The sequence below is a fragment of the Nostoc sp. DedQUE09 genome, assembly GCF_034530915.1.
Lineage (GTDB): Bacteria > Cyanobacteriota > Cyanobacteriia > Cyanobacteriales > Nostocaceae > Nostoc.
In genome coordinates this window covers 162793-330012 of record NZ_JAVRCE010000001.1, presented here as the reverse complement: position 1 = coordinate 330012, position 167220 = coordinate 162793, and the positions used below count along the sequence as shown (strand labels likewise).

The 167220-nt window shown below is 41.7% G+C and carries 148 protein-coding genes, 2 tRNA genes, 3 pseudogenes and 1 CRISPR repeat array; of the genes and pseudogenes, 82 read left to right on the top strand and 71 right to left on the bottom strand.

The window, feature by feature from the left end:
• Positions 1 to 937: 937 nt before the first annotated feature.
• Together RMY27_RS01410 and RMY27_RS01405 are read left to right on the top strand one after the other, a co-directional pair.
• Positions 938 to 2221 (top strand): diguanylate cyclase domain-containing protein, encoded by a 1284-nt coding sequence (locus RMY27_RS01410; RefSeq protein ID WP_322659778.1) that lies wholly within the window; start codon positions 938 to 940, stop codon positions 2219 to 2221.
• A 69-nt stretch (positions 2222 to 2290) separates the two neighbouring features.
• Positions 2291 to 2851 (top strand): sugar O-acetyltransferase, encoded by a 561-nt coding sequence (locus RMY27_RS01405; protein WP_322659777.1) that lies wholly within the window; start codon positions 2291 to 2293, stop codon positions 2849 to 2851.
• 129 nt (positions 2852 to 2980) lie between these two features.
• Here the strand turns inward: RMY27_RS01405 and RMY27_RS01400 are convergent, their stop codons facing one another.
• Both RMY27_RS01400 and RMY27_RS01395 read right to left on the bottom strand, forming a co-directional pair.
• Entirely contained in the window at positions 2981 to 3361 is a 381-nt protein-coding gene (locus tag RMY27_RS01400) for a calcium-binding protein (RefSeq protein ID WP_322659775.1), read from the bottom strand.
• A gap of 326 nt (positions 3362 to 3687) precedes the next feature.
• Positions 3688 to 4683 (bottom strand): DUF1517 domain-containing protein, encoded by a 996-nt coding sequence (locus tag RMY27_RS01395; RefSeq protein WP_322659773.1) that lies wholly within the window; start codon positions 4681 to 4683, stop codon positions 3688 to 3690.
• 883 nt (positions 4684 to 5566) lie between these two features.
• Between RMY27_RS01395 and RMY27_RS01390 the strand changes: the two genes are divergently transcribed.
• Together RMY27_RS01390 and blaOXA are read left to right on the top strand one after the other, a co-directional pair.
• Positions 5567 to 6799 (top strand): glycosyltransferase family 4 protein, encoded by a 1233-nt coding sequence (locus RMY27_RS01390; protein WP_322659771.1) that lies wholly within the window; start codon positions 5567 to 5569, stop codon positions 6797 to 6799.
• Between the two features lie 218 nt (positions 6800 to 7017).
• A complete protein-coding gene (gene blaOXA, locus RMY27_RS01385) occupies positions 7018 to 7869 on the top strand; it encodes a class D beta-lactamase (RefSeq protein ID WP_322659801.1) in 852 nt (283 codons plus the stop codon).
• Here blaOXA and thiS read toward each other — a convergent pair.
• Positions 7866 to 8078 carry a sulfur carrier protein ThiS gene (gene thiS / locus RMY27_RS01380; protein WP_322659769.1) on the bottom strand — a complete coding sequence of 71 codons (213 nt, stop codon included), beginning with the start codon at positions 8076 to 8078 and terminating at the stop codon, positions 7866 to 7868. The genes blaOXA and thiS overlap by 4 nt on opposite strands.
• Before the next feature lie 75 nt (positions 8079 to 8153).
• Positions 8154 to 9269, bottom strand: a complete 1116-nt coding sequence (locus tag RMY27_RS01375) for a thiamine phosphate synthase (RefSeq protein WP_322659767.1) — start codon at positions 9267 to 9269, stop codon at positions 8154 to 8156.
• Between the two features lie 527 nt (positions 9270 to 9796).
• Here RMY27_RS01375 and RMY27_RS01370 point away from each other — a divergent pair.
• On the top strand, positions 9797 to 11707 hold the full coding sequence (locus RMY27_RS01370) for a DUF1565 domain-containing protein (RefSeq protein WP_322659765.1): 1911 nt from the start codon (positions 9797 to 9799) through the stop codon (positions 11705 to 11707).
• Positions 11708 to 12274: 567 nt separating this feature from the next.
• Here RMY27_RS01370 and RMY27_RS01365 read toward each other — a convergent pair.
• Together RMY27_RS01365 and RMY27_RS01360 are read right to left on the bottom strand one after the other, a co-directional pair.
• On the bottom strand, positions 12275 to 13048 hold the full coding sequence (locus tag RMY27_RS01365) for a hypothetical protein (RefSeq protein WP_322659763.1): 774 nt from the start codon (positions 13046 to 13048) through the stop codon (positions 12275 to 12277).
• Positions 13049 to 13553: 505 nt separating this feature from the next.
• Positions 13554 to 14783, bottom strand: a complete 1230-nt coding sequence (locus RMY27_RS01360) for a TetR family transcriptional regulator (RefSeq protein ID WP_322659762.1) — start codon at positions 14781 to 14783, stop codon at positions 13554 to 13556.
• Positions 14784 to 14956: 173 nt separating this feature from the next.
• On the opposite strand from RMY27_RS01360, the gene RMY27_RS01355 reads away from it, so the two are divergent.
• The 7 genes and pseudogenes from RMY27_RS01355 (at position 14957) to RMY27_RS01325 (ending at position 20551) form a co-directional block, all read left to right on the top strand.
• Positions 14957 to 15814, top strand: a complete 858-nt coding sequence (locus RMY27_RS01355; RefSeq protein WP_322659760.1) for an acyl-CoA desaturase — start codon at positions 14957 to 14959, stop codon at positions 15812 to 15814.
• 96 nt (positions 15815 to 15910) lie between these two features.
• Positions 15911 to 16330, top strand: coding sequence for a hypothetical protein (locus RMY27_RS01350; RefSeq protein ID WP_322659758.1), 420 nt, complete (start codon positions 15911 to 15913; stop codon positions 16328 to 16330).
• 116 nt (positions 16331 to 16446) lie between these two features.
• Positions 16447 to 16755 (top strand): annotated as a pseudogene (locus tag RMY27_RS01345) (Rpn family recombination-promoting nuclease/putative transposase); the annotation flags it as partial.
• Between the two features lie 102 nt (positions 16756 to 16857).
• Positions 16858 to 18057, top strand: a pseudogene (locus RMY27_RS01340) (IS4 family transposase).
• Between the two features lie 20 nt (positions 18058 to 18077).
• A pseudogene (locus RMY27_RS01335) lies at positions 18078 to 18587 on the top strand (Rpn family recombination-promoting nuclease/putative transposase); the annotation flags it as partial.
• A 202-nt stretch (positions 18588 to 18789) separates the two neighbouring features.
• On the top strand, positions 18790 to 19845 hold the full coding sequence (gene dusB, locus RMY27_RS01330) for a tRNA dihydrouridine synthase DusB (RefSeq protein WP_322659756.1): 1056 nt from the start codon (positions 18790 to 18792) through the stop codon (positions 19843 to 19845).
• 151 nt (positions 19846 to 19996) lie between these two features.
• Positions 19997 to 20551: a Uma2 family endonuclease gene (locus tag RMY27_RS01325; protein WP_322659755.1), complete on the top strand. Its 555-nt coding sequence runs from the start codon at positions 19997 to 19999 to the stop codon at positions 20549 to 20551.
• 99 nt (positions 20552 to 20650) lie between these two features.
• A CRISPR array of direct repeats spans positions 20651 to 21973; the repeat unit is 37 nt; unit sequence GTTTCAATCCCTAATAGGGATTTTAGTTAATTGCAAT.
• Positions 21974 to 22274: 301 nt separating this feature from the next.
• Here RMY27_RS01325 and ald read toward each other — a convergent pair.
• A complete protein-coding gene (gene ald / locus RMY27_RS01320; protein ID WP_322659753.1) occupies positions 22275 to 23366 on the bottom strand; it encodes an alanine dehydrogenase in 1092 nt (363 codons plus the stop codon).
• Between the two features lie 428 nt (positions 23367 to 23794).
• On the opposite strand from ald, the gene RMY27_RS01315 reads away from it, so the two are divergent.
• The 7 genes from RMY27_RS01315 (at position 23795) to RMY27_RS01285 (ending at position 30187) form a co-directional block, all read left to right on the top strand.
• On the top strand, positions 23795 to 23965 hold the full coding sequence (locus RMY27_RS01315) for a hypothetical protein (RefSeq protein ID WP_099099534.1): 171 nt from the start codon (positions 23795 to 23797) through the stop codon (positions 23963 to 23965).
• 365 nt (positions 23966 to 24330) lie between these two features.
• Positions 24331 to 24624, top strand: coding sequence for a hypothetical protein (locus RMY27_RS01310; protein ID WP_322659799.1), 294 nt, complete (start codon positions 24331 to 24333; stop codon positions 24622 to 24624).
• A gap of 78 nt (positions 24625 to 24702) precedes the next feature.
• Entirely contained in the window at positions 24703 to 25773 is a 1071-nt protein-coding gene (locus tag RMY27_RS01305; RefSeq protein ID WP_322659751.1) for a WD40 repeat domain-containing protein, read from the top strand.
• Positions 25774 to 26220: 447 nt separating this feature from the next.
• On the top strand, positions 26221 to 26349 hold the full coding sequence (locus RMY27_RS01300; RefSeq protein ID WP_322659749.1) for a hypothetical protein: 129 nt from the start codon (positions 26221 to 26223) through the stop codon (positions 26347 to 26349).
• Positions 26350 to 26699: 350 nt separating this feature from the next.
• Complete coding sequence (locus RMY27_RS01295; protein ID WP_322659748.1) at positions 26700 to 27752, top strand: permease; 1053 nt, start codon at positions 26700 to 26702, stop codon at positions 27750 to 27752.
• A gap of 112 nt (positions 27753 to 27864) precedes the next feature.
• A complete protein-coding gene (locus RMY27_RS01290; RefSeq protein ID WP_322659746.1) occupies positions 27865 to 28638 on the top strand; it encodes a TIGR03943 family putative permease subunit in 774 nt (257 codons plus the stop codon).
• A 52-nt stretch (positions 28639 to 28690) separates the two neighbouring features.
• On the top strand, positions 28691 to 30187 hold the full coding sequence (locus tag RMY27_RS01285; protein ID WP_322659744.1) for an Ig-like domain-containing protein: 1497 nt from the start codon (positions 28691 to 28693) through the stop codon (positions 30185 to 30187).
• A gap of 117 nt (positions 30188 to 30304) precedes the next feature.
• Here RMY27_RS01285 and RMY27_RS01280 read toward each other — a convergent pair whose 3' ends face one another.
• The 5 genes from RMY27_RS01280 to RMY27_RS01260 all read right to left on the bottom strand — a co-directional run bounded on the left by RMY27_RS01280 (position 30305) and on the right by RMY27_RS01260 (position 34167).
• The gene (locus RMY27_RS01280; protein WP_322659742.1) at positions 30305 to 31462 is read right to left on the bottom strand and encodes an efflux RND transporter periplasmic adaptor subunit; all 1158 of its coding nucleotides are present in this window, start codon (positions 31460 to 31462) and stop codon (positions 30305 to 30307) included.
• Positions 31463 to 31509: 47 nt separating this feature from the next.
• On the bottom strand, positions 31510 to 31662 hold the full coding sequence (locus tag RMY27_RS01275) for a hypothetical protein (RefSeq protein WP_322659740.1): 153 nt from the start codon (positions 31660 to 31662) through the stop codon (positions 31510 to 31512).
• A gap of 46 nt (positions 31663 to 31708) precedes the next feature.
• Entirely contained in the window at positions 31709 to 32050 is a 342-nt protein-coding gene (locus tag RMY27_RS01270) for a DNA-binding protein (protein ID WP_322659738.1), read from the bottom strand.
• A 150-nt stretch (positions 32051 to 32200) separates the two neighbouring features.
• Positions 32201 to 33493: a HAMP domain-containing sensor histidine kinase gene (locus RMY27_RS01265; RefSeq protein ID WP_322659736.1), complete on the bottom strand. Its 1293-nt coding sequence runs from the start codon at positions 33491 to 33493 to the stop codon at positions 32201 to 32203.
• Positions 33481 to 34167, bottom strand: a complete 687-nt coding sequence (locus RMY27_RS01260) for a response regulator transcription factor (RefSeq protein ID WP_322659734.1) — start codon at positions 34165 to 34167, stop codon at positions 33481 to 33483. Before RMY27_RS01260 ends, RMY27_RS01265 begins: the two co-directional genes overlap by 13 nt.
• Positions 34168 to 34234: 67 nt before the next feature.
• On the opposite strand from RMY27_RS01260, the gene RMY27_RS01255 reads away from it, so the two are divergent.
• Together RMY27_RS01255 and RMY27_RS01250 are read left to right on the top strand one after the other, a co-directional pair.
• Positions 34235 to 34630 carry a hypothetical protein gene (locus RMY27_RS01255; RefSeq protein ID WP_322659732.1) on the top strand — a complete coding sequence of 132 codons (396 nt, stop codon included), beginning with the start codon at positions 34235 to 34237 and terminating at the stop codon, positions 34628 to 34630.
• 647 nt (positions 34631 to 35277) lie between these two features.
• Positions 35278 to 36801: a hypothetical protein gene (locus tag RMY27_RS01250; RefSeq protein ID WP_322659730.1), complete on the top strand. Its 1524-nt coding sequence runs from the start codon at positions 35278 to 35280 to the stop codon at positions 36799 to 36801.
• 52 nt (positions 36802 to 36853) lie between these two features.
• On the opposite strand, the gene RMY27_RS01245 is transcribed toward RMY27_RS01250, so the two are convergent.
• Positions 36854 to 38989, bottom strand: coding sequence for a flavin-dependent dehydrogenase (locus tag RMY27_RS01245; RefSeq protein WP_322659728.1), 2136 nt, complete (start codon positions 38987 to 38989; stop codon positions 36854 to 36856).
• Between the two features lie 160 nt (positions 38990 to 39149).
• Here RMY27_RS01245 and RMY27_RS01240 point away from each other — a divergent pair, with 160 nt between their 5' ends.
• The 7 genes from RMY27_RS01240 (at position 39150) to RMY27_RS01210 (ending at position 43257) form a co-directional block, all read left to right on the top strand.
• Entirely contained in the window at positions 39150 to 39383 is a 234-nt protein-coding gene (locus RMY27_RS01240) for a hypothetical protein (RefSeq protein WP_094349603.1), read from the top strand.
• Positions 39384 to 39521: 138 nt separating this feature from the next.
• Positions 39522 to 39713 (top strand): hypothetical protein, encoded by a 192-nt coding sequence (locus RMY27_RS01235; RefSeq protein ID WP_322659726.1) that lies wholly within the window; start codon positions 39522 to 39524, stop codon positions 39711 to 39713.
• A gap of 134 nt (positions 39714 to 39847) precedes the next feature.
• Entirely contained in the window at positions 39848 to 40987 is a 1140-nt protein-coding gene (locus RMY27_RS01230) for an alpha-hydroxy acid oxidase (RefSeq protein WP_322659724.1), read from the top strand.
• Positions 40988 to 41077: 90 nt separating this feature from the next.
• A tRNA-Leu gene (locus tag RMY27_RS01225) sits at positions 41078 to 41161 on the top strand.
• A 33-nt stretch (positions 41162 to 41194) separates the two neighbouring features.
• A complete protein-coding gene (locus tag RMY27_RS01220; protein WP_322659722.1) occupies positions 41195 to 41401 on the top strand; it encodes a hypothetical protein in 207 nt (68 codons plus the stop codon).
• Between the two features lie 736 nt (positions 41402 to 42137).
• The gene (locus tag RMY27_RS01215) at positions 42138 to 42935 is read left to right on the top strand and encodes a WecB/TagA/CpsF family glycosyltransferase (RefSeq protein WP_322659721.1); all 798 of its coding nucleotides are present in this window, start codon (positions 42138 to 42140) and stop codon (positions 42933 to 42935) included.
• A 250-nt stretch (positions 42936 to 43185) separates the two neighbouring features.
• Positions 43186 to 43257 (top strand) — tRNA-Gln (locus RMY27_RS01210).
• A gap of 93 nt (positions 43258 to 43350) precedes the next feature.
• On the opposite strand, the gene RMY27_RS01205 is transcribed toward RMY27_RS01210, so the two are convergent.
• Entirely contained in the window at positions 43351 to 43830 is a 480-nt protein-coding gene (locus tag RMY27_RS01205; protein WP_322659719.1) for a hypothetical protein, read from the bottom strand.
• Between the two features lie 203 nt (positions 43831 to 44033).
• Here RMY27_RS01205 and RMY27_RS01200 point away from each other — a divergent pair, with 203 nt between their 5' ends.
• Positions 44034 to 45332: a hypothetical protein gene (locus RMY27_RS01200; RefSeq protein ID WP_322659717.1), complete on the top strand. Its 1299-nt coding sequence runs from the start codon at positions 44034 to 44036 to the stop codon at positions 45330 to 45332.
• 186 nt (positions 45333 to 45518) lie between these two features.
• Here RMY27_RS01200 and RMY27_RS01195 read toward each other — a convergent pair whose 3' ends face one another.
• The 4 genes from RMY27_RS01195 to RMY27_RS01180 all read right to left on the bottom strand — a co-directional run bounded on the left by RMY27_RS01195 (position 45519) and on the right by RMY27_RS01180 (position 50899).
• Complete coding sequence (locus RMY27_RS01195; RefSeq protein WP_322659715.1) at positions 45519 to 46664, bottom strand: SpoIID/LytB domain-containing protein; 1146 nt, start codon at positions 46662 to 46664, stop codon at positions 45519 to 45521.
• A gap of 450 nt (positions 46665 to 47114) precedes the next feature.
• Positions 47115 to 49307 carry a polysaccharide biosynthesis tyrosine autokinase gene (locus RMY27_RS01190; protein WP_322659714.1) on the bottom strand — a complete coding sequence of 731 codons (2193 nt, stop codon included), beginning with the start codon at positions 49305 to 49307 and terminating at the stop codon, positions 47115 to 47117.
• A complete protein-coding gene (locus RMY27_RS01185) occupies positions 49300 to 49464 on the bottom strand; it encodes a hypothetical protein (protein WP_322659712.1) in 165 nt (54 codons plus the stop codon). The genes RMY27_RS01190 and RMY27_RS01185 overlap by 8 nt, the downstream gene beginning before the upstream one ends.
• Positions 49465 to 49939: 475 nt before the next feature.
• A complete protein-coding gene (locus tag RMY27_RS01180) occupies positions 49940 to 50899 on the bottom strand; it encodes a ribonuclease Z (protein WP_322659710.1) in 960 nt (319 codons plus the stop codon).
• A gap of 491 nt (positions 50900 to 51390) precedes the next feature.
• Between RMY27_RS01180 and RMY27_RS01175 the strand changes: the two genes are divergently transcribed.
• The gene (locus tag RMY27_RS01175) at positions 51391 to 53139 is read left to right on the top strand and encodes an endonuclease (protein WP_322659708.1); all 1749 of its coding nucleotides are present in this window, start codon (positions 51391 to 51393) and stop codon (positions 53137 to 53139) included.
• Between the two features lie 202 nt (positions 53140 to 53341).
• On the opposite strand, the gene RMY27_RS01170 is transcribed toward RMY27_RS01175, so the two are convergent.
• Positions 53342 to 53761 carry a hypothetical protein gene (locus tag RMY27_RS01170; RefSeq protein WP_322659706.1) on the bottom strand — a complete coding sequence of 140 codons (420 nt, stop codon included), beginning with the start codon at positions 53759 to 53761 and terminating at the stop codon, positions 53342 to 53344.
• A gap of 53 nt (positions 53762 to 53814) precedes the next feature.
• Positions 53815 to 54390 (bottom strand): bifunctional adenosylcobinamide kinase/adenosylcobinamide-phosphate guanylyltransferase, encoded by a 576-nt coding sequence (gene cobU, locus RMY27_RS01165; RefSeq protein ID WP_322659704.1) that lies wholly within the window; start codon positions 54388 to 54390, stop codon positions 53815 to 53817.
• Positions 54391 to 54783: 393 nt separating this feature from the next.
• Between cobU and RMY27_RS01160 the strand changes: the two genes are divergently transcribed.
• The 6 genes from RMY27_RS01160 (at position 54784) to RMY27_RS01135 (ending at position 61817) form a co-directional block, all read left to right on the top strand.
• Positions 54784 to 55611, top strand: a complete 828-nt coding sequence (locus tag RMY27_RS01160; protein ID WP_322659702.1) for a hypothetical protein — start codon at positions 54784 to 54786, stop codon at positions 55609 to 55611.
• 203 nt (positions 55612 to 55814) lie between these two features.
• The gene (locus RMY27_RS01155) at positions 55815 to 56747 is read left to right on the top strand and encodes a glycosyltransferase family A protein (RefSeq protein WP_322659700.1); all 933 of its coding nucleotides are present in this window, start codon (positions 55815 to 55817) and stop codon (positions 56745 to 56747) included.
• A gap of 24 nt (positions 56748 to 56771) precedes the next feature.
• The gene (locus tag RMY27_RS01150; protein WP_322659698.1) at positions 56772 to 57728 is read left to right on the top strand and encodes a glycosyltransferase family 2 protein; all 957 of its coding nucleotides are present in this window, start codon (positions 56772 to 56774) and stop codon (positions 57726 to 57728) included.
• 2 nt (positions 57729 to 57730) lie between these two features.
• On the top strand, positions 57731 to 58312 hold the full coding sequence (gene hpsU, locus RMY27_RS01145; RefSeq protein ID WP_322659696.1) for a hormogonium polysaccharide biosynthesis acetyltransferase HpsU: 582 nt from the start codon (positions 57731 to 57733) through the stop codon (positions 58310 to 58312).
• Positions 58313 to 58832: 520 nt separating this feature from the next.
• Positions 58833 to 61229 carry a response regulator gene (locus RMY27_RS01140; protein WP_322659694.1) on the top strand — a complete coding sequence of 799 codons (2397 nt, stop codon included), beginning with the start codon at positions 58833 to 58835 and terminating at the stop codon, positions 61227 to 61229.
• 111 nt (positions 61230 to 61340) lie between these two features.
• Positions 61341 to 61817, top strand: coding sequence for a hypothetical protein (locus RMY27_RS01135; protein WP_322659692.1), 477 nt, complete (start codon positions 61341 to 61343; stop codon positions 61815 to 61817).
• Between the two features lie 118 nt (positions 61818 to 61935).
• Here the strand turns inward: RMY27_RS01135 and RMY27_RS01130 are convergent, their stop codons facing one another.
• The 4 genes from RMY27_RS01130 to RMY27_RS01115 form a co-directional block, all read right to left on the bottom strand.
• Entirely contained in the window at positions 61936 to 62235 is a 300-nt protein-coding gene (locus RMY27_RS01130; RefSeq protein ID WP_322659690.1) for a protealysin inhibitor emfourin, read from the bottom strand.
• A 176-nt stretch (positions 62236 to 62411) separates the two neighbouring features.
• Entirely contained in the window at positions 62412 to 63491 is a 1080-nt protein-coding gene (locus RMY27_RS01125; RefSeq protein WP_322659688.1) for a M4 family metallopeptidase, read from the bottom strand.
• A gap of 413 nt (positions 63492 to 63904) precedes the next feature.
• Complete coding sequence (locus tag RMY27_RS01120) at positions 63905 to 64621, bottom strand: class I SAM-dependent methyltransferase (protein ID WP_322659686.1); 717 nt, start codon at positions 64619 to 64621, stop codon at positions 63905 to 63907.
• A 192-nt stretch (positions 64622 to 64813) separates the two neighbouring features.
• Complete coding sequence (locus RMY27_RS01115) at positions 64814 to 64963, bottom strand: hypothetical protein (protein WP_322659684.1); 150 nt, start codon at positions 64961 to 64963, stop codon at positions 64814 to 64816.
• Positions 64964 to 65406: 443 nt separating this feature from the next.
• Here RMY27_RS01115 and RMY27_RS01110 point away from each other — a divergent pair, with 443 nt between their 5' ends.
• The gene (locus RMY27_RS01110) at positions 65407 to 66624 is read left to right on the top strand and encodes a HAMP domain-containing sensor histidine kinase (RefSeq protein ID WP_322659682.1); all 1218 of its coding nucleotides are present in this window, start codon (positions 65407 to 65409) and stop codon (positions 66622 to 66624) included.
• A gap of 558 nt (positions 66625 to 67182) precedes the next feature.
• Here RMY27_RS01110 and RMY27_RS01105 read toward each other — a convergent pair.
• Positions 67183 to 69453, bottom strand: a complete 2271-nt coding sequence (locus RMY27_RS01105; RefSeq protein WP_322659681.1) for a bifunctional (p)ppGpp synthetase/guanosine-3',5'-bis(diphosphate) 3'-pyrophosphohydrolase — start codon at positions 69451 to 69453, stop codon at positions 67183 to 67185.
• Positions 69454 to 69777: 324 nt separating this feature from the next.
• On the opposite strand from RMY27_RS01105, the gene patD reads away from it, so the two are divergent.
• Positions 69778 to 70131 carry a heterocyst frequency control protein PatD gene (patD, locus tag RMY27_RS01100; RefSeq protein WP_194042053.1) on the top strand — a complete coding sequence of 118 codons (354 nt, stop codon included), beginning with the start codon at positions 69778 to 69780 and terminating at the stop codon, positions 70129 to 70131.
• Positions 70132 to 70265: 134 nt separating this feature from the next.
• Here the strand turns inward: patD and RMY27_RS01095 are convergent, their stop codons facing one another.
• Positions 70266 to 70862, bottom strand: coding sequence for a TetR/AcrR family transcriptional regulator (locus RMY27_RS01095; protein ID WP_322659680.1), 597 nt, complete (start codon positions 70860 to 70862; stop codon positions 70266 to 70268).
• Positions 70863 to 71274: 412 nt separating this feature from the next.
• On the opposite strand from RMY27_RS01095, the gene RMY27_RS01090 reads away from it, so the two are divergent.
• Both RMY27_RS01090 and cysH read left to right on the top strand, forming a co-directional pair.
• Complete coding sequence (locus RMY27_RS01090; RefSeq protein ID WP_322659679.1) at positions 71275 to 72864, top strand: DHA2 family efflux MFS transporter permease subunit; 1590 nt, start codon at positions 71275 to 71277, stop codon at positions 72862 to 72864.
• Between the two features lie 614 nt (positions 72865 to 73478).
• Positions 73479 to 74204: a phosphoadenosine phosphosulfate reductase gene (gene cysH, locus RMY27_RS01085; RefSeq protein WP_322659677.1), complete on the top strand. Its 726-nt coding sequence runs from the start codon at positions 73479 to 73481 to the stop codon at positions 74202 to 74204.
• Between the two features lie 97 nt (positions 74205 to 74301).
• Here cysH and RMY27_RS01080 read toward each other — a convergent pair whose 3' ends face one another.
• On the bottom strand, positions 74302 to 74430 hold the full coding sequence (locus RMY27_RS01080) for a hypothetical protein (RefSeq protein ID WP_322659675.1): 129 nt from the start codon (positions 74428 to 74430) through the stop codon (positions 74302 to 74304).
• Between the two features lie 43 nt (positions 74431 to 74473).
• Here RMY27_RS01080 and RMY27_RS01075 point away from each other — a divergent pair, with 43 nt between their 5' ends.
• The 11 genes from RMY27_RS01075 to RMY27_RS01025 all read left to right on the top strand — a co-directional run bounded on the left by RMY27_RS01075 (position 74474) and on the right by RMY27_RS01025 (position 85327).
• Complete coding sequence (locus RMY27_RS01075) at positions 74474 to 75727, top strand: exonuclease SbcCD subunit D (RefSeq protein WP_322659674.1); 1254 nt, start codon at positions 74474 to 74476, stop codon at positions 75725 to 75727.
• 171 nt (positions 75728 to 75898) lie between these two features.
• The gene (locus tag RMY27_RS01070) at positions 75899 to 76528 is read left to right on the top strand and encodes a restriction endonuclease subunit R (protein ID WP_322659672.1); all 630 of its coding nucleotides are present in this window, start codon (positions 75899 to 75901) and stop codon (positions 76526 to 76528) included.
• A gap of 97 nt (positions 76529 to 76625) precedes the next feature.
• Positions 76626 to 76841, top strand: a complete 216-nt coding sequence (locus RMY27_RS01065; protein WP_322659670.1) for a type II toxin-antitoxin system HicB family antitoxin — start codon at positions 76626 to 76628, stop codon at positions 76839 to 76841.
• Positions 76838 to 77059 carry a type II toxin-antitoxin system HicA family toxin gene (locus tag RMY27_RS01060; RefSeq protein ID WP_322659668.1) on the top strand — a complete coding sequence of 74 codons (222 nt, stop codon included), beginning with the start codon at positions 76838 to 76840 and terminating at the stop codon, positions 77057 to 77059. Before RMY27_RS01065 ends, RMY27_RS01060 begins: the two co-directional genes overlap by 4 nt.
• A 401-nt stretch (positions 77060 to 77460) precedes the next feature.
• Positions 77461 to 78618 carry a sulfate ABC transporter substrate-binding protein gene (locus RMY27_RS01055; protein WP_322659666.1) on the top strand — a complete coding sequence of 386 codons (1158 nt, stop codon included), beginning with the start codon at positions 77461 to 77463 and terminating at the stop codon, positions 78616 to 78618.
• Between the two features lie 88 nt (positions 78619 to 78706).
• Positions 78707 to 79708, top strand: a complete 1002-nt coding sequence (locus RMY27_RS01050) for a PstS family phosphate ABC transporter substrate-binding protein (RefSeq protein ID WP_322659664.1) — start codon at positions 78707 to 78709, stop codon at positions 79706 to 79708.
• Positions 79709 to 79757: 49 nt separating this feature from the next.
• Positions 79758 to 80699, top strand: a complete 942-nt coding sequence (gene pstC / locus RMY27_RS01045; protein ID WP_322659662.1) for a phosphate ABC transporter permease subunit PstC — start codon at positions 79758 to 79760, stop codon at positions 80697 to 80699.
• A 9-nt stretch (positions 80700 to 80708) separates the two neighbouring features.
• Positions 80709 to 81608: a phosphate ABC transporter permease PstA gene (gene pstA / locus RMY27_RS01040; protein WP_322659660.1), complete on the top strand. Its 900-nt coding sequence runs from the start codon at positions 80709 to 80711 to the stop codon at positions 81606 to 81608.
• Positions 81609 to 81659: 51 nt separating this feature from the next.
• Positions 81660 to 82487: a phosphate ABC transporter ATP-binding protein PstB gene (pstB, locus tag RMY27_RS01035; RefSeq protein ID WP_322659657.1), complete on the top strand. Its 828-nt coding sequence runs from the start codon at positions 81660 to 81662 to the stop codon at positions 82485 to 82487.
• A 220-nt stretch (positions 82488 to 82707) separates the two neighbouring features.
• On the top strand, positions 82708 to 83133 hold the full coding sequence (locus RMY27_RS01030; RefSeq protein WP_322659655.1) for a hypothetical protein: 426 nt from the start codon (positions 82708 to 82710) through the stop codon (positions 83131 to 83133).
• An 82-nt stretch (positions 83134 to 83215) separates the two neighbouring features.
• Positions 83216 to 85327 (top strand): single-stranded-DNA-specific exonuclease RecJ, encoded by a 2112-nt coding sequence (locus tag RMY27_RS01025; protein ID WP_322659654.1) that lies wholly within the window; start codon positions 83216 to 83218, stop codon positions 85325 to 85327.
• A gap of 79 nt (positions 85328 to 85406) precedes the next feature.
• On the opposite strand, the gene psb30 is transcribed toward RMY27_RS01025, so the two are convergent.
• The gene (gene psb30, locus RMY27_RS01020) at positions 85407 to 85550 is read right to left on the bottom strand and encodes a photosystem II reaction center protein Ycf12/Psb30 (protein WP_069068686.1); all 144 of its coding nucleotides are present in this window, start codon (positions 85548 to 85550) and stop codon (positions 85407 to 85409) included.
• 228 nt (positions 85551 to 85778) lie between these two features.
• Between psb30 and RMY27_RS01015 the strand changes: the two genes are divergently transcribed.
• From RMY27_RS01015 to RMY27_RS01005, 3 genes are all read left to right on the top strand, one after another.
• On the top strand, positions 85779 to 86129 hold the full coding sequence (locus RMY27_RS01015; protein WP_322659649.1) for a YkgJ family cysteine cluster protein: 351 nt from the start codon (positions 85779 to 85781) through the stop codon (positions 86127 to 86129).
• Between the two features lie 100 nt (positions 86130 to 86229).
• Positions 86230 to 86661: a TMEM165/GDT1 family protein gene (locus tag RMY27_RS01010; protein ID WP_322659647.1), complete on the top strand. Its 432-nt coding sequence runs from the start codon at positions 86230 to 86232 to the stop codon at positions 86659 to 86661.
• A 39-nt stretch (positions 86662 to 86700) separates the two neighbouring features.
• Entirely contained in the window at positions 86701 to 87003 is a 303-nt protein-coding gene (locus RMY27_RS01005; protein WP_099100177.1) for a TMEM165/GDT1 family protein, read from the top strand.
• Between the two features lie 197 nt (positions 87004 to 87200).
• On the opposite strand, the gene RMY27_RS01000 is transcribed toward RMY27_RS01005, so the two are convergent.
• Positions 87201 to 88127, bottom strand: a complete 927-nt coding sequence (locus RMY27_RS01000) for a cobalamin-binding protein (RefSeq protein WP_322659644.1) — start codon at positions 88125 to 88127, stop codon at positions 87201 to 87203.
• 449 nt (positions 88128 to 88576) lie between these two features.
• On the opposite strand from RMY27_RS01000, the gene RMY27_RS00995 reads away from it, so the two are divergent.
• Positions 88577 to 90799, top strand: a complete 2223-nt coding sequence (locus RMY27_RS00995; protein WP_322659642.1) for an ATP-binding protein — start codon at positions 88577 to 88579, stop codon at positions 90797 to 90799.
• A 61-nt stretch (positions 90800 to 90860) separates the two neighbouring features.
• Here RMY27_RS00995 and RMY27_RS00990 read toward each other — a convergent pair whose 3' ends face one another.
• Positions 90861 to 91307 (bottom strand): GNAT family N-acetyltransferase, encoded by a 447-nt coding sequence (locus RMY27_RS00990; RefSeq protein WP_322659640.1) that lies wholly within the window; start codon positions 91305 to 91307, stop codon positions 90861 to 90863.
• A gap of 566 nt (positions 91308 to 91873) precedes the next feature.
• Positions 91874 to 94846: an L-glutamate gamma-semialdehyde dehydrogenase gene (pruA, locus tag RMY27_RS00985; protein WP_322659638.1), complete on the bottom strand. Its 2973-nt coding sequence runs from the start codon at positions 94844 to 94846 to the stop codon at positions 91874 to 91876.
• Between the two features lie 359 nt (positions 94847 to 95205).
• On the opposite strand from pruA, the gene RMY27_RS00980 reads away from it, so the two are divergent.
• Positions 95206 to 95856 carry a hypothetical protein gene (locus RMY27_RS00980; protein ID WP_322659635.1) on the top strand — a complete coding sequence of 217 codons (651 nt, stop codon included), beginning with the start codon at positions 95206 to 95208 and terminating at the stop codon, positions 95854 to 95856.
• Positions 95857 to 95972: 116 nt separating this feature from the next.
• A complete protein-coding gene (locus RMY27_RS00975; protein ID WP_322659797.1) occupies positions 95973 to 96695 on the top strand; it encodes a nuclease-related domain-containing protein in 723 nt (240 codons plus the stop codon).
• A 122-nt stretch (positions 96696 to 96817) separates the two neighbouring features.
• On the opposite strand, the gene RMY27_RS00970 is transcribed toward RMY27_RS00975, so the two are convergent.
• The 11 genes from RMY27_RS00970 to RMY27_RS00920 form a co-directional block, all read right to left on the bottom strand.
• Entirely contained in the window at positions 96818 to 97546 is a 729-nt protein-coding gene (locus tag RMY27_RS00970; protein WP_322659633.1) for a HEAT repeat domain-containing protein, read from the bottom strand.
• 170 nt (positions 97547 to 97716) lie between these two features.
• Positions 97717 to 98562: a HEAT repeat domain-containing protein gene (locus RMY27_RS00965; protein ID WP_322659631.1), complete on the bottom strand. Its 846-nt coding sequence runs from the start codon at positions 98560 to 98562 to the stop codon at positions 97717 to 97719.
• A complete protein-coding gene (locus tag RMY27_RS00960; protein ID WP_416212302.1) occupies positions 98562 to 98819 on the bottom strand; it encodes a phycobilisome linker polypeptide in 258 nt (85 codons plus the stop codon). The genes RMY27_RS00965 and RMY27_RS00960 overlap by 1 nt, the downstream gene beginning before the upstream one ends.
• An 81-nt stretch (positions 98820 to 98900) precedes the next feature.
• Complete coding sequence (locus tag RMY27_RS00955; RefSeq protein WP_322659629.1) at positions 98901 to 99770, bottom strand: phycobilisome linker polypeptide; 870 nt, start codon at positions 99768 to 99770, stop codon at positions 98901 to 98903.
• Positions 99771 to 99942: 172 nt separating this feature from the next.
• Positions 99943 to 100755, bottom strand: a complete 813-nt coding sequence (locus tag RMY27_RS00950) for a phycobilisome linker polypeptide (protein ID WP_322659627.1) — start codon at positions 100753 to 100755, stop codon at positions 99943 to 99945.
• Positions 100756 to 101448: 693 nt separating this feature from the next.
• On the bottom strand, positions 101449 to 101940 hold the full coding sequence (cpcA, locus tag RMY27_RS00945; RefSeq protein ID WP_012411562.1) for a phycocyanin subunit alpha: 492 nt from the start codon (positions 101938 to 101940) through the stop codon (positions 101449 to 101451).
• 96 nt (positions 101941 to 102036) lie between these two features.
• Positions 102037 to 102558: a phycocyanin subunit beta gene (locus RMY27_RS00940; protein WP_099099077.1), complete on the bottom strand. Its 522-nt coding sequence runs from the start codon at positions 102556 to 102558 to the stop codon at positions 102037 to 102039.
• A gap of 528 nt (positions 102559 to 103086) precedes the next feature.
• Positions 103087 to 103902 (bottom strand): alpha/beta hydrolase, encoded by an 816-nt coding sequence (locus RMY27_RS00935; protein WP_322659624.1) that lies wholly within the window; start codon positions 103900 to 103902, stop codon positions 103087 to 103089.
• Positions 103903 to 104303: 401 nt separating this feature from the next.
• Positions 104304 to 105323 (bottom strand): adenosyl-hopene transferase HpnH, encoded by a 1020-nt coding sequence (gene hpnH, locus RMY27_RS00930; protein ID WP_322659621.1) that lies wholly within the window; start codon positions 105321 to 105323, stop codon positions 104304 to 104306.
• A gap of 112 nt (positions 105324 to 105435) precedes the next feature.
• On the bottom strand, positions 105436 to 106419 hold the full coding sequence (gene hpnA, locus RMY27_RS00925) for a hopanoid-associated sugar epimerase (protein ID WP_322659619.1): 984 nt from the start codon (positions 106417 to 106419) through the stop codon (positions 105436 to 105438).
• Entirely contained in the window at positions 106419 to 109178 is a 2760-nt protein-coding gene (locus tag RMY27_RS00920) for an efflux RND transporter permease subunit (protein WP_322659617.1), read from the bottom strand. Before RMY27_RS00920 ends, hpnA begins: the two co-directional genes overlap by 1 nt.
• Positions 109179 to 109217: 39 nt before the next feature.
• Here RMY27_RS00920 and RMY27_RS00915 point away from each other — a divergent pair, with 39 nt between their 5' ends.
• The 3 genes from RMY27_RS00915 to RMY27_RS00905 all read left to right on the top strand — a co-directional run bounded on the left by RMY27_RS00915 (position 109218) and on the right by RMY27_RS00905 (position 112474).
• Positions 109218 to 109370, top strand: a complete 153-nt coding sequence (locus tag RMY27_RS00915; protein WP_322659615.1) for a hypothetical protein — start codon at positions 109218 to 109220, stop codon at positions 109368 to 109370.
• Positions 109371 to 109625: 255 nt separating this feature from the next.
• Entirely contained in the window at positions 109626 to 110315 is a 690-nt protein-coding gene (locus RMY27_RS00910; RefSeq protein ID WP_322659613.1) for a phosphorylase, read from the top strand.
• Between the two features lie 446 nt (positions 110316 to 110761).
• Positions 110762 to 112474: a bifunctional diguanylate cyclase/phosphodiesterase gene (locus RMY27_RS00905; protein WP_322659612.1), complete on the top strand. Its 1713-nt coding sequence runs from the start codon at positions 110762 to 110764 to the stop codon at positions 112472 to 112474.
• A 423-nt stretch (positions 112475 to 112897) separates the two neighbouring features.
• Here RMY27_RS00905 and RMY27_RS00900 read toward each other — a convergent pair whose 3' ends face one another.
• Complete coding sequence (locus tag RMY27_RS00900; RefSeq protein ID WP_322659795.1) at positions 112898 to 113548, bottom strand: LuxR C-terminal-related transcriptional regulator; 651 nt, start codon at positions 113546 to 113548, stop codon at positions 112898 to 112900.
• A 201-nt stretch (positions 113549 to 113749) separates the two neighbouring features.
• Here RMY27_RS00900 and RMY27_RS00895 point away from each other — a divergent pair, with 201 nt between their 5' ends.
• From RMY27_RS00895 to RMY27_RS00885, 3 genes are all read left to right on the top strand, one after another.
• Positions 113750 to 114169, top strand: coding sequence for a DUF6220 domain-containing protein (locus RMY27_RS00895; RefSeq protein ID WP_322659610.1), 420 nt, complete (start codon positions 113750 to 113752; stop codon positions 114167 to 114169).
• A gap of 62 nt (positions 114170 to 114231) precedes the next feature.
• Positions 114232 to 114894, top strand: coding sequence for a DJ-1/PfpI family protein (locus tag RMY27_RS00890; protein WP_322659608.1), 663 nt, complete (start codon positions 114232 to 114234; stop codon positions 114892 to 114894).
• A gap of 608 nt (positions 114895 to 115502) precedes the next feature.
• Positions 115503 to 116627 (top strand): site-2 protease family protein, encoded by a 1125-nt coding sequence (locus tag RMY27_RS00885; protein WP_322659793.1) that lies wholly within the window; start codon positions 115503 to 115505, stop codon positions 116625 to 116627.
• A gap of 312 nt (positions 116628 to 116939) precedes the next feature.
• Here RMY27_RS00885 and RMY27_RS00880 read toward each other — a convergent pair whose 3' ends face one another.
• From RMY27_RS00880 to RMY27_RS00855, 6 genes are all read right to left on the bottom strand, one after another.
• Entirely contained in the window at positions 116940 to 117647 is a 708-nt protein-coding gene (locus RMY27_RS00880; RefSeq protein WP_322659606.1) for a choice-of-anchor K domain-containing protein, read from the bottom strand.
• Positions 117648 to 118090: 443 nt separating this feature from the next.
• Entirely contained in the window at positions 118091 to 120304 is a 2214-nt protein-coding gene (locus RMY27_RS00875) for a tetratricopeptide repeat protein (protein WP_322659603.1), read from the bottom strand.
• A gap of 266 nt (positions 120305 to 120570) precedes the next feature.
• Entirely contained in the window at positions 120571 to 120750 is a 180-nt protein-coding gene (gene psb34 / locus RMY27_RS00870) for a photosystem II assembly protein Psb34 (RefSeq protein WP_322659602.1), read from the bottom strand.
• 322 nt (positions 120751 to 121072) lie between these two features.
• Positions 121073 to 123115 carry a glycine oxidase ThiO gene (thiO, locus tag RMY27_RS00865; protein ID WP_322659600.1) on the bottom strand — a complete coding sequence of 681 codons (2043 nt, stop codon included), beginning with the start codon at positions 123113 to 123115 and terminating at the stop codon, positions 121073 to 121075.
• A gap of 132 nt (positions 123116 to 123247) precedes the next feature.
• Entirely contained in the window at positions 123248 to 123637 is a 390-nt protein-coding gene (locus tag RMY27_RS00860) for a hypothetical protein (RefSeq protein ID WP_322659598.1), read from the bottom strand.
• A 17-nt stretch (positions 123638 to 123654) separates the two neighbouring features.
• The gene (locus RMY27_RS00855; protein WP_322659596.1) at positions 123655 to 123993 is read right to left on the bottom strand and encodes a 2Fe-2S iron-sulfur cluster-binding protein; all 339 of its coding nucleotides are present in this window, start codon (positions 123991 to 123993) and stop codon (positions 123655 to 123657) included.
• Between the two features lie 75 nt (positions 123994 to 124068).
• On the opposite strand from RMY27_RS00855, the gene cimA reads away from it, so the two are divergent.
• Entirely contained in the window at positions 124069 to 125775 is a 1707-nt protein-coding gene (cimA, locus tag RMY27_RS00850; protein ID WP_322659594.1) for a citramalate synthase, read from the top strand.
• Between the two features lie 268 nt (positions 125776 to 126043).
• Here the strand turns inward: cimA and RMY27_RS00845 are convergent, their stop codons facing one another.
• Positions 126044 to 126919: a M48 family metallopeptidase gene (locus RMY27_RS00845; protein WP_322659592.1), complete on the bottom strand. Its 876-nt coding sequence runs from the start codon at positions 126917 to 126919 to the stop codon at positions 126044 to 126046.
• 317 nt (positions 126920 to 127236) lie between these two features.
• Between RMY27_RS00845 and RMY27_RS00840 the strand changes: the two genes are divergently transcribed.
• The 3 genes from RMY27_RS00840 (at position 127237) to RMY27_RS00830 (ending at position 130518) form a co-directional block, all read left to right on the top strand.
• A complete protein-coding gene (locus RMY27_RS00840) occupies positions 127237 to 128337 on the top strand; it encodes a HAMP domain-containing sensor histidine kinase (protein WP_322659590.1) in 1101 nt (366 codons plus the stop codon).
• Positions 128338 to 128569: 232 nt separating this feature from the next.
• Positions 128570 to 128974, top strand: coding sequence for a hypothetical protein (locus tag RMY27_RS00835; protein WP_322659586.1), 405 nt, complete (start codon positions 128570 to 128572; stop codon positions 128972 to 128974).
• A gap of 329 nt (positions 128975 to 129303) precedes the next feature.
• A complete protein-coding gene (locus RMY27_RS00830; protein WP_322659584.1) occupies positions 129304 to 130518 on the top strand; it encodes an acetate kinase in 1215 nt (404 codons plus the stop codon).
• A 257-nt stretch (positions 130519 to 130775) separates the two neighbouring features.
• Here RMY27_RS00830 and RMY27_RS00825 read toward each other — a convergent pair whose 3' ends face one another.
• From RMY27_RS00825 to RMY27_RS00815, 3 genes are all read right to left on the bottom strand, one after another.
• The gene (locus RMY27_RS00825; protein WP_322659576.1) at positions 130776 to 131750 is read right to left on the bottom strand and encodes a hypothetical protein; all 975 of its coding nucleotides are present in this window, start codon (positions 131748 to 131750) and stop codon (positions 130776 to 130778) included.
• A complete protein-coding gene (locus RMY27_RS00820; protein WP_322659573.1) occupies positions 131747 to 132577 on the bottom strand; it encodes a hypothetical protein in 831 nt (276 codons plus the stop codon). Before RMY27_RS00820 ends, RMY27_RS00825 begins: the two co-directional genes overlap by 4 nt.
• Positions 132578 to 132672: 95 nt before the next feature.
• The gene (locus tag RMY27_RS00815; RefSeq protein ID WP_322659571.1) at positions 132673 to 133182 is read right to left on the bottom strand and encodes a hypothetical protein; all 510 of its coding nucleotides are present in this window, start codon (positions 133180 to 133182) and stop codon (positions 132673 to 132675) included.
• 527 nt (positions 133183 to 133709) lie between these two features.
• On the opposite strand from RMY27_RS00815, the gene RMY27_RS00810 reads away from it, so the two are divergent.
• From RMY27_RS00810 to RMY27_RS00790, 5 genes are all read left to right on the top strand, one after another.
• Positions 133710 to 134495, top strand: coding sequence for a hypothetical protein (locus RMY27_RS00810; RefSeq protein WP_322659569.1), 786 nt, complete (start codon positions 133710 to 133712; stop codon positions 134493 to 134495).
• Positions 134496 to 134575: 80 nt separating this feature from the next.
• Entirely contained in the window at positions 134576 to 134995 is a 420-nt protein-coding gene (locus tag RMY27_RS00805; protein WP_322659567.1) for a GNAT family N-acetyltransferase, read from the top strand.
• Between the two features lie 17 nt (positions 134996 to 135012).
• Positions 135013 to 135807 carry an aminotransferase class IV gene (locus RMY27_RS00800; RefSeq protein WP_322659565.1) on the top strand — a complete coding sequence of 265 codons (795 nt, stop codon included), beginning with the start codon at positions 135013 to 135015 and terminating at the stop codon, positions 135805 to 135807.
• Between the two features lie 113 nt (positions 135808 to 135920).
• Entirely contained in the window at positions 135921 to 137762 is a 1842-nt protein-coding gene (gene ftsH3 / locus RMY27_RS00795; RefSeq protein WP_322659564.1) for an ATP-dependent zinc metalloprotease FtsH3, read from the top strand.
• A gap of 330 nt (positions 137763 to 138092) precedes the next feature.
• Positions 138093 to 138749: a Uma2 family endonuclease gene (locus RMY27_RS00790; RefSeq protein ID WP_322659561.1), complete on the top strand. Its 657-nt coding sequence runs from the start codon at positions 138093 to 138095 to the stop codon at positions 138747 to 138749.
• A 169-nt stretch (positions 138750 to 138918) separates the two neighbouring features.
• On the opposite strand, the gene RMY27_RS00785 is transcribed toward RMY27_RS00790, so the two are convergent.
• Positions 138919 to 139137, bottom strand: coding sequence for a hypothetical protein (locus RMY27_RS00785; protein ID WP_094350008.1), 219 nt, complete (start codon positions 139135 to 139137; stop codon positions 138919 to 138921).
• Between the two features lie 602 nt (positions 139138 to 139739).
• On the bottom strand, positions 139740 to 140516 hold the full coding sequence (locus RMY27_RS00780; RefSeq protein WP_322659560.1) for an ABC transporter permease: 777 nt from the start codon (positions 140514 to 140516) through the stop codon (positions 139740 to 139742).
• Between the two features lie 327 nt (positions 140517 to 140843).
• On the opposite strand from RMY27_RS00780, the gene RMY27_RS00775 reads away from it, so the two are divergent.
• On the top strand, positions 140844 to 141992 hold the full coding sequence (locus tag RMY27_RS00775) for a DegT/DnrJ/EryC1/StrS family aminotransferase (protein WP_322659558.1): 1149 nt from the start codon (positions 140844 to 140846) through the stop codon (positions 141990 to 141992).
• Positions 141993 to 142085: 93 nt separating this feature from the next.
• Here the strand turns inward: RMY27_RS00775 and RMY27_RS00770 are convergent, their stop codons facing one another.
• Entirely contained in the window at positions 142086 to 142832 is a 747-nt protein-coding gene (locus tag RMY27_RS00770) for a DUF561 domain-containing protein (RefSeq protein ID WP_322659556.1), read from the bottom strand.
• Positions 142833 to 143032: 200 nt separating this feature from the next.
• Positions 143033 to 143575, bottom strand: a complete 543-nt coding sequence (locus RMY27_RS00765; RefSeq protein ID WP_322659554.1) for a Uma2 family endonuclease — start codon at positions 143573 to 143575, stop codon at positions 143033 to 143035.
• A 183-nt stretch (positions 143576 to 143758) separates the two neighbouring features.
• Here RMY27_RS00765 and RMY27_RS00760 point away from each other — a divergent pair, with 183 nt between their 5' ends.
• On the top strand, positions 143759 to 144229 hold the full coding sequence (locus RMY27_RS00760; RefSeq protein ID WP_322659552.1) for a GAF domain-containing protein: 471 nt from the start codon (positions 143759 to 143761) through the stop codon (positions 144227 to 144229).
• Between the two features lie 123 nt (positions 144230 to 144352).
• Here RMY27_RS00760 and RMY27_RS00755 read toward each other — a convergent pair whose 3' ends face one another.
• A complete protein-coding gene (locus tag RMY27_RS00755; protein WP_322659550.1) occupies positions 144353 to 145297 on the bottom strand; it encodes a putative 2-dehydropantoate 2-reductase in 945 nt (314 codons plus the stop codon).
• A gap of 169 nt (positions 145298 to 145466) precedes the next feature.
• Between RMY27_RS00755 and RMY27_RS00750 the strand changes: the two genes are divergently transcribed.
• Both RMY27_RS00750 and RMY27_RS00745 read left to right on the top strand, forming a co-directional pair.
• On the top strand, positions 145467 to 145868 hold the full coding sequence (locus RMY27_RS00750) for a fasciclin domain-containing protein (protein ID WP_322659548.1): 402 nt from the start codon (positions 145467 to 145469) through the stop codon (positions 145866 to 145868).
• Positions 145869 to 146074: 206 nt separating this feature from the next.
• Complete coding sequence (locus tag RMY27_RS00745; protein ID WP_322659546.1) at positions 146075 to 146404, top strand: hypothetical protein; 330 nt, start codon at positions 146075 to 146077, stop codon at positions 146402 to 146404.
• Positions 146405 to 146407: 3 nt separating this feature from the next.
• Here RMY27_RS00745 and RMY27_RS00740 read toward each other — a convergent pair whose 3' ends face one another.
• The 6 genes from RMY27_RS00740 to RMY27_RS00715 form a co-directional block, all read right to left on the bottom strand.
• Positions 146408 to 146962: a GNAT family N-acetyltransferase gene (locus RMY27_RS00740; RefSeq protein WP_322659544.1), complete on the bottom strand. Its 555-nt coding sequence runs from the start codon at positions 146960 to 146962 to the stop codon at positions 146408 to 146410.
• The gene (locus tag RMY27_RS00735) at positions 146959 to 148314 is read right to left on the bottom strand and encodes a UDP-N-acetylmuramoyl-tripeptide--D-alanyl-D-alanine ligase (protein WP_322659542.1); all 1356 of its coding nucleotides are present in this window, start codon (positions 148312 to 148314) and stop codon (positions 146959 to 146961) included. Before RMY27_RS00735 ends, RMY27_RS00740 begins: the two co-directional genes overlap by 4 nt.
• 259 nt (positions 148315 to 148573) lie before the next feature.
• Positions 148574 to 149020 carry a tellurite resistance TerB family protein gene (locus RMY27_RS00730; RefSeq protein ID WP_322659539.1) on the bottom strand — a complete coding sequence of 149 codons (447 nt, stop codon included), beginning with the start codon at positions 149018 to 149020 and terminating at the stop codon, positions 148574 to 148576.
• Between the two features lie 176 nt (positions 149021 to 149196).
• The gene (locus RMY27_RS00725; protein ID WP_180277588.1) at positions 149197 to 149334 is read right to left on the bottom strand and encodes a hypothetical protein; all 138 of its coding nucleotides are present in this window, start codon (positions 149332 to 149334) and stop codon (positions 149197 to 149199) included.
• Between the two features lie 573 nt (positions 149335 to 149907).
• Positions 149908 to 150828 carry a histone deacetylase gene (locus tag RMY27_RS00720; protein ID WP_322659536.1) on the bottom strand — a complete coding sequence of 307 codons (921 nt, stop codon included), beginning with the start codon at positions 150826 to 150828 and terminating at the stop codon, positions 149908 to 149910.
• Positions 150829 to 150901: 73 nt separating this feature from the next.
• Positions 150902 to 153538 (bottom strand): EAL domain-containing protein, encoded by a 2637-nt coding sequence (locus RMY27_RS00715; protein WP_322659534.1) that lies wholly within the window; start codon positions 153536 to 153538, stop codon positions 150902 to 150904.
• 906 nt (positions 153539 to 154444) lie between these two features.
• On the opposite strand from RMY27_RS00715, the gene RMY27_RS00710 reads away from it, so the two are divergent.
• Together RMY27_RS00710 and RMY27_RS00705 are read left to right on the top strand one after the other, a co-directional pair.
• A complete protein-coding gene (locus RMY27_RS00710; protein ID WP_322659532.1) occupies positions 154445 to 155842 on the top strand; it encodes a GTP-binding protein in 1398 nt (465 codons plus the stop codon).
• A 331-nt stretch (positions 155843 to 156173) separates the two neighbouring features.
• Positions 156174 to 156431, top strand: a complete 258-nt coding sequence (locus RMY27_RS00705) for a Calvin cycle protein CP12 (protein WP_322659530.1) — start codon at positions 156174 to 156176, stop codon at positions 156429 to 156431.
• Between the two features lie 141 nt (positions 156432 to 156572).
• Here the strand turns inward: RMY27_RS00705 and RMY27_RS00700 are convergent, their stop codons facing one another.
• Positions 156573 to 157391 (bottom strand): TlyA family RNA methyltransferase, encoded by an 819-nt coding sequence (locus RMY27_RS00700; protein ID WP_322659528.1) that lies wholly within the window; start codon positions 157389 to 157391, stop codon positions 156573 to 156575.
• 497 nt (positions 157392 to 157888) lie between these two features.
• Between RMY27_RS00700 and RMY27_RS00695 the strand changes: the two genes are divergently transcribed.
• Positions 157889 to 158839 carry a class I SAM-dependent methyltransferase gene (locus RMY27_RS00695; RefSeq protein ID WP_322659526.1) on the top strand — a complete coding sequence of 317 codons (951 nt, stop codon included), beginning with the start codon at positions 157889 to 157891 and terminating at the stop codon, positions 158837 to 158839.
• Between the two features lie 115 nt (positions 158840 to 158954).
• Here RMY27_RS00695 and apcB read toward each other — a convergent pair whose 3' ends face one another.
• Complete coding sequence (gene apcB / locus RMY27_RS00690; RefSeq protein ID WP_322659524.1) at positions 158955 to 159464, bottom strand: allophycocyanin subunit beta; 510 nt, start codon at positions 159462 to 159464, stop codon at positions 158955 to 158957.
• Positions 159465 to 159822: 358 nt separating this feature from the next.
• Here apcB and glnA point away from each other — a divergent pair, with 358 nt between their 5' ends.
• On the top strand, positions 159823 to 161244 hold the full coding sequence (gene glnA, locus RMY27_RS00685) for a type I glutamate--ammonia ligase (RefSeq protein ID WP_322659522.1): 1422 nt from the start codon (positions 159823 to 159825) through the stop codon (positions 161242 to 161244).
• Positions 161245 to 161354: 110 nt separating this feature from the next.
• Here the strand turns inward: glnA and RMY27_RS00680 are convergent, their stop codons facing one another.
• On the bottom strand, positions 161355 to 161555 hold the full coding sequence (locus RMY27_RS00680) for a hypothetical protein (RefSeq protein ID WP_322659520.1): 201 nt from the start codon (positions 161553 to 161555) through the stop codon (positions 161355 to 161357).
• Between the two features lie 395 nt (positions 161556 to 161950).
• On the opposite strand from RMY27_RS00680, the gene RMY27_RS00675 reads away from it, so the two are divergent.
• Positions 161951 to 162850 carry a ferritin-like domain-containing protein gene (locus RMY27_RS00675; RefSeq protein WP_322659518.1) on the top strand — a complete coding sequence of 300 codons (900 nt, stop codon included), beginning with the start codon at positions 161951 to 161953 and terminating at the stop codon, positions 162848 to 162850.
• 661 nt (positions 162851 to 163511) lie between these two features.
• Here the strand turns inward: RMY27_RS00675 and RMY27_RS00670 are convergent.
• The 3 genes from RMY27_RS00670 to RMY27_RS00660 all read right to left on the bottom strand — a co-directional run bounded on the left by RMY27_RS00670 (position 163512) and on the right by RMY27_RS00660 (position 165776).
• On the bottom strand, positions 163512 to 163634 hold the full coding sequence (locus RMY27_RS00670; RefSeq protein ID WP_322659516.1) for a hypothetical protein: 123 nt from the start codon (positions 163632 to 163634) through the stop codon (positions 163512 to 163514).
• A 13-nt stretch (positions 163635 to 163647) separates the two neighbouring features.
• The gene (gene patX, locus RMY27_RS00665) at positions 163648 to 163875 is read right to left on the bottom strand and encodes a heterocyst-inhibiting protein PatX (protein ID WP_322636400.1); all 228 of its coding nucleotides are present in this window, start codon (positions 163873 to 163875) and stop codon (positions 163648 to 163650) included.
• A 107-nt stretch (positions 163876 to 163982) separates the two neighbouring features.
• Entirely contained in the window at positions 163983 to 165776 is a 1794-nt protein-coding gene (locus RMY27_RS00660; RefSeq protein WP_322659514.1) for an FAD-dependent oxidoreductase, read from the bottom strand.
• 167 nt (positions 165777 to 165943) lie between these two features.
• Here RMY27_RS00660 and RMY27_RS00655 point away from each other — a divergent pair, with 167 nt between their 5' ends.
• On the top strand, positions 165944 to 166990 hold the full coding sequence (locus RMY27_RS00655) for a zinc-dependent dehydrogenase (protein ID WP_322659791.1): 1047 nt from the start codon (positions 165944 to 165946) through the stop codon (positions 166988 to 166990).
• A gap of 41 nt (positions 166991 to 167031) precedes the next feature.
• Here RMY27_RS00655 and RMY27_RS00650 read toward each other — a convergent pair.
• A partial coding sequence (locus RMY27_RS00650) for a hypothetical protein (RefSeq protein ID WP_322659512.1) occupies positions 167032 to 167220 on the bottom strand: 189 nt, incomplete at its 5' end.

Genomic DNA, 167220 nt, shown 5'->3' with positions numbered 1-167220 from the left:
TTGTCTCACTCACACTCGACGCTCTATTATATGCAACTTCAATGTAAATTGATATGAATACCAAAAAACTAAAAAATATCGCGATCTGTTGATGAACATTTAACTTGCATATTTTCAGAGGACAGCAATTGTGATTAAGTATTAACCAAAAACTATAGAGCTAGTATTTGATTTTTAAAATAAGCGTAGTGGCGTGGCAAGGATAAAATAGTGCATTAAAAATGTCTCCAATATTGAGATTTGAGAAATATAACTAATTTCTCTATTGCAAATATTTAGGCTTGCCCTGCTATTACAAGCATACTGAGATTTTCTTCAAAAAATTACGATTAGTTATATGACTAATATTTATTAGTAATACGAGTTCACTCATCATTCAAGATTTCAGACTGTTTTATACCGTAACCTAAATCTCATCTGATATAAAAACTATTTGGAGGTCAAGCATAATTAAACTCTTTAATTACAAGTAATAATTAATTATTAGTAATAATATTCTTGTGAATGTATATTATTATATTACATACAACACACTTTAGATTTCTTTTAACTTATCTTAAAGTAAGATACTGTGATTCTATTCCATGAAATTTTTTCTTGATTAATTTTTATATAGATATTATACTTAGTGTTTATACTTTCCCAAAAAATTATTGTATACATTTTAAAATCATTTTTTGAGTGCTTGATAATTACATTCTAATTTTAATTTGATGTTAGTAGCATCATATTAACTATATGAATTAATCAAAATTAGCTTTGATAAACATAGAAATTGTCGGAGGTTAATAACATGACGCTATTTACTCATTAGTCAGTATTAATATCAAGCAAGAATACAGGGTAGTTAAAGATTGTTTATGATAAGATAAGCACTTTTGACTTGAGTTGACACTGACAACAAAAATCTGAACCTTAGCAAACAGGTTATCGTAACATGTTCGCCCGCAAAATCTTAGTTGTTGAGGACGAAAAAAATATAGCCTCAAATATTAGAAAAAGTTTACAAAAATTAGGTTATCTAGTATCAGAAATAACTAAATCTGGTGAAGAGGCAATAAAAAAAGTAGCAGAAACTCATCCACATTTAGTATTAATTGATATCTGCCTAGCTGGAGAAATAGACGGTCTCCACGTAGCTGATATTATTCAGAATCACTTTCATGTGCCTGTAGTATATATAACGGAGTATTCGGAATATAAAACATTACATAAAAATCAGCTAAGTCAGCCTTTTACTTACATAGCCAAACCATTTATTGAAAGTAATTTACATTTTGTGATTGAAATGACCCTGTACAAACATCAGAGTAAAAAAATATTATACGAAGAAAAACAGAGGTTGATGGCAATTATTAATAGTATGGGCTGTGCAGTGATTGTGACCTATGCAAACGGTTGTATTGAAATGATGAATCCCATAGCAGAACTCATCACTGGTTGGAAGCAAACTGAAGCATTCGGGAAAGATTTAATAGAAGTTGTGAACTTAGTTAATAAAGATGTAGGAGAAAAAATCGAAAATTTGGTCACTGATGTAATCGAAGCAGGGGAAGTTTTAAATTTACCAGAAAACTGTGCATTGATTACCAAAGATGGCAAAGAAATAGCAATTGGGGATAATGTTGCGCCTATCCGCGATCGAGATGGCAATATTACTGGCGCGGTTTTAGTTTTTCAAGACATTACTAAACGTAAGCAGACAGAGGCGCAACTGATCCGCAATGCATTTTATGATGGGCTAACAGAATTACCGAATCGTGTTTTATTTTTAGATCGGCTCAGACAAACCATTGAACGTAGCAAACGCAGAAGCGATTATTATTTTGCAGTTTTATTTTTGGATTTAGATGGCTTTAAAGAGATTAACGATCGCTTTGGGCATGGAATAGGAGATGATTTTTTAGTAGCGATCGCTAGACGTTTAGAGTCATGCTTACGTAGTGGCGATACTGTAGCACGATTTGGTGGTGATGAGTTTACTGTTCTTTTGGAGGATATTAAAGACATTACCGACGCTACTAATGTTGCCAAACGTATTCAAGACTCCTTAAGATTGCCAGTTAACCTGAATGGATATCAATTATCTACTACAGCTAGCATTGGTATTACTTGGAATTTTAGTAATTATGAGGAACCTGCAACTTTGCTGCGGGATGCTGATATTGCGATGTACCAAGCTAAACGCCAGGGAAAAGCTACTTATGCCATATTTAGTTAAGAATGGAATATGCTACTCTAGGGGCTACTAAGGTTATGGTATACAACCGAAAAGCCCTATAATTCTGTCATGGAAAAAACCGAAAAACAGAAAATGCTTGCAGGCGAATTATATCTGGCCGAAGATCCAGAATTGGCTGCCGACATGAAGCGAGCTAGTCGTCTATTGCGAAGTTACAATTCTACAACCGAAGAACAGCAAGAGCAACGACAGCAAATTTTGCAAGAATTATTTGGAAACATCGGTGACAAAGCATTAATAGTCCCACCCTTTCACTGTGACTATGGCAGTAATATTTTTGCTGGCGACAAATTGTATATGAACTATGGCTGTGTAATTTTAGACTGTAATACAGTTCATATTGGTGAAAATGTTTTGTGCGCTCCTTATGTGCAAATTTATACTGCCTATCATCCGACAGAGCCAGAAATTCGTCTTTCTGGTAGAGAGTTAGCTGCCCCAGTTAACATTGGTAATAATGTCTGGATTGGTGGCAATGCAATTATTTGTCCAGGCGTAACTATTGGTGATAACACAACCATTGGTGCTGGTAGTGTAGTTGTCAAAGATATACCTGAGAATGTTGTCGCTGCTGGCAATCCCTGCCGTGTCATTCGGTATTTATCCTAAAATTTAACAAAACAGAATTCAGGAGTCAGGAGCCAGAATTGAATTCTTTATGACTTACGGACTTAGACAAGCGCTCAGGCGATCGCTGAAAATAGGTTTAAGTTTGCCACTTTGATTCTGAATTCTTCTTCAAAATTTATAACCTCTAGCAATCCAATAGAACCAGTCTGCGATCGCTTCTTGAGTTTCACTGTCAGCATCAATGGCTGCTATTTCAGATAATTTTGCAGAATATACATCTTCATCCTTACCATTAATATAAGCCACTTCTACATACATATCTTTTAAGCACTCATCATCTGGAGCCATTCCCAATACTTCCACTTGTTTCTCCTCGACAGCACCTGATTTGCGTCCCTTCTTAGTCCATGTAGCCAAAAAGGGAAAATTCAGAACCTCTTCGAGGTGGTAGTACCAACCCATAGCCCGGTCTTCTTTGTCTTCAGCATCTACAATGATCTCCGTTTTAATGCGATGCTCTCGGTTTTCGTCGGCTTCAACACTAGGCATAAGATAACACTTTGCGTATAATTCATTTTGATAATACTACCAAAATGTTTCTAAAATCATACTTAAATATATCAATTATGTCCGCTTAATTACTTATTCACCTCTGAGAACCCCGCCCCTTAATCCCCTCTTTGTAAACTCTTACAGCAAGGTGGGGTGAAATGACTGTGGAAATCATAACTAATTATTTGGAAATGATATAAACTCTACAAAAAACCGCTTGTCATTGACAAGCGGTTTTCTAGTTATTGTTCTTAAGGGGAACTTATTCGTTGCACCAAGATGCAAAGTTTTTCTTAGCGCTTAAGCGCAAAATTTCTCAGAGATTAAACAAGTCTCAAATCTGGATAATTTGCTAACACATCATCAGATGTGAGGGTATCATTTTCAGCTTGAGGAGTCCAAAGAACTTCAATTGCTAGAAGTCTCTCGCTAGGGATACTACCAATTTGCCGCAAAGCTTGACGCAAATCATCAGCACTATTAATAGCTGTGGGGATGTCAAACTTACCTAGTGTCGCCGCCAGCAAGGTGACAACAATGTATTCGCCAGGGCCTTCGGTAAATAGACGCGTGGGGTTGTCGAGTTCGCCAGCTGGAGGTAAAGCATCTTTGGCAAGGGCTGCTCTTAGCTGGTTGTTGACGTTAGAAAGAGTTTCTTCGCTAAACTTGCTGCGTTCTGCCAGTGACAGTCGATTAAACTGACTTTCAGCTGAATTTAAACTGGCTTGTTGAGTGCCACCACCTGCATATACAAAGTATTCTGGATGGCGGAGTAAAGCTAGACTGGCTTCTTGGAGAATTTCTGCTCTGCCTTCTGGGGTGTTAGTATCAGCAGTTTCAGCAATGTGGTTGAGTTCATTTTGCAATTCACGGGCTTGAGCTAACAAACCTACTTGCAAACGAGTTACAGAAACAGGAGAGTTACTGCTGTAATCTGCTTCTGGTGTTTCACCGCTAGAGACGCGGCGGAAGGTTTGCAATAAGAAATTAGCGATCGCAAAGAAAATTAAGATGCCAAACAGACCACCAAATCCTCCTCCAATACCCCAGAAGGGAAGTAGGAAGGGAAAGCCAAAGCCACCACCAAAGCCACCACCATAACCACCCCCAGGATAGTAGCCGCCTCCGCCAGGAGGTGCATAGGTGCGCGGTGTATAGGTGCGGCTGGAAGGCGCTCTAAAGGAGCCACCACCGATGCGACCCCCACTGCGGGCTGCTAACGCGCCGTCAGCGTGACCAAGAGCCAAAGCTAACACCAAGCTTAGGGCTAAGAAGGTTTTTAACAGCGGTTTGATGGTTTGTTGTAGTTTTTTACGCATAAGACAATCGCTTGAAAAACGAAATTATTATTTATGATTTCTCCCGATGGTGGGAGCAGTGTTGCAGGATGTTACTAAGGCTAGCCTGTAACAAGCAAGTTTGTAGCATTCACGTAGCATTGCTTTTTAGAGACTACATATTCAATTTACCGCGTCTTATCTTGGGTAAGTAGCGATCGCAGGGGGGATTTCTCGACTGGGGAACCGTACCTAAAGACATGTTTATCCTCACAGAAATTGCGATGTCTATGACGGGCTACGCCTACGGGCAATGGTTTGCTATGCCTTAGACTAGTTTCAGACTACAGGTTTGAATTATACAGATGATTTTAATTTTTAGTGATTATTTTGACTAATTTTTTTAATCTTTCACTGAAGAAGTAATACTATTTCTGAACTTATTACTTAATATTCAGCACGGGCAAAACGCCTTGCTACTACCAACAGCACTCATTAATACATCTGGCATCTGAGAATTTACGTTTACGGAGGAAGCTAGTCAGTGCGTGCAATCCTTATAAATTATTCACAATAGACATAATTCGTGGCATTTTGGCACAATAGTTTAAGTGTTTAAAATATTCTCTTGAACATAGCTAAATTTCGGAATTTTCGCAGCAGTTGTTCACTGAGCATTTTCGCTACAAGTGTTGATTTTTATTTTTTGTTCATTATGCACAGAAACTCTCAAATAATGATAAATTTGCAACAAAAATAAAATCAACACAATAAAAAAACAATCTTTCTGACTAATCTTCTAAAATAGGTTTCAAATTTGTCTACCAAATTCGTTTTAAAAGAAATAAAATAATAATGATGGCTTTGAAAGTAATTCTAATTGTAAATATTAAAAACTATTTGAAATATAGTCATCAACTTTATTATGGAACATATTTCTCAACTAACAGCCGAAATCAGAGATAAAGCTGCATACCCAGATATCCTAGTCATATCCCGGATCTTTCTGCCGAAAGAAGCTGTAATTGGGGAATATATCTACAATCGTTGTCTGCAAGATCCAGAACGAATAATTGTGCTGGCAGCTAGTTGCTCAGGAGATGAAGTATTTGATCAGAGTCAACAGTTTCCTGTGTATCGTTGGTATTATCCTAAATATTGGCGTAGTGGCTATATGGGAAATATCCTCAAGCCTTTGGTCAATATCGTCTGCTCATTTGTCCTAGCAATTAAACTCTATTTTCGCTATCACTATCGTTACATAGAGTGGGGCCATGGCTATGATTTTCCTTCATTGTTGCTATTGAGCTATTTGTTACCTATTCGCTTTTTTATCCATCTGCACGGCAACGATCTTCTTTGCACTTTACATAATCCCGTGCTGCGATCGCTATTTAAATTAACACTCAAACGCGCCGAAGGCATTGTTTGTAATAGTTCTTATACAAGAGACTACCTGAGAACTGCTTTCCGATTAGATACTCCTACCCACGTCATTAACCCCGTAATCAGACCAGAAAAATTTGGTAATAATGTAGCCAGTCCCAGTAGCCTTGATGATTTACGGGTTCGCGTGCGTCAGACGTACAACATTCCCGAAACAGCAATAGTGATTCTCTCCATCGGCAGGCTAGTAAAACATAAAGGTTTCGACCGAGTAATTGATAATATTCCAATACTGCTAACTTTTGGGGTTGATGTCCACTATATACTCTGCGGTCAAGGGCCAAGTGAGTCAGAACTGAAATCTCTGGCACATCGTTTGCGGGTTGATAAGCGCGTCCACTTTGCCGGATATGTGCCAGAGCGAGAATTAGCAGGTTATTATGCAGCTTGCGACATATTTGCCATGCTGACTTTATCAGATACTAAACCTAATAATATGGAAGGTTTTGGTATCGCTTATTTAGAAGCAAGTTACTTCGGTAAGCCTATAATTGCCCCTCGTTTAGGCGGTGTTATAGACACAGTTCAGCATGAAGAAAATGGGATACTAGTTAATCCCAATTCTGGTTATGAAGTTTTTCAAGCTTTCAATCGCTTGTGCAAAGACCAACAACTACGCGAGCAACTCGGTCGTAAAGGTAAAGAATTAGCCAAGCGTAGAACTCTTCATAGATCGCTTTATAAATCAGAGGAAAAAAACGCAATTTTGTGAAATTATTTTATTAACTAAACCGGATTTAATCATCAAATTAAAAAAATATCAAAAAGGGCAATTTACTATAAGCCATATTTCTGGATAACCTTTAACAAATTTCTTTACAAATGAGCAAGATTACAGTGTAAAATCTCGTTTGTGATGTGATTAAATGTGCAATGAAAAACATCTGGTTTCGCATAGAGCAATTTCTTTGGCATTACACAAAGCACCGAATGCAACCTTTTGTGTTTACAGTCATTGGATGTCTTGCTGTTGTGAGTGTGATTACCTTTGGGGCAATGTATGTTGTGGCTCAACCTGCTTCAACTTCATCTGAACGTCCCGCTAAAGCGCCAAATTTCGGGCGACACTTTCAAGAATTTGGGCGTGAAGGCTCTATCTTGATTTACGACTCAAAAAACAACCGCATCTATGAACACAATCTTCAACGTAATGCAACCGCAATTACCCCAGCTTCAACATTCAAAATTTTTAACGCGCTAGTAGCACTAGAAACAGGCGTAGTTCCTGATGATGTAGCGGTTCTCACTTGGGATGGAATTCACCGAGAGATTGATGCCTGGAATCATGATACAAATTTACGTCAAGCCTTTAAAGATTCAACTGTTTGGTTCTATCAAGTATTGGCACGTAGGGCTGGATATGAACGGATGCAGCAATTTATTAATAAAGTAGGCTACGGAAACCGTCAGATTGGCACTGTCGCAGACATCGATCGTTTTTGGTTACAACCGCAGCTATTGCAAATTACACCCAAACAGCAAATTAAGTTTTTGCAACGGTTATATCAAGGCGATTTGCCTTTCTCGCAACGGACAATAAATCTTGTCAAAGACATTATGGTACGCGAACAAACTCCAGACTACACGCTGCGAGGAAAGACAGGATGGTTAACGAGTACTAAACCAAATGTTGGTTGGTTTGTGGGTTATTTAGAGCAAAACAAAAACGTCTACTTTTTCGCGACAACCCTTGATATGCAAAAATCAGAAGATGCACCCGCCCGCATTGAGATTACACGACGCAGCCTCAAGGATTTGGGTTTGCTGGCTCAAATCAACTAACCACCCCCGACAATAGTTACCACTTCTAAGCGATCGCCTGGCTGCACTTTTGTTTGCGGCCAAAACTGGCGGTGTAAAATTTCACCGTTATACTCCACAGCCACCAACCGGAGGTTAAAACCCAACTGTTGGAGTAAGTCGGGTAAAGAAGTTTGAAATGAGCAGCTATGGCTTTCCCCATTTACCTGAATCGTAATCTCATTAGACATAATATGTGTGTGGGGCATTGGGCATTGGAAATTGGGTATTGGTTACTCACTTTGGGCTAATGACAAATGACTCTTTTAGAGTTCTGGTTTAATGCGATTGAGTTGGGAGAGCAAATATTGCGTTACTAGGGTAGGCTGTTCGGCTTGCATGAGCGATCGCACCACTGCTACACGTTTGGCTCCTGCATCGATCACATCATTGATATTATTGGCATCTATTCCCCCAATCGCAAACCAGGGAATTGAGCAATTTTTAGCTGCATAGCTGACATATTCTAGTCCTGTTGCTGCCTTCCCTACTTTTGTGGGAGTTTCATAAACAGGCCCCACGCCAATATAATCTACACCCTCAGCAATTGCTGCTTGCATTTCTTCTTTATTTGTGGTAGAAAGACCTATCAGACGTTGCGAACCTAGTAATTGCCGAGCAACAGTAATAGGCATATCTTGTTGTCCCAGATGCACCCCATCGGCATCGACAGCTAAAGCTACATCCACGCGATCGTTAACAATGAACAAAGCGCCGTAGATGTGGCATAACTGGCGTAATTTTCTCGCTTGTTCTAGACGTAAAGAATCATCGGCGGTTTTGTCGCGGTACTGTAGAAGCGTTAATCCACCTTTGAGTGCAGCCTCGACGTTATTCAATAAATTTTCACTAGGGGAAGTAACAAGATACAAATGCGATCGCCACAACAATTGATGGCGCTGATAACCCATTAAACTACTTTCTAGGGTATAAACCTGATAGCGCATCTGTTTACAAGCTTTAGCCATATTTGGTTGGTAAAGCTTACTGTATTCTTCCAACACCCTTAATGCTTCTTCTATCCGGCAAAAGTTAGCTTGCAAGACCGATTTTATACTGGCTCGTTCTTCTTCTTGAGGATGGGTTAATTCAGTCCCAGGATCGCCTGGTGTATCTCGCGCCGCCCGCAATTCTGGGGTATGCCACTTGGCTACCTCTTGTCGCAGCCGCTTGCATTCAAGAGCCAACTGGGCATTATTCAATCCAAACCGACACCATTCCTCGATAATTCGCAAGCCCTCACGAGCGCGGTCTAAATTAGCATCTAAAATGCGGTAAACAACTTGCTGTATTTGCTCTTTTTGGCTGTATGGCTCGACCATTACAACAACCCCGTTAGTGCTTTCATCGAAGTGTGAATTATCATAAGTCCTAGTAACCATAAGTTAATTAATTTGCTTTTTTTTACTATTTTTTTGCGGAATCTACGCAAAACAACGTAGTCGTGAGGGTTACGGTAAATTATCCCATGTTCCTATAGACAGTGATAAGGGTAGTTTGAGGCTACAGTTTCGCACTAAGCTTAGTCAAGTATTTTACGGTAGACAACAAGCTTACAAAGGACTGGCAAAAGGGAATACACCAGAGAATCCACAATAAATATATTAGTGAAAACAATGTAAATACTAGCAGCGTTACGTCTCTACAAGGGTTTTGGATAAAGCATATTTAATTTCACTCTTATATCTAAATAGATAGATATAAAAGTGAAAATGACGTAGGCATAATTCATGAATTGTGCCTACCAATCATTTTGGGAAACGCACAATTAATTTCTGGAGATGTCCAATATCATTTATTACTATGTATTAAATATCGCCAATTGCTCAATATATGGGTAATATTATCGACATAATACTCTCTAGAGAGTATAAGAATTTATGATTACTTATAAGGAGCCTTGTTAAATATGATTCTCCCTCGTGTGTTTCCTGAGTACCGTAGAGTAGATGTTTTGTTTGCAAAGCTGAAGTTTCTGAAATCAGCAAGGCTTTTATTTTTTAGTTTTTCAGTATTATCTTTTACTGTAAGTATGGGGGCGGCAAATATAGCGTTCCTAGTTACAAGCCTGGATAGTGCGTTAGCGGAGCTCGCCGTTGGCGCAGCCTCTCGTAGAGAAGGCATCGCTCAGATGCCATCAACACCAGATTCAGCGCCTCTGAATGTGCTATTTGTCAACCCTAGTGTTGGAGATGACAAGGCAGGCAATGGCAGCGAATCCACTCCTGTAAAGACGATTAGCCAAGCGTTGCGATTAGCTAACGCCAATACTGTAATTATGCTTTCCACCGGCACTTATAGCGCCGAGACAGGGGAGGAATTTCCCTTAATACTGAAACCGGGTATTTCAATTCAAGGCAACCCCAGCAATCAAGGTAAAGACATCATCATTCAGGGAGGCGGTGATTACTTGAGTCGGAGCTTTGCCGGTCAAAATGTCACAATTGTTGGAGCCAACCAAGTCTTGCTCACTGGGGTAACGGTGACGAACCCTAATCGCCGTGGTTACGGTTTATGGATTGAATCTAGCAATCCGGTAGTTGCGGAAAATACTTTTACTGGCAGTACTCAAGATGGCATTTCTGTCTGTGGTAATGCCGCACCCACCATTAGTAAGAATTACTTTGATCGCAATGGAGCCAATGGCATCACAATTGCTGGTAACTCCAGTCCCCAAGTGAAGGAAAATGTCTTTCACCAAACGGGTTTTGGGATTAATATTGCCCAAAATGCCGCTCCTATACTCATAGGTAATCAAATTCAGAATAATAGATCGGGAATTGTCGTACAAGCAAATGCCCGCCCGATTTTACGTAACAATCTTATTCAAGATAATAAAGAAGATGGTTTAGTTGCGATCGCTCAAGCAATGCCGGATTTGGGTAATGCATCCGAACCTGGGAGTAATACATTTCAAAATAATGCTCGTCACGATATTAACGCTAGTGCTGCTAAACAGGTGATTTCTGCTGCTGGTAACAACCTTGTGAGCGATCGCATCACTGGCAAGGTAGATATTAACGGTACAACAGCACTAGCAACCCAAAATTCTCAACCCGCTCCTGTCCCTAACAATGCGTTACGAGAAATACCATCAACAGGGGAAATTACCTTCTCATCTCCCGAAGTCTCTGAAACTACTAACGGGCAAACCAGCAACAGCATTTCAGCAAATAATCCTGTTTCTGGGCAATTAAACAGTCAAGTGCTGCCATTAATGCCTGCCAATAATGTACCGCTTTCCCCGCCTATATCCAAACAACCACCTACTTCTAAAGTCGCCGGATTTCCTACTCCTAGCAGCTTGTCAGGTAGACAAATACCAACTAACGCACAGCCACCTGATACACCACAGTTAAATTACGTGCGGATCGATCCTAATACCATTGAGTTTACTGCCACTGAGCCTCCATCCAATTCAGTTGTACAGCCACCAGTTCCAAGAAGTATGAGGGATCAAATGCAGCAGCCATTGCCAATACTAAAAAATGCTGCTCCAGGTGCTTCAGAACTTTTACCACTTCCCGATCGCAATATCCCCATTGTTAATACTCGCAATCTGCAAACAAGTTCTGCAAGTATTCCCTATAGTGGTAACTCTACAACACAATTTGGTGTGCGTTATCGCCTAGTAGTGCCACTTGTAACTGATAAAGATCAAGATTTAGTACGATTCCTTGCTCCTGGTGCGTTCCCCACAGTTTGGCAAGGTCAAAGAGTTATGCAAGCAGGAGTTTTTAGTAGTGAATATAACGCTAAAGAAATGCTCAAAACACTCTCTAGTAAAGGTTTAAGAGTTATTATGGAGCCATTGAATTGATTAAGGATAATGTTGGCTTACCCTCTACTTAATATGTGTTGATGAAAACTGCATATATTCGTTTTAATTCAAATCTGTTGTTAAGCTCGACTTTATCCAAAATTAAGAACTCGCTTTATTTATCCGATAAAAACCCTAGCTTTTTGGCAAATACTTTTTCCACGTCACAGATTATAGATGAAGTTAAAAAAGTAAAACTACTGCCCTACAAAGGTTTCAGCTTAAGAGTTCGTGCAACGACTCCACACGAGTATCGCGTTGCGAAAAAAATGGATAAAGTCGAGCTAAGAGGATGTTTGAAAAGTCGTATTGTCGGTATCAAAAGTTCTAGATCCTCCTAAATCTACCGATAAATTGGGGGACTTTGATTCCGGTTTGCCACTTTTCAAGGGGAGAGGCTAGTGCCAAGGGGTCTCCCCAACTGGAGCGACTGGCGTGGGTTAGGGGGGATCTCAAAGTACCTAAAGTTACAGCAAAACACTTTTCAAACAACCTCTAGTAGACATCTCTGAAAAAGAATCTCCAGCCCTTATCCTATCTAGGTGAAAACTTAATTTCTGGAGATATCTAATTTATTTTAGAATAATCATTACCTAAAACAATAACTATATCTGCTGTAGATTTATTGATTTGTATACGCCCATCACCATTAGGAAAATCTGGATATTTAACAGAATTTTTCAATTGATGCTCATAATCAATAACATCCTGAGATCCTGGCATCCAGCTTGCAATAGATAAAGCAGCATTAATACTTTGTTTTTTTAAGACATAGATTCTGGTTTTAGACATTTTCCATCCGATCGAAGAAGTGTTAGGAACAACACAAATTCCAGGAAATCTTTTCAATAATGCTTTTTGAAAATTGTCATCTGCTTTCGGTGAAGCAAAATTAGAAGCATTAATGATACTGAAGTTAAGTTCTTTAGGAAATTTATACTTTGTTTCTAGTTTTTCTAGCTTCGGAATTACTTGGTCTTGAGCATCTTGCTTTGAAATTACTTGAGGGGAGGGATTTGTTTCTAAAGGTTTTTGAGTTGAAATATCTGACCCTAATGTTACTTTAGGTGAGGGTTCTGGATTAATTTTTGGTGTATCAGCCTTAGCCTTACCATCTTCTATTAATTTTTGAAGTTCACTTATTTTTATTTGAATATCAGTTACAGATTTGTTTATTCCATTAAACAAGACACTTGTCAAAAGTAACAACACTATAAGCTGAATAGCTAAACTTCTCCAATCACCTTTTTTAACATTAGATAATCCCCATTGATAATAAAGTTGAAAGACAGATTTAGTAGCAGATACAACCTGAGAAGTTTTAATATTAACTCGAGGCATAATAATGCAATCCTATTTGAGTTGTGGAAATTATCGCGTAGTGGTGAGACAGTGCTTGCTTCTTTGCAAGGCTATGAGCGTCAGGGCTTGGTGTAGGCTAATGCCAAGATGCTAAAAAAATGTATCTCACTTTTATCAGTACATACTGAACTACAAACTGAAGTTATTGCTTTTCGGATTATTTGCCAAGTTTTTCTATAAAACTGAAATTCTTCCAATTAAAGCAATAGAGATTTCCACAAATCATTTAGGGCTGCTATTTAGGATTTTTATTTAATTTTTTAAATATCCGATAAATTTAATTGTATTTTTTGCAATACCTCTTTAGAAGTATTTACTAAATTAAATTTATGTAGAGTTAATTCCATTGGGTTCAGCAAAAATCCTGTGACATTTGTAAATAAGCAATTGTGCGCCAGTATTCAAGGTTAAAAATCAGGTGATAAAAATTTCTTACTCATAATATTGACAAAATCTCTAATTGACTTAGAAGGAAATAGCCTTCCTATGCTGGTTTATGATCCAAACGGGTAGCTTGCTCTAGGGCAGCTTTTTCTTTGGCTCGGCGGACATAGGGTTGTAATTGGGCGCGATCGCAAGCTGTAAAGATACTCAGGTTTTCCAAGCTAATCCCCCGCATCAACATTTCTACACGCCAGGTTTGTTGTGCTTGGGCGATCGCTGGCGCTTGTCCTTGGGGAGTCAATAGTCCTTCACTCCATACTTGCCAACGTGTCTCAAGTTCTGATTCTGAGATGGGTGTACCTGTTTCATTCAGAAACATGGCTGTTTGAGCATCTTTACGACTTTTCAGCCATTTGATTAAGGGATTATTAGTAAAAGAACCGTAGCGTTTGCCCAAAATCCACTGATTTACAGGCACTTGACGGACAAATCCGGGAATCGTGATTTGCAAGAAGTGCCCTTGAGAATCGTAGATTTGATGTGATCGCTCCAAGCTAGTTATTTCTGTAGCGGATAACCCAGCCCCGAATAATACGTAAGCTAAAGCATAATCTCGTACTCCGAATTTCCTGGCTTGTTGGAGAATTTCGTGAACCAAACTAGCTGGTAAATCAGCTACATCTGTAGTGGTGAACCCTCCTTGTAAGGAGTTTGTTGCTAGTTCTGCTGAGGATGACATGGCTCCATGTAAAAACAACTCCACCAAATTTTCCAGAAAATCATCCCTATCCTCCCAAAGTTCGTGAAATTCGCTGGTGAACTCAATTACCGCATATCCCAAGATCATCCCATTCAGCAAACTGGCTAATTTCTCTGCCGGTAAGTAGGTATTTAAATGACCTTGCTGGATTACAGTAGCTAAATACTGAGCTACATAGCGGTTTGCCTCTGTTACTCCCCTGCCTAGTGCGCGGCGATTTTCTGCCGGGAATTGATCGGCTTCACCTACCACAGACCGGACGAACTCTGGCACTCGTTCTAATGTATGTAAAGTGTCACTTGCATAATCTTTAAGAGCTTGGTAGACATTGCCGGGAGGCGTTGCTCGCCGCACCAGCGACTCACCTAAATCCTTGAAGGCTGCGGACTCTTCCAGTACAGCCAAAAGCAGTCCATGCTTATTGCCAAAATTCCGAAATAGAGTCACTTCATTAACTTCGGCTTTTTCAGCAATTTGGCGGGTTGTGGTAGCGCTGACCCCCTGAGCAGAAAACAACTCAAGTGCAGCTTGAATCAGGCGTTGACGAGTGGAAATGAGTTGAGATGACATAGAAAAATGCAAGTGGCACTTGCAGGAAGTATGAGAGTTCTGCTAGCATAACAAATGTAAGTGATACTTGCTTTACTCTACTGTAACTAACTAGTAAGAGGGTGGATAAATCCTCAGTGGAATTATGCCCAATAAAAAGTAAATCACTTCATCATCCATCAACAGGAATTTTTATGACCGCAAATTTTGGGGCGATCGCTCCTGAGAGAGGCAACTCACCTCAACTCAGGTGGATAAATGTGGTATTTTTTGGTGTATTTCATGCCTTAGCACTTCTGGCTCCTTGGTTTTTCTCCTGGCCAGCACTAGGTTTGCTAGTGTTTTTGCACTGGTTATTCGGGAGCATTGGTATTTGCTTGGGATATCACCGACTACTGAGCCATAAGAGTTTCCAAGTTCCCAAGTGGTTAGAGTATGCGATCGCCCTCATTGGAGCGCTGGCTTTACAAGGCGGCCCGATTTTTTGGGTAGGTGGACACCGCCAGCATCACGCTCACACGGAAGATATTGACCTAGACCCCTACTCTGCCCAAAAAGGATTTTGGTGGAGCCATATATTGTGGATTTTCTACCCACGTCCAGAATTTTTTGACTATGACACCTATAAAAAATATGCTCCTGACCTAGCAAGACAACCCTTTTATTGTTGGCTAGATCGTTACTTCTTACTGTTGCAAATACCCTTCGCACTGCTCCTATATGCATTAGGAGGATGGTCTTTTGTATTCTACGGAGTGTTTCTCAGATGTGTCTTGCTTTGGCACTCAACCTGGTTTGTGAACTCAGCATCACACCTGTGGGGTTATCGCACCTTTGATGCTGATGATGGCGCTCGTAATCTTTGGTGGGTATCCATCGTCACTTATGGAGAAGGATGGCACAACAACCATCATACTTATCCTCACATGGCAAAATCCGGATTTTCTTGGTGGGAGATTGATGTTACTTGGTGGAGCATCCTAGTTTTGCAGACTTTAGGTTTAGCCAAAAAAGTTGTTTCGCGTCCTCCTCAAGGTGCAACTCACGGCTAAATTGCAACTAAATTATCATGAATTTGTTTGTTAAGCCGATTGCTTCTCGCAGTCGGCTGAATAAGCTACTACGCATTTTAATTGCATATTTACATCATGATCAATACATCTAGGTTTCGCCAGACGATTCTGCTAGTTGTCATCACATTTAACCTGATTTCTACTTGGCTACACTACATAGATAATGCATTATTTTTGGGTAGATATCCTGACCCCGCGTGGTTCACTCCTGTTGGAGTAATTAGTACTGTGATTGTAATGACTCCAATCGGACTGTTGGGATATTGGTTTTACACCAAAGGCATGTTTTGGTCGGCGTACTTTTTATTAGCCTTATACTCAATTACTAGTATCTCCAGTCCAGTCCATTATCTCTTCCCGATGGTTGCTCCTATGTCTTTGAAAATGCATAGTCTAATTTGGCTGGATGGAGTTATGGGACTGTTACTGATAGGTTTTTTGCTGTGGTCTAGTTTTGTATTGAAAGAGTGGCGTAGTACACTAGCTACAAATTGACATAACATACATAACTGAAATCGCTCTCCATTTTCTTTAAGTCTAATTAAACAAAATCTGTGACTAGCTATTTAACGGTAAAATCTAACGGTTTAAATCACCGCAATATATCAAGCGTGAAAACTGACAGCATTTTTTATCGCCTTTTTCAAGAACTTCCTAGCATCTTTTTTGAATTAATTGGCAATCCACCCCAAACAGCAGAGACTTATCAATTCTCCTCAATTGAAATCAAGCAAACTGCATTCCGTATAGATGGTGTTTTTCTCCCCAAACAAGGGGAAGAAAATCCGATTTACTTTGTTGAAGTCCAGTTTCAAGCCGACACAGAAATTTATTCCCGCTTATTTTCATAAATTTCTTCATACTTACGCCAAAATAAGCCTAAAAATTCTTGGCGAGGAGTAGTTATCTATCCCAATCGGCTTAGAGGATGACAAGACAACTCTAAGCTATGCAGGACAAAACTTTGAGAAGATGGTGAAGACAAAAAATAGGGAGCATTTTTGTGGCTCCCCTGGAAAAATATGTTTCCTGAATCTTACCAAAAAACCCTGCGTACCCATCTGAATGAAAGCCAGTATATAACCATAAAGCTTCTGTTGTTATTGCTACAAGTTCATCGACAGGTCAAACTCTCTGTTTTAGCTAGTGTCTTTCCCCAACCAATTCAATATGGTAGTCGTAAGCGAAACCTGCAACGCTTTTTAAACTTGCCTCGACTCAATGTTAAACTTTTGTGGTTTCCCTTGATCAAATATTGGATTAGACAAGTACAAACGGGACGGAACTTAAATCGAGATCAACGTCGTCGTCTCCAGAGACTCAAACACCATAAATATGGATATTGGATGCTCGCAATTGACAGGACTCAGTGGAAAGGACGGAATGTATTTATGGTGAGCTTAGTTTGGGGAACTCATGCTCTTCCTTTGTATTGAGAAATCTTAAAACAGGTAGGAAACAGTAATTTTAATACTCAAAAACGGCTGCTAAAAACAGTGCTGACTCTATTTAAGAATTATCCGGTTTTAGTATTAGGAGACCGAGAATTTCACAGCCCTAAACTGGCTCAATGGCTGGATGACAGGGGTGTATTTTTTGCTCTGAGGCAGAAAAAAGACCTGCATTTCCAAACAGCATTGAATCAGGAGTATCAAGTCCTGAAAAATCTGGGATTTAAACCAGGAATGTCTCAATTTTATCAGGGAGTGAGGTGCAATAAAGGGGATGGAATCGGACTATTTAATTTAGCGGTCTATTGGAGACGAAAATATAATAATCAGGGTGCAAAACAACCTTGGTATATCTTAACTAACCTCCCGACATTACAACAAGCATTGGCAGTCTATCGTTGTCGTTGGGGCATTGAACAAATGTTCAAGGATTGTAAAATCGGTGGCTATAACTTAGAAGATACCAAGGTCAATGACACCCGTTTTTTAGCCTTAGTCTTGTTGATTGCCCTGGCCTATAGTTTGGCGACAATGCAGGGACAGCAGATGAAAAAATTAGGGATAGATATTTATGCAGGACGTATCCAATCACACAAAGACCGAACCCCACGCCAGAGTAACTTTAGCTTTGGACTCTATGGACAACGATGGCGTTACGGCATGGAATTATGGGCAGATTCGGTCTTGAGTCTGATTGCACTCAAACCCCATAAACGGATCTATTTTCAGCGTGGTTTCTATGCCCTATTCCTTATGCAACAACCTTTATAAGTAGGTTGTCACCCTCTGAGCCCAATCGGAGTTTAGATACAGCAAATATCAAGAATTACAGTGAATTTTTCACTAGCCAGCGCATTAGTCGTATTTACCTTAATGAATTAGGTGAAACTGCATCATTGCTAGTTGGAATTGCTACGATGAAATTAGTGGTCGATGAAGAGGATACAGCAATTACAGCCGCTAGGCAGTTAATAGGTAGAACCCAGCAAGAAATTAACATTGAACCACAACGGCGGCAGTTACTAGAATTGATAGAGACAATTTTGGTTTATAAGTTTCCAACGATGAGTCGAGAGGAGATTGAAGGTATGTTTGGGTTAAGTGATTTGAAACAAACACGAGTTTATCAAGAAGGCAAGCAAGAAGGCAAACAAGAAGGGGCGCGTGAAGAAAAGTTTAGAATGATCCCTTTGTTGTTGAGATTGGGACTGAGTTTTGAAGAAATAGCGAAAGAGCTAGATTTGAGTCTAGAAGAGATTCAGCAAGAAATGCAAAAACAGCCTCCAAGTCAGGATATGTAACCTACAATCACAGCAGAATTCAGAATTCAGAAGTCAGAATGGGCTACGCACCGCTACACTAACAGAAGTCAAACAGTCTTTATACTTGGTTTTGAGACTTAGCTTGTGTAACTCACTAACTTAAAATTAGCTGTATCTTTTTTCATGGATTTATCTACATATTCTTACTATTTCCCATTCCCATTAATTTTTAATTTTTTCTATGATTTCGCTCTCCCCTATTCTTCAAGCGAGACTCTCCCAACCCCTCAAAATTGGCTCCTTTGAGGTAAAAAGTCGGGTTCTCCAGTCGCCTCTATCTGGAGTGACAGATATGGTGTTTCGCCGTCTCGTGCGTCGCTATGCACCAGATTCAATGATGTATACCGAAATGGTGAATGCTACGGGGTTGCATTATGTCAAGCAGTTACCCAAAATCATGGAGGTAGATCCCAACGAACGCCCAATTAGCATTCAACTATTTGATTGCCGTCCCGATTTCTTAGCAGAAGCAGCAATCAAGGCAGTTACCGAAGGTGCTGATACTGTTGATATTAATATGGGTTGTCCGGTAAATAAAATCACTAAAAATGGTGGTGGTTCTTCGTTGTTGCGGCAACCAGAAGTAGCAGAAGCAATTGTGCGGGAAGTGGTGAAAGCTGTTGATGTACCTGTCACCGTAAAAACTCGTATTGGCTGGAATGACAACGAAATTACGATTCTCGACTTTGCCAAACGGATGGAAGATGCCGGGGCGAAAATGATTACGGTACATGGACGCACTCGCGCCCAAGGGTACAATGGCAATGCCCGTTGGGAATGGATTGCGCGTGTAAAAGAAGTGCTTTCTATCCCAGTGATTGGGAATGGAGATATTTTTTCTGTTGAAGCGGCTGTGAGATGTTTAGAGCAAACTGGCGCTGATGGTGTGATGTGTTCCCGTGGAACTTTAGGTTATCCGTTTTTGGTGGGAGAAATCGATCATTTTCTGAAAACAGGAGAGATATTACCATCACCAACCCCAATTGGGCGTTTGGAATGTGCAAGAGATCATTTACAAGCTTTATGGGAATATAAAGGCGATCGCGGTGTGCGTCAAGCGCGTAAGCACATGACTTGGTATGCAAAGGGTTTCGTTGGTGCTGCCGAACTCCGAGGACAGCTAAGTTTAGTTGAAAGAGTAGATCAGGGTTTGACAATGATTGACCAAGCAATCGAAAAATTGGCTAATGGCTATGAACTAGAAGAAGAAGCACAAGATAGTTTGGTAATGCTTTAATAAGTCGATTTTAACCTAGCTTGGGGTGATATTCCTGGTTGCAAAAAGTGATGCGATCGCTTCAATACCACTATTTCAGTTAGGGTTTGAAATCTCCTTATGTAACTCTCGTTAATTTTGAATGTTTAACTAGCCAAAATGGAGGCTCACAATGTTAGTTTCCAAACACAATGATGTTGTAATCGTCCCCGAAATCCTCTCATTAGAAGACTTCATGGCAAATCCTCCAGAGGGGATGGAGTGGGTAGACGAGCAACTGGTAGAAAAAATAGGGATGACATTAAAACATAGTGAAATTCAAGGTAACATCTACTTTTACTGGAGAAGTTACATCAATTCCAATCAACAAGGTGGGAAAGTTTACACTGAAGTACCTTGTCGTACATATAAACAGGGCCGTCGTCCTGATGTAGCTTATCTAACGCCTGAGTTGGTAACTGAATTTGGTGATGTTCCCACTTTGCCACAGAGTTTCCCGTTGATTGCTGAGATAGTTTCACCCACCGATTTAGCTGAAGAATTATTTCTCAAAGCGCAGGAGTATTTACAGTCCGGTTGTGAGGAAGTTTGGCTAGTATTTCCTGAAAGTCGGTTAGTTTTTGTCATGACTAATAATCAAGTTTGCCGATTTAAAGCTGGTGATGTAGTTAGCACTCAAAAAGTATTACTCGGTTTTAGTGTAGCCATAGACGAATTGTTGGGTTGAAAAGGCGATCCATCTAACTAATAACCTCCAACTTGGGTTAATAGGGATTTTAGTTAATTGCAATATCTATTATCAGGCGTTCCGCTATGTTGTCAGCCTGTTTCAATCCCTAATAGGGATTTTAGTTAATTGCAATAACATTTTGTTCATCCGTTGGGATTCCTTCTTCGTTTCAATCCCTAATAGGGATTTTAGTTAATTGCAATGGGTTGGGAAATCCCCTTTAACGAGAAAAATTTCAGTTTCAATCCCTAATAGGGATTTTAGTTAATTGCAATCTTTAATTCCTCTTTTAATGCTTGAAGTTCTTGGATCTTCGTTTCAATCCCTAATAGGGATTTTAGTTAATTGCAATTCTTCTGAATAACCCAGGATTTCTAAAGCTTCAGTTTCAATCCCTAATAGGGATTTTAGTTAATTGCAATCTTACTTCAAAATCAGTACAATAATTACTCCAAGTTTCAATCCCTAATAGGGATTTTAGTTAATTGCAATAATAAATGTAGTCAGAAAGCCCAATCGTGCAAGTGTTTCAATCCCTAATAGGGATTTTAGTTAATTGCAATACAAGAGCAGCACCAACAGCAGTAATCGCAATTGGTTTCAATCCCTAATAGGGATTTTAGTTAATTGCAATAGACCTACTTTAACGCCTACAAAAATAGCTTCAGTAGAGTTTCAATCCCTAATAGGGATTTTAGTTAATTGCAATTCAAGGCGAACGCATGAAGATAATCTATCGGATGACTGTTTCAATCCCTAATAGGGATTTTAGTTAATTGCAATTTTGATGAGCAAGTTGACAAACAATTTAGGTATTTGTTTCAATCCCTAATAGGGATTTTAGTTAATTGCAATTCAATTTTCTTTGTATTATGCGATATATCTTGCAGTTTCAATCCCTAATAGGGATTTTAGTTAATTGCAATTCCAGCGACGAATAAAAGGCATATTATTACCCCTGTTTCAATCCCTAATAGGGATTTTAGTTAATTGCAATTTCTCAATCGCTTGAAGCACATCTGGAGGCACAGGTTTCAATCCCTAATAGGGATTTTAGTTAATTGCAATACTGCTACTCGTCCAGAATTTTCACCTTTGCAGTTTCAATCCCTAATAGGGATTTTAGTTAATTGCAATTCCTCAAAATTTTAATTGGAATTCCTACCTTGCTGTTTCAATCCCTAATAGGGATTTTAGTTAATTGCAATATTTGAGACTGATGTTAGCACCATCACCTTTAGTTTCAATCCCTAATAGGGATTTTAGTTAATTGCAATAGATATGCTTGAATTGTGTGATGTTAACATAGATGTTTCAATCCCTAATAGGGATTTTAGTTAATTGCAATTAACTGTGGCTTGAGTATTTTCGATGGCTTGAAGGTTTCAATCCCTAATAGGGATTTTAGTTAATTGCAATCGCTGGCTTCTGAAAGCGTTACTGTATTTGCTTTTCAAGGTTCAGTTGCGCAAATGAGTGAATCATAACACAGAGAATCGTCATATCACAAGATGCAAATCGCTGAAAACCAGTCACCATAAGGTGCGCGGATGCTTTGAAAGTACCATTGCCCTCAAAGTCTTGTATAGAAGGAGCGTACAGCCTTTTTCGCTCCTTCTCATTTTGTACACCTACCCATCCGCGCATTTGGGAAGAAAATTAATCTGATTGGCGATCGCTACCATGATTAAAATAAGCGATCGCCTAATCCTTGCATACCTTAATTGACCAAATCAGGGAATACCTCTTGCACCGCAGGATGCACTAAGCGATGATTCTGCACATTCACACCCTTAGCTAATGCTGGGTTAACCTCCAGTGCCAAAATTCCCAAATTCGCCAACTGGACAACATAAGGTAATGTACTATTATTAAGTGCCTGAGTTGCTGTCCAAGGTACTGCTCCTGGCATATTAGGAACGCCATAATGCACCACACCTTCTTCAAGGTATACCGGATTTGTATGGGATGTAGGGTGCAAGGTTTCTATGCAACCGCCTTGGTCAACGGCTACATCAACTATTACTGAACCAGGACGCATTTGTTTGACCAATTCGCGGGATACTAATATTGGCGCTCTACGTCCTAACACTAAAACCGCACCGATGAGCAAATCGGCTTCAATGACTGCGGCTTCAATATGAGCAGAGTTGCTGTAAAGCAATTCGACTCTAGAGCCAAAGAGTGTTTCTAAGTAAGATAAACGCTCGACACTCACATCTAAAATTTGCACGATCGCACCCATGCCCACAGCAATTTTAGCTGCTTCTGTACCGACAACGCCGCCACCTAAAATTACTACTTTGCCCGCTTTGACTCCAGGGACACCACCCAAAAGTACACCTCTACCACCTTGCTGACGTTCTAGGAATCTGGCCCCAAATTGTACTGCTAGCCGACCGGCAATTACGCTCATGGGGGTGAGCAAGGGTAATCTGTTAGCACCAGGTTGTTCTACAGTTTCGTAAGCGATCGCAGTTGTGCCACAATCAATTAAATTCTCTGTCAATTTGCGATCGGCTGCTAAGTGTAAATAAGTAAATAATATCTGCTCTTTTTGCAAAAATTTATACTCAGATGTCAGTGGCTCTTTAACTTTAATAACCAATTCCCGATTCCAAGCCTTTTCTGATGTGGGGACAATCTCGGCTCCAGCAGTTTTGTAGTCGTCATCGGAGAATCCAGCACCATTACCTGCTTGTGTCTCGACGAAGATGCTATGACCATTTTCTCGCAGCACCCGCACACTAGAAGGACTTAACCCTACCCGAAATTCTTGATCCTTATTTTCCTTGGGAACACCGATTTCCATATATCGCCTCTGATAATTTTTTTGTTTAACTGTAGCCTTCCAATCTCAAGCTTGCTACTTCCGTCTTACTAGTTCCGTATTAGAGATAGCTGGATTAGAGATACCTAATCTCTGTTCTAACTTTCTTAATTCAATCTGAGTAGCCCAAACTCTTACCCTTGACTATTGCCCCAGTATTTATACAATATATAAAGAATAGTAACAATTTATTAAAAGAGCGATTGTATAGCTCCCTACTAGGAAGCTCTTGCTGAATTTATCAAGTCATCTTGGCCTTCCAGCACTGCAATCAAGCTCATAAGCTACGAAGTGTAAGGTAAAAGAACGAGTTTATTCCTTAAACTTTTACCGCTTATCCTCACTTTTCAGGACTTCTACCAGAAGTCTCATATCAAGTCCCGTTTGCCAAAAATAAGGTTTCTTAAAAGATGACACAAACACAACCAACAATTACACCTAAACTAGAAGAGCCTAAATTTGGCTTTAACGAATATGCCGAACGCTTGAATGGTCGAGCTGCAATGATTGGCTTTGGTTTGATGCTGGTGATTGAATATGTCACCAATCAAGGGGTACTATCATGGCTGGGTCTGAAGTAGTGCCATCAACAAGCACAATCTGGAAGTTGTAAGCTAGTAATTAAAAGAGTTTCAACCAGCTGGAACAACCAGTTGGTTTTGACTTCAATAATTAATAGCGGAGTACTTCGCCCTAGATAGATTAATTATACTTATTCATAAATAACTGCCCTAGAATGTAAGCAAGAGAGGAATCGAAATACCTATTAGCGATTGAAATATCATAGACTTGCAACTAATATGTGCAAGGCGATTAATGAGTAGATTTCCTCCCCCTACTAAATAAATCATAACTTAGTGTCTGTCTTGAATGAGAAAGACAAATTATGGGTGAGGTATTCTTGGTAAATATACACAAAAGGTGAACTGGAACCAACCAAGCTGTGATGAATGCTGTATTACCTCGTTTTTTGAAGTCAACCTACCGAAAAGAGCCACTAATCAGTGTATTGATAACGATGGGTGTTATGGATGCCCTGATTGGCGGATTGAATGATAGCTGGTCGTTGTTTGCTTTTGGTTTGGGAACGGCAGGGATAGCGCTAGGCTTTAAGTTGTGGCGTTTTCAGCAGCGTCGTCCTTTACCAGAGGAGCCTGTAGTGCAACATTATTTGCCCTCTCGTTCTTCTAGTGCGCCTTTACCAATGTTAAGCGTTTCTAAGAAAAAACCACCTCTTTAGGATGTGCAGAGTTATGACTTAAAATAACTCTGCAAAATTTATTGGGTTTAACTGTATCTATAAAAGTGAGGAAAAAGAGTGAGTAGTGAGGGAAGAGGTGGCGGTAATTTTCTACGGCCGTATATTATCCTGGCATTTATGGCAGCTGTTGCCCTTCCAGTAAGTACCTGGGAAGGGTTTTATATTCATCAAGCTCATGCTGCCATTGAAGTAACGCCAAACTCCCCCCCAGCTAACACCAACTTTGCTAATGCTCAACTAATTTACACACTCAAAGGACATAACGGAACTGTTAAATCCCTCGCTTTCAGTCCAGATAGCAGAATGCTTGTGAGTGGAGGTGCAGAAAACGAGGGTGTCATTCGCTTGTGGAATTTAGCAAAGGGCAAAAAATTAGCGACTATCAACAAAGCACACAAAGCAGCCGTAGAATCTTTAGTGATTTCACCAGATGGGCAAACTCTGGTTAGCTGTAGCGATGACGATACGATTAACCTCTGGAGTCTGAAAAATTTAAAATTTACCCGCTCTTTTGTCGGACATACCAGTAACGTATTATCTTTAGCGGTGTCTCCTGATAGTAAAGTTCTCGTCAGTGGAGCTTTGGATGGGATTCGTCTCTGGGATTTGTTACAGCAGCGTCCTCTAGGGACTATAGTGCGCTTTGATAATTTGATTTATACTCTCGCTATTAGTCCTGATGGACAGACCTTGGCTAGTGGTGATAATAAGGGCGTAATCAAGCTGTGGAATTTGAGTACTGGTAAATTCATCAGTGAATTGGCAGCTCATTCTAGTGCTGTTAGCGATGTCATCTTTACACCAGATGGACAAACATTAATTAGTGCTAGCCACGATCGCACCATAAAACAGTGGAATATTAATACTGGAGAATTAGTCCGCACCCTTACAGGACATAATAACTGGGTAAATGCGATCGCCCTTAATCCCGATGGACAAACCCTTGCTAGTGCCGGTAGAGATGGAATTAAATTGTGGGATTTAACTACAGGCGAGTTAATAAATACACTGAGTGGACATACAGACTGGGTAAGTGCGATCGCTTTTAGTCCAAATGGTAAAATTCTTGCCAGTGGTGGATTCGATCGACAAATCAAGATTTGGGGCATTCCAACAAAACGAAAGTAACAACGATCAAACAAAATAATCGTGAAAGAGTAGACTGTATCCTCGATTTCTTTTAAGAAGTCGGGGATATCATTTTGACGCTCCTTTCAAACCTGAGTGATATCATGTTCGCTTCATTACTTAATTAAACCCGAAGAACCCCACCCCGCCAAAGCTACGCTTCGTCTCCCCTCCCCGCTTGCGGGGAGGGGATTAAGGGGTGGGGTGCAATGACTGTGGAAATCATAACTAATTATGCGAACATGATATGACTCGCCATAGCTGAACTTTTCACGTCATTTAGAAAGTCAGGCTATCGCTAACGCCGAAAGATTTCCCTAATCATTTCCCGTATCTGCTAAACTTTGGTCTTGCCTTTTTAGAGTTTTTGTAGTAAAAAATCAACCAAAGCCTAGATCAAATTTTGCTATAACTAGTCAAAATCAATGATGGTAGCAACCACCAGCGATGTCTACAATGGTCACTGAGCGACTGGTGAGCATCTCGGCTTACTTCGACTACGCTCAATACAAGTCGCTCGATGGAGCCGGAGTTGAACCATGTCAAAGTGCGGACTACGCTTACCTCAAATATTGAAGAACTGTGAATACTTGATGAAAATACAGCCAAACTAATATCTTATCCAGCAAATTACTGTAAGTATAAACATAGGTAATTTAAAATCATCTGTGCAGCTACTTGCCCTCTAAATCGGAACAATTTCTGAACTTAGACAATCTTAGAAATAGTCATCTCAGTAAATGCACTCGGTTAAAAATCGTGAACTCGTGTGAAGCCAAGGTTTGTAGCGTTTAACTGTTATTTTGAAGTAGGATAACTTGCTACTTAAATGATGTTTAATTTTCCCGAACTGCTTTTGATCCCCATTTCGATAGAATGACTAGGCAGAACCCTAAAACTAAAAACCGCTTTTGACTGCGACGCACATGAATCAACTGAACAATGGTTTTACGCTATTTTTAAGTCTGCTAGTCGAGGCGATGCCTTTTTTGCTTCTTGGGGTTTTATTCTCCAGTTTGCTGCTGTTTTTTGTTGATGAGCGCAAACTAGTAGAAAAAATGCCCAAAAATCCGCTGTTGGGTGCTTTAGTTGGCAGCATGATCGGCTTTTTGTTTCCGGTGTGTGAGTGCGGGAATGTACCAGTAGCGCGGCGATTCCTGATTCAAGGAGTACCCACACCAGTCGCAATTGGTTTTTTGCTAGCAGCACCAACAATTAACCCAGTTGTAATTTGGGCTACTTGGACAGCATTTCGAGATCAGCCAGAAATAGTAGTCTTACGAGTCGTATTTTCCTTAACAATTGCCACAATTATCGGGTTTGTTTTCAGTTTTCAAAAGGACTTAAATCCCATAGTCCAACCTGCGATCGCTCGTTATATGAAGTTTAATCCACCCGCGCAGCCCCAAACCAAACGCCGTGGTAAGCCTTACCAAGGACAACAGGAAGAAACAGTACCGAATCTGTTGCAATCGGGGACTTATATCTTAGGAGGAAAAGCAGGTATACCTCTACGGATAGATCCTAATTTAGTACTGCCTACCTCAGTCTCTACTGCTGATAAACCGCTAGCAGCTAAACTGCGCCTAGTTGTGGATAATAGCATCCAAGAATTGCGGGAATTGGGCGGAGTGATGATTTTAGGAAGTGCGATCGCTGCTGCTATTCAAGTCCTAGCTCCCCGTGAATTAATTCTCAGTTTGGGTGCTGGGCCCATTACCTCAATTGTGGTCATGCTGATATTAGCTGTAATAGTATCAATTTGTTCTACAGTCGATTCTTTCTTCGCCCTATCTTTTGCCTCAACCTTTAGCAGCGGTTCATTGTTGGCATTTCTGGTGTTTGGCCCAATGGTTGACATCAAAAGCGTTGGTTTGATGTTATCTATTTTTAAACCCAAAACTATCTTTTACTTATTTGCTTTAGCAGCACAATTAACATTTGTGTTTACTCTTTTCCTGAACTTGCACGTCTTTTAAGAAAATATTTGTCATTTGTCAGTTGTCCTTTGTCCCTTGTCATTTGTCCTTTACTAATGACCAATGACTAATGACTAATGACCAATGACTAATGACCAATGACTAATGACTAATGGCTAACAAAAATCCCAAATCTAAAATCCCAAATCTGTTACTCCCTTGGCTGGATGCTCTAGCAATTACGGCTTGGGGCATTTTGATGCTGAGATATTGGCTAACTAATAAGCTGAACCTGTTAATTCATCCAAATTACTTTTGGTTAGTGATTGTGACTGGTATCAGTTTCATCATTATTGGTTTGTTCAAGATGCAGGAACTTTGGCAACGGCGTCGCCGTGATGTTACGCCAAATACCCAGCATATTAGTTTATTTCCCCCTGGTTGGGGCAGTGCTTTATTGTTGACTACAGCAATTCTAGGTTTTATCGTTACACCGCAAGTTTTTGCTAGTGACAAAGCACTCCAAAGGGGTGTGACGACTGATTTATTGGGAAGCACACGTGTCAAACCCCAAGCCTTTCGCGTTACTGTTCGTCCAGAGGAGCGATCGCTTGTAGACTGGGTACGTACTGTCAATGTCTATCCTGAGCCAGATACATATACAGGACAAAAAGTCAAAGTGCAGGGATTTGTCATTCACCCGCCCGATATAGGAAAAGAATATTTGTTTTTAGCACGATTTGTCTTAAGTTGCTGTGCAGCAGATGCTTACCCTGTGGGATTGCCCGTCAAACTACAAAATAATCAAGAGCCTTATTCTGCTGATACATGGCTGGAAGTAGAAGGACAAATGGTGACAGAAAATTTGGCAGGTAAACGCCAACTTACCATTGCCGCCACCTCTCTCAAAAAAATTCCTCAACCCCAAAATCCTTATAGTTATTAGTTATTTGTTGATGACAAATGACAAATGACAAATGACAAATGACAAATGACAAATGACTAAATCTAAAGCATTCCAACCACTGGATCGGATAGCGATCGCACTAATGCTACTGCTAAGTGTGCTGATTGGGTTAATCATATTGCAAGGTGATGTGGTAGCCGCCCGTGTGCGGGACTTTTCCTGGCAAAATCAACAGATAGGGGCGGAAGATAACTCTTTCACCCTTACCTTTAGCCGCCCAATGGAAACAAGAAGTGTAGAGGAGAATTTGAAAATCGAGCCACCTCTAGCAGGTAAATTTAGTTGGGCTGGGCGGCGGATGGTTTATACACTCCTAACACCTGCGCCCTATGGCACGAATTATAAAGTGCAGTTACAGGGAGCCAAAGATAAGTTTGCGGAGCAAGAAGGCAATAATCGGGTGATCCAGCCTTTTACAGGTAGCTTCCGCACACGCGATCGCGTCATTCTCTACATAGGAACCGATAAAGAAGAACAGGGGCGATTAGTTTTATACAACTTAACCCAAGAGCAAAAAAGGGTACTTACTCCCAAAGACTTGATAACAATGGACTTCGAGTCATTTCCAGATGGGGAGAAAATTTTATTTTCGGCCCGCGCTAGTAATAACGAAGACTTACTTTCAGCCCAGTTGTACACAGTGACAACAGGCGTTTCTAGTAAATCTGAACAAGAAGCAGAACCAGGAGGCAAAGTTGACCTAGTTTTAGATAGTAAAGATTATCAAAACCTGAAATTTGACTTATCACCTGATGGGCAAACTATTGTCATCCAGCGCGGAAATAAAAATAATCCTGGCGACTTTGGATTATGGTTTATGCCAGCAATCAGTGACGGTTCAGCAGAAAAACCCGCCCCTAAACGTCTGAAAAGTCAACCGGGGGGAGATTTCATGATTACCCCAGATAGTAAAGCCGTAGCAGTTGCCCAAGGACAGGGAGCAGCAATATTACCACTGCAAGGTGATGCTAGTAAACCCTTAGATTTTCTGCCGCAGTTCGGTTTGGTACAGGCTTTCTCTAAAGATGGCTCTCAAGCAGCGATGGTAAAGTTTAATACAGATTACACACGAGATTTGTTTTTAGTGACAAACCAAGGTGTGCAGAAACAACTATTAAAAACCACAGGCTCAATTCTCAGCTGCCAATTTGATATTGCCTCACCCACCCTCTACTGTTTGCTGACACAGCTAGTATCCAAAGAACAATATATAGAACAGCCTTATGTAGTGGCTATTGATCTGAAAACAGGGCAACAGAAACCATTGTTAGTATTGCCTCCTGCTCAACGGAATGTGCAAATGAGTTTATCGGCTGACGGTTTGGGCTTATTATTTGACCAAGTAGTACCGCAGACAAACCCCCCAGCATCATTACCACCAAACACTTTGAAAACTGATGATGGAGATGCGATCGCAACCAGTAGCCTGTGGTTAATGCCTTTATTGCCCATTGCTGATGCTGCAACTGTTGAAATTAGACCAGAACAACTCCCCTTAGACGGATTTCGTCCCCGATGGCTACCTTGAGCGAATAATTCGTAATTGTGAGTAGCAATAACTGTAGAGTGGACACTATTAGAACTTAGGCATTGACAAATTAGACAAACAAGGAAATAAGAAGAAACTCCTTCTAACTGGCCTCTTCTAAATAAGGGACTCTGGGGAATTATGATGGCTGAGTGTTTTTTTGTGAGGTAGTTCTATCCGCCCAAACATTCCCGGCATTAAATTTGTGGGATTTTTCAAGGCTATTTTGGCAGTAAAACTACGGCTGTTGAGGTTTGCAGAAGGAATAATTTGACTTACGCGTCCGCGCACAGAACGGTTGAGAGCATGTAACTGCACTTCCACTTCATCTCCTGGTTTCACCAAGGAAATCATTGACTCTGGCACTGCAACGTTAAAATTGAGGCGATCGCTACTTTCCAATGTCAATAAAGGTTGGTCAAAACCCACTATTGCACTGACTTGTGTATGTTTCTTAGTGACGACACCAGCAAAGGGTGCTTTAACGATGCGGTGGTCTAGGTTAGTAGTCGCTGACTTTAATCCTGCTTGCACTTGCTGGACTTGGAAACGTGCTTTTTCTACTCTTGCTTGTGCTTGCTGGACTTGGAAAAAAGCCTGTTTTAAGCCAGCATTGGCTTGTTCAATTTCCTGCTTGGCTTGTTCAATCTCAGCTTGTGTTTGTTGAATGCGAGATTTAAGTAATGTTACCTGGGTATTGGCTGTATCTAGCTGTGACTGGCTGACTGCACCATCTCTTCGCAGCATAGCCATGCTTTGCTGATTTAACTGGGCTTCATCTAGTTGAGCTTGTGCTTCCTGCAACTTGGTTTTGGCTTCCTGTTGACGAGCCTTTGCTTGTTTGAGTTGAGCTTGTGCCTGAGTTTTGTTGGCTAGGGTTTGAGTTTGAAAAGCAGTCGCAACCGTTACACCTATCTGGGCTTGCGAAACTCCAGTCAATAGTTGATGACGTTGTGCTGGAATATATTGAACATCAATAATGGCAATAATTTGGCCTGCTTTAAATGTTTGGCCTTCTTGCACTGGCAAACTTTTAATCTGTCCCATAATAGGACTGGAGACAGTGGCTGTTTCTTCCGCTTCCAAAGTACCATTCAGGGAGATCCTACCCAGACTTAATGCTTTCTTAGTCAAAGTGGTTTCCACTTTTATCGGCTGGGTAGTGCTGGTGATAGTAGCATTAAATTTTTTAGCATTAGGAAACACAGATAAACCGATAAATCGCAAGCCTGTGATTGCAAAAAAGGCTGTCAGAATAAGAATATCGTGTTTCATCTAATACCTCTTTTATGATACAAACCAAGACGAATTCAGACGATTAATTATTCACTGAGGGATTTGTCTATTTGTGCGATCGCTTTCTGTTTGGCACTACATGGATGTCCAGTACTAAAATAACGTGAGTTCGACAGCTGCGTGACTGCACCAACCGTCCTTGGTAGTATTAGCGACAAAAGAGTGCCAGGGTCGAACATTTATTTTCGCTCTCTTCTCTAGGAGCAATGCTAGAGCGTAAAAGAATTAATCATCATGAATTTGAATAGTTTCACCATTGGCACGAGTAATACTATGGGCATTGAACTCATGGTCGTCATAGTTGCCAACTACGCTAACTTGTTCTCCTACAGACAGGTTAATGGGTTGTCCTAACTGAGGTTCTGCCTCAACGATGATTTGTCCCTTACCATCGTTGAGAATGAACTCGTCATCTAAAAGCTGAGTAACTTGACCGGAGATAGTCGTAACACGAGCATTAGGAAAATTTCCAATTTGGTTTGATGCTTTTTGCGCTTCTACCTTAAAAGGAATGAGCAACGCAAACAAAGCAGTTAGGACAATGGTGGGTGTAGGATTGAAATTCATTTGTGAAGTCCTTCAATTTGATGTGTAATTGACGCTTATTTCCAGATTGCCGGATAAAAGTAACGAGAAAGTAACAGCTCGATCTCGAACTGAGGAATTTTTTGACTACGAATGAAAATCCTGGCTGGCTAACCCAGTATTAATTGCTTGTTATGGTGAGGATGTAGGCGTGAATGGTAGCTTAATTTGAAAAGTGGAGCCTTCTCCCAAACGACTGTTGGCTATGATTTGCCCCCCATGTACCTGAACAATCTGTTGTGAGATCGCTAATCCTAACCCGAAGCCACCTGTATGGCGTGAACGTACACTATCTACTCGATAAAATCGCTCAAAGATATGAGGTAAATCCGCCTCTGGAATTCCAATACCACTATCCTGTACTTCTATTACCACCCAACGAGACTCAAAGAAAACTCGTAAGCAAATACCTCCAGACAGCGTGTAGCGGCAGGCATTACTGAGAAGATTTGTTAGTGCTTGCCGCATTAAATCTGGATTTATTCTCAACATTACCAATTGTTCAGGAAATTGGCTGGTGAATTCTAAGTTTTTTGCCTTTGCTGAGTGAGTGTATTCCTCTACTAATGCTTTCAGCCAGCTAACCAAATTGACGAGGTTAAGTGTTTCTAGTTTTAACTGTCCTTCATTTCGAGCTAAGAATAATAAATCACTAATCAGCATCCCCATTGATTCAGCGATCTGGTCAATATTTTCTAGAGAACTTTGCTGTTGACTAGGGTCAATTGGTTCAAGCAAAGCAAACTGAGCATTATTCCGAATTGCTTGGAGGGGTGTCCGTAACTCGTGAGAGGCATCAGCTGTAAAACGCTGTAATTGCTCGTAGGCTTGGCGAATTGGCTGCATGGCCATTCCACCAAGAAACCAACCAGTCAAACCAATTAGACTTAAGGCAATGGGTACACCTACTATTAAAAACAGTCTCAACGACCATAAAGTTTCTTCAACAGGCGCTAAAGAAGCGGCTATCTCTAGATAGCCAATTAATTGTTGATCCTGAAAAACAGGAACTGTTAATTGACGCAGCTGTTTATTGCGATCGCTTAACTCAATTGTTTGAAATCCTAGTTTATTATTTAACTGCTCTGATGGAGTAACACCAAAAAACTCTAGTAGTTGCTTTTTGGGAGTGTACCAACGGGCATAAATAATTTTATTCTCAAAGGGCAAAGCTTCACCACCCAAGATGGGGACATCTTCAAGACTAATACGTTGTTCTTCTTGGTAAAGTCCATCTTCAACGCCAGCCGCCATCAACTGAGTTGTGTTGTAAAGTTCTTGGTCAAATGCCCGCAATTGCTCTTTGGCTTCTAAAAAGTAAAGTATTGTTGCAAAGATAACCAGAATACTTCCCATCGAGAGCGTAAACCAGCGAGCTAGGTTACGCCGACTGCGGCTGAACATGTGAGGAATTAGCGATCGCATGATTCAGGGGCAGCTAATCGATATCCTATACCATAAACAGTTTGTAGCCAATCTTCTGCTTCTACCATCTGTAGCCGTTGCCGCAGTCGATGCACTAACATCGTTATTGCTTTACTATCTGGTTGTATATTCCACTCCCAAAGTGCCTGTTCGATTTGATCGTGAGTGAGTACTTGTCGGGGATGCCGCAGAAAATATTCCAGCATTTGAAACTCTCGACCCGATAACTGGACTGTAACTTCCTGGCGTTGTAACGTTAGAGTGTTGAGATGAAGTTGTAAGTCGGCTAACTCTAACGTGTCACCTTGCCAGAGTGGCGCTCTGCGTCCCAATGCTCGTACTCGTGCCAACAGTTCGAGCAAACTAAAGGGTTTAACTAAATAGTCATCTGCACCAACATCTAAAGCAGATACTTTATCCAAAATTGCATCTTTAGCTGTGAGAATCAACACTGGAGAAGTTTTTCCTGCTTGACGATACTGTTGACACAGACTAAGACCACTAATCTTAGGCAGCATCCAATCTAAAATTAACAAGTCGTAGTCTCTCTGAGTCATCAACCACTGGGCTATTTCACCATCTTCAGCACCATCTACAATATGGCCGACTTTAGAAAGCGCACCATGTAGTGGTTGTAATTGAGTTACATCATCCTCTACAACTAAGATTTTCATTCACCATTTTGCTGTACTTCCTTTTTATTTTCCTATGATTAATTAATAATCAAACTTTTTCTGTATTATGGCTCGACCTCGCTGGTTACAATTTCTAATTAACTTAGGACTAGAGTTTTGGCTGCCAATACCCTTAATCGGACTGTTTTTTTGGTTGAGTACGGGTTTGCTAACACATCAAGTATTGAGCTATACCTATGGCACAACCGCCCAAATCCACGCTAACTCAAAAAATCAAATTCAGTTTTCTGTTTCACTGGCTGTCATGTCTATTGAAGCTGTAATTCACCGCAAAGAAAAGTTAACTGAAATTAAAGTTTACACTGCTGATTCGGTTTTAAAGCAAATGGAATTTGAGTTTCCTGTGACTGAATTTACTCAAGTTGATGCAGCGATCGCTCAAACTTTAAAATTACCAGTAACAGCAATAAAGCAGTTAATACGTTATCGGCTTGAGAACTAATACCAAATCGCAGATATGCCCTGACAACACATCTAGTTCAAGCAAGCCATAAACTACGAATTGTTCCTATTTTTATTGTCATCAACAAATTCATTCTTTTCAAAAGAAAAGCATTCTCAAAGAAGAATTACCGCTTTGGTAGCTTCATGGTTTGCTTGAGTCGTATGCATTTATGATCGCTTAGGATTGAAGAATTATCATTGAAAAGTAGATACTTCCATGTAAATGTATATTTAATTACCAAGCAATGCGTTACAAAATGTATTTCAGGAAAAAATCATAATTTATGTGTTAAGGCAGATGCGGTTATAAAAAATCAAGTATAATTTGAGGCAGTTTTTTCATGTAAAAAACTTTATCAGCCAGCCAATACAGTTTAATTTTTAATGTATCGGGTTTCTCCTCTCTCTCACCTATCTTCAAAGGCGGACAGAGTTCCCCTTGTACCTCTTCTTGACGCGGCAGAGCATCATAGTGTTATAACGGCATCAGTCTAGATACAAAATGGGAACATCAATTGATGATTAATTGCTGGTGCTTGAAGAGAGTTAAACTTAGCTTCTAGAGCAAACCCTGATTAGACACAGTTTATAAGCAATGCTAATGCCAGCACTGCTGAATATTTTTAAGCAGGTGAGTCAAGAGTGATGAATGAAGCTGACACCTCAAACAAGGGGGCTGTGATGGAATCCCTAAATTCTGCTAATTCGCCACAATCAGAGCAGGCGAGTTGTCCCTTTTACTCAGTTGTGCCTAATGACAATATGACAGTTAAAAAACTGCCACTCCTCATGCCAGCTGAAGATACACAATTTTTACAAGATACCACCCAGCAGGACTGGGTTGCAGAGCCTGAAAGCGGCAAACAAGCACTTATTGACTCGGAATTTCAGAACCTGCTGGCATTGAACGAAGAATTACGTGCGGCTAATAATAGTTTGTATGCACAAGTGGAGCAGCTAAAAGACAACCTAGCTGAGTCTGAAAAGGTTTTGCAGTGGCAGAAAACGCGTTCTAGTGTTAGTGAGTCGATGCTCAACCAACATACTCAGGAATTAGCTGCGGCTCAAGAACAGATAAAATCTCTATTTCAACAATTAGAAACTGCTGTACAAACTGTTCAACGTCAGGAAATTTTCACTGATACTTATAAAGCACAGCTACAAATTAGCCAACAACGCTTGGCCCAGTTAGAGCGAGAATGTACGTTGCTACACACTAATAACAACGAACAATCTCAGCAGTTATTGCAGTCCGAAAATGTTTGTCGGGAGTTACGTACTAGATTGATGCGACAACAACGCCAGACGCTGCAATTCAAAGCAGCTTTGGAAAAATGTCTAGATACATCGGTTCCTAGCTATGACTCCTTAGAGGATGCTGCAAAACATCCTAAAGACATAACTAGTAGCCAAGGAAGATTTTCTAGAAAAGCTCGGTCTTTGTTTCCTAACGCCCAGCCAATTCAACCTTGGTCATTAGAAGAAGAATCATTAAGTAACGATCTAGATAATTCTTGGGGTGAACCCTCAGCACCAATCCCATTCCAAAGAAATGAAGCCTCTGCAACACCCCCATCATCTCCTTGGAATTGGACAGTTAAGAAAGACACGCCAACACCAACACAACCAGCGCCATCTCCAAAAGCTGATGATTCTCCAGATACAACTGAAGCGGTTTCACCTGCGGATTCATCAAATTTAGATCAGCAATTAGATAGTTTAATCCAAATGTTTTTCACCTCCCAGCCTGCATCTACATCACCACCACCTGCTGCAAAAACGGATGTTAGTGATGTTCCTATTTGGGAGACTTTAGCAACAATCTTAGAAGACGAAGAGGAATTAGAAAATCCACAGGAGGAAGATTTGGAGGCAAAAATTAATCCTCCTGCAACTACCTCTACTCCTTGGACGACGGATTCTGTGCTTTCACCAGCCAATAACTTAATGCTTTCTTCTAATCCATCTCATACCGAAACGCCTGTTGGAGAAACTGAAGACTACTGGTCAGAATCACAATTGTCAGCAAGTGATTTATCCTCAGAGTCATTAGGTGATAACACCAATGATGACAATTCACCTTCACCAGTAGTTTATCCCCAACGTCCACCCAAGGGGCGTAAGTCATTGGCATCTGTAGAACTGCCGAATTTTCGCCCCAAAAGTTAGGAATTAGTTGTCATTAGTCATTTGTCTAATACTAATGACTAATGACTCATAACTAATTCAGAATCCTTGCTTCTGACTTCGGAATTATGGCTTCTGGGTTGCTTTTTGCTACCTGACTTGGCGATCGCGGTTTGCCTGTGGCGATCGCATAATTAATCGCCAATAACCACAGCCACAAGCCTGGATTCCGGGGTTCTAGCCAAAAACCTACCCGGTTTAAGAAGCGCGGCAACCACGGACTTAATAAAGCATTAACCAGGGCATGACGACCGAAGTTGAAATAACTACCAAGCCATCGCCCTAAATCTCTAGGCCCAGCAAGTTCCCAAATCCATAAAAGCAAGGCAGGATTTTTCCTAGCGGCTTTGAGTGCTAAACGGTTAAAGGTTAACCAATCACACCGATCTTTGATAAAGTTATCTGCCACCTCTGGTGGTTCGTCTGCTAACAGCCCAAAAAAAGTATTGAGCATGGAGTTAATCCGTTGCGGTGGTAAAAATTTCCCTGTGGGAACCATCATGCCTTTGGAAAATAGCCAAGTCACGGAAACGTTGCTTTGATAGGCACGAATTTGGTTCAGGTGGCGGAAACTCAACAAGTCATGTTTGAGAGCAGTATCCAACAGCGTTGTTAAGCGCTCTAAGTTGCGAACTAGGGAACCAAAACCGGTGAAAACGAGAGGAGATTGAAGTGATGCCGCATCGCCGATCGCAATCAATCGATCGAAGGCAACTGTGCGATCGCGACTACCCACACTAAAATGCCCTGGTATATACCCAAATGTCGGCTTCTTCCACACCAATTTGTCCATATCGCACCTGCGATACTCTGGCAAAATTGTGAAAAAGTCCTCGTACATCTCTAGCAAGGAACCGGGATTTTCAGCATTAACTTCGTGGTAATGAAATAAATAAATCGTCAGTTCCTCATCTGCTGCGGGAAACAATTCCCAAATCAACTGCCTTCCCCGCGAAATATCCCCATGACTGTAAAGAACGTCGCCATATTGGGAATCCCATACTCCCGGATCAAATCCGCTCTCAATTGCCGCTCCCACTGTCGGACAGACACTATCAAAGGCACGACCACCATTTAATTGCCAAGCGATGGGGGACGCAGTTCCCATTGCATCTATTAGCAGTCGTCCACTTACTTGCTTCTCAATTTGACTAGGCAAGTGCTTGACTTGCAAAACTACCTGTGATATATCAATATCTGCACGGATAAATTCTGTTTCATCCCAAATTTCACCGCCTGCCGCTTGCAGTTTTTGCCCACACATTTGGAGCCATTTGTCGGAATCCAAGCCTAAATTTAGGACTGTGGGTGTGTGGAGGACGGGCGATCGCAGTTTGGCTGGATTATTAGCATCAAAAAACTTATTGAATCCGTCTTTGTATTCCCTGGCAATGATGGTTTCTAACTCAGCGGGGGTGACTAAACCCAAGTTAACCAAGCTTTGAATCTCGTCGCGCGAAATATTCCATTCTCGGTTCATCCGCCCAAAGGGCATTCGTTCCACTAGCAAGACTTTATATCCGAGTTTTGCCATCAATGCTGCATGGATTGCACCGAGTGCGCCACCGATGTAGATAATGTCGTACTGGGCATGGGGCAAAGGAGTGCTGAGTATTGAGTGCTGAGTGCTGAGTTTATCTCCTTGTCCCCCGCTCCTTTGCGAAAACACTACTTGACGCGGCTGCTGCGGATTCCGCACCCCTTCGCGCCATCGTTTTTCCCACCAATAGGCACGAGTTAGGTCATATTCACCGTTGGGCATTTTCTGAAAATACTTGACGGTAAGGGGGTAAGTAGAACCTAGTGCGGCAAATATTGATTGCTGGGATAAATCAATTGCTGGCGGTTCTGGGTAATGATGCGGAAAACGGCTTCTGATTTCCTTGCTCAAGCGTTGCAGAATTTGTCCTTCACTGGGAAAAGGTTGTTCTGCCCAGCGAAACACTTTCAGATAGGTAGTTCGTTGCACCGACCAGACAAATACCGAAAGTTCTATAGGCAAATCCGAAAGACTCACTCCAGTAGGTGTATTAGCACTGGGTATTTGAAGGCGAAAGCCTTCCGAGGTAAGGACTTTTTCTCCATTTCCAGGTTCAAAATCTGTTTGTAACCAACTACGCACAGTTTCTGTTTCCGGAGTTGGAACTTCTAAATAAAGGATTTCTTTCATGTTTTCCTGACATCTCCCATCAATCTACTCACTAAGACAGATTTTCTTAAGGCACAAAGTAGGGTAAACTCCGCCCTATTAGTTTCATAAAGATTCAGTGAAGAAATTTTAAGAGTTTGTCAAATTTATTGTTCATTTTGTATTTCTGTAAACCCACGCCATGAATTATCCCATTCCAGACAGTCCCCAAGAAATTATTGCCCTACGACAACAGCCGATTGATGAAGAACTAGTTGCCAGTGCGATCGCTGGAGTCATTAAAATTGTCCGCGCTCAGGGTCAATCTTTGGAAGAATTGACCGCTCAGTTGCTCGCAGACGATCCACTGCTGGATCAGCAACAACGCCGCTGGTTAAGCCAATTAGTCGCCCAATCCTGGGAAAAGTTCTCCTAAAATCTTGCATAAGATGAAGTTTTGGTCGCAGCATTAGATTTCTAAGTCTGTACCTAAATGTTGGCGATGCCTGCGGCGGGCTGCGCCTACGCATTTTCGGTATAGGAGTAATAATAATGGTCAGTATGGGATTGGCAATTGGGTTGCTGTTTTTGTGTTTATGGCACAGAAGCCATCAAATTTACCATATCAGCGTTTTACGTTGCTTATGGATTTTACAACGTTCTGAAACGGAAAGACCTCTGGCGCAAAGCAGAGGTCTTTTTTGGGAGCAATCTTTATGCTGTTGGAGCAACACCTGGACACATAACTCAGTTGAGCGATCGCTAACTAACTAAGTAAAAATAAATACATTTGAAAGCCTTGACAATAAATAATCGTAGTCAGCGGCTCTAGCCATTTAAAATCTTATGCAGAGCAATAAATCGCTCACTACGAACAAAAGTTTTATTTTAGATTTAATTATGTCTACCTACTTATCCACTGATGATCGCTTTCAACCCATCAATCTTTTTGAGTACGAAAAGCTAGCAAAAGAATATCTATCTCAAACGACACTTGATTACTACAGCAGTGGTGCTTGGGACGAAATCACATTGCAAGATAATCGTGCTGCCTTTGAACGAGTCAAGCTGCGACCTCGAATATTAGTCGATGTGAGCGATCGCAATCTAAGTACCTCCATTTTAGGGCAACCCCTGCAACTACCTTTGTTAATTGCACCGATGGCTTTTCAATGTCTAGCCCATCCAGACGGAGAAGTTGCTACGGCCCTAGCTGCTGCATCAGCTGGTGTAGGTATGGTGTTAAGTACAATGGCAACAAAAAGTATTGAAGAAGTGGCGACTGCATGTAATCAGTTTCCAGATTCTCTGCGGTGGTTCCAGCTTTACATCCATAAAGACCGGGAATTAACTCGTGCTTTGGTAGAAAAAGCCTATAAATCAGGCTATAAAGCACTTTGTCTAACTGTGGATGCACCCGTTCTCGGACAGCGCGAGAGAGATAGACGTAATGAGTTTGCCTTACCCCAAGACTTACATCTGGCTAATCTTGCTAGCATCTCAGGGCTAGATATTTCCCATGAAAAAGGCGAATCTGGGTTATTTACTTACTTTGCCCAACAACTAAACCCAGCAGTTACTTGGGACGATTTGGAATGGTTGCAGTCTTTATCTCCATTACCTTTAGTCATCAAAGGAGTTTTACGCCCAGATGATGCTGTGCGGGCTGTAGAATATGGAGCCAAAGCAATTGTTGTTTCTAATCATGGTGGCAGACAACTCGATGGTGCGATCGCTTCTTTAGATGCCCTAGCTGAAATAGTAGCCGCAGTGGACGGTAAAGTAGAAGTGGTCTTGGATGGAGGCATTCGTAGAGGCACAGACATTCTCAAAGCTCTGGCATTAGGAGCAAAAGCAGTACTAATCGGACGGCCTATTTTGTGGGGACTAGCGGTAGCAGGACAAATCGGCGTATCTCATGTTATCTCACTCCTACAAGATGAGTTAAATGTGGCAATGGCCCTTACCGGCTGTGCCAAAATACAGAATATTGACCCTAGTTTATTAGCCCTGCCACGCTTTAAGTCGGAGAACTGTTAAAAATGTGATTCCAGCAAAACTTTGAGAAATAATTTTCAGACTTGTTACAAAATCTCTTAATTAGAGTATACTAGTTAAGGTTAGATACAAGGGCGGGTGGCGGAATTGGTAGACGCACCACACTCAAAATGTGGCGGCCTTACGGTCATAGGAGTTCGATTCTCCTCCTGCCCACTACCAAAGAAGTGCTAAAGAGGTTAAAAACTTATGCGCCTGAAAAGATGGGAATCTCCCCGTAAAGAAGGCAGAAATGATAAAGGTAGAGGCGGTTCTGCTAGGAAGCGTCAACTGAAAAAACAAAGGCAAATGTTACGCCAAAGACTTAAAGAAAGTAACAAAACAGACAATAACAAAAACGATAGACCAGGGAAAGATAAATTTATCTTTCCCTTATTTTTTGGGCTTTTATTTTAGAAAAAATTGAAGAAGAATTCAGGAGTCAGAATCAAGACGCTCGCGGACTCGCTAACGCTGCGCTATCAGTCGGGGATTAAGACCCGCGACTTTCTTGTTGACCGCCAAATCTACAATTTGGAGGGGGTGCAAAAACGCCCTTTATTCATCCGCCAGTTGCACAGAATTCAATTCTGAATTCTGGCTCCTGACTCCTGAATTCTGTTTTGATAAAATTTAGAGATTTTTCGATACAGAGACTAAATTAAATCTGTCTGTAATAAATTTGGAAATCATAATAAAAAATTATTAGCCATTAAAATATCTAATTTTAATTCAACCTCTTAAGCGCATACTGACGTATAAAATCAGCAGACTAACTGGCTAGTATTTTACTTTTCTACCTAATTTAGTAAGTAGTATATACTACTTACTATACAGTTTCTCTCTAGGAATTTATCGCAATTATAATGCTTGGATGAACTAACCAAAAATTAATTATGAAGGAAGTATGAATTTTGTCAAGCAGTGTCTAAAATCCTTAACATAAAACAGTAAGCTAAGACACAGCAGTAAATAATTCTAGTATTACCGATTAAGCCAAAAGTATACTAAAAAGGCAATTGCACCTCCATGTGTTAACTTCCAACAATGACACAAGCCTACAAAAAGTCAGGAGTCATCCAATCCGAATATTAAATAATTGGGATTGGTCTAGGTAATCTATGAATTGTTTTCTTGGATACAGGAGTTATTGATGGTGGCGAGAGTGCTTCTACCTACTAAAAAAGTGCTTGATTTTCCTATTACTGCTTTACGGTTTGACGACCAGATACAAACAATAGTGAAGTGGGCGAGTAGGCGTGAGAGTAAAACTGTATATGTAGCCAATGTACACATGCTCATTGAAGCCCATTGGAATCCAGAGTTTGCCACCATATTGCGAAATGCAGATATAGTTACTCCTGATGGTATGCCTCTGGTATGGATGATGCGAAAAATGGGGGCGCTTTACCAAGACCGTGTGGCAGGGATGGATATTTTTCTCGCATTGTGTCAGTTAACTCAAACACAAAATCTGAGCATTTTCTTTGTAGGTTCCCAAACAGAAATTCTGTCTAGGATGCAAAACAGGTTAGAGAAGGAATTTCCACAGATAAAGATTGCGGCAATGGAACCTCTACCCTTTCGTCCCCTAACTGAAATTGAAGACGAAGCCTTGGTTAAAAAGATTAACTCTAGTGGTGCTAGCGCTGTCTTAGTGTCACTGGGATGTCCCAAACAAGAAAATTGGATAGCTCAACATAAGGGTAAAATACAAGCTGTAATGATTGGACTGGGTGGAGTTTTCCCAGTTTATGCCGGAATTTATAAGCGCGCACCCCGCATAGTTCGAGACTTAGGACTTGAATGGCTGTATCGATGGATTCAAGAACCGCGCCGACTTTGTGGCCGCTATGCAAAGACTATTCCACTCTTTATATGGCTGGCTACGAAACAACTATTATCATCAAGTCGGATTGCAGGGGTCTTCCTTCACGAGGCTGGGGATTAAAGAAAAAGAAATAGGGTAAGACTGACTCTAAGCGTTTCATCATCAAGAGAACCAGATTTTAGATGCTAGGAAAGAATTTATGCCTGAAGCACAAAAATTCAAGGGTTCACCTGAAAGTGATGAAACAAGGAAAGTGCAGGGATTCCCACCAATCAATGTCTTGCTGTAAAAACCGATTATCTGAAATCAACTATTAAAGTACTTGACATTAACCCAGGACTAAGTGTTATATTAACCATAGTGAAATTGTTGGGGCGTCGCCAAGTGGTAAGGCAGCGGGTTTTGGTCTCGCCATCCCTGGGTTCGAATCCTAGCGCCCCAGTTAATCTAAAGACAGGCTGTTATACCTGTCTTTTTGAGTAATTAATTGCATTTTTAAGATGTGTCTCAATGCATATAATTGATTGTGTAAATGTTACTTATCAGGAGATTTGAGAGCTTGATCTAAAGTCTTCCGAGCCAGTTCTGCTTTAGCTCGTGCTTCCTGGTAACGCACATTAGCTTGGGCAAAATTTTTGAGAACTTTAAAACCTTCCTTGAGTCGAGTAATTTCCTCTTCTGTCACCGACTCATCGGTAAACAGAATATCAACAGCTTTCCGAATTTCCAACGCTTCAGCTCGTGACTCCTGAACTTTCAGCTTGAGCGTCGCCAGGTTACTCAGAATCTGGACAGCTTGTGTAATGGTATCCTCACCACTAGTAGTATCAATAGTTGACTCTTTTACCTCAATTAATTGTTGAGGGCCAAATCCTTCTTCCAGTTCCGTGGGTAGCTTACCTGCATCCATCAGTTCCATTAGCTGATCCATTGCTTTATCACGGGCTTTAGCTGAATCTTTTCCAGAAACAGTAAGGATAATTTCTGGACTTTGAGCGAGAGTGTATTGAACCATATTTGAGCAGAAAATTTGCTGATTTAACCAAGCTGAGGCAAGTAATTATATCATTTTGCGTGTCAGATCATTTGGTTTTTCTCCCCCTTTCCCTTTCCCCTTTCGCCTTTAACCGAACCGTATTGCCTCTACCCCTGCTAAGTCGCTCAAAATAAAACTTTATACTTAAGAAAAGAAATAATTTTCAATAGGAGGGGAGAGCAATGGCTCCCAGTCCCACCATCATGCAGGCTGTGGAACAACTGGGCTACCGTGTCACCGTTGGTGATGTGGCAACTCAGGCAGGATTGAACGTCGCCGAAGCTAATCAAAGCTTGTTAGCCCTGGCGTCTGATGCTGGCGGACATTTACAGGTAGCGGATTCAGGTGATATAGTTTTCCTCTTTCCACAAAATTTTCGAGCAATTTTGCGTAATAAATACTTCCGGCTACGATTGCAGGAATGGTGGAAAAAAGTCTGGAGTGTTCTGTTTTACCTGATTCGCATTTCTTTTGGAATTTTCTTAACTGTTTCCATCGCCCTGATCGCTATTACCATCTTCATCATCGTTACTGCTGCCAATTCAGATCGTGACGGCGACAATCGGGGCAGTAATTTCGGTGGTGGGGGCTTCTTCTATTTTCCAAATTTATTTTGGTATCTTAGCCCAAATTATGACACCCACTACCAGGAACCGCGACGTGGAAGCGGGGAAGAAAGCAATCTGAATTTCTTTGAAGCTGTGTTTTCGTTTTTGTTTGGCGATGGTAATCCGAACGCCAACTTAGAAGAACGTCGTTGGCAAGAAATTGCTACGGTGATTCGGAGTAACCGTGGTGCAGTGGTAGCAGAGCAAATTGCCCCATATTTGGATGACATTGGCCAGGGATATACCAGAGAGTACGAAGATTATATGCTGCCCGTTCTGGCGCGATTTAATGGGCAACCAGGGGTAAGTCCAGAAGGGCAAATTGTTTATTATTTCCCAGAGTTGCAGGTGAGTGCAGTTAAAAAGCGCCGTCATGCAATATCAGATCACTTGGAGGAATTTCCCTGGCGTTTTAGTGCCGCAAGTTCCGGGCAAATTATGTTGAGTGCTGGGTTAGGGATACTAAATTTTGTTGGTGCTTTAGTACTGGGAAGTTTATTGAGAGATGGAACTGTTGCCGTCCAGTTAGGTGGACTGGTAGCTTTTGTACAAGGAATTTATTGGCTGCTATTGGCTTACGGAGTAGGTTTTTTAGGTATACCGTTATTGCGTTATTTCTGGATTCAGTGGCGTAATCGCAAAATAGGCGATCGCAATCGCGATCGCCTTTCCAGAGCAAGGCTATTGGCAAATCCTGATTCACTTTTGCAACAAAAAATCAACTATGCTCAACAATTTGCGACAGAAAAAGTCATTGGCAACGAAGATTTAGTGTATTCTAGCGAAACTGACTTACTCGACCAAGAAGTTGAACGTTCTGCAAAAATTGATGCTGAATGGCAACGGCGCTTAGAACGTGGGAGTGGGGAATAGGGAGCAGAGGGGCAGAGGGGCAGAGGGGCAGAGGGGCAGAGGAGCAGGGGAGCAGGGGAGCAGAGGGGCAGGGGAGCAGAGGGGCAGAGGGGCAGAGGAGCAGGGGAGCAGAGGAGCAGGGGAGCAGGGGAGCAGAGGGGCAGGGGGAGAAGAATTAATAATCAGTCCCCAATGCCCAATTCCTGATTACTTCGCCTGAATTGGTGTTAGAGCTACACCTTTATAATAGTGTCCCAAAATTTGCAGGTGGTTCACTCCTTGCCGAGCCAGATTGTACGCCCCCCACTGACTCATGCCTAAACCATGACCATAGCCAAGGCCTTGCAGTACAAAACTACCATCAGCCCCCTTGGTGACGCTAAATTTTGTACTTTTTAACTTGAGGGCTGTTCGCACTTTCTCGCCTTCTAGCAACTTCGTGCCCTTGTTGCCGACAATTTTTAAAACTTTAACACTGCGGAAAGGTGAGTATGTCTCTGGAATCATCGCCGTCACACTGCCCACCTCAGGAAATTTAGCGCTAATTTCACTGGGCGAGAAGGTTTTCACCCAATTACACTCGCGGATATTTTGATCGTAGTCTTGAACAGCACGTAGGTAGGGGAGAGTATTTCCCCAAACATCTTCTACGTTTTCAGTGTGTCCTCCAGAACAAGCATGAAAGACTGAGAGAATAATCCGGTTTTTATAAGTTAGTACCTGCCCTAGAGTAGAATCCACTGCGGCGTAAGTCGCAGGAGATTCACTGATGACACCTTTGTAAATTTGCCAGCGATCGGGGGTATTGCCTAAATCGTAAACAGGATTATTTCGTTGTTTTTCTCGTTCGTAGAGGGCGTAAGTGCGGGCTGCGATCGCTTGGGCTTTTAGTGCTTCTTGGGGCCAGCTAGCATTCATTTCGCCACCAAGAACGCTGTAGAGATATTCTTGATCGTCAACCCAGTTAACAGCCGTTAAGCCTTTTTCTGTGGGGACAACCAGAGTTCTGCCTCGATACCAGCGATCGCCAATATAAACAAATCCTTTACCAGTTGGCTCAATCCAAAATAAACCAGACTGCCACTTATCTAAAGCAACTCCACCAGGAACGGCTTGGGCATAATATGCACTCATCGCTGGCAACTGTCCGAGAGTCCGGCCAGTACTATCCTTAACAATTCCAGTGGTAGAACTGCCCACTTTTACCTGATTAACGCCCCTCTCAATTGCCACGCGCAGGATTACAGACGCTTGGGCTGGGGCAACCAAAGCTATCCACAAAAATATACTTACCCACCAATGACGTACTTTAATCTGGGAAAATAAAGAGCCTAAGTAAAGTTGGAATTTCATACCGATCATCTAATCACACTAGTATCTAATTGACGCTCTTAACTATGGCGTCTACTACTTTAAGATGAGACAGTTCTCCAACGCGGGAGGTTGCCACCTCCTACTAATTATGCATTTTACTTTAGCTATCAGGTAGAAATCAGGTGAAGGAGACAGGAGGCAGGGGGAGAATTTCTCTCCTCTACCTGTTTCCAATGCCCAATGCCACTAGTTTTTTCTCTTGTTAGGCATTGCATTAACACCTGCTAAATTAATTGGGTGAAAGCAGATCAATGCATAGTAAAAAGATGCAATCACTTAGCGATGGCGCAAGCACCCACCGAAAGCGATCGCATTGCTCAAATATATTCCAATTCGGTTGAGAATACAGTCAAAAATTTGTTGCAGTAATTGGGGAAAGTAAATTGTCCAAATCTTACTGCTGTGGAAAAGAAACTTTTGTTCTTCGATTTACGATGCCAATACCTTTTGAGAATTGCTCACTTCATTAGCGATAATTCCAATTAAATTCAACTTACTCAAAATTTCTGTTGCTTGAATCAGTTCGGTTCGAGTCACTTTCCCCATACGCTCTACCATTACAATACCACTGCAAAAAGATGCCACAATTCTGGCATCAACCTTGCCTAAAATAGATGGAGCATCTATTAGTACTAGGTCATAATTTTGCTCAAACGCCTCTATTAGTTCTTTCATTCGTTGAGAACTGAGCAACTTCACTGTGTCTTCTGGTTCTGGTCCAGCAGTCAAAATATCAATGGAGGGATGAATGGGCTGGATATAATCTTGAAAATGAGTAGTTGTCTCATCAACTAATAACAGAGATAGTCCCCAATCATTAGATAGTTCCAGGATTTTGTGCAAGCTAGGATTATGTAGATTAGCGTCAATTACCAATACTCGTCTATGCATTCGGGCAGCGCTAGCTACAAGCCCTAATACTAAGGTTGTCTTTCCTTCCCCTGGTAGTGCTGAAGTAAACATCAGCGACTTGAACGGTAAGGGATATTTTAATATTTGAATATTTTGGTAGATCATATCCAAAGTTTCATGGACGGGCAATTTATTACTGACTTCTATTACAGAAGAATCTGAGCTTCTTCGGTTGTTCCAAGGCAGCCCAATCTGCCGCTTTTTGACACCACGTGACGGTAGTTTTGGTACCGATCCCAGTACACGTAGGTTCGTCAGTTTCTTTAAATCTCCGGCATAATAAATAGCGTCATTAAACTTTTCCAAAATCAGGGCTGCTAATATACCTAAAATCGGCCCAATTACTGCTCCTCCAGTCAGAAGTAATAATCTGTTGTTACCCATATAAGTACCGACAGAAGGTTCTGCCAAAACTTGCCAGTTGTATCCTTCCTGAGCAATTTTCAGTCCTAATGACTGTTGCACTTGGAGTAGTTGTTCAAGGTTTTTGCGACTAGTTTCTACCTTTGGCAGCAGACGATTATACTCTGCTATTAAACTTGGGTATTTGTTTAGCTCAGAGCGTATTTGCTGTTCTGACTCGACTAGATTTTTTTCATTGGCAGTTAGCCCTAAAACACTTGTCTTTACCAAAACAAACTCATCTACTAACGTTGGGTCAACCCCTAGCATTTGTCCTTTGAATAAGGGTTTTTCTTTACTAGTATTAGTAATATTTTTTACCTCTTCTCGTAAGAGCGAAAGTTGACTTTGACGTTGCTGCTTTAATTTTTGTACCGATGGGTAATCATCTGTATAGCGTAGCCGCTCTTTAGCCAATGCCAGTTCAGTTTTTTGAATTTCACTTAATAATGCTTGATAGCGGCTTGACTGATTTAAACGAGAAGAAAGTAGTGTGTTCTGCTGAGACGAAGAGGCTATTAGTTGCTCTAGATTATCGTAACGAGCGTTTACATCCTGAAGGTTGGCACGAGTGGTTTGTAGCTGTTGTTGAATATCCGCTAGAGATTCTAGCAGAATTTTGCTTTGGACTTCGGGATCGAGTAATTTATGTTTTTTACGAAACTGTTCTAAGTTTTTCTCAGCTTTACTTACCTCTTTTTTGATCTCAGGTAGACGAGTATTTACAAAAGCTAATCCCTGATTCAAACGTTCTTTTTGTTGCTGTTTATTGTAGTTTTGATAGACTTTCTGTAGAGCTTGAAGCACTCTTTGTGCTTTTACTGGATCTTTATCATTAAAAGAAACTTTAAATACTTGATTAAAAACTTTATTTGCTCCTATGCCTCCTGCTTCTGGAGTTACTTCTAAAGGCGCTTTGTTGTTATGTTGTTTTTGACCATTGATATCTTGTAAAGTAAGCTCAGGATAATCAGAATGGAGTAAATTTACAGCTTTCTGAAGCAACTTAGAACTCAGCATGAGTTTCATCTGAGTAGTGGAATCAACAACTTGAGAATTTGAATTAGTAACCTGAGTATTTGACTGTGACCCTTCAGATAAATTGGAATTCACCAATATCTGCATATTACTCTGGTAAGTAGGTTTGGCATTGATAGCCAAGAGGCTAGCAACTGACATAACTACACAGGAAACCCCAAAGATCAGAAAGCGTCGGCGAAGCAAAATAGTAGATAGTTGTCTGATGTCAACTGCGCCTTGTGTTGAAGTAGTAACCTGTTGCTTTTGATTCAGACTAGTCTTAGCCACTATTAAACTCCTCTAATATCGAAACACTATATTTATTTGGAAGATTTATGAGAAATATGAAATGATTTTTTACACCTAATAGCTGCGATCGCATACTTAATTCTTCCAACAATGACAAGCTAATTTGGCACAACATTATGCCAATTGGCGCTTTCATGTTCATCAATTCATGCATATAAATTCTGAATCAGTGTTAGAAGGATAAATTTTTAATAAATATTTTATTTAAGGAATAAAAATCTTGACGAAAAATTAATTATTTTTCCTAAGTATTTGAGTATAAAATTATCCAACTCATAATATTACTAGATATATTATAGTTAATTTAATAACTTGTAATAGAAAAAACACATTGATAAAAATATTTAAACCATAGTATTTGTATATTCTTGATACATCTAGTTAACCGTAAATTGTTGGTTAAATAGTTTACTTACTCGAAAAATAAAGCTACTGTTTATTTGCTTGATCTTATGATTGCGACTATTAAAATATAAGATAGAACTTGGTTAATTTTAGATTTTAGATTAGAAGCGTTCAATAGGAAATCTAAAATCTAAAATCGTTAGACTGAGCGTAGCCGTACCCTTCCAGGGAAGCTACGCGTAGCGTTACACAGGAAAGTCCAAAATTTAAACGCCTACCTTGGTTAACTCTATTTCCCGCCGTCTGGGTACTTCATGAATCATAAAATCGTAAGCCATATCAGTACGGGGGAAAATAGCACGAGCTTCCTTAAGAAGATCCTTTAACTCCAAGGTATTTCCGGGAGCATAGCGAGGACTAAAATGACTCATAATCAGTCGATGCGCGCCAGCAGCTAAAGCTGTTTGCGCTGCCATTGTGGTTGTGGAATGCAACCGCTGGAAAGCCATATCTGCATCTTGATGGGCAAAGGTTGCTTCGTGAATTAATACATCGACATCATCAGCTAATTCCACTGCACCATCACAATAAATTGTATCTGTACAATAGGCAATCTTTCGACCAATTTCTGTAGGGCCGCACAATTGGGTGCCATCAATCACCCGTCCGTCTGTAAGGGTAACTGTTTCACCCCGCTTGAGTTGACCGTAAACCCGACCAGGAGGAATTTGCAATGCCTTGGCTTTTTCCACATCAAAGCGTCCGGCTCGGTCTTTTTCGGCTACGCGGTAGCCGAAAGCTGTAATTCGATGATGCAAATTACCGCAGCTAACGGTGAAGTCATTGTCTTCATAAATTATCCCTGGACGGATGGCGTGAACTTTGATCGGGTAAGAAAAATGCGTGTAAGAATAACGTGAGGCGGATTGAATGTAATCATTTAATCCAGGTGGCCCATAGATATCAATTCGTTCCACATTGCCAGCCAAGCCGCAAGTAGCAAGAAGTCCCATCAAGCCAAAGATGTGGTCGCCGTGCATGTGGGTGATAAAAATTCGGGAGAGTTGACTGATTTTCAGTTCACTCCGCATAATTTGATGCTGAGTACCTTCGCCACAGTCAAATAACCACAGTTCTGCCCTTTGGGGTAATCTCAGAGCGACACTGGAAACATTGCGCGATCGCGTGGGTACACCGGAACTCGTCCCTAAGAATGTTATCTGCACAGTGTTCTTTAGTCTTCCTATTGCTCAATTTGCAGCTCTATTTTCTATAGTGGCACGGTTATTGAGCAAAATATTTAGGAATTTGAGCATTGGGCATGGGGCAAAACAGTTCCGAGTTTCGTTAGCAGGGCATTTAGCCTGTTTCCAGTTTTGAGTAAAGAAGTAAGATTCCCCAGCAGTCTTGAGGAGCATGGAGCATTTGTTACTAGTTACGATCACAATTTAGTATCTGCAAGTGACTAGATAATAAGTTGATAAATACCAAATGACTGCTGTATTATTGGTTGTGTTATGACTTCTTCTTGGGAATCGAAGTACATCTCTTAATACAAACATAAGCTTGCACTCAATAGTTGATTTTGGACTGAAACAGATAGATTGTTTTTCTTAGTCAAATGGCTTTAGAAAAACTTCAATTTCTTTGCTTCTCATATCTTCGGAATGGCGCTCCAACTGAGTTAAGTCTCTATTTGCAATTAAGGAGAATGTTCATGAGTTCTTTCCGAAAAGTCTTGCATACACTGTGCTTTATCGTTTTTCTTGCATTCTGGCTTCCTTCAGGAATCGCTCATGCTGTACAAGTTACATCTTTGGTAGGGAGTCCTACGCAATTAACGATTACCACCTTTAACGTCGAAAACCTCGATCCTAAAAAGGAAAACGTCTCTAAGGTTGATGATAGGTCGCCCAGAAACGTCGATGATGATGTGAGAAACGGTAAGTTTACAGCTTTGGCAAACCAGATTGTTACTAATCTTGAAAAACCAGATATTCTTGCTTTGCAAGAAGTACAAGACAATGATGGAGCTGAGTTAAGTTCTGTAGTTGATGCTACTCTGACTGCTGACACTCTAATCAGTTCTATCCAATCTGTAGGAGGCCCAGCCTATGAATATCGGGAAATTCCTCCTCAGAACGGACTTGATGGAGGCCAACCAGGTGGCAATATTCGGGTAGGCTTTTTGTTCAATCCTCAACGAGTTAAGCTACAAAAGCTTGAACGCTTTGCGGACGATCCAGCTTTTTTAAAAAGTCGCAAACCTTTAGTGGGTGAATTTACTTTCAACGATATTCCCATCACCCTAATAAACAATCACTTTGCTTCTAAAAGTGGAGGAGCAGCTTCCAACCCAAAACGGATACAGCAGGCAACAATTGTTAACAAATTTGTCGAAAATCGCTTAACTACTGACCCAAATGCAAATATTATCGTCCTTGGCGATCTAAACGATACTCCAGACTCCCAGCCGATTAAAATCCTTGAAGGAAATCAGCTGAAAAATTTGGTAAACAAAATTCCTCAAGATGACCGCTTCTCTTATGTCTTTCAAGGGAATAAGGAACAAATTGACCAAATCCTGATTACCCCAAATTTGTTTAACAATGGAAATCCTGAGATCAATGCTGTTCACGTTAACGCAGGGATTTCTGGAGTAGTCAGCGATCATGACCCTGTGATTGCTCGATTTACTCTACCAGCGATTGGTGAAACTACTCCCATTCCATCAGTCCCAGTTAGCAGTCCTGAACCACCAGTTACACCAGGCACAATTCTTTCTGGTGTTACAGGAGACGATTTACTGGAAAAACTAGACAGCCTTTACTCCCCTCGTGCTAGCCTCGGATATGGTAGTGCCCGTGATTTGCTCTACACCAAAATAGATAACCAAGGCGGTACAGTAACGGACATCTACGCTGGTTACAGTGTTCCGCTCGACCCAAATTCAGATAAACCCAGAGAGGAAGCAGCACGACACAGAATCAATGCTGAACACGTCTGGCCGCAGAGTATGGGAGCTGAAGGCCCAGCAAAAAGCGATTTGCATAACCTCTTTGCTTCACGTATAGAAATTAACAGCGATCGCGCCAACTTTCCATTTGGAGATATTCCTGATAATCAAACTATGTCTTGGTATCTCGATGATGATGAGCTAAGTTTCCAACCAAGTCCGCAGGATATTGACAAATACAGTGAATTCAGACGGGGATTCTTTGAACCACGAGAGGCGAAGAAAGGAGATATTGCTCGGGTAATTTTCTATTTCCGCACAGTCTATCCAGAACTGGCGAATGCAAGCTTCTTTGAAGCACAAAAGGACACTCTCTGTAAGTGGCAAGCAGACGATCCAATTGATGCTGGTGAGGTAGCACGCAGTCATGCGATCGCTAAAACACCCCAAGGTAATGATAATCCCTTTGTATTAGATTCTACCCTGCCCCAACGAACCTACTGCAACTAAAAAATACATAGGTCTTAACTCTATCCTGGTGGGAAGAGTTTTAGACCTGCATTTTTGAGAAATTGAGCAGATGGGTTTTTCGACAGCCGTTGAAGTTGCAATTGGTTTTATAGGGAACTCCAAAAAATAAATTATCCCGTTTGAAGTTGCTGACTGTTAATTGTGGGATATTTTTTTATTTGGAAGTCCCATAGCAATTTTTTTATGTAATATTCTTTACAAGCCGATCGCGAATTGTTTGGAGTTGGTTTTGAGTTTTAATTGGCTCTCGTGGTGCTGGCAATTCAGTATTCGGCCAGTTAGGTAAATCATTGCAGGGACATAACAACGCCGGCATCCCGACGTTTCGCGCAACTACTGGCATACTGCATCGGCTGCAAGGTAGCATATTCCATGTTGGCGTCAACAATTCAGCAATAGTTTCATGTGTACCCTCAAGGTAACAATCACCCGATTGCGATGAAATAATTTTTTGCCAGCATTCTTCAAATTCTTCACTATAGCGATCGCCATTTAGCACCGATTGGGGCAAAAAGCTTGCCTCACCGTTGCCCGTAATCACTCTCTTACCTAACTGAAACCAGTAGGCAAGGTATTTTCTTACTTCTTGTTTGGTTGCCATATTACAATTCTAGATTGTTAAATTTCAGATTTGGGATTGATTTGAATCAAGAGTTAAGAATCTTGACTTCTGAATGTTCCAGCATCTCCTTTATTTGGCAATGGCGAACCAAGGATGCTGAGATTGAGAACATGACCACTAGTCACTAAATAAACAGTTTCACTGAGTGAAGCTAGCTGGCGTACTAAAGAACCGAGGCGATCGCGGAACATCCTTCCAAGGGGATAAGCTGGTATCACACCCCAACCCACTTCTTCTGCTACAAACAGCATATCAGCAGCAACCAATTCCACCGTCTCCAAAAACTCTGCAAGGGTATTTTCCCAGCTAGATTCATCCTCTTCTAGGAGATTAGCAACCCAAGTCCCTAAAGAATCAACTAAGAGGCAAGTATGGGGTTTGGCATCAGCGAGGGTAGCAGACAGTTCTACAGGTACAGATAAAGTTACCCAATCTTGGGGACGACGTTGTTGGTGTTCTAAAATGCGTTGGTGCCACTCTTGGTCATCTGGGTTATCGGTGGCTGTTGCTATATAAACAACTGCTTTTCCTGACTGCATAGCTAAAGTTTCTGCCCATTCACTTTTACCAGATCGTGCTGGCCCTGTTACTAAGATAATTTTACCCAAAGTTTTTTACCCACTCAGTGCTGAGTGCTGAGTGCTGAGTGCTGAGTAAATTTCAGAAGTACTCAGTACTTCCGCACTACGGTAAAAGCCCCGCCCCTTGTGGGCGGTCTTTCAACTCAGCACGGGCTAAACGCCCCGCTTCCGCTAACAGCACTTAGAACTCAGAACTCTTCATTGAGTATTTTAACAAGAGAGACAGGAGGCAGCCCCGATGAATAAATTTCACCACATTTTTTTACTTCATGGGTGAGATTTTTGGTTTCAAATAACTTTTAAGGGATAAAATTAGCACCATCATCATTAGATGTTACAACTGGCAAAAGCCAAAAATCCCAACTACCCCATTCTTAATTATTCAATACTACTGGGGACAGCAAACTTTAGGATGTTTTTATGAACGCAGGCTTAAAACGCATTGAAGCAACTCTACACGATTTAGGCAATCGCGGCACTGCCTCTACTGCCGAAACAACTGATTCGACAACAAAACGGCCTTTCTCCTTTAGAATCAGCGTCGGAGCTAACGAACCTACAGAAAGTACACAAATTCCATCCTCTCAGGATGAGGAAGTAAAGTCACAAGGACAAACAGTTGACTTAAGCGTAAATACTGAAAATTATTCTCCTTCTGACCAAAATTTCTTTCCTCACCATGAATCTGTGCAGACCTTTCAAGCAGAAGAGAATGGTAACAAAACACCCAGCCTACCCAAGTTGAAAACTCCGACCTTTAGTAGCCATCGCCACGGAGCGAATCCAGCATTGGCGATGAATCTATTGCAAGAAATTCAGGAAACTGTTGCTGGTTGGCAAACAGAATTGCAAAATATTTTGAAACAGATTCAGGATATTTACTTAGAAGGGCCAATTGTCAATGGCTGGTTAGAATCCAATCCCCCCGAACCAGAACCAGGAGGAACTGCGACACTGCGCCATGCAGAAGTTGACCGCCTGATGAACTACGTAGAAGAAATTTGTGCCACTGGTGGAAAAGTATCTTATCAATCATCTATTACTGGCTATCGCCTCTGTGGTGTAGACGATACTGGTAAAGTTTGGTCGCGTCCATGCCCACCGGATCAGGTTCCCAATGTTAGTATGGCGATCGCTCGTTACCAAAAGTTACGTCAACTGCTAGGGCGCAAGCAATCTTTGGAAACCCGCCTTAGTCAACTGGCGCAAACTCTTGTAGTTTTACACAGTCATATTCAACAAACGTAAAGTTTTAAAGATTATTTCCGAATAAACTCGGTTGGTAGGTCGGTAACTTTTGGTTTAGATTAACTCTCAGCAGTTATAGCGTTGGATTTAGATTTTAATCTAAAATCGTTCGACTGAGCGACTTGCCTTGAGCGTTCGCATAGCGTCTCGTAGAGAAGTCGAAAGGAGCCGAAGTCCCAAATCTCAAATCCAAAATTCAATCTATGCCAGACATCCAAATCTCTGCCATTATCTGTACCCACAATCGAGATACCTATTTAGGGGCTGCAATTGATAGTCTTTTAGATCAGGATTTTGCTGCTGACTTTGAAATTGTGATAGTTGATAATGGATCTAGCGATCGCACTCGTGAGGTTGTAGAACAAAGAAGCCACAATCCGCGCCTGAAGTATGTTTTTGAACCCACCATTGGTTTATCTGTCGCCCGCAACACGGGTGCAAAGGTAGCCAGTGGTGATATTCTTGCTTATCTAGATGATGATGCCGTTGCCAGTAAGGGCTGGTTACAAGTTTTATATTCTGCCTATTACAATAATTCTAAGCTAGCGATCGCAGGCGGCAAAGTCACTCTCCTCTGGCCCACAGGAATTCAACAACCACGGTGGCTATCTCCGGGACTAGCTGCAAATCTGGGTGCATACGATTTAGGTGACGGTAACATCTACATTGAGCAACCTGGCTTAACACCCAGAGGCTTAAATTACTCTATCCGCCGCAGTTTCCTCGAAGAAATTGGCGGTTTCGATCCCCATCTCGGTCGAGTGGGTAAAAATTTATTATCTAACGAAGAACTGCAAATGACCGAATTTGCTCTACAGCGTGGTTGGCAAGTTGCTTATCTTCCCGAAGCACTCGTCGCTCACAATGTAGCCCCAGAACGCCTCCAACGCTCCTGGTTTTTAAACCGGGGCTGGTGGCAGGGTATCAGTGAATGTTATCGAGAACAACTCGCTGGTAAAGCTGGGATCGCTCAATTACAGCGAGGTAGCGAACGGTTTGTGCGAGGCTTGTATAAGGCTTTACAGTATTTCTCCGATCCAGCAGAACGGTTTGACAAACTGGTGTATGCTTACGGTCAGATTGGTTACTTAAATGCTGCTATTCAAGGTCTTTTATCTACATCAAATAAGAAATAACCAGTAACATAATTTTTACTCAATATGTCATCTAAAATACCAGTTTCAGTACTAATTCCGGCAAAAAACGAACAAGCTAACTTGCCTGCTTGCCTTACTAGCCTCAGCAGAGCAGATGAAATATTTGTAGTAGATTCTCAAAGTACCGACAACAGCATTGAGATTGCTAAAAGTTACGGTGTAAATGTCGTACAATTCAACTTCAATGGACGCTGGCCTAAAAAGAAAAATTGGTCTTTAGATAATTTGCCTTTTCGCAACGAATGGGTACTAATTGTAGATTGTGATGAGCGCATTACCCCCGAACTTTGGGAAGAAATTGAGCAAGCAATTAAAAACGAGGAATATACAGGTTATTATCTCAACCGTCGCGTATTTTTCTTAGGAAAATGGATTCGTTATGGCGGGAAATATCCTGATTGGAATCTACGTTTATTTCAACATAAAAAAGGTCGCTACGAAAATCTCAATACAGAAGATATTCCTAATACTGGTGATAACGAAGTTCACGAACACGTGATTTTGCAAGGGAAAGTTGGGTATCTCAAAAATGATATGCTCCACGAAGACTTCCGCGACCTTTACCACTGGTTAGAACGGCACAATAGATATTCCAACTGGGAAGCCAGGGTTTATTTTAATATTCTTACAGGTAAAGATGATAGCGGTACTATCGGCGCTAATCTATTTGGTGATGCCGTACAACGCAAAAGATTTTTGAAAAAAGCGTGGGTACACCTACCATTTAAACCGATTTTGCGTTTTGTTTTGTTTTATATAATTCAACGCGGTTTTTTAGATGGCAAAGCGGGATATATCTATGCTCGTTTACTGAGTCAATATGAATATCAGATTGGCGTTAAGCTTTACGAATTACGCAACTGTGGTGGTCACTTAAATACTGCAACTACGCCGAAGGAGGGAGCAGGGGAGCAGGGAAGCAGAGAAGCAGAAGCAAAGCTATTGACCATTGATTCCTGATAATGACTAATGACCAACCTTTCGTAGATTTACGCAAATATGACCAATCTTGGTTTGACCGGGGGCGTCCAAGTTGGTATGTTTTATTATGGTGGTTTGTGCAAGCGATCGCTTTTCCTCTAACTCCTCAACCGTTAAATATTCTGCGTTGTGCTTTGCTGCGATTATTTGGCGCTCGTATCGGCAAAGGTGTATTAATTCGACCTACAGCCCGCTTTACCTACCCCTGGAAAGTCACCATTGGCAACTACAGTTGGATTGGAGATAACGTGGTTTTATATAGCCTCGACCAGATCCATATCGGCGAACATTGCGTAGTTTCCCAAAAAAGTTACTTGTGTACTGGTACTCACGATCTCCAAGATCCTGCCTTTGGGTTGAAAACAGCAAGTATCACCATTGAAAATGGTACATGGGTAGCGGCAGATTGTTTTATTGGCCCAGGAGTGCAAATCGGGGCTAATGCTGTAATTGGCGCTCGTAGTAGTGTTTTTACTAATATGCCTTCTGGGCAGGTTTGTTGGGGAAGTCCCTGTCGCCCCAAAACGGCTCGGATAAAACTCGATCCCTCCACAACCCCATAGATTTTTTATAAATAAACATAGTAAGGGCGTGCAGCTAGCTGTGCGCCCTTAACTTTTCCATATATATATTTATTTGTTTTTGGGAAAAGAATAAAAGTGCGATCGCTATATAGCTTTTTCTAATAAAAATGAGGTATGTATAGCAATCCTATTTGATTCCTTCTAGGAGAAGCAAGCGGCGTTTGAGGAACAAAACCCAATATTTCCGGGGCTTTGTTGGTTTGCGCTTTTCTTAACCCAACCGTATTGATATATACCCATTCTGTGGAAATAGTTAACTTTTAATTAAATCTTTTTAATTTCAAGTCCAAAATTTGTGCATATCTAAAAAAACTAGCAGAAAATATGATATACCAAATCAGCCAAGAGATAGTCTAGTCTAAATAGCAAAATTTTTTTTCTCATTCCAACAAGTAGATGATAAGGTGCTATCTGTCACACATGTTCATCAACTTGTCAAAGGTTTTATTTTAAAGGCAAATAAATTCGATAATTTTTTAAAATTTAATAAGAGGCAAGCATGAATTTTAATAAAAATGAAAAGCCTGTTATTTTAATAGTCGATGATACTCCTGTTAATCTACAAGTATTATTTGATTTTTTAGAGTATTACAGCTTTCAAGTTTTAGTAGCTGAAGATGGACAAAGTGCCATTAATATGGCACCTTATGCTTCACCTGACCTGATTTTGCTGGATATATTAATGCCAGGAATCGACGGTTTTGAGACTTGTAGACTTTTGAAAACAAATCCAGCCACTCAAGATATTCCCGTAATATTTATAACTGCCATGAGTGACAAGGTAGATAAAGTCAAAGGTTTGAATCTTGGCGCAGTAGATTACATTACCAAACCTTTAGATTATCAAGAGGTTTTAGCTAGGGTAAACACCCATTTACGTTTACGAAATCTCACAAAACAACTCACAGAGCAAAATAAACGTTTAGAGACTGAAATCTTGGAGCGCCTGCGGGTAGAGGAAAAACTACGATGTCATTCACATGCATTAGATGAGTGGAACAATCGCTATCAAGCACTAATTCAAGCAAGTGGTCAGATTCTCTATGACTGGCACTTACATACCAATGAGATTAAATATGGTGGCAATGTAGAGCGAATATTAGGTTACTCTATGCCTGAGATGTTGGGAGGTTTGAACCGCTGGCTAGAATTGGTTCATCCTGACGATCGCAACTTCTTTCACAAAGAGATTAACCGCGTTTTATCCACAAAAGAGCGATTCCATCTTGAATTTCGCGTATGTCGTAAAGATGGCATATATATCACAGTTGAGAACAACGGCTATATCTTTTTAGATTCTACAGGTAAAGTTGCTCGGATGGCGGGCTTTGTAATTGATATTACTGAACAGCAAGCTGCGCTACGCCAGCACAAAGATGCAGAACATAAAATCCGTGAGCAAGCTGCTTTGCTTAACATCACCACAGACGCGATTATCGTTCAAAATTTAATTAACCAAATTCAATTTTGGAATAAAGGAGCTGAACATCTTTATGGTTGGATGGCAGAAGAAGTAATGGGCAAGAATGCCAATCAGCTTTTTTATCAAAAGCAAAGTTTTTGCCAATTGAAAAACATCCAGGAAACTTTAGCTGAGAGTGGTTCGTGGCAAGGTGAATTACATCAAGTCACAAAACAACGCAAAGAAATCATCGTTGCTAGTCGCTGGACACTGGTAAATGATGATGAGGGGCAAGCCAAATCCGTCCTGATTGTCAACTCCGACATTACAGAGAAAAAGCAACTCGAAGCGCAGTTTCTCCGGGCCCAGCGGATGGAGAGTCTTGGCACTTTAGCAAGTGGAATCGCCCATGACCTCAACAATGCACTGACACCGATGATGATGACAGTACAACTTTTAGAGGCAAAGCTGCCAGATGAAACAAGTCAGAAATGGCTAACAATTATGGAAACAAATATTAAACGTGCAGCAGATTTAGTTAAACAAGTGCTGTGGTTTTCACGCGGCTCTGTAGGTAACTTTAAAACCTTACAGGTACAGAATTCAATTTTAGAAATTGAAAATATTGTTAAGCAAACATTTTCCAGAGCTATTGAAGTCCACATTGATGTTCCTGGGCAAAATCTGTGGAATGTCTTTGGTGATGCTACTCAGCTACACCAAGTGCTAATGAACCTCTGCATTAATGCTCGTGATGCTATGCCTCATGGCGGTATCCTAAAGATTTCTGCGAAGAATTTCTGGGTTGATAGCCACTATGCCCGGATGAATATTGATGCTAAGGCAGGTTCTTATGTGATGATTACTGTGAGTGATACAGGTACGGGAATTAAAAGAGAAATAGTAGATAGAATTTTTGAGCCATTTTTCACAACAAAAGAAGTGGGTAAAGGCACAGGGCTTGGTCTTTCAACAGTTCTTGGCATTATCAAAAGCCACAACGGTTTTGTAAATGTAGTTAGTGAAGTGGGCAAAGGTACAGAGTTTCAAGTTTGCTTACCCGTAATGCAGATAATCGAAGCAGATAATAAATTAGCTAGATATCAGGAATTACCAGCAGGGCATGGAGAATTAATTCTCGTTGTTGATGATGAAGATTCAATTCGAGAGGTTACTCAAACCTGGTTAGAACAAAATGCCTATAAAGTTTTAGTAGCTAGTGATGGTATTGATGCGATCGCACTATATACAAAATATCAACAAGAAATTAGTGTGGTATTGGTTGATATGATGATGCCATCTATGGATGGGCCAACAACTATCAATGTATTGAAAAAAATTAATCCAGATATCAAAATTATTGGTGTTAGTGGATTAGCCTCCAATCATGCAATGGTTAAAAACCTTGGTAATAGTGTTAAAACCCTTTTGTCTAAGCCCTACACCTCAAGCGACTTGTTAAGAAATTTACAGATGGTGATTAGCACAAAGTAGAGTTTGTCATTTGTCATTTGTCATTAGTGAATAACCAATTCCCAATGCCCAAGCAAAATGGTAAGTAGCAGTGGTAATATGTTTTTATGGCTGCTCTAATCCTTGCTATTAATGAACAAACTATTGGATGAAACGCTGTCAATCAAAATTGCTGAGCAGATAAACAGCAGAGCTAGCACTCCGTTTGATAATGCTTATAAAGCAGCATTATCCACTGAGGGAGCAAAGTATATTCAGGGATTTTTAGCTTTTGCTGGGAAGCCGTATAGACCGATTGAACACAGTTGGATTGAGCTAGACGACACCTCTGATGTTCGCATTATCGATCCCACATTACCTCACCTGAACAAAAATCCCCAAGAAATCTGGTATTTTGCAGCACATAGTCTGACTGTTAAAAAGCTGAAAGCCATCATTGAAGAATCAAAAGAAGATTATCCAGAAGACGATCCATTACCAATTTATGGCGATCCACCTTATGAATATTACGGTGATGTAATGTTGGGTGGTCAAGATTATCTGGCAGCATATCAAGCCGCAGAGGCTAAGTGCAGAGAAATCAACGAACTCAACTCTGAGAGTAACTAATAAAAATGAATTATTTAATTCATAATTACGATTTAAGTTACTATCACTTTGCCACAATTTCGACTATTGAGGAGATATTCTATAGCGTCAGAGACTTATAAGTAATTCTTTTTACTTTTCACCTTTTCTGTGCTATATTCTGTAGCCATTCAATTAAGGGTCTTAAGGTTCCTGGCAATGCTGACTCACTGACAGTCACTGTATGCTGCTTGCCGTTATCTTCTACTGTTAACTTATACTGGAAGCGATCGCTCTGAGGATTTGGCGAAGTAATTCGTTCCGGTAGCCTAAATAAATCAGCAACTTCCACTAGCTGGGGAAGTGTGGCAGCTTCATGTGGCGGGAGAGTATCTGTATCAACGGTTGTTTTCTTGGTAATCCCAGCAAAGCCGCCCGTGCGTTCAAATGATACCCGCATTTTTTTGCTCTCCGTTGTGTTATTTAGTTGGAATACATACTAAGACTGGGAGATAATAGTTCTCACCTCCCAGTTTAACAACAACAACAGATTAATCAGCCCTGAGTACTGAATGAGGCAGTGGAAGATGTTAAACATTTATTTATTCCTAACTCCTCACTTATCACTCCTAACTCCTAGATAACTCCTACCTTTTGCCAAGCATTTCGCACAGCTTTTTGCTCATTACTATCATTACCGTAGAGTTCGCCAGCAACTTGAATGGTGACGTTAGCAGCTTTTTTAAAATCTGCTTTGGCACGCAAGCGATCGCGTAAACCTACATACCATATTTTGCCAGCTTTTTCCCAGGCATAGCCACCAATCTCAACAGCTGCTAAATAAAAGGCATGGTTAGGGATTCCTGAGTTGATATGTACCCCAGCATTATCTTCAACACCTGTATATTTATCTTTTACATGACCCGGTTGGGGATCTTTACCCAGTACAGGATCGTCATAAGCTGTTCCTGGTGCTTTCATTGAGCGGAGGGCAACACCTTTGACAGTCGGGACTAAAAGACCTTCACCAATCAGCCAGTCTGCCTCTTGTGCAGTCTGATTTTTGGTCTTTTGTTTCACCAACGAACCAAAGACATCAGAAAACGATTCATTTAGTGCCCCTGGTTCGCCATAATACTGTAAACCGGCTTCATACTGAGTTATCCCATGAGCTAACTCATGCCCAATCACATCAATTGATTTCGTGAAGCGCTGAAACATTTCTCCGTCGCCATCACCATAAACCATTTGGTCGCCGTTCCAAAAGGCGTTGTCATATTTAACGCCATAATGCACGGTGGAGTCTAAACGTAGTCCTTTGTCGTCAATGGAATTGCGATCAAATATTTCATGAAATAAGTCATAAGTAGCACCAGCAGCATCGTAAGCTTCATTTATTGCGGGATCACTGCTTGGTGGGTCTCCTTCAGCACGCACCAATGTGCCAGGTAGTTGCTGCCCATTTTTGGCATCGTAGATGGTGCGGCGCTTCTCACCTGGTGAAGGAGCAAAGGAGATAGTACCTATAACATCTCTGCGTCCGCGAAGCTGTGCTGAAACATTTAATGTATGAAAAGCCCAACTCCGCTGCTCAGGATTGCCGTTCACTACGACATTTTCCAGCATGTGGGGCGGGATAATACAACAAATAGGGCATCTAGAGACAAGTGGATGCTCATACTTAAACCCGGCTGATTTCTTTTTATTTCGAGCCATCCAAGATATTCTCCTTTTGAAACTAAGTGATGGCAAACAGTGGCTTTAACTCCACTGGAGAAAGGAGCAGAAAAACGAATCCAAATCGCCTGTCCCTGGTTTTTTCTGAAATAAATTTTCTACTCTGTATTTTCGGATAGGTCTGTACAGGATTGATGGTACCCTCATAGGTACTTCTGATAGGGAAATATTGTATAAAAACACGAAGCCAGCTTAATTACGGCAAGTTTCAGGCAAAACCCTTGTGTGAGTTAACAGGACCTCCTTTACAGACCTAATGAGTTTATATATTAGTTCTTATCAACAGAAATGATATTATTTATTGCTGTTTTGTTACTATCAAGCTGTTAATGCGATAAATACCCATTGGAGATAGGGGAATCTCAAATATAGGCATCCAAAACCGCAAATTTTCACAAACAGCCACCAAACACCGCCAGACCATAATATTTCCAAGGTACTGCAACTGTCTTAAATCCAGCTTTGCTCAACATTTGTAAATGACTATCTAAGCTAGCTAGCTGGTCTTGACTAGAGTAACCTTCAGTAGTGCTGGTGGCACGTTTAGCGCGAATCTCTGTCAAATTAATTCCTTGTTCAACTGCCCATTCGTCTCGTGCCGCCTTGTAAACTTCTGCTAAGGCTGGTGATTCTGGTAAAGTAGGATCTGCATTCCAAAAACAGCCGTCTTGAGTGAGGTTAGCAGCAATTCGCTCAAATAACTTCAACTTCATCTCATCATGGAGATGGTGAATTGCCAAAGATGAGACACAAGCATCAAATTCGCTACCAATATCCAACTTCTCTGGATTATTTGTCCAGTTGCCAAAATCTGCTTGTATACCAGTCCAGCGTTGTTGATATCCAGCTGCTGTGATTTTCTCTTGGGCAAATTGCAGCATTCGAGGTGAGTAATCTAAGGCAATTATTTGGGCATCTGGAAAGCGATTGAGTATCTTGAGACTAAGTTCGCCTGTACCACAACCTAATTCTAAAATGCGCCGACTTGTGGAAGGTAGAAAACGGACAATTACCTCCAACATCTCATCATATCGCGGTAACAGTTGGCGAATACCAGTATCAAAATCCGCAGTGTTGGCGAATACCTCTCCGGGAAATACCTGTTGCATGGTGATCGGAACAAATAAACATACTAATCAATATTAATCATCCATCATTACCGAGTTATATGGTACATGGGTGGGAGGAACTTTTAGTATTAAAATATATCGACTAAAATATACTTTGTCAAAAACAACCTACAACATTGCTGAGAGGTTGCTAAAGTCGTCAAAGTGAGGGTAATTATTTGAACGAATCGATTACAACTCAATCTGTTGAATAATCTGCATTGTTTCCACACTGATGGTACAGACTCTTTGTAGTAAATCAATCATTTGTTCTTTGTAATCTGCAAAGCGATATGTTTTGAAATGCAACCCGAATCGATGTTTCTTTACGTGAACCGCCATACTGGATAATTTTTTCTACTTCTGTGTGATATTGGCTAACCACAAGTGTTGACATACTTTATCAAACTTTTATAATTTTATAATGTGCCCAATTTAGCCGCTAGATCGCTTATAGAGCCTCAGAATATCTAACCAATAAAAGTGAAAGTTGTTTTGGGATGTCCATAAAAACTAAGAGAAGCGATTAATCACGTCTCTGCAAAAGATTTTATATAAATACACTCACAATTTTAATGATGTTGAGATGTCATTCTATGTCTGTAACCACAATCTACTTGGTTAAACATCGCTATTGAATTTATGGTGATATAAGCTAAAGTAATTAGTTCCGTAAGAAGCTGTCTTTTCACTAAACTCTATCTTCTGTCAGGTGCGAACTTGACATTAAACGTACTAATCTACCTCTACTGGAACAGGCTTCGCTGTGTTTGGTTAGGCAAAAGATGGATTTTAGTCAGACTCTAATTGCAAAAAGTGATGCCATTCTCGCTCAATGGGTAGAAGCGGTTTATCAGGATCAACAAATTGAAGCTACTAATGAACTTACTTTCAAAGCTGTACGGGATAGCTTACCCCGTGTTTTGAAAGCATTAGCAACAGTACTTTCTGAATCTGAAACGAGCGATTTGCAGACAGTAGTAGATGCAAGTTTAGAACACGGCACACTTCGGGCCGAACAGGGATTTGAACCAGCGGAAATTGCGCGAGAGTATCGTTTACTCCGGTTTGTGATTTTTTCCTTTTTAGAAGAAGATTTATTACAAGGATCTGCACAAGAAGTACTAAGGGCTGTTCGCCTGATTGATACAGTAATCGATGAAGCGATCGCTCGTTGTTTTAACAGTTATACTCAAGGACGATTACAAGAGCTTAAACAACTCCAAAGTCAGTTGCGCTTGACTAACCAAGAGCTAACTCGCTTGGTTCGCGCTAATAAAGATAGTATCTCTCATTTGGCTCATGAACTGAAAACGCCCCTGACTTCAATCATCGGTTACGCAGACTTATTTCTGCGCCAGCAGCGTCAACAACCAGAACTCAAAGACACCTATGCAAATCTTGAAAGTATCGAGCGAGTTCTCAAGAGTGGTAGACTTCTTGTCCGGTTAATTAACGATACTCTGGAAATTTCACGCTATGATGCCGGACAGATGAAATTGCAGCCTACTTTAACCGATGTGCGTAGTTTAATCAACTTTGTTTTAGAGATGATTGAACCATTAGCGCGTGCTAAAGAATTATCCTTGGTTGTTGAATGCGAACGCGCCCCAAGTCAAGTTAACACAGATCCTCTTCGGCTTCAGCAAATTCTGACAAATCTACTGAGTAACGCAATTCGCTACACAGAATCTGGTTCAATTCATTTGGAGTGCTGGACGGTATCTCAACAGCAGTGGGCTATTTCTGTTACTGATAGTGGTATTGGTATTTCTCCAGATGCTCAAGCACAAATCTTCAATCCTTATTTTCGGGAAGTAACTGCTCCCCAAGTGCAAAGTTCTGATGGTACAGGATTAGGTTTAGCAATAGTCTCTCGATTGGTTCAGTTAATGGATGGTGAAATTAAAGTAGATTCACAGCTAGGAAAAGGGTCTACATTTACAGTAATTTTGCCATTAGAAGCGATTGCTACGACGGGTTACGCCTACACTTCGTTATAGGCTACCAGCCAGAAGTTTGTAAGTGTTGTGGAGACAAGTTAGAGGAGTCGCAAGACTTTTAGATGTGATGTAGTGGCTCATGTTACGTTGCCCAAAAGACGACACTGAAAGCATTGGACCTCTTGCAAAAATATATTTTTGCACTCTTAGGGAAAAGGAAAAAGGTTAAAGGGAAAGGATTTTGAGTTTCTTTACCCTTTTCCCCAGAGGGGACCCCACCTTCCCCTTTACCCCAACAAATGCCAAGAAGTCTATTGGACACGAGCAAATCATTTGAGCAATTTTGCATTTCTCATCATCGAAGGCGATCAGCTGCATCTTGCAATCGTTCAGCACAATTCTTGGTAATTGGGCTACCATGTGCCACACAAATTACGCACAGGTTAGGAATGTTGTCTGCTAAGGATCTTAACCACTGTTGGTAGGCATGGCGATCAGATAGGAAAAACCAGACCTATGGTTGATTACCGCTTTGCTACAACTCAAAATTTAAAACTTGAGAGTAAAATCGCAACTTAAACTGGTGCGTTACACTGCGTTAACGCACCTACCAATTACCTACTCGTCAATTTGACCAACGCGGCGGATATTCAAAATGTCAGTCATTTTCTTAATTTGGACAAACACTTGCTCTAGTTGAGAGCGATCGCGTATATCTATTCCTAAGTCGATCAATGCAGGTTGACCAACAGAGGTTTTCACCTGAGCATGGCGGACATTGATTCCTTGGTCACTCAACCGTGACAAAATATCTTTTAGTACTCCTACGCGGTCAAGAGCTTCAATTTGAACATCCACAGGGTAAGTGTGCGGACGACCACTATTTTCGGCGGCTGGGTTCCACCTAACTGGTACTAAGCGCTCATACTCCACAGTTTCCAGATTATGGCAGCCTTGGCGATGAATTGAAATCCCCCTACCTCGCGTTACCACACCAATAATTGGTTCGCCAGGAATCGGGGTACAACACCCAGCTAAATAATATACCAAACCTTCCACCCCAAAAATTGGCGAATCAGTGGAACGTGAGGTAGTTGGAGGTGCATCTCGTAAAGCTTTTGATGTCGCTGGTTCTTTGGGGATAAATAGCGACACAGTGGCAACTGGTTGTTGTCCCTTCGCTACTTCTCGCCAGCGATTTAGCACTAGGTTCAACGTAATTTCTCCATAACCCAAACCAGCGAGTAAATCTTCCACACTGTGGTAGTTACACTTTTCGGCGACAATATGCATCGCATCCGACTTTAGCAAACTATCAAAACCAGTTTTACCAAGTTCCTTTTCTAACAATTCTCGTCCACGGGCGACATTTTCTTCCCGGCGCGATCGCTTGTACCATTGTTTTATCCGATATTTCGCCGCCGAACTTCTCACAAAGTTCAACCAATCCAGACTCGGATGGCAGTTCTTTTGGGTGAGAACTTCTACAATATCGCCATTATGTAGCCGTGTTGAAAGAGATACCATTCGCCCATTCACCCGCGCCCCTGAACAATGGTTTCCCACTTCCGTATGAATCCGATAAGCAAAATCCACCGTGGTAGAACCGGGGCTTAAAGGAACAACATCCCCCTTAGGGGTGAAGACATAGACATCATCTTCAAATAGATTATCTTTGACGCTATCAAGATATTCTTGTGCATCCTTGAGATCAGTTTGCCATTCCAGCAGCTGCCGCAGCCAAGTAAACTTGTCATCTGTCGCTGTCAAATGGCTAATACTAGAACCTCCTGTTTCTTTGTACTTCCAATGGGCGGCAATCCCATACTCGGCGATATGATGCATTTCGATTGTCCGAATTTGCACTTCTAAAGGACGGCCAGTTAATCCAATCACCCCAGTATGCAACGACTGGTAACGGTTAGGCTTTGGTAGTCCAATATAGTCCTTAAATCTGCCAGGAATTGGGCGAAAAGCATCATGAACCACCGCCAACGCCCGATAACATTCTTCATTGGTTTGAACAATTATTCGCAGCGCCGCCAAATCGTAAATTTCATGAAATTCCTTTTGCTGGCGGTGCATTTTTTGGTAAATGCTATAAAGGTGCTTGGGGCGACCGCTAATATCCTGAAAGCGGATTCCGGCTTGCTGCAAACGTTCTCGCAAAATATCTGTAGCTTTGGCCAACTTCTCTTCTCGCGCCGTCCGTTTTTCGGAAACATGCTCTTGCATTTGGCGAAAAGCTTCTGGTTCCAAATACTTAAAAGCCAAATCTTCCAGTTCCCATTTAATTCGCCAAATTCCCAAGCGATTGGCTAAAGGTGCGAATATATCTCGCGTTTCCTGGGCACTGCGGCGGCGGCTGGCTTCTGACATGTATTGTAAAGTTCGCATATTATGCAAACGATCTGCCAATTTCACCACAATTACCCGAATATCTTGCGCCATTGCCAAAAACATCCGCCGGAAGTTTTCGGCTTGGCTTTCGGTTTTGCTGGTGAAATTGATCTTAGAAAGCTTGGTGACGCCTTCAACCAATTGCCGCACTTCTGGGCCAAAGCGTTCTTCTATTTCTTGACTTGTAACTTCTGTATCTTCAACGACATCATGGAGAAATCCAGCTGCTATCATAGCAGCACTGCCTCCCAAATCACGCAGCAATTCAGCCACAGCAATGGGATGGGCGATGTATGGTTCTCCCGATTTGCGGTATTGGCCTTCATGCAGTTTGTAAGCAAATTCAAATGCCCGACCAATTAAGACGGCATCATTATGCCTTCGGTCATCTTCCGCTGCACCGCTAATTGTTGATGACTCCTTCAAACATTTTTTTAACCATTCGGGAATGGCAAGGTCAACTGATGAATTTATCGCTATACTGCTCATACAATTTGGGTTTAGAGAGGATCGGTAGATAAGTGAATGATAAATAAAACTAGCAGCATCGCCCTGAAAAGATGCCGTTGCCCAAAGACGGGTGAAAAAAGCAGTGTAAGGATTTCTCCAATTGCAATAGCATAGCCTTAGCTACGCAGAAGCGTTTGGTAGTCATCCAGTTTGAGTTTCAAGGATCGTTAAAGAAAGAAAATCCATTGATGGCAAACAAAGCCCCAAATCGAGATTTGAGGCTTTTAGTGCTGATAAGTGTTTAAGAAAGTTTATTGTAGAAGAAAAATTACTTGACATTAATACTATCTTAACTAGCACTGGATGTCTTTAAACCGTGAGAAATATCTGGCATTCGTAACTTTATTAGAGCAATTACGCTCCGATGCCACAACTACCCAAATCGTTGCGCCAGAACTGCGGCAGCGTGTAGCCACGTTGCAGCAATTTTTCGGGCAACAGATTGTGCCTTTGGCTGATGAAAACTGGCGAGTGCAGTCTTATCAAACGGAGATGAGCAAGCAATTGCGCCTGTTGGAAATAGATGTGATGTTTTTCCAAGGAGCGCGGCAAGCATCTACTGTACAAACGAGACTTCAAACGATTAGCGATCGCTTGACAACCCTCATTCAATACTGTGATGCCATTCTGCAACCAGAAGCGGAAGGAGAAAAATAACAATTGTTCACCTTTTTCTCTAATTCCTCCATCATCTCATTTATGACCTATGATGGAAAGTTATTTTGCTAACAAGTTGGGAATGGGGAATTGGGAATTGGGAATGAGAACTTATAAGAATTGTTCCCTATGTCCTATCCCCCATTCCCTATACCTTTGAGCAGAAGGTTCATGGTGCGGCGCATGTATGCTTCTACTGGCTCGGTTGTGGGTTTGAAGATCAGTGCATAATATAGTGAACCGCTTACAAGGTCGATAATTAAGTCTACGTCTGCATCCTTGTGAATTTCGCCTCTGGACTTGGCACGCTCAAGTATTTTAGAAAAGGCTTCACGTCTGAGTTTGGTATATTTTGTCCAATACACTTCGGCAAATTGAGGATTGCTAGACGCTGTACTAACAATCAGCGCAAGTGTCTGACGACCAAGGGGACTATCTATTTTTTTGGCGGCATTCTTAATCAGGATATCCATATCTCCCCAAAAGCTGTCGGTATTGGGGATCGCTAAATCATCTCTGAGACTTTCTATCGCGTCTGCAACTAGTTCTTCTTTGGAAGTATAACGCCGATAGATGGTTGTTTTACCAACTCCAGCACGAGAAGCGATCGCTTCTATACTCATGCTTTCATATCCTACCTCTGCAAGCAGATCCAAAGTTGCTTGCAGAATCGCTTGGTCGGCGTGGATGCTGCGTGGGCGGCCAGAGGTGCTGTTGATTTGCTTACTCATAAAAATATCATCCCCAAGCAATATCTTCTTGGCCATTTGCTCCTACTTTTGGGCATAGAAGATAGCTTCTGGGAAACGAAATAAGCCTCATAACCCACCTCATAACCCAATTTTTATGCCCTAAAACAGCAGCAATGACCATCAATACTTGTCGGTTAAGGGGAAAAGGGGAAAGAAAAAACCTTTACCCTTTACCCTTTAACCTTTTCCCCAAACTTAATGCCGAGTTAAAAATGCTTAACCGAGCAGTATTGCAATGACCATCCATCTTTAGCATAGGTATTTCTGCCGCTTTTCAGGAAAAACTTTCTTGACCGTTTTAATATGATACGCTACCGTAGCGTATATATACAATACTTAATTTTAGCTTTGGCATTCCTTGACATCTCCCAAATATTATTTGTGCTAAATAATGGCTATCAACATTAAAGGTTCTAGTTTTGACCAATTTGGTTATGTCCACGGGCCATTGAAGTGGGCGATCGCTTTTACGGCTTCCCTCGGTGCAATACTAGAAGTAATTGATACTAGTATTGTTAACGTTGCCCTGACAGATATACAGGCAAGTTTGGGTGCAACTGTTAGTGAAGTTGGCTGGGTGGTAACTGGATATGCGATCGCAAATGTCGTCTTAATTCCCTTATCTGCATGGCTGGGAGATTACTTTGGACGCAAAACCTACTTTATCTTCTCGTTGATTGGCTTTACCCTGGCCTCGGTTTTATGCGGTTTGGCATTTAATCTGCCGATGCTAGTTTTTTCTCGAATTCTTCAAGGTTTGTGTGGTGGAGGGTTGCTAGCTAAAGCCCAAGCGATTTTATTCGAGACATTTCCACCTGCTGAACAAGGTTTAGCACAGGCAGTTTTTGGAGTAGGTGTAATTGCTGGCCCAGCCATCGGCCCAACTTTAGGGGGATTTTTGGTAGATGGTTTAGGCTGGCGGTGGATTTTCTTTGTTAATATTCCCTTCGGGATCGTTGCAGTGGCGATGTCAGTGGTATTTTTGCCCAAAGACAAAGACAAAAGTGAGACACAAAGCCAAGCCGTCGATTGGTTCGGGATTGGGTTTTTAGTTATCGCTATTGGGTGTATGCAAACTTTGTTAGAGGAAGGAGAGAAAGAGGACTGGTTTTCCTCCAGTTTCATCACCACATTAGCGATCGCCAGTATTATCGGCTTGGGGTTGTTTATTTGGCAAGAAGTGAAAACAGATCACCCTGCCGTTGATTTGAGAGTTTTGCGCCACCGTTCTTTAGCTGCGGGAAGCGTTCTCTCAGCAGTGGTGGGTATGGGGCTTTATGGCACACTCTTTGCTGTGCCGATATTTGCTCAGAGTGTGCTGCACTTTACGGCGACGCAGACAGGACTATTGTTAGCGCCTGGTGCTTTAGCGTCTGCGATCGTTATGGTTTTATTAGGCAAACTGTCTAGTAAGATTGATGCCCGATTTTTAATCGCAATGGGTGCTGTCGGCTCGTCTGGAGTCATGTTTCAACTAGCAGCAATTACCCCACAAACTGGCATAGATGATTTATTTTGGCCATTGGTATGGCGTGGGGCTTTTACTGTGTTGATGTTTCTGCCTTTGAGTTTGGCAGTTTTAGGCCCGCTACCCAAACAGGATATTTCTGCCGGCTCTGGTTTCTACAACCTCACCCGACAATTGGGTGGTAGCATTGGCATTGCTCTACTCACCACTTTGCTTGATCGGCGAGAAGCTTTTCATCGAGCCATCTTGTTAGCAAAACTTAGTCCTTATGACTCAGAAACCAGTCAGCGCCTTGATGCGCTCAACGGGGTACTCCAAAGCCAAGGTATGGATGCGACAACAGCGCAACAACAAGCACTAGCTTTATTAAGTCAAACAGTAGATATTCAAGCTGCGGTTTTATCTTACGCAGATTGCTTTCGAGTAGTAGGGATAGGGTTTCTTTGCTCATTACCTCTGTTGCTATTTCTAGGTAAAGGCGGTGCAGGAGTGAAAGCGCCAGTTGGGCACTAGGGTAAAGGAAATAGCGATCGCATCCCTATTCTAAATTCTCTGACTGCAAAACTGCGTAATAACACGGCTTCGGAATTATTCTTTGCCGAAAGTCACAGCCGAAAATTAATACACACGGATTGATTTAAATGAAAAAAGTAAAAGTCCCACTCAGCTTTGAGCGGGACTATATGAAGTCTTATTGCTAAAATGAGAAATCTTGATCTTAGAAAAAGTTCATTATTGTAATAACCCCAACGCTGGTTAACATCATTAAAGCGCCCATAATTATAGACTGGCCTAATGGATTGCTGAATTTTGCGTTGTTCATTTAAGTAAAATCCTTTTTATTAATAGTTCCTTAACCATATCAAAATCAGTATAAATATCTATAAAAATCCTGTAAAACTTAAATTATCGTAAATTTTCTTAATAAACTTCTCACTTTAATTTATGTATTAATTGTTGCCAAGTATAAAATATGGTTATTTTTCTTGTGCTTGCTCTTCATTCTCCATTCTCAAAATGTAGTAATTTCCACACAAAATAATTACCTTATCTCCGAGCGGAATACGCGTCTTAATGCAGTAAGATCGATCTTAATCAAGGTAGAAATATTTGAATAGAAGATTATCATGACAGTCTCCACGGCATCTAGAAACCAAGCGATCGCTTTTGACTTAGACAAATTAAATGAACAATTTGAAACTGCCACTCCCAAAGACATACTGGCATGGTCTATAGAGAATATCCCAACGGGACTGGTGCAAACAAGCGCCTTTAACGTGGATGACATGATAATTACCCATATTCTTTACAGCGAACTGAAGCATCCCGTTCCTGTGATCTTTCTCGACACTTTGCACCACTTCCCTGAAAGCCTAGAATTAGTTGCCAAAGCCAAACAAATCTACAACCTGGATTTGCAAACTTTCAAAACTCCAGATGTAGACACCCGCGAAGCCTTTGAAGCTAAGTACGGCGACAAACTCTGGGACACGGATATTGCCAAATTCCACCACATTACAAAAATTGAACCACTACTACGGGGTTTAGACGAACTCAACAGCGTCGCTTGGATTACCGGACGCCGCCGTGACCAAGCAGTAACCCGTGCGAATATGCCCATATTTGAATTTGATGGTAAAGGTCGGCTGAAAGTAAATCCTATCGCTACTTGGACACGTCAAGATAGTTGGGTTTATGTGGCTGAACATGGAGTCATCTACAACCCCCTCCACGACCAAGGTTATCCCAGCATCGGCGACCAACCCATCACCACCAAAGTAGGCGAAGGCGAAGACGAACGCGCCGGACGCTGGCGGGGAAGTGATAAAACAGAATGTGGAATTCATATTTAGTCATTGGTCATTTGTCATTTGTCACTTGTACTGAGTTTCAACTGGGCGGTAATTGAGCGACTTGTACTGAGCGTAGTCGAAGTAAGTCGAGATTCAACTACCGCGAACGCTCTCGTAGAGAAGCCGTTGGCGTGGTAACAGAGCGTAGCCGTACCCCTCCGGGGAAGCAAGCTACGCGCAGCGTCTCGTAGAGAAGTGCAGCCTCTCCAAGAGTTGTATTTGTCATTAGTATTAGACAAAGGGCAAATGACTAAAAACAAAGGACAAATATGATTAAAATCCTCCATCTCTCCGATATCCATATGGGAAGCGGCTTCTCCCACGGACGAATTAATCCGGCAACGGGATTGAATACACGGTTGGAGGATTTTGTCAACACATTGTCTATATGTATTGACCGAGCGTTGACAGATGCTGTTGATATGGTGATATTTGGTGGCGATGCTTTCCCGGATGCTACACCACCGCCTTATGTACAACAAGCTTTTGCCAGCCAATTTCGCCGTCTGATGGATGCCAATATTCCAACAGTGCTGTTGGTAGGCAACCACGACCAACATTCCCAAGGACAGGGAGGGGCGAGTTTAAATATTTACCGCACTTTGGGAGTGCCAGGGTTTGTTGTTGGTGATACATTAACTACGCACTGCATCGAAACCCGTAATGGCAAAGTGCAAGTAATTACCCTGCCTTGGCTGACTCGTTCTACTTTGATGACTCGCCAAGAGACTGAAGGTTTGTCTTTGGCGGAAGTCAACCAACTATTAACGGAACGTCTGCGAGTTGTTTTAGAAGGGGAAGTTCGGCGTCTTGACCCCAATGTGCCTACTATCCTTTTAGCTCACTTGATGTCTGACAATGCTAGCTTGGGTGCAGAACGCTTTTTGGCGGTGGGTAAAGGCTTTACTCTGCCCCTATCTTTGCTGACGCGACCTTGTTTTGATTATGTAGCATTGGGACACGTCCACCGCCACCAAAATCTGAATAAATCCAACAACCCGCCGGTAATTTATCCAGGCAGTATTGAGCGGGTAGATTTTAGTGAAGAAAAAGAAGACAAAGGTTATGTGATGCTGGAACTGGAGCGGGGAAGCGCTCAATGGGAATTTTGTCCCTTAACAGTTCGGACTTTCCGCACCATTGAGGTGGATGTCTCGAAAGCAGATGAGCCACAAGCGGTGTTAATGAAAGCGATCGCCAAGTATGATATTCAAGATGCTGTAGTGCGGCTAATTTACAAACTCCGCTCTGAACAAATGGATTTAATTGACAGTCCCTCTCTACATACTGCTTTAAGTCCTGCTCACACCTACACCATTCAAGCAGAATTAGTGAGTCAATTAGCTCGCCCTCGCATTCCTGAATTGAGTGCAAGTAGCAGTATCGACCCAATGGAAGCGTTGAAAACTTACTTGAACAATCGCGAAGACCTCAAAGATATTGCAACATCAATGATGGATGCAGCGCAGAAGTTGCTAGCAGATGATGTGGAAGTTTGGCTGGAAGCAGCAACTAATGAGTAGGTGAAAATAATTTGTAATTAACAATTAATTATTATGGAATAACGTAGACGCTTCTCTACGAGACGCACGCGAACGGCTTGCCACAGGCTACCGCAGAAGCGCCGAGGGCACGGAGAAATCAGAGTTTTAAAGGTATTTTGTGTAAGCCCTATTTTCCACTCTCCAAAATATATGACGCAAACAATCCAAGCAAAGGTCATCGACTTACGCTATTTAATTGACAACTTTGGTATTGAGTTAGTTTTGGATGGCTCATTCTTCCGTGAATGGCAAGAAGATTTACCAGAAATCAATGATTTAGATAAACAACTTTTAGATAAGGTAAAAACGGGTTATTTTAATCTTCTTAATTACCCACCTTTACTGGAAGATGTAGTCAGAATGGCAGTTGTAGACCCATTGCTTTTTATTGGGGATTTTTATCTAGCTCCGTATTATGTAAAATCAGAAGAATCTATAGATATTGCTGTGCCAGATGAAGATGTAATTATCAAAGGTAGAATAGATACCTTAGTTTTAAAAGAGCAATTTTGGCTAATGATTATTGAGTCTAAAAGAGCTTCGTTTTCAGTCGAACAAGGACTCGCACAAATTCTTGCTTATCTGTTAGGAAATCGAGATAATGATAAACCTAGTTTTGGTATGATTGCTACGGGAAGCGAGTTCATTTTCGTCAAATTAGTGCAAGCAAATCCACCACGTTACGCTTTATCAAAGGGTTTTTTAATGCGTAACCCTGGAAATGAGTTGTACGACGTGCTACGTATACTGAAACGCCTGACTCAGTTGGTGAGTGTTTAAACCTTATTACCTAATTATATATTCTCACAACAGGGGCGATCGCTCTTTTAATAATGAGAGAATAATTAATATAGTATAAATTCAGAAAATAAGAGCGATGAAGCGAGAATTTAATGTAATTCTCGAACGAGATGCAGATAGCTACTTTGTTGCTTCTGTCCCAAATCTTCCTTGTTGTCATACGCAAGCCCAAACTTTAGATAAGTTAATGGAGCGTATTAAAGAAGCGATTGAACTTTGTTTAGAATTTGAGGAAGAACAGCAGGATTCACTGTACTTTGTTGGTATTCAACGAATCGCAGTTGAGATATGAGTCAATTCCCAAGCGTCACAGGACGTGAAGTTATTGCAGCCCTTAGCAAAGTCGGTTTTGAAGTGGCTATTCGTGGCAATCATTATATTATGATACATAGCGATGGGCGTAGTACAGTAGTTCCCCTACATTCAGATGAAACAATTGGTTGCGGTTTGCTAGCACAAATAATACGCGATTGCCAAATAACTCGTGAAGAATTTAGGGAATTATTGTAAGTATTGATGGCTTTGAGAGTTAGACATTTATATACAGATAATTGATAGTCTTAATGAAGGCGATCGCTAAATATGATACTCAAGATGCTATGGTGCGGCTACTTTATTTTAAAAACAGCTTTACTGGTTAAAGAAAATCGAGTTTCCACTACTGTTTTGTATTATTCATCACATATTTTTTAGCAAATATTATGTATGCAACCGGATTGTTTCGCTTTCCAGCAGAAAAACCCGTTTTTTGAAATGCCTTGGTAAATCAGATTTATTTGTTACTTTTGATCGTTACTTGTTCACTAAGTAAAAAAAAATTAATCCAGATGATAAATATTATTCTATATACCCTATAATTCTCATAATCACGGTATGTATGTAGAAATACCGTAGATTTAGGGGTGATTCTAATGAGCAAGTCGCAACAACCGACACAGTTAAGTAAATTTCTAAGTGAAGGGATACAGGCTTCTGTCATGAAAGCTTTGCAGAGTATACAACTCCGGTATCAACACGCAATTAAAAGTTGGTTGAATGGACGCAGTGTACAAAGCTTTGTGAGTCTGTTTTTAACAAGTATTTTTTTGAGTATAGCAGTTGCTTCCTGTTCTGGAAGCAGTTCAGCTAGCAAAAATGATGTTAAGCTAAAACTTGTATCTTTCTCTGTCACCAAAGCCGCTCATGACCAGATAATTCCCAAATTTGTCGAAAAGTGGAAGCAAGAACACAATCAAAACGTTACATTTGAGCAAAGTTATGGTGGTTCTGGCGCTCAAACTGCTGCTGTCATTAACGGTTCGCAAGAAGCAGACATAGTACATTTGGCACTTCCCCTAGATGTCAACAAAATTCAACAAGCAGGTTTGATTAAATCAGGTTGGGAAACCAAAGCACCGAGAAGTGGTATTGTTAGTAGATCGGTTGCTGCGATCGTAACTCGCGAAGGCAATCCGAAAGGCATTCAGAATTGGGCAGACTTGGCAAAAGATGGCGTAAAAGTGATTGCGGCTAACCCAAAAACTTCTGGTATTGCTATCTGGGAATTCTTGGCTTTCTGGGGTTCGGTGACTCTAACAGGTGGTGATGAAGCAACAGCGCTAGATTACGTCACCAAAGTTTATAAAAATACCCCAATTCTAACGAAAGATGCTCGTGAAGCTAGCAATTTATTCTTCCAAAAAGGTCAGGGAGATGTCTTAATCAACTATGAAAATGAGGTAATTTTGGCGGGTAAAAATGGGACAAAGTTGCCTTATATTGTACCCCAAGTCAATATTTCCATTGATAATCCTGTAGCGGTAGTTGATAAAAACGTCGATAAACACAGTACAAGAGAAGTTGCACAAGCATTTGTTGATTTTCTTTACTCCACAGAAGCTCAACAGGAATTCGCAAAATTACAATATCGTCCTGTTAACCCTACCGTTAGCCAAGAAGTAGCATCACAATATCCACCAATTAAAACTTTATTCACATCTCAAGATTTAGGTGGTTGGGATATTATCCAAAACAAGTTTTTTGGAAATGGAGCAATTTTTGACAAAGTTCAAGCTGCGAGCAAAGCATGATATCTGTTTTTTTCATGTTGCATTCTCTACAGTTTACAAATAGTCAAGTAGAAAGAATTATCAGTCACTTTATATCAATGGATAATTTATGAGCTTTCGTAGCCGATTTCAAAATAGCTTTTTCCTAATATCTTTAATGCTTAGTGCTAGCAGTATCACTGCATGTAACAGTGGACAAGAATTGAAAAGTCAGGTGAGTCTTGATGGTGCTGCTGTAGGGTTTCCTGTTTCATTAGCAGTTGCAGAAGAATACGGCAGAGGTAAGCCTGAGGCTAAGGTTAGTGTTGCCTCAAGTGGTACAGGTGGTGGTTTCAGTAAATTTTGTAATGGCGATATTGATATTGCTGGTGCTTCTCGTACTATTAGAGATGAAGAAATCAAAAAATGTAAAAGTAAGAATATTGAATTTGTCGAGTTGCCTATAGCTTTAGACGGCATCGCCGTGATTGCTAACCGTCAAAATAACTTCGCCAAATGTCTAACTATTAAGGAACTTGGCAAGATTTGGGGTGCTAAATCAGATGGTAAAATCTTGACTTGGAATCAAGTTAATCCCAAATTTCCCAACGAAAAGCTGAAGTTGTATGCTCCAGCTTCTGATACTGGAACATTTGATTATATGACTCAAGCTGTTACTGGTAAAGCCAAGAATGGTCGTACAGATTACACTCCGAGTCACAATCAAAACCTCCTAGTACAAGGTGTGTCAGGTGATGTATCAGCCTTGGGTTATGTCGGGATATCTTACTACATTCAAAACCAAGAAAAACTCAATTTAGTTGCTGTAGAAAGTCCTACAGGAAAATGTGAAAAACCAGTTCCTGTAGATAATGTCATCAAAAATATCTACACACCTTTGTCTCGTCCTCTGTTTATATATGTCAGTAAAAAATCCTTAGATACTAAGCCAGCAGTCAAAGAATTTGTAGATTTTTATCTAGAAAATTCTTGGAAGTGGGTAGATAGTGTTGGTTATGTGGCATTACCAGATGAAGCTTACGTCAAAGTCAAACAAAAATTTGCTACTGGTGAAACTGGGACAAAATTTAAAAAAGCAAAACCAGGTGAACCAATCACAAACTTTATTTAAATAAAATTTCAGTTATTGTAGTCTGAGTAGAGTCAAAAGTTAACTGTTTATGCAAAATATCAATTCTCAAAAAGATCCTTATCTATTATCTAGACAGTCACTGGATAAAAATCCCTCTGAAGATATATCTGAAAAGATTGTTGCAGTAATTTTATTTGCTTGTGCTTTAGTCTCAGTTCTGACTACCTTTGGTATTGTCGTAATTATCTTTCAGGAGACATTCGGTTTTTTCCAAGAAGTTTCCTTTGCTGAATTCTTTCTTGATACTAAATGGACACCTCTATTTGCAGATAGACATTTTGGCGTTTGGCCGTTAATTAATGGCACTTTTTTAACAACAGCTATTGCAATGGCAGTTGCTATTCCTTTGGGGTTATCTTCTGCTATTTATTTAAGTGAGTATGCTCAACCAAAAGTGGCAGCAGTTTTACGTCCAGCAGTGGAGCTTTTAGCGGGAATACCTACAGTAGTATATGGTTACTTTGCGCTGTTATTCGTCACACCATTACTACGGTATATTATTCCTCTGGAAATATTCAATGCCTTGAGTGCAGGATTAATGATGGGGGTAATGATTACTCCTACTGTTGGCTCCATCAGTTTAGATGCTATTCGAGCAGTTCCAGGCTCTTTGCGAGAAGGATCTTATGCTATAGGTATTACTAAACTAGAAACCATTTTTAAAGTAGTTTTACCAGCCGCACTTTCTGGAATCATCGCCTCAATTATATTGGGTATTTCTCGCGCTGTGGGTGAAACAATGACTGTCCTCATCGCCGCCGGATTACAGCCAAAGCTGACTGTTAATTTTGCGGAATCAATAGAAACAATGACAGCTTATATGGCACAAATTTCTGGTGGAGATAGTCCGCGTGGTAGTCTCAATTTCAAGACATTATATGCTGTAGGTGCTGTTTTGTTTTTAATTACCCTAGCTTTGAATATTGTTAGTTACTGGATTGCAAATCGCTTTAAAGAAAAATACGATTAATTAATAAGTATGGCTACAAGTTATAAACCAAATAATCCTCTAGATTCTACACCAGAATTTACCGATAATGTTGAAAGTAGGGAGACATTAGGAAAAGTATTTGAAGTAATTTTTTTATTAGGATTACTAATTGGTTTATTTATCCTAGCATTGCTACTTTTTGATATTTTTAAAGACGGATTAGGCAGATTTTTAACACCTGGTTTTCTTACAGAAACTCCTTCTCGTTTTCCTGACCAAGGTGGTATCCGTCCTGCAATTATCAGCAGTGTTCTTTTGGGAACTATTGTGATTTTGGTTACTGTTCCTATTGGTGTGGGAGCAGCTTTATATCTAGAAGAGTATGCACCGAAAGCTTGGTGGACAGCGATTATTGAGATTAATATCAGTAATCTGGCGGGTGTACCTTCTATTGTCTACGGATTACTGGGTTTAGGAGTTTTCAATTATTTGCTTGGGTTTGGCCCCGCTTTGATTTCTGGTGCATTGACTTTATCTTTGTTGTCTTTGCCAGTAATTATTGTGACAGCTAGAGAAGCAATTCGCGCCGTTCCAGATTCCTTGAGAAATGCTTCCTATGGCTTAGGTGTCACCAAATGGCGAACTATCAGCAGTCACGTTTTACCTTATGCTATTCCCGGTATTTTGACAGGGGTGATTATTTCTGTATCCCGTGCAATCGGTGATGCAGCATCTCTAATTGTTGTCGGTGCTGTGGGTTTTCTTACCTTTAACCCTGGTTTGTTCCAGAGATTTATGGCATTACCCATTCAAATTTACAGTTACATTACTCGTCCTGAACCGGGTTTTGCTGATGCAGCCGCAGCGACAATTATTGCGTTGTTACTCTTGATTTTAGTTTTAAATGGTGTAGCAATTTATATCCGACAACGCTTTTCAATACATTAGATAATTAAATATCTAATTGGATACTTTCACAGATATTAGGAAATACGCAAAATGAATTATAGCAATAGTAGAAGTAAATCAGATACTGCCACAATCGACCAAGATAATGGTGTGTTCAATGTTGAAGGTGTGAAGGTCTATTATGGAGGATTTCTGGCACTTTTAGATGTCTATCTAAAGATTCCTGAAAAACAAATTATTGCTTTTATTGGCCCTTCAGGATGTGGTAAAAGTACCTTATTGCGTTGCTTCAATCGCATGAATGATTTAATCCCTGGAGCTAAGGTTGAGGGTAGACTGAATTATCGCGATCGCAACATTTACGATCCTAAGATCAATTCTGTAAAATTGCGCCGCCAAGTGGGAATGGTTTTTCAAAGACCAAATCCTTTCCCCAAGTCAATATACGAAAATATTTCCTTTGGGCCGCGGGCTAACGGTTACAAAGGTAATATTGATGAATTGGTGGAAGATTCCCTCAGACGCGCTGCTATCTGGGATGAAGTTAAAGACAAACTCAAAGAGAAGGGTACTGCATTATCTGGCGGACAACAACAACGACTTTGTATTGCTCGTGCGATCGCAATGAAGCCAGATGTATTATTGATGGATGAACCATGTTCTGCTCTCGACCCAATTTCTAGCCGCCAAGTAGAAGAACTGTGCTTGGAACTCAAGCAGCAATACACCATCATCATGGTGACTCACAATATGCAGCAAGCTTCTAGAGTCGCAGATTTCACGGCTTTCTTCAATACAGAAATTGACGAGCAAGGCAAACGTCGCGGCAAATTAGTTGAGTTTAATCCTACCGCGCAAATGTTCAGTTCTCCTCAAACCAAAGAAGCTGAGGATTATATCAGTGGACGCTTCGGTTAGGGAATTCCAGTTAAAAAACATCTTATCGTAGGGGTGCAAGGTCTTGCACCCCTACAACTATACAAATAATTTTATTGCGATCGCCAAAACGGAGTCGCGTAGATGCTATCAAATTTTTGCTGACCTAAAACACATCAAAGTTTTAATTCTGGAAAATATGCTGAGGCTTAATAGTACTAAATTAAAGTAATATTTGTATTTAGTATTTATACTGTGTATTATGTTTAAGCCTCTGTCATTTGCTTTAGTTGTAGCTACGATTATAGTAGCATCAATCAATAATCCTACTGCTACTTTAGCTCGAACTTGTGCCTCTAAGTGTGGGTCGCACCCAATTCAGTTTACACCTGGGCAACACATCCGAGTTGAAGTTGTAAATAACACACCTAACCTGATTAAAATCCAAAAACCCTCTGGGACTGATGCAATATCCCTAAGTCCAGGGCAGAAATTAAGTTTAGAAGAAATAGAGGGTACAGAACCAAATACATCTTTGATATTTTGGAGCGAAAAGGGTTTATCACTACAAGCAATTGTCTCTAAACTTAACTTTGGCACATTGCGGCTAGAACTCCGTCCGACTTGGCGCTCTCCGGGCGATCGCTCGTTATATATTATGGATGATGGTAGAATCAACGTGTTTTAGATAGCAAATAATGTTATGAGTTATGAGTTAAGAAACAACTCTCAATTCAACACTCATAACTAAAAACTCCTAACTTTATACTGTGCTAGACCGACCTGTATCTGAACTTTCAAAGCCTCGCAAGCGCTTACCCGATCAGCGCTGGCAAATTTACCCGCAAAAACCAGAATTAGCCCAAAATTTGGCAGCTTTGACAAATATTTCACCGATTATCAGCCAGTTGTTGATTAATCGGGGCATGGAAACACCAGAACAGGTACAAGCATTTTTAAATCCAGAGTCTTTAGTTTTGCCTTCGCCGTTAGAAGATTTCCCCAATTTGGCAATTAGTTTGGAGTTGTTGCAAAATGCGATCGCTTCTCAAACAAAAATTGCTATTTGTGGTGATTATGATGCTGATGGTATGACCAGCACTGCTCTACTTTTGCGTAGTCTCCGCACTTTAGGCGCACAAGTAGATTATGCTATTCCCAGTCGGATGCACGAAGGTTACGGTATCAATAAACGTATAGTTGAAGAATTCCACAGCGAAGGTGTGGGATTAATTCTCACTGTAGATAATGGGATCTCTGCGTTTGAACCAGTCGCTAGAGCTAGAGAACTTGGTCTTGCAGTTATTATCACCGATCACCACGACATTCCCCAAAAATTACCACCAGCTAATGCTATCCTCAACCCCAAACTAATAGCTGAATCTTCACCTTATCGGGGTGTTGCTGGTGTTGGTGTTGCTTACATTTTGGCAGTTTCTCTTGCACAACAGCTAGGGGAAACTAAGGGTTTGATTAAGCCGATGCTAGCACTGTTTACGCTGGGAACGATCGCAGATTTAGCCCCCTTAACTGGTGTAAATCGCCGTTGGGTGAAACGTGGTTTACAGCATTTACCCAAATCCAACTTAGCTGGGGTACAGGCGTTGATTCAGGTAGGCGGCGTGCAAGCCAGGGGAGATGAGGGAGCAAGGGGAGCAGGGGAGCAGGGGAGCAGAGGAGCAGAGAAGAAAATTGCCAATCCAAAATCTTTAAAGCCGGAAGATATTGGGTTTCGCTTGGGGCCGCGAATTAATGCTATTGGCCGGATTGGTAATCCCCAGACTGTGATTGAATTGCTGACTACAGATGATATGGGGGTGGCGCTGGAAAGAGCAATGCAATGCGAACAAGTCAACGCCTCTCGCCAAGAGATGTGTCAACAAATTGAACAAGAAGCGATCGCTTATGTAGAAACAGAATTCGTTGCATCTCTACAGCAAGATCGTGTATTAATTGTTGTTCAACCCAATTGGCATCATGGCGTTATTGGCATTGTCGCCTCCCGCTTGGTAGAACGCTACGGCGTTCCCGTGTTCATCGGTACTTATGAGGATGAGGGACATATACGCGGTTCTGCACGCTCAATTCCAGAGTTCCATGTATTTGAAGCTTTGGAATATTGTCACGATTTACTAGGCAAATTTGGCGGACACAGAGCAGCCGGGGGATTCTCTTTACCAGCAGAGAATTTAAAGATGTTGCGATCGCGTTTAATTGATTTTGCTAACCAGTGCCTTGAACCACAACATCTCAAGCCTCTGCTCAAAATTGATGCTGAAGTCAACCTCAATCACATTAATCAGCAGCTTTATCAACAGCTTAATGCTCTCCACCCTTGCGGTATGGACAACCCCGATCCAGTTTTTTGGACACCTAATGTTCAAGTAGTTGAGCAAAAAATTGTCGGGAAAGGTCACATTAAACTGACAATTGCCCAAACTATTGATAATCAGGAGTATAGAATTAAAGCGATCGCTTGGCGTTGGGGCGACTACTTCCGCTTACCATCGCGTGTGGATGTCGCTTACAAACTGCGAGAAAATTACTTTAACGGTAACACCAGCATCGAATTAGAGTTAATAGGTGTCAGATTGCCAATTCAGATTCAACAATTTTTTACTTCGCCACCTATACAGTCAAGCACCACCTTTGAGTGTAATCAGCGACAATATACTTGTGGTTTCTATAAAAATGGTATTAAAGCAGAATTAAGAATTAGAAATTCTGAAGGCAAAGTCTTAGCCATACAGCCAGGACATATAATCGGTTTACTGGGCACTAATCGTCAAAATGCCAAAGAAGTTGATATCTCTCAGCCACAGTATGACAGTATTATCCAAGCTGCCCTTCAGGCGTTATCAGTACTGAGTGCTGAGTTATGAGTTATGAGTTATGAATTCTTAAATTAACTTCTCACTCCTAACTCTTAACTGTTAACTCCTTAGTCAGCACTCAGCACTCTTATAGGTTGCCGTTGCGAAATGCCAGCACAAAGATTACCGCTGGGCCAGCAATCACGATGAGCGCCACGGACAACAATTGGAAAATAACTTCCCAATTGATACTGGTAAAAGCATTAAACAAGTCAGACACAGCGTCAAACATTTTTCCTTTTCTCCTCCCAATAGTCTTAAAAAATTCAATAACTTAAATTAGAAAACCCGAAATCGATCATATATGGCTATGGACTGTTAAATTTAATTTACTTAACAAAATTATAAGAAAAGATATAAAAACGTAAAATAGGGGGATTGGGCATTGGGCATGGCTCAAGAATCAATAGTTCTTTCCCCTGCCTCCTCTGCTCCCCCGTTCCGCACTCCCTAATCCAAAATGTCAACTTGGCAATGTGTAAAGCAATGTGGAGCCTGCTGTAATCTCGATCCAGCAGAGCGTCCAGACTTGGAAGAGTATCTCTCACCACCAGAACTAGAACTCTACCTCAGCATGGTAGGCGAAGGGGGATGGTGCGTTAATTTCGACCATAGCACGCGAGAATGTCGCATCTACCCCAATCGTCCGCGCTTCTGCCGTGTAGAATCAGAAGTGTTTCAAGATATGTATGGGGTTGAACCAGAAGAAGTCAACGATTTTGCTATTGACTGCTGTCGCCAGCAAATAGAAGGAGTTTATGGCGATCGCAGTTTAGAAATACTACGCTTCGACCAAGCTGTTGGCCTTTGACATCCAACCCTCCTTTTTTTGTGTGAGATTGCAATTTATGACAAAAATATGAGAAAATGATAGAAATATGAAAACACCCTAGCAACCAAAACTACTGCTTGTGAAACTTGATTCTGCACCTTTGGAGATTTCTGCCATATCTCACACTGAGATCGAGCTAGAACTGGAAGACAGCAATAATTTTAACTTAACTCCTGCGATCGCTTTGTCAGTTCAGCCTGTAATTGCCGATAGTCCTCAAAAGCAGCAATCAGCGCTAGTAGTTTTTGGTACGACTTTTGTAACCATTTTTCTAGCAGAAATTGGAGATAAGACTCAGCTATCCACTCTGTTAATGAGCGCACAATCTCATTCGCCGTGGGTAGTATTTATCGGATCTGCGGCGGCGCTAATAACCACCAGCTTATTAGGTGTGCTTTTAGGTAGTTGGATAGCCAGCCGACTCAGCCCAAAAACCGTAGAAAAATCAGCCGGCGTGATGCTGTTGGTAATTTCCCTAATGCTATTTTGGGATGTATTTACTAGTCATTAGTCATTAATCATTAATTTCTCTCACTCACCCATAAATAATATGGATTGGCATCTTTTAGGACTGAGCTTTATTACGGTTTTTTTATCAGAATTGGGTGACAAAAGTCAGCTAGCGGCGATCGCACTTTCAGGACGTTCTAATTCTCCACGTGCAGTATTTTTCGGTGCAGCAGGCGCATTGCTGTTGACAAGTCTGTTGGGATCGTTAGCAGGGGGTGCAGTAGCCGAATTACTACCTACACGTGTGTTAAAAGCGATCGCGGCTGTAGGATTTGCCATTCTTGCTGCACGCCTGCTGTTATTTAACAATGAACCATCAGCAGATTCTGAACAAACACCTTAGAGAAGAATTCAGAATCCAGAATCCAGGAATCAGAATTATCCTTCGGTCAGGTATTGGAACCCGGCAAAGTTTTTAACCAGTATCACTTAGTAATTCGACCCTTTAACCAGGTCAGTAACCATCGGACTCGAATTAATACTGAATCCTCACCGGAGGCGGAGCGTCTCCGACTCCGCTCCTGAGTTTTGAATTCTTATTTACAAAAGTTCCCAAGCAGTTCCTTTGTAGCCGTATTGAAAAATTTCTGGATGCAAAATTTCTGCCAAAATTTCTAAAGAATCTACCAGTCGCGGTCCTGGACGATTGAAGTAAGAATTACCATCAGTAATGTAAACTCTACCAACTGCGGTAGCGTGTAGTTTTTCCCACTCTGGACGTTGAGTTAATAAATTGGCTTCTTTGCGAGTACGATTTAAATCAAAGCCACAAGGCATAAAAACAATTACATCGGGATTAGTTGTTAATAGTGTTTCCCACGGCAAGATCGGAGAAGGCTGACCTGTAGCGCAAAATAGAGACTGTCCTCCTGCTAAGTTAACTAATTCAGGAATCCAATTAGCGGCGACCATCAAAGGATCAGTCCACTCGATACAGGCGACAGTAAGCAGTTCATCTAAAGAAAGTCCTTGGATTTTTTGCTGACAAATTTTGACGCGAGCTTCTAAATTTTCTAAGACTTTTACCGAGTCTACACCAAAAATATTGCCGACTCGCTCAATGTCAGCCCAAACATCCGAAAGAATATTGGGTTGTAAAGAAATAATCTGAGGTTTACTGTCAATCAGTGTAGCAACTGCATTTTCAACATCGTGTAAGCTCACAGCACAAACATCGCACTGGTCTTGAGTGAGAATATGGGTAGGCTGCAATTGCTCTAAAACATCTGTTTTGATTTCATAAATACTAAGAGCAGATTGCAATAAATTGTTCACTTCGTCGTGAATTTGGCTGCTGGAGGCATCACTGTTTAAACGTGCTTGGGTACAAATGGGGCGATTGAGGATTTCTGGAGGGTAATCACATTCGTGCGATCGCCCCACAATAGCATCAACCAATCCTAGTGTCGCTAAAATCTCTGTTCCACCGGGAATCAGGGAAACAATTCTTACATCGCTATTTGTCATCGCTCCACCTCCGCAAAAGCTTGCCGTTACCTTAAGTTTGGCAGAATTTGAGCCATTAGGTATCTTTCTCTAGGAGAATCAAGGGTATTTTGCTAGTCAGTACTTAGCAAGAAATTGTACTGGGGATTGGGTATTGGGAAAAATCTTTAGCAATCCCCAGTTTCAAATTAAAAATACTATACTACTTATACTACTTGATAGTAGAATTACTTAATAGTGAAATTCCTTCAAATGTTAATTATCCCCTGGCAAAAATTAATAGTATAAAGTAACAGAAGTAATAAGCAAAATCTAGCTTATAACTAATTAGCCATAATTATAAAATTTGATTAGAAAAATTATACTTTCCGGTTATGAAAAACCCTATCAAGTAATTGTAGTTATACAAAGACAGTTTTACTTTTTCCGTAGAACTGCAAGTCCAAATTATTTCTTCTTGAGGGCAACTAATGCAGGTGGTGTCAACTAGAGATATTACAGACCACAACCAGGCCCAAGAGGCTTTACGAATCAGAGAAAATAGTCGGCGAAAACAAAGCCAGGCGTTGGTGCAACTGGCAAGAAGCAAGACATTTCAGCAAGGTAATCTCAATGCCGTGTTGAAGGAAATCACAGAAACTGCTGCTCAGACGCTATTAGTAGAGCGAGTGGGGGTATGGTTATATAATGAAGAACGTTCAAAAATTGAATGCATTAATTTATATGATGTCAAGACTAAGGAGCATACCTTTGGTAACTCGCTTTTAAAAACAGATTTTCCTGCTTATTTCCAGGCTTTAGAAGAGGAACGTACTATTGCCGCAGATAATGTCAGAAACGATCCCAAAACCCAAGAATTATCTGAGTCTTATTTTTCAGTTTTGGGCATCACATCTATACTAGATGCACCAATTTGGCTAGAGGGTCATTTGATAGGCGTAGTATGTCACGAACACATAGGCGAAGGTCGTCAATGGACTTTAGAAGAAGAGAGTTTTGCTGGGTCAATTGCAGATTTTGTGACGCTGGCTATAGAAGCGAGCGAGCGAAATGTCGTACAGGAAGCACTGCGACAGAGTGAGGCACAATTTCGGGCGATTTTTGAGCGTTCCTCTATCGGCATTGGACTTATAGATATGAAAGCGCAGATAGTCGATACTAATCTGGCACTGTGTGAGATTTTAGGATACAGCCGAGAAGATTTATACGGCAAGCGCTTTACAGATTACATTTCCATAGAAAGGGAGGATTTAAAACTTTACAAACGACTGATGTCAGGAATTCGCACAGAATTAAAGAGAACTTCGAGGGACGGATTACAACCCTCCAAACATCAGGAACAGCTTGTAGAAAGACATCGTATTGAGATAGAAAGACCCTGCCAGCACCAAAATGGTAGCTTAGTTTGGACTCATATCTCTGTTTCTGTTATACCAGGCAGCAATGGTGAACCTGAGTTTTTTCTAGCGATGATTGAGGATATTACTGAACGTAAGCAAACAGAGTTGAAACTACGCGCCTCTCAAGAAGCAGCAGAAGCTGCCAGTCGAGCAAAAACTGAATTTTTAGCAACCATGAGCCATGAGTTGCGGACACCTCTCAATGCGATTATGGGTTTGTCACAGTTACTGCAACAAGAAATAGTTGGCTCTCTGAATGAAAAGCAGAATGAATATGTAAGTTGTATATATAGTAGTGGCGAGCATCTGCTGGCAGTGATTAACGATATCCTTGACTTATCTAAGGTAGAAGCAGGTAAAGAGGAGCTGTTACTATCATCTTTATCAGTGGCAGATATATGTAATTATGCCATTTGGACAGTGCGCGATCGCGCCTCAGAAAAGGGATTACAACTCTCCTGTGAAATTGATCTAGAAGCGGATATTTGTATTGCTGATGAGCGGCGCATCAAGCAAATGCTACTCAACTTGCTCACTAATGCGATTAAATTCACCCCAGCAGGTGAAGTATCGCTGGTAGTCAAAAAAGTGCTACAAGGGATAACGTTTACAGTTTCAGATACTGGCATTGGTATAGACTCAAGTCAGTTTCAATTTCTATTTGAACCGTTTAAACAGCTTGACAGTCGCTTAAATCGGCAGTACGAAGGCACTGGTTTGGGTTTAGCCTTGACACGTAAATTAGCGCGTTTACATGGTGGAGATGTTACCGTGACATCAACTGTAGGAAAAGGCAGTCAGTTCACTCTGTTTCTACCAAATCCAGAGCATCCAGGAAATGAGATAGATGAGACAGATGAGATAGATGAGACAGATCAGGAAGCAAATTTTACCTCGTCCTCCTCTTCTCCAGTCATCCCCACAAATAAAACTATTTTGCTTGTAGAAGAAGAGGAAAACACAGCAACAGTGTTGCAAGATTATCTCCACACAATTGGCTATCAAGTCAAGTGGATAGATAATGGTAACGACTTTTTAAAACAAGTACAAAACTTCCAACCAGATTTAGTTTTTTTCGATTTCCAGTTAGTCAAAAAGGATGTTCATATCTGGAATTTGCTGAAAATCCTTAGAAAAGAGCCTTATCGGCAACATTTACCGATTGTAATGACGACTTTTAGCGAACCTTTAGAGGAGGAAATTGCCATGCTGCCAGGTAGCGCTAATGACTACCTTGTTAAGCCAATTCACATAGTCCAGTTAGAGTCGATTTTGATGAGATATTTTAGTTAATTGCTCATAAAAATACATTTTTGTACAAATAATTAGTGAAAAAATATATTAGATAATATTTTTACTTTGACTGTGAAAATCTTTTTATCATTTTTACGTGGAGAATATTAGCTTCTTCAAATATTTCCCCTTCTTCTACAAAATCGAGTTTTTTATATAAATTTTTCACATATTCTTGAGCATGAATCACTACTTCTGGAATATCTTGGTTAGCTATCAGCTGTAGGGCATTTTCCATAATTTTCTTACCAATACCTTGGCCTCTTACTGTCGATAAAACAGCTAACCTTTCTATTTTGGCAGTTTTATCATCCAAATATCTGATTCTGGCAGTACCCACAACCTCCATATTTAAATAAGCAATTAGATGATCGGATATTTCATCTTTGCCATCAAATTCTAAAGCGGGATCTACCCCTTGTTCTTCTTGAAAAACTGATTTTCTAATTGCTTTAATTGCCGGAAAATCTTTAGGTAATTCAGCAACTTTTATAACTAAATTACTCATGAAACTCTCTTTGAAGTTACTACCTATTGTAGTTTAATGTAAGTTTGATGCACCTCTCCATGCTTTGAACGAAAGTGCAAGCCTGTCCCTCTCGTAGTCGGAACTACGGTCTACACACAAGTCCTTCTGACCCCCTCTAACTCCAGGGCTGATTCATTCCATTTCAAACAGGATTTGTCAAGATGGTTAGCAAGAAAATTGTAAGTAAGCGTGACGAAGAGATGAATATTTAAGCACTGAAATATCAGTAAAATAGTTGGTTTCATCGGCACGCTAGTAACAAAATAACTAATTTTTAATTGCTATAACCCTTGATTTTTAAAGCTCTTTGGGGAATGAAACAGCCCTGCCTCTAACTCCCCCTTGGTAAGGGGGAGAACCGGATATTTCCCCCCAATGCATCGGGGGGATTAAGGGGGGTAAATCCAGGATTGGGGTTTCATTACCAAGATGTGTGTACACCGTAGGACTCGGAGAGGGAGGGTTTTACGTAATAAAATCAGGGAGAGGTGTTTTGATTATGCTAATTAGACGGCTACTATATTAGCCGTGGAATTCACGTTAGTTTAATCTGCTCCTTCAATTGGTGCAAAACCTTGACGTTGAATATTTTCTGTCACCGCACGTGGTTCTAAAAATTGCAGGAGGTAATCAGGGCCGCCTGCTTTAGAACCTACTCCAGAAAGTTTGAATCCACCAAAGGGTTGTCGTCCAACGATCGCTCCGGTAATATTGCGATTGATGTACAAATTGCCTACTTCAAATTCTGTCTGCGCCTGCTGAATGTGCGAAGGTGTTCTAGAATAAAGTCCGCCAGTTAAGGCGTAGTTTGTACCGTTGGCGACTGCTAACGCTTCCTGGAAATCTTTCACCCGAATTACCGCCAGCACAGGGCCAAAAATTTCTTGCTGGGAAATTACCGCATTTGGCGATACTTCACTAAAAATGACAGGCCCGATAAAATATCCTTGTTCGGGTGCTGGTAATTCCAAGGCTACTTCTGCTTCTGCCTTACCCTTCTCAATATACTCGCGGATGCGATCGCGGGCATTAGCATCAATCACTGGCCCAACTTGTGTACTTGGTAACTCTGCTTCCCCAATGTTCAAGGATTTTGTCGCTTCTACCAACCGTTGCACAAAGGCATCATAAATCGGTTGCAGCACAATCACCCTGGAAGCAGCAGAACATTTTTGGCCGCTGTAACCAAACGCCGATTGCACTACCCCCACAACAGCTTGGTCTAAATCAGCACTTTCATCAACAATAATGGCATTTTTGCCACCCATTTCAGCAATCACGCGTTTCATGTGCTTTTGTCCGGGTTTCAACGTTGCCGCTTCTGCGTAAATTCGACAGCCGACTTCTTGAGAACCCGTAAAAGCAATTACATGAGTATCGGGATGATTTACCAAATAAGCGCCAACTTGCGAACCCTTGCCAGGTACGTATTGAAATACACCTTTAGGAAAACCAGCATCTATCAAGATTTCTGTGAGTTTCGCTGCAATTACAGAAGACGTTTCCGCAGGCTTCAGGAGAGTACAATTGCCTGAAACTAAAGCTGCAACAGTCATTCCACAAGCGATCGCTAGTGGGAAATTCCAGGGAGAAATTACTACAGCAATCCCCCGTGGCTGGTAGATATAATGGTTAGTTTCACCAGGTATGTCATAATTCACACCTTTATCTAACCGTTCTATCTCGTCAGCGTAGTACCGACAAAAATCTATCGCTTCCGAAACTTCTCCATCAGCTTCCTTAACTGGTTTTCCAACTTCCAAAACTATCCAAGCTGAAAGTTCAGCGCGGCGGAGTTCCATTAAATCACCGGCTTTCCGCAAAATATTAGCGCGTTGTTTAGCTGGTGTTTTCCGCCACCCAGGAAATGCCGCTTTTGCAGCTTGCATTGCTTGTTCTGCTTGTTCAACGCTAATCAACCCAACTTTACCAATTACCTCACCGAAATTAGAAGGATTGAGAGAATCAACAAATTCCGGCGGATTGACATACTCGCCATTAATCAGTGGTAAATAAGTTTTACCCAACTGTTGACGAACGTTTTGGAAAGCCTGCTTCGCCTTGGTTCTCACCTCTTCCTCAGCGTAATCGGTATCAGCAGCACCGAGGAAATGAGAGTAAGGAGTTAAAGAGTTTTTTTCTTCTTTGACAATCGGCGCTGCTAATAATTCCTCAATCGGTCGATTTTCGAGATTTTGGCGTAAAAAAGAACTATTAGCGGTATTTTCCAACAATCGGCGAATTAAATACGCCATTCCAGGTAATAATTCACCGTAAGGACAGTAAACTCTGACTCGATAACCTTTATCAACCAACGCCTTGGCAACTTTATCTCCCATACCGTAGAGGACTTGCAATTCAAAGCGACGGCGGGGGACATTTAAACTTTCAGCAATGGCAATGGCGCGAGAGTGCGATCGCACATTATGGCTACCAATGGCAGAATACACATATTGATGATTTTCTAGCAATAACTGAGTGATGTTTTCAAAGTTAGCATCAGTTGCGGCTTTGTCGTTGTAAACTGGCTGTGGCCAATGCTTCTGCGCTGCTTTGATAGTTTCCTGATCCCAATATGCGCCTTTCACCAAGCGGATTGTCAGGGGATAACCACGTTCCTTCAACCAAGAAATTACGTCTTTGGTATCTTGCTCACTATCACGCAGATATGCCTGAACTGTCATGCCAATATCTGTGCGTTGCCGAAACTCCTCTTCTAGTAACAGTTTTTTCAAAATGCTGAGAGTTATGTCTTTATAGGCATATTGTTCCATATCAAAATGGACAGCTGCCCCTAATTCTTTAGCACGACGTAAGAGAATCCGAATGCGATCGCTAACTCGCTCCTCACTACCTTTAGCATCTAATGGGTCAAATTGGGAATAAAATGCTGTTAATTTAACAGAAACCTGAACTTTTGGGAGGGGTTCGCCATCAGCCTCATCAATAGCCGGAATAGTTGTCCAATTCTTTGATGCTTCCACCAATTGTTGCATTAATTCTAGATAGCGTTCTAGATAAGACTGCGCTTCTGCTTCAGTAATTACGGCTTCACCAAGTAAGTCGATGGTGAAAGCCATTTTTTCTTTTCGCAGTCGTTCAACTGTTTTGATAACTTGTTTAATATTTTCCCCAGAAATATATTTATGGGCAAGCGTCTCAACTGCTGTCCCAACGGTTGTAGCAGCAACTTGTCCAGGCATCGAATCGGGATTAGCAAAGTTTAGCATTCCCTTCAAAGCTGCCGGTAATTCTACAGATTCATCGCCTAAATATTCTTGTAAATGTGAGGCAATTTCTGATTTACTGTGCAAAGCAGGTAACGTATCTATAAAGCGAAATAGTTGCACCCGCAACCCAGGATTACTCATTGCCCAAGCTAGTAATTTATCATCCCAACGCATTTGATCCCGCAGGGAAGAAAAAAACGAACGATTTTCCTGCGTTGCTGCGAGAAGTTGTTTAGCAATTTCTTGGGTTTTAGCTTCGTAGGTGCTTGTTTGTACTTGTAATACCACTGATAATAACTCCGTTAATACAAGGCAAGGCTTTTTGTCAAAAGCTTGTGTCTCTATTTTGACGCTTTCATTTAGCTGTCACCATATCTATAACGTAGGATAGTTCAGTTTTGCTTGGAGGATATTTGAACACGCTGTAAAACAGCTAACGCCAGTTCGCAAACTGCTGTAAGAAGTATTTGTTAACGTTGTTGAATCCAGATTTGTGGAAAATTTGTTGTTTGCAAATCTATAAAATTGACTATAAGCCTTAAATGTTACATCTTAAAAGTCTCGACGCGCGAGAAGAGACTACCCACCTTTGCCCATACTCGTATGTACTTATTTTTTCCAATACTAAGAATGGGTATACTGCCTCTATGCCTACAGAAAACTTTATGGATATTTTATTTTATAACTGGCAACACACTCTCCAATCCTTTGGCATTGACCAGGTAGCAGCTGAGAAAGCCTTTAATCTCTTGGTTGAAGCTTATTCTACCCCTGGTCGCTATTACCATACACTGAAACACATCGATCGCGTCCTCAGCACAATTCAGATTTTGCAAGGCTATGCCAACAACCTAGCTGCTGTTCAACTAGCTGCGTGGTTTCACGATGTAGTGTATGACACTGAAGCCAAAGATAACGAAGAACGAAGTGCAGACTATGCTTTTGAGTTGCTGAGTAATTTGGGTATTCCAGAAAGTACTATAACTACTGTCACCCGTCTGATTCTGAACACTAAAGACCACCAAGCTGCGGTGAATGACTATGATAGCCAAGTCTTAGTTGATGCAGATTTAGCAATTTTAGCTACTAACCCAGTTGATTATAAAGAATACGCTCATGCCATTCGTCAAGAATATGGCTGGGTAGCAGAGGCAGACTATATCACAGGTCGTCAGCAGGTTTTAGAACGATTTTTACAGCGATCGCGCATTTATTTTACGCCTTTAATGTCAGAGTTTGCCGAACCATCTGCTCGTGGTAATATCCAGGCAGAAATTCAGTCTTTGTTTTCTCGTTAGCTTTATCACTGTTAGTAGCATAAAATTTTTTCTATATGAATTAGGGGAGAGTGATTTCCCTCCAATTCAGGGAACTATAAAAATGGTGGTTACTGACAAATATTACTACAATTTTGATGAGAACTCTTCAACAATCACCCTCACTTAGGGCAGTATTCCAACAAAAAATCGACACCAAAAAATCTACCAAACACCAAGAAATTCATGAAAGATTAGGTGATGGCTTTTTAGGTGGGTTGGGTTCATTCATGTTTGAATTTAACCAAGCAACAAATAAATTCAAAGGCAATATGGGGGAATGGAGAGTATCACTACTTTTGCAATCTTTCCCCGATACATGGGTGATATTTAATAATGCTTTAATCCCTACTAACTCAGGCTCTCTAACGGAAATAGACCATTTAATTATCGGTGAAAGTGGTGTTTTTTTAGTAGAGGTCAAAACCTGGAAAGGCTCATTTAGCGCTTATAAAGATAAATGGAAACGGCGTGAAGGTAACAATTGGGTAGCAGTTGACAATAGTCCGACTTCTCAAAGTATTTACCATCAAAAAATGTTTAGTCAGTGGATTACTTCATTAATGCCTAACCTTCCTAATGGGTTTGTTGCAGCTCCAGTAGTCTTCCCAATTGCTAAATGGATAGGAGCAAATGATTGCTCAGTTCCAGTTTTACAAGGTATCCCTGCACTACTACAGATGATAAATAGTTCCCCTGATTGTTTAGCACCAATACAAGTACAGGCAATTGCCCAAGTCGTTGAAAACTTGATACTTCCTACAAACACTATACCGATTCCTAAGCCCAAACCTGTTAAGCGTCAGAATCCTATAATTTGAGTTTATTAAGTGCGCCAGAGTTAGGCAGAAGGCTTGACCATTGATGTGTACGGGGGCAATATGCCAATAGTCGCTGCCTTCTCCCTCTGGTATCACTTATAAATTTGTTGGAAATCCCTTAGTTAACGTCTACCACCACCACGATGAGGTATTTCAGACACTTCAATATCTTCTAGCTTTCTTTTCGGTGCAAACATTTCTTGATGTTGTTGCTGTTGAATTTTTTGCTGTGCAAATTTTACGCGGGTGCGAACTCCCAGATCGGCATCGGTATCGAGTATTTGCTGAAGCTGATTTGTAATCCGCGATGCTTGATCGGGTAAAGTGACTGCTATGGCGATCGCTAGTGTTTCTAAACTCGTCACTGCCGCATAGCGCACTATCCACTCTGGATCTTGAGAAATTAGTAATAGTGCCTCTAATACCTGAATCTGAACAGATTCCACTTTCTCAGCAGGTAGTTGCTGCCAGCGCAAAGTGCCTAATCCCCTAGCAGCTGCTCGCCGCACACTTAAGGAAAAATCAGTTTTTGCTGCCTCTAACAAGGTATCCAGCGCCCGAATATCACCAATTCCGGCTAAGGCACGAATAGCCCAAGCTCTAGCACTGTAGTTGTAGTCATCAATTAGTTCCAATAGTGACGGTACTGCGACTTGCCCGATCGCAATTAGTCCATCTACTGCCGCCACTGCTGCCCCTGGATTGTTGTAGCCCAAAGCTGCAATCAGAGTGGGAACAGATTCCTCTATACCAGCTGCCGCTAACTCCTGAACTGCGTCTAATAAGCGATCCGAGGAGTCTGCTTCTTCCACAGCACGGATTAATATTTGAGCAAGGTCACTGTTATTCATAATAATTTGTCATGAGTCATCAAGGATCTGCCAATTGTAGCTTAACTCCTCCGTAGTTGACATCAGACATAAACCCCCTAGCCCTTATTTCGCAGTTATGTTAGGGGTTTATGTCTGATAAACAATTGATTTAAGCGTATTAATAACGACTAATGCCTGGGAAATTATAACTACAATAGCGAGTCCATCAAATTTATTACTTTAATTGCACCATCTGACAAAGTGCTTGTTGCTGTGTGGCTAACTTGATATTCTAGTAATCCTTTAAGAGAAATTAGCTTCAGGCTATTTTCGGCAAGAGTTTCGGCGATCGCATCTGCTGCGGGTAGATAGCCAATCGCTCCCAAGTCTGCTAACACTGCTCGACGCAATTGTAATTTTTCTCCTGCCAGAGCTTTTACTAACCGTTCTCCATAAACTGGTTCTTGGGTTAATTGATACATCGCTCGTGCGGCAGCATATTGCACCAATTCGATTGGATGCTCTAAAAATGGTTTTACTAAGGGGATAGACTCAGTCGCCCTCAAGGCTCCCAAGGCTTCTAAAATGGCCTCGTAGGGTTGAGATAAATCAGGCTGCTTTGAGATCAGCTGCTCTCCCTGCAAACCTACTTGTAATAACTCGATCAGGGCGGGAATGCAAACCGGATCGCCCAGCATTTCTAAGGATTGTGCCGCTGCTTCCCGAACATAAAAATCTGAGCAGTCTAAACACGCAATTAAAGGTGAGACTGCCTGGCGATCGCCTAGTTTCCCTAAAGCCCTAGCTGCGTTCCGTCGCAGAGGATATCCGCCTTCTGGTGTTCTGTCGGCTTCATCCTCTAACGCTTTAATCAATCCTGTAACCGCAGCTGCTTCACATATCCGAAACCTACCCAACCACCAGGCAGCATAAAAGCGCAGACCTAAATCTGCACTTTCAAGATTAGCGATCGCTTGTTCTACTGTTAAAGATTCACCATCACCAGAGTTACCTGTCGGTGATAAATCTTCAAATTTCTGCGGACTAGAATTCATTATGAAGAAGGAGGATCGCTTTGTTCGCTATTTGTTTGAGGTTCAGCGTTCAATGGCTGAATGCTGACTATTTTGCCACCCAAACGAGTAATTCGCTGCATTTCTTGATTCATCCGGTTCTCAGGTACTGTGAAAAACACAGTGGCACTAGAACGAATGGGATAGTTTGTTTTGTCAGTTTCTTCGCTTTGGCGCAGACCTACTACTTCATACCGAAAGTAGCGACTACTCGTTCTACTACTAATTGGCCCAACCATAAAATTAATTCCCTATTCTAAATTGTCATTAGTCTTTTGCCTTTAATAATGACATCGACTAATGACTATTGACTATTGACACTAAAGGGGTTTTACACTAGCTATTTTACCACCTTGTTTTACCACTCTCTGGAAGTAACTAGATAGTTCTTCATAAGGTATGATCACTGCTTGATTGACGCGGCGTGTGCTGGGATACCCAGCTCCAAAAACACCTGCTACTTCAATACGGTAAAGTCTGCCTTCTTTACCAAAGGTTCCCGCACCACCAAAAGTACTGTTGGGGGTAACGCCTTTTTCAGAAGCAACGTATGAAAAACCTGAAGAAGCACCAGAGGGAGGAACAACGACGGATGCGCTATTGCGGCCTAGTTCGCTAGCAAGGCGGGTGTCTTTGCCTTTGAGTTGGGAGGTATCGCTACTGGCATAGCCGCGATAAAGTTGAAATATCCGGGTAAATCCGACAGTTTTTTGTCCTGTTTGGGTTTCAAAGCCGCGATAGTAAGGCACTATATTTTCACCAAAGTTAGATTGATACTCTGGCGAATCAATATAAGAATCGATGTCGGCTTCATATCCCTTGGTTTGATACAAGTCTAAGTGATAGACGACATCAGACTCATCATAAGGGGCACGACCCAACAAATGTTTGTAGTTCAGTTCGATGACGCGAGTTTGGAAGTTGTCGTAGAAAAACTTGGTTTTGTACAGTTCCGATTTAGCTAGCTGACGTACAAACTCTTGCACTGTAATTTTGCCATCACGGAGGATCGATTCAGCACTTGTTAAGCGGTCAGATGCCAATATATAGTTGTTGCCCAAAACTTGACGATAGACGGCAGCAATTACTCTTTCGATGTCTTCTTTGGTTGCATTCGGACGCAATTCCACAGGAGACTGATCGCTAAAAGGTTCTGTTCCCAGACGGGAAGCTGCTGTTGTAATAGCCATTGGTAATTTTCCTTTTGTAATTAGTAGTTGGAAAAATTAGGAGTTAGGAGTTAAGAGTTAGGAGTTAAGGCTAGGAATATAGTTAGGAATTTAAAACTCATAACTTCTAACTCCTCACTCCTCACTTCTAACTCCTCACTCCTAACTCCTCACTTAATTCCCGATTCCCTATTTATACGGCTGTAATGCTAATAACCTTACTACCCTTGCGATTCAACTGCTGCAATTTACTAGAAAGTTGCTCGTAGGGTACGATCAATTCCGCAGTACCGCGCCGTACTACAGCTGAGTTTGGGGAAGCTGCTTGTAGTACTCTGATCCGGTATGTTTCGCCGCGACCACCTGTAGAGAGTCCTGTTAAGGCTCCAGCAGAGACTGGGTAAATGGGTGAAGCTAGATTCTTAGCCACTTCCCAGGTGAGGCGTCCTTGTTTTTGTCCTTGAGCGCGATCGCTATTGGCATAACCCCGATACAGTTGGAACAGTCGGCTATAGCCAACGTTTTTCTGTCCTACTTGACTTTTAAAGCCTTTATAGTAAGGGACAATATTTTCGCCAAAATTCTCTTGATATTCTAATGAGTCAATGTAGGAATTAATCTCAGCTTCATAACCTTGTGAGTTGTAAAGCTCAACATGGTACGAAATCTCTGACTCATCTTCTGGGGCACGCCCCAATAAATGCTTATAATTCAACTCGATAAACCGAGTTTGGGAGTTGGAGTAGAAAAACTTATCCCGATAGAGTTCTGATTGAGCAATGGCTAGCACAAATCCCCTAACGGTGATTGCACCTTGCTGCAACAGTGATTCTGCACTCTCTAGACGGTCTCCTTCTAGTAGATATGCATTACCCAAAATCTGACGGTAAGCCGCCCGGATAACCACTGCCACATCCGCTTCTGTTCTATCAGGGCGTAGTTCTACTAGTGCTGAATTTTCAAACGCTCCAATCCCTAATCTTGCTGCTTGTCCCAAAGCTGCCATCTTTAACCTCCCAGTTTTAACTGCAAAACTGAAAATTTTTTAGAAAAATTTTTTCTAGTCTTTTAACAGTCTTCTTGAAATTGACACTCACCTTACTTTAAGTAAGGCGATTTTTAAGACATAGCTGCCTTAATATCCTGTTTCCACAGCTTCCCGGCTCACCTTATCGGTTTGGCAGTCCCTTATGAGGGAGAAACCTCCAGATATTCTCTGTCAGACACTGCGCGTAGCTTGCTTTTCCGTAGGGGATTTGACTCGCTAATGTTGCGCCAGCGTCTTTCCTTCAGAACGCTACGTGTTCGCGGAGCGTCTTGTCAGAAAAGGGAGAAGATTGCGCTCGCTGCCTCACCACATTTGCCACAAGGGCGTAGTGATATCTCCTTACGTTATTTCGGGCGTATACTTTCCCTCAGTCCGAGGGTAGGTTTTTAAATCTTGTACTGACAAAAATATTGTGCCAATTGACGGTAGCTTAAAAGAGGCACTGGGTTGTGAACTTTCCCAAAGTTGTAGCAAATACCGTGCTACCTCGGCAGCTTTCATCCCTGTTCTAAAGCAAAAAATACAGAACTACGTTCCTCTTTCTCCAGGGTTTTCAGCTAGCTTTTCTTAAAAAACTGCCCGGAGAGGTAAACAACTCATAGAACTCCTTTGTCATAAGAGCTGATTTCCTCTCCGGGCTAAAGAAACACTCTAGCTTAGAGTATTGATTACGTAGTCGATGTAGGAATTTGCTTCAACAGCTGGGTCGCCGCTGAGACCGTGGTTAGCTTTGATGTACTTGAGAGCTTCAATGTACCAGCTAGGAGAAAGATCAAAAGTCCGGTTGATTTCAGCCAAGCCAGAAATCAAGAAATCATCCAAGGGGCCTGTGCCACCAACAACTAAAGCGTATGTGATAATCCGCAAGTAGTAGCCAACATCACGTACACACTTGCCTTTACCGCGCGCATCAGACGCGAAGTTAGGGCCTTGCTGTTGAGTGGTGTAAGGGAACTTGTTATACACCGCTTGAGCAGCACCTTCGGTCAAGCGTTGAGCATTGGCGCTCAATGCTTTTGCTGCTTGTAAGCTAGCAGGAGCTTGGCGGAAGCGACCAAAAGCAACTTGAATTTCGGTGCTGCTGAGGTAGCGTCCTTGAGAATCAGCCGATGCAATTGCTTCAGTTAGAGGTGTTTTTGTCATTTTGGTATTTCCCTTTTACAAACGTTATGGTTGAAATTTTGTTTTGTCCTATAGACAGGACAATTATTTAGTCAACATCAGCAATGCTTGCTTTGCTTAAGCTACAGCAGCAGCAGCACGATCGAAATAGCTAGCTATTTCAGATGACAAAGCACTGCAATCGCCTCTGGTGATATTGTTTGTATCGTTGACAATTGCCAAAGAAGCTTGTTTCAGCTTTTGAATACCAACAGCAACTGAAGCTCCTGGAGTTCCCAATGCCAAGTAGGTTTCCCGCAATCCATTGAGGGCACGATCGTCTAGTACGCTAGAATCGCCAGCAAAGATAGCGTAGGTGATATAGCGAAGAATGATGTCCAAGTCTCTGATACAAGCAGCTGCACGACGGCTGGTGTAAGCATTACCACCGGGAGTGATCAATTGGGGTTGTTCTGCCCACAAATCACGAGCCGCAGCAGCAACAAGAGCTGACGCATTGCTGGTAATACGGTTAACAGCATCTGCACGCTTGTTACCATCTTTGACTAGTTCGCTCAATGCATCCAATTGTGCATCAGAGAGATATTCGCCGCGTGTATCAGCTTGGGAAACTACTTTTGCAAATGCATCTAAAACCATTGCGTTAAATCTCCTAATTTGCTTGGTTAAGAATAATTGGACTCAAAACTGAATGGTTCAGTTGATTTTTGATGTCAGCACTGCCTGACGAGTTACGAAAGGTTTAAAACAGACATCCAAGAAATAAGTTTACGATCTCCAGGCTTTCAGATTAAAACTTTTGTTAAAAAACTTCAAACTTCTATGAACGACTGGAAAACCTGATTAAGATGTTGTTTTTTACTTCCAAGTTCTCTTTATACAATGCTGCTGTATCATATTTTATTACAAATTATTATTATGTTTGTGAAAAATAGTTACATAACTTCATATTTCTGGCTCTGTTTAGTTTATGAGCCGAGCGCTGCTCCTGTGGGAGAGCAATAGGTGTTGTATAGCAAAGTGCTGAGTGCTGTTAGCGGAAGCGGGGCGTTTAGCCCGTGCTGAGTGCTGAACAAAAACCCAGTCGTTTCAGGCCTTTGAGCAATCAACACTGTCCTAACCTATGTGACTACAGTTGTAGTTATGTCTTATGTGTCTTATGTAAAATTACTCGAATTTATTTTGGAGAAAGGCAATAACGCGCTTAAATGCTTGGGGGTCTTGGTAAAGAAAGCTATGACCGCCCTTAAAGAACTCTAAATACGAACCTGGTATCTGTTTGTGTATCGCCTCAAGATTGGCAGGAGGAGATATGCCATCATGATGACCGCCGCAGATATAGACGGGAATATGCAGTTGAGAAAGTCGATTGTATGTATCGTGAGCAGCACGAGCCTCAAGCTGGCGACGACGCCCGGCTTCACGACTTGGTTCGTCTCTACCCGCTTGAGAAACTGCTAGTGTCAGCTTCACTAATTCCTGAAATTGTGTAGTTCGGCTAGAGAGCCAAGCTTCCTGTTGCCAACGGGTATCAGCAATTGTGATTTGCCGATGAGTTAGTTCTTCGCTAGGCAGGTTCGCGAGTTCGTGTAGTGGATATGACGAGCCACCAGCACCGCCACTACTAGTACAGGCCAAAACAAGACGTTTAACGCGGTGCGGATAGCGCAGTGCCAACTCTTGGGCTACCATACCCCCAAAGGAAATTCCGATGACATGAGCGTTTTCCCACCCGACTGCATTTAACAAAGAGTCTGCATCGGCGGCGTAATCTGCTATGGTGTAGGGAATATCAGGTTTTGAGGTTTGACCCAGACCGCGCTGATCGTAGGCCAGGATTTCAAAGTGTGGGGCTAGCGGTGAGTCAAAAATAGTCGGCGATCGCTGCAAATGTGCTCCAGTACCACTGATACTGAGCAGGCGTTGACCAGTGCCACGAATCTCATAATACATTTGCAGGTCACGAACAGATACAAATGGCATGAGTATTTTTCCTGATGCATTTCAGCTAATTTGGCTAAGGGAGCGATCGCAATATTTCTAAATAAGCATTCTCCTTGAACTATTGTATGTTGTTATACACATTCCAGTACAATTAGAATCCTTAAAGGGTGCGCAAGTATAGCACCCTTTAATATCATGATCTAGTATTGACCCTACTCAACCCTGAATTCTGATTGCTGATTACTGCGTAAATTAAGAATTACTCATTACACAAGTACTGAGTAAAAGCCTCACCCCTCGCGATGCCCTGAGCTTGCCGAAGGGTAAGCGGTCTTTCAACCCAGCACTCAGCACGGGCTAAACGCCCCGCTTCCGCTAACAGCACTCAGCACTCAGCACTCAGGACTCAGCACTCAGGACTCAGCACTCTTCATTACTTCCTAATTCCTACCAAACACACTGCCAAGGGCACGCGCCATATTTTGCGGCTGCATTGCATCCATTGCGGCGGTGGGTTCGTAGCCACAATGAACCATACAATCGGCACACTTAGGATTACCACTCTTCTGGCCGTATTGACTCCAGTCAGTTTGTGCGAGTAATTCCTTAAAGGTAGAGTAATAACCTTCGTTTAGCAGATAGCAAGGTTTTTGCCAACCGAGAACGCTATAGCTAGGGCTACCCCAAGGCGTACATTCGTAGTCTTTATCACCAGTGAGAAAATCTAGGAACAAGGGATTGTGATTGAAATTCCAGTTTTTTTCACCACTTTTGTAAGGAGCCAGAATTTCTCGGAAAAGGGCGCGGGTTTGTTCGCGATGGAGAAAATGATCTTGATCTGGTGCCCACTCGTAACTGTAGCCAGGAGAAATCATCATCCCGTCAGTATTTAATGTTTCCAGAAAGTTAAAGAACTCTTGCATATCTTTAGGTTCAGTACCTTCAAAGATAGTGGTGTTAGTAGTAACACGAAAGCCTTTAGCTTTAGCGGCGCGAATGGCTTTGACAGCAATATCAAAAACACCTTTGCGATCAACACAGTGATCGTGCAACTCCCGCATTCCATCTAAATGCACGCTGAAAGTTAGATAAGGAGAAGGTTGAAACTTATCCAGACTCTTCTCTAACAACAAACCATTGGTACACAAGTAAATATATTTCTTGCGCTCAATTAATCCCTGGACAATCTCATCAATTTGGGGGTGCAGCAGAGGTTCTCCGCCAGGAATGGAGACAACCGGTGCGCCGCACTCTTCCACTGCGGCAAAACACTGTTCTGGGGTGAGATTTTGCTTTAATATCTCCTTTGGGTGTTGTATTTTACCACAACCAGTACAAGCGAGATTACACCGAAAAAGAGGTTCCAACATCAATACTAAGGGGAAGCGTTTACGTCCTTTCAACCGCTGTGTAACAAGATACTTCCCAATATCCATAGCTTGTTGTAGATTAACTGCCATTGTTGCGATCGCTCCCTTTTAAAGATAAATACACCACTGGAAAACATACGTAGGGGCGCAAGGCCTTGCGCCCCTACTGTCTATTGCATCCACACGTAAATCGCTATATTTTTCATTTGACATATCCCTGAGCAACAAACCAATCCACAGCATCTTTGAGTGCGGCGTTCAGCGAAGATTGGGGTAGATCCAATTCTCGTACAGCCTTTGAAGCATTGTAATACATAGGTTGTTTCGCCATCCGAACGCCATCCAATGGTACTGAGGGCGATTTCCCTAATGGTGCGAGAATCTTTTCATCAACCCAGGCAACACTCAGGGGCAACCAAGCGGGTACAGTTTGTTGAGGTGCGCTAAGACCTGTGATATCGGCGAGTTGTTCGAGTAGTTGCTTGAGACTGAGGTTTTGATGACCTAAGATATAGCGATCGCCAGATTTACCTCGCTGCAAAGCCAGTAAATGCCCCCATGCCACATCCCGCACGTCGATAAAATTTAGACCAGTATCCAAGTAAAAAGGCATTTGCCGTCGTAAAAACCGCAGTATTATATCACCCGTCGGTGTAGGTTTGATATCCAACGAGCCAATAGGACTGCTGGGATTCACAATAACTACTTCCTGACCTGTAGCAACGGCTTGGATGGCTTCTTGTTCAGCCAGAAACTTAGACTTTTTGTAGTCACCCACCAACTTTTCTAAAGGACTCTGATGTGTTTCATCAACAACTTCCCCTGACGATCCTACCCCAATAGCTGCCACCGAACTTGTGTAGACGGTGCGCTCAATGTTAGCTTTGCGAGCTGCTGCCAACACATTACGCGTACCCAAGACATTGTGACGGTGGAGTAATTCACGGTCTGTTTGCCAGAGGGAATAATGGGCTGCCACATGAAATAGGTATTGACAACCAAGCATCTGTTGCCAAAGATTTGGATCGTTCAAATCGCCTTTGACAATTTTCACATCCAGAGCGCGTAGATTATCCAAATTGCTGGTTGAGCGTGCCAGAGCTTTGACTGTGTAACCCTCTTGCAGCAACAACCGTACCAAGTGGGCACCAATAAAGCCCGTACCCCCCGTGACAAAAACCTGCATTAAGCTGCCCCCCTCTTCTTAAATCGAGGAAACCAATCATCCAAGATGGTGTAGACGACTGGCACAACAATCAAACTGAGAATAGTTGAAGTTACTAGTCCACCTGCGATCGCTACAGCCATCGGCGATCGCAATTCGGAACCAGCACCAAAACCTAATGCGATCGGTAACATCCCTAAAATAGTGGAGGCCGTGGTCATCATAATTGGTCTGAGGCGCACTAGCCCAGTATTGAGGATCGCCTCGGTACGGTCTAAACCAGCATTGCGTAACTGATTGATATAATCTACAAGCAAAATCGCATTTTTATTTGCCAGCCCTAGCAAAAAGACGAAACCGATCAATGAGATCATACCAAAGTCACTCTTAGTAATCAGTAGCGCCAACATTGCCCCTACTAGTGCTAAAGGTAAAGATACACCAATCACCAGAGGGTCTACCCAGCTTTTGAATAGTAAAATTAGGACTATGACAATGCACAGGGCAGATAAAGCCAGAGTAGTACCGAAACTGCTAAAGACTTCACCTTGACGGGCAGAGTCTCCCCCTAAATTTAAAGAAACATTAGAGGGTAACACCGCGTTTGCTTCAGCTACCACTTTGTCAGTGGCATCACCCAAAGACAGATTTTTGCCAAGATTAGCACTGATGTAGGCCACCCGCTGATTATTCAGCCGCTCGATCTGAAAAACCGTGCCCTGTGGATTCGTTTCACCTGTAACTGTAACATCAGCGAATCCTGGTAGCCTTTGAATCCTTTCTTTAATGGCTTTGACTGCTTTGCTCAAAGCTTGGAGATTATCACCTTGTAATGCTATCTGGAGGGGTTTTTGACCGCCAGAATCGACAAATTGAATATCTTCAATACTAGTAGTTACCCCAGAAAGAACAGGTAAGGAGGAGCGCAACTGATCCTGTAGTTCGGCAGTTGTAATTGTGCGATCGCCCTTTAACTTTACATATAGTATCCCTTTATTCGGCTCACCCTCGCGAGAACCAACGGTGGTAAATACCGTTTCAACTGCCGGTGATTTTCTGACTACATTTTCTAATTTCTTTGCAACCTCAAGAGAATCGTTCAAGGGGTTAGGAATTGGGGACTGGAGACTAGGATTTCTCCCCTGCTCCCCTGCCCCCCGGTCACTGAGCGTAGCCGAAGTGCTGCCCCCCTGCCCCTCGGTCACTGAGCGTAGCCGAAGTGCTGCCCCTCCGCCCCCCTGCCCCTCTGCTCCACTAGGAATACTCGGCAAAGGAGCCGTATAAGCAATATTAAATTCGCCGCGATCAAGTTTAGGAATAAACCCTTTGGGAATTAATGGAATCAGTGCTATACCTGCGATGAAACTGAAGACAGCTAACCCGATAACTATTTTCCGGTGATTTAAAGACCAACTCAGTAAATTTCCGTAAAATTGAGTAAAAGCTACCCAGATTTTTGCTTCTCGACGCGGGGAGAGTGAGGATTTAGGTTTCAGCCAGTAGATAGCCAGAACTGGAGATAAAGTCCGAGCAACTAGCATAGAAGCAAGCATTGCCGCGGATACAGTGATGCCAAAAGGTTTGAAGAACTGACCAATTACCCCACCCATTAAACCTATGGGTAGAAAAACTGCTACTGCTGTTAAAGTGGCGGCGGTGACTGTCAACCCAATCTCATTTGTAGCTAAAAGCGCTGCTTGGCGAGGAGTTTCCCCATCGTCAACGTGTCGCATAATGTTTTCCACATCGACGATCGCATCATCAACAATGCTACCAATCACCAAAGCTAAAGCCAGCAGGGTGATTGTTTCCAGGTTGAAGCCGAAAATCGCCATGACGATAAACGTCGCCAGCAAAGACGTGGGAATCGCTAAGGCAGAGATCAGAGTTGCCCGCCAATTCCACAAAAAAGGAAAAATTACTACGATAGACAATAAGACCGCTTCCAGCAAAGCATCAATTGTTGACTGGGTGGCTTGGCGGATATATTCTGCTTGGGTGGCAGCTAAGGTGAGTTTGACATCTTTAAGGGTAGAGCGTAGCCTTTGAACTTCTTTCTCAACCTGACTCACTACTTCCAAGGTATTAGCACTACCGCGTTTGATTACCTGAAATGCGAGTGCATCTTGACCGTTAAACCGGACTAATGTCGCCCCACCTTGGGGGACCGTTGCACTTGCATTTGCTGGATTTACCGGAGGAATTGCAGTCGCAGCGCCTAGTAGTGAGACTTTTAATACTCCTGGTAATTTAGCGATCGCACTGACAATCTCATCTTGCGCTAACTTCGTCAAATCTTTGAGATTCCGTGTAGGACTCTCTATGGCATAACTAATGGCGGCTGACTCGTTTAGATTCAGAGGAATAATTTTAGAAGTCGCTCCTTGAGGCAAAGTTAGTTGCTTTAGGGCAGTTTCAACCTTTTTGGTCGATGTTTCTAAATTCGTCCCAACGGCAAAAGAAAGGGCAACAGCTGTTTGACTAGGATAGGTTGATGAGCGAATATTTTCCAGTCCTTCTAGAGAGCGGAGGCGTTCTTCTAGGGGTTTAGTGAGCTTTGCTTCTGTATCCAGGGCAGCTGTTAGGGGGGCTGTAGCATTTACAACCACCACTGGAAAGGTAATATCTGGAAACAAGGCATACTTAAGGGAACTGAAAGCCAGAACACCAGCTACCGTTACGGCAATCCAAAAACTCACCGTCAGCCACGAAAATTGAATCGCCAATTTGGAAATATTGAAGAGTTCTCGTGCGGATTTGGAGTTATGAAGCTTTACCATCTTGGAAAATTATCGTGTGGATGACACAATTATTTAGTCATGCTACAGCAATCATCTTCGGTTTGCGAATTTTGGTTACTACTAAACGGCAATATTACTTATTGTCACTCAGATATGACCCAATCTTTACTGCAAGCAGTAGTTAATGGTTATGCAGCGACGGTGAGCAATCGTATTTTACAAACTGCGTAGGCTTAGTCGGTCGTAGATCAATACTTCTCGCTTTGTGCATTTTTAACTTGGAATCGGGTTTGGGGTAAAGGGTAAAAGGTAAGGGTTAAAGGTTTTTTCTTTCCCTTTCCCCTTTCCCCTTTTCCCTTTCCCCTTTTCCCCTTAACCGAGAAGTATTGGGTCGTAGATATCGCTCTTTAAGGTAAAGAAGAATCGCGCCACGCCCATTTACTCCAAACATTAATTGACCGTTAAAACTTGAAACTATCGAGACTAGTGCCTAATTTTTTGCCCGTTAACACAATTTTGGTGCCTCAAGGAGCAGAATATAAAGCTGTGTGTCGCGGATTAAGCGGCATTACTGCCTCCATCCCAAAAGTTGTAGCCATACCTGTTGGAATGAAGCCTTTACTCAAATACCTGCAACAAGGACAATTTCTGACTCCAAAATCCAGAGTGCTGATTATGGGTATATGTGGCAGCTTGAGCGATCGCTACACAGTTGGCGATCTTGTGCTGTATCAAGATTGTGTTTATCAAGGGAAGCAGCAAGAATGCGATCGCACTTTTACAGCACAATTGCACTCTTCTATATCAGAAAAAGTATCTTTGGTCAAGTCACTGACAAGCGATCGCGTAATTTGGTCTGCATCCGAAAAACGTCGTTTAGGTGAGACTTTGGCGGCTGATGTTGTTGATATGGAAGGATTTACCGCTTTAGAATTTTTCAATGCCGCTGGGGTGTCTGTGGCAATGCTGCGAGTAGTCAGCGACGATTGCCAGCATAATATCCCTGATCTCACACCAGCAATTAACTCTGATGGCTCTCTAAACCCTTTTCCGTTAGCGATCGCAATGCTTCGACAACCCTTTGCCGCTACTCGGTTGATTCGAGGTTCATTAACAGCATTAAAGGTGTTAGAGCAAGTTACAAATCTACTTTTTTCAGGCTCTAGCAATAAATAATCTGTTGCGTCTTTACAGTCATTTTTAGATGAATAACTATACAGTAGGGGCACAGCTTTGCTATGTCCTTACAAAATATAGCAATCCTAAATCATTTGTGAAAATATCTTTTTAGTCTGTTGGCATTTGCTGTGTCTCTGCCATTAGTTAGGAAAAATGATTTTTCACTAATAAAATTGAATTTACATATTTTTTGATTTTACATCACATGAAGAAAAACTAATAAAAATAAAAATAATGTAGGTATTTATTATGAAATTATTTATAAATAAGTTTTACATAAACTTTATAGTTAAACATATAAATAGAAACCTAGATTGGGAAGCATAATATATAACCTTATCAGGGTTGGGTTCCATAAGAGCTAATTGCACTGAATTGTAAATCAAAAATACCCTTTTGCCAGAATAGCGCGGAACTAATTTACCAACTATCAAACGGAATTTATGAAGCTCAATCACAAGCTCAATCTGTACTCGTTCCTAGCTAGTTTTCCATTACTCAAAAAAAGTTACACCGCTAAAATTATGTTGGTGGCATTTTTGGGTACTCACATACCACTTTTAACCTTACTCTTGAGTTTCGTTATCTCAAACTCCTATTCCTTGGAGATGGCGATTCGAGTTATGCTTATTGCTCTGTTGGCTACCTTAGCGGGTACAGCCGCCACCCTCTATGCACTACACCATCTCCTCAAACCGGTTATTTTGACATCTGCAACATTGCAAAATTATCTAAACACCAAAACTTTACCTGAATTGCCCACAAATTTTGCTGATGAAGCCGGCACATTAATGGCGGATACTTCACAAACTCTTTACAAATTAGATGAATTAATTCATTACATCAGTAATTATGACGATCTAACTGGATTGCCCAATCGTGATTTATTTCGCGATCGCCTCCATAAAACTCTATCTCAACCTGAAAATAACCAGCGCTTTGTAGCAGTCTTTTTGCTGGGTATTGATGATTTCACTGCTATGAGTCATGGTTTGGAGCATGAAACAACAAATTTGTTGTTAAGAGCAGTTGCTCAGAGGTTATCACTCTGTATGACACAAACAGATATTCTTGCCTATTTGAGTGGAGATGAATTTGCCATTGCCCGCATAGACATTATTTCTTTTGAAAGTGTGATTAAGCTATCTCAGATGCTGTTAAGTACTCTGAGCAAACCCTTTTCTATAGAGGGTAAGTTGATTCATATCACTGCCAGCATCGGTATCACAATTAATGGAATAAATGAGTGTAATAGCATAGATCAACTTTTGCAACAGGCTCATATAGCGCTGTACCAGGCGAAGCAGCAAGGGCGTAGCAAATACCAATTTTATTCACCAGAAATTAATGCTGAGTTGCAGGAGCGAATAACTTTAGAAAATGAATTATATGGGGCGCTTGTACGCAATGAAATGCTGGTTTATTATCAACCTCTGATTGATTTGCACAGTGGACAAATTACAGCTATGGAAGCGTTGGTTCGCTGGCAGCATCCTACATTAGGTTTGGTTTCTCCAGCAAAGTTTATTCCCATTGCAGAAGCCAATGGTTTGATCCTACCAATTGGTGAATGGGTCTTGCGAACTGCTTGTGCCCAAAACCGTGCTTGGCAGCTTGCTGGATTTAACCCAATTCGGATATCTGTAAATCTGTCAGCTCGACAGTTTGAACTACCGAATCTGGTTGAGATCGTCAGTCAAATTCTTGAGGAGACTGGACTCCAAGTATCTTATTTGGAATTAGAAGTGACAGAAAGCTTCTTGATGGCTGATATGGAGCGATCGGTTAAAACCTTAAAACAATTACGAGAACTGGGTATATGGTTAGCTCTAGATGACTTCGGTACTGGTTATTCCTCCCTTAACTACTTGAAGCGCTTTCCTGTGAATATGCTCAAGATTGATCGCTCGTTTGTACAGGATGTTACATCTAATCCTGACAGTGCTGCCGTCACGAATGCGATTATTGCCCTGGCAAAAAGCCTGCGGTTAAACATCACGGCAGAGGGTGTGGAAACCCAAGAACAGCTTGACTACCTGAAAATGCAGGGATGTGATGAAGGTCAGGGTTACTACTTCAGTTGTCCTGTGCCCGCTGATATAATTACCCCGATGTTGCAGAAAACTTCTCAGCAGATGGAGAAAATTCCAGCATAAGTGAATGCCTAAGCCAGAAAATACACCCCTGATAACGTTTCACTTGAATTTTGCTAGAAATGGTTATCAGGGGGCAAGTTAAGGAGGCAGCTATGCTGAAGGAATCCCCATAAAAAAATTTAGGCTTCCACCGTGAGCCTCAGCCGAACGGACATTAACAAGGACACTGTATTTCTTGCGCCTACTTAATAAAATACATATTTTTTTGTTTTTCATAAATAAATTTAGTTGCTCTCAGACCATTTTGCCTCCAGAGAAAATTCTTTTCTAAAACCTCCTGCCTGGTTGTTGAGCGACTTGCCCTGACTTGTGCCGAGCGGAGCCGAGGTAGCGTAGTCGAAGGGAGTCGAAACACTGCCCCCTGCCTTTCTTCGATGACATAAGCAGAGAAATCCAGGATTAATAAAGCCAATAAAAAGTTATTTATTTTGAAACTGTGGAAAGCTTTGCAACCATGTGAGCACGAGATGAAACCTCAAGTTTGCGAAACATCCTTTTTAAAGCTTGCTTGACAGAGTTTTCAGTAATCCAAAGTTCAGCACTAATTTCTGCATTGGTTTGTCCTTGAGCCACCAAGGAAGCAATTTGCATTTCACGAGGTGTTAAACGGTCTGTCTGTAATAATGGTTGTTGCAATTGCGCCATTGCCACCCAAGTAGAAATATGCAGACAAAGCGCACTCAAATCTGTAAGATTTTGTGAATTAAATGCAGGCATTCCTTGCTGACGTGTCAAACCTATTACACCCACTAACTCACCATTGCTGACAATTGGCCCTGCCATCACGTGCCAGTGATCGGCACGAGGACAAATCAATTTCCATGTTTTAGGTTCTACTACCAAAGCTTCATGAACAGGGGCATGGCGTTCTAGTAAGTAGCGTGCAACTGGATTATGTTGAGGTGATAATGCAATTTGCAGTGCTTTGTCAACTAGAGAAATTTGGGCAAAGAAAAACAGCCCACATCGTGTAGCTGAAAAATACTCACTCATTTCTGCGGATATGTGCGATCGCAACGTCTCTTCATCTTTAGCTTGAGCAATTGCATGAAACAGAGTTTGTAAGGCAATCATGATTGGCAAATTGTACCCTTTCGAGGTCTAGGCGCAGTATAGCAACCAGACTTATCTTAGCTTTAGTCATTTGTCATCTGTCATTTGTCACTTGTCATTAGTTTTTTTGGGCACTCTCTTGCGAGGTATGTACCAAAAAACTCTTTATCAATGACTAATGACCAATGACTAATTTATTTGCTTTTTTTGGATTACTTAACCATGACTCTAAATCCTGGCATTGATGATACACAGATATCCGGGCGCTGGATTCAAATTAGTTTTTTTATCGCAGTAGTGTTTTTTAATCTCTGTTTAGCAATCCAAGTATTCAGTGTTGGACTGGCTTACTTTTACAACTCTAATTGGTGGAAGCTACATATCTGGCTCGTGCGAGGATATAGCGGACTCTCACTAATTTTGTTGATATGGGTGTTTATAATGCCGTTTCCTTCAAGAGTCCAGCGCCTTACAGCAGGTATTCCAGTACTGCTAGGACTGCAATTTCTCACAATTCACTTGAAGACTTCTTTTCCTTTAGCAGTCTTCCATCCACTTATCGGCTTTTCCTTATTCTCTATTTCTACAACCCTAGTTCATCGGACATCTCGCATTGTATTTCCCAACCACAACCAAGACTAAATCCTTAACTTTCAATTCTTTAAGGATAGATTTCATAGCAACTTTCATCAGGAGATTGATTCATGACTTACTCACAAAAACATATTATTGGTTTGGTACTTTATCCTGGCATGACAGCACTTGATATTGTGGGGCCTCAGACAGTTTTTAATTCGCTTCCTAGTGTCCAGATCCACCGCATCTGGAAAGCTTTAGACCCGATCAAAACCGATGACGGAATGATGATTTTGCCCGATACCACCTTTGAAAATTGCCCACCTTTAGACGCAATCTGCGTCGGCGGCGGTTTAGGACAGAGTGCAGTAGTAAACGAGCCAGAAGTGCTTGAGTTTTTCCACAAACAGGGGAGCACGGCAAAGTTCATCACCTCTGTGTGCGGCGGGTCTGAGTTTTTAGCGAAGGCAGGACTACTACAAGGCTATCGAGCGGCGACTCACTGGATGATGCGTGAACAACTCGCAACGTTGGGCGTTGAGGTCGGAACGGAGCGAGTTGTGATTGACCGAAATCGCATAACTGGTGGGGGGGTTACGGCAGGCATTGATTTTGGTCTAACGATCGCTGAAGTCCTTTGTGGTGAAGAAGCCGCTAAGATCGCTCAACTATTAATGGAGTACGATCCAGCTCCTCCATTCGATGTCGGTTCACCCGAAAAAGCGGGGGCTGAGTTAGTCAACAAAGCGATGTTATATGCTACGGGGACATTGGGTTTAAACGTAAAATAGGCAGTCTGACATGACCACAAATTTGGAAATTGAACGTGTTCTCACACGTTGGATATAAATCCGTTTTTATACGACTTAAACTGTCTTTAACCTCTGCTTGATTGCTCAGTTATTAACGATTGGGGTTGCCTAGTTCAACGATCCTGCCTGGTGGACTATTCATTAGACCTCTTGCAAAAGTCCCTAACACCCCACCCCCAACCCCTCCCCGCAAGCGGGGAGGGGAGACAAAGCGTAGCTTTGGCGGGGTGGGGTTCTTTCTTATTTTTGATTTATGCAAGAGGTCTATTCATGTTTGGCTCGTGCGAGAGTACAGTGGACTGTCCTTTTTATTACTAGGAGGGTTGTTGAGCGCCCCATTTCAGACAGAAGTTCTAGGTATAAAGCAGCATTCGTACAAAAAAATGTATCGAAATGTGCTATCGACGCGATCCAACGTTTCTCCTGCTTCCTGAATTTGGATGCTCTCAATATTCCCAATAACCGCACCTTTGCCGACGGACACCACTACCGCCATCAAGATTAAAATCTCTTAACCTTTCGTTACAATAAAGACATCGAGAAGGACGAAAGCAAACCTCTCGAAGCTGAAATCAAAGGTGAACGACATGAATGGCACAATTCGCGTTGGTAATCTCTTCGGAATTCCCTTCTATATCCATCCGTCATGGTTTTTAGTTCTGGGTTTAGTAACTTGGAGCTATAGCAGTGGACTGGCGGCGCAATTTCCCCAATTGTCTGCGGGATTAGCTTTGCTATTAGGATTGATGACAGCGCTGATGTTATTTGCCTCTGTTGTCGCCCATGAATTAGGCCACAGTTTTGTTGCGATTCGTCAGGGAATTGATGTCAAATCCATCACGCTGTTTATATTTGGCGGTTTGGCTAGCTTAGAAAAAGAATCGAAAACCCCAGGTGAAGCTTTCTGGGTAGCGATCGCCGGGCCAATGGTAAGCTTACTATTGTGCGGTATCGTTACAGCGATTGGTGTTACTTCTGCTGCATCAGGGCCGTTAGCTGCAATTCTTGGTGTTCTAGCTTCTGTTAACTTGGCATTAGCGCTATTTAACCTGATTCCTGGCTTGCCCTTGGATGGTGGTAATATACTGAAAGCAATTGTTTGGAAAATTACAGGTAATCCTTATAAAGGTGTAACCTTTGCTAGTCGAGTTGGACAAATATTTGGTTGGGTAGCAATTCTTTCCGGTGTAGTTCCTCTACTATTATTTGGCAGCGCCGGTAACTTCTGGAACTTGTTAATTGGCTTCTTCTTGTTGCAAAATGCTGGTAATTCAGCTCAATTTGCCAGAGTCCAAGAAAAACTCACAGGTTTGACAGCCGAGGATGCTGTAACTCATGACAGCCCGATTGTATCTGCTAATCTTACTCTGAGAGAGTTTGCCGATGAGCGAGTCATAAGTGGGCAAAACTGGCATCGGTTCTTAGTGACTGATGATGATGGACAATTAGTAGGTGCGATCGCAGTTGATAATTTAAGAGCCATCCCCACAGCACTATGGGCAGAAACTCAAGTTAAACAAGTCATGCGACCAATTACTGAATCTACCACAGTCAAATCAGATCAACCTCTGCTGGAAGTGATGCAGTTACTCGAACAACAAAAACTATCTGTGCTTCCCGTGATTCGCGAGAATGGCGTCCTAGTTGGAATCTTAGAAAAAGCTGCAATTATTCAGCTACTTCAAAGCCGAACCCAACCTAACCCTGCATAAAGACGCGATGAATCGCGTCTTTCAAAAAACGGTAAACCTTTGTAGAGACGCGACAAATCGCGTCTCTACATTTTTATCGCCCAAATTTTTGATTTTTTTGAATTGGTATAAGTTCAAAAATCAAATCGGATTCCTCTATTAGGACTCCTATTTAATTTTTGAACAAGACTTAGTACCTATCTATCCCTTTTTTCTGTTCTCTATTCCTCATTGCCTATTTATATAAATTAGACATCTGGTGAAAAATAATGTATAGACATAGCAGTGCTATATCTCTACAAGGGTTTTGAAGAAGTCATAATTTATAGGCTTTTAGTATTTTTTTTTCCAAAAATTTTTACGAGATATTAGGTATATCCCCAGCAAAGATAGACCCACTACTGGCGCAGGTTCGGGTATATTTTTGATTTTGGCATAAATAGCTGTTGTAGTTGTAGCTTCTTCAAAAGCCTTAATACTTATCTGGCGACCGTCTAGATTAAAGCCGGTTAACTCAAGGATATATTTATTACTTCCAAAGGTGAAACTGCGATTACTCGAATTTGTGTCTAAAAATACTAAGTCTGCACTCTTTTCAGGATCTTTTAAGTCGTTAGGTGTATTTACTAAACGCAAGTTTAAGTCAAAAACTTGGCTGATTCCCACAGGAGGGCTGAAGGATACATTGAGATTTAAAGGTACAAATTCAATGCCTGTATCGGGGACTATCTTTCCATTAAAGTAAGTTAAATCAGCTATTTTGAATACAGAGTTAATATCCGCAGAAAATGAAGTTCCATTAGAGGTTAGTTTATTTGGAAGTCCTGCCGACAAATTAGCTTGACCCCAAGTAAATGTGTTACTTCCCACACCTGTATATATGGGATTAGTATCGCTGAGTCCTGGAGTAGGATTTCCCCATGTCGCATTAGAGATGCCAGTAAAAGTTAGAGCTTGTGCTTGACCAGAGAAACCAAATCCTGTGGTCGAACTCACAAAAAAACTAGATATAGCAGTAGCCAAAACAAAACTTAGTTTCATAATTCTAGGTTTTAACGTTCATTCTGGAGCTTCTTTCAAGTAGATATTCAGTCTACCTTAGTAAATTTACGGAAAATACGCCAATGTCTTCTTGTATTTTTTATAAAGTCTTTATGTGTGTTTCAAAATAATTTAATAAATAATTTATATTCATTAAGTTAAGATTATGGGTTGTTAAAATATATTTCACTAGTTTGTAATTAGTAAAAGAGTAAACCAATTGCAAAATTTCCCTAACACGCTACCTCTCAGCAAGAGTGGAGACTTTGACGTAAGTCAAAGGCGGAGTAGGGTTCTTTTTTGATTTATGCAAGAAGTCTAGTAATTACGTAGGCGTAACCCATCGTAAACATTGCTACCTTACTAGACTTCCCAATAAATTGTCAAGCTGATATGAAGTTACAGTTTTTTGACATTCTCCGCACTATGGAAAGCAATGGGATTCATAATTTTGACAAAATCTCTGGTAACAACTGGCTAGGAACTTTAGACAAAGCCAGATTTTGTCCCTGTATCCCTAACTCATTATGAAAAGCACGAATAGTTTTCACCACATAAGCAAAGGTTGTTTGATAAGACTCTGGTTGTTTACTTAATCCGTTTAAGGCTTGCAAATGGTTATCTAATGCTACTTCTAAGTGTTGAGAGCGTGTTGCTTTGTCGCCATTAAAAGACTTATCTATTACTAGCTGATAATGTGCTAGTCCCAGGTTATTGTGAGAGGCAAGCAAATCAAAACTTAAAGAATTACCGCTAAGTGAGTGAGCCAAAGCTATAGCTTCTTCGTAAGCGCTGATACATAGTTGCAGATATTTTTGCCGTGCCTCTTGAGTAGTCTCAGATAGGTTTGCTAAATGCCAGTAAGCAGTACCCAGATTATTTTGTGTAGCGGCGCAGGCACTGGGAACATTAGCTGGAGTGCGATACTTAAGAGCTTCGCTATAAACATCTATGGCTAGCTGGAGGTTTTGAGCAGGTTGTTCGTATTGTGCCAGATTCCAAAACGCAGTACCGATATTGTTTTGAATCATGCCATACTTCAGCGGTTCCTCTTCAGGGTTGTAGTGTGCAAGCGCTTCATTGTAAGCTGCGATCGCTTTCTTTAAATGCACAATCGGTTGATTGTATTGCCCTAAATGCCAGTAAGCAGTACCCAAATTATTTTGGCAAGCCGCATACTTTAATGAATCCATATCCGCTGTACGGTAGCTGAGTGCTTCACTGTAAGCGAAAATTGCTTGTTGCCAATTTTCCGATGGGTGAGAGAAACGAGCTAAATCACCATAAGCTGTCCCCAAATTATTTTGCACACGAGCGTAAGTTTCCAAATGTGTCTGGGGCGAAATTATCTTTAACGCCAACTGATAAAATTCTATTGCCTGCTCTATATAAGTTTGTCCCTCTTCAGAATTGGGTGGTGTGCGGTATAGCATCCAGTAGAGCGTACCCAAATCATTCAAAATATCTGGAAGTTGCGGTGAGCTTTCGTCATAGCTAATTGCCTCCTGATAGGCAATAATTGCCACCATCAGGTTTTCTAGAGTTGCCTCTCCTTGCTCAATGCGAAGACGGTATAAAGTACCCAAGCGATGATAAGCCTCTGCCAGTATCTCCTCTGAAACAAGATTTTCGTGTAATTCTTCAATCTCCAATAAAATCTGCTGTGGTTGTAAGGAATCCTCTGTATTTTGAGCAGTATTTGTATTAATTGTTGCTATTACTAGCTCCGTTAACTCACTGCTAATGTAAGATAAAGATGACAGCGATTGATTATTACTCCCACTACCAGACCGATTTGTAGATTCCTGTTGTTGTGGCGTAGCCTTCAATAAATCCGCCGTTGATGGTGGAACTTCCTCAGTTTTGTGTACGCGATTCCCTTGTATCTCTACTGGGAAATCAGAATTATTCTCAAACTTGAACTCAGTGGCTGCGGTTCTGAGTTCTGCTTGGTTAGCTGATTCATCTAGAATCGACTGCTCAATATTCCCTAAATCCAAGCTTCCTGAACGTGAAAAACGTTCTGGATAGGCCAAATTCTGAGTTGCTGGTGTGGGTTCTCCAGCAAACACAAATACACCAGTACGACAACGCCAAAACTGTGGTGCTGATTGCTTAATAGCCGATAACCAAGGACGTGGTATCCACAAAAGCAAATTAGATTCTAGGAATCGGCTAGATTCTTGTGTAGAGAAATATTGTTCGCTTAAACGGAGATAGTGCAAAAATAAACGCTGTGTTGCAACTGGTTGCTTAGTGAGATGCTCCACGCCGACAATCTGAAATGCTGGTACTGGAAAAGGCCTTCCAGGAGTATCTTTTGATGCCCCAACTATTGGCGGTGGATAATTAGTCAACCATTGATTAATCTGGATTATGGGATTGGGATCATTTAAATTCAAACGCAACGTGACTAATCGCGGATAAGCTGGAGTGCTATTTTCCTGAGCATTTGATGATTGATATAGTACCTGTCCAACAGGATAAGCCAATGTAGAATGCAAACGGGCTGCTACCTGATTTCTTAAGTATAAATCATCACAAACTGCTAAAAGAATTTGTCGTCGTAAGCCAAGACTTAAGGCAAGTTTCAGACGGTGGTATACTTGCCGATTCCAAGTAGAATTATTGTTGGGTGCAGTATCATTCACGCTCATAGCGGCTAAAAAGCCAAAACATAGTACATATCACCTTTCTGGGTGCATTCAAGTGGGCTAAATTCATAATAAAAATGATTTTTAATAAGTAGATATTGTGCTGCTCAGGATGTATTGAGCCTTCAATTATAGTATGAACACAAAAGTATAATTATATACTTTCATTCCTAGTTCGATTTTAACAAAAAATAAAAAAGCAGGCCCCTTTTAAAATCGGAACCTGAAAAACTATAAAAAAGATGAAGTTTTCTTAAAATGTTTTACGATCAGCTGCTCTTAGAAACAAAGAAGGCGACTAGAATCAAGCCGGCAACCAAAGCTGTAGCGGCAATTCCTAGTAAGAGATAAGTTCGCTTTTGCCCTTCCGTGGGAGGTTCTGCTTGATAAACCTTTGGTTCCCGGGCAAAATTATTCAGAAGACCGCCTTCTTCATTGGTATAGGGCATGAATGAATTCCTTTATCTTTATCGTTAATTTAATGTTACATAAATGCTAAATCTGGTCTTAAACTGCTAGATAAATCGTTACATTTTGGATTGGGGACTAGAGCCAAAGGTACAAAGGTGCAAAGGGGCAGAGGGGCAGAGGGGAAAGACTTACTGCTAGTTCTCCCCTACTCAATACTTGTCCGGTTTTGGGGGAAAGGGATTCATGTTAAAGGGGAAAAAACCTTATATATCGAGCCTTCCAATCCTTTTCCCCTTACCCTTTTCCCTTTAACCGAGCAGTATTGCTGCCCTGCTGCCCTGTCTTCCCAGTCCCCATTCTCTAACTAGTAATCGTCCCAGTTAGAGGTGAACTAGGACTGGCGTAATCTTTAATAGGCATTCTGCCAGCAAGGTATGCTAGACGACCGGCGACTGTTGCTAAATTCATCGCACGAGCCATTGCTGCTGGTTTTGGAGAAAGAGCGATCGCACTATTAATCAACAAGGCATCTGCTCCCAATTCCATTGCCTGAGAGGCTTCTGAGGGTGAACCAATACCAGCATCTACCACTACTGGCACACCTGCATTTTCGATGATTATTTGAATATTGGCAGTTGTTTTCAGTCCTTGTCCAGAACCAATTGGTGATGCCAAAGGCATGACTGTAGCACAGCCTACTTCTTCTAAACGCTTGGCTAACATGGGGTCAGCATTGATATAGGGCAATACTGCAAAGCCTTCTTTAACTAGTTGTTCTGCTGCTTGCAATGTCCCAATTGGATCTGGGAGTAAATACTTAAGGTCAGGTATTACTTCTAACTTTATAAAGTTATTATCTTCTTGCCCCAACAATTTCGCCATTTCTCGCCCTAAACGCGCCACCCGAATCGCCTCTTCAGCAGTTTGACAACCTGCGGTATTAGGTAACATCCAGATTTTCGTCCAATCCAAGGCTTCAGCTAAACCTTCATGTCCAGGAGCCTTGGTTTGTACCCGTCGTACTGCTACGGTGACAATCTGGCAATCGCTGGCGGCGATGCTTTGCTGCATTTCCTCAATGCTGCGATACTTACCAGTTCCCGTCATCAAGCGGGATTGGAAGGTTTTGCCAGCGATAATCAATGGGGAATCGGTAGAGACGCGATTAATCGCATCTGTGGGGAGTGGGGATATAGCAGAGTGATGTCCGTTAGAGAAATTGGCAGAGTGAGTCAGCATTGGGGTGGAGGTAAATGACTTGGACTGGAAGCGCGAATAGTGAAAATCAGCAAGTAGGGGGTCAGACTTTTGCTCTAAGATTAAATCGGCAATCAAAGCGGCGGTTACGGGCGCAAGTAGAATTCCGTTGCGGTAATGACCCGTAGCAAAGGTTAAATTTTGACAGTGGCTAGTGCCCAAAATGGGTAATTCGTCAGGGGTGGTTGGGCGAAATCCCCACCAAAATTCCTGGATGGGATAATGCTTTAATTGGGGATACAGGCGGATGGCAGCTTGTAGTAATTTTTGAATACCTTCTGGGGTGTTGTTGGGCATAAAGCCAACGTCTTCACTGGTTGCGCCAATAACCAGGCGATCGCGTCTTGGTACGATGTAAATATCCTGCCCGAACAAAACCCGCTTCAAGGGCAATTCCGGCGAAACTTCTGGTATCCGCACACTCAGCATTTGTCCTTTTCTGGGTAGCACAGGTAGCGGTAACAATTCATTTGACCAAGCACCTGAAGCTAAAACATAGTGCGCGGCGCGAATTATTCCAGCATTGGTTTGCACGCCAACTACTTGTCCTTGCTGCTGTAAAAATCCTTCTACCGTAATACCATCTCTGAGTTCAACACCAACAGACTCAGCCGCCGTCCGCAATACGTGAGCTAGAGCTTTATTATCAACTTGGGCGTCTTCAGGATACCACCAGCCACCAACTACCTCTGCTCCCAATCCTGGCTGATATTGATGAATTCCCTCTTTATTTAACCAGTAAGAGGGGGATGAGGGAGATGAGGAGGAAAGACTTTCCCCTCTGCTCCTCTGCTCCCCTGCTCCCTGGTCACTGAGCGTAGCCGAAGTGCTGCCCCCCTGCCCCCCTGCCTCTTCAAAGACGGGTGCAAGGATACCACAGGCACGATAGCCAGTATTTAAACCTGTCAGTTCTTCTAATTTGCGCGTCCAGTCGGGATATAAGGCACGCGATCGCCAACACAAAGAACGCATTGCTTCATTAGCGATGTTTTCTGCATCTGGTGCCAACATCCCGGCGGCGGCGTGGGTAGCGGCAGCCTGGAAGTCACGACAAAGCACGGTGACGTTTGTCCCGCGCAATTTTAGTTCAATGGCGATCGCTAAACCAATAACGCCGCCACCAATAATCACAGTCTCACTAATCATTAGTCATTAGTCATTAGTCATCTGTCATTAGCCATTTATCATTAGTACATAACTAATAACTCATAACTCATAACTCATAACTTATAACTTATAACTTGTAACTAAAGACGGGTCTGAAGAAGGATCTGATCGTTACCACAAGGCGCGAATTGGTTCGTTGCCTTGATTTGGATCGCTAGATGGTGTGCTTGTTTGTGAAGAATCTGTATTGTTGTCTGTTGTACTGTCAGTTGAGTCATCGCCAGAATTCTGGGCAACATTACTCCTGTTGTCAGGTCTTGGGGCTATAATACCGCGCCTGTTTTCGTTTGTTTGAGTTGTTTGATTTCCTTCTGTTGCAGTTTCTTCATTATTGCTGCCACCACTGCCATTAACATTGATATTAGCTGGCAGGACTTCTGATTTCTTGTCACTAGGAGCGTTCGCAGTTTGTACGCCCATCGGAAAGTTGATGCCCAGTAATGTACCAAGCAGAATGGCTAAACCGCCAGCCATTAAAATTAAGGGTGTCCATCTACCCATCTTGTCTTAACTCCTTTTTAACCTTTTGGTGTCCACACTATTCGAGAACCTTGTCCCCAAAATCCATCAAACTTTGTCACTTTCACATCGCCTAAAACCTGAGTTTGACAGGCTAAACGTAAGTCTGTTGTAGGAGAATGGGGAGGAAGCGAACGCCGTGTTCGATCGCGCCAGTTCGCTGCTGAGACTTTGCCCTCTACCTTAACCGCGCAGGTACCACAACTGCCAATGCCCCGACAGTTTATTACCTTAGCACCGTCATTGTAGAGGTCAATACCATTTTGCAGCAAAATCTTGCGCAGATTGCTTCCATGCTCGCAATCAATTGTTTTACCTTCAGCTATTACTTTAGGCATTTTTAAATTGCCAAGCTGGCTTTTTGTTGTATATTGACACATTGCCTCGAAAGTTGTCTCGTCGGTCCCAGTTTTATGACCACAAATTCTTCACCTCAACTTTGGCTCTATGACACTACATTACGGGATGGCACTCAGCGCGAGGGGCTATCTGTATCGATAGAAGATAAGTTACGCATTGCCCGTAGACTCGATCAACTGGGAATTCCCTTTATTGAAGGTGGTTGGCCTGGTGCCAATCCCAAGGATGTACAATTTTTCTGGCAACTCCAAGAAGATCCGCTCAAACAGGCTGAAATTGTCGCTTTTTGTTCGACTCGACGCCCCAACTCTACTGCCGCTACCGAACCGATGCTACAGGATATTTTGGCAGCGGGAACTCGCTGGGTAACGATTTTTGGCAAGTCTTGGGATTTACACGTGACAACAGGACTCAAGACGACATTAGAAGAAAATTTGGCGATGATTCGCGACACCATTGAGTACCTCCGTTCTCAAGGGCGCCGCATTATCTACGATGCCGAGCATTGGTTTGATGGCTATAAGCACAATCGAGATTATGCTTTACAGACATTAGAGGCTGCGATCGCATCTGGTGCGGAATGGCTAGTCCTCTGTGATACCAATGGTGGCACTTTACCCCACGAAATTAGCCAAATTGTTCAAGATGTCATTAGTCATTTGTCATTTGTGAGGCAGTGCGTTGCGGAGGTTCCCTCCGTTGAAGCAACTGGCGTCACTTGTCACGAACCAATGACGAAAGACAAAGGACAAAGGACAATGCCCCAAATTGGAATTCATACTCACAACGATTCGGAAATGGCGGTTGCTAACGCAATAGCCGCCGTGATGGCAGGGGCAAAGATGGTACAGGGCACAATTAATGGTTATGGTGAACGTTGCGGTAATGCTAACCTCTGTTCGCTAATCCCCAATTTACAACTGAAGGCGGGTTACAGTTGTATCACAGAAGACCAGCTTACACAACTTACAGAAGCTAGTCGTTTTGTGAGTGAGGTAGTCAACCTCGCGCCAGATGAACACGCTCCCTTTGTGGGACGTTCGGCTTTTGCCCATAAGGGCGGTATTCATGTATCAGCAGTAGAACGTAATCCCCTAACTTACGAACACATTCAGCCGGAACAAGTCGGGAATCGTCGGCGCATTGTGATTTCGGAACAGTCTGGACTGAGCAATGTTTTAGCCAAAGCCCGCAGTTTTGGCATTGAATTGGATCAACAAAAAGCAGAGGCTAGAGAAATTCTCCAGCGCCTCAAAGATTTGGAGAGTGAAGGATTTCAATTTGAAGCAGCAGAGGCCAGTTTTGTGCTGTTGATGCACGAAGCTTTGGGAGGCCGCCAAAAGTTTTTTGAAGTCAAAGGTTTTCAAGTCCACTGTGACTTGATTGAGGGGAAAGAAACTAGCAATGCCTTAGCTACAGTCAAAGTCGCTGTTGACGGGAAAAATATTTTGGAGGCGGCGGAAGGTAACGGACCTGTGGCAGCTTTGGATGCAGCCTTACGCAAGGCTTTGGTGAACTTTTATCCTCAGATTGCAACCTTTGATTTGACAGATTACAAAGTGCGGATTCTCAATGGACATACGGGCACGGCGGCAAAAACTCGTGTCTTGGTAGAATCAGGCAATGGTCGTCAACGCTGGACGACGGTAGGGGTTTCTACCAATATTTTGGCGGCTTCCTATCAAGCGGTGGTAGAGGGCTTGGAATACGGTTTGTTATTGCACTCCCAAGCCGAAGCAGTTGTGAAAGCTTCTAGTTGACAAAAGAGATATGTAGTGTAGGTACGGGTCGGGGAAAGGGGAAAGGGGAAAGGGAAAGGGGGAGAAAAAACCTTTAACCCAAACCCAGTAACCTTTTCCCCAAAGGTAATTCTGAGTTCAAAATACTTATCCGAACCGTATTTATGTAGTGTAGGGAAAAGTTTGCGTTTTTTGATCGTCAGAAGCGATCGCCAAAGTGCGATCGCTTCTTACAATCTATTAAGACTTTTATGCTTATGTAGCGAAAAAGCCGTTGTAAACAGTAGCTCTACCAATTGCGCCATCCACCTTTGGGTGCAACTCCATTATTACACTTCAGCCCGTGACTGTGCAACAGAGTTTGATATTCGGTGCTGCTTGCCCAACGGTCAATTTCTCGCGCCCGCAGTACTGGCACTGGATGGGTTAATTGGGCTGTACGGGCAGCTTTTACCATTTCACCCAGTTCTGTCTTGCTAATATCATCGTAAGCGCGGGCTTGGGCAACAAAGGCATCGAGATTCAGTTGGGGCGCTAAGGTGGGAGAACCACCAGCCAACTTCATCAACACGGACATAACCACTTTCGGGTCTTGAGTTGCTAGTAATGCGGCGCGATCGCAGGTAAACTCAGCACAACGTACCCATTCCAAAAGTTGCGCCTGTATGGCTTGAGCAACAAAGGTGCCGACATTGGGCACAATTGCCGCAGCTAATATTAATAAATTTACAGGAGTCAAGTAAACGCTATGGTCACACTTGAGATGTCCCAACTCGTGGGCGATTACTGCCTGTATTTCCTCTGGTGTGAGAATATCAATCAGCGAAGTGTGTAGCACCACAAAAGGCTGCTTACCGCGCACAGCAAAAGTATAGGCGTTGGGAGCCGGATGTTGCCGGACGTACAACTGGGGAGGCTCTATATCCAGGATTTTACAGGCATCTAACAACAGCTTGTATAAATCGGGTAGTTGCTTTTCACCCACCAAAATGCTAGAGGCAATATTTTCCACATAGAAAACCTGCTCTGCCATTGGCCCAAGCCAATTTCGCACCAACATATCTATGCCTGGTATCTGCTTGAGCGCTCTGGTAGCTTCCAGGTCTAATGGATGACGAAATGAGTCAGCTTTTAAACCAATCAGCGGGGTTTTGAAGAAGGACATAGTGTAACAAGCTATAAAAAAATACAACTATGGAATCTGGCTGGATAGATAAACAGCCTCCCACAGTTAGTATAACGATTTCAGTTGGGGGTTTCCTTTATGCTACGAATGGTTTGGTGTAGACTACTTTGCGATGGGCTACATCCCGAAGTTCGCGTTGGCACAGTTTACCGTAGGTAATCGCCAATGGTCATGATCCCCAGCAACAGCAGCATAGGCTGACTTTTCTAAGAACCGCTTGACATCACAAGACAGTTGCGTACAATATCAAGCAGTTTAAAGCTGACTGTTTGCTAGTTTTGATGCTTTTGCAATCTATGTCTAATAATCAAGTGTCTAACCGTCTTAAGCAAAATGTTGAAAGAATTATGCAGAGGTGGGAGGAGCGGGCGCGTGATGAAGTCGGTGCATCAATGCATCAGGACTCTCTTCTGCTACAAAATTCCCTACCTGAGTATCTAAACCAATTGGTGGATGAGCTGTCAACGAAGATTGAAAGGACACCAGCCAGAATAAAAAGCGATAAGCTAGAAAGCACTCGGATTGGGAAAAAGCATGGACATGAGCGGGCAGGTTTTGTCGACTACTCAATGACTCAACTCATTTTTGAGTACCACATTCTCCGTCAGGTAATATTTGAAATTTTAGAAGAAGAAGCGGCTTTAGAGGTGAGGGAACGAGATATTATTATCGATTCCATTGAGCAAGCTGTTAATGATGCAGCGACTCAATTTTCCCAGACTTTGCGAGATATTCAAGAGTTATTTATGGTGACACTGACTCACGATCTTAGAGGCCCACTCAATGTCATAAAAATGGGTATTCACCTGACTCTGCGTCGGCTTGAACAAGGAGACACCCATGCGAATATTGCGGCGAAAATGCTAAAAGCAGTCGAGCGTTTGAATTCGATGATTCAAAATCTGCTTGATGCTAGTCGGCTGCGGGCAGGGCAGAGCTTAAAGTTTGAATTTGAAGAATGCAGTTTAGACAGCCTTGTTCGGGACGTAGTAGAGGACTTAAACTTTGCCTATGGAGATCGGTTTATTGTAGTTTGTGATACTGCTATTAGGAGCAATTGCAGCCGTAAAGAGATACAACGGGTAATTGAAAACTTAGCTATTAACGCTGTGAAGTATGGTGCTGTTAATACACCAATTACACTCACGCTTGAACAACTTGAAACGCATATCACCCTCACTATCCACAACGAAGGTAATCCGATTTCTTCAGAAGCTCAATCAATCTTATTTCAGCAATTTCGTCGAACCATCTCTGCTGAGGATCAAACAGGATGGGGGTTAGGATTATTTTTAGCAAAGAGTATTATTGAGGCGCATCAGGGGACGATTGAAGTTGAAAGTGCCCAGGGCAAGGGGACAAGCTTTATCGTTAAATTGCCTAAACTTCCCTATTAGAAGTACAAGTATCATCAGATACTGTTGGCGCTCATTTCACCTCTTTGCTGCATACGCCTACCGAGCAAACCCTCTCCTTTCATGCCCGTTGCAGTTAATCTTGATTGGACACACTAATTCACGCTCGGAGAATTGAATGCGCTTTGATTTTTTTACTTTAACTTTATGTGTTCTCGCACTAGCGGCAACAAGTGGGCACGCCGCTCAGTCTCCCAAGATCCCAGCACTGGTGATGACCAGCCCGGATTCAGCTTTTGCCAACTACGAAGATAAATGCAGCAACGGCGGCAACCTTGACAACGTAAATCGCGATAAGTTTCTTAAACTTATGCTTGCTAATAAAAAATCAAAGCTATCTCAACTGAAAGTAGCTCTCCTTAATGAAATTAAACAAAGTGGCGATGAGCCACGAAACGAGGGTGTCCGTATTGGTGAATGGAATCAAACCTTCCATGACCGAAGTGGTTGTGGCACAAACACTAACAGTTACTCAGCATTTGTTGTCACCGTGACTGGTGGAAATGCAAACCATACGGTCGTGAAATACTTAGTAACAATTGATGACGACGATAAGGCAGGCAAAAGAACCCTCAAGATCCGCAACATCCGTCCAATCAACCTACGAAATAATAACTGAGCAAGCCACTTCTCCTCGTTTCCTAGTTTCAACTTCCTGAAATTTAGAAGCTTCAAAACCTTGTTGTACCGTGAGAAAACTAAGTATAGTATTTCATTAATTTATAGCGAATTTATGAAAAGTAATACCGTACAATGCCAATGCGTTGGCTTAGATTGTTAATGCAGTGGCCACCTTGTTAATGCGTCAGGTTGCATTGTTAATGCAGTGGCCGCCTTATTAATACGTTCCTCTGAATAAAAACGCTACGCTTTTACGCAAAACTGTACTAAGCATGAAGCTAGAATTAGTGGCACGATCAAAGGAGATCGTCTTTTTCTGTTGTCACTATGAAGATATTGGTACTGAATGCCGGATCGAGCAGCCAAAAGAGTTGTCTGTATGAAATTGCAGATGAAACTCTGCCTAGCCAAGCACCCGAACCCCTTTGGGAAGGGAAAATCAACTGGACTCAAGATCGGGGTGTGGCAGAAATTGAGGTGAAAACTGCTATGGGTGAAACGCTGCAAAAATCAATCTCTGGTGATTCTCCACAGGCGCACCTCACCGATATGCTCGATACACTTAGTCATGGTGCTACCAAGGTAATCGATCGCTTGTCAGAAATCGATGTAGTGGGGCATCGAATAGTACATGGTGGAGAAGATTATCGAGATAGTGTGGTAATTACGGAGGATGTCAAAAAGGCGATCGCCGATCTATCTAACCTTGCTCCAGCGCATAATCCAGTGGGTTTGGAAGGCATAGAAGCAATTGAACAAATCTTAGGAGTCACCCAAATAGCAGTCTTTGATACCGGATTTCATGGTACTTTACCCGATGCAGCAGCAATCTATCCCGGCCCATATCAGTGGGTAGAGCAAGGTATCCGTCGCTATGGGTTTCATGGTATTAGTCATCAATACTGTTCTGAACGTGCTATCCAAATTCTCGGTCGAGATGTTGCATCTGAGCGGTTAATTATCTGCCATTTGGGCAATGGTTGCTCTTTAGCAGCGATTAAAAACGGTCGCAGTATTGATACTACTATGGGATTCACGCCCCTAGATGGATTAATGATGGGTAGCCGTTCTGGTTCAGTCGATCCGGGGATTCTGATTTACCTGTTGCGGCACTGCAATTACTCTGTAGAAAAGTTGGATGAGTTATTAAATAAAGCTTCTGGGTTAAAGGGAATTTCGGGTATATCTAGCGATATGCGTGAAGTGAGAGAAGCGATCGCTCAAGGTAATTCTCGCGCTCAACTGGCGTGGGATATCTACGTACACCGTTTGCGTTCTGGTATTGGCGCAATGCTTACTAGTTTGGGCGGATTAGATGCTTTAGTGTTTACAGCAGGCGTGGGTGAACACTCTCCACAAATTCGCCAAGCCGCCTGTGAAGCCTTGGGATTTATCGGACTAAAAATAGACCTTGAGAAAAATCAACAGCAACCTGTAGATGAGGATATTGCTACATCCGATTCAGCAGTGCGGGTATTAGTTATTCATACTCAAGAAGATTGGGCGATCGCCGGGCATTGTTGGCAAATATTGACAAAGTAAAAATCATCAAAAAGCCAACCCCTTTTAGAAGTTGGCTAAATTGCAGCAGATTTCAAGTTAGTCAAGTCCTGAAGAGCTTCATCTCGAGTCTCCAAGGTTTTAAAATCAGTTCTTGACAAGGCAAAGTTACAAGCCAAATGTTCAGCTTCATACTTTTTAATCACTTTAGAGAGAGAATATTCAAAGCTCAACTCTGAGTAAGGATTTTGGATTTTACTCTAGCGATAGTGAAAGAAAGAGAGTTAAATGGATTTAATTTAATTTAAATTTCTTAATAAGGGACGCATAATCAATTTAACAACTCGTCCCCATGTAAAGCTTAAAATGTACTCTACAAATTTTGGGGTGATAAGTGAAAAAAGCGGCAAGAATAAGGCAGTGAGATTACTAAAGCTAGTAGTAGCAACAACAACACTAGGGATGAAACAAATCAGCGTCCATATCAACCTATTTATAAATTTAGAGTTTATGGAAGTACGACTTTGAAATTGATTAACGACTATATAGCGAGTAGTAGCAAATAATATAGTTAACCCTAACCAAGCAAATATTACTAGCATCCAATTTGCTAGATGGAGATTGTAAACTAGAAAACCAGCAGGAAAGAGAAAAGCTATCTCCCAAACTAGCAGATTTAATTGAGTCCGAAGACAGCTTAGTATTTGCTCAATAAGCCAATAATGCACATAAACAATATTTAAACACTGAGGATTTTGGATAAAATCACTCCTAATTTTGTGAATTATATCGCCATAAAATAAAATATTGCTTTGTAAAATAATATCTTGCTCTTTCCAAAAATATAAAGCTGATGTATCTTCTCTATAATAAGAATTAAAAGTAAGTCCATACTGTAATCTCGATTTATTTTGTAATGATTTACTCCAAAATAATTTGATAAAATTTACGATAAAAGTATTGTCGAATATTTTAAAATTATTTTTATTAACTACTAATTTAGTGTATGGTGTAGCGTTCTTATTAAAGCAAATCTTATCGCTAAAACAATTGTAGTACCAAAGGTAAGCTAGTAGCTTTGGAGGAATGTACAAAGAGCAGCCTATTTCTCGTGCTTCCGCAATTTGTTTTAAAACAGTCTTATTTAGATAAAAAGTATACTGTCCTGGTTCAACCTTAATTTCAAGCTCAATAGGAGTGCCTTGAGGTATTTGTACAAAGAAAGGGAGTTGAACATCAGCTTCATTGTCTGTGTGTGTTTTCTCAGCGTTCATTGTCGGGATAATTTTGCGATATTTTGTACAATACCAATCAGAAAAGCTAGCGTTCCACGCCACTGTTTCTCTCCAGCAACTACCCCTTCATTATGTATTTTTAGAATTAAATCTCTATCCCCTTCAGGTAATTGAAATAGCTTTTTATGATAACGACTAATAATATCTCCATCTAACTGCATAACAGTTTGAGCATAAATAATATCAATATCTACGGTGGTAATGTTGTCACTATTAAGTGCCGCTTTTAGTTCAGACATTTTCCGCAAGGTACGAATAAATTTATCATTATTTAAAAGTTCTTCAATCTCTTTCCACCTTTGCTGCAAACTTTTTAGATTATTTTCTTCTCGATCTGCAACAGGAGTAGGAGCAGGCAATATTGGTCGAGCTAACTTTATGTATACCTCGTCAGTTGGAAGAATATTCGCTTTATGTTCCACTTGATATTTAAGACGCTCTTGATATTGGATTATTCTGGAGTCTGGGTCACTACTATCATTGCTTTTTTCCAGGAGAATGTAAAAATATTCTCTTTCAAGTTGCGAAAATAGACTTGTATAACGCTTACGTAATTCTTGAGCTTGAGTTTTTTCTGGTTCTGGTAAATCGTCTGGATTTGGAATTCCTTTGACATCAAAGTAGTCTTTGTCATTTATTGAATAAATCTCTTCATACGCTTGCCAAGCATTAAATTTTGCGCCAGTAATTTGCTCCACAACCATTGTATTTATTTCTAAAGCTGTAATATCATCAACTAATTCATGTACAGATGAGACTACTTTCTCTAGCAAATCTTTGGCTTGTTCTTGAATTTTGTTAGGCATAGTCATAATTTCCTTGATTTATTTAAAGCAAATTAACCTACAGGTTTGGATAAATTCCTATTCTGTAGGTATTTTAATCTAATTAATATCAATAATTACTGAGGACGAGATAACGATTGTTGTGAAGTTTTACGAGATTTCATAATTTCTATAAAAAATCCATATAACTTTTGCAAACTTTCTATATTTTTCTGCATAATTTCCCGGCTTTCTTTGATTTGAGTTAGATGAAATTCGCGAAGTTCTGTATATGGACCACTCCCAACAAATTGACTACCAACTTCATTAGTTATATCCCCATCAATTAGATTGATTATAGTGTGTATTCGATTACCTGTTTGGGCAATTTGCTGTCCTTGCAGTTGTTCTAAGTGAGTAGATGATTCTGGAACCCAAGTGGTAATTTCTAACTCGACAACTTCAACTATTGCTGTTTGAATAGCATCAATAATTTCATCAATGTTGAATCCTTCTCCCTTACTATTCAGCTTCTTAACTTTGATTTTAAATTCACTACTTGGTTTGCTATATTGACTATTAATTTCCCAATTCTCTATGGATTGACCATTAGTTTCTGTGTTTTCATTAAGAGTATTATTCACCATGATGTTTTAGAGGTTACAGACAGATGTAAATATAAACAAGATACAACTATAGGTGATGTCAAAAGTTTTCAGGCTTTTACTAAAAAAAAGTAATTAAAGTCAAAACAACTTAATATTTAATAAATTTTTACTAAAAAAATTATGATTTCCTACAGCCAAATTTATCTTAGAAAAAGAATAATACCATTTTAGATTTTGGAATAATTGCGTTGCAGCGAATCTAGCACTACCGTAGGATTTCCCCATTGTCCTAAGTAGCGTGATTCTGAAATAATTATTTAATTAGCTTTTGGGCGTTTACTTCAAATCAGTATAAATTCAATATTGATTTGATACAAAGAATACGTAAATATATTTTAGAGCAAAGATAAATTTAAAGTATCAATAAGCACTAAATAATAAAATTAGTTTATTTAAGTCAACTTTTTTATCTTACCAAGCAAAGCTTAGACGCACGAGTAGGTCTGACTTTTCTTATAGCACTATGTATACAATGATATAACTGCGATCGCAAAGCCAAGGAAAATATGTTGTTATCTCGTCAAGCTTTTGCTACACCTTTTGTAATTTTTATGTGTATTTTAGCAGTTGGCTTGATTCAATTCCCCCAATTGCAAAAACTAATAAATAGAAAACAATCTGCCTCTTTAGAAAGTTTAAAAAAAGAAATAAAAGCTGAAAATATCCGTCTAAATTTTCTCAAAAAAACACCTAGTTTTGGTTATGATAACTTTGTTGCAGATTTGGTATATCTCAATTTTCTTCAATATTTTGGAGATGATGAAATTCGAGATAAAACAGGTTACAGTTTAAGTCCAGAATATTTTGAAGTTATTCTAGAACGTGACCCGCGATTTTTAGCAGCCTATCACAGTCTTTCGATCAGCACTTCATTATATGCTGGTATGCCAGAACGTGCGATCACAATATCAGAGAAAGGCTTAAAATCACTATCTCCCTCAGTTCCCGAAAGGTCTTATTACGTTTGGCGTTATAAAGGAGTCGATGAGTTATTATTTTTAGGCAATGCGAAAGCTGCCCAACAGTCTTTTGCAACGGCGGCAAACTGGGCGAGTAAATTTTCAGATTCAGAGAGTCAACTTATAGCTAATACCTCCCAAAGAACTGCTGAATTTCTGAGTCGAAATCCTAATAGTAAATATGCTCAAATTTCAACATGGTCAATGGTTTTAAATAATCATGCTGATGAGAGAACTCAAAAACGCGCAATTAGAGAAATCGAAGCTTTGGGAGGAAAAATAGTTACAACTCCTGAAGGCACGAATAAAATTATATTTCCACCTAAAGATTAAGTTATTGCAAGTGTAATCGAAGATTATATTCATTCAATTATTTTCAAGTTTCTCATACATGATTGATTAGGGTAATACTGATGTCAATAAAATTGGCAGAATCTGACTTTCAAATATTAGAGTGTTTTCCTGTTATTTCTCAGTTGCGCCCTCACCTTGAGCAGAATAATTTTGTAGAACAAGTTCGATATCAAATGAAAGAAGGATATCAACTTGCATTCTTGGAAGTAGAAAAACAAGCTGTAGCAGTAGCTGGATTTCGTATTTTTAATTGTTTAGCATCGGGAAAGTTTTTATATGTTGACGATTTAGTTGTTGATGAGTTGAAACGGTCACACAGCTATGGTCAACAGTTATTTCAGTGGCTAATTGAATATGCCAGAAATCATGAGTGTAAACACCTCAGTCTGGATTCTGGCGTTCAGCGATTTGCAGCTCACAGGTTTTATCTCATGCAGCGTATGAGTATCACAAGTCATCACTTTTCAATGGAGTTGTAGAGACAATAAATTTGGTTGTGACAAATAATATTTTTTGGTATGACGGTAAATTAATTCACTCTCAAACCCTAGAATTAAACATTAACGATCCGGGTTTACTTTATGGGGCAACTGTTTTTACAACATTGCGGGTTTATCAGAACTCGCTAGATAGTAATTTAACTCATTGGCAAGCACACTGCGATCGCTTGCTCTTCTCACTACAAACTTTTGGCTGGCAGCAACCCGATTGGAACCGTCTGCGTCAAGGCGCTCAAATTCTTCTCCCACACTTCCCCGTTCTCAGAATTACCCTCTTCCCCGATGGACGAGAGTGGATAACTGGCAGATTCTTACCACAAAATTTGACACAAAGACAAAAAACTGGTGTTTCGTGTGCAGTTGCGAGTCCTGAATTTTCTCGCTCTCTCCCCTCTCATAAAACTGGAAATTATTTGAGTGCTTGGTTGGCGAAAACTAGCTCAGATACTCAAGAAGCAATATTAGTCGATGCTCAAGGAAATTGGCTAGAAACCAGTACAGGGAACCTTTGGGGATGGTGCGATCGCAGTTGGTACACGCCGCCTTTGACAGCCGGAATTTTGCCGGGAATTGGGCGATCGCAACTTGTAAACTGGTTGCAAAACCACCAGCAGCCAGCGCGAGAAGAAACTTGGAGTGCCGAGTTAGTCCAGAGATTTGAAGCGATCGCCTACACTAATAGTGTGGTCGAAATTATTCCCATTCATACAGTTCATCTGCCTTCAGGGTCGCTACAATGTAATCCCTACCATCATAGTTTTCAGCTAATAAGGGAGCTTTTTTTAGCATGACAACCACGCCAAATTTGTTATATCTTAAGATAAGTTAACATAATTCTTAATAATCACCTTTCCGAGCAGAGAAGCTAGGCGATTGCGCGAAAAATACCGGAGGATAGACCTTAGTGAATAAAAGATGGAGAAATGCAGGGCTGTACGCGCTGCTGTTTATTGTCGTCATTGCGCTGGGAACAGCATTTTTTGACAAACAACCCCAAAGCAGAGAGACATGGCGATACAGTCGCTTTATTCAAGAAGTTCAGCAAGGCAGAGTAGAAAAAGTCAGTTTGAGTGCAGACCGCTCTACAGCACTGGTTACACCCAAATATGACCCAGCTAAACGGATTGTTACCTTAGTCAACGATCCAGACTTGATTAATACTCTGACTTCTAAAGGCGTTGATATTTCTGTTTTGCCACAAACCGACGAAGGATTTTGGTTTAAGGCACTGAGCAGCTTATTTTTCCCTGTATTGCTTTTGGTTGGCTTATTCTTCTTACTACGTCGCGCTCAAAGTGGCCCAGGTAGCCAAGCAATGAACTTTGGCAAATCCAAAGCCAGAGTCCAAATGGAACCCCAAACTCAGGTGACATTTGGCGATGTTGCTGGTATTGACCAAGCCAAGTTGGAATTAAACGAAGTCGTAGACTTCCTGAAAAACGCCGATCGCTTTACCGCCGTTGGTGCAAAAATTCCTAAAGGTGTATTGTTAGTTGGCCCTCCTGGTACAGGTAAAACCCTCCTAGCTCGTGCCGTAGCTGGGGAAGCAGGTGTACCCTTCTTCTCAATCTCCGGTTCGGAATTTGTGGAAATGTTCGTCGGTGTGGGTGCATCCCGCGTCCGCGATTTGTTTGAACAAGCTAAGACCAACGCTCCTTGTATCGTCTTCATCGATGAAATTGACGCCGTAGGTCGTCAACGGGGTGCAGGTTTAGGTGGTGGTAACGATGAGCGGGAACAAACCCTCAACCAGTTGCTCACCGAAATGGATGGCTTTGAAGGCAACACTGGCATCATCATTATTGCCGCTACCAACCGTCCTGATGTCCTAGATGCAGCCTTGTTGCGTCCTGGTCGCTTTGACCGTCAAGTTGTGGTAGACCGTCCTGACTATGCCGGACGCAGCGAAATCCTCAAGGTACACGCCCGTGGCAAAACCTTGGCGAAAGATGTGGACTTGGATAAAATCGCCCGTCGTACCCCTGGATTTACTGGCGCAGATTTATCCAACCTGTTGAATGAAGCCGCAATTCTGGCAGCACGCCGGAATTTGACTGAGATTTCAATGGATGAAATCAACGACGCGATCGACCGCGTATTAGCTGGGCCAGAGAAGAAAGACCGGGTAATGAGCGAAAAGCGCAAAACCTTGGTGGCATATCACGAAGCTGGTCACGCCTTAGTTGGTGCTTTGATGCCAGACTATGACCCAGTACAAAAAATTAGCATCATTCCTCGCGGTCGTGCAGGTGGTTTAACTTGGTTTACTCCTAGTGAAGACCGGATGGACACAGGTTTATACAGCCGCGCTTATCTGGAAAATCAGATGGCTGTGGCTTTGGGTGGTCGAATTGCTGAAGAATTAATCTTTGGTGAAGAAGAAGTTACCACTGGTGCTTCTAATGACCTCCAACAAGTAGCACGGGTTGCGCGTCAGATGATTACCCGATTTGGGATGAGCGATCGCTTAGGCCCTGTTGCTCTTGGTCGTCAACAAGGTAACATGTTCCTTGGACGCGATATCATGTCAGAGCGTGATTTCTCTGAAGAAACCGCCGCCGCCATTGATGAAGAAGTCCGCAAACTTGTAGATGTAGCCTATACACGTGCGAAAGAAGTGTTAGTGGGCAATCGCCACATTCTAGATCAGCTAGCGCAAATGCTGGTTGATAAAGAAACAGTAGATGCTGAAGAGTTGCAAGAAATTCTATCGAATAACGATGTGACAACTGCTGCGTTTGCCTAATTTAATGAATAGTTAGGAGTAGAGACGCGATTCATCGCGTCTTTACAAGAGTTAGGAGTTAATGGCAAAAGCCCGGTCTTCACGATCGGGCTTTTAATCCGTAATGGGGTTATATTCCCCGGAGGTTCGTTATAAAGTTTCAGTATAAATCGCTAACGCTAATCTGATGATAAAGACTACCACGTGACTATAATCAGTTCCGGAAAATTAGAAAAATTTTTTTAGATACACCAAAATCAAAAGAGCTATAACTTTGACTTCACAAGGGAAAAGATACAATCTAGCTACAATTTAAGAAGTCTGGATTGTGAAAAAATCCCCGAACCCATTATGTTAGAGTACAATCCATTAGCTTGCTTGCCCTCCTCTGAGGAACTGCCCGACTCTGACGATACCCCTGTGGATAATGAACTACAAGACTTAATTCCTAGTTTACTTAAAGCCGTACTGGCAATGGCATGGGCAGATCGAATGGACTGGTTTTTCGGGGCTGATATGGCTGTTTACTATGACCCCAATCTACCAGCGATAGTGCCAGATGGATTTTTAAGCCTGGGAGTCGAGCGATTTTTCGATGAAAACCTCCGTCTAAGTTATGCAATTTGGGAAGAAGAAAAAGTTCCTATATTGGTACTGGAAGTAGTATCTCAGACTTATCGTGGGGAATACACTACCAAAAAAAACGAGTATGCAAAGCTCAAAGTCTTGTACTATGTTGTTTATAATCCTACTCGCCGCCGCAAGCAACACTTAGAGGTTTATAAATTAGTCAATAACGAGTATCAATTGCTGTCAGGAAATCCTGTTTGGCTACCAGAGGTAGGTTTGGGAATTGGCATAGAACGAGGAATATATCACGGGATCACGCGAGAGTGGCTGTACTGGTATAACGAGCAAGAACGACGTTTACTAACGCCAGAAGAACGTGCCCAAATGTTGGCACAGAGGTTACGCGAACTTGGTATCGATCCTGATTCTCTCCCATAAGAACTCGAATCAGGGTAACTCGGAGATTTTACGAATTACCTTGATTGCGATCGCTGCAAAAAGAATTTATGCATTCTGTCGCCCACCCCTCATGGCATCAAATAGATAACTTTCTAAATTTCAATCGGACTAACGTCAAGAGTGACTGGATACTAATCAGTTGGTTAACTTACACTCTGGATGTCGGTTTCAAAAATAGCCATGCCACAAAGAATGTAGCCGCCGTAAATAGTTGCGTCAAATCCAAAGCAGATAGATAGCCATCTGCAAATGAAGCAATACTGCGATCGGTAATGCCAAATACCCAAGATGACAGCCCAAATAGCCAAATCCCATTCTTGAGATTTCCGACGAATTCTTTAGAGTCCGATCGTTTTTGATCTTTCATAATCTTCTGTTCCGTTGCTGAACAATCTGGTGATTGATGCTAAATACCTGCCATTAGGAATTTTTTCGGATTCCTGACGCTGAATTTACATTTACTATCTATTAACAATATTAATAAATATTTCACCTACTTGACATCCCTACCTAAAGGGACATCTCCTAATGATGACATTCCTCTTTTGGTTCTGTTACCTCCGATAGACGGCAATACGTTGAGTTCTCAGCTTTACAGCGTCAGGTTTAAATACTGAAATCACATGATTTTTAAATAACCATATAAATATTTATTTATGCTTTGTATAAAATACCTCATAGGATAGATGCGTTTCCAAAATCTTTTCATATTTCAATTATGTAGAGACTTTGTAGGGTAGCACAGCCAGCTATGCGCCCCTCCAAGGAAATGAAATACTTATTTTGGAGTAGATTAATTCCTTACTCTTGACTCTTGACTCTTGACTCAGCACTCTTGACTCTTAACTCTTCACTCTTGATTCTTGACTCAGCACTCAGCACTCTTGACTCTTGACTCAGCACTCTTGACTCTTAACTCTTCACTCTTGATTCTTGACTCAGCACTCAGCACTCTTGACTCAGCACTCATCATCTTACCAACTGCGCGGCAGAATTAAAAAATTGCCGACACAACCCCTTCGTGACTAAAACTGTTGTCAACAAGTTAGCAAAAGCAACCATGAACATAATCAAAATTTCGTAGGAGACAGCATCTAGAGGTTTGACACCAGCTAATAACTGTCCGGTGGTAATTCCTGGTATTGCGACCATACCTATGAGTATCATTTGATTGAGAGTAGGAATCAATCCGGCTTTGATGGCGTCTTTGCGATACTGGCTAACTGCTTGCTGTGGAGTTGCACCTAAGCTTAAATGGGTTTCTATTTCGAGATGGCTGGAATTAATGGTGCTGACAAGGCGATCGCCTGCGATCGCAGCTGCATTGGTAGCATTACCTAAGACTATCCCTGCTAGGGGAATTATATACTGTGGTTCGTACCATCTCTCTGGTTGAACGATTAAGAAGTTGATGTAAAACACTGTCACGGCGGTACTAATTAAAATTGCACCCCACACCAAAGGCAATAAATGAGGAATTTTTTGGCTGATGCGATTTCGTGCGACAATCGCCGTAATTGTCAGCATTATTGCTAATAGCGCCAAAACTGCCCAAGCATTGTCTAAAGCCAAGATGAAATCTAAAATGTATCCCAATACAAGAAGTTGTAAGATGGTTCTCCCAGTAGCAAGGGCTAGGTTCAACTCTAATCCTAATTTTTCCCAGGCAGATAAACCAATGGCGATCGCCATCAATCCCACAGCTATAGCTAAATCCACGAAATCCAGCTTGATCAGATCCTCCATGGGTTCTCTATTTCCTAATGTTTTCTTCTCCAAGCTGTCTACACAAGAGGAACTTTGATCCGATGTGTTGGATCTTGGTTGATATATATCACTTTCATCAATTCAAAATTCCAAATGGTACGACCTTAACATGGCAAACACCTAGTATGCCTACTATCTGTAAATTAAATGTGCAGTGGTTTCCCGCACCACAATTTAAGTAAAAACCCTAATAGATGCGTATCTTGGGCGATAGTCTTTTAGTAGCTCCTCTTTGATTAACAATTCAATCAGCAAAAATTGACTGTCGAAGTGCATCCTTTGTATCTCCCGATAAAATGAGAACTCATGATCCAAAGTGTAAATCCCATCCCAGCCTTTGATATCAAGCAGCAATACACCACCATCGAAGCAGAAGTAAGTGCAGCCGTCTTAGAGGTTTTAGCTTCTGGCCGCTATATTGGCGGCCCCTTAGTCGAAGGCTTTGAACAACAATTTGCCGCTTATAATACTGTTACTGAATGTGTGGCTTGTAATTCTGGTACTGATGCGCTCTACTTAGCGTTACGAGTCTTGGACATTGGTGCAGGCGATGAAGTGATTACAACGCCTTTTACCTTTATTGCAACATCTGAAGTAATTAGCGCCGTCGGTGCAAAGCCTGTTTTCGTTGACATTGACGCGACTACGTTTAATTTGGATGTGGAGCAAGTCGCGGCGGCGATTACACCTAAAACTAAAGCGATAATCCCGGTTCACCTCTTTGGACAACCCGTGGATATGACATCATTGATGGCGATCGCTCAGTCTCACAATTTGTCAATAATTGAAGATTGCGCTCAGTCTACAGGAGCAATTTGGGCCGATCAAAAAGTAGGAAGTATTGGACATATTGGTTGCTTTAGTTTCTACCCTACCAAAAATCTTGGTGGTTGCGGCGATGGTGGAGCAATAACGACTAATGACCCTGCGATCGCCACTAAACTGCGAATCCTACGAGATCATGGTAGTAAAATTCGATATTTACACGAGGAAATAGGTGTAAATAGTCGATTAGATGCTCTCCAAGCAGCCATTTTGCAGATTAAGCTACGTTATTTGGATATTTGGAATTCTCGAAGACGAGATATTGCCAATTATTACTACCAGTTTCTTAGCCAAGTTCCGGGGATTGTCCCGCCGCAAGAATTACCTGGGGGTATCGGGGTATGGAATCAATACACTATTCGCATATCCGGTGAAGGGCGAAATGGTTCTAGCGCCAAATATCGAGATTGGGTGCGTAGTCAATTGCAAGAACAGGGCGTGAGTTCAATGATTTACTACCCCCACCCTTTACACTTGCAGCCAGTTTATCAAAGTCTGGGCTATGAAACTGGGGATTTACCAATAGCAGAGCAAGCTTGCCATGAGGTTATATCCTTACCTATGTTCCCAGAACTGACACAACAGCAGCAAGACCAGGTAATTTATGCTTTGAAGGATTGTTTCGGGTGAGGGGAGCAGAGGGGCAGAGGGGCAGAGGAGCAGAGGAGAATAATTAGTAACTAATGCCCAATGCCCCATGCCTAATCTCCAATCCCCAATGCCCTACTTCTCAGTCAGCACTCTTGCAGTTGCTAAGGCTTCTACTAAGCCACGCACAGCAGCAATCATTGCGACTTCGCTATTGAGTTGGTTGATGGCGGAACCAACACCAACACCAGCAGCACCAGCCGCGATCGCTAATGGTGCGGTAACGTTAGAAATGCCGGAAGCACACAATACTGGTACTGACACTACACGGGAAATCTCAAAAGCTGCTGCCAAGGTGGGAGCAGCTTTTTCAATTAATCCTAGAGTTCCGGGGTGAACTGGGTTACTACTAGTACCACCTTCGGTTTGGATAATATCGGCTCCAGCTTTCACCAGTTCTTCTGCTAGCTGTACCTGTTGATCTAGTTCCAGGATGTGAGGAACGGTGACAGATAAGGTGATTTCTGGGAGGAGAGCGCGAGTTTGCTTAGTCAGCGCTAGCACTTCTGGAGCCTCAAAACGCCGTCCTTGAGCATAAAAGGAATCGAAATTACCGATTTCAATTAAATCAGCACCAGCTGCCACTGCTTGCACAAATTTCTCTGGCTCTACTGCTGACACACAAATAGGTAAATTTGTCAAACTTTTAGCTAATTGGACTAAAGCTGGATCGGCGGCAATATCGACAAAAGTAGCACCGCCAAATTCAGCAGCTTTGACTGTAGCAGCGACGCTAGCGGCGTCGAAGTTATTTAAACCGCTGATCACTTTTAGAACGCGGCGGTTAGTAAATGCACGTTGGAGTGTGGAATGCATCGTCATATTTTGGCTTTTGAAGCTACGAAAATTAGGTATATTCTACCGTCCCTCAGTTGATGAGAGACTAAATCACTATAGTAGTTGCCAAATATTGATAATTTTATCCTTATTGCCACTAGTCAAAGTTTTGCCATCTGTACTGAAAGCGATCGCATAAACTTCTAATCCGATCCATCTATGTCTGTAGGGTTTTTACCACTATCCTAGTCAAACTCTAGAGGCCACAAATCTGCAATTGGTACTTCCCATCCTGGGAGCAGTTCGGGAACTGTTAAAATATCGCCATCACGAAGTATTATTGGCTCTTGTCCAAAGTTGTAAACTTCAACAATCCGCTCATCTGGATTGAGCAAAATTCCTACCTTAGTTCCTAAACTCAGAAATTCTTGAATTTTGGCTCTCAGATCCTCTAAATTATCGCTAGGGGACTTCACCTCTACAGTCAAATCGGGAGCCAATTGAGCAAAAGACTTGGGGCTACGACGCAAGCGTTCGGCTAAAACAAATGAAGCGTCCGGTGCGCGCAAATCGGAATTAGGCAATCTGAAACCGGCGCTAGAAGCTGCTGTTCGTCCAAGTTTGCGCGGTCTAACCCAGTTACGTAGCTGGGCTACCATTTCAGCTGCGACTTCATCTGATTCGTATCCTGATGGACTCATAACAATAATATTACCCTTGACTAGTTCCATGCGGAAGTCAGGGTGCTGTTGCTGCATTTGTTCCAAGTCTTCAAGTGTTAGGGACATAAAACCTCTAGTTACACGCCTCTATATTAATTATGGAGACAACAGACCTCTCCAAGTGCGATCGCCCCATAAATTCCCCTGATTTTTACGGAATGTGGAAAGGGAAGATTGGTTTTACTAAATGAATTTTCCTAATTACTAATTACTTTCCGCGTTTTCGATCAAACTTTATTTTTTAGCACTATGACTTTAAATACCAAACCTATTTTTGATACCCTGGCTAATGAAGGATCTGTCATTGACTGGAAGCGATTGCTGGCTGAAATCCTGGACGCTTTCGACTGCTCTACAGGTACCATCCATACCCTAGTTCAGGATAGCCAGCTATTGCACCTAAAGGCTTACCAGGGTATTCCAGAATTCCTGTTGCCTAAAATGACGGTAATTCCCATTGGCAAAGGGATGGCCGGTGTCGCCGCCGAACGCAAGCAACCTGTACAGATTTGCAACCTGCAAACGGATGAATCGGGGGTGGCTAGGCTCTCAGCAAAAGAAACGAAGGTAGAAGGCTCGATCGCGATGCCGCTAATGCTAAACGGTCAATTGCATGGTACTTTGGGCATTGCCAAGCTGGTTCCCTACGAATTTACTCCAGAAGAGAAAGAGATACTGATGGAGATTGGAGAGGCTATTAGCCGGAAAATCGTCAGTTAAAATCAACTAGCGACTAAATCTTTTAACTCTCTTTCTTTAACAAATCTCTACAGTTTTATTGCCAATAGGTATATAATCAGAAAAATCTGTCAATATTGCTCCTCTAAGATTTTCTTGTCTCCCTCATTCCCCTAACTTTCCCTTCGCATCTAAAAACTTCAATTGGTGGTATAAACAGCTAATCTGCACTAAATTGACACCTGCTGCTTGGGCTTTCCGTAATGGGTTGCCGAAAATTGCTTCTACCTCTAAGGGACGATGTTCGTCGTAGTCAATTTTCATGCTGGGGCGATAAGGTGTCATTTTGACAGTATAATCGAGCATTGTTTGAATGAAGCGATCGCTAATAATCCGTCCATAACTTTTTGCCCCCGCCGCTACCTCATACATCAACTGTTCGACTAACTTGCGGGTGTACTCATACGCCATTAATTCATCAGTTCTAGCGTTGAGAATCACAGAAAGCCCATTGTATGGGATATTCCACACCAACTTTTTCCAACGTGCTAGTAGTAAATCTTCAGCTAATTCAATTGAGATACCAGCGCTTTTAAAGTCATCAGCAATTTGCTGCATCCTCTCAGTTATCCCACTAGGCTGATAATTAGGGGTATATTCACTGAAGTTAATTTGCCCATAGTCTAGATGGTGTATATGCCCTGGCCCCACTTTGTTAGAACATAAAAAGCACAATCCGCCGATAACAGTTACATTACCAACAATTTCAGCAACTTCCTCTTCTACACCAAGTCCATTCTGTAATACCAACACCACCCCATTATCTTTAACTACAGGTGGCAACATCTTTGGTAGTAAATGGTTTTGCGTCGTCTTCAGTGCCACCACTACCACATCGCATTGTGGCATCTTTTCTACGTCGTTGTAGGCGTGGACTTCAGGAAGGGTAAAGTCACCGTCTTTGGACTCTACCACTAAACCATATTTCTTTACCTGTTCGTAATCACTCTTGAGCAAAAAGTGGACATCCAACCCAGCTTTTTGCAGTCTGGTGCCATAGAATCCACCTAATGCTCCAGTTCCCAGAATGGCATACGTGCGATCGGACATTTCTTTTATAACGGAATTTTCCTAGAAACATCATAAGGTGATGTCTGACAGGAGTACGCATCTAGATGTAGTTTTTTCAACGCCTGATTTGAAATATATTTTTGTTTAATAAAACTTAAAATAGGTTTATTATCCTTTAAAATCTTTTGCAGAGATTTAGGTAAGATATATGGCTGATATTGTTGATATTGCAGTTACGGCTGAGTCGTTTAAAACACTGGTGGCAGCTGTACAAGCTGCTGGTTTAGTAGAAACATTAAAAAGTCCTGGCCCGTTCACTGTCTTTGCACCAAATGACGATGCTTTTGCCAAGTTACCACCGGGAACTATCCAAACTTTATTACAAAACATTCCCCAGTTAACGCGAATTCTAAAGTATCATGTCGTTTCCGGAAAGCTGCTACAGGCTGATTTAGCAGAACTTGGCACGGTTAATTCTGTGGAAGGTTCACCCATTAAAATTCATTCTTTTGATGGTTTTGAAGTTAAAAATGCCACAGTTTTAGCAGCAGATATCGAAGCTGATAATGGTGTGGTACACGTTATCGATACGGTAATTTTACCGGGTTAATTCAGCTAGGGTGGGTGTTTTCCACCCTGCTTATCCAAAATCTTTATAATTAACTAACTATTGGTAGTATCAAAACGCAGTTCAATAGTTTAATTTATGTTATGTTTGCAATGTGATTACTCACTCCTCTGTTAATCTAGATTTAGTTATTTTAAAATAAATTAAATTAAATTCTTAAAAAGCTAACATCTATCCCAACAAAATTAATGCTCGATTTTAACACCTTAGTAGAGTTCTCTCGTGGCAACTGCGTAAGTATTTGTGCATTTCTTGTACCAGCGAACTTACTTGTCACAATTTTAACGATGAGCCTGGTAGCGTTACGTCGTCCATCGCATCAAGTTTGGCAATCTGCTGGAATCGCTAGCTTTTTCGCTTCTGTAATGATATTGCACGTATATACTTGGTTCATGATTGGCGTAGTGATGGCTCCTACTTATATTTTGCTGTGGCTAGCAATCACCTGTTTGGTGACTAATTTTGCAGCAATTCTTTTTCAAAGACGCTACAGTAACAGTCCTAGTCTTTCCAACTGAAGTCTATAGGTGATATTTTAGACCTCTCCATTCATGCTCAAGGATGGCATATAGCCAAGAGTCTCGCCATTCTCCCTTAATCCAATGGTGTTCTCGCAAATACCCTTCCTGCTGCATTCCGATTTTTTGCATAACTCTTGCTGAGGCAATGTTTTCTGGGTGACAAGTGGCAAAGATGCGGTGTAAGCCTAACTCCTGAAAACCAAAGGATACAAGTGCTTTTACAGCTTCAGTTGCATATCCTTGTCCCCAAAATTCCTTAGTAAAAGAGTATCCAATAGAGCCTATTTTGTTGTCAGCATCCTGAACAGATATGCGACAGATACCAATTAATTTATTTTGCGGTTTTAAAGTTACTCCCAAAGCAAAATGCTGACGGGGTTCTTCCCCTTGCAATGAAATCTCTCTTTGCAAAAAGTTTTTGGTATCTTCTTCGCTATTCGGGCCAAAGGTTAAATAACGCACAACTTCATGATCGCTAGCGTATTGATGAACCCCTGGCCAATCTGATTCTACAAAGTCTCGCAGTACGAGACGTTGGGTTTCTAGTGGTATCATTTAGGAAATTCTGCACGTAATTGATTAACTACCCGATCTAGTCCTACAGAATGAGCAGCTTTGAACAATAAACGATCGCCTGTTTGCACAAATGTCTTCAATCTAGCCACCAATTCGGCATGAGTTGCAAAGCACTCCGATGGGATACCCTCGGCACTTTGAGCGATCGCTTCGGCGTCTTCTCCATCTACTAAAACCAACAAGCCATCTAAATTCAACTTTCGTACTGTTTCTCCCACCCGTTGGTGCAACTGCTGCGATCGCTCTCCCAATTCTTTCATTGCACCCAATACGGCAATTTTCCGCTTTCCGGGTGTATCTGCTAATAATTGCAACGCTGCAATCATAGCTTCTGGTGCAGCATTATAAGTTTCATCTAAAATTACCACATCATTGGATAAAGTAAATCGCTGCGATCGTCCTGTGGGCATATCCACGATCACACCTGTTTTGAGGCTTGCCCAATCGATCCCCAAAACCTTTGCCACTGCTAAAGCTGCCAAGAAATTAGTCGCATTATGACGACCAGGTAGAGGTAGAGGTAGTTGCATTCCTGCGACTTCCACAGTCTCGTTATCAATTAATTGCCCTTGAATATCCCCACCAGAGAAGCCGTAAGTTAAAACTTCTCCGTGCCAAACTTTCCCTGCTGTGGCCATTAATAAAGGATTGTCGTGGTTGAGAATTGCCACACTATCAGCAGGCATTTCGGCTAACAACTCACATTTTGCCTCAGCGATCGCTTCTTCGGAACCCAGTAACTCAATATGTGCCGTTCCCACATTGGTAATCACTCCAATTGTTGGCCGCGCTATTTGCGTCAGTTCGGCAATTTGTCCTCTACCGCGCATCGCCATTTCAATTACGGCGTAGTCATGTTCTGCGCCAAGTTCTAAAAGAGTTTTTGGGACTCCGATTTCGTTGTTGTAATTTCCATAAGTTTTGTGAACTCGTCCCTTTGTTCCTAAAACTGCGGCGATCAATTCTTTGGTTGTAGTTTTACCCACGGAACCGGTGACGCCAATTACAGGAATATTAAAGCGATCGCGCCACCATCTGCCAATTCGTTGATATGCCTTGAGAGTATCTTTTACCTGTAATACAGGAAATCCCGGATTTTCGTATTCAAAATCTACAATTGCAGCTATTGCCCCCTTTGCGATCGCAGTTGGCACAAATTCATGTCCATCAAACTTATCGCCTCGGAAAGCGACAAATACTTCACCCGGCTTCAAGGTACGGCTATCTGTTTGGATACCGCTAGTTACCTGTGTTAAAGCAGTTTCAGATAAGTTTACAGAATGGCCCAAAATAACTTCAACCAGTTGGGTTAGGGTGGCAGAACAACGCATAAGGAATTTACAATTTAAAGTTCAAAATCATAAAATCGAATTATGACATAATATTGTTGAGATGAGATAATTTATACGATCAATGTAGAGACGTTGTAATGCAATATTTTTAGATGATATTGAATTATTGCCAATAATCAAAGAACAGTAAAAAATAGTGGCAAAGAAGCTCAACTTCCCTGCCACGCCTTGTTTATAAGCTACTTATACAGTTTAATCAGCTAAGGACAATGGGCATAACAAGTTATGTTCTATCACCCTATGCACGATTTTTAATCAAAATTACTTGCACAATTTGTATTGCTATCTCACTAGAAACACCTAAAGCTTGATATAAATCATTTAAGAAGTTTTTTTCTTCTTCAGGTATAATACCTTCAGCTAGGACTAGATCGGTGGCTACTGCAAAGGCTGCTTCCCGCAAGTCTTGAGATAGAGAATCTTTGGCTGCATTAAATAAGGCATTAAAGCCATCACCCTGGAGAATGCCCAAGATATTCTCAAACAGCCTGTTTATCATTTCATTGGGATAACTTTTAAAAAGTTTCATCCGAGACAGCACAGAAATGATAGAATTTGCTTGCTCAACAGAAAGATAACCGTCTGAGGCTGTTGCCGTCAATATGATGACAGCAAAAGCTTCCGCTGGATTGAGTGCTGCTTGGGTTTGGCTTTCTGTACCCAACACAGCGTCGAATAGACCCATTGTAGTAGCTCCTTGGTTGGAGTCCCAATAGCGTTACAGTTACCTGTATGTTTGGTGATTTACAGGGAAAACTGTAGTGCTATGAGACTTTCATACTTTAGTGTTCCCAGGATTTATTCACGGCGAACACTTGTACCCAATGGTTTTTGGCAGGAACTACATTGCTATCTTTAAACTTACCGTTCTCCTGTCTTTTCTATTGTCTCAATTACCGCCAAACCTATACCAGAAGCTGCCATTAACAGCACTACTGAGATCAAATAGGCGTTGGTCAGCATTTGTAGGGCTTCATCGAAAAAAATATAGGTGGTCATTGCTTCACCTTTTTAAATTTGTGCTGCTTGTGCTTTTTATTTCTCCACACCCAGATAGGTGAATTTCGCTGAGAAACTGCTAGCAATTGCATCTTAACAAAACTTTAGCTCTTTCAGAACCCTGCTGAAAATTTTTCTTTCTGAAGATTCGATGAAGTTTAGAAAAAAGGGTATGGAGCATGGGGCGAAACAGTTCCGTTAGCGGAAGCGGGGTGTTTAGCCCGTTCCGAGTTCTGAGTTCCGAACTCAGCATATTTTGTAGCTGATAGATAAGCCCATACCAGTACCTTTGCCGATGGGTTTCGTGGTGAAAAAAGATCGATCGCACTGTTTCAAGTATCCCACAAGCATTGTCAGCGATCGCAACCGCACCAACTACACTCTTTAATAAGGAAACACCAACAGAGCTTGCAACCAGTTTGTGAGAAATTTTCATAACTGTATGTCAGCTATAACCGCGTCAGTATTCAGTGTTCCCAAATCTTCGCAGAGAATTTAGGTTATTATCCTTGGTAACTGTGATCGTCAGTATATATATCAGGTATTTTGTGAAATGGGATAAACAAGACAAGCTTAAAGTAAACAGCGTTCAATCGTCGCTACAACTGATTGAGAAAGAGTATCAAAATCGTAACCACCTTCTAAGCCAAATAGAATTTTACGAGTTAGCCCCAAACAGTAATCAGTAAATAAAGCGTAGTCTTCTGGCTGTAAATTCATACTTGCCAAAGGATCTTCTGCATTGGCATCGTAACCAGCACTGACAATTAGTAAATCTGGCTGGAAGTTGGCTAAAAATGGTACTACCTGTTTTTCAAATAGTGGCTGATATATTGCAATATCACTACCAGGGCGTACTGGTAAATTTAATACGTTATTGTGAAAACCTCGTTCTGTCGATCTTCCCGTACCGGGATAGCATGGGTATTGATGTAGGGAACAATAGGCGATGCGTGCTTCAGTTTCAATTATCGCCTGAGTACCATTACCATGATGTACATCCCAATCAAGGATGGCGACGCGGTTAATTCCAGGTTGCTCTAGAGCAAATAAAGCGGCGATCGCGGCATTAGAAAATAGACAAAAGCCCATCCCCGCATCACTTTCAGCATGGTGTCCTGGGGGGCGTGCTAGTACAAAAGCTGGATTAGCCGACCCTAACACAACTTCAACTCCATCTAACCATGCACTGACTGCCAACAATGCCACATCATAACTACGCGGGGAAACTGGCGTATCTCCATCCAAAGGACCGCCGCCACTAGAGGCGATTTGCCAAAGTTTTTTGATGTAGGCTGGGCTATGTGCTTTAACCAACAAAGACATCAATGATGGCTGTTCTGATGCTGGTGTAGGCGAATGCCAGGTAATTTTATCTGCGAATGTAGCTGCTTTTAGGGCATTTGCGATCGCACTTAAACGTTCTGGTTTTTCGGGATGGTATTTTCCAGTCTTGTGATCTAAAAATTCGTCGGAATAAATGACTGGCAGCATAGGACGAAAAAGGTTGGCAGCAGGACAATGAATTTTATTGTATCTTCACTGGTACAAACAGTTTTCCCTTGTACTAAATCGTTGGTCGTTTACTTTCGAGGATTTCTGTTGCTTTCTGTCCAGAAAGTGGGCGGTAGAATAAAAAGCCCTGTACCTCCTCACAGTTGATAGATTTCAAGAATTCCAATTCCTCTTCCTTCTCTACCCCTTCGGCTGTTAACTTTAATCCCAAGCTGTGTCCCAAGGTAACTATTGCCTGGATAATATGAGCTACTTTGGTATCCTGCGTCAAATATTGAATGAAAGATTTATCTATTTTCAGATTGTGGAGTGGCAAAAGCTGTAGGCGCGAAAGTGAGGAATGACCTGTACCAAAGTCATCGATGGAGATGTAAACACCCATCTGCTGTAGCTCCTCTAACACCTTTGTGGTAAAACCCAAATCCTCAATCGCTGTGGTTTCCATAATTTCTAATTCTAAAAAGCGAGCTTCTAGACCTGTTTCTTCTAAAACCTTGGCTATAGTCTCTACCAATTTGGGTTGGCGGAATTGCTTCAGAGAAAGATTGACAGCGATCATAATCGGCGGCAATCCAGCATCTTGCCATGCTTTATTTTGCCTACAGGCCGTCTGTAGAGTCCATTCACCAATGGGGACAATTAATCCACTTTCTTCGACTAGGGGAATGAACACACTGGGGGCAACTAATCCCATCTCTGGGTGCTGCCAACGCAACAGAGCCTCCATACTAGTAATTTCCCCTGTGGCAATGTTCACACGAGGCTGATAGTACAGCGTAAATTCATTGCGTTCTAGGGCATAGCGCAAGCTCTTTTCTAAAGTTAGGAGTTCAGGATTTTTAGCACTAAGGGAAACACTGTAGAATTGGTAGTTATTCCGTCCTTTGTCTTTGGCGTAGTACAAAGCGGCATCTGCGTGCTGGATTAGTGTTTCGGCGTCAGGGCTGTTGTTATCAAGTAAGGCAATACCGAGGCTGGCAGTGACATAAAGTTCATGCCCTTGAAGATCAAAGGCATCCTCAAAGGCTTGTAAGATTCTCTGCGCCACCAAAGTTACCTCTTCAATATCATTGACTCGTGGCAGTAAAATAGTAAATTCATCGCCTCCCCAACGGGCTACAGTATCTCCGCCTCTAAGTGAGTCTTTTAATCTTTGAGAAACGCTTTGTAACAATTGATCTCCCAGAGTATGCCCTAGAGTATCATTAATGACCTTGAAGCTATCCAGATCGAGAAAAATTACAGCTAAACTTTCGTCATTTCGAGTGGCGTTGGGCAAAGTTTTACTGAGCAGCTCGTTAAATAGTAGACGATTGGGCAATCCTGTCAGCAAGTCATGGAGGGCTTGATAGCGAATCTTTTCTTCTACTTGCTGACGCTGCCGCGCACCAATTATACTAGCGGCCATCGTCAAAAGAGTAGATTCTTCGTGCTTTGACCAATGACGCTCAAAGGTGCAGTCTGCCAAGCCAAGATACCCCCAGAAATCGTTATCCAAGCGAAGAGGCACTAAGAGAAGGGATTGAATGCCATCTCGAATCAGGAATTCTTGTTCGGCGACAGGAAATTTGGGGGTAATTCCGCTAATGGACTGGCCGCTAGAGAGAACTGTGTACCAACGGGCTAAATTAGGAGCTTGATAAGGCTGATTCTGCCAATGGTGGTGGGTAGATTCAATAAAAGATTGCGTCCATTCAAACCGGAGGCTAACTGCTATTTCCTCTGTAACAGGATGGGGATGGTTCTCAAAGAGGTAGGCACGATCTGCCTTGGCAGCTTCGCCCAGTACAGCGAGAGCTCGATCGATACCAGTTTCGTAATTCATTTCTCCTAGCAAATAATTGGCAGCTTCTGCAACTGCTTGTAACAAGCGATCGCGCTGGCGCAATTCAGCTGTAGCTTGCTTTTGCTCTGTAATATCTCTAATAATAAAAGTTCTTATTAAATCACTTTCAGGAAGATAGAGAACAGATTGTTCAAAAACTTCTGTACCTACTTCCACCTCCCGCACAAAAGAATTTTTTTCTAGATTGTTAACTCCAATCAACAGTCCCGTTAAGATCGGGTGTTCTGTCCCAACTTCCCTAAGATTGGGAAACTTGATAGCTGCGGCTGGATTGAGATAAGTAATTCTTCCCTCGAAATCCATCTCAATAATTGGATTGGGAATGAGTTCAGGAAAGGATGCTAGGCGAGCTAGGGCGGACTCACTAGCTGCTTCAAAGCTAGGATCGATGGCTAAGGTTTGAAAAGGATTGGCAGGACTGCCTTGCTCTGATAAAAAACCAGATAAGTCTTCAACATCAAAAGATTCAGAAAATACTTGTTCTGAAATATTTGAAATAGCATAATATTTAGCTTGAGCTTTATTACTACCAAAAGCAATGATATCTCCATGCCTAAGATTATGAGAAAAGCATTTAGTACCATTCACAAATAAGCCATTAGTACTTCCTTTCCCCTTATAGTTACCATCAATAATCTGGAAGCCATATTGGTCAGTTTCTGGAACAGTAACTCGCAATAAAATTGCATGTTGCATTGATACTGACCGGGAAGCCAAGACAATAGTGTTTGCAGGATGCCGCCCCAGAGAATAAGTAGTCTCTCGCAAGGGGACAGTTCGCCGCCCTTCTAGGTCTTGGATGACCAACAGATGGCGTATTTTTTCCCGCTCATTTCCTTGCATGGCTGTTCCTCAAATTTCTCATATAATTAATATTTATGTCTTAGTCTGAAAAAGACTGCTCCTATAAGTCCAGAATTTCAGGCTGCACTTCTGGTAAAATATACTTAGTCAAATTTGTAACTATCTGCGTAGACGTAGCCTGCATTTTTTTACGAGACGCTGCGCGTAGCGTGCTTCCACATTCGCGCAGCCTGCCGTAGGCAAGTGGTACGATAAAGCTCTGTTACCACCGCAAGCATCGCAAAATTGGTATGAGGGTATAGACCAGCCTTTACCTTCATAATTGACCGCACTCAGCGCTAACAGAACTAAGCACTCTTCTTTTTATAGAATGAGTTGGCTAATTGTTCAATCAGTTTTTGTAGTAGAAATTATAGTTTTTTCTCTACTCATACATAAGTTATAAACTTTGTTCCTTCGTCTATATCATCTAACCTTGTCTTTCTTAGGATACCCAGATTAACAATTCAAAATTAAAATTTCAAAATTCTACCCTTACAGGGAAGCAAACTACGCGTAGCTCATGTTAGAGCAGCCTCTTGTAGAGAAGAGAGTTACATAAGACGATTTCAAACCAGACTAAAACTGAACAAAGCAGGAGCCAAACCGCCTCCAATCTAAGTGTAGATGTTGGTGTTAGTCTCTCTTTGGAGTTATCCATTAGTCAGATATTTCTTAAGATTTATAAAACACCTAATCTCCGACCTCATAAACTTAGAGACTTTTTATGTCCTATATATAGATTATTAGTCCAAGAACTTAGGGATATAAGATAGAGAGGTATGTTTAACTTTTCCTTCCCCTGATAATGGGGTTGAAAAAGTAAGCATTAGTTAAAGATGGTTAATGAGTACGAATTCATACCTATTATTTGCAATCGAATGCTGAAAGTGTTTTGAGCATTGGATGAGCATTTTAGAGAGAGTGAAGGCTAAAAGTGTTGATATTATGTCGGTTTATCGTAATGTACAAGAAACTCACTTAAATCGTGCCCGCGCCAGTCTCAGACAAGCGCTTTCTTGGTATGGATATCTTCGCAAGTCAGGACAGTTATCATCTAACCCAGAATTAGTAGGTTTGATGAAACCAGAATTGGAAGCTTTGAACGCCACACTCAACAAGCTAGATTCTAACGTCATTAGAATTGCCGTCTTTGGTTTGGTGAGTCGGGGAAAGTCAGCAGTTTTAAATGCCTTGTTGGGAGACAAGATTTTGCAAACTGGGCCCCTGAATGGTGTCACCCAATGGCCCCGTTCCGTACGCTGGCAGCCCAGTGATAAGGTACTAGTAGAGTTAATTGATACCCCTGGATTAGATGAAATTGAGGGGGAGTCACGGGCGGATATGGCACGAGAAGTAGTACATCAGGCGGATTTAATTTTGTTTGTCGTGTCTGGTGATATCACTCGTACTGAGTATCAAGCGCTGCTGCAATTAAGGCGATCGCAAAAACCCCTGATTTTAGTGTTTAACAAAATAGACCTTTACCCAGATACAGACCAAGGAGCAATTTACCAAAATTTACAACAACTAGGTGCAGGGCATCCAGAAGCAAAGCCTCTACTACCTGATGAAATTGTGATGGTGGCAGCGGAACCAGCAGCAATGGAAGTGCGAGTCGAATGGCCTGATGGGCGTGTCACTTATGAATGGGAAACACCACCACCGCAAGTAGACGAACTCAAAGAGATAATTCTGAATATTCTAAATCGAGAAGGGCGATCGCTTCTGGCTTTAAATGCACTGATCCAGGCACGGGATGCAGAAGCCGCGATCGCTCAAAAAACTATCGATTTACGCGAAAAGGAAGCCGAAGAAATTATTTGGCAATTTACCAAATACAAAGCCTTGGCAGTAATGCTCAATCCCATTGCCTTCTTAGATATCCTTGGCGGAACTGTTGCTGATTTAGCTTTAATTCGCGCTCTCGCTAGATTGTATGGTTTGCCGATGACTAGCTATGAAGCCGGAAAAATTTTAAAAACAATTTTATTTAGTTCTGGTGGCTTGCTACTTGGAGAACTAGGCAGTAGTTTGCTTTTGGGTTTAGGTAAAAGTACGGCTGCAATAACTAGTGGTGACAATCCCAGCAATATTACTGCTTTTGCTGGCAGTGCGATCGCTCAAGCTGGTATCGCCGGTTATGGCGCATATTCCGTTGGCAAAGCTGCCCAAGTCTATCTCGAAAAAGGCTGTACTTGGGGACAATTAGGCGCGAGCAGCGTCATTCAAGAAATTCTCTCTCAAGTTGACCAAAATACAATTCTGTATCGTTTGCGACAAGAGTTAAACATAAAGTATTGAGAATAATTAAAAACTGCTATCTTTTTGTTACCGTTTATAAGTGTTTATCAACTTCTATCAAAGTCTTCTGACAATTAACTGACATTCTCCATTTGCGATGCAAGATTGAGAACATGACCATCTCTATTAGCGATCGCAACTAGTAGAATTCCTGTACCTTTTTGAATCTAAAGATGACAAGAGGGTAATCCCACTCAATTTTGCTAAAAAGATGGCGGTGTTTACCACTACCTCTTGTGGGAAGCCTATCTAAACTAGAAATGTGAGCTGATTGAGGTCATTAAGAGCTTGCAGCTATAACTCTGTCTGTAAATTATAAGGTGAAAGTATCATGACAACTACCCTAAAAGTTGAAGTTGCTGGGGCAGCAAATCTCGAAGAAGCCATTACTAATGCCATTAATGAAGCCCGAACAACTTGCGATCTAGATGGCAGTAATTCTGCTGGCTGTGCCGTAGCCTGGGATATTGTAGAAGAATTGCAAGCCGAGAAATCTCATCAACACCAAGCAAAATCAAAGAAAAACTCTTTGGAAAATTACTGCGATCGCCATCCAGATTCCGTAGAATGTCTAATCTACGACGTTTAATAAGAAAGAATTCAGGAGTCAGGAATCAGAATTCAGTATGAATTGGAGTCTGAGTGCAGACTTCGGCGTGAGCGCTTAGTCGAATTCTGAATACGTGGGTTTAAGTGCCCTACTAATTGCTTCTGAATTCTGCATTCTTCTTTAACTTTTCCGTAAATCAGTTATCGCTGATTGTGTTATTTGCTTAATTGCCTCTAAATGAAGTGGTGGGGCTTCACTTTCCATTCCCAGCCACAACAGATATTCGATATTCCCAGCCGGGCCAGTGATCGGCGACCAAGTTAAGCCTTTGTATTTCCATCCTAATTCGTGGGCAGCTTGCAAAACCTGGAAAATGGCATCAGCTTGGTCGTTTGGATCGCGTACAACACCTTTTTTACCCACACGGGATCTGCCGACTTCAAACTGTGGCTTGACTAACAATACAGCTTCTCGGTTAGCTTGAGTTAGTTGCCACAAAGCAGGCAGAATCTTCGTTAAAGAAATAAACGATACATCAACCACCGCCAAATCAGGAATCGGGTCATTTTTACCATATAACTCATCCGGTCGTAGTTGGCGTAAATTGGTGCGTTCTTGCAAAATCACCCGCGGATCATTTCGCAACCGCCAGTCAACTTGTCCGTAACCGACATCAATACCGTAAACTTGTTTTGCTCCAGCTTGCAAGAGACAATCAGTAAAACCACCAGTAGAAATCCCACCATCTAAGCAAATGCGCTCTGCTACGGGAATGGCAAATACTGACAAAGCTTTGGAGAGTTTTTCACCGCCTCTAGAAACAAAAGGCGATCGCTTTTTAATATTTATTTGAGCAGTAATATCAACTTCAGTACCAGGTTTATCAACTAACTGCTGATTAACAGTAACTTCCCCCGCCTGAATTAACCTCTGTGCTAAGGCGCGAGAAGAACATAAATTTAATTCTACTAATAGTGTGTCGAGTCGCTGTTTAGCCAATTAATTAGACTCTCCTGGTAATTTTAAAGCCAAAGCGCGATTGATAATTCATAATTAGCGCCTCAAACATCGGCAACTTCTATTGTGGCTGATGATTGTTCTAGTTCAGATAACAGAAGCTAATCATTAAACTAAAAAGTTTTTCTCAAAGAGCGATGCATACGCTAATCACAGTTACGTAAATCAAAGTGATATATGCTGCGTAGCGCTCTTTCATCACTCTCACCAGAGAATAAAAAATAATTCTTGCTACACAAGACTTTCAAGCAAAACAGATGATTTTAGCCATAACTTCACACCCGTCCTTTAAGCGCTATATGTGTACGACCAGGGGTAGTTGACAGAGGTAATATCATCATAGAGTATTAGTTCGATGAAGAAGAAAGTGCCTCCACAGTAAAGGGATGATTAATACCAATTGTCAAACGAGGAATTGGTAGACAATCAAGGATCTGGATAAATTCATTTATCAACTTGAAATCAACAACACTAAACCCATGCAATCAATACTGTGTCCAGGATGCCATTCAGAAAAATGTGAGACTCTTGAAGCTATCAACACAAGCGATATTATTAAACTTTACAAACGCTCGCTTAATATTGATACAAGTACACTTTTCTCTAGTACTCCGGTAATTGATTATATGCACTGCCTTGCATGTGATCTACGCTTCTTTTTTCCGTTTGTGTCTGGGGACGAGGTTTTCTACGAAGACTTGCAGCAATTTGACTGGTATTATGATCAAACTGAAAAACCAGAATACCAATTTACGAAGCAATTTGTAGCAGAGGGGGCATCAGTTCTAGAAGTAGGGTGTGGAAATGGTCTATTTAGGAGTTTTTTGCCGGCTTCGGTACGCTACACTGGGTTGGAGTTCAACAACAAAGCAATCCAGAAGGCACAGGCGCTCGGCTTAAACGTAAAGAAGTGCTCTATCGAAAAATATGCTGAGACTGCTGACTCATCGCATGACGTTGTTTGTTCATTCCAGGTACTAGAGCATGTCTCCGAACCCATGAAATTTCTTGCGTCGTGTGCCAAGGTAACAAAGCATGGTGGTTACGTATTAATTGCTGTCCCAGCAGAAGATGGTTTTCTTTCAGTAGCTACGAATCGCTCTCTAAATATACCACCGCATCACCTGACGCGTTGGTCGGATGCCTCACTTCGCAAATTGGCAATGAATGTCGATCTTTCAGTTGAGAAGTTGTGGCATGAGCCAGTCCACGATCATCAGCGTTTATGGTATAAAAAGGTTCTTGCAAGGGATGGTCTAAATCGGTTGATTTTTGGTAAGTCACGGATAGTAGATAATAGTTTATTGGTAAAAGCGGCATTGGCCTTGCTAAAATTTCCTCCTGTCAGGGAGATTTTTGCTAAACGATCAGAAGCATTATCGCCATCCATGCAATATGGGCATACCGTAGCTTTGATCTGCCGCCGATAACGGTGCTTTACAAGTATTAGTCTGTACAAAAAAGCGATCGCTCTTTCTCAACACAGACAAAAATGCGATCGCTATTTATGTTTATATTGGGGCACACACCTTGCCCACCTAAAATCTAAATATCTATCTCGCTCAACTCGCGTGTGATGTGATCGAATGGTTCATCTACAAAAGCAGTATTAACCACACCTGCTGCTGCTACTTGCTCCTTAATCAGATCCTTGAGAATTTGGATACCGCGAACTGTAGGTCCAATAGGTACTCCTAAAGAATTGTAAGTTTCCCGCAGCCCTTGCAGCACTCGTTCATCCAATACATTCGTGTTCCCAGCAACCAGCGCATAAGTGGCGTAGCGCAGATAGTAGTCCATATCGCGCAGACAAGCTGCATAACGACGAGTTGTATAAGCATTTCCACCGGGGCGAATCAATTCTGGCAGTTCTTCAAATAACTTCAAGCCAGCTTGCTTGACAAGTGCAGCCGCATTAGAATTGATTGCCGCTGCCGCTTGTACTCTTGCTGTACCACTGTCAAAGTAAGACTTTAGGCTATCGATCGCATTCCGGTCAAAATACCGACCAGCTAGGTCATAATTCTTAATTAAACTTGTTACCGCATCGCGCATTCCTTCTTCTCCCAATCATTACTATTTATGGTTTGATATTTATTTGGCTGCACTTATGCACCAGTAAATTTTTGTGCTATTAAAAATAGATTCGGCACAAAAACAATTTATCCACTATCTATGGATTCTATGCCAAAGTTGACCCCTATATGATGAACTTTCCAGTTTTGTACAGATGATCCCTGAAAGGTTAATATAACCTGATAATCCAGATATCTGTAGCACAAACTACAAAATCAGCTAATGTCTAGTATTTAAGATATTTCTGGTGTGTCACGGCCTGATTGAGATCAGCAGGGTTAGGATGCAATGTAAGATTCTGGTTTTACTTTAGGAAATTGGTAGAGAAGGAGTAACAATGACGACACCCCAAGAACTCTTGAAGAAAATTCAAGATGAAAAAATTCAACTGATTGATCTCAAATTCATCGATACAGTAGGGACTTGGCAGCACCTCACACTGTATCAAAATCAAATCGATGAGACTGCATTCACTGATGGCGTAGCTTTTGACGGTTCCAGCATTCGGGGTTGGAAAGCGATCAACGAATCGGACATGACAATGGTACTCGACCCCAACACTGCTTGGATCGACCCATTCATGGAAGTACCGACACTAAGTATAATTTGTAGTATTAAAGACCCCCGCACGGGTGAACCATACAACCGTTGCCCACGCGTTATTGCCCAAAAAGCAATAGATTACCTGGTTTCTAGTGGCATTGGTGATACAGCCTTCTTTGGGCCTGAAGCTGAGTTCTTTATTTTTGATAGTGCTAGGTTTGCCCAAACTGCTAACGAAGGCTACTACTTCTTAGACTCCGAAGAAGGTGCTTGGAATTCCGGTAAAGCAGGTACAGATGCAAAACCCAACTTGGGTTACAAACCACGCTTCAAAGAAGGTTATTTCCCAGTTTCGCCAACGGATTCTTTCCAAGATATTCGTACAGAGATGCTGTTGACGATGGCAAAATTAGGTGTACCCATTGAAAAGCATCACCACGAAGTTGCTACTGGTGGTCAGTGCGAACTAGGTTTCCGTTTTGGTAAGTTGATCCAAGCGGCTGACTGGTTGATGACTTACAAATATGTCATCAAGAACGTTGCCAAGAAATACGGCAAAACTGTCACCTTTATGCCAAAACCGATTTTTGGCGATAACGGTTCAGGAATGCACTGTCACCAGTCCATCTGGAGAGACGGCCAACCTTTATTTGCAGGTGATAAGTATGCTGGCTTAAGTGAAGTGGCGTTGTACTACATTGGTGGTCTTCTTAAACACGCACCAGCGCTGTTGGCAATTACCAACCCCAGCACCAATTCATACAAGCGCCTAGTACCTGGTTATGAAGCACCAGTGAACTTAGCTTACTCCGAAGGGAACCGTTCTGCTTCTATCCGTATTCCTCTATCTGGTAAGAACCCCAAAGCTAAACGTTTAGAATTCCGTTGTCCAGATGCTACATCTAACCCCTACTTGGCATTTGCTGCAATGCTTTGTGCTGGTATCGATGGCATCAAAAACAAAATCCATCCTGGTGAACCCTTAGATAAGAATATCTATGAACTTTCTCCAGAGGAGCTTGCAAAGGTTCCCTCAACTCCAAGTTCTTTAGAACTCGCATTGCAAGCACTAGAAAACGATCACGGTTTCTTGACAGAATCAGGCGTCTTCACGGAAGACTTTATCGAAAATTGGATTGACTACAAGCTTAACGAAACCAAGCAGTTACAGCTACGTCCTCATCCCTACGAGTTTTACCTCTATTACGATGCTTAATTATTAAGTACCGTCATGTATAAGTTTTGCCACCCTAGAGGGTGGCTTTTTTTTCCAAAGTTGTTGGTTGAAATATTCACTGAAAAAATCAACCTTAAAACTCTTCAAACTTAGCTCATGGAAGCATGACTGGGCCCATAAATCATTCGACTGTTGGCATCTACCTTCCCTTGAATCGGGTTCCAGTAGTGGGATACTTCTTCAGGAAGACCAAGTTCTTGTGCAGCCCGCATCAGCATTGATTGTTGACGATTCTTCACTTGCTGATGTTCACGCACCATTAACGCACGAGATTTATCTGCGATAGACATAACCATAGTCCTCTTTATTTTGTGAATATATATTTTTTGGTTTCTCTATAAATCAATATAGCAAAGATTCTGTAACATAAGCTACTTTTTACATAAATTTATATTTGCTTTTGCTGACAATATTAGGTATTTTTCCCCAAAGCTGGAAAAATCCTCCCTAATCTACCTTTGATAGCTAAAATCATCTAGCTTCAGATTTGTCTCACCTCAAAAAACAGACCTCTCCCAAGACTGAACATTTATTCGTTACTTTTATTTACACTTAAAAGGTCTGACGCTTAAGTGCAACTAAAGTGATTAGTTTTTTGAACTTCTACTTTTTTTCGACCCAAACACAGTAGTTGCCAAAAATTCAGTTACGATCAAATACATATTTACAAAAATTTACATAATTCATGACAGTTACCTACCCACGTAAATTTCAGAATGTTTTGAGTGCGAGAGATATATTGAAACAGGTGATATGCGATCGCGAAATCCATCTCATTACCCTCAACCGCTACCGTTATAGTGAACAGCGCAGTTGCAAAGACCTCACAGAGTTAATTGAACAACTGAATGGACAGCCACGAGAACTAGTGCGAGATTTGTCTCATCACATCTCAGATGAAGCTCGTCATGCCATGTGGTTAACTGACTTATTGACAGACGTGGGAGCAGATATTGGTAAGCCACCCGGTTCTTCATATATCAATGAATTTGAACGCTTACTTGATCACGAACAACAAGATCCAGTCCAAGACCTCGAAGATTTTGTGATTTCTTCCCTTGCCGCAATTAACGTCACTGAAAAACGGGGCTGTGAGTATTTCTCTGCCCACATTTATGCACTCAAGCAAGCAGCGCAAACGGCAGAAAACATCAAAATTCGGGAAACTATTGAAAAAATTCTCCCAGAGGAAGCAGGACATGTCCGCTGGGGTAATCGTTGGCTAGGAGAAATTGCGCGTAAGAGTCCAGAACATCAGCAAAAAGTAGAGCAAGCCAAGCGAAAATATACCGCAATTGAACAAGCTGCATTTGAATCAGGAATGGATATCACCTTGGGTGCAGAACTACGGCGAGTTGCCAACCTAGTGGAAGTCGCAAATACTATGCCGCTTTGGCAACGCCCTCAATACTTGATGGAACGCTTACCCCAGACTTTGCTAGCGCCGGAGTTGCAATTTACTCGAATTCAGGCTGCACAAAAGGCTTGGCAGCGCGATCCACAGACATTTATTGAGAAGTTTGTGCCAATGTTCCTCAACGGTATCCAGGGAAGAGAAAGTAGCCGCAAGAACACAACGGTCTAAAAGGACATGGAGAGAAGAGACAAGGTAGACAAAGGAGAAACTTGTTTAACAATTCCCCCTTGTCCTCTTGTCTTCCTCATCCCCCACTTCCTTTTCTTTAAGAAAAATTCATCTAAAAAGACCAAATGCAAAATTTTGCATCTGGCCTTGGGTGTAAAATAATTAAAAAGACTAAGATGATCTGGCAGATCCTTCTTAAGAGTTATTTCGTCGGCAGTCATCTACGAGGAGAACGAACCAAGGGGCAAAAGTAGGTCAAGAATAGTAGATTTGTTAGCAAGTGCAATAAACCTATACTACTTATCCGAATCCATACGCTAGATAAGCAAGAGATGAAACGAAAGGGATTTTATGCTTTGACAAAGGATGCGAAACAGATGTCGAAGCGAAGCTCAGTTACTTGTTTATGTAGATAACCAGCTACTGAATGTATGAGAAGGAAATTGATTGGGGAATAAAGTGAAGTTGTCTTAAGGCTGTTTCTTCAACAAGCAAAATGTCTGAATTAGATGTGCTTTAGATTAACTTATAGCCTAAGTAACATCTATTTCTGGAGCTTTTGAGGAGTTGGTAATGCTATTGATCAAAGCACTTAATTTGATTTGCTTTTTGATCGGTAGGATTGAGTCCAACTATATATACAAAGTTTCCAGTTGAAATACTAAGCGATCGCTGAAGACTTTGGTATGTCAACTGTATATATCTCTGCCAGAAAAGCTGTGCAAGGTGTATTAGCACAACATCCTGTTTTTTGGTAATTCTGTTCCTTTGAGAAAAGAGGCATTACCCTACAGTAGTTAAACCACAGCATAAATATTTCGGACTTTTTGTGTTACTTCTCGGCGCCCACTACCGCGATGACGTGGCGCATCATCTGAAGCTTGTTCAGATGCCGCCAAAAGCCGCTGTTCCAAAGTAGGCGTGGAAGGCAGCCCTGTTGATAAGTGATTGACCATTGCTTGGCAGTTAAAAGCTAAGGGGCCGAACACCAGACTCGAGACTAAAAGTGAAATGGCAGCACGCATAGCAGATGTCTATTTGGGAACTCTCCACTTCACTGATACTTAGCTTTTTGATTAATATCCGGACAATTCATCAAAAAGTATTCTGTTTTACTGAAAATAAACTCTTCTTATCCTCCGTTTAAATGTTCGACTAATAACCAATTACCAGAGTGATTGTAATGACCCCACAATGTAACTAATTGTTCGTGGGAATAAGCGTGTAATTGCTCGTCGATATGTGATCGCAAAGTCACAAGCTGCCAATTTTGCCCTTGATATGCTGCTGGGGCGGTGACAGTGAATCTGTATTCCTGCGGTTCCAAGCGGTAAAAGATGCCTTGGAAACAGTTATTTTCCTGAATTAATGCTTTGTCAAAAGCAGATTCAGGACAATCGCCACTAACTGGATAGGCTTGTGGGTTATCTAAGTAATACAGTTGCCAGTGCCGCCAATCCGAACGATTGGGGGGAAGATTAAACAAAGGAATAATTAGCGCTTTTGAGCGATTATCTTCTAATAAGGCCGTTTGCAGCTTTCTAATAGGTAAATCCCTCGGCTGGCAGTTTAATTCAACACATATCGCCGCCGCCATCCCTGCTGCTTGACCAATTCCCATAACCACAGGTTGTAATCTGGTAGCGCCATTGGCAATGTGGGAGACAGAGATATTTTTTTCACAAACCAAGAAACCATCTGTTGTGGCTGGAATTAGACAACTGTAGGGAATTGTAAAAGGCGTTCCAGTCCAGCGTCCCCCCCAACGGATAGATTTTGGTTGCAGTGGGAATTGAACACCAGGATAATGATGGTCATTGGCGTAGTTACCAACTGCGATTGCTTCTCCTATCGGAGACGCTTCGCGAACGCAAACGCCAAGGGCGAACGCATCATTAAATATAGATGCAACTCTACCTTTTGGGATCGGCAAAATATCCTGTTCTCGAACAGTCGTTAGCCCCACTAAGCGGCGGCTTTCCCGGTAATACGGATGCAGTGCAAAAGCTGTAGAGGTGTGAGGAAATACTTTTTCTGCTAAACCATAGCGACGACCAAGCTGTTTTTGGATAAAATGAGCAAAATTTTGGCTGTGCCAGCGAGATTCTTGGATGAATTCACCTCTGGATACATCTGACTCTATCAACCGCCCTACCCCTTCGCCGTAGTCATTGCCACAGATTGGCCAATTCATCATAAACAGGCCACCGGGCAAACGTCCATAATTTAAAAATGTCTCTGCTCCATAGCCATCCCAAGCACCTGTAAACTGCGATGGATTATAGTTAGGCGCAGCCGGAATCTCTGGTGCTATCGCTTCACCAAAGTCCTGCATAATCACTACATAAGTGGGCGCTTGCACAGGATATTTCTGGGTTAAAGAGTTAAAAGTTGCTGGGGCGCTGGGTTCTCCCCACTCCGATTGCAATTCCCAACCCCAACGGTAAGGGATGTCAGCTAAAGCTAATAAATCTCCTAACTCTGTGCCATCGAGAATAATCTTGGCTGTAATCGCAAAATCAGTAAAGCGGACACCTGTTATCAAATCACCTTGTCGATAAACTTCTAAAGGTACTTGTCCAGAAATCCAGTGTAGATTGGGCAATTCCCGCACCCAATCTGCAAAAATCTCTGCTCCAATTCGGGGATCGTAACTAAAAAAGCTTACCCAGCTATTATCTAATCCTCCGGGCTGTCGTTGTCGCAATTCTTGCAAAAACGCACCCCATAACCCTGTTTGAAAGGCTTCTAATTCATTGCCATCGGGTACAGACACTCCAGCCGAAGTTAGCATTCCCCCTAACCAAGGAAATTCGCTTACCAAAATGGTTTTGGCTCCCCGTCGCGCCGCTTGGATAGCAGCCGCAGTCCCTCCCGTTCCCCCACCAACAACTAAGACATCCGCTGTATATGTCTGATTAACCATCACTTAACCTCGCTGGAGTTCCGACATATTTTCTCCAGATAGTTTGGCATCAGACAAGATAATTTATTTTACGAATTAGAACAAGCTAGACAGAGAAATCACAAATCGATAGCTTAACGTTGACTGCTAATGTTACATCTAGTATCGTTGAGCGGGGAAAAACCAACGTGAAAGCACAGGTATTTAGAGGCGTCAATCAACTGTCTTACGAAGATATCCCAGTTCCAACCCTAGAACCAGATGAAGTACTGGTACAGGTGCGGGTTGTGGGGTTGTGTCAGTCAGATATAAAAAAAATTCGTTACCCACTGTATGAACCACCGCGCATTTTTGGACATGAAACTGCCGGCACGATCGCAGCAGTAGGCAATAATGTCAAAGGTTGGCAAGTTGGACAACGGGTAGCAGTGATGCACCACATCCCTTGTATGCGTTGCGCCTACTGCCTAAATGATAATTTCTCTATGTGTGATGTCTACAAAAACATCTCTACTACCGCAGGCTTTAACGCCAGTGGTGGCGGTTTTGCCGATTATGTCAAGGTTCCTGGACATATTGTGGAAAATGGTGGATTGATTCCCATCCCGGATAACATCAGTTTTGAAGAAGCGAGTTTTGTAGAACCAACTAATTGCTGTTTGAAGGCAGTGAGAAAAGCTCAAATTGCTCCAGGACAAACTGTGTTAGTTACTGGTGCTGGGCCAATTGGGTTAATGTTCATTATGTTGGTGAAGTATTTCGGAGCAAAAGCGATCGCTACTGATTTACTACCCTCTAGAATTGATAAAGCCTTGAGTGTCGGTGCAGAGGCGGCTTTTGATGCTCGCGATCCCGATTTACCCGCCAAAATCTCCGCCTTAACTGGTGGACTAGGCGTTGATGTTACACTGCTGGCTGTTCCCAGTGAGAAAGCTTTCTTTCAAGCACTTGATAGTACCCGCAAAGGCGGTAAAATCTTGTTTTTCGCCGAATTTCCTGATGAAGTGGAAATTCCCATTAACCCAAATATCCTCTACCGTCGGGAAATTGACTTGATTGGTAGTTACAGTTCATCTTATCGGCTTCAGAATTTATCAGCCGATATTGTATTTAATCAGCGGATTGATGTAAAAGCGTTGATTAGCGATCGCTATCCATTAAAAGATTTATCAGCAGCTGTGGAAGTTGCGATCGCACCCACACCGGATACTTATAAAATCTTAATTTATCCGTAAAAGGAAGATTAGGGAGATAGGAGAGTGTTAAAACTAGAAGTTTAAAGTTCTGTCTGAGATTCAGCTACGAAGCTCAAAGGTTCAACGATGAAGCTAAAAGGTTCGACGATGGAGCTAAAAGGTTCAACGATGGAGCTAAAAGGTTCAACGATGGAGCTAAAAGGTTCGACGATGGAGCTAAAAGGTTCAACGATGAAGCTAAAAGGTTCAACGATGAAGCTAAAAGGTTC

What these genes read in the sequence shown, in the direction of transcription:
- RMY27_RS01410 (WP_322659778.1), top strand. Translation starts at nt 938, where the DNA reads ATGTTCGCCCGCAAAATCTTAGTTGTTGAGGACGAAAAAAATATAGCC.
- RMY27_RS01405 (WP_322659777.1), top strand. Translation starts at nt 2,291, where the DNA reads ATGGAAAAAACCGAAAAACAGAAAATGCTTGCAGGCGAATTATATCTG.
- RMY27_RS01400 (WP_322659775.1), bottom strand. Translation starts at nt 3,361, where the DNA reads ATGCCTAGTGTTGAAGCCGACGAAAACCGAGAGCATCGCATTAAAACG.
- RMY27_RS01395 (WP_322659773.1), bottom strand. Translation starts at nt 4,683, where the DNA reads ATGCGTAAAAAACTACAACAAACCATCAAACCGCTGTTAAAAACCTTC.
- RMY27_RS01390 (WP_322659771.1), top strand. Translation starts at nt 5,567, where the DNA reads ATGGAACATATTTCTCAACTAACAGCCGAAATCAGAGATAAAGCTGCA.
- blaOXA (WP_322659801.1), top strand. Translation starts at nt 7,018, where the DNA reads ATGCAACCTTTTGTGTTTACAGTCATTGGATGTCTTGCTGTTGTGAGT.
- thiS (WP_322659769.1), bottom strand. Translation starts at nt 8,078, where the DNA reads ATGTCTAATGAGATTACGATTCAGGTAAATGGGGAAAGCCATAGCTGC.
- RMY27_RS01375 (WP_322659767.1), bottom strand. Translation starts at nt 9,269, where the DNA reads ATGGTTACTAGGACTTATGATAATTCACACTTCGATGAAAGCACTAAC.
- RMY27_RS01370 (WP_322659765.1), top strand. Translation starts at nt 9,797, where the DNA reads ATGATTCTCCCTCGTGTGTTTCCTGAGTACCGTAGAGTAGATGTTTTG.
- RMY27_RS01365 (WP_322659763.1), bottom strand. Translation starts at nt 13,048, where the DNA reads ATGCCTCGAGTTAATATTAAAACTTCTCAGGTTGTATCTGCTACTAAA.
- RMY27_RS01360 (WP_322659762.1), bottom strand. Translation starts at nt 14,783, where the DNA reads ATGTCATCTCAACTCATTTCCACTCGTCAACGCCTGATTCAAGCTGCA.
- RMY27_RS01355 (WP_322659760.1), top strand. Translation starts at nt 14,957, where the DNA reads ATGACCGCAAATTTTGGGGCGATCGCTCCTGAGAGAGGCAACTCACCT.
- RMY27_RS01350 (WP_322659758.1), top strand. Translation starts at nt 15,911, where the DNA reads ATGATCAATACATCTAGGTTTCGCCAGACGATTCTGCTAGTTGTCATC.
- dusB (WP_322659756.1), top strand. Translation starts at nt 18,790, where the DNA reads ATGATTTCGCTCTCCCCTATTCTTCAAGCGAGACTCTCCCAACCCCTC.
- RMY27_RS01325 (WP_322659755.1), top strand. Translation starts at nt 19,997, where the DNA reads ATGTTAGTTTCCAAACACAATGATGTTGTAATCGTCCCCGAAATCCTC.
- ald (WP_322659753.1), bottom strand. Translation starts at nt 23,366, where the DNA reads ATGGAAATCGGTGTTCCCAAGGAAAATAAGGATCAAGAATTTCGGGTA.
- RMY27_RS01315 (WP_099099534.1), top strand. Translation starts at nt 23,795, where the DNA reads ATGACACAAACACAACCAACAATTACACCTAAACTAGAAGAGCCTAAA.
- RMY27_RS01310 (WP_322659799.1), top strand. Translation starts at nt 24,331, where the DNA reads ATGAATGCTGTATTACCTCGTTTTTTGAAGTCAACCTACCGAAAAGAG.
- RMY27_RS01300 (WP_322659749.1), top strand. Translation starts at nt 26,221, where the DNA reads ATGTCTACAATGGTCACTGAGCGACTGGTGAGCATCTCGGCTTACTTC.
- RMY27_RS01295 (WP_322659748.1), top strand. Translation starts at nt 26,700, where the DNA reads ATGAATCAACTGAACAATGGTTTTACGCTATTTTTAAGTCTGCTAGTC.
- RMY27_RS01290 (WP_322659746.1), top strand. Translation starts at nt 27,865, where the DNA reads ATGGCTAACAAAAATCCCAAATCTAAAATCCCAAATCTGTTACTCCCT.
- RMY27_RS01285 (WP_322659744.1), top strand. Translation starts at nt 28,691, where the DNA reads ATGACTAAATCTAAAGCATTCCAACCACTGGATCGGATAGCGATCGCA.
- RMY27_RS01280 (WP_322659742.1), bottom strand. Translation starts at nt 31,462, where the DNA reads ATGAAACACGATATTCTTATTCTGACAGCCTTTTTTGCAATCACAGGC.
- RMY27_RS01275 (WP_322659740.1), bottom strand. Translation starts at nt 31,662, where the DNA reads ATGTTCGACCCTGGCACTCTTTTGTCGCTAATACTACCAAGGACGGTT.
- RMY27_RS01270 (WP_322659738.1), bottom strand. Translation starts at nt 32,050, where the DNA reads ATGAATTTCAATCCTACACCCACCATTGTCCTAACTGCTTTGTTTGCG.
- RMY27_RS01265 (WP_322659736.1), bottom strand. Translation starts at nt 33,493, where the DNA reads ATGCGATCGCTAATTCCTCACATGTTCAGCCGCAGTCGGCGTAACCTA.
- RMY27_RS01260 (WP_322659734.1), bottom strand. Translation starts at nt 34,167, where the DNA reads ATGAAAATCTTAGTTGTAGAGGATGATGTAACTCAATTACAACCACTA.
- RMY27_RS01255 (WP_322659732.1), top strand. Translation starts at nt 34,235, where the DNA reads ATGGCTCGACCTCGCTGGTTACAATTTCTAATTAACTTAGGACTAGAG.
- RMY27_RS01250 (WP_322659730.1), top strand. Translation starts at nt 35,278, where the DNA reads ATGAATGAAGCTGACACCTCAAACAAGGGGGCTGTGATGGAATCCCTA.
- RMY27_RS01245 (WP_322659728.1), bottom strand. Translation starts at nt 38,989, where the DNA reads ATGAAAGAAATCCTTTATTTAGAAGTTCCAACTCCGGAAACAGAAACT.
- RMY27_RS01240 (WP_094349603.1), top strand. Translation starts at nt 39,150, where the DNA reads ATGAATTATCCCATTCCAGACAGTCCCCAAGAAATTATTGCCCTACGA.
- RMY27_RS01230 (WP_322659724.1), top strand. Translation starts at nt 39,848, where the DNA reads ATGTCTACCTACTTATCCACTGATGATCGCTTTCAACCCATCAATCTT.
- RMY27_RS01220 (WP_322659722.1), top strand. Translation starts at nt 41,195, where the DNA reads ATGCGCCTGAAAAGATGGGAATCTCCCCGTAAAGAAGGCAGAAATGAT.
- RMY27_RS01215 (WP_322659721.1), top strand. Translation starts at nt 42,138, where the DNA reads ATGGTGGCGAGAGTGCTTCTACCTACTAAAAAAGTGCTTGATTTTCCT.
- RMY27_RS01205 (WP_322659719.1), bottom strand. Translation starts at nt 43,830, where the DNA reads ATGGTTCAATACACTCTCGCTCAAAGTCCAGAAATTATCCTTACTGTT.
- RMY27_RS01200 (WP_322659717.1), top strand. Translation starts at nt 44,034, where the DNA reads ATGGCTCCCAGTCCCACCATCATGCAGGCTGTGGAACAACTGGGCTAC.
- RMY27_RS01195 (WP_322659715.1), bottom strand. Translation starts at nt 46,664, where the DNA reads ATGAAATTCCAACTTTACTTAGGCTCTTTATTTTCCCAGATTAAAGTA.
- RMY27_RS01185 (WP_322659712.1), bottom strand. Translation starts at nt 49,464, where the DNA reads ATGAAAGCGCCAATTGGCATAATGTTGTGCCAAATTAGCTTGTCATTG.
- RMY27_RS01175 (WP_322659708.1), top strand. Translation starts at nt 51,391, where the DNA reads ATGAGTTCTTTCCGAAAAGTCTTGCATACACTGTGCTTTATCGTTTTT.
- RMY27_RS01170 (WP_322659706.1), bottom strand. Translation starts at nt 53,761, where the DNA reads ATGGCAACCAAACAAGAAGTAAGAAAATACCTTGCCTACTGGTTTCAG.
- RMY27_RS01160 (WP_322659702.1), top strand. Translation starts at nt 54,784, where the DNA reads ATGAACGCAGGCTTAAAACGCATTGAAGCAACTCTACACGATTTAGGC.
- RMY27_RS01155 (WP_322659700.1), top strand. Translation starts at nt 55,815, where the DNA reads ATGCCAGACATCCAAATCTCTGCCATTATCTGTACCCACAATCGAGAT.
- RMY27_RS01150 (WP_322659698.1), top strand. Translation starts at nt 56,772, where the DNA reads ATGTCATCTAAAATACCAGTTTCAGTACTAATTCCGGCAAAAAACGAA.
- hpsU (WP_322659696.1), top strand. Translation starts at nt 57,731, where the DNA reads ATGACTAATGACCAACCTTTCGTAGATTTACGCAAATATGACCAATCT.
- RMY27_RS01140 (WP_322659694.1), top strand. Translation starts at nt 58,833, where the DNA reads ATGAATTTTAATAAAAATGAAAAGCCTGTTATTTTAATAGTCGATGAT.
- RMY27_RS01135 (WP_322659692.1), top strand. Translation starts at nt 61,341, where the DNA reads ATGAACAAACTATTGGATGAAACGCTGTCAATCAAAATTGCTGAGCAG.
- RMY27_RS01130 (WP_322659690.1), bottom strand. Translation starts at nt 62,235, where the DNA reads ATGCGGGTATCATTTGAACGCACGGGCGGCTTTGCTGGGATTACCAAG.
- RMY27_RS01125 (WP_322659688.1), bottom strand. Translation starts at nt 63,491, where the DNA reads ATGGCTCGAAATAAAAAGAAATCAGCCGGGTTTAAGTATGAGCATCCA.
- RMY27_RS01120 (WP_322659686.1), bottom strand. Translation starts at nt 64,621, where the DNA reads ATGCAACAGGTATTTCCCGGAGAGGTATTCGCCAACACTGCGGATTTT.
- RMY27_RS01115 (WP_322659684.1), bottom strand. Translation starts at nt 64,963, where the DNA reads ATGGCGGTTCACGTAAAGAAACATCGATTCGGGTTGCATTTCAAAACA.
- RMY27_RS01110 (WP_322659682.1), top strand. Translation starts at nt 65,407, where the DNA reads ATGGATTTTAGTCAGACTCTAATTGCAAAAAGTGATGCCATTCTCGCT.
- RMY27_RS01105 (WP_322659681.1), bottom strand. Translation starts at nt 69,453, where the DNA reads ATGAGCAGTATAGCGATAAATTCATCAGTTGACCTTGCCATTCCCGAA.
- patD (WP_194042053.1), top strand. Translation starts at nt 69,778, where the DNA reads ATGTCTTTAAACCGTGAGAAATATCTGGCATTCGTAACTTTATTAGAG.
- RMY27_RS01095 (WP_322659680.1), bottom strand. Translation starts at nt 70,862, where the DNA reads ATGAGTAAGCAAATCAACAGCACCTCTGGCCGCCCACGCAGCATCCAC.
- RMY27_RS01090 (WP_322659679.1), top strand. Translation starts at nt 71,275, where the DNA reads ATGGCTATCAACATTAAAGGTTCTAGTTTTGACCAATTTGGTTATGTC.
- cysH (WP_322659677.1), top strand. Translation starts at nt 73,479, where the DNA reads ATGACAGTCTCCACGGCATCTAGAAACCAAGCGATCGCTTTTGACTTA.
- RMY27_RS01080 (WP_322659675.1), bottom strand. Translation starts at nt 74,430, where the DNA reads ATGACAAATACAACTCTTGGAGAGGCTGCACTTCTCTACGAGACGCTG.
- RMY27_RS01075 (WP_322659674.1), top strand. Translation starts at nt 74,474, where the DNA reads ATGATTAAAATCCTCCATCTCTCCGATATCCATATGGGAAGCGGCTTC.
- RMY27_RS01070 (WP_322659672.1), top strand. Translation starts at nt 75,899, where the DNA reads ATGACGCAAACAATCCAAGCAAAGGTCATCGACTTACGCTATTTAATT.
- RMY27_RS01065 (WP_322659670.1), top strand. Translation starts at nt 76,626, where the DNA reads ATGAAGCGAGAATTTAATGTAATTCTCGAACGAGATGCAGATAGCTAC.
- RMY27_RS01060 (WP_322659668.1), top strand. Translation starts at nt 76,838, where the DNA reads ATGAGTCAATTCCCAAGCGTCACAGGACGTGAAGTTATTGCAGCCCTT.
- RMY27_RS01055 (WP_322659666.1), top strand. Translation starts at nt 77,461, where the DNA reads ATGAGCAAGTCGCAACAACCGACACAGTTAAGTAAATTTCTAAGTGAA.
- RMY27_RS01050 (WP_322659664.1), top strand. Translation starts at nt 78,707, where the DNA reads ATGAGCTTTCGTAGCCGATTTCAAAATAGCTTTTTCCTAATATCTTTA.
- pstC (WP_322659662.1), top strand. Translation starts at nt 79,758, where the DNA reads ATGCAAAATATCAATTCTCAAAAAGATCCTTATCTATTATCTAGACAG.
- pstA (WP_322659660.1), top strand. Translation starts at nt 80,709, where the DNA reads ATGGCTACAAGTTATAAACCAAATAATCCTCTAGATTCTACACCAGAA.
- pstB (WP_322659657.1), top strand. Translation starts at nt 81,660, where the DNA reads ATGAATTATAGCAATAGTAGAAGTAAATCAGATACTGCCACAATCGAC.
- RMY27_RS01030 (WP_322659655.1), top strand. Translation starts at nt 82,708, where the DNA reads ATGTTTAAGCCTCTGTCATTTGCTTTAGTTGTAGCTACGATTATAGTA.
- psb30 (WP_069068686.1), bottom strand. Translation starts at nt 85,550, where the DNA reads ATGTTTGACGCTGTGTCTGACTTGTTTAATGCTTTTACCAGTATCAAT.
- RMY27_RS01015 (WP_322659649.1), top strand. Translation starts at nt 85,779, where the DNA reads ATGTCAACTTGGCAATGTGTAAAGCAATGTGGAGCCTGCTGTAATCTC.
- RMY27_RS01005 (WP_099100177.1), top strand. Translation starts at nt 86,701, where the DNA reads ATGGATTGGCATCTTTTAGGACTGAGCTTTATTACGGTTTTTTTATCA.
- RMY27_RS01000 (WP_322659644.1), bottom strand. Translation starts at nt 88,127, where the DNA reads ATGACAAATAGCGATGTAAGAATTGTTTCCCTGATTCCCGGTGGAACA.
- RMY27_RS00995 (WP_322659642.1), top strand. Translation starts at nt 88,577, where the DNA reads ATGCAGGTGGTGTCAACTAGAGATATTACAGACCACAACCAGGCCCAA.
- RMY27_RS00990 (WP_322659640.1), bottom strand. Translation starts at nt 91,307, where the DNA reads ATGAGTAATTTAGTTATAAAAGTTGCTGAATTACCTAAAGATTTTCCG.
- RMY27_RS00980 (WP_322659635.1), top strand. Translation starts at nt 95,206, where the DNA reads ATGCCTACAGAAAACTTTATGGATATTTTATTTTATAACTGGCAACAC.
- RMY27_RS00975 (WP_322659797.1), top strand. Translation starts at nt 95,973, where the DNA reads ATGAGAACTCTTCAACAATCACCCTCACTTAGGGCAGTATTCCAACAA.
- RMY27_RS00970 (WP_322659633.1), bottom strand. Translation starts at nt 97,546, where the DNA reads ATGAATAACAGTGACCTTGCTCAAATATTAATCCGTGCTGTGGAAGAA.
- RMY27_RS00965 (WP_322659631.1), bottom strand. Translation starts at nt 98,562, where the DNA reads ATGAATTCTAGTCCGCAGAAATTTGAAGATTTATCACCGACAGGTAAC.
- RMY27_RS00960 (WP_416212302.1), bottom strand. Translation starts at nt 98,819, where the DNA reads ATGGTTGGGCCAATTAGTAGTAGAACGAGTAGTCGCTACTTTCGGTAT.
- RMY27_RS00955 (WP_322659629.1), bottom strand. Translation starts at nt 99,770, where the DNA reads ATGGCTATTACAACAGCAGCTTCCCGTCTGGGAACAGAACCTTTTAGC.
- RMY27_RS00950 (WP_322659627.1), bottom strand. Translation starts at nt 100,755, where the DNA reads ATGGCAGCTTTGGGACAAGCAGCAAGATTAGGGATTGGAGCGTTTGAA.
- cpcA (WP_012411562.1), bottom strand. Translation starts at nt 101,940, where the DNA reads ATGACAAAAACACCTCTAACTGAAGCAATTGCATCGGCTGATTCTCAA.
- RMY27_RS00940 (WP_099099077.1), bottom strand. Translation starts at nt 102,558, where the DNA reads ATGGTTTTAGATGCATTTGCAAAAGTAGTTTCCCAAGCTGATACACGC.
- RMY27_RS00935 (WP_322659624.1), bottom strand. Translation starts at nt 103,902, where the DNA reads ATGCCATTTGTATCTGTTCGTGACCTGCAAATGTATTATGAGATTCGT.
- hpnH (WP_322659621.1), bottom strand. Translation starts at nt 105,323, where the DNA reads ATGGCAGTTAATCTACAACAAGCTATGGATATTGGGAAGTATCTTGTT.
- hpnA (WP_322659619.1), bottom strand. Translation starts at nt 106,419, where the DNA reads ATGCAGGTTTTTGTCACGGGGGGTACGGGCTTTATTGGTGCCCACTTG.
- RMY27_RS00920 (WP_322659617.1), bottom strand. Translation starts at nt 109,178, where the DNA reads ATGGTAAAGCTTCATAACTCCAAATCCGCACGAGAACTCTTCAATATT.
- RMY27_RS00915 (WP_322659615.1), top strand. Translation starts at nt 109,218, where the DNA reads ATGCTACAGCAATCATCTTCGGTTTGCGAATTTTGGTTACTACTAAAC.
- RMY27_RS00905 (WP_322659612.1), top strand. Translation starts at nt 110,762, where the DNA reads ATGAAGCTCAATCACAAGCTCAATCTGTACTCGTTCCTAGCTAGTTTT.
- RMY27_RS00900 (WP_322659795.1), bottom strand. Translation starts at nt 113,548, where the DNA reads ATGATTGCCTTACAAACTCTGTTTCATGCAATTGCTCAAGCTAAAGAT.
- RMY27_RS00895 (WP_322659610.1), top strand. Translation starts at nt 113,750, where the DNA reads ATGACTCTAAATCCTGGCATTGATGATACACAGATATCCGGGCGCTGG.
- RMY27_RS00890 (WP_322659608.1), top strand. Translation starts at nt 114,232, where the DNA reads ATGACTTACTCACAAAAACATATTATTGGTTTGGTACTTTATCCTGGC.
- RMY27_RS00885 (WP_322659793.1), top strand. Translation starts at nt 115,503, where the DNA reads ATGAATGGCACAATTCGCGTTGGTAATCTCTTCGGAATTCCCTTCTAT.
- RMY27_RS00880 (WP_322659606.1), bottom strand. Translation starts at nt 117,647, where the DNA reads ATGAAACTAAGTTTTGTTTTGGCTACTGCTATATCTAGTTTTTTTGTG.
- RMY27_RS00875 (WP_322659603.1), bottom strand. Translation starts at nt 120,304, where the DNA reads ATGAGCGTGAATGATACTGCACCCAACAATAATTCTACTTGGAATCGG.
- psb34 (WP_322659602.1), bottom strand. Translation starts at nt 120,750, where the DNA reads ATGCCCTATACCAATGAAGAAGGCGGTCTTCTGAATAATTTTGCCCGG.
- thiO (WP_322659600.1), bottom strand. Translation starts at nt 123,115, where the DNA reads ATGATTAGTGAGACTGTGATTATTGGTGGCGGCGTTATTGGTTTAGCG.
- RMY27_RS00860 (WP_322659598.1), bottom strand. Translation starts at nt 123,637, where the DNA reads ATGGGTAGATGGACACCCTTAATTTTAATGGCTGGCGGTTTAGCCATT.
- RMY27_RS00855 (WP_322659596.1), bottom strand. Translation starts at nt 123,993, where the DNA reads ATGCCTAAAGTAATAGCTGAAGGTAAAACAATTGATTGCGAGCATGGA.
- cimA (WP_322659594.1), top strand. Translation starts at nt 124,069, where the DNA reads ATGACCACAAATTCTTCACCTCAACTTTGGCTCTATGACACTACATTA.
- RMY27_RS00845 (WP_322659592.1), bottom strand. Translation starts at nt 126,919, where the DNA reads ATGTCCTTCTTCAAAACCCCGCTGATTGGTTTAAAAGCTGACTCATTT.
- RMY27_RS00840 (WP_322659590.1), top strand. Translation starts at nt 127,237, where the DNA reads ATGTCTAATAATCAAGTGTCTAACCGTCTTAAGCAAAATGTTGAAAGA.
- RMY27_RS00835 (WP_322659586.1), top strand. Translation starts at nt 128,570, where the DNA reads ATGACCAGCCCGGATTCAGCTTTTGCCAACTACGAAGATAAATGCAGC.
- RMY27_RS00830 (WP_322659584.1), top strand. Translation starts at nt 129,304, where the DNA reads ATGAAGATATTGGTACTGAATGCCGGATCGAGCAGCCAAAAGAGTTGT.
- RMY27_RS00825 (WP_322659576.1), bottom strand. Translation starts at nt 131,750, where the DNA reads ATGAACGCTGAGAAAACACACACAGACAATGAAGCTGATGTTCAACTC.
- RMY27_RS00820 (WP_322659573.1), bottom strand. Translation starts at nt 132,577, where the DNA reads ATGCCTAACAAAATTCAAGAACAAGCCAAAGATTTGCTAGAGAAAGTA.
- RMY27_RS00815 (WP_322659571.1), bottom strand. Translation starts at nt 133,182, where the DNA reads ATGGTGAATAATACTCTTAATGAAAACACAGAAACTAATGGTCAATCC.
- RMY27_RS00810 (WP_322659569.1), top strand. Translation starts at nt 133,710, where the DNA reads ATGTTGTTATCTCGTCAAGCTTTTGCTACACCTTTTGTAATTTTTATG.
- RMY27_RS00805 (WP_322659567.1), top strand. Translation starts at nt 134,576, where the DNA reads ATGTCAATAAAATTGGCAGAATCTGACTTTCAAATATTAGAGTGTTTT.
- RMY27_RS00790 (WP_322659561.1), top strand. Translation starts at nt 138,093, where the DNA reads ATGTTAGAGTACAATCCATTAGCTTGCTTGCCCTCCTCTGAGGAACTG.
- RMY27_RS00785 (WP_094350008.1), bottom strand. Translation starts at nt 139,137, where the DNA reads ATGAAAGATCAAAAACGATCGGACTCTAAAGAATTCGTCGGAAATCTC.
- RMY27_RS00780 (WP_322659560.1), bottom strand. Translation starts at nt 140,516, where the DNA reads ATGGAGGATCTGATCAAGCTGGATTTCGTGGATTTAGCTATAGCTGTG.
- RMY27_RS00775 (WP_322659558.1), top strand. Translation starts at nt 140,844, where the DNA reads ATGATCCAAAGTGTAAATCCCATCCCAGCCTTTGATATCAAGCAGCAA.
- RMY27_RS00770 (WP_322659556.1), bottom strand. Translation starts at nt 142,832, where the DNA reads ATGACGATGCATTCCACACTCCAACGTGCATTTACTAACCGCCGCGTT.
- RMY27_RS00765 (WP_322659554.1), bottom strand. Translation starts at nt 143,575, where the DNA reads ATGTCCCTAACACTTGAAGACTTGGAACAAATGCAGCAACAGCACCCT.
- RMY27_RS00760 (WP_322659552.1), top strand. Translation starts at nt 143,759, where the DNA reads ATGACTTTAAATACCAAACCTATTTTTGATACCCTGGCTAATGAAGGA.
- RMY27_RS00755 (WP_322659550.1), bottom strand. Translation starts at nt 145,297, where the DNA reads ATGTCCGATCGCACGTATGCCATTCTGGGAACTGGAGCATTAGGTGGA.
- RMY27_RS00750 (WP_322659548.1), top strand. Translation starts at nt 145,467, where the DNA reads ATGGCTGATATTGTTGATATTGCAGTTACGGCTGAGTCGTTTAAAACA.
- RMY27_RS00745 (WP_322659546.1), top strand. Translation starts at nt 146,075, where the DNA reads ATGCTCGATTTTAACACCTTAGTAGAGTTCTCTCGTGGCAACTGCGTA.
- RMY27_RS00740 (WP_322659544.1), bottom strand. Translation starts at nt 146,962, where the DNA reads ATGATACCACTAGAAACCCAACGTCTCGTACTGCGAGACTTTGTAGAA.
- RMY27_RS00735 (WP_322659542.1), bottom strand. Translation starts at nt 148,314, where the DNA reads ATGCGTTGTTCTGCCACCCTAACCCAACTGGTTGAAGTTATTTTGGGC.
- RMY27_RS00730 (WP_322659539.1), bottom strand. Translation starts at nt 149,020, where the DNA reads ATGGGTCTATTCGACGCTGTGTTGGGTACAGAAAGCCAAACCCAAGCA.
- RMY27_RS00725 (WP_180277588.1), bottom strand. Translation starts at nt 149,334, where the DNA reads ATGACCACCTATATTTTTTTCGATGAAGCCCTACAAATGCTGACCAAC.
- RMY27_RS00720 (WP_322659536.1), bottom strand. Translation starts at nt 150,828, where the DNA reads ATGCTGCCAGTCATTTATTCCGACGAATTTTTAGATCACAAGACTGGA.
- RMY27_RS00715 (WP_322659534.1), bottom strand. Translation starts at nt 153,538, where the DNA reads ATGCAAGGAAATGAGCGGGAAAAAATACGCCATCTGTTGGTCATCCAA.
- RMY27_RS00710 (WP_322659532.1), top strand. Translation starts at nt 154,445, where the DNA reads ATGAGCATTTTAGAGAGAGTGAAGGCTAAAAGTGTTGATATTATGTCG.
- RMY27_RS00705 (WP_322659530.1), top strand. Translation starts at nt 156,174, where the DNA reads ATGACAACTACCCTAAAAGTTGAAGTTGCTGGGGCAGCAAATCTCGAA.
- RMY27_RS00695 (WP_322659526.1), top strand. Translation starts at nt 157,889, where the DNA reads ATGCAATCAATACTGTGTCCAGGATGCCATTCAGAAAAATGTGAGACT.
- apcB (WP_322659524.1), bottom strand. Translation starts at nt 159,464, where the DNA reads ATGCGCGATGCGGTAACAAGTTTAATTAAGAATTATGACCTAGCTGGT.
- glnA (WP_322659522.1), top strand. Translation starts at nt 159,823, where the DNA reads ATGACGACACCCCAAGAACTCTTGAAGAAAATTCAAGATGAAAAAATT.
- RMY27_RS00680 (WP_322659520.1), bottom strand. Translation starts at nt 161,555, where the DNA reads ATGTCTATCGCAGATAAATCTCGTGCGTTAATGGTGCGTGAACATCAG.
- RMY27_RS00675 (WP_322659518.1), top strand. Translation starts at nt 161,951, where the DNA reads ATGACAGTTACCTACCCACGTAAATTTCAGAATGTTTTGAGTGCGAGA.
- RMY27_RS00670 (WP_322659516.1), bottom strand. Translation starts at nt 163,634, where the DNA reads ATGCCTCTTTTCTCAAAGGAACAGAATTACCAAAAAACAGGATGTTGT.
- patX (WP_322636400.1), bottom strand. Translation starts at nt 163,875, where the DNA reads ATGCGTGCTGCCATTTCACTTTTAGTCTCGAGTCTGGTGTTCGGCCCC.
- RMY27_RS00660 (WP_322659514.1), bottom strand. Translation starts at nt 165,776, where the DNA reads ATGGTTAATCAGACATATACAGCGGATGTCTTAGTTGTTGGTGGGGGA.